This window comes from Gracilibacillus xinjiangensis (assembly GCF_042651765.1).
GTDB lineage: Bacteria > Bacillota > Bacilli > Bacillales > Amphibacillaceae > Gracilibacillus > Gracilibacillus xinjiangensis.
Genome location: NZ_JBHSDT010000003.1, coordinates 57,672 through 283,395, shown reverse-complemented (window position 1 = coordinate 283,395; position 225,724 = coordinate 57,672). Strand labels below are relative to the sequence as shown.

The 225,724-nt window shown below is 36.8% G+C and carries 214 protein-coding genes, 9 tRNA genes, 1 rRNA gene, 1 pseudogene and 3 riboswitches (1 of these 228 running past the window's edge); of the genes and pseudogenes, 160 read left to right on the top strand and 65 right to left on the bottom strand.

Going from position 1 to position 225,724, the window contains the following annotated elements; genetic code table 11:
• Window positions 1-150 precede the first annotated feature (150 nt).
• The 10 genes from rrf to ACFOY7_RS04315 all read left to right on the top strand — a co-directional run bounded on the left by rrf (window position 151) and on the right by ACFOY7_RS04315 (window position 1,209).
• Window positions 151-266, top strand: a 5S ribosomal RNA gene (rrf, locus tag ACFOY7_RS04360).
• Window positions 267-301: 35 nt separating this feature from the next.
• Window positions 302-376: transfer RNA gene (locus ACFOY7_RS04355), tRNA-Asn, on the top strand.
• Window positions 377-383: 7 nt separating this feature from the next.
• Window positions 384-456: transfer RNA gene (locus ACFOY7_RS04350), tRNA-Thr, on the top strand.
• A gap of 20 nt (window positions 457-476) precedes the next feature.
• Window positions 477-551: transfer RNA gene (locus ACFOY7_RS04345), tRNA-Glu, on the top strand.
• Between the two features lie 86 nt (window positions 552-637).
• Window positions 638-713: transfer RNA gene (locus ACFOY7_RS04340), tRNA-Val, on the top strand.
• A 5-nt stretch (window positions 714-718) separates the two neighbouring features.
• Window positions 719-794 (top strand) — tRNA-Thr (locus ACFOY7_RS04335).
• Between the two features lie 16 nt (window positions 795-810).
• Window positions 811-896, top strand: a tRNA-Tyr gene (locus tag ACFOY7_RS04330).
• 51 nt (window positions 897-947) lie between these two features.
• Window positions 948-1,022 (top strand) — tRNA-Gln (locus tag ACFOY7_RS04325).
• A 32-nt stretch (window positions 1,023-1,054) separates the two neighbouring features.
• A tRNA-Lys gene (locus ACFOY7_RS04320) sits at window positions 1,055-1,130 on the top strand.
• Window positions 1,131-1,136: 6 nt separating this feature from the next.
• Window positions 1,137-1,209, top strand: a tRNA-Ala gene (locus ACFOY7_RS04315).
• 185 nt (window positions 1,210-1,394) lie between these two features.
• On the opposite strand, the gene ACFOY7_RS04310 is transcribed toward ACFOY7_RS04315, so the two are convergent.
• On the bottom strand, window positions 1,395-2,522 hold the full coding sequence (locus ACFOY7_RS04310; protein ID WP_390249748.1) for a conserved virulence factor C family protein: 1,128 nt from the start codon (window positions 2,520-2,522) through the stop codon (window positions 1,395-1,397).
• A 253-nt stretch (window positions 2,523-2,775) separates the two neighbouring features.
• On the opposite strand from ACFOY7_RS04310, the gene sigW reads away from it, so the two are divergent.
• The 6 genes from sigW (at window position 2,776) to glmS (ending at window position 10,283) form a co-directional block, all read left to right on the top strand.
• Complete coding sequence (gene sigW / locus ACFOY7_RS04305) at window positions 2,776-3,342, top strand: RNA polymerase sigma factor SigW (protein ID WP_390249746.1); 567 nt, start codon at window positions 2,776-2,778, stop codon at window positions 3,340-3,342.
• A 15-nt stretch (window positions 3,343-3,357) separates the two neighbouring features.
• The gene (locus ACFOY7_RS04300; RefSeq protein ID WP_390249744.1) at window positions 3,358-3,969 is read left to right on the top strand and encodes a zf-HC2 domain-containing protein; all 612 of its coding nucleotides are present in this window, start codon (window positions 3,358-3,360) and stop codon (window positions 3,967-3,969) included.
• A gap of 601 nt (window positions 3,970-4,570) precedes the next feature.
• A complete protein-coding gene (gene cdaA / locus ACFOY7_RS04295; protein ID WP_390249742.1) occupies window positions 4,571-5,395 on the top strand; it encodes a diadenylate cyclase CdaA in 825 nt (274 codons plus the stop codon).
• A complete protein-coding gene (locus ACFOY7_RS04290; RefSeq protein WP_390249740.1) occupies window positions 5,385-6,647 on the top strand; it encodes a CdaR family protein in 1,263 nt (420 codons plus the stop codon). The genes cdaA and ACFOY7_RS04290 overlap by 11 nt, the downstream gene beginning before the upstream one ends.
• A 25-nt stretch (window positions 6,648-6,672) precedes the next feature.
• Complete coding sequence (glmM, locus tag ACFOY7_RS04285) at window positions 6,673-8,022, top strand: phosphoglucosamine mutase (protein ID WP_390249738.1); 1,350 nt, start codon at window positions 6,673-6,675, stop codon at window positions 8,020-8,022.
• Window positions 8,023-8,480: 458 nt separating this feature from the next.
• Window positions 8,481-10,283, top strand: coding sequence for a glutamine--fructose-6-phosphate transaminase (isomerizing) (glmS, locus tag ACFOY7_RS04280; protein WP_390249736.1), 1,803 nt, complete (start codon window positions 8,481-8,483; stop codon window positions 10,281-10,283).
• Window positions 10,284-10,522: 239 nt separating this feature from the next.
• Here the strand turns inward: glmS and guaC are convergent, their stop codons facing one another.
• Entirely contained in the window at window positions 10,523-11,497 is a 975-nt protein-coding gene (gene guaC / locus ACFOY7_RS04275; RefSeq protein WP_390249734.1) for a GMP reductase, read from the bottom strand.
• A 91-nt stretch (window positions 11,498-11,588) separates the two neighbouring features.
• A riboswitch (purine riboswitch) is annotated at window positions 11,589-11,688 on the bottom strand.
• A 572-nt stretch (window positions 11,689-12,260) separates the two neighbouring features.
• On the opposite strand from guaC, the gene ACFOY7_RS04270 reads away from it, so the two are divergent.
• Window positions 12,261-13,670 carry a Glu/Leu/Phe/Val family dehydrogenase gene (locus ACFOY7_RS04270; protein ID WP_390249732.1) on the top strand — a complete coding sequence of 470 codons (1,410 nt, stop codon included), beginning with the start codon at window positions 12,261-12,263 and terminating at the stop codon, window positions 13,668-13,670.
• A gap of 216 nt (window positions 13,671-13,886) precedes the next feature.
• Here ACFOY7_RS04270 and ACFOY7_RS04265 read toward each other — a convergent pair whose 3' ends face one another.
• Complete coding sequence (locus tag ACFOY7_RS04265) at window positions 13,887-14,621, bottom strand: hypothetical protein (protein WP_390249730.1); 735 nt, start codon at window positions 14,619-14,621, stop codon at window positions 13,887-13,889.
• A gap of 190 nt (window positions 14,622-14,811) precedes the next feature.
• On the opposite strand from ACFOY7_RS04265, the gene ACFOY7_RS04260 reads away from it, so the two are divergent.
• The 8 genes from ACFOY7_RS04260 to urtE all read left to right on the top strand — a co-directional run bounded on the left by ACFOY7_RS04260 (window position 14,812) and on the right by urtE (window position 22,610).
• Window positions 14,812-15,405: a TetR/AcrR family transcriptional regulator gene (locus tag ACFOY7_RS04260; RefSeq protein WP_390249728.1), complete on the top strand. Its 594-nt coding sequence runs from the start codon at window positions 14,812-14,814 to the stop codon at window positions 15,403-15,405.
• Between the two features lie 11 nt (window positions 15,406-15,416).
• On the top strand, window positions 15,417-16,802 hold the full coding sequence (locus tag ACFOY7_RS04255; protein ID WP_390249726.1) for an MATE family efflux transporter: 1,386 nt from the start codon (window positions 15,417-15,419) through the stop codon (window positions 16,800-16,802).
• Between the two features lie 47 nt (window positions 16,803-16,849).
• Window positions 16,850-17,359 carry a DNA-deoxyinosine glycosylase gene (locus tag ACFOY7_RS04250; RefSeq protein ID WP_390249724.1) on the top strand — a complete coding sequence of 170 codons (510 nt, stop codon included), beginning with the start codon at window positions 16,850-16,852 and terminating at the stop codon, window positions 17,357-17,359.
• Window positions 17,360-17,779: 420 nt separating this feature from the next.
• Window positions 17,780-19,063 carry an urea ABC transporter substrate-binding protein gene (gene urtA, locus ACFOY7_RS04245; RefSeq protein WP_390249722.1) on the top strand — a complete coding sequence of 428 codons (1,284 nt, stop codon included), beginning with the start codon at window positions 17,780-17,782 and terminating at the stop codon, window positions 19,061-19,063.
• Between the two features lie 141 nt (window positions 19,064-19,204).
• Window positions 19,205-20,107: an urea ABC transporter permease subunit UrtB gene (urtB, locus tag ACFOY7_RS04240; protein WP_390249720.1), complete on the top strand. Its 903-nt coding sequence runs from the start codon at window positions 19,205-19,207 to the stop codon at window positions 20,105-20,107.
• Window positions 20,108-20,127: 20 nt separating this feature from the next.
• A complete protein-coding gene (urtC, locus tag ACFOY7_RS04235) occupies window positions 20,128-21,210 on the top strand; it encodes an urea ABC transporter permease subunit UrtC (RefSeq protein WP_390249718.1) in 1,083 nt (360 codons plus the stop codon).
• Window positions 21,170-21,934: an urea ABC transporter ATP-binding protein UrtD gene (gene urtD / locus ACFOY7_RS04230; RefSeq protein WP_390249716.1), complete on the top strand. Its 765-nt coding sequence runs from the start codon at window positions 21,170-21,172 to the stop codon at window positions 21,932-21,934. Before urtC ends, urtD begins: the two co-directional genes overlap by 41 nt.
• A complete protein-coding gene (gene urtE / locus ACFOY7_RS04225) occupies window positions 21,921-22,610 on the top strand; it encodes an urea ABC transporter ATP-binding subunit UrtE (RefSeq protein ID WP_390249714.1) in 690 nt (229 codons plus the stop codon). Before urtD ends, urtE begins: the two co-directional genes overlap by 14 nt.
• A 381-nt stretch (window positions 22,611-22,991) precedes the next feature.
• On the opposite strand, the gene ACFOY7_RS04220 is transcribed toward urtE, so the two are convergent.
• Window positions 22,992-24,794 (bottom strand): M3 family oligoendopeptidase, encoded by a 1,803-nt coding sequence (locus tag ACFOY7_RS04220; RefSeq protein WP_390249712.1) that lies wholly within the window; start codon window positions 24,792-24,794, stop codon window positions 22,992-22,994.
• 177 nt (window positions 24,795-24,971) lie between these two features.
• A complete protein-coding gene (locus tag ACFOY7_RS04215) occupies window positions 24,972-25,685 on the bottom strand; it encodes a YebC/PmpR family DNA-binding transcriptional regulator (RefSeq protein WP_390249710.1) in 714 nt (237 codons plus the stop codon).
• A gap of 194 nt (window positions 25,686-25,879) precedes the next feature.
• Here ACFOY7_RS04215 and ACFOY7_RS04210 point away from each other — a divergent pair, with 194 nt between their 5' ends.
• The gene (locus ACFOY7_RS04210; protein ID WP_390249770.1) at window positions 25,880-26,845 is read left to right on the top strand and encodes a S66 family peptidase; all 966 of its coding nucleotides are present in this window, start codon (window positions 25,880-25,882) and stop codon (window positions 26,843-26,845) included.
• 267 nt (window positions 26,846-27,112) lie between these two features.
• Here ACFOY7_RS04210 and opuFB read toward each other — a convergent pair whose 3' ends face one another.
• The 3 genes from opuFB to ACFOY7_RS04195 all read right to left on the bottom strand — a co-directional run bounded on the left by opuFB (window position 27,113) and on the right by ACFOY7_RS04195 (window position 29,931).
• On the bottom strand, window positions 27,113-28,633 hold the full coding sequence (gene opuFB, locus ACFOY7_RS04205; RefSeq protein WP_390249708.1) for an osmoprotectant update ABC transporter permease/substrate-binding subunit OpuFB: 1,521 nt from the start codon (window positions 28,631-28,633) through the stop codon (window positions 27,113-27,115).
• A 1-nt stretch (window position 28,634) separates the two neighbouring features.
• Complete coding sequence (locus ACFOY7_RS04200; protein ID WP_390249705.1) at window positions 28,635-29,585, bottom strand: ABC transporter ATP-binding protein; 951 nt, start codon at window positions 29,583-29,585, stop codon at window positions 28,635-28,637.
• A gap of 151 nt (window positions 29,586-29,736) precedes the next feature.
• Window positions 29,737-29,931 carry a CsbD family protein gene (locus tag ACFOY7_RS04195; protein ID WP_390249703.1) on the bottom strand — a complete coding sequence of 65 codons (195 nt, stop codon included), beginning with the start codon at window positions 29,929-29,931 and terminating at the stop codon, window positions 29,737-29,739.
• A 172-nt stretch (window positions 29,932-30,103) separates the two neighbouring features.
• Between ACFOY7_RS04195 and ACFOY7_RS04190 the strand changes: the two genes are divergently transcribed.
• On the top strand, window positions 30,104-30,229 hold the full coding sequence (locus ACFOY7_RS04190) for a biofilm-forming protein (RefSeq protein WP_390249701.1): 126 nt from the start codon (window positions 30,104-30,106) through the stop codon (window positions 30,227-30,229).
• A gap of 27 nt (window positions 30,230-30,256) precedes the next feature.
• Window positions 30,257-30,538, top strand: coding sequence for a YozQ family protein (locus ACFOY7_RS04185; protein ID WP_390249699.1), 282 nt, complete (start codon window positions 30,257-30,259; stop codon window positions 30,536-30,538).
• Between the two features lie 116 nt (window positions 30,539-30,654).
• On the opposite strand, the gene ACFOY7_RS04180 is transcribed toward ACFOY7_RS04185, so the two are convergent.
• The 3 genes from ACFOY7_RS04180 to ACFOY7_RS04170 form a co-directional block, all read right to left on the bottom strand.
• Window positions 30,655-31,458, bottom strand: a complete 804-nt coding sequence (locus tag ACFOY7_RS04180; RefSeq protein ID WP_390249697.1) for a cytochrome c oxidase assembly protein — start codon at window positions 31,456-31,458, stop codon at window positions 30,655-30,657.
• Window position 31,459: 1 nt separating this feature from the next.
• Window positions 31,460-31,963 carry a DUF2243 domain-containing protein gene (locus ACFOY7_RS04175; RefSeq protein ID WP_390249695.1) on the bottom strand — a complete coding sequence of 168 codons (504 nt, stop codon included), beginning with the start codon at window positions 31,961-31,963 and terminating at the stop codon, window positions 31,460-31,462.
• Window positions 31,964-32,159: 196 nt separating this feature from the next.
• Window positions 32,160-32,411, bottom strand: a complete 252-nt coding sequence (locus ACFOY7_RS04170; RefSeq protein WP_390249693.1) for a YkuS family protein — start codon at window positions 32,409-32,411, stop codon at window positions 32,160-32,162.
• 162 nt (window positions 32,412-32,573) lie between these two features.
• On the opposite strand from ACFOY7_RS04170, the gene ACFOY7_RS04165 reads away from it, so the two are divergent.
• The 12 genes from ACFOY7_RS04165 (at window position 32,574) to ACFOY7_RS04110 (ending at window position 44,188) form a co-directional block, all read left to right on the top strand.
• Window positions 32,574-32,756 (top strand): small, acid-soluble spore protein, H family, encoded by a 183-nt coding sequence (locus ACFOY7_RS04165; protein ID WP_390249691.1) that lies wholly within the window; start codon window positions 32,574-32,576, stop codon window positions 32,754-32,756.
• A gap of 232 nt (window positions 32,757-32,988) precedes the next feature.
• Window positions 32,989-34,035, top strand: a complete 1,047-nt coding sequence (locus tag ACFOY7_RS04160; RefSeq protein ID WP_390249689.1) for an ATP-grasp domain-containing protein — start codon at window positions 32,989-32,991, stop codon at window positions 34,033-34,035.
• Window positions 34,036-34,071: 36 nt separating this feature from the next.
• Window positions 34,072-35,178, top strand: coding sequence for a M20 family metallopeptidase (locus ACFOY7_RS04155; RefSeq protein WP_390249687.1), 1,107 nt, complete (start codon window positions 34,072-34,074; stop codon window positions 35,176-35,178).
• A gap of 132 nt (window positions 35,179-35,310) precedes the next feature.
• A complete protein-coding gene (locus tag ACFOY7_RS04150) occupies window positions 35,311-35,832 on the top strand; it encodes a general stress protein (RefSeq protein WP_390249685.1) in 522 nt (173 codons plus the stop codon).
• A 71-nt stretch (window positions 35,833-35,903) separates the two neighbouring features.
• On the top strand, window positions 35,904-36,086 hold the full coding sequence (locus ACFOY7_RS04145; protein WP_390249683.1) for a YjzC family protein: 183 nt from the start codon (window positions 35,904-35,906) through the stop codon (window positions 36,084-36,086).
• 111 nt (window positions 36,087-36,197) lie between these two features.
• A complete protein-coding gene (locus ACFOY7_RS04140; RefSeq protein ID WP_390249681.1) occupies window positions 36,198-37,022 on the top strand; it encodes a manganese catalase in 825 nt (274 codons plus the stop codon).
• A 78-nt stretch (window positions 37,023-37,100) separates the two neighbouring features.
• On the top strand, window positions 37,101-38,231 hold the full coding sequence (locus tag ACFOY7_RS04135; RefSeq protein ID WP_390249679.1) for a hypothetical protein: 1,131 nt from the start codon (window positions 37,101-37,103) through the stop codon (window positions 38,229-38,231).
• A 235-nt stretch (window positions 38,232-38,466) separates the two neighbouring features.
• A complete protein-coding gene (locus ACFOY7_RS04130; RefSeq protein WP_390249677.1) occupies window positions 38,467-39,996 on the top strand; it encodes an AbgT family transporter in 1,530 nt (509 codons plus the stop codon).
• Between the two features lie 213 nt (window positions 39,997-40,209).
• A complete protein-coding gene (gene solA / locus ACFOY7_RS04125) occupies window positions 40,210-41,352 on the top strand; it encodes an N-methyl-L-tryptophan oxidase (RefSeq protein ID WP_390249675.1) in 1,143 nt (380 codons plus the stop codon).
• Window positions 41,353-41,405: 53 nt separating this feature from the next.
• Window positions 41,406-41,511: riboswitch (SAM riboswitch) on the top strand.
• Between the two features lie 104 nt (window positions 41,512-41,615).
• A complete protein-coding gene (locus ACFOY7_RS04120; protein WP_390249673.1) occupies window positions 41,616-42,650 on the top strand; it encodes a methionine ABC transporter ATP-binding protein in 1,035 nt (344 codons plus the stop codon).
• Window positions 42,640-43,302 carry a methionine ABC transporter permease gene (locus ACFOY7_RS04115; RefSeq protein WP_390249671.1) on the top strand — a complete coding sequence of 221 codons (663 nt, stop codon included), beginning with the start codon at window positions 42,640-42,642 and terminating at the stop codon, window positions 43,300-43,302. Before ACFOY7_RS04120 ends, ACFOY7_RS04115 begins: the two co-directional genes overlap by 11 nt.
• A 58-nt stretch (window positions 43,303-43,360) precedes the next feature.
• On the top strand, window positions 43,361-44,188 hold the full coding sequence (locus ACFOY7_RS04110) for a MetQ/NlpA family ABC transporter substrate-binding protein (RefSeq protein ID WP_390249669.1): 828 nt from the start codon (window positions 43,361-43,363) through the stop codon (window positions 44,186-44,188).
• 130 nt (window positions 44,189-44,318) lie between these two features.
• Here the strand turns inward: ACFOY7_RS04110 and ACFOY7_RS04105 are convergent, their stop codons facing one another.
• Window positions 44,319-45,731, bottom strand: coding sequence for a glycoside hydrolase family 30 protein (locus ACFOY7_RS04105; protein ID WP_390249667.1), 1,413 nt, complete (start codon window positions 45,729-45,731; stop codon window positions 44,319-44,321).
• A 93-nt stretch (window positions 45,732-45,824) separates the two neighbouring features.
• Window positions 45,825-48,479, bottom strand: a complete 2,655-nt coding sequence (locus tag ACFOY7_RS04100) for a beta-glucosidase (protein WP_390249665.1) — start codon at window positions 48,477-48,479, stop codon at window positions 45,825-45,827.
• A gap of 1,138 nt (window positions 48,480-49,617) precedes the next feature.
• On the opposite strand from ACFOY7_RS04100, the gene ileS reads away from it, so the two are divergent.
• The 15 genes from ileS to phnE (ACFOY7_RS04025) all read left to right on the top strand — a co-directional run bounded on the left by ileS (window position 49,618) and on the right by phnE (ACFOY7_RS04025) (window position 64,721).
• A complete protein-coding gene (ileS, locus tag ACFOY7_RS04095; RefSeq protein ID WP_390249663.1) occupies window positions 49,618-52,695 on the top strand; it encodes an isoleucine--tRNA ligase in 3,078 nt (1,025 codons plus the stop codon).
• A 350-nt stretch (window positions 52,696-53,045) separates the two neighbouring features.
• Window positions 53,046-53,348 carry a hypothetical protein gene (locus ACFOY7_RS04090; protein ID WP_390249660.1) on the top strand — a complete coding sequence of 101 codons (303 nt, stop codon included), beginning with the start codon at window positions 53,046-53,048 and terminating at the stop codon, window positions 53,346-53,348.
• 112 nt (window positions 53,349-53,460) lie between these two features.
• On the top strand, window positions 53,461-54,174 hold the full coding sequence (locus ACFOY7_RS04085) for a GntR family transcriptional regulator (protein WP_390249658.1): 714 nt from the start codon (window positions 53,461-53,463) through the stop codon (window positions 54,172-54,174).
• Between the two features lie 196 nt (window positions 54,175-54,370).
• On the top strand, window positions 54,371-54,793 hold the full coding sequence (gene phnG, locus ACFOY7_RS04080; protein ID WP_390249656.1) for a phosphonate C-P lyase system protein PhnG: 423 nt from the start codon (window positions 54,371-54,373) through the stop codon (window positions 54,791-54,793).
• Window positions 54,747-55,424: a phosphonate C-P lyase system protein PhnH gene (phnH, locus tag ACFOY7_RS04075; RefSeq protein WP_390249654.1), complete on the top strand. Its 678-nt coding sequence runs from the start codon at window positions 54,747-54,749 to the stop codon at window positions 55,422-55,424. The genes phnG and phnH overlap by 47 nt, the downstream gene beginning before the upstream one ends.
• The gene (locus tag ACFOY7_RS04070) at window positions 55,406-56,518 is read left to right on the top strand and encodes a carbon-phosphorus lyase complex subunit PhnI (protein WP_390249652.1); all 1,113 of its coding nucleotides are present in this window, start codon (window positions 55,406-55,408) and stop codon (window positions 56,516-56,518) included. Before phnH ends, ACFOY7_RS04070 begins: the two co-directional genes overlap by 19 nt.
• Window positions 56,508-57,374 carry an alpha-D-ribose 1-methylphosphonate 5-phosphate C-P-lyase PhnJ gene (locus ACFOY7_RS04065; protein WP_390249650.1) on the top strand — a complete coding sequence of 289 codons (867 nt, stop codon included), beginning with the start codon at window positions 56,508-56,510 and terminating at the stop codon, window positions 57,372-57,374. The genes ACFOY7_RS04070 and ACFOY7_RS04065 overlap by 11 nt, the downstream gene beginning before the upstream one ends.
• Window positions 57,367-58,206 (top strand): ATP-binding cassette domain-containing protein, encoded by an 840-nt coding sequence (locus tag ACFOY7_RS04060; RefSeq protein ID WP_390249648.1) that lies wholly within the window; start codon window positions 57,367-57,369, stop codon window positions 58,204-58,206. The genes ACFOY7_RS04065 and ACFOY7_RS04060 overlap by 8 nt, the downstream gene beginning before the upstream one ends.
• Before the next feature lie 71 nt (window positions 58,207-58,277).
• Window positions 58,278-59,459, top strand: a complete 1,182-nt coding sequence (gene phnM, locus ACFOY7_RS04055) for a phosphonate metabolism protein PhnM (RefSeq protein WP_390249646.1) — start codon at window positions 58,278-58,280, stop codon at window positions 59,457-59,459.
• A 17-nt stretch (window positions 59,460-59,476) separates the two neighbouring features.
• The gene (gene phnL, locus ACFOY7_RS04050) at window positions 59,477-60,184 is read left to right on the top strand and encodes a phosphonate C-P lyase system protein PhnL (protein WP_390249644.1); all 708 of its coding nucleotides are present in this window, start codon (window positions 59,477-59,479) and stop codon (window positions 60,182-60,184) included.
• A gap of 1 nt (window position 60,185) precedes the next feature.
• Window positions 60,186-60,995, top strand: coding sequence for a PHP domain-containing protein (locus tag ACFOY7_RS04045; RefSeq protein ID WP_390249642.1), 810 nt, complete (start codon window positions 60,186-60,188; stop codon window positions 60,993-60,995).
• Between the two features lie 171 nt (window positions 60,996-61,166).
• Window positions 61,167-62,186 (top strand): PhnD/SsuA/transferrin family substrate-binding protein, encoded by a 1,020-nt coding sequence (locus ACFOY7_RS04040; RefSeq protein WP_390249640.1) that lies wholly within the window; start codon window positions 61,167-61,169, stop codon window positions 62,184-62,186.
• A 109-nt stretch (window positions 62,187-62,295) separates the two neighbouring features.
• A complete protein-coding gene (gene phnC, locus ACFOY7_RS04035; RefSeq protein WP_390249638.1) occupies window positions 62,296-63,060 on the top strand; it encodes a phosphonate ABC transporter ATP-binding protein in 765 nt (254 codons plus the stop codon).
• Between the two features lie 12 nt (window positions 63,061-63,072).
• The gene (phnE, locus tag ACFOY7_RS04030) at window positions 63,073-63,858 is read left to right on the top strand and encodes a phosphonate ABC transporter, permease protein PhnE (protein WP_390249636.1); all 786 of its coding nucleotides are present in this window, start codon (window positions 63,073-63,075) and stop codon (window positions 63,856-63,858) included.
• Entirely contained in the window at window positions 63,858-64,721 is an 864-nt protein-coding gene (phnE, locus tag ACFOY7_RS04025) for a phosphonate ABC transporter, permease protein PhnE (RefSeq protein ID WP_390249634.1), read from the top strand. The genes phnE (ACFOY7_RS04030) and phnE (ACFOY7_RS04025) overlap by 1 nt, the downstream gene beginning before the upstream one ends.
• Before the next feature lie 62 nt (window positions 64,722-64,783).
• Here phnE (ACFOY7_RS04025) and ACFOY7_RS04020 read toward each other — a convergent pair whose 3' ends face one another.
• Window positions 64,784-65,434 (bottom strand): SDR family oxidoreductase, encoded by a 651-nt coding sequence (locus ACFOY7_RS04020; RefSeq protein WP_390249632.1) that lies wholly within the window; start codon window positions 65,432-65,434, stop codon window positions 64,784-64,786.
• 200 nt (window positions 65,435-65,634) lie between these two features.
• On the opposite strand from ACFOY7_RS04020, the gene ACFOY7_RS04015 reads away from it, so the two are divergent.
• The gene (locus ACFOY7_RS04015) at window positions 65,635-66,105 is read left to right on the top strand and encodes a metal-dependent hydrolase (protein ID WP_390249630.1); all 471 of its coding nucleotides are present in this window, start codon (window positions 65,635-65,637) and stop codon (window positions 66,103-66,105) included.
• 56 nt (window positions 66,106-66,161) lie between these two features.
• On the opposite strand, the gene arsC is transcribed toward ACFOY7_RS04015, so the two are convergent.
• From arsC to ACFOY7_RS03995, 4 genes are all read right to left on the bottom strand, one after another.
• Window positions 66,162-66,581, bottom strand: coding sequence for an arsenate reductase (thioredoxin) (gene arsC / locus ACFOY7_RS04010; RefSeq protein ID WP_390249628.1), 420 nt, complete (start codon window positions 66,579-66,581; stop codon window positions 66,162-66,164).
• 20 nt (window positions 66,582-66,601) lie between these two features.
• On the bottom strand, window positions 66,602-67,900 hold the full coding sequence (locus tag ACFOY7_RS04005) for an arsenic transporter (RefSeq protein WP_390249626.1): 1,299 nt from the start codon (window positions 67,898-67,900) through the stop codon (window positions 66,602-66,604).
• Between the two features lie 15 nt (window positions 67,901-67,915).
• Window positions 67,916-68,260 carry an ArsR/SmtB family transcription factor gene (locus ACFOY7_RS04000; protein WP_390249624.1) on the bottom strand — a complete coding sequence of 115 codons (345 nt, stop codon included), beginning with the start codon at window positions 68,258-68,260 and terminating at the stop codon, window positions 67,916-67,918.
• A gap of 127 nt (window positions 68,261-68,387) precedes the next feature.
• Window positions 68,388-69,551: an MFS transporter gene (locus ACFOY7_RS03995; RefSeq protein WP_390249622.1), complete on the bottom strand. Its 1,164-nt coding sequence runs from the start codon at window positions 69,549-69,551 to the stop codon at window positions 68,388-68,390.
• A 602-nt stretch (window positions 69,552-70,153) separates the two neighbouring features.
• Between ACFOY7_RS03995 and ACFOY7_RS03990 the strand changes: the two genes are divergently transcribed.
• The gene (locus tag ACFOY7_RS03990; protein ID WP_390249620.1) at window positions 70,154-70,663 is read left to right on the top strand and encodes a GrpB family protein; all 510 of its coding nucleotides are present in this window, start codon (window positions 70,154-70,156) and stop codon (window positions 70,661-70,663) included.
• Between the two features lie 97 nt (window positions 70,664-70,760).
• On the opposite strand, the gene ACFOY7_RS03985 is transcribed toward ACFOY7_RS03990, so the two are convergent.
• A complete protein-coding gene (locus tag ACFOY7_RS03985) occupies window positions 70,761-72,182 on the bottom strand; it encodes an amidase (protein WP_390249618.1) in 1,422 nt (473 codons plus the stop codon).
• Between the two features lie 25 nt (window positions 72,183-72,207).
• The gene (locus ACFOY7_RS03980; RefSeq protein WP_390249616.1) at window positions 72,208-72,633 is read right to left on the bottom strand and encodes a VOC family protein; all 426 of its coding nucleotides are present in this window, start codon (window positions 72,631-72,633) and stop codon (window positions 72,208-72,210) included.
• 162 nt (window positions 72,634-72,795) lie between these two features.
• Between ACFOY7_RS03980 and ACFOY7_RS03975 the strand changes: the two genes are divergently transcribed.
• The 4 genes from ACFOY7_RS03975 (at window position 72,796) to ACFOY7_RS03960 (ending at window position 76,540) form a co-directional block, all read left to right on the top strand.
• Window positions 72,796-73,653: a methyl-accepting chemotaxis protein gene (locus ACFOY7_RS03975; protein ID WP_390249614.1), complete on the top strand. Its 858-nt coding sequence runs from the start codon at window positions 72,796-72,798 to the stop codon at window positions 73,651-73,653.
• 853 nt (window positions 73,654-74,506) lie between these two features.
• Window positions 74,507-75,370: an RNA polymerase sigma-70 factor gene (locus ACFOY7_RS03970; protein ID WP_390249768.1), complete on the top strand. Its 864-nt coding sequence runs from the start codon at window positions 74,507-74,509 to the stop codon at window positions 75,368-75,370.
• 40 nt (window positions 75,371-75,410) lie between these two features.
• On the top strand, window positions 75,411-75,851 hold the full coding sequence (locus tag ACFOY7_RS03965) for a carboxymuconolactone decarboxylase family protein (protein WP_390249612.1): 441 nt from the start codon (window positions 75,411-75,413) through the stop codon (window positions 75,849-75,851).
• 131 nt (window positions 75,852-75,982) lie between these two features.
• Window positions 75,983-76,540: a thioredoxin family protein gene (locus tag ACFOY7_RS03960; RefSeq protein ID WP_390249610.1), complete on the top strand. Its 558-nt coding sequence runs from the start codon at window positions 75,983-75,985 to the stop codon at window positions 76,538-76,540.
• Window positions 76,541-76,592: 52 nt separating this feature from the next.
• Here the strand turns inward: ACFOY7_RS03960 and ACFOY7_RS03955 are convergent, their stop codons facing one another.
• Window positions 76,593-77,180 carry an NAD(P)H-dependent oxidoreductase gene (locus ACFOY7_RS03955; protein ID WP_390249608.1) on the bottom strand — a complete coding sequence of 196 codons (588 nt, stop codon included), beginning with the start codon at window positions 77,178-77,180 and terminating at the stop codon, window positions 76,593-76,595.
• 117 nt (window positions 77,181-77,297) lie between these two features.
• Between ACFOY7_RS03955 and ACFOY7_RS03950 the strand changes: the two genes are divergently transcribed.
• Complete coding sequence (locus ACFOY7_RS03950; protein ID WP_390249606.1) at window positions 77,298-77,732, top strand: MarR family winged helix-turn-helix transcriptional regulator; 435 nt, start codon at window positions 77,298-77,300, stop codon at window positions 77,730-77,732.
• Between the two features lie 42 nt (window positions 77,733-77,774).
• Here the strand turns inward: ACFOY7_RS03950 and ACFOY7_RS03945 are convergent, their stop codons facing one another.
• Window positions 77,775-78,557, bottom strand: coding sequence for a glucose 1-dehydrogenase (locus tag ACFOY7_RS03945; protein WP_390249604.1), 783 nt, complete (start codon window positions 78,555-78,557; stop codon window positions 77,775-77,777).
• A gap of 192 nt (window positions 78,558-78,749) precedes the next feature.
• On the opposite strand from ACFOY7_RS03945, the gene ACFOY7_RS03940 reads away from it, so the two are divergent.
• The 8 genes from ACFOY7_RS03940 (at window position 78,750) to ACFOY7_RS03905 (ending at window position 86,688) form a co-directional block, all read left to right on the top strand.
• A complete protein-coding gene (locus ACFOY7_RS03940; protein WP_390249602.1) occupies window positions 78,750-78,986 on the top strand; it encodes a hypothetical protein in 237 nt (78 codons plus the stop codon).
• A 326-nt stretch (window positions 78,987-79,312) separates the two neighbouring features.
• Window positions 79,313-79,687 (top strand): fluoride efflux transporter CrcB, encoded by a 375-nt coding sequence (gene crcB / locus ACFOY7_RS03935; RefSeq protein WP_390249600.1) that lies wholly within the window; start codon window positions 79,313-79,315, stop codon window positions 79,685-79,687.
• Complete coding sequence (crcB, locus tag ACFOY7_RS03930; protein ID WP_390249598.1) at window positions 79,684-80,052, top strand: fluoride efflux transporter CrcB; 369 nt, start codon at window positions 79,684-79,686, stop codon at window positions 80,050-80,052. Before crcB (ACFOY7_RS03935) ends, crcB (ACFOY7_RS03930) begins: the two co-directional genes overlap by 4 nt.
• Before the next feature lie 67 nt (window positions 80,053-80,119).
• Window positions 80,120-80,929: a polysaccharide deacetylase family protein gene (locus ACFOY7_RS03925; RefSeq protein WP_390249596.1), complete on the top strand. Its 810-nt coding sequence runs from the start codon at window positions 80,120-80,122 to the stop codon at window positions 80,927-80,929.
• Between the two features lie 144 nt (window positions 80,930-81,073).
• Window positions 81,074-82,066, top strand: coding sequence for a sugar-binding protein (locus tag ACFOY7_RS03920; RefSeq protein WP_390249594.1), 993 nt, complete (start codon window positions 81,074-81,076; stop codon window positions 82,064-82,066).
• Window positions 82,066-83,496 (top strand): sensor histidine kinase, encoded by a 1,431-nt coding sequence (locus ACFOY7_RS03915; protein WP_390249592.1) that lies wholly within the window; start codon window positions 82,066-82,068, stop codon window positions 83,494-83,496. The genes ACFOY7_RS03920 and ACFOY7_RS03915 overlap by 1 nt, the downstream gene beginning before the upstream one ends.
• Complete coding sequence (locus tag ACFOY7_RS03910; RefSeq protein ID WP_390249590.1) at window positions 83,493-85,049, top strand: response regulator transcription factor; 1,557 nt, start codon at window positions 83,493-83,495, stop codon at window positions 85,047-85,049. Before ACFOY7_RS03915 ends, ACFOY7_RS03910 begins: the two co-directional genes overlap by 4 nt.
• A gap of 238 nt (window positions 85,050-85,287) precedes the next feature.
• Window positions 85,288-86,688: a sugar porter family MFS transporter gene (locus ACFOY7_RS03905; protein ID WP_390249588.1), complete on the top strand. Its 1,401-nt coding sequence runs from the start codon at window positions 85,288-85,290 to the stop codon at window positions 86,686-86,688.
• Between the two features lie 55 nt (window positions 86,689-86,743).
• Here ACFOY7_RS03905 and ACFOY7_RS03900 read toward each other — a convergent pair whose 3' ends face one another.
• From ACFOY7_RS03900 to ACFOY7_RS03890, 3 genes are all read right to left on the bottom strand, one after another.
• The gene (locus tag ACFOY7_RS03900; protein ID WP_390249766.1) at window positions 86,744-87,835 is read right to left on the bottom strand and encodes a GerAB/ArcD/ProY family transporter; all 1,092 of its coding nucleotides are present in this window, start codon (window positions 87,833-87,835) and stop codon (window positions 86,744-86,746) included.
• A 312-nt stretch (window positions 87,836-88,147) separates the two neighbouring features.
• The gene (locus tag ACFOY7_RS03895; protein ID WP_390249586.1) at window positions 88,148-89,368 is read right to left on the bottom strand and encodes a Ger(x)C family spore germination protein; all 1,221 of its coding nucleotides are present in this window, start codon (window positions 89,366-89,368) and stop codon (window positions 88,148-88,150) included.
• A 15-nt stretch (window positions 89,369-89,383) separates the two neighbouring features.
• Window positions 89,384-90,967, bottom strand: coding sequence for a spore germination protein (locus ACFOY7_RS03890; RefSeq protein WP_390249584.1), 1,584 nt, complete (start codon window positions 90,965-90,967; stop codon window positions 89,384-89,386).
• A gap of 218 nt (window positions 90,968-91,185) precedes the next feature.
• Here ACFOY7_RS03890 and ACFOY7_RS03885 point away from each other — a divergent pair, with 218 nt between their 5' ends.
• The 8 genes from ACFOY7_RS03885 to ACFOY7_RS03850 all read left to right on the top strand — a co-directional run bounded on the left by ACFOY7_RS03885 (window position 91,186) and on the right by ACFOY7_RS03850 (window position 98,481).
• Window positions 91,186-91,854 (top strand): response regulator transcription factor, encoded by a 669-nt coding sequence (locus ACFOY7_RS03885; protein ID WP_390249582.1) that lies wholly within the window; start codon window positions 91,186-91,188, stop codon window positions 91,852-91,854.
• The gene (locus tag ACFOY7_RS03880) at window positions 91,851-93,215 is read left to right on the top strand and encodes a HAMP domain-containing sensor histidine kinase (RefSeq protein WP_390249580.1); all 1,365 of its coding nucleotides are present in this window, start codon (window positions 91,851-91,853) and stop codon (window positions 93,213-93,215) included. Before ACFOY7_RS03885 ends, ACFOY7_RS03880 begins: the two co-directional genes overlap by 4 nt.
• A 142-nt stretch (window positions 93,216-93,357) precedes the next feature.
• Complete coding sequence (locus ACFOY7_RS03875; protein ID WP_390249578.1) at window positions 93,358-94,269, top strand: ABC transporter ATP-binding protein; 912 nt, start codon at window positions 93,358-93,360, stop codon at window positions 94,267-94,269.
• Entirely contained in the window at window positions 94,266-94,976 is a 711-nt protein-coding gene (locus ACFOY7_RS03870) for an ABC transporter permease (protein WP_390249576.1), read from the top strand. Before ACFOY7_RS03875 ends, ACFOY7_RS03870 begins: the two co-directional genes overlap by 4 nt.
• Window positions 94,977-95,708 carry an ABC transporter permease gene (locus ACFOY7_RS03865; RefSeq protein ID WP_390249574.1) on the top strand — a complete coding sequence of 244 codons (732 nt, stop codon included), beginning with the start codon at window positions 94,977-94,979 and terminating at the stop codon, window positions 95,706-95,708. It begins immediately after the preceding gene.
• A 28-nt stretch (window positions 95,709-95,736) separates the two neighbouring features.
• Window positions 95,737-96,984: an erythromycin esterase family protein gene (locus tag ACFOY7_RS03860; protein WP_390249572.1), complete on the top strand. Its 1,248-nt coding sequence runs from the start codon at window positions 95,737-95,739 to the stop codon at window positions 96,982-96,984.
• A 339-nt stretch (window positions 96,985-97,323) separates the two neighbouring features.
• Entirely contained in the window at window positions 97,324-97,980 is a 657-nt protein-coding gene (locus ACFOY7_RS03855; RefSeq protein WP_390249570.1) for an SOS response-associated peptidase, read from the top strand.
• Window positions 97,981-98,055: 75 nt separating this feature from the next.
• A complete protein-coding gene (locus ACFOY7_RS03850; RefSeq protein WP_390249568.1) occupies window positions 98,056-98,481 on the top strand; it encodes a DUF2512 family protein in 426 nt (141 codons plus the stop codon).
• 149 nt (window positions 98,482-98,630) lie between these two features.
• Here the strand turns inward: ACFOY7_RS03850 and ACFOY7_RS03845 are convergent, their stop codons facing one another.
• The 3 genes from ACFOY7_RS03845 to ACFOY7_RS03835 form a co-directional block, all read right to left on the bottom strand.
• Window positions 98,631-99,377, bottom strand: coding sequence for an SDR family NAD(P)-dependent oxidoreductase (locus ACFOY7_RS03845; protein ID WP_390249566.1), 747 nt, complete (start codon window positions 99,375-99,377; stop codon window positions 98,631-98,633).
• A gap of 17 nt (window positions 99,378-99,394) precedes the next feature.
• Window positions 99,395-100,876, bottom strand: a complete 1,482-nt coding sequence (locus tag ACFOY7_RS03840; RefSeq protein ID WP_390249564.1) for a sodium:solute symporter family protein — start codon at window positions 100,874-100,876, stop codon at window positions 99,395-99,397.
• 162 nt (window positions 100,877-101,038) lie between these two features.
• On the bottom strand, window positions 101,039-102,772 hold the full coding sequence (locus ACFOY7_RS03835; protein WP_390249562.1) for a methyl-accepting chemotaxis protein: 1,734 nt from the start codon (window positions 102,770-102,772) through the stop codon (window positions 101,039-101,041).
• A gap of 429 nt (window positions 102,773-103,201) precedes the next feature.
• Between ACFOY7_RS03835 and ACFOY7_RS03830 the strand changes: the two genes are divergently transcribed.
• The 5 genes from ACFOY7_RS03830 to ACFOY7_RS03810 all read left to right on the top strand — a co-directional run bounded on the left by ACFOY7_RS03830 (window position 103,202) and on the right by ACFOY7_RS03810 (window position 108,000).
• Window positions 103,202-103,831 (top strand): NfeD family protein, encoded by a 630-nt coding sequence (locus ACFOY7_RS03830; RefSeq protein ID WP_390249560.1) that lies wholly within the window; start codon window positions 103,202-103,204, stop codon window positions 103,829-103,831.
• An 11-nt stretch (window positions 103,832-103,842) separates the two neighbouring features.
• Window positions 103,843-105,294 carry a flotillin family protein gene (locus ACFOY7_RS03825; protein ID WP_390249558.1) on the top strand — a complete coding sequence of 484 codons (1,452 nt, stop codon included), beginning with the start codon at window positions 103,843-103,845 and terminating at the stop codon, window positions 105,292-105,294.
• 71 nt (window positions 105,295-105,365) lie between these two features.
• On the top strand, window positions 105,366-105,779 hold the full coding sequence (locus ACFOY7_RS03820; protein WP_390249556.1) for a YvaD family protein: 414 nt from the start codon (window positions 105,366-105,368) through the stop codon (window positions 105,777-105,779).
• Between the two features lie 765 nt (window positions 105,780-106,544).
• Window positions 106,545-107,078 (top strand): RNA polymerase sigma factor, encoded by a 534-nt coding sequence (locus ACFOY7_RS03815; protein ID WP_390249554.1) that lies wholly within the window; start codon window positions 106,545-106,547, stop codon window positions 107,076-107,078.
• Window positions 107,068-108,000 carry a hypothetical protein gene (locus tag ACFOY7_RS03810; RefSeq protein WP_390249552.1) on the top strand — a complete coding sequence of 311 codons (933 nt, stop codon included), beginning with the start codon at window positions 107,068-107,070 and terminating at the stop codon, window positions 107,998-108,000. Before ACFOY7_RS03815 ends, ACFOY7_RS03810 begins: the two co-directional genes overlap by 11 nt.
• A 115-nt stretch (window positions 108,001-108,115) precedes the next feature.
• Here ACFOY7_RS03810 and ACFOY7_RS03805 read toward each other — a convergent pair whose 3' ends face one another.
• Window positions 108,116-108,841, bottom strand: coding sequence for a MurR/RpiR family transcriptional regulator (locus ACFOY7_RS03805; RefSeq protein ID WP_390249764.1), 726 nt, complete (start codon window positions 108,839-108,841; stop codon window positions 108,116-108,118).
• Window positions 108,842-109,037: 196 nt separating this feature from the next.
• On the opposite strand from ACFOY7_RS03805, the gene ACFOY7_RS03800 reads away from it, so the two are divergent.
• The 5 genes from ACFOY7_RS03800 to ACFOY7_RS03780 all read left to right on the top strand — a co-directional run bounded on the left by ACFOY7_RS03800 (window position 109,038) and on the right by ACFOY7_RS03780 (window position 115,049).
• Window positions 109,038-110,480, top strand: a complete 1,443-nt coding sequence (locus ACFOY7_RS03800; protein ID WP_390249550.1) for a glycoside hydrolase family 1 protein — start codon at window positions 109,038-109,040, stop codon at window positions 110,478-110,480.
• Window positions 110,481-110,496: 16 nt separating this feature from the next.
• Window positions 110,497-111,336 carry a Cof-type HAD-IIB family hydrolase gene (locus ACFOY7_RS03795; protein WP_390249548.1) on the top strand — a complete coding sequence of 280 codons (840 nt, stop codon included), beginning with the start codon at window positions 110,497-110,499 and terminating at the stop codon, window positions 111,334-111,336.
• 195 nt (window positions 111,337-111,531) lie between these two features.
• Entirely contained in the window at window positions 111,532-112,671 is a 1,140-nt protein-coding gene (locus ACFOY7_RS03790) for a type II asparaginase (RefSeq protein ID WP_390249546.1), read from the top strand.
• 171 nt (window positions 112,672-112,842) lie between these two features.
• Window positions 112,843-113,601, top strand: a complete 759-nt coding sequence (locus ACFOY7_RS03785; protein ID WP_390249544.1) for a sporulation protein — start codon at window positions 112,843-112,845, stop codon at window positions 113,599-113,601.
• Window positions 113,602-113,774: 173 nt separating this feature from the next.
• Window positions 113,775-115,049 (top strand): hypothetical protein, encoded by a 1,275-nt coding sequence (locus tag ACFOY7_RS03780; RefSeq protein WP_390249542.1) that lies wholly within the window; start codon window positions 113,775-113,777, stop codon window positions 115,047-115,049.
• A 138-nt stretch (window positions 115,050-115,187) separates the two neighbouring features.
• Here ACFOY7_RS03780 and ACFOY7_RS03775 read toward each other — a convergent pair whose 3' ends face one another.
• From ACFOY7_RS03775 to ACFOY7_RS03760, 4 genes and pseudogenes are all read right to left on the bottom strand, one after another.
• Window positions 115,188-115,661, bottom strand: a complete 474-nt coding sequence (locus tag ACFOY7_RS03775; protein WP_390249540.1) for a FixH family protein — start codon at window positions 115,659-115,661, stop codon at window positions 115,188-115,190.
• 17 nt (window positions 115,662-115,678) lie between these two features.
• Window positions 115,679-117,031: a PepSY-associated TM helix domain-containing protein gene (locus tag ACFOY7_RS03770; RefSeq protein ID WP_390249538.1), complete on the bottom strand. Its 1,353-nt coding sequence runs from the start codon at window positions 117,029-117,031 to the stop codon at window positions 115,679-115,681.
• Window positions 117,032-117,303: 272 nt separating this feature from the next.
• A pseudogene (locus tag ACFOY7_RS03765) lies at window positions 117,304-117,543 on the bottom strand (DUF2188 domain-containing protein); the annotation flags it as partial.
• Between the two features lie 23 nt (window positions 117,544-117,566).
• Complete coding sequence (locus tag ACFOY7_RS03760) at window positions 117,567-117,884, bottom strand: four-helix bundle copper-binding protein (RefSeq protein WP_390249536.1); 318 nt, start codon at window positions 117,882-117,884, stop codon at window positions 117,567-117,569.
• A gap of 184 nt (window positions 117,885-118,068) precedes the next feature.
• On the opposite strand from ACFOY7_RS03760, the gene ACFOY7_RS03755 reads away from it, so the two are divergent.
• Entirely contained in the window at window positions 118,069-120,087 is a 2,019-nt protein-coding gene (locus tag ACFOY7_RS03755) for a methyl-accepting chemotaxis protein (protein WP_390249534.1), read from the top strand.
• 151 nt (window positions 120,088-120,238) lie between these two features.
• Here ACFOY7_RS03755 and ACFOY7_RS03750 read toward each other — a convergent pair whose 3' ends face one another.
• Both ACFOY7_RS03750 and ACFOY7_RS03745 read right to left on the bottom strand, forming a co-directional pair.
• Window positions 120,239-120,613 carry a PH domain-containing protein gene (locus ACFOY7_RS03750; protein ID WP_390249532.1) on the bottom strand — a complete coding sequence of 125 codons (375 nt, stop codon included), beginning with the start codon at window positions 120,611-120,613 and terminating at the stop codon, window positions 120,239-120,241.
• A 337-nt stretch (window positions 120,614-120,950) separates the two neighbouring features.
• Window positions 120,951-121,679, bottom strand: a complete 729-nt coding sequence (locus ACFOY7_RS03745; RefSeq protein ID WP_390249530.1) for a CAP domain-containing protein — start codon at window positions 121,677-121,679, stop codon at window positions 120,951-120,953.
• Window positions 121,680-122,042: 363 nt separating this feature from the next.
• Between ACFOY7_RS03745 and ACFOY7_RS03740 the strand changes: the two genes are divergently transcribed.
• From ACFOY7_RS03740 to rlmD, 4 genes are all read left to right on the top strand, one after another.
• Window positions 122,043-123,050, top strand: coding sequence for a pectinesterase family protein (locus tag ACFOY7_RS03740; protein ID WP_390249528.1), 1,008 nt, complete (start codon window positions 122,043-122,045; stop codon window positions 123,048-123,050).
• A gap of 22 nt (window positions 123,051-123,072) precedes the next feature.
• The gene (locus tag ACFOY7_RS03735; protein ID WP_390249526.1) at window positions 123,073-123,975 is read left to right on the top strand and encodes an AraC family transcriptional regulator; all 903 of its coding nucleotides are present in this window, start codon (window positions 123,073-123,075) and stop codon (window positions 123,973-123,975) included.
• Between the two features lie 120 nt (window positions 123,976-124,095).
• A complete protein-coding gene (locus tag ACFOY7_RS03730; RefSeq protein ID WP_390249524.1) occupies window positions 124,096-124,716 on the top strand; it encodes a peptidylprolyl isomerase in 621 nt (206 codons plus the stop codon).
• Window positions 124,717-124,770: 54 nt separating this feature from the next.
• Window positions 124,771-126,153: a 23S rRNA (uracil(1939)-C(5))-methyltransferase RlmD gene (rlmD, locus tag ACFOY7_RS03725; RefSeq protein ID WP_390249522.1), complete on the top strand. Its 1,383-nt coding sequence runs from the start codon at window positions 124,771-124,773 to the stop codon at window positions 126,151-126,153.
• A 120-nt stretch (window positions 126,154-126,273) separates the two neighbouring features.
• Here rlmD and nagB read toward each other — a convergent pair whose 3' ends face one another.
• On the bottom strand, window positions 126,274-127,005 hold the full coding sequence (nagB, locus tag ACFOY7_RS03720; RefSeq protein ID WP_390249520.1) for a glucosamine-6-phosphate deaminase: 732 nt from the start codon (window positions 127,003-127,005) through the stop codon (window positions 126,274-126,276).
• A complete protein-coding gene (gene nagA / locus ACFOY7_RS03715) occupies window positions 127,002-128,171 on the bottom strand; it encodes an N-acetylglucosamine-6-phosphate deacetylase (RefSeq protein ID WP_390249518.1) in 1,170 nt (389 codons plus the stop codon). Before nagA ends, nagB begins: the two co-directional genes overlap by 4 nt.
• A gap of 129 nt (window positions 128,172-128,300) precedes the next feature.
• Here nagA and ACFOY7_RS03710 point away from each other — a divergent pair, with 129 nt between their 5' ends.
• Window positions 128,301-129,023, top strand: a complete 723-nt coding sequence (locus tag ACFOY7_RS03710) for a GntR family transcriptional regulator (RefSeq protein WP_390249516.1) — start codon at window positions 128,301-128,303, stop codon at window positions 129,021-129,023.
• 87 nt (window positions 129,024-129,110) lie between these two features.
• Complete coding sequence (locus tag ACFOY7_RS03705; RefSeq protein ID WP_390249514.1) at window positions 129,111-130,283, top strand: TraB/GumN family protein; 1,173 nt, start codon at window positions 129,111-129,113, stop codon at window positions 130,281-130,283.
• Window positions 130,284-130,508: 225 nt separating this feature from the next.
• On the opposite strand, the gene ACFOY7_RS03700 is transcribed toward ACFOY7_RS03705, so the two are convergent.
• The gene (locus tag ACFOY7_RS03700) at window positions 130,509-131,393 is read right to left on the bottom strand and encodes a TIGR01777 family oxidoreductase (RefSeq protein ID WP_390249512.1); all 885 of its coding nucleotides are present in this window, start codon (window positions 131,391-131,393) and stop codon (window positions 130,509-130,511) included.
• Between the two features lie 129 nt (window positions 131,394-131,522).
• Here ACFOY7_RS03700 and ACFOY7_RS03695 point away from each other — a divergent pair, with 129 nt between their 5' ends.
• The 22 genes from ACFOY7_RS03695 (at window position 131,523) to ACFOY7_RS03590 (ending at window position 160,654) form a co-directional block, all read left to right on the top strand.
• Complete coding sequence (locus tag ACFOY7_RS03695; RefSeq protein ID WP_390249510.1) at window positions 131,523-132,089, top strand: cysteine hydrolase family protein; 567 nt, start codon at window positions 131,523-131,525, stop codon at window positions 132,087-132,089.
• Between the two features lie 2 nt (window positions 132,090-132,091).
• Window positions 132,092-133,555 carry a nicotinate phosphoribosyltransferase gene (locus tag ACFOY7_RS03690; protein WP_390249508.1) on the top strand — a complete coding sequence of 488 codons (1,464 nt, stop codon included), beginning with the start codon at window positions 132,092-132,094 and terminating at the stop codon, window positions 133,553-133,555.
• A 14-nt stretch (window positions 133,556-133,569) separates the two neighbouring features.
• Window positions 133,570-134,397 (top strand): ammonia-dependent NAD(+) synthetase, encoded by an 828-nt coding sequence (nadE, locus tag ACFOY7_RS03685; RefSeq protein WP_390249506.1) that lies wholly within the window; start codon window positions 133,570-133,572, stop codon window positions 134,395-134,397.
• Between the two features lie 217 nt (window positions 134,398-134,614).
• Window positions 134,615-135,598, top strand: a complete 984-nt coding sequence (locus tag ACFOY7_RS03680; RefSeq protein WP_390249504.1) for a ring-cleaving dioxygenase — start codon at window positions 134,615-134,617, stop codon at window positions 135,596-135,598.
• Between the two features lie 186 nt (window positions 135,599-135,784).
• Window positions 135,785-136,882 (top strand): phosphate/phosphite/phosphonate ABC transporter substrate-binding protein, encoded by a 1,098-nt coding sequence (locus ACFOY7_RS03675; protein ID WP_390249502.1) that lies wholly within the window; start codon window positions 135,785-135,787, stop codon window positions 136,880-136,882.
• Window positions 136,883-137,009: 127 nt separating this feature from the next.
• Complete coding sequence (gene phnC / locus ACFOY7_RS03670; protein WP_390249500.1) at window positions 137,010-137,792, top strand: phosphonate ABC transporter ATP-binding protein; 783 nt, start codon at window positions 137,010-137,012, stop codon at window positions 137,790-137,792.
• Entirely contained in the window at window positions 137,785-138,600 is an 816-nt protein-coding gene (gene phnE, locus ACFOY7_RS03665) for a phosphonate ABC transporter, permease protein PhnE (protein WP_390249498.1), read from the top strand. The genes phnC (ACFOY7_RS03670) and phnE (ACFOY7_RS03665) overlap by 8 nt, the downstream gene beginning before the upstream one ends.
• A 15-nt stretch (window positions 138,601-138,615) precedes the next feature.
• The gene (gene phnE / locus ACFOY7_RS03660) at window positions 138,616-139,422 is read left to right on the top strand and encodes a phosphonate ABC transporter, permease protein PhnE (protein ID WP_390249496.1); all 807 of its coding nucleotides are present in this window, start codon (window positions 138,616-138,618) and stop codon (window positions 139,420-139,422) included.
• A 98-nt stretch (window positions 139,423-139,520) separates the two neighbouring features.
• Window positions 139,521-140,363, top strand: coding sequence for a putative RNA methyltransferase (locus tag ACFOY7_RS03655; RefSeq protein ID WP_390249494.1), 843 nt, complete (start codon window positions 139,521-139,523; stop codon window positions 140,361-140,363).
• A gap of 679 nt (window positions 140,364-141,042) precedes the next feature.
• Window positions 141,043-142,041 carry a substrate-binding domain-containing protein gene (locus ACFOY7_RS03650; protein WP_390249492.1) on the top strand — a complete coding sequence of 333 codons (999 nt, stop codon included), beginning with the start codon at window positions 141,043-141,045 and terminating at the stop codon, window positions 142,039-142,041.
• Window positions 142,042-142,060: 19 nt separating this feature from the next.
• Entirely contained in the window at window positions 142,061-143,854 is a 1,794-nt protein-coding gene (locus ACFOY7_RS03645) for a cache domain-containing sensor histidine kinase (protein ID WP_390249490.1), read from the top strand.
• A gap of 5 nt (window positions 143,855-143,859) precedes the next feature.
• Window positions 143,860-145,062, top strand: coding sequence for a response regulator transcription factor (locus ACFOY7_RS03640; RefSeq protein WP_390249488.1), 1,203 nt, complete (start codon window positions 143,860-143,862; stop codon window positions 145,060-145,062).
• Window positions 145,063-145,381: 319 nt separating this feature from the next.
• Complete coding sequence (gene chvE, locus ACFOY7_RS03635) at window positions 145,382-146,503, top strand: multiple monosaccharide ABC transporter substrate-binding protein (protein ID WP_390249486.1); 1,122 nt, start codon at window positions 145,382-145,384, stop codon at window positions 146,501-146,503.
• 77 nt (window positions 146,504-146,580) lie between these two features.
• Window positions 146,581-148,131: a multiple monosaccharide ABC transporter ATP-binding protein gene (gene mmsA, locus ACFOY7_RS03630; protein ID WP_390249484.1), complete on the top strand. Its 1,551-nt coding sequence runs from the start codon at window positions 146,581-146,583 to the stop codon at window positions 148,129-148,131.
• The gene (mmsB, locus tag ACFOY7_RS03625; protein ID WP_390249482.1) at window positions 148,115-149,275 is read left to right on the top strand and encodes a multiple monosaccharide ABC transporter permease; all 1,161 of its coding nucleotides are present in this window, start codon (window positions 148,115-148,117) and stop codon (window positions 149,273-149,275) included. The genes mmsA and mmsB overlap by 17 nt, the downstream gene beginning before the upstream one ends.
• Before the next feature lie 408 nt (window positions 149,276-149,683).
• Window positions 149,684-150,586: an ABC transporter permease gene (locus ACFOY7_RS03620; protein WP_390249762.1), complete on the top strand. Its 903-nt coding sequence runs from the start codon at window positions 149,684-149,686 to the stop codon at window positions 150,584-150,586.
• Complete coding sequence (locus ACFOY7_RS03615) at window positions 150,587-151,456, top strand: carbohydrate ABC transporter permease (protein ID WP_390249480.1); 870 nt, start codon at window positions 150,587-150,589, stop codon at window positions 151,454-151,456.
• 51 nt (window positions 151,457-151,507) lie between these two features.
• Complete coding sequence (locus ACFOY7_RS03610) at window positions 151,508-153,046, top strand: type 2 periplasmic-binding domain-containing protein (RefSeq protein WP_390249760.1); 1,539 nt, start codon at window positions 151,508-151,510, stop codon at window positions 153,044-153,046.
• Between the two features lie 163 nt (window positions 153,047-153,209).
• A complete protein-coding gene (locus ACFOY7_RS03605) occupies window positions 153,210-155,480 on the top strand; it encodes an AraC family transcriptional regulator (RefSeq protein WP_390249478.1) in 2,271 nt (756 codons plus the stop codon).
• A 1-nt stretch (window position 155,481) separates the two neighbouring features.
• Entirely contained in the window at window positions 155,482-157,530 is a 2,049-nt protein-coding gene (locus tag ACFOY7_RS03600; RefSeq protein ID WP_390249476.1) for a glycoside hydrolase family 65, read from the top strand.
• Between the two features lie 24 nt (window positions 157,531-157,554).
• Window positions 157,555-159,972 carry a glycosyl hydrolase family 95 catalytic domain-containing protein gene (locus tag ACFOY7_RS03595; protein ID WP_390249474.1) on the top strand — a complete coding sequence of 806 codons (2,418 nt, stop codon included), beginning with the start codon at window positions 157,555-157,557 and terminating at the stop codon, window positions 159,970-159,972.
• Complete coding sequence (locus ACFOY7_RS03590) at window positions 159,965-160,654, top strand: DUF624 domain-containing protein (protein WP_390249472.1); 690 nt, start codon at window positions 159,965-159,967, stop codon at window positions 160,652-160,654. The genes ACFOY7_RS03595 and ACFOY7_RS03590 overlap by 8 nt, the downstream gene beginning before the upstream one ends.
• On the opposite strand, the gene ACFOY7_RS03585 is transcribed toward ACFOY7_RS03590, so the two are convergent.
• A complete protein-coding gene (locus ACFOY7_RS03585) occupies window positions 160,655-162,223 on the bottom strand; it encodes a Vga family ABC-F type ribosomal protection protein (protein ID WP_390249758.1) in 1,569 nt (522 codons plus the stop codon). It abuts the gene before it with no gap.
• 510 nt (window positions 162,224-162,733) lie between these two features.
• Window positions 162,734-163,360, bottom strand: coding sequence for a helix-turn-helix transcriptional regulator (locus tag ACFOY7_RS03580; RefSeq protein WP_390249470.1), 627 nt, complete (start codon window positions 163,358-163,360; stop codon window positions 162,734-162,736).
• Between the two features lie 194 nt (window positions 163,361-163,554).
• Between ACFOY7_RS03580 and ACFOY7_RS03575 the strand changes: the two genes are divergently transcribed.
• From ACFOY7_RS03575 to ACFOY7_RS03560, 4 genes are all read left to right on the top strand, one after another.
• A complete protein-coding gene (locus ACFOY7_RS03575; protein ID WP_390249468.1) occupies window positions 163,555-164,175 on the top strand; it encodes a superoxide dismutase in 621 nt (206 codons plus the stop codon).
• Between the two features lie 77 nt (window positions 164,176-164,252).
• Window positions 164,253-164,492: an indolepyruvate ferredoxin oxidoreductase subunit alpha gene (locus ACFOY7_RS03570; protein WP_390249756.1), complete on the top strand. Its 240-nt coding sequence runs from the start codon at window positions 164,253-164,255 to the stop codon at window positions 164,490-164,492.
• A 313-nt stretch (window positions 164,493-164,805) separates the two neighbouring features.
• Window positions 164,806-165,288 carry a DUF2798 domain-containing protein gene (locus ACFOY7_RS03565; protein WP_390249466.1) on the top strand — a complete coding sequence of 161 codons (483 nt, stop codon included), beginning with the start codon at window positions 164,806-164,808 and terminating at the stop codon, window positions 165,286-165,288.
• Window positions 165,289-165,435: 147 nt separating this feature from the next.
• Entirely contained in the window at window positions 165,436-166,428 is a 993-nt protein-coding gene (locus ACFOY7_RS03560; RefSeq protein WP_390249464.1) for an NADPH:quinone oxidoreductase family protein, read from the top strand.
• A gap of 375 nt (window positions 166,429-166,803) precedes the next feature.
• On the opposite strand, the gene ACFOY7_RS03555 is transcribed toward ACFOY7_RS03560, so the two are convergent.
• Window positions 166,804-167,757 (bottom strand): diguanylate cyclase domain-containing protein, encoded by a 954-nt coding sequence (locus ACFOY7_RS03555; protein ID WP_390249462.1) that lies wholly within the window; start codon window positions 167,755-167,757, stop codon window positions 166,804-166,806.
• A 372-nt stretch (window positions 167,758-168,129) separates the two neighbouring features.
• Here ACFOY7_RS03555 and yfkAB point away from each other — a divergent pair, with 372 nt between their 5' ends.
• The 5 genes from yfkAB to ACFOY7_RS03530 all read left to right on the top strand — a co-directional run bounded on the left by yfkAB (window position 168,130) and on the right by ACFOY7_RS03530 (window position 173,789).
• Entirely contained in the window at window positions 168,130-169,266 is a 1,137-nt protein-coding gene (gene yfkAB, locus ACFOY7_RS03550) for a radical SAM/CxCxxxxC motif protein YfkAB (RefSeq protein WP_390249459.1), read from the top strand.
• Window positions 169,267-169,376: 110 nt separating this feature from the next.
• The gene (gene desA / locus ACFOY7_RS03545; RefSeq protein WP_390249455.1) at window positions 169,377-170,429 is read left to right on the top strand and encodes a Delta(5) desaturase DesA; all 1,053 of its coding nucleotides are present in this window, start codon (window positions 169,377-169,379) and stop codon (window positions 170,427-170,429) included.
• Window positions 170,430-170,530: 101 nt separating this feature from the next.
• On the top strand, window positions 170,531-171,652 hold the full coding sequence (locus ACFOY7_RS03540) for a sensor histidine kinase (protein ID WP_390249452.1): 1,122 nt from the start codon (window positions 170,531-170,533) through the stop codon (window positions 171,650-171,652).
• Between the two features lie 14 nt (window positions 171,653-171,666).
• Window positions 171,667-172,266, top strand: coding sequence for a response regulator (locus ACFOY7_RS03535; protein WP_390249450.1), 600 nt, complete (start codon window positions 171,667-171,669; stop codon window positions 172,264-172,266).
• A gap of 107 nt (window positions 172,267-172,373) precedes the next feature.
• On the top strand, window positions 172,374-173,789 hold the full coding sequence (locus ACFOY7_RS03530) for a DHA2 family efflux MFS transporter permease subunit (protein WP_390249448.1): 1,416 nt from the start codon (window positions 172,374-172,376) through the stop codon (window positions 173,787-173,789).
• Window positions 173,790-173,851: 62 nt separating this feature from the next.
• On the opposite strand, the gene ACFOY7_RS03525 is transcribed toward ACFOY7_RS03530, so the two are convergent.
• On the bottom strand, window positions 173,852-174,685 hold the full coding sequence (locus ACFOY7_RS03525) for an MBL fold metallo-hydrolase (protein ID WP_390249446.1): 834 nt from the start codon (window positions 174,683-174,685) through the stop codon (window positions 173,852-173,854).
• Window positions 174,686-174,887: 202 nt separating this feature from the next.
• Between ACFOY7_RS03525 and ACFOY7_RS03520 the strand changes: the two genes are divergently transcribed.
• Together ACFOY7_RS03520 and metA are read left to right on the top strand one after the other, a co-directional pair.
• The gene (locus ACFOY7_RS03520) at window positions 174,888-175,493 is read left to right on the top strand and encodes a YpjP family protein (RefSeq protein ID WP_390249444.1); all 606 of its coding nucleotides are present in this window, start codon (window positions 174,888-174,890) and stop codon (window positions 175,491-175,493) included.
• 264 nt (window positions 175,494-175,757) lie between these two features.
• Window positions 175,758-176,663, top strand: coding sequence for a homoserine O-acetyltransferase MetA (gene metA, locus ACFOY7_RS03515; RefSeq protein WP_390249442.1), 906 nt, complete (start codon window positions 175,758-175,760; stop codon window positions 176,661-176,663).
• 64 nt (window positions 176,664-176,727) lie between these two features.
• Here the strand turns inward: metA and ACFOY7_RS03510 are convergent, their stop codons facing one another.
• Window positions 176,728-177,087 (bottom strand): carboxymuconolactone decarboxylase family protein, encoded by a 360-nt coding sequence (locus ACFOY7_RS03510; protein ID WP_390249440.1) that lies wholly within the window; start codon window positions 177,085-177,087, stop codon window positions 176,728-176,730.
• Between the two features lie 112 nt (window positions 177,088-177,199).
• Between ACFOY7_RS03510 and ACFOY7_RS03505 the strand changes: the two genes are divergently transcribed.
• The 7 genes from ACFOY7_RS03505 (at window position 177,200) to ACFOY7_RS03475 (ending at window position 181,978) form a co-directional block, all read left to right on the top strand.
• Window positions 177,200-177,409, top strand: coding sequence for a CDGSH iron-sulfur domain-containing protein (locus ACFOY7_RS03505; RefSeq protein WP_390249437.1), 210 nt, complete (start codon window positions 177,200-177,202; stop codon window positions 177,407-177,409).
• 134 nt (window positions 177,410-177,543) lie between these two features.
• The gene (locus ACFOY7_RS03500) at window positions 177,544-177,708 is read left to right on the top strand and encodes a hypothetical protein (RefSeq protein ID WP_390249435.1); all 165 of its coding nucleotides are present in this window, start codon (window positions 177,544-177,546) and stop codon (window positions 177,706-177,708) included.
• A gap of 130 nt (window positions 177,709-177,838) precedes the next feature.
• Window positions 177,839-178,456 (top strand): PTS sugar transporter subunit IIA, encoded by a 618-nt coding sequence (locus ACFOY7_RS03495; RefSeq protein ID WP_390249754.1) that lies wholly within the window; start codon window positions 177,839-177,841, stop codon window positions 178,454-178,456.
• A gap of 272 nt (window positions 178,457-178,728) precedes the next feature.
• Entirely contained in the window at window positions 178,729-179,997 is a 1,269-nt protein-coding gene (locus ACFOY7_RS03490) for an ammonium transporter (RefSeq protein ID WP_390249433.1), read from the top strand.
• A gap of 26 nt (window positions 179,998-180,023) precedes the next feature.
• The gene (locus ACFOY7_RS03485; RefSeq protein ID WP_390249430.1) at window positions 180,024-180,986 is read left to right on the top strand and encodes a DUF294 nucleotidyltransferase-like domain-containing protein; all 963 of its coding nucleotides are present in this window, start codon (window positions 180,024-180,026) and stop codon (window positions 180,984-180,986) included.
• Window positions 180,980-181,714, top strand: a complete 735-nt coding sequence (locus ACFOY7_RS03480; protein ID WP_390249427.1) for an exonuclease domain-containing protein — start codon at window positions 180,980-180,982, stop codon at window positions 181,712-181,714. The genes ACFOY7_RS03485 and ACFOY7_RS03480 overlap by 7 nt, the downstream gene beginning before the upstream one ends.
• 24 nt (window positions 181,715-181,738) lie before the next feature.
• Window positions 181,739-181,978, top strand: a complete 240-nt coding sequence (locus ACFOY7_RS03475) for a MerR family transcriptional regulator (RefSeq protein WP_390249425.1) — start codon at window positions 181,739-181,741, stop codon at window positions 181,976-181,978.
• Window positions 181,979-182,022: 44 nt separating this feature from the next.
• Here ACFOY7_RS03475 and ACFOY7_RS03470 read toward each other — a convergent pair whose 3' ends face one another.
• Window positions 182,023-182,805 carry a TIGR00266 family protein gene (locus ACFOY7_RS03470; protein WP_390249423.1) on the bottom strand — a complete coding sequence of 261 codons (783 nt, stop codon included), beginning with the start codon at window positions 182,803-182,805 and terminating at the stop codon, window positions 182,023-182,025.
• A 300-nt stretch (window positions 182,806-183,105) separates the two neighbouring features.
• On the opposite strand from ACFOY7_RS03470, the gene ACFOY7_RS03465 reads away from it, so the two are divergent.
• Window positions 183,106-183,270 carry a hypothetical protein gene (locus ACFOY7_RS03465; protein ID WP_390249421.1) on the top strand — a complete coding sequence of 55 codons (165 nt, stop codon included), beginning with the start codon at window positions 183,106-183,108 and terminating at the stop codon, window positions 183,268-183,270.
• Window positions 183,271-183,450: 180 nt separating this feature from the next.
• Here ACFOY7_RS03465 and ACFOY7_RS03460 read toward each other — a convergent pair whose 3' ends face one another.
• Together ACFOY7_RS03460 and ACFOY7_RS03455 are read right to left on the bottom strand one after the other, a co-directional pair.
• Window positions 183,451-184,227 carry a class I SAM-dependent methyltransferase gene (locus ACFOY7_RS03460; RefSeq protein WP_390249418.1) on the bottom strand — a complete coding sequence of 259 codons (777 nt, stop codon included), beginning with the start codon at window positions 184,225-184,227 and terminating at the stop codon, window positions 183,451-183,453.
• Window positions 184,228-184,276: 49 nt separating this feature from the next.
• A complete protein-coding gene (locus ACFOY7_RS03455; RefSeq protein ID WP_390249416.1) occupies window positions 184,277-185,068 on the bottom strand; it encodes an RDD family protein in 792 nt (263 codons plus the stop codon).
• 96 nt (window positions 185,069-185,164) lie between these two features.
• Between ACFOY7_RS03455 and ACFOY7_RS03450 the strand changes: the two genes are divergently transcribed.
• On the top strand, window positions 185,165-186,133 hold the full coding sequence (locus ACFOY7_RS03450) for a stage II sporulation protein M (protein ID WP_390249414.1): 969 nt from the start codon (window positions 185,165-185,167) through the stop codon (window positions 186,131-186,133).
• Here ACFOY7_RS03450 and ACFOY7_RS03445 read toward each other — a convergent pair.
• The 8 genes from ACFOY7_RS03445 to pepT form a co-directional block, all read right to left on the bottom strand.
• Entirely contained in the window at window positions 186,113-187,468 is a 1,356-nt protein-coding gene (locus tag ACFOY7_RS03445; RefSeq protein ID WP_390249412.1) for a DUF58 domain-containing protein, read from the bottom strand. The genes ACFOY7_RS03450 and ACFOY7_RS03445 overlap by 21 nt on opposite strands.
• Window positions 187,422-188,351, bottom strand: a complete 930-nt coding sequence (locus ACFOY7_RS03440; protein WP_390249410.1) for an AAA family ATPase — start codon at window positions 188,349-188,351, stop codon at window positions 187,422-187,424. The genes ACFOY7_RS03445 and ACFOY7_RS03440 overlap by 47 nt, the downstream gene beginning before the upstream one ends.
• Window positions 188,348-189,469 (bottom strand): DUF4350 domain-containing protein, encoded by a 1,122-nt coding sequence (locus tag ACFOY7_RS03435; RefSeq protein ID WP_390249408.1) that lies wholly within the window; start codon window positions 189,467-189,469, stop codon window positions 188,348-188,350. Before ACFOY7_RS03435 ends, ACFOY7_RS03440 begins: the two co-directional genes overlap by 4 nt.
• Before the next feature lie 5 nt (window positions 189,470-189,474).
• Window positions 189,475-190,131 (bottom strand): DUF4129 domain-containing protein, encoded by a 657-nt coding sequence (locus ACFOY7_RS03430; RefSeq protein ID WP_390249406.1) that lies wholly within the window; start codon window positions 190,129-190,131, stop codon window positions 189,475-189,477.
• Between the two features lie 12 nt (window positions 190,132-190,143).
• Complete coding sequence (locus ACFOY7_RS03425) at window positions 190,144-191,055, bottom strand: hypothetical protein (RefSeq protein ID WP_390249404.1); 912 nt, start codon at window positions 191,053-191,055, stop codon at window positions 190,144-190,146.
• A gap of 460 nt (window positions 191,056-191,515) precedes the next feature.
• Entirely contained in the window at window positions 191,516-192,997 is a 1,482-nt protein-coding gene (locus tag ACFOY7_RS03420; protein WP_390249402.1) for an MDR family MFS transporter, read from the bottom strand.
• Window positions 192,994-193,830, bottom strand: a complete 837-nt coding sequence (locus ACFOY7_RS03415) for a TetR/AcrR family transcriptional regulator (RefSeq protein ID WP_390249400.1) — start codon at window positions 193,828-193,830, stop codon at window positions 192,994-192,996. The genes ACFOY7_RS03420 and ACFOY7_RS03415 overlap by 4 nt, the downstream gene beginning before the upstream one ends.
• A gap of 177 nt (window positions 193,831-194,007) precedes the next feature.
• Window positions 194,008-195,234 carry a peptidase T gene (pepT, locus tag ACFOY7_RS03410; protein WP_390249398.1) on the bottom strand — a complete coding sequence of 409 codons (1,227 nt, stop codon included), beginning with the start codon at window positions 195,232-195,234 and terminating at the stop codon, window positions 194,008-194,010.
• A 102-nt stretch (window positions 195,235-195,336) separates the two neighbouring features.
• Here pepT and fni point away from each other — a divergent pair, with 102 nt between their 5' ends.
• Entirely contained in the window at window positions 195,337-196,365 is a 1,029-nt protein-coding gene (gene fni, locus ACFOY7_RS03405) for a type 2 isopentenyl-diphosphate Delta-isomerase (RefSeq protein ID WP_390249396.1), read from the top strand.
• 15 nt (window positions 196,366-196,380) lie between these two features.
• Window positions 196,381-197,373, top strand: a complete 993-nt coding sequence (locus ACFOY7_RS03400) for an NAD(P)/FAD-dependent oxidoreductase (RefSeq protein ID WP_390249394.1) — start codon at window positions 196,381-196,383, stop codon at window positions 197,371-197,373.
• Here ACFOY7_RS03400 and ACFOY7_RS03395 read toward each other — a convergent pair.
• Window positions 197,360-197,899: a M15 family metallopeptidase gene (locus ACFOY7_RS03395; RefSeq protein ID WP_390249392.1), complete on the bottom strand. Its 540-nt coding sequence runs from the start codon at window positions 197,897-197,899 to the stop codon at window positions 197,360-197,362. The genes ACFOY7_RS03400 and ACFOY7_RS03395 overlap by 14 nt on opposite strands.
• Before the next feature lie 150 nt (window positions 197,900-198,049).
• On the opposite strand from ACFOY7_RS03395, the gene ilvD reads away from it, so the two are divergent.
• The 5 genes from ilvD (at window position 198,050) to ACFOY7_RS03370 (ending at window position 204,378) form a co-directional block, all read left to right on the top strand.
• A complete protein-coding gene (gene ilvD / locus ACFOY7_RS03390; protein ID WP_390249390.1) occupies window positions 198,050-199,741 on the top strand; it encodes a dihydroxy-acid dehydratase in 1,692 nt (563 codons plus the stop codon).
• A 354-nt stretch (window positions 199,742-200,095) separates the two neighbouring features.
• Window positions 200,096-201,139, top strand: a complete 1,044-nt coding sequence (locus ACFOY7_RS03385; RefSeq protein ID WP_390249388.1) for an ABC transporter substrate-binding protein — start codon at window positions 200,096-200,098, stop codon at window positions 201,137-201,139.
• A 157-nt stretch (window positions 201,140-201,296) separates the two neighbouring features.
• The gene (locus tag ACFOY7_RS03380) at window positions 201,297-202,289 is read left to right on the top strand and encodes an ABC transporter permease (protein ID WP_390249386.1); all 993 of its coding nucleotides are present in this window, start codon (window positions 201,297-201,299) and stop codon (window positions 202,287-202,289) included.
• Window positions 202,282-203,076, top strand: coding sequence for an ABC transporter ATP-binding protein (locus tag ACFOY7_RS03375; RefSeq protein WP_390249384.1), 795 nt, complete (start codon window positions 202,282-202,284; stop codon window positions 203,074-203,076). The genes ACFOY7_RS03380 and ACFOY7_RS03375 overlap by 8 nt, the downstream gene beginning before the upstream one ends.
• Window positions 203,077-203,190: 114 nt before the next feature.
• Window positions 203,191-204,378, top strand: coding sequence for an aminotransferase-like domain-containing protein (locus ACFOY7_RS03370; protein WP_390249382.1), 1,188 nt, complete (start codon window positions 203,191-203,193; stop codon window positions 204,376-204,378).
• Window positions 204,379-204,421: 43 nt separating this feature from the next.
• On the opposite strand, the gene ACFOY7_RS03365 is transcribed toward ACFOY7_RS03370, so the two are convergent.
• The 5 genes from ACFOY7_RS03365 to ACFOY7_RS03345 form a co-directional block, all read right to left on the bottom strand.
• The gene (locus tag ACFOY7_RS03365) at window positions 204,422-204,847 is read right to left on the bottom strand and encodes a YueI family protein (protein WP_390249380.1); all 426 of its coding nucleotides are present in this window, start codon (window positions 204,845-204,847) and stop codon (window positions 204,422-204,424) included.
• 153 nt (window positions 204,848-205,000) lie between these two features.
• Window positions 205,001-205,387 carry an ectoine synthase gene (locus ACFOY7_RS03360; RefSeq protein ID WP_390249378.1) on the bottom strand — a complete coding sequence of 129 codons (387 nt, stop codon included), beginning with the start codon at window positions 205,385-205,387 and terminating at the stop codon, window positions 205,001-205,003.
• Between the two features lie 56 nt (window positions 205,388-205,443).
• Complete coding sequence (gene ectB, locus ACFOY7_RS03355; protein ID WP_390249376.1) at window positions 205,444-206,712, bottom strand: diaminobutyrate--2-oxoglutarate transaminase; 1,269 nt, start codon at window positions 206,710-206,712, stop codon at window positions 205,444-205,446.
• Between the two features lie 110 nt (window positions 206,713-206,822).
• Window positions 206,823-207,299 carry a diaminobutyrate acetyltransferase gene (gene ectA / locus ACFOY7_RS03350; RefSeq protein WP_390249752.1) on the bottom strand — a complete coding sequence of 159 codons (477 nt, stop codon included), beginning with the start codon at window positions 207,297-207,299 and terminating at the stop codon, window positions 206,823-206,825.
• A 377-nt stretch (window positions 207,300-207,676) separates the two neighbouring features.
• Complete coding sequence (locus tag ACFOY7_RS03345) at window positions 207,677-209,146, bottom strand: catalase (protein ID WP_390249374.1); 1,470 nt, start codon at window positions 209,144-209,146, stop codon at window positions 207,677-207,679.
• A 404-nt stretch (window positions 209,147-209,550) separates the two neighbouring features.
• Here ACFOY7_RS03345 and ACFOY7_RS03340 point away from each other — a divergent pair, with 404 nt between their 5' ends.
• The 4 genes from ACFOY7_RS03340 (at window position 209,551) to ytzI (ending at window position 212,166) form a co-directional block, all read left to right on the top strand.
• On the top strand, window positions 209,551-210,327 hold the full coding sequence (locus ACFOY7_RS03340) for an ABC transporter ATP-binding protein (RefSeq protein WP_390249750.1): 777 nt from the start codon (window positions 209,551-209,553) through the stop codon (window positions 210,325-210,327).
• A 58-nt stretch (window positions 210,328-210,385) separates the two neighbouring features.
• The gene (locus tag ACFOY7_RS03335) at window positions 210,386-211,327 is read left to right on the top strand and encodes a bile acid:sodium symporter family protein (protein ID WP_390249372.1); all 942 of its coding nucleotides are present in this window, start codon (window positions 210,386-210,388) and stop codon (window positions 211,325-211,327) included.
• A gap of 57 nt (window positions 211,328-211,384) precedes the next feature.
• Complete coding sequence (locus tag ACFOY7_RS03330) at window positions 211,385-211,732, top strand: DUF1360 domain-containing protein (protein ID WP_390249370.1); 348 nt, start codon at window positions 211,385-211,387, stop codon at window positions 211,730-211,732.
• Between the two features lie 275 nt (window positions 211,733-212,007).
• The gene (ytzI, locus tag ACFOY7_RS03325) at window positions 212,008-212,166 is read left to right on the top strand and encodes a YtzI protein (RefSeq protein WP_390249368.1); all 159 of its coding nucleotides are present in this window, start codon (window positions 212,008-212,010) and stop codon (window positions 212,164-212,166) included.
• Between the two features lie 33 nt (window positions 212,167-212,199).
• Here the strand turns inward: ytzI and ACFOY7_RS03320 are convergent, their stop codons facing one another.
• On the bottom strand, window positions 212,200-213,366 hold the full coding sequence (locus ACFOY7_RS03320; protein WP_390249366.1) for an iron-containing alcohol dehydrogenase: 1,167 nt from the start codon (window positions 213,364-213,366) through the stop codon (window positions 212,200-212,202).
• A gap of 211 nt (window positions 213,367-213,577) precedes the next feature.
• Here ACFOY7_RS03320 and ACFOY7_RS03315 point away from each other — a divergent pair, with 211 nt between their 5' ends.
• Entirely contained in the window at window positions 213,578-213,997 is a 420-nt protein-coding gene (locus ACFOY7_RS03315; protein ID WP_390249364.1) for an organic hydroperoxide resistance protein, read from the top strand.
• A 46-nt stretch (window positions 213,998-214,043) separates the two neighbouring features.
• Here ACFOY7_RS03315 and ACFOY7_RS03310 read toward each other — a convergent pair whose 3' ends face one another.
• From ACFOY7_RS03310 to ACFOY7_RS03300, 3 genes are all read right to left on the bottom strand, one after another.
• Window positions 214,044-214,166 carry a hypothetical protein gene (locus ACFOY7_RS03310; protein WP_390249362.1) on the bottom strand — a complete coding sequence of 41 codons (123 nt, stop codon included), beginning with the start codon at window positions 214,164-214,166 and terminating at the stop codon, window positions 214,044-214,046.
• Between the two features lie 27 nt (window positions 214,167-214,193).
• Window positions 214,194-214,493 (bottom strand): hypothetical protein, encoded by a 300-nt coding sequence (locus ACFOY7_RS03305; protein ID WP_390249360.1) that lies wholly within the window; start codon window positions 214,491-214,493, stop codon window positions 214,194-214,196.
• A gap of 69 nt (window positions 214,494-214,562) precedes the next feature.
• Entirely contained in the window at window positions 214,563-215,744 is a 1,182-nt protein-coding gene (locus tag ACFOY7_RS03300) for a CynX/NimT family MFS transporter (protein ID WP_390249358.1), read from the bottom strand.
• A gap of 183 nt (window positions 215,745-215,927) precedes the next feature.
• On the opposite strand from ACFOY7_RS03300, the gene lepB reads away from it, so the two are divergent.
• The 10 genes from lepB (at window position 215,928) to ACFOY7_RS03250 (ending at window position 223,576) form a co-directional block, all read left to right on the top strand.
• Complete coding sequence (gene lepB, locus ACFOY7_RS03295) at window positions 215,928-216,476, top strand: signal peptidase I (RefSeq protein ID WP_390249356.1); 549 nt, start codon at window positions 215,928-215,930, stop codon at window positions 216,474-216,476.
• Window positions 216,477-216,522: 46 nt separating this feature from the next.
• Window positions 216,523-216,631, top strand: a riboswitch (TPP riboswitch).
• 96 nt (window positions 216,632-216,727) lie between these two features.
• Window positions 216,728-217,543, top strand: a complete 816-nt coding sequence (thiD, locus tag ACFOY7_RS03290; protein WP_390249354.1) for a bifunctional hydroxymethylpyrimidine kinase/phosphomethylpyrimidine kinase — start codon at window positions 216,728-216,730, stop codon at window positions 217,541-217,543.
• Between the two features lies 1 nt (window position 217,544).
• Window positions 217,545-218,348 carry a hydroxyethylthiazole kinase gene (thiM, locus tag ACFOY7_RS03285; protein ID WP_390249352.1) on the top strand — a complete coding sequence of 268 codons (804 nt, stop codon included), beginning with the start codon at window positions 217,545-217,547 and terminating at the stop codon, window positions 218,346-218,348.
• Window positions 218,348-219,010: a thiamine phosphate synthase gene (thiE, locus tag ACFOY7_RS03280; protein ID WP_390249350.1), complete on the top strand. Its 663-nt coding sequence runs from the start codon at window positions 218,348-218,350 to the stop codon at window positions 219,008-219,010. The genes thiM and thiE overlap by 1 nt, the downstream gene beginning before the upstream one ends.
• A 36-nt stretch (window positions 219,011-219,046) precedes the next feature.
• The gene (locus ACFOY7_RS03275) at window positions 219,047-219,571 is read left to right on the top strand and encodes a type 1 glutamine amidotransferase domain-containing protein (protein ID WP_390249348.1); all 525 of its coding nucleotides are present in this window, start codon (window positions 219,047-219,049) and stop codon (window positions 219,569-219,571) included.
• A 143-nt stretch (window positions 219,572-219,714) separates the two neighbouring features.
• Window positions 219,715-220,197: a DUF456 domain-containing protein gene (locus ACFOY7_RS03270; protein WP_390249346.1), complete on the top strand. Its 483-nt coding sequence runs from the start codon at window positions 219,715-219,717 to the stop codon at window positions 220,195-220,197.
• Window positions 220,198-220,214: 17 nt separating this feature from the next.
• The gene (thiD, locus tag ACFOY7_RS03265; protein ID WP_390249344.1) at window positions 220,215-221,000 is read left to right on the top strand and encodes a bifunctional hydroxymethylpyrimidine kinase/phosphomethylpyrimidine kinase; all 786 of its coding nucleotides are present in this window, start codon (window positions 220,215-220,217) and stop codon (window positions 220,998-221,000) included.
• A 262-nt stretch (window positions 221,001-221,262) separates the two neighbouring features.
• A complete protein-coding gene (locus ACFOY7_RS03260; RefSeq protein ID WP_390249342.1) occupies window positions 221,263-222,180 on the top strand; it encodes an ABC transporter ATP-binding protein in 918 nt (305 codons plus the stop codon).
• Window positions 222,173-223,126 (top strand): ABC transporter permease, encoded by a 954-nt coding sequence (locus ACFOY7_RS03255; RefSeq protein ID WP_390249340.1) that lies wholly within the window; start codon window positions 222,173-222,175, stop codon window positions 223,124-223,126. Before ACFOY7_RS03260 ends, ACFOY7_RS03255 begins: the two co-directional genes overlap by 8 nt.
• A gap of 15 nt (window positions 223,127-223,141) precedes the next feature.
• A complete protein-coding gene (locus ACFOY7_RS03250; RefSeq protein ID WP_390249338.1) occupies window positions 223,142-223,576 on the top strand; it encodes a DUF4064 domain-containing protein in 435 nt (144 codons plus the stop codon).
• A gap of 159 nt (window positions 223,577-223,735) precedes the next feature.
• Here the strand turns inward: ACFOY7_RS03250 and ACFOY7_RS03245 are convergent, their stop codons facing one another.
• Window positions 223,736-224,668: a DUF4349 domain-containing protein gene (locus ACFOY7_RS03245; protein ID WP_390249336.1), complete on the bottom strand. Its 933-nt coding sequence runs from the start codon at window positions 224,666-224,668 to the stop codon at window positions 223,736-223,738.
• A gap of 274 nt (window positions 224,669-224,942) precedes the next feature.
• Here ACFOY7_RS03245 and ACFOY7_RS03240 point away from each other — a divergent pair, with 274 nt between their 5' ends.
• Window positions 224,943-225,724 carry the 5' portion of an argininosuccinate synthase gene (locus tag ACFOY7_RS03240; protein ID WP_390249334.1) on the top strand. The gene runs 478 nt beyond the window's last position, so 782 of the gene's 1,260 nt are visible here — the first part of the coding sequence; it begins with the start codon at window positions 224,943-224,945; its stop codon lies off the right edge, out of view.

Genomic DNA, 225,724 nt, shown 5'->3' with positions numbered 1-225,724 from the left:
GTACAGTGTTTTTCTGTACAAAGGGAAGGATCAACTATACGCTAGCTATTAGAAGCTTGAACTAGCCTGAATTTTATAAAAGTTGTTTGTTGCTTGTCTAATCTTCTTATCTAGTTTTGATGGTATATTTACCACAATAATATATCAATGTCTGGTGACGATAGCGGAGAGGTCACACCTGTTCCCATGCCGAACACAGTAGTTAAGCTCTCCAGCGCCCATGGTAGTTGGGGCTTTGCCCCTGCAAGAGTAGGACGTTGCCAGGCATATAATTAATACAGCTTTGAGAAGCATAAATTATTCCACAGTAGCTCAGTGGTAGAGCAATCGGCTGTTAACCGATCGGTCGTAGGTTCGAGTCCTACCTGTGGAGCCATTCATTTGCTTCCATAGCTCAGTCGGTAGAGCACTTCCATGGTAAGGAAGGGGTCGCCGGTTCAAGTCCGGCTGGAAGCTCTGCAAGAATAAATTCTATTGGCCCGTTGGTCAAGCGGTTAAGACACCGCCCTTTCACGGCGGTAACACGGGTTCGAATCCCGTACGGGTCACCATTAAAAATATTAGTTATTATATTAAGGATAGCATGTTAAGAACGCGGCGTTATGTCGCAATACATAGACTAGCATATCCTGTAAACGGAGGATTAGCTCAGCTGGGAGAGCACCTGCCTTACAAGCAGGGGGTCGCAGGTTCGAGCCCTGCATCCTCCACCATTTATGCCGGTCTAGCTCAATTGGTAGAGCAACTGACTTGTAATCAGTAGGTTGGGGGTTCAAGTCCTCTGGCCGGCACCACTTGTCTATAATACATGGAGGGATAGCGAAGTTGGCCAAACGCGACGGACTGTAAATCCGTTCCCATCGGGTTCGTAGGTTCGAGTCCTACTCCCTCCACCATTGTATAATTTTGAGCTCAGTGTATATACTAAGAGTATACACCTTTTTTATTGGGCTATAGCCAAGCGGTAAGGCAACGGTTTTTGGTTCCGTCATGCGTTGGTTCGAATCCAGCTAGCCCAGCCATTTTACTTATACCTAATAAAAGAATATAGTTAGAGCCATTAGCTCAGTTGGTAGAGCATCTGACTTTTAATCAGAGGGTCGGAGGTTCGAATCCTCCATGGCTCACCATTTTTTGGGGCCTTAGCTCAGCTGGGAGAGCGCCTGCTTTGCACGCAGGAGGTCAGCGGTTCGATCCCGCTAGGCTCCACTCTAATAGATTGTATTTTTAGAACAGGTATTTACGTACCTGTTCTTTTTCTGTGGGTTTTGTTAAATAATAATGATTGATAAGTTTCATTAACTGATTTCTTATTATAGAACCTTCGTTTGTTTCAAAGCCTTTCTATATAAAAACGCCTATATCCTTTATAAAGGATATAGGCGCTTTTAAATTTACTGTTTGCTTGCTTTTGTCATCTGGTGCCAAACAGAACCTTTAGCTTTTTCTCCACCTTCAATGCGTGCCAGAGCCATCTTCACTTGCATTCTTACCTCAAATTCCGGATCATTAATAGCATCTTGTAAAGCCGGAACTGCTGTCTCATCTCCTAATTCATATAAGAACATTGCTGCCCGCCAGCGGACCAGCCGGTTCTTATCAGTTAAAGAATTTATCATTTCTGGTATTGCCTGTTTAAAGCCGAGATCTGATAAGCAATCGCCAGCTGTTCTTCTTACATTAACAGCTCTATCTTTTAATGCCTTGTATAGATATGGTAATACTTTTTCATCTTCAATCATTCCTAAATATGCAGTGGCAAGTCTGCGTATGGATGCTTTTTCATCATCTAATGCTTTATTTAATACATCTAAATCATCAATAGTTGGTGACATCCGGTCAAGTGCTGCATAACGCTCCTTCCAATCGGGGTTGTCTAACATATCTGGAGTCACTTTTTGGAAAGAAGGATTTTGCTTATTCTGTCGATTATCAGCAAAGTCGATTAATTCATTTAGACGTTTTTCATTATAACTGGCAGCTAGTTCTTCAACAATATCCTGACCAATTTGTTCCATGTCACCATACCTTGGTGACTGTTCCACCCACTTCCGCTCTTCCAACATATTGCCAGTGTCTGCTGAAGCTTTTAATGCTGCCTCAGAGAAATGTGAAGGTAACCCGAAACGTTTTTCTACGTCATCTTCTACAAGCTTGATTTGCATCGGGATATACCGAAACATTTGGATATATACTTTTACTTCACCAAATGAGTTCTCTGCCATATCTGATGTTGAACGAAATGAATGATCTAGTGATTCAACAGACCCTATTATATCAGTAACTTGTGGTAATATTTCCTCCCATGCTACTTTTGGATGTCTTTCTAATGCTATAAAGTCGATTACCCGGTAAATACCCTTTACACCATTCACACCAAATAGATCTTTTATGTACTTCGGTGCATTATCTAAATTATCACTTTCTTTATAATTTTCTGTTTGATTAACCGGTAGTTCTTCATCTAAATTTATCTTCATTGAATATGGACTAGGTGTCGGTTCAATTGAAGTTATTTTCATAAGGTTATTCCTCCTGTTCATATACATTTATTTTAACAAATGCTGTCGGGATAATACAATAATCGTGTAAATCGAATCTACCATTAAACTCAATTGAAAAAATATAAAATTTTACAATTCATAGACAAAAAGTCCAATTTTCTTGTTATAATAGGCTTATTGCCATTTAGTAAAAATTTTTTATAGAATAATGAAACCTAATGTTGTGGTTTTTCGTACAATAGGTAACCGCAAGTTTAGCGGAGGTTATAAGATGATCGAGGAGAAAATTGTAAAAAGTATAAAATTAGTTAAAAAAGGGGATCAATCGGCATTCGAAGATATTGTAGAACACTTTCAAGGTAAGGTGTTCGCGATTTGTTTCCGTATGGTTGGAAATAAACATGAAGCTGAAGATATAGCGCAAGAAGCTTTCATTCGTGCTTATATTAATATACAATCATATGATGAGAATCGAAAATTTTCGACATGGTTATACAGGATTGCGACAAATTTAGCGATAGATCGAATGAGGAAGAAGAAACCAGATTATTATCTTGATGCTGAGATAAAAGGTGCAGATGGATTGAATTTATATGCCCAAATCCCAGATGATGGGGTACTTCCAGAGGATGAGGTGGAAAGCTTAGAAACACAAAGCTATATTCAAAAAGAGATAATGGAATTGCCAACTAAATATCGAAGCATTATTGCATTGCGATTTATCGATGAACTCTCTCTAAAAGAAATTAGCGAAATATTAGAAATACCTGTTGGGACAGTAAAAACCAGAATTCATAGAGGGAGAGAAGCTTTAAGGAAAAAGCTTCGCCATGTGTAAAGGAGTGTGAGTAAAATGAGTTGTAATGGAGATGTAATTGGATTAATGCATTCATATTTAGACGGTGATATTACTAAAGATGAAGAAGAAGCACTGCGCTCCCATTTGAAATCATGTGAAGCTTGTCAAACTCATTTTCGAGAATTAAAAAGGACAGTAGCATTAATCACTACAAATGTTGACTTACAACCTTCTGCGGATTTCACGAAAAATGTAATGGCACAACTGCCAAAAGAAAAGAAAAGATCGACAGTTCGCAGATGGGTTCGAATCCATCCATTAGTCACGGCTGCGGCTATTTTCTTTATCTTAATGTCCAGCAGTATTTTAGCAACATGGAATCAAGACCATCAGTTAAGTTATCCAAAAGGAATGAATTTAGTTGTTGAAAATGATACCGTCATAGTTCCAGAAGGTGTTATTATAGAGGATGATCTAGAAATAAAAAATGGAAATATTAAAATTCACGGTGAAGTGAAAGGAGATGTAGTGATTATAAATGGAGATTATCTCACTGCATCTGCTGGAAATGTAGCGGGAGAAATTAAACAAGTAGACCAAATGTTTGGTTGGTTATGGTATAAAATAAAAGGTTTAGCACAAGAAGTTTTTAGCTTTGAAAAGTGATCTCTTTCAATTGATGAGAGATCACTTTTTTTTATGGCTGTTTGCTAAAGTTTTTCGTTTTTTTTGTTGTGATTTTATAGCAAAAATTTATAGTTTAAATTACTTTTTACATTTTTAAATAAGGAAAAACTAAAAAATAGACCAAAAGTAGACGAACTCTTCATTAGTGGTTCTATTAGAAAATGATAAATTGACCTCATATTGGGGTCTTTTTTATGCGCTCCTTAACATTTCAACAGTCATGAATTTTTGACACGCTGAAAAATCCTCTATTCCCTCTGTTCATCAAAATTAAATCTTCACCTGATTTGAACCGACGGAACTGATAAAGATAGTTGTTAAAGTATTTGGGTTACCTACCCAGGAAAACGTTCCATCCATCCCTTTCGACGCGGCTCCTGAACCCCATTATAGTTTCCTTTTACCAATTCACGCAAGAAAACAACAATCTACACGGCACCAGCCCATTTTTATAAATAAAGAAAATTAATAGTTATCAAAAGCTCACAGTAAATCTGCTCTTCATTTTATGCTATAATATGATTACATAACTACAAATTAGATAGGAAGAGGATTCGGATGGACATAAGGTTGTGTTTTCATGTTTAATTGGGAATGGTCTTTTCTCAATATATTAAAGATAGTTGTTGACATAGGAATTGTTTGGTATGTGCTATACAAGCTTCTTATGCTTATTAGAGGAACGAAGGCTATTCAGTTATTAAAAGGTATTTTCGTCGTAATATCTGTTTACCTTATTAGCGTTCTGTTTGAATTGGCAACAGTTCGAATCTTAATGTGGCAAGTGATTATGTGGGGGCCCTTAGGAATCATTATTTTATTCCAGCCAGAGCTGAGAAGGGCATTGGAGCAATTAGGAAGAGGCAGCTTTTTTTCCCGTAATTCGAAATCCGAAGATGAAGTATTCCATCACTCCATAAAAGCAATAGCAGACTCTTGTAACTATATGGCGAAAAGAAGGATTGGAGCTTTAATTACAATTGAACGTGAAACGGCAATGGGTGATTATATATCAACAGGGATTCCGATAAACGCGAAGTTAACCAATCAGTTATTAACAAACATTTTCATACCGAATACACCTCTTCATGATGGTGCTGTTATCATTAATAAAGATGAAATTGTAGCTGCAGCTTGTTATTTGCCATTATCGGAAAGTCCCTTTATATCGAAAGAGCTAGGTACAAGACATAGAGCTGCACTTGGTATAAGTGAAGTAACAGACTCGATAACGATTACCGTATCTGAAGAAACAGGTAATATCTCTTGTACGAAAAATGGGGAGTTACATCGGAATATCTCTGTCGACAAATTAGCAGAGCTGCTTGAAAAGGAACTTGTAACGAAATTCAAATCCTCTACAACAAAAGGTTGGAACTGGAGGGGGAAGAAAAATGATGAATAATTGGTTAGAAAAGCCATGGGTCATAAGAGTTGTTGCTTTAGCACTTTCCATTCTGCTGTTCGTTGTTGTCGCTTTTGATGAAAATGTCTCTGATGAAGATGATGGGTACAACTCCATTTTTGGTACAACTAATGAAACGAAAACATTAGAAGATATGCCGGTGAATATTGATATTGATCAGGAGAAGTACGTGGTGAGTGGTGTGCCAGAAACAGTAAAAGTAACGCTTCAAGGATCTGTAAGTCTTGTTACTTCCACGTCATTACAGCGGAATTTTGAAGTGTTTGTTAACTTAGATGGTCTTGGTACCGGAACGCATGTTGTGCCGATCGAATATTCGGGAATAGCTAACCAGTTAAATGTTTATATTGAACCACAAGAAGTCGAAGTATCGATTGAAGAAAGAGCGAGTCAAAATTATACTGTTAATATTGATGTACTTAACCGTGATCAAATTACTGCAGGTTATGAAGTCGGTAATGTTTACACGGAGCCAGAGTCCGTTACTGTAACAAGTTCCAAAAGTATTGTTGATCGTATAGCAATTGTCAAAGCATTCGTTGATGTAGCTGGTGTAGAAGAATCTTTCACGGCAGACAATGTACCTGTCAAAGTATATGATAATCAAGGAAATGAGCTAAGTGTTAGAATCGATCCACCTACCGTAGATGTTACAGTTGATGTGAAAAATCCTAACAAATCTGTACCAGTATCATTGGAAACAGTAAGTGAGGTTACAGAAGATTTAAGATTAGCTTCAATGGAATTAGAAACAGAAACAGTCACGGTATTTGCGGCAGAGTCTTATTTAGAAGGGCTAGAGGAATTGAAGACAAAGCCAGTTAACTTAAGTGAAATAACAGAAAGCGGCACATATGAGGTAGAACTAGATATTCCGCAAGAAGTAAGAAAAGTCGAACCTGCAACTGTAAATGTAGTAATTGAAGTAGAGCAAGCAGAAGAGCGGACTGTGGAAAATGTCCCAATATCAATTGAAGGAGAACCTCAAGGCAGTAGTACTTCATTTGTCAGCCCTACTACTGGTGCAACAAATGTAACAATTAGGGGTTTTCCTTCTGACATTGAAGAATTAACTGCAGAGGACTTGCCGCTTTCTGTAACAATGGAGAACCAGTCGCCGGGTGAGGTAACCTTGCCAATTAACAACAATATTTCCGAGGAAATACTAGAAAATGTCGAAATTGAACTAGCGATAGATGAAGCAACATTATTGGTCGAACCTGATGCATAGGAATGAATAAAGGAGAGAATAATTAATGGGAAAATATTTTGGTACTGATGGTGTACGTGGAGTAGCAAACCAAGATTTAACACCAGAATTAGCATTTAAGTTAGGACGTTATGGTGGTTATGTGTTAACGAAGGAAGAGCAAAATCCAAAAGTATTAATTGGAAGGGATACACGTATATCAGGGAACATGCTGGAAGGAGCTCTTGCTGCTGGTTTATTATCAATTGGTGCCGAAGTAATGAGGTTAGGAGTGATTTCAACACCAGGAGTAGCTTATTTATCAAAGGCAATGGATGCACAAGCTGGTGTAATGATTTCAGCATCTCATAACCCTGTTGAAGATAATGGTATTAAGTTCTTCGGGTCAGACGGTTTTAAATTATCAGATGAACAAGAAGCAGAAATCGAAGCATTATTAGAACAAGAGGAAGATAATCTTCCACGCCCGATTGGGGGCAATATTGGCCAAATTAATGATTATTTTGAAGGTGGGCAAAAGTACATCCACTATCTGAAAGAAACGATTGACAATGAGTTTGATGGAATACATATAGCACTGGATTGTGCACATGGAGCCACTTCAGGCCTGGCATCTCATTTATTTGCTGATTTAGAAGCAGATATATCTACAATCGGTTCTTCACCAAATGGGTTAAATATTAATGACGGATTCGGTTCTACCCACCCTGAAAAACTGCAGGATTTAGTTGTAGAAAAAGGTGCAGATGTTGGCTTAGCATTTGATGGAGATGGAGACCGCCTTATCGCTGTAGATGAGAAAGGAAATATAGTTGATGGCGATCAAATAATGTTTATTATCGGAAAATATTTTAATGACAGAGGGTTATTGCGTCATTCCACTGTAGTATCTACCGTGATGAGTAATATCGGGTTTTACAAAGCGTTAGAAGCCAATAATATGAAGAGTGATAAGACAGCGGTAGGTGATCGCTATGTAATGGAAGAAATGCGTAAAGGTGGTTACAATCTAGGCGGAGAGCAATCTGGCCATATTATTTTCTTAGATTACATTACAACTGGTGACGGTATGTTATCAGGACTCCAGCTGGTAAACGTTATGCGGGAAACTGGTAAGAAATTATCTGAACTGGCTGGTGAAATGAAGAAATTTCCTCAAGTATTGAAAAATATTCGTGTTGTAAATAAAAATGAAGTGATGACAAATCGAACAGTACTGGAAGCCATTAATAAAGTGGAAAAAGAAATGGGAAGTCAAGGGCGTGTTCTTGTTAGACCTTCTGGTACTGAACCATTAGTGCGCGTAATGGTAGAAGCACCAACGTTAGATGACTGTAATCGTTATGTGGAGGAAGTTGCTGACGTTATACAGCAAGTAATTGGATTAGAAGAATAGTAAGGAGAAGGTCTTAGATGGAATGACATTTAAGACCTTCTCTAAACACTTTTTTCGGCTGTCTGGCATATTCTTAAGTAAGCAACATAATGTTATTTGTTGCGTGTAATAAATTTTTCAAGTAAAATAGGGGCAGTCATTATTTTTCAAAAATAATGTTGATTCAAATAGAGAAAGGAGCATAGTATTCAGTTATTATTTAAGCGCCAGGGCTACAAGAGGGAAGACTCTTATAGCTGACGAGGAGGAGGTTTATCGAGTGAGATCGGCGGATACCTCCCGGTTGGACATCTCAACCGATATGTTTTTATTTGAAAACATGAAGGCAACTTCCTGTACAAGAATAAAAACAAGATGTAAAAATCACACGAGAAAGGGGCAATGAAGCGCCCCTTGTCAAAGAATTTGTCAATCGGCCGTTTTGTTTGCCCCTTCAAATACAAGGAGGAAACAACGCTATGTGCGGTATTGTAGGTTATATTGGAGCAAATGATTCTAAGGAGATCTTATTAACAGGACTGGAAAAATTAGAATATAGAGGATACGACTCTGCGGGTATTGCGATTTTAAATGAACAAGGAATGAATCTATTTAAGGTAAAAGGACGTATCGCAACATTACGTGAGAAAGTAGACGCATCTGTCATGGGGAATGCAGGAATTGGACACACACGTTGGGCAACACATGGTGAACCGAGTGAGGACAATGCCCACCCGCATCAAAGTGCAACAGAGCGTTTTACTTTAGTTCATAATGGAGTAATTGAGAACTATTATGAAATTCGTGATGAATATCTGCAAAATGTAGAGCTGAGAAGTGAAACAGATACAGAGATCGTTGTTCAGCTGATAGAACAGCTTTACAATGAAACAAATGATGTGCTCGAAGCATTCCGTAAAGGATTATCCTTATTAAAAGGTTCTTATGCAATTGCATTAATAGACAGAGAGAATCCTGATCTTATTTATGTAGCAAAAAATAAAAGCCCATTACTTATAGGTCTTGGTGATGGATTTAATGTTGTTGCAAGTGATGCCATGGCAACACTTAGAGAAACGAATCGTTATGTGGAAATTGAAGATAAGGAAGCTGTACTAGTTCGTGCAGACCGTGTTGAGATTCAAAAATTAGATGGCACAGCTGTGGAACGCGAATCTTATATCGCTGAAATTGATGCATCCGATACAGAAAAAGGGACATATCCTCATTTCATGTTAAAAGAAATTGATGAGCAACCTATTGTTATTCGTAATATTATTCAAGAATATCAAGCGCAAGATGACGCAATTAAGTTAGATGTGGATATCCGTCAGGCAATGAAAAAAGCTGATCGTGTTTATATTATTGCTGCAGGAACTAGCTACCATGCTGGTCTTGTTGGAAAGCAATTTATTGAGAAATTGGCGAATATCCCTGTCGAAGTGCATATTGCAAGTGAATTCTCTTATAATATGCCATTACTGTCTGAAAAACCATTATTTATCTTTATTTCTCAAAGTGGTGAGACAGCGGATAGCCGTTCGGTTCTAGTTCAAACAAAAGCGTTAGGACACCCAGCTTTAACTATTACAAATGTTCCTGGTTCTACCCTTTCTCGTGAAGCAGATTATACATTACATTTACATGCAGGACCAGAAATAGCAGTTGCTTCCACAAAAGCATATACTGCGCAAATTGCTGTTCTGGCAATTTTAGCTGTTGATACTGCCAGAGTGAAAGGTATTGACCTTTCATTTGATCCATTACAAGAGCTAGGTATTGTTGCTAGTGCGATGGAAACATTAACAGACCAGAAAGAAGAGTTTGAACGTATTGCAAAAGAAATGTTCGAAACAACTCGAAATGCTTTCTTTATTGGTCGTGGAGTTGATTACTTCGTTGTTCAAGAAGCAGCATTGAAGCTTAAAGAGATCTCTTATATCCAGGCAGAAGGATTTGCTGGTGGAGAATTGAAGCATGGAACGATTGCCTTAATTGAAAAAGGTACACCAGTTATTGCGATTTCTACTCAAGAAAATGTGAATCTTTCTATTCGCGGTAATGTGCAGGAAGTAGCAGCACGTGGAGCTAATACGTGTGTGGTTAGTATGAAAGGATTGGAGAAAGATAGTGACACTTTCGTATTGCCGCAGGTACATGATTTATTAACACCATTAGTAAGTGTTATACCAATGCAATTACTTTCTTATTATGCCGCACTTCATCGTGATTGTGATGTAGATAAGCCACGTAACTTGGCGAAGAGTGTTACGGTGGAATAGGCGGCTTTACGAGGAGAAATTGGTGCGTATATATGTAATAAAGATACGTCGTATATAAAAAATACTATGCTAACCCCCTTTAGTTAATGATTGCTAGAGGGGTTTTTTTATGGTTTCAAAATAAAAGGAGAAGTAAAGGTAATGTAAACATATAAATTATTTTACTGCTGAAAATGTAGAAAGCAAAAGGAAGAGATCTTAGTTAAAAAGATCTCTTCCTTTAAAAGAAACTAATTTTCTTAATCGCCATTGAAGATAGAGTTCTTTACAACAACATAATCTACAAGACGAATAGCATCAAGGGTTCTTCCACCGGCGTATGAAATAGAAGACTGAAGATCTTGTTCCATTTCAGTTAAAGTATCCTGAAGGGAACCTTTATGTTCTACATGCAATTTCTTACCTTCTACATTCTTCTTTTCCCCTTTTTGATATTCAGAGGCAGAACCGAAATATTCTTTATAGTACTTACCATCTATTTCAATCGTTTCTCCTGGTGACTCCTCATGGCCGGCAAAAAGGGACCCAATCATAACCATTGTTGCACCGAAACGAATGGATTTTGCAATATCTCCATGTGTTCTTATTCCACCATCAGCAATAATGGGTTTACTTGCTGCTTTTGCACACCAACGTAATGCAGCTAATTGCCAGCCTCCTGTTCCGAAACCTGTTTTAATTTTAGTAATACAAACTTTACCAGGTCCAATTCCAACCTTAGTTGCATCAGCACCCGCATTTTCAAGTTCTCTCACTGCTTCAGGAGTACCGACATTACCAGCAATAACAAAGCTTTCGGGCAAGTGCTTTTTAATATGCTGGATCATATTAATAACAGCATTTGAATGGCCGTGTGCAATGTCGATTGTTATAAATTCTGGGACAAGCTTAGCTTTTGAAAGTTCTTCAATAAATTGATATTCTTCTTCCTTCACTCCCACACTAATAGATGCGTAGAGTCCTTTAGTCTGCATATCTTCTATAAATGCTAGACGCTTTTCCGGTTCAAAGCGATGCATAATGTAAAAATAATTATTTTCGGCAAGATATTGGGCAACATTTTCATCAATAATTGTTTGCATATTAGCTGGAACAACAGGGAGCTTGAATTGACGCCCTCCTAGTGTCACAGTAGCATCACATTCAGAACGGCTGTTAACAACACATTTAGCAGGAATTAACTGAATATCCTCGTAATCAAATATATTTTCCATGATATACACTCCTAAGAAAAAATTTTTAATAGTATAGGCAAGATGAACAAATTTGTTTTTATATTGAAAAAAATCCTAACTATAAATGGGTAGAATGATTCTGCCCATTCGTAGTTAGGATTTGTCGGTTCCTAGTAGAGACTCTTAGACCATAATTCTAAGAATATACGAAAGTTGTTAAAGAATTTATTTCATTTCATTTGTAATTATAAACGAACCTTTTATATTTGTAAACCATTAATGTTCGTATTTTGTGAGAAAGATAATCGATATTTGGATATTATAAGAAGTATTAATTGGATATTAGCGGATAATCACTATATCATCCACCTTTAATGAAATGTAAGTGAATATTATTTGGTGAGCAAAATATGTTTATTATCAGGAGAAAATATGGAATAGTAAACTTATAATTCCTGTAATTATCATCATTTTTTTACAAGAATTAACTGTATTAATTGTGTTTCCACTAAGATAGGTTGTAAAATTGGTTATGAGGGAGATCAAAAGGGAAATAATTAAATAAACAACAAGAATTACAGCACATTGAAAAGGATGCGCTTTCAAGCTCAGTGGCTTATATATTGAGTAAACAAAATAGAGTGATGGTGGAATTATTTTCTCCGAAGAAGTCTCTTAATAAGAAATTTATTTCGAGTATAGTTACGATTATCCTTCTGGCAAATTTCACAAAACGTTAGGCCGATTATTGTTTTGCTAAAGACTAGTTATGCTAGTTAAAATATATGGGGAGTGAGACAAAATGAAACTAATGCAAACACAGGGAATTATTAAGCAAATGTTGCAAACTCTGCAGGATGATGAGACTTTTTTTCCAAAGTTAAAAGGAGAACAGAGGGAAAAAGCATTTGAATCCTCACAGGAAATTCTCACAACGACCGACAAAGTGATTAAAAGTTATATTAGGGTTTCTAAAGATGACGGAAGAATTATTAGAATTCCTGCTTACCGGATCCAACATAATAATATCGCTGGTTTTTATAAAGGCGGCATCCGTTACAGTGAGTTAGTTAATGAGGAAGAGGTCGAGAACCTGGCGGTGTTGATGACATTGAAAAATGCGCTCCATGACCTTCCTTATGGTGGTGCCAAAGGTGGAGTTGTGTTAAACCCTAAAGATTATTCAGAACGAGAGCTGAACTTAGTGTCAAAAAAATACGTGCAGCGGTTTGTACCAGACATCGGGCCTACGCAGGACATCCCTGCACCAGATATGGGAACAAATGAACAAATCATGGATTGGATGGTTGGGGAATACAAGACAATCAATCCCGGGAAAAATTATTTAGGAGCGTTTACCGGCAAAAGCATTGAAAATGGCGGTGCAAGGGGACGTAGAGAGGCTACAGGGAAAGGAACGTTCTATAGTTATTTCTGGCTGGTACATCAATGGATAGGCAAGCAAAATAATCTGACTTTCCATGATACTGATAAGGTTCACAGCAAACAGTACGAAAAGCTTACATCACTTTACAGCAGGAACGTTCGAGGAGAGTTGATTTCCTTAGCTGTACAGGGATTCGGCAACGTTGGTTCGGTTGCAGCATTGGAAGCCTACAGGAATGAAGAATTAAGACATTGTGTGGTTGCAGTTAGTGATAATAAAGTAACACTATATAACGAAAAGGGTATCGACATCCCGAAATTAGTGGCCTATCAATCTGAAACAGGACACTTGCCACATTCAAGGGAGGAATTGGTTAGTATCGGAGTAGAGGCTGAAATACGTGGTCGAGAAGATGTTTTAATACTGGATGTGGATGTATTGATTCTGGCAGCAACTGAAAGGCAAATCACTGAGCAAAATATGAAAGAAGTGAGAGCCGATCTACTGGTGGAAGGAGCCAATTCACCAATTGATGCTGCAGCTGACCATTATTTGAATCAAGAGAGCAAGGTTATCATTCCGGACATTTTGGCAAACGCTGGTGGAGTGATGGTGTCTTACCTTGAATGGAAACAGGACAGGGTAACAGAGTTCTATTCAGCTGAAGAATCATTACGTGAGATGTCTAGACAGATGGCGGACAGTTGTGAGAAAGTTTTTAGCGAATACTTTGATCGTAAGCGCGATGGTATCCGACAAACTTGCTTTCTTTATTCCACCAAAAGATTATTCACCCTTCTGTACAAGCAAGGGAAACTCTTTTAAATGATAGCCACACTTAATCTATCATCGTTTTCACTCAGTTTGTCCGCAACAGTTTAATTAAATCTGAAGTGTTTGTATAGTTGAGAGGACTTTATATAAATCGGAGTTCTTTTACTTTGAACAACCGTTACGAATAATGTTTGCGGCAGAATATAACTATTTATATAAAAAAGGACCTTCAAAGGTCCTTTTTTCATTGATTACCTTCGCTTTTCCTTATAGCAGTAAAAGTAACAGAGAGTAAGTAGTAAGCCCTGCAATAAAGGCCGCAAAACTGCTTTCCCGTTCTTCCGGAAGTTCCTCCTTCATTACGTTCAATACGATGCCTCCTGAAATAAACGCGACTAAAATGGATAGGACTATTTCATTTACTTCCGTTAGTAGGCCAATTCCCCAGCCTGCAAAAATAGAACCCGCCAATATCCACCTGCCATACTTGTCATAGTTCTCTTTGTGCGTTTCCCGAAGTCCTTTATCGTTCGTAATAAAATGGACTCCCATAGCTACAAAGTAGAAAAACATGCCCCAGGATCCGGAAAATTCTTCATGGATTAGCAGGTAGCCAATAATAGCGTTATAGAAAGTAAATGATCCAATATGAATCCAGAATACTCCGGCAGATGGTTTGCTGTTTTGATCATGAATATTTTTTCGTTTTGATAATTTAGCTAACCTTTCGAGACCATAGAAAATGGCAAGTCCAACCATTGCAACCAAGTAAATATGATGTTCAAGGAAGCTCCAAAGGGCATTTCCAATCTCCCCATCAAGGTTTTCTTGATATTCTCCTAATTCAGGCATTAAATGTAAGAACACATAGGCAACAGATATTCCCCCAACGATAGAAAGAAAGCGGCTCCTTGGTACTGCTCGTATAAATTTCATATTTTTTGACAGCAAATGAAGGGTTATAAATCCAACGATAAATACAAAACTAAGCCAAAATGTCACCAATAAAACCATCCTTTACACTTTATTTCTCCCAAATGTTTAAATTTTTACCCTTTTTATCTTTGGATGAAACATCAAAAGGTTGTACATGCCACTTGATCGGAAGCACCATTTTTCCACATGTGTTAAGTTGACACTGTTTCCATGCTTTGGTAAGATAATCTGACGAACGATCGTAAGGAGAGATTTGATGTCTTATCAAACAATTAAACAGGAAGCCCTTAATTTATTTGCAGTCTGTGGATATGAAGGAACATCTCTCGCAGATATTGCAAATAAGGTTGGGATTAAAAAGCAATCAATATATGCTCATTTTAAAGGCAAAGATGATCTGTTTATTAAGGTTTTAAAGGAGACTTTTACAGATGAAGTAAAAAAGGAGAAAGAATATATGGAAACACATTTCGATCAACCACTACAGGTGTTTCTATGGGAAGCTTTGCAAAGCTTTATTTACCGGTTTCACCATGACAACCGATTGAAGTTTTGGCTGCGTAATACCTCTATGCCGCCACATCATTTGTATAATGAAGTCATTACCTGTCTTTATCAATACATAGATCAAGTAGACCATTTATATCTTAAACGATTTCAATATGCATTTGAAAAAAAAGAAATTAGCCAAGACCCTGATACAGCAAAGTTGGCTTTTTCCGCTTTGTTAGATTCGATCGGTGTGGAACTGATTTATGGGAATAAAACGCGTACCAATCAAAAACTGCGTGCCTCTTGGCAAATTTTTTGGCTTGGGATTACTAATTCAGATAAAACATCTAAGAAATAAGGAGGATTCACATGTATCATGCAGAAACATTAAAAGATAAAATTCGGTTATTTTTAAGAATTTTACTGCCTATTATGATTACACAAATTAGTCTGTCAGCAATGAATCTTGTCGACACGATGATGTCTGGTCGAGTCGGAACAGATGACCTTGCTGGAGTTGCTATAGGGGCAAGCCTCTGGTCACCTGTTTTCACAGGGATGAATGGTATCATGCTTGCAATTACACCAATTATTGCACAATTTATGGGAGCGAATGAAAGGCATAAAATTCATCATACGGTAACACAAGCTATTTTCCTTTCCATTGCAATAGGAATCGCCATTATTTTAATAGGCATAGTTGCAGTTGAGCCTATTTTAAATTTGATGAATCTAGAAGAGAATGTGAAATATATTGCTTTGCATTACTTAGTCGGTCTGTCTATAGGGATTGTGCCATTATTTCTTTCTAATGTCATTCGGAACTTTTTTGATGGCCAAGGTTTTACGCGTATTACGATGATTATCACGGTTTTAGCAGTACCTTTTAACGTGTTGTTAAATTATAGTTTAATTTTTGGGCATTTTGGGATGCCTAAGCTTGGTGGGATTGGGGCAGGATATGCAACGGGTATAACTTTTTGGATAATTTTGATAATCAGTATATTTATGACATTTAAGATCGAATCGGTAAAAGAATATAAATTGTTTGTTAAATGGCTGAAACCATCTATGAAAGCATGGAAAGAACAACTGGCTATCGGAATTCCAATTGGGCTTTCGATATTTTTTGAAGCAAGTATATTTTCTGTAGTCACATTGCTGATTGGAAATATGTTTTCAACTATAATAATTGCTGCAAATCAAATTGTTATCAGCTTTACTACATTATTGTTCATGGTACCACTTAGTTTATCAATGGCAATAACAATTGTGGTTGGCTATTCCATTGGCGGTAAACGATTAGATTCAGCAAAACAGTATTCCCTCATTGGGGTACTTGGTGCAGTCGGGTTTCTTGCTCTAGGTTCCATATTTATGTACTTCTTCAGAGAGCAGATTGCCTATCTTTACACATCAGATCCGTCGGTTGTTCTTGTTGCGGGGCAATTATTTATTATTGCTATTATTTATCAACTGTCTGATGCTTCACAAGCTAGTCTTCAAGGTGTACTTCGAGGTTATAAGGATGTCAAGGTACCATTTTATATCGCCTTTGCTGCCTATTGGCTAGTAGGCATTCCTTCCGGCTACTTACTTGCAGCCTTTACTTCACTTGGTCCAGCTGGATTTTGGGTTGGTATCACACTTGGTTTAACAGGGGCTGCGATTGGTTTCTTTATTCGATTACGAATAATCTATCGGAAAGAAAGAGCTAATTTATCTATGAATGGGAACAAAGTGGTAAGTGAATAACAAAAAGAACGGGTAATGGTCTAGTAAACATGAAAGGTGGGTTACTTATGACTAATGAAAGAATATTTTCTTTGGGCCCAATAATCGATCATAAATCACGTGTTTTGATTCTTGGATCCATTCCAGGACGCCAATCCTTGATAAAACAGCAATATTACGGTAATTCAAAAAATCATTTTTGGCCGATATTGTTTGAGATTTATGGTCATCCGCCGATTGATAATTACGAAAAAAAGATTGAATTTTTACGTAGTAACCAAATTGCATTATGGGATACCATTGGATCATGCTATCGAGAAGGAAGTCTTGATTCAAAAATAACAGAGGCCGAGCCAAATTCATTGGAAGAAATGCTTGAAACCTATCCTAATATTCAAAGGATTGGATGTAATGGGACAAAATCCTACCAAACCTTCCGAAAACACTTTATAAACTTAATGGATCGGTTTGAAGTAAGTAAGTTACCTTCCACCAGTCCCATCCCTGGCCGTTATAATAAATCGTTTGAAGAAAAAGTGGAAATATGGAAGGAGTTTTTGGAGGGTGAACGATACTAAAGGCATGATCGTGCTTACTGGTTTATGAATAAATAAACAAAGGATTGTGGTGCCAATATGGATGAACCATGATCATGGAATGGCGAAAGTGTTGAAAGAAGTGAGTAACCTTCCTGAGAACAGTCAAATTACCAAAGAAGTAATGAAACAGTATGAATTATTAAAATAGAAATGAGTTGTATAATAAGGTAAAAGTTCAGGCACTATTAGTGGGTAAAATATCCACTTATACGTCTGGGCTTTTTTTATTTGTCTTAACAAATTACCTTCTAAATATCGAGAATCCTGACAATGGTCGAAGACAAATAGTCAGAAAATTCAATAATATACTGTCAGGAAATCTGACCTTTTGTTAGATAAGATTATTTTTATTTGCTAGCCTAAGTTTGTAATTAAAAAAATTGAGTTGGGGGCAGGAGTATGAGAAAGAGAAATTTTTTCTATCTATTAATCTTAGGATTACTAGCAGTATTTATGGTAGCATGTTCGGCTGCTGATAATGCGGCAAGTGCTACACCAGAGGAGGAAGAGATTGAGACACCAGAGGAAAGTGGAGACAGTGAGGAAAGCCAAGGAGATACTATTAAAGTAGGAATCTTACATTCATTAAGTGGGACAATGGCAATTAGTGAAACATCTGTACAACAAGCAGAGCTTCTTGCGATAAAAGAAATTAATGAAAATGGCGGCGTACTTGGAAAACAATTAGAACCAGTAATTGAAGATGGAGCATCAGATTGGCCGACATTTGCTGAAAAAGCCAATAAATTATTACAGCAAGACGGTGTTGCAGCAATTTTTGGTGGTTGGACATCTGCAAGTCGTAAAGCGATGTTACCGGTAGTGGAAGAACATAATGGCTTACTGTTCTATCCGGTGCAATATGAAGGGATGGAATCATCACCTAATATCTTTTACACAGGAGCAGCGCCAAATCAGCAAATCGTACCAGCAGTAGATTGGCTGTTAGAAAACCGAGGAGATTCTTTCTTCCTTTTAGGTTCCGATTATGTATTCCCCAGAACGGCAAATGCGGCCATAAAAGCACAGCTACAAAATGAAGGGGCGAAATTAGTTGGTGAGGAATACACACCATTAGGACATACAGATTACAATACAGTTATTGCAAAGATTAAGAGTGAAAATCCTAAAGTAATTTTTAATACATTAAATGGTGACAGTAACGTTGCTTTCTTTAAACAGTTGAAGGATGCCGGAATTACTTCGGAAGATACAACAGTCTTATCGGTAAGTGTTGCAGAGGAAGAAATTAAAGGGATAGGTGCAGACGTTATTGAAGGACATTTAACAAGCTGGAATTACTACCAAACAACTGATACACCTGAGAATGAAGAGTTTGTTGCGAACTATCAGGCAGAGTACGGGGAAGATGCTGTAACTGCAGATCCAATAGAAGCAGGCTATTTTGGTGTTTACCTATGGGCGAAAGCTGTAGAAGAAGCAGGATCTACTGATGTAGATGCAGTAAAAGAAGCGGCAAAAGGAATTACGTTTGATGCACCTAACGGTACGGTAACAATTGATGGAGATAATCAGCATGTGTATAAAACAGTCAGAATTGGTGAAGTACAAAGTGATGGTATGATTTCTGAATTATGGAGCACGGAAGAGCCTGTAAAACCAGACCCATTCTTAGAGGAATACGATTGGGCATCAGATTTAAGTGAGTCATTAGCTGAATAAAAGATAATAAACTATTTTTTTACCATTGACCTTACATGAAATGTGACATAAAAACACATGGATTGGCAGGTGACCATTTGGGTAGAAGGATGCTGGGCTCTGCCCTGCGTCCTTCTGCATATCAGGAAAGGATTGTTTGGATTGAATGAAATCATATTAACCTTATTTAATGGAATAAGTCTTGGTTCGATCCTGCTATTGATTGCATTAGGGCTTGCAATTACATTTGGTTTAATGAATGTAATTAATATGGCGCACGGTGAATTAATCATGGTTGGTGCTTATATCACATATGTTATTCAAAATATATTTATCAATTATGCCCCGCCACAATACTTTGATTTGTATTTTATTGTTTCCATTCCGGTTGCACTTATCGTTGCGGCAGGGGTAGGAATGCTGTTAGAAGTATCGTTAATTCGCCATCTGTACAAGCGCCCGTTAGATAGTTTACTAGCTACATGGGGTGTTGGACTTATTCTGCAACAAACAGCAAGGTCAATTTTCGGTGCACCGAACGTAGGGGTGAAAAGTCCGTCCTTTTTATCTGGGGGGTTGGAAGTAGGCGCATTAATATTGCCATATTCGAGATTGTTTATTTTAGGATTATCGGTCGTCTGCTTACTCAGTATATTCTATTATTTTTATCGTACAGCAAGTGGAAGAAGAATAAGAGCAGTCATGCAAAATAGGCAAATGGCTGAATGTCTGGGTGTTTCAACAAGGAAAGTAGATATGATGACTTTCGCTATTGGTTCTGGGTTCGCCGGTGTTGCAGGCTGTGCCTTAACATTACTAGGTGCAATAGGTCCAACAATAGGAACAAGTTATATTATTGATGCTTTTATGGTGGTTGTTGTTGGTGGAGTTGGTGCACTATTCGGAGCAGTTTCAGGGGCATTTGGAATAGGTATGTTGAATACAGTTTTTGAATATGTGACAAACGCAACACTAGGTAAGGTGCTAATATTTATTGTCATAATCGCATTCTTGCAATGGCGGCCATCTGGACTTGTTATGTCACGTTCAAGATCATTAGATTAATAAATTAGGAGCGTAGAATCATGCAAAATACGATTTATCAAAAACTATATAGTAAAAGAATCATTTTTAGTTTGATTTTTCTGTTGTTATTGGCTGCTCCACTTTTTATGTCAGACTTTCGTTTGAATTTACTCGGTAAGTTCTTAGCTTTTGCTATTCTAGCCATTGGTTTAGATTTATTGTGGGGGTATACAGGAGTCCTAAGTTTAGGACATGGAATATTTTTTGGGTTAGGTGCTTATTGTATGGCAATGTATCTAAAACTGGAAGCGACCGGTGGGAAAATACCAGATTTCATGGCATGGAGCGGGATGAGTGAGTTACCTCTTATATGGTTACCATTCCAATATCCAATTGTCGCTATCCTGCTCGGAGTATTACTGCCTGCAATGGTTGCCTTTTTTCTCGGTTACTTGACTTTCCGGAATCGGATAAGCGGTGTTTATTTTACAATCTTGTCTCAAGCCCTTGTACTGGTAGTTGTAACATTATTCATTGGTAGCCAAAACTTAACTGGCGGTACAAGCGGATTGACTAATTTTAAGACATTGTTTGGTTTTCAAGTAAGTTCAGCTTCAACTCAGACAACTTTTTATTTAATTACTGTAGTGGTCTTAGGACTTGTATTTTTCTTTTCCCGCAAGCTAATTAAGGGCAGGTTTGGTAAGATACTTGTCGGGATACGAGATGGTGAGAACCGCATGCGGTTTCTTGGTTACAGTCCATCTGCTTATAAAACGTTTATCTACACCCTGTCAGCAGCGATTGCCGGGCTTGCGGGTATGTTATTCGTTCTGCAAGTCGGAATTATCTCACCGACAATGATTGGAATCATTCCATCGATTGAAATGGTCCTATGGGTTGCATTAGGGGGACGGGGGACATTAATCGGTCCTATTATTGGAGCAGTGCTTGTCAATGCGGCGAAAACAGGCTTTAGTGAGTCATATCCGGAGATTTGGACTTATTTCTTAGGGTTTTTGTTCGTACTTGTCGTTGTCTTTCTGCCAAAAGGATTAACAGGTTTATTTGAAAAATGGGGCGATCGGAGGAAAAAACAAGATGTCACAAGCAGTGTTGAAGTTGAAAGAAGTTATAGTTGACTTTAGTGGGTTTAAAGCAATTAATCAGTTAGATTTTGCAGTTCAGCCAAATTCCGTGCATTTTGTAATTGGACCAAATGGAGCCGGGAAAACGACTTTGCTTGATGTCATTTGTGGGAAAACAAAAGCGACCACAGGAGAAATAAAATTGCAGGAAACAAAAGAATTATCTAAATTAACGGAAGACAAAATTGTTCATCAAGGTATTTCTCGAAAATTTCAGGCTCCATCTATTTTTCAAAATTTAACGGTTATCGATAACCTGGAAATTGCCATGAAGCAAAAAAAGAATCTGTTTTCGATGATTAAGGCTAATTGGACGAATGAACAGAAAGAAAAGGTAAATGAAATGCTTGAATTAGTCGGGTTGATAGGTGTGCAGAATCAAATGGCTGGTTCTCTTGCCCACGGTCAGAAGCAGTGGCTGGAGATTGCAATGGTATTAATGCAGGAACCAGATATTGTATTACTAGATGAGCCGATTGCAGGGATGTCAAAAAAAGAACGGGACAAAACAGGGGAATTGATAACGAAAATTGCAGAGAACCGAGCGGTATTAATCGTAGAGCATGATATGGATTTTGTGAAGGAATATGCAGATATTGTTTCTGTCATGCATGAGGGACAATTACTCTTTGAAGGGAGTATGGAAGAAGTACAAAATGATCCGAAGGTCAGGGAAGTATATCTAGGCAGAAAGGTTGAGGAGAATGTTGTCAATTAAGGGACTGGAAGCTGGTTATGAAGAAAGTATGGTGATCCGGAATATCGATATAGAAGTTGATAAGAACCAGGTCATTTGTGTGATGGGGAGAAATGGGGTAGGGAAGTCTACTTTATTAAAAACGATCATCGGTATTCTGCAATCGAAAAATGGGTCAATCCATTATCAGGATGAAGACATAACCAAGACTCGTTCCTCTATACGTGCTCAGAAAGGAATTGGCTATGTACCACAAGGAAGAGAGATATTTCCGAAAATGACCGTTTATGAAAACCTGCTGATTGGCCTCGAAGCTGGCAATGAAAAAAGGATAGATGAAAAAATTTATGATTATTTTCCGATACTTAAAGACTTTGCAAAGCGGAATGGCGGTGATTTAAGTGGTGGTCAGCAGCAACAGCTAGCTATCGCTCGTGCATTAGTATCAAATCCATCTTTCTTGCTATTGGATGAGCCGACAGAAGGAATTCAGCCGAATATTGTTCAATTAATTCAAAACGTGATTGTTGATATTAAAAAAACATCCGCTACATCGATGATACTTGTAGAACAGAATTTGAATTTTGCCAAAAGTGTAGCAGATTATTTATATGTTATTGACCACGGTTCTGTGGTATATAAAAATCCAATAGATAAAGTAGAAGATGAAGAAGTATATCGCTACTTAAGTGTTTAAATGGGAGAGGATCACTCTCCTTAATTTCCTATTCCCCTAAAATTATTGCAGCGCCATTTTCCTGCACGATCCTTCCTGACTGTTTATCGGATTTGATGGAGTTTTTAATAGCTATGCATTGTTTGATTTAAATCATCTGCTAATTTTGCTGTTTTTGAACCAGCCTTACCAACTACCCTTAGAATATAATGCCACTTTCTCTTTTTTTGCGAAAATGCTCATAATAAACTCCCTTTAACTTTCAATTTATATCATTTATTATCGGAAAAAAAATACGATTTGTTTTATAGTAGCTAATTATGGGAAAAAGAAATGGCCGCATGGAAAATGCCATGCGGTTCTTCATTTTAATAATAATTGTTTTATTCTTAGTATGGAAAACTAAGTCATTGCTTTATTTGTTAGCTGAATAAACTCTTCAACATCCTCTGCCATTAATTGAATACCGGCCGCCCAAAAATCTTCTTTTGTTATATCTACACCAAGGTGCTTTTCAGCAAGATCTTCTACCTTCATGGAACCAGTATCTCTCAGTAAGTCGATATACTTTTCCTCAAAACCTTCTGGATTTTTTAAGTATTTGGCATAAATCCCTAAGCTGAACAAGAATCCAAACGTATATGGGAAGTTATAAAATGGCACATCATCAATAAAGAAGTGCAGTTTGCTGCACCAAAAATGTGGATGATAGCTAGCCAAACTATCTCCATAAGCTTCCTTCTGTGCATCGACCATTAACTCATTTAGTCTTTTTTCAGTAACAATTCCTTTTGCGCGTTCTTCATAAAATGCATTTTCAAATAAGAAACGTGCATGAATGTTCATAAACATGGCAGTCGCATTTTCCAGTTTCGTGTTTAATAGTGATATCTTCTCTTTATCAGATTGTGCGTTAGCGATAGTTGCATTCGCAATAATTGTTTCAGCAAATGTGCTGGCTGTTTCTGCAACATTCATCGCATAGTTACGATTTAATGATGGGAGATCTTTCATGACATGGGTGTGAAAAGCATGTCCTAATTCGTGTGCTAATGTACTTGTATCAGCTGATGAGCCAGTAAATGTCATAAAAATGCGGGATTCATTAATCTCTGGAAGACTAGTACAATAGCCGCCAGGGCGTTTATTCGGCCTATCCTCCGCTTCTACCCACCGGTTTTCTAGTGCATGTCTGGCAAATTCCGCTAATTTAGGACCAAAGGATGCAAAATTATCAATAACAAAATCACAAGCTTCCTCATATGTAAATCGTGTTGGCTTTACATCGCCTAATGCTACGGGAGCATCAACATCCTGCCAGCCGAGTTTGTCCATCCCGAGCAGTTTTGCCTTTTGATTGATAAAATCAATAAAGGCTTGCTTATTATTTGTAACAGCAGTCCACATCGCGTTTAGCGAGCCTTCAGTCATACGATTGTATTCTAATGGTTCTTCCAGGTGGTTTTGATAGCGATGTTTCTTTTGCAGTGTCATTCGATATCCATCTAAATGATTTAATGTATCGGCAAAAATAGGGCCATTCTTCGCCCATGCAGCTTCCCAATTTTCAAATAACTGTTTTCTCACATTAGGGTCAGGATCAGCATACATCCGGTTCATCGCTTGTCCTACAGATAGTTCCGCAGTTTCCCCTTCATTGTCAGTAAATGGGATAGTCATTATGGAAACGACTGTGTCATATAAATTGCTCCATGCGGCAAGCCCGTCTGTATTTAGCTCTGCAATTAGTTCTTCTTCTTCTTTAGATAGCAGGCGCTTCCCTTCATCACGGATTTCATCTAACACGAAAGATACTTTGCTTAAATCTTCATCAGCCAATAAATTACTCCAACTTTCACTCGGAATTGCAACTAATTTTGTTGAAAAGATGTTGGATAGTTTTTGAATGTCGCTATAAAGATCCATAATTTGACCCTTCACCACATTCGCATGCTCATCGTTCATATATGCATCATGCCACATTTGAACGAAAGTGGAGGATTGTGCTAATCCTTTTTCGATGGTCTCACGTTTCTTAAGAATGGTTTTCAAAGCATCAACTGGTTGTTTGTAATCCCAGTTATTCAATAAAGATTGGTATTCGCTAATCTGCTGTTGGACTTCCTTTAATTTAGCTTGTAATTCTTCTGATTTCGTACCTCCGGGGAAAATGGCATCCAGGTCCCATGTATCAAGATATTTCATTTGCGATCACTCCTTTAATAACCATTGTATACATTTCATTCTCAATTGAAAACAAGTTTAATTGTCTACTTTTGTCTTTCAAACAAAAAAGCCTTCTAGTTACGTTGCAACTAGAAGACTATTGATTTTCAGCCTAAAAAGGAGACATAAGGCAAATGTTTCTTCTTTTATCTATTATTACAATTCTACATTGTGATAGACTTGTTGAACATCTTCTAAATCTTCTAACGCATCAATCAGCTTTTCGAATTGCTCTTGGTCATCTTGTGATAATGTAACATCATTCTGTGAAAGCATAGTCAGTTCTGCAACCGTAAATTCAGTTATTCCTTTTTCTTTAAAAGCTTCTTGTACAGCGTGGAACTGGTCAGGTTCAGCATAGACAATGACAACATTATCTTCTTCGATAAGGTCACGAGCATCAACATCAGCTTCCAATAAGATTTCTAGTACTTCATCAGCAGACATATCTTCCATTCCAAAGACAGCAGTATTATCGAACATATACGATACCGAGCCGTTTGTGCCCATATTTCCGCCATTCTTATTGAAGGCAGCGCGGACATCTGCTGCTGTACGATTGACGTTATTAGTTAATGTATCCACAATGATCATTGATCCACTTGGTCCGAAACCTTCATAACGTAATTCATCATAGTTTTCTTCATCCCCGCCTTTTGCTTTTTCAATGGCGCGATCAATGATGGACTTTGGTACATTGTATGTTTTCGCCCGTTCTAAAACAATCTTCAGCGCTTGGTTAGATTCTGGATTAGGCTCCCCTTGTTTTGCGGCCACATATATTTCACGACCGAATTTTGCATAAATACGACTTGTATTTTTATCCTTTGCTGCTTTTTTTTCTTTAATATTATTCCATTTACGACCCATTATGAACACTCTCTTTCTGTTAACATATATAGATACTCAGATTTTCTTACAAACTATTGTTTATGTTATAAATTATACACTAAAACAGAGTGAATGTATGAACAGATTAGCAAATATATGAATATTTAGTATGATAGAATAAAAATCAAAACAAACGCGATCCCTATATGATTAAAAGAAATGAGATGACAAAGTTGATTATTCCGAATAAATTAAAAGCAGGAGATGAAATAAGAATCATAGCACCAAGCAGAAGTGCAAGTATCTTATCAGAAGAGGGTATCCAAACGGCGAAAAAGCGATTGGTGAAGATGGGGTTTAAGGTTTCTTTTGCTGAACACATTTTTGAGTGTGATATTCAAAACTCTTCTTCGATTAAGCATAGATTAGAAGATTTGCATATTGCATTTACCGATCCTGATGTTAAAGGAATATTAACAGTTATTGGTGGTTTTAACAGTAATGAATTGTTACCATACATTGACTATGAATGTATCCGTCAAAATCCAAAAGTTTTTTGCGGATATAGCGACATAACTGCAATTGGAACAGCAATCACAGTAAAAACAGGAATTATTACCTATTCAGGTCCGCATTTTTCAAGCTTCCAGATGGATATGTTACAAGAATACCAAACAGACTATTTTAAAAAATGTTTGATGCAAAGTCATCCATACGAAATTTCGCCTTCTGATTATTGGAGTGATGACGCCTGGTTCTTAGATCAAGAAAAGCGGCAGTTTCATGATGTTGAATGGAAAACATATAATGGAGGGTATGCAGAAGGACAGCTATTTGGCGGCAATTTATGTACAATTAATTTGCTGCAAGGGACATCATATATGCCTAACCTAGAAGATCGGATTTTGTTTATAGAAGATGATGAAATGTCCACACCGGAAACATTTTCCAGAGATTTATGTTCCTTGTTTCAGAACATACAAAGCATTAAGGGCCTTGTAATTGGAAGGTTTCAACGTGCTTCTAAGATGACAGAAGAACAATTGCTTTTTATTTTAGATAAACATCTTGTGTTAAAATCCATACCAGTAATATATGAGGCAGATTTTGGGCATACACAGCCTGTTATTACGTTTCCGATAGGTGGAAGTGCGATATTAGATAGCACAAATAAAGAAATACGATTTACTAATTTTTAAATTAAGCAAGCTATACATAAGGCAGTATTAAGAGATACGAACGTAAATGATAGGGAGAATGGAGCCTCTTTCCCATGATTGAACCATTCTATTGTCTTAAAAAATGCGACACCCTAGTTGGGTACCGCTCTTCCTTCAATTATAATTCTTCCCCATTCGTAGCAATAACCTTTTTATAGCAATCAAATGAATCTTTTTTAGAACGATTTAATGTTCCATTTCCATCATCTGGGTCAACGTAGATAAATCCATTAAGGAATGGCTATGTCAATCCTCTATCAACCCTTCTTCTTCCAGAAATAATTGAGCAATTTCTCTGGCGCTTGCTCCTCCTTCTGCTACTTGATAGTTCATTTCTCTCATTTGATCATCACTGATCTTACCAGCAAGCTGGTTTAGTATATCTTCTAACTCCGGGTATTCCTCAAGAGTCTCTGTACGTAAGAGAGGGGCCCCCTGATATGGTGGGAATAAGTTTTTATCATCTTCTAGTACCCGTAAGTTGTATCTTCTCAATTCACTATCTGTCGAATATGCATCTACAAGATTAATATCCCCTTCTTCAATTGCTGCATATCGCAATTGAGGTTCCATCGTTGTTACACTTGGAAAGTTTAATTCATATAATCTTTGAATGCCTAAGTAACCGTCTTCGCGGTCAGAAAATTCCAATGTAAAGCCAGCCTTTATCTCATTTTCCACTGCTTGTAAATCGGAGATCAATGATAAATTGTATTTTTCAGCAAAATTCTCCGGAACAGCTAAGGTGTAGGTATTATTATATTCCATCGGTTGTAAGAAATGTAAATTAAATTCTTCTAATAAGCCTTCACGTGCCTGATTATATACATCCTCTTCATTATTGCTTGATGCTGACTCATTTAAAAATTGGGATAATGCGGTACCAGTAAATTCAGGGTAAATATCGATACTTCCTGATTGCAATGCATGAAACAAAAAGGAGGTCTTTCCTAACCCTGGTTCTAGCTCCACTTCTAAATTGGTATTCTCCTCAATTAACAGTTTGTACATATTAATCAAAATTTCAGGCTCGGTTCCTAATTTCCCGCCAATTACAATTGTCTTTTCTTCGTTATTTACTAAAGTTGGAACAATGATAAACAATAATGAAATAACGGCAATGGAACTTATTGTTATAATGGACTTTTTAAATGAGAACTTCTCCATCTTTCTTAATAGCCAATCAAAGAATATCGCTAATAAAGCTGCTGGAATAGCACCCAATATGATCAATGATGTATTATTACGGTCAATACCTAATAAAATTATATCACCTAAACCGCCTGCCCCAATTAATGCTGCAAGGGTGGCAGTTCCAACAATTAGAACCATGGATGTTCGTATACCTGCCATAATAACAGGCATTGCTAGTGGCAACTCTACTTTTATTAAACGTCTCGATGTGTTCATTCCCATTGCCGTAGCAGCTTCAATTAAGGAGGCGTCAACTTCTTTGATGCCAGTATATGTATTTCGTAAAACAGGCAGTAAGGCATATAAGATTAAGGCAATGATAGCAGGTATCTTACCTATCCCGAATAATGGTATAAATAAACCGAGTAAAGCTAATGAAGGAATCGTTTGTAACACTGCAGTAATCCCTATAATCGGTTCGGCAATTTTCTCTCTTTTTGTTAAGTAAATCCCCAATGGTATGGATATAACTACAGCAAAAAGCAATGCGATAAAAGAAATTTGAATGTGTTCCAACAATGCTTGCCATAACTGATCTTGTCTATTTTTAAAAACACTAAATAAATGAGACATGTTATCCCCCACCTTCTTTCATCGATGCAGCAAAATATTTCACCAATACCTGTCGATCTAATTTACCAATGAATGTTCCCTTTGATTGTACTAATACCTCTTCCTTCTCTGATAACAGTTCCAGGACCTTTTCTAATGGGGTGTTTATATCAATAACCGGTTCATTCAATGATGGAGTTTCAGATAGGGGGTAAACGAGCTTTTCTAAATCAAAGTCGTCACCAAAAGTTTTGGAAGAATTCAGAAAATCCTGAACGAATGAATTAGCGGGATTAGTGATAAAATCATGAGGGGTTCCTATTTGCACTACTTTTCCGTTTCTCATTAAGCAAATGCGATCCGCTAACTTTAATGCCTCCTGGATGTCATGTGTCACAAATACAATGGTTTTGTTAATTTGTTTTTGCAATTCTATGATATCATCTTGAAGCTTATCACGACTGATAGGATCTAATGCACTGAACGGTTCATCCATTAAAATGATGTCAGGATCAGCAGCAAGGGCGCGTACCACTCCAATACGTTGTTGTTGCCCTCCTGATAGTTCATTAGGCGTGCGATTTCGGTATGTATTAGGATCAAGTCCCACCATTTCTAATAATGTTGTAACACGTTTTTTTATGTCGTTTGGTTCCCATTTTTTCATTTCAGGAACTATTGCTATATTTTCCTCAATTGTCATATGTGGAAAAAGGGCAATCTGTTGAAGAACATAGCCGATATTCCAGCGTAATTCATGAATATTGTAATCACTGATCCTTCTTTTATCTACAAAAATCGTCCCTTCCGTTAAGGGAATCAATCGGTTCATCATTTTTAAAGTAGTTGTTTTGCCACAACCACTAGGACCGATGAGCACAAATAATTCTCCCTCTTTAATAGAAAAATTTACTTGATCTACTGCAGTGGTCCCATCTGGAAATTGCTTTGTCACATTATCAAAAGTAATCATTATTACATACTCCTCATATAAACATAGTTGAACTGTCTATCATTACTTTTACCCATATGAAAGAAAAAAATCATGTATAAAAAGCTATCTAAATATAAAAGAATCCATTTCGGTTGATTTCATCCAAAATGGATTCTTATATATTTTCCATTTAACCATTATGATTTTCATTTTTGTCTTTCTTGTTTCCAACTTCTTCTTGCCACTGTCCTTTTAACTTATCTTTTTTCCCTTCTGTTAATATTTTGGAATTGCCTACTGCGTTTCCGATCTGGTCTTTAGCTTCTCCCTTAACTTTATTAACATTGCCCTTAACTTTATCGCTTAAGCCTTTATTATTACTCATTTCAGCTATCACTCCTTTGAAAGTTTACTTACAATTACTTATACCCGCACTATATCCATTCAAACAAAGGTTTTTGTTAGTAGTATGAAAAAAACATTATTGAAAAATGAGTAAATCGTTATCAATTAGACAGAATAAGAAAAGTTATATCTTCTAGAAAAGGGGTGAAATAATGGCTAAAAAAGGAATTAAAAATTCAAGTATTGAACAGATAAGAAAAGATCATGAAACGGAGTCAGCGTTCATGGATAATAAGGCAAAAAAGCATCATACTGATGGCGCGAAAAAAGGCAAATAATGCTCTAAAGATTGGGAGGTGTATAGTGTGGCAGATAAAAAAGGAACAGACAGACCTGACGACTACAAGCGGTTTTCAGGTATTGATAAGGAATATGATTTTAAGCAAATATTAGATGGCAACTCCGACTTAAATAAAGGGTCTCAAACAAATTTATCAAGTCAAACGGAAAAAAACAGGGTAGCTGAAAAGAATTATGAGCCGTCAGATTATAAAGGGAAAACACAATTAGAAAGAGGGCTGGCGGAAACGCATGAGCAAGTAAGTGATGATTATTTTGAGGGCACCATTGATCAGGAATTAAAGTAGCTTTTCATTAGGAATGAAGATAGGTAATCATTAATACCAAACCAGTATGGAGCAAATGCTTATACTGGTTTTATTACATTGGATAATTTCTGCTGACCCATACGGTGGAATCTGTTTTAGGTGCAGCTTTTGCTTAGTGAAAGTGCTGCTTGCGGCCGGGTAAACTTATACCATTGCATACAAAGAATGAAAATTAAAACAATGTCAATAAGATCTCCACCATAATACATTAGCATCCCACCTGTTTCAGCTTGTGTTTTCGTTACTCCAGCGGGTGGCTCGATATAAATGTATTTGGATAGAATGGCATGTCCTGCTAAAGCAAGTACCAGTACGACCGAGCGATAGACAAAACTAAATCGATGTGCAATTGGCTCAATGTAAAGGATTGACCCTGTAAAAACATACCCTGCTAAGAAAACGTGTAAATGAATGACCAAATGTAATAAGAAGTTATGTTGCATCATCCTGTATAATTCAGTTGTATATAGCACCCATAGACCGCCAATATTTAGCACAGAAGCGACTACAGGGTGACTAATTAGGCGTAAAGGCCAAGATCTTAATAGAACTGTAAGGCGACGTGCTGCAGATACATGAAGTGTTCTTAGAAGAAGAGTTACAGGGGCAGCAAGTACTAACAGAAGTGGTGCCAGCATACCAAGAAGTAAATGACCAGCCATGTGTGCATTGAAATCAATGTGCGCACGATTGGCCAAAGGTCCGATCATGGACAACCCAACGCAAATAATTCCTGAAATCCAGAAAACATAGCGGATGAAAGGCCACCTTCTTAAATGCCTTCGCCGGTTCGATAGGATGGCAGCACCAATATATAGAGAAAGTGCCATAATAAGAATGATACCTATCACCAGCTCAAAGAGAAAAGTATCAGCATGCTGCAAATGATGATTATCCATTCTAATCCACCTTCTCCACTGGTTGTTGATAATGGCGCTTTGAGCGAGCAAGAAGGAGGAGACCAGCTATGATCAGTAAAACAGCTAATATGTTCCAAACAATGTCGTAGACAATGATATTCTCCACATATCTAATCTGATGAAGACGCATCACCTTGTGATGAATAATTCCGTCATATAACTGGAATATTCCTGCACCAGTTAATATTCCTCCCCACCAGTTCAAGAAATGGAATTCGTTTCGGCGGCGAAGATCAGCAAACATAAACAATCCTCCAATTGTTGCAAACCAGCTAAAAGCATGGAAAATGCCATCAGAAATAAGTCCAATCTTCATTGTAGATTGATCGTAAAAATGATGCCAACCGAGTAATTGATGGAAAACCGTCTCATCAATAAAAGCAACAAGCCCTAGTCCAAACAGGAAACCTGACAATAGATTACGATTTGAATACCGTGAGCTGGTACCGTATTTGTTATTTGAAGGATTGGTTACATTAGTCATAGAAACCTCCTAAACGCACAGTGTAAAGTTCTTCTTCCATTATACCCATAACCAAACAGTTACAAACCCTTTCTCCAGCTTACTTTGTTGGGAAATAACTAATCTGCAAACTGCTTTAATATATTTCACACGTAAAGTTGTGAAGTAAGAAGAATACGAACCTTAGCTATCCCTTCTAGCTAAGGTTCGGACTCAGTTATTGTAAACCTTCTAGTTTCTGATTAACTTGTTCCGTAATATCATTCGCACTAAGCCCATTTGCGCTTATAACAGAACCTTGAATCGCAGTATTTTGCATACCCATCATATTTTCGTCCAGACCGGAAATTACGCAGCAATCACACCCATTAGCATCCTGCTCTTGTCTTAACACTACTACTTCATGACCTTCCGCTTGCAACATTTGTTGAACATTTGTTAAAGATTCTTCTACTCCAATACGAGCCATTTTACAAACCTCCTTGAAATATCATCTATTTTAATATGTTCGCAATTAATCTATTCATACATTATTTATTGAAATTGATCCTAAGAAAGTTCGTAATGTTTGAACACATGTATAAAAAGGTATGAAAAAAGCAGGAAGAATATTTATAAGGAGGTTAATGGAATGAACGTAATCCGGGCAAAAGAAATAACACAGGATCCAAATATGAAGGATGTAGAATATTTAGATAAGTTGGTTTATATTGTGTCAGTTGACGAGGAATCCAAAAAAGCACTGGTAAGATACCGAGAGAAATCTGAAGAGACATTTGAAGTAGATGTAAGGCAATTGAATGAAAAAGACTGATTTAATGGCAAAGGGAAGGGAGAAGGAATGCAGGAAAGAATGAAAAAGCTGAAATACTAAAAACAGTATTTCAGCTTTTTGGGTTGGGTTATCTCCATTAGATTTTATCAACTCTCCTTGCTCGTATATTACAGCTGGTTTACATTCCTGTTTTAAATTCATGGAAAGAGTTTTATACCAGCGAGCGGGGGTATAAACAATACAAATCTAAAATAAAAGGAGATGACTAACGGTGAATATTTTAATAACTTCAAGTGCAAGAAGAATAGATTTTATCGGATTTTTCAAGGATGCATTCGAGAGTCTTGGTATAAAGGGAAAGGTGATTGTGGCAGACCCGGAGTATAATGCACCTTCATTACAAGCGGGTGATAAGAATTATATCATTCCCCATCAGACTGACCCTACCTATTTGGACGCTATATTCAATATATGTGAAAAGGAAAGTATCACTAGTATTGTGCCATTAAATGATTGGGAGGTACCAAAACTAGCTTCAGCGAAAAGTAAATTTAATGAAAAAGGTGTAAAGGTTTTTGTGCCGAATGAATCGGTTGTCGAGAAAGTTAGGGATAAAGGGAAGTATAGAGAACTTTTAGCTCCTTTTGAGGTAAAAGCGCCAATTTCATACATGAATGTCGAAGATGCGGAAAAAGGTTTGGAGCGGGGAGAAGTTAATTATCCTTTGATTATAAAGCCTCGTAATGGATCAGCTTCAATGGGTGTAGAATTTGCTCATAATATAGACGAATTAAAACATGCCTATGATTTTGCTGTTAGAGAAATAATGGAAACCCCTCTCGATGATGCAACATCCAAAGAGGCGCATGAAAATGTAATAATTCAGGAAGTAATTGAAGGAGATAAATTTAGTGTAGATATATTTAATGATTTAGATGGTAAATATGTTACATCACTTGTTCGCAAGCAACTCGAAATGCGAGGAGGGGATATCGACAGATGTATAACAGAAAATCCAGATGAGTTAATGGCTATTGCAGAGAAAATCGGGACGAATTTAAAGCATGTTGGTTATATAAATGCCGATGTTTATTACGATGGAGAGAATTATTATGTGATTGATATTAACCCAAGATTTGGTGGGGGATATGCCTTCTCACATCGTGCAGGCGCAAATATACCAGCAGCAATCATTGCTTTTACCATGGGAGAGGAAGTAAAAGAAGAATGGCTGACACAACAGGAAGGCATAGAATTAGCTCGCCATGATACTGTTGTTGCTATTAATAAAGAGAAGCCAGATGTAGTGAATCTTTAATGTCCAGGAAAAAATGATTGAAAAAGGAGTGATAGAGTGGGGGACCAATTAGTTTCACTCTTGGAAGAACTAATTGAAATTGACAGCTCTAGCAAAGATGGAGCAAACCAGGCAATCGATTTTTGTGCCAATTGGTTAGAAAAAAGAGGCCTCCAAGTAGAAAAAGTTAGTAACAGCGGTTATCGATCTTTAGTCTGTGTTATTGGCGAAGGCCAACAGACGATTGTCTTAAACGGACACGTGGATGTGATTGAAGGAGAAGAGGAGCAATTTCGGCCTTTTAAGAAAAATGATAAGATGTATGGCCGCGGTTCAGTCGATATGAAAGCTGGTGTAGCAGCAATGATGGAGGCGGTAGCTCAGTTAAAAGACCAGCAGCTGCAAACAAAAGTAATGCTCCAACTAGTTCCAGACGAGGAGAAGGGCGGAAGATACGGCAGCAAATTTTTAGCTGATCAAGGATATCGAGGCGAATTTATGATTTGTGGCGAACCAACTAATCTGGGAATTGCCGTTCAATCAAAAGGTGTATTACAACTCGATTTTAAAATCCATGGGAAACCATCACATGGCAGCAGGCCGTGGGACGGTATAAACGCTATTTTAAAGGCATATCAGCTTTATGAAGATATATTGAGATTACCGTTTGCTGAGGAAATCGAACCACCATTTTTTGATAAACCATCAATTAATCTTGCGAGATTATCAGGAGGAACAGTATATAATAAAGTGCCGGAAATTTGCGAAATGGCATTAGACATACGCTACCTTCCCAACCAGAATCCTGATGTGATTTATCAACAAATTAAAGAAATCACGGATGGCAAAGTGCAAATACACATCTGCAACGATCCAGTCAAAACAGAGGCAGATGACCCATATGTAGATATGTTGAAAAGATCTTTAAAAAGGCAAACCCAACTGGAAGATATCAATGTCTTTGGCCAACATGGATCATCAGATGCACAGTTTTTTACAAAGTATGGGAGTGCTGCTGTTGAGTTTGGTCCAGTAGGCGCTGACTGGCATGGAGAAAATGAAATGGTTTATATCGACTCCGTTAGAGAATATGTAGAGGTATTGAAAGATTTTATTAAAATAGAGGTCTCCAACAGTATTTTATCCCATATTCCGAATAAGTGATCCTTTTACAATTATATTACACAATTAAATAATAATAGGAAAAATGTTTATATCTTACTGGGACGAGGTATAAGATGAATGTGATCGTTATATATCACAAAATCAAAACAAATTTACAGGAGGTATTTTAAAATGGCAAAAAATAAAAATAATAACCAAAAAATGAGTAGAGAAGAAGCAGGACGTAAAGGTGGAGAAACAGTGAGCAAAAATCATGATCAGGACTTTTTCCAAGAGATTGGCCAAAAAGGTGGAGAAGCAGTAAGCGAAAAATACGATAAAGAGCATTTCCAGGAAATCGGTCAAAAAGGCGGAGAAACAACAAGCGACAAATATGATTCAGAACATTTCCAAGAGATTGGCCAAAAAGGTGGAGAAACAGTAAGCGACAAATATGATTCAGAACATTTCCAAGAGATTGGTCAAAAAGGCGGGGAAACAACAAGCGATAAATACGATAAAGAGCACTTCCAGGAGATCGGCCAAAAAGGCGGAGAAACAACAAGCGACAAATATGATCAAGAGCACTTCCAGGAGATCGGCCAAAAAGGCGGAGAAACAACAAGCGACAAATATGATCAAGATCATTACGAGGAAATCGGTAAAAAAGGTGGCCGTAATTCAAGAGGAAACAATAACAACTCTAACTCTTAATTACGACCAAACAAAAAAATATATTAAAATTAATTAACATTACCTATGTAGTATAAAGGAGGATGGTGAAAATGGCAAATCAAAAGCAATACAAAACAGGAGAAAAAGCTCCTGAAACTGGAAAATATAAAGTAGATAAATTATTGAATGGTAATGACCATAATGATAATACAGAAATCGACCTAAATGAAGGAGATCAATTCCCGCCATCTCCATCGGAAAACGAAGCAGCATATTGGGTGAAATCTTCTTAAGATAGTGAGCCCCTCTTTCCATGTAAAGGGGGGCTTAGTATCAGCCATTTTTTCGATAATAAGCTTTCTATACTACGATTTAAAATCTTTAATAAAGGTGGTTTAACTAATATGTTTTTCCATAGAAAAGAACTGCAATATCATGCAAAACCTGATCGTCCGGACCCTCTGTATGCAAAGAAACTTCAAGAAATCTTAGGCGGGCAATTTGGTGAAATGTCGGTTGCCATGCAATACTTATTTCAAGGTTGGAATGCACGCGGAGAGGAAAAGTATAAAGATTTAATTATGGATACAGGGACAGAAGAATTAGGTCATATCGAAATGATCTCTACAATGATTGCTAGATTATTAGATGATGCACCTGTAAAAGAACAAGAAAAGGCTGCGGAAAACCCTGTAATTGAAGCTGTTCTTGGTGGTATGAACCCTCACCATGCTATTGTGTCAGGACTTGGAGCAATGCCTGAGAATAGCACAGGGGTTCCGTGGAATGCAGGGTATATCGTAGCTAGTGGGAATTTGATTACAGATTTGAGAGCAAACTTAAACGCAGAATCTCAAGGGAGATTACAAGTAGCTAGATTGTATGAAATGACAGATGATAATGGCGTAAAAGAGATGCTCTCTTTCTTATTAGCACGTGATACAATGCACCAAAACCAATGGATTGCTGCATTAAAAGAGTTAGAGGAGAAGTATGGTACAACGGTGCCGGGAACTGTACCGGATGAATGGGAAGCAACTGATTTTTCCTATGATCTAATGAACTTCTCTGAGGGAGAAGAAAGTACAACAGGCACATGGGCTTCAGGTAAAACACCAGATGGAAAAGGGAAATTTGGTTATGTAAAAGAACCAAAAGCTCATGGCGGTAAACAAGAATTAAAACCTGCCCCATTTTATGTTCATGGGACTCCGCCTAAAGGAAAATGATATGAATTTTTAATGTAATAAATAGCATCCTATAATAGGATGCTATTTGGTTATTTGACATCGGAGGTAGAAAACGATATGCAGAAACCCAATTCTAAATGTATAGGTATAGTAACAGCACCAGGATACACAGATCGCTTAGGAGAAGTTTTAACAAAGGAACTTCCAAAGCTATTATCAAGTTCTTTAGAGAGCGGAATTGAATGGAAGGTAGAATACATAGTTGATCCGTTAACTGGTGTGACCGAAGATGCAGAAAAAGTAAAAAAAGCTACTTACAAGGAGATGAAACAAAAAGAATGGGATATTGCAATATGTCTAACCGATTTACCGTTTTTTTACCATAAGTCACCAGTTGTGATGGAGATGGACAGGGTGAAGAATGTTGCATGGGTAAGTGTCCCTTCACTTGGCATATTTCCTTTAAAAAGAAGAATTATTAGTTTTATTATCAGAATACTAAAGGATATGGTGGATCCCTCCGTTGTCAATGTAAAACAACCGAATAAAGAAGAGGCAAGCAGTAAGAAAAAGTTAAAAACTCTCTCTCCATTTCAAAGGAGGGAAATGGATGATAAGGCGAATGGAAATGTGTTATATACATATAAGCCTAGAGTATTAGGGATTTTTCGATTAATACTAGGAATGTTAAGAGCGAATCAACCGTGGGTTATTTTCCCCCATTTTTTAAAAATAGTGGTGGTTGCTTTTACGACAGGATGTTTCGCTTTGGTTTTTCCGACATTGTGGAAATTAAGCAGTCACTATACTATTGGGCGAACGTTTTTAGTAACAGTTATTGCGATCGGATTAATGGTTACATGGATTATACTTGTACATAAATTGTGGGAAAAGCCTTATAAAGGAAAAAGTAAACCTCTGCGCATCATCTATAATCTTACAACAGTTTTTACATTGTTAGTAACAGTTGTTTTTTATTACATTATTTTATTTGTTTTCTTTATTTTTGCTGCCATTATTTTAATACCTAGTGAACTTATGCAATCGGAAATTTCCGGAAGTGTTGATTTATTAAGGTATATATCGTTAGCTTGGACCGCGACTAGCCTTTCGACGTTTATTGGAGCGTTTGGTACAACTTTGGAAAATGAAGATGCAGTTCTTTCTTCCACTTATGGAAATCGCCAAAGACAACGGTATGAAATAATTAAGAGAATGGAAGAGAAACATGATGATGAATCCGTCTAAAAGCTAAGAGGGAACATGGGCGGGAGTTCTCGTGTTCCCAATAATCCCCCCTTCTTTTAAGGCATCTGCCTTTTCTGCCTAAATTTCCCTATTTTATAGATATTAGTTTTGGTGTTTTACTATACATTTTCCTCTCACTAAAAAATAATTATTGGAAAACATTTCACTTTACATTAAGTTGAATATTTGCTAGATTAATTCATACTATATTTATGGGAATTAGGGGGATAAAACTATGAGAGGTAAGGAAAAAGAGAACAATTTTTTTCAACGAACATTATTCCGTTCATTGGATGGAATTGAATGGTTGGGCAATAAACTTCCATCGCCATTATCTTTATTTGCTATATTAGCACTTTTGGTAATCGTTTTATCTGGTATCTTCTCTGGTGTGTCAATAAATAATCCAACAACAGGTGAAGAGGTACAAGTTCATAACTTATTTAGTGTTGACGGTCTGCAATACATTTTCCAAAATGCTGTTGATAATTTTATAGGTTTTGCGCCATTAGGAGCAGTGCTTGTTACAATGTTAGGGATCGGATTAGCGGAACAGACTGGGCTTGTTAATTCAACATTAAAAGCAACAGTTTTCTCCTTTCCTACACGACTTTTAACAGCTGCACTTGTGTTTGCGGGGGTCATGTCCAGCCTTGCCATTAATGCTGGCTATGTTGTTTTACCACCATTGGGGGCTGTATTGTTTCTAGGCCTTGGCCGTCACCCGATCGCAGGACTGGCAGCAGCATTTGCGGGTGTTTCTGGTGGGTTTGGCGCCAACTTGTTTTTAACTTCCACTGATGCAATTTTGCGTGAATTAACAGCGGAAGCAACTCGAACCATTGACCCGCAATATGCGGATACAATTACTGTATCGATGAATTGGTACTTTGCCGCTATTTCTGTTGTATTAGTTACTGTCATTGGTACGTTAGTTACTGAAAAAGTGATCGAACCACGTCTCGGAAAATATGAAGGGGAGAGAAAGGGTGAGCAAGTAGATGAGCTTACTCTAGTAGAGAAGAAAGGGCTGCGTTTTGCCGCAATTAGTTTTCTGATTACATTAGCAGTCATGGCCTTTTTATCATTTGGGCCATTAAGAGGGGATGGAGGCTATATGGAATCCCCGTTCTTTGACTCACTTGTATTTGTCATTTTCATTATTTTCTTCGTTCCAGGTCTTGTCTATGGAATTGTCTCCAAAGTAATTCAAAACGATAAAGATTTAACGAAATTATTAGGGAAAACAATGGCAAGCATGAGCGGTTATATTGCTTTAGCTTTTACTGCAGGGCAATTCATTGCATACTTCCGGGAAACAAATATGGGAACAGTGATTGCATTCAAAGGCGCTGAATTTTTAAAGGAGACAGGCTTTGACGGATTTGGTCTAATTTTAACATTTATCTTTTTAACAATGCTTATCAATCTCTTTATAGGCAGCTCTTCAGCTAAGTGGACGATTTTAGCACCAGTCTTTGTACCAATTATGATGAACCTTGGTTATACACCAGAATTAACTACATTAGTTTACCGAATATCAGATTCTGTGACGAATATGATTACACCATTATTATTGTATTTCCCGGTAATCATTGCTTTTGCTCAGCGATATGAGAAGAAGATTGGTATTGGAACATTAATTTCTATTATGCTTCCATATTCTGCAGCATTTTCTGTAGGATGGATTATCTTGTTGTTTATTTGGATGTTGTTAGGTCTGCCTGTAGGGCCAGGCGCGGGGATTCACTATCCGATCCAATAAAGTAGGCTAAATATTTTTTAATAGTAGGGTGGCAGTTCCACGAAGGCTCAAAAAAGTGGAAAAAGTAATTCAATATGTCCCCGTTGTTACTTTTTCCCACTTGTTGCTTTTGATGATAGAAAGGTTTACTATTACAAAATAAAACCTAGTATATTTCGTTTCACTATGGTCGGACAAGTTGACAGATTAATTGCATCAGCAGGAGGTACATAAATGGATTATGAAGTAATTATCATAGGTGCGGGATCAATGGGTATGGCGGCAGGTTACTACCTAGCTAAGCAAGGAAAACGAGTGTTGTTAGTCGATAAATACAGCCCGCCGCATACCTTTGGTTCTCATCATGGGGAAACGAGGATAATTCGCCATGCTTATGGCGAAGGTGAGAGTTATGTGGAGATGGCATTGCGTTCACAGCAATTATGGAAAGAATTAGAAGATATATCCGGAGAAGATATTTTCCTTCCTACAGGTGTGATAAATGTCGGTGAATCAGATTCCCCGTTTATTCAGAATGTATTAAAAAGCTCAAAAAGTTATAAATTAAATGTAGAGAAGTTAACCGCTGATGAAATCAATCAACGATGGAGTGGCTTCAACGTACCTGATGAGTACATTGGATGTTACGAGCTGGACTCAGGGGTATTGATGAGTGAAAATTGTATCCGTGCATTTAAAAAGCTTGCATTAGAACATGGTGCAGAAATAGTAAGTGATGCAAACATTACAGCAATTTCTATCGAAAATAATAGTGTAACAGTGAAAGCCAATCAACAAAATTATACTGCGAAGTCCCTCATTTTAACGGCAGGTGCCGGCACGAGAAAACTTCTTCCGCAAATTGGGTTAGAGTTGCCTTTGCAAGAATTGCGCACTACTTTCTCATGGTTTGAAACTGGCGAAAACTTAGATCAATACCATTCAACTAATTTTCCGGCATTTTCTTTTCTATCACCTATCGGTACGTATTATGGTTTTCCAAGTATACATGGTGCTGGGGTGAAGATAGGACGACATGACAGCGGAACTCCCAGAGATATGGATAAACCAATCGATCCTTTTGGTACAAGTGATGCAGACAGAGCAGATGTTAGCAATTTTGCAAAACAGTATATGCCAGACCTTGGGGAGCATAAAGTAGGGAAAGCATGTACATACACAAATACTCCTGATGAGGATTTTATTATAGACAAGCATCCTGAACATGATCATGTTGTGATTGCGTGTGGTTTTTCAGGACATGGTTTTAAATTTAGTAGTGCAGTCGGTGAGATTCTTAGTCAATTGGTAACAGGAAATCGTGAGTCTATGTTAAATATTCGACAGTTTTCGATAAAAAGGTTGAAAAACTGTTGACATTCGACTCCTTTCTATATATGATTGAAAATAGTTTTTCCCAAAATATATAATACTTATCAAGAGTGATCGAGGGACATGGCCCGATGACATCCGGCAACCTTCTAATTGTTTAGAAAGGTGCTAATTCCTGCAGAAATTTTTTCTGAAAGATAAGGTTTTTAGATTAAAAGAGCCTTTTTCGATTATAAAAAAGGCTCTTTTAATTTTATTGTCGGGAAAATTAATTTTACTATTCGGTTTATGAAAAGGAGCAGGGTTTGATGTTAAGACTAGAAGGAATACGCAAACTATATGGAGAAGACGGAGATAATCCAGTTGAGGCACTTAAGAACATAAACCTTGAAGTAAAACGAGGAGAAATATATGGAGTAGTGGGATATAGTGGAGCGGGTAAAAGCTCTTTGATACGTTGTGTTAATTTACTTGAGAAACCAACTGCTGGAAGGGTCATTGTTAATGGCAAAGATTTAACGAAACTGCCAGCAAAAGATCTGAGAACAGAACGAAAGAAAATAGGGATGGTTTTTCAACAATTCAACCTGTTGCATTCAAAAACAGCCTTCGGGAATGTCGCGATGCCACTTATTTTGGAAGGATATTCGAAAGAAGCTATTCATGATAAAGTGATGAAACTCCTTTCATTTGTCGGTTTAGCCGATAAAGCAGATCACTATCCTGAGCAGCTATCTGGCGGGCAAAAACAAAGAATCGGTATAGCCCGAGCGCTAGCAACAGATCCACATGTCTTGCTTTGTGATGAAGCTACCTCCGCGCTTGATCCTGATACAACAAATGCTGTACTAGATTTGTTAAAACAAGTGAGAGATGAAATGGGAATTACCATACTTCTAATTACACATGAAATGAATGTGATAAGGGATATTTGCGATAAAGTGGCTGTTATAGATGGCGGAATGATAGTGGAACAGGGTACAACGATAAATCTATTTACATCTCCACAAACAGATATAGCGAAAAGTTTTGTTCGTACGGTCTTAAATGACGCGTTACCTGAAGCAACATGGAAGAACATTTTAGAAAAGGGTTCATCTAATTCTGTTTACAGAATTCTCTACAAAGGTGAATCTGCCAATAGCCCATTGTTATCAAACATTGCTAAGAAGTTCTCTGTTGATGTAAATGTCATTCATGGGACGATAACAACCATTCAAGGTCAGCCGTTTGGTAATATTATCATCGAATTTATCGGGGATTCTCGTGAAGTCAATATAGTTGTTAAGTATGTACAAGAACAAAATACAACAATTAGGGAGGTTGCGGCAGATGGAATTTAGTTGGTCATGGTTTTGGCCTGAGTTATTCGGTTCCCTTAATGAAACACTTTATATGATTTTTGTTGCATTTTTGATATCTTTATTGATTGGTATACCGCTGGGAATTACCTTGGTTATTACTAGAGATCAGGGGATCTTAGCAAATAAAACTGTTTTTAACCTATTGAACATTGTCGTGAATGTTTTACGTTCGATTCCATTTATTATCTTAATTGTTGCAATTATTCCATTGACAAGGTTGATTGTTGGAACATCAATTGGAACGACTGCCGCAATAGTCCCTTTAGTATTCTATACTGCCCCATATATTGGAAGGTTAGTAGAGAATTCTTTATTGGAAGTGGACCAGGGGACAATAGAGCTTGCAGAATCAATGGGTGCTACACCTTGGCAAATTATTTGGAAATTTCTCTTACCAGAAGCATTAAGCTCTTTAATTCTGTCCTTAACCATTGCTATCATTGGCCTAATTGGTGCGACAGCAATGGCTGGAGCAGTAGGTGGTGGTGGAATTGGCGATTTAGCCATTTCATATGGGTACAATCAATTCCAGACAGAGGTTATGGTTGTTACTGTGATCATTCTCGTAATTATGGTACAACTTATTCAATCAATTGGAAACTATTTATCTAAGAAAATTAGAAGATCGTAAGTAATTAATAACAATAATAGATGAGATATAAAAAAACAACTTAGGGGAGTTCAAACATATGAAGAAATTTTTAATTAGTTTTGCAGCAATAATTTTTATTTTAACTGGTTGTGGTTCCAATAACGGATCTGCTGATTCTACTAATGTGAAAGTAGGTACAACTACGGCAGAAACACCGACATGGGAGTTAGTGAAAGAATTGGCGGCAGAAGAGGGTATTGAGATTGAAATTATCCAATTTAGTGATTATGTGCAGCCGAATATTGCCTTAGACAATGGTGAAATTGATTTAAATGCTTTCCAAACAATTACTTACTTTCATTCGTTTAAAGAAGAACAAGGGTTACATTTATCAGCAATAGGAACGACAGCTATTTGGCCTATGGGAATCTATTCTGAAAAAATAGAAGAATTAAGTGAAATAGGGGATGGAGCGCAAATCATTTTGCCTAAAGAACCGACGAACTTAGGAAGAGCATTAATGCTTTTAGAAAAAGCGGAATTGATTACATTAAAAGAAGGATTTAATGGTTCCGGCGGGGTGGAAAGCATCGTGGAAAATCCGAAAAACCTTGATATTGTTACAGTAACAGCAGGCCAAACTGCCAGAGGATTACAAGATGCGACAGCGGCAGTTATTAATTCTGATATTGCCATTGCAGCAGGGCTAAATCCAACAAGTGATCCGGTTTTCCGTGAAGATGAGCAAAGTGTTCCATATATCAATATCATCGCATCACATACGGACCGTAAGAATGAGGAAGTGTTCCAACAAATCGTTGACATTTACCATTCGGAAAAAGTACAGAGCTTCATAGAAGATGAGTATGAAGGAGCAGCTGTCCCAGTGGTTCGACCGATTGAAGAGGTAATAGAGGAGCAATAGGAATAGCCTTAAAAAATACGTTTTATGAAAACCCCCACTTTTTACATTGTTCACATGTAGAGGTGGGGGTTTATTTGTAATCATCGGAGAAGTAGATTTAAATGGGCTGGGAATCTAAAATTCAGCACCTTTAACCTTCCCATTTAAAGGTTACCGCACTATTAGGTTCCATTTCATAATTAAAAGCTTCCGTTTTGTAGTTCACTTGGAATGATTCCGTATTGGAACTGGTATTAGCTACAATTAAAACAATTGACCCATCTGGATTTTTATAACCAACTGTTTCGAGTATACCATTGTAGTGTGTCGTGCTAATGCGAACTGCTCCAGGTTCAACAAATTTACTAGCATGTCCAATTGCATAATATTCTGCATTTTTCGAGACAGTACCATTATCTTTGTTGATTGTAACAACGCCTCTGCAATCAGTGCAACCGCCATTTGTTGGACCGCCATTTTGATCTAAAGCGATATTCCAAAACAAAACAGTCTTCGCCCAATTTCGAGGAGCCCCAATAATTAATTTCGACATATACCAATTTAAATTATTGCCAAAATCTGGGCTCCAGTCACCTCCACTGCATTCCGTTAAATAAATGTTCTTACTTGGAAAGGAATTATGAACACTGGACATAGATGCCGGCTCGCCTTCATAGCAATGAAAAGCAGTACCATCTACATATTTCCTTGTTTCTTTATCTTTTAAAAGGTTTTTTGAATAATTCTCTCCATTATTCCAGTTATGATCATAACCAATAATTTTAGTGGAAAGATTATTTTCTGAAAAAGCAGGTCCTAAATAATTTTTAATAAACATTGCTTGTTCCTCAGCTCCCATACTCATACTAGGATAGGATTCAGAGGTGAATTCTGGTTCATTCTGTATCGTAATAGCATCAATAGAGACCCCGTGACTCTTATATATTTGTATATATTTCACAAAATAATCTGCATAAGTTTCATAAATACGTTTATCCTTATAATTTAAGTACCATCCATTTAATTGTTGATAACCATATTTCATCCATGCAGGAGCAGTCCAAGGTGTGCCAAGTATTTTGATCTGATTATTGGTTGTATCAATATCTTGTAAGAGTTTAATAATATCTTTATCTTTTTCTATGGAGAAATTCTCTAAAGCAAAATCAGTGCCGGATTCTATATCGTTATATGTGTAGCTTGATGGATTGCCATTTTCATCAACAGAAAAGTCAGAAGCTCCAATCGTATGACGAATGTAACTTATGCGAATACCATCCTTAGTAAACAAGTCATTTAGTAAGGAGTTTCTTTGTTCAGAGCTTAATATATGACTAATAAGATAGGCGGAAGAACCAGTAATTGCTGCACCAAAACCATCCATTGTTTGATATTTAACAGTCGGGTCAACTTGGATTGTGGGTATGTTACCTTCCTCTATATTATCGAATTCTAAAGATTCCTGTGGTGAAAGCAAGTGGCTTTGATCAGAAGTCGTTAACCATAGATTCACTTTCTCCTGTTGCTTTTCAGGTAAAATTAAGGGAATTATAGAAATTATCATTCCAGCTAAAAAGATAGGAAACAATGTTTTAATATAACCGATCGTAACCCCTCCTAAAAGAGAATAGTTGGGGTCTTCCCCCAACTTATACTGCTATTTAATATGGATACTAGTTTCATATCGAATATCATCTGATGAACTTCCGACGTAAACTGGTACCTCTCCACTTGGCATGATCCATTCATTCTTCGTTTCATCCCAGTAAGAGAGTGACTTTGTATCAAGTTCAATTTGTAAATGTTCTTTTTTACCTGGCTTTAATTCAATTTTTTTAAATCCTGCTAACTGCTTAGCTGGAGTTTCTGTGCTTGTTGGAAGCTGACCAACGTAAACTTGCACTACTTCTGAACCAGATACATCTCCAGTATTAATTAAATTAAGGGAAACAGTAACTTCTAAATCTTTATTTTTTCCTTTTGTTTTCGCTTTTGCCTTAACATTTCGATATTTGAATGTTGTATAGGATAATCCATGTCCGAATGCATAAGCTGGTTCAATTCCTGCTTCTTCATACCCTTTATAACCGACAAATACACCTTCAGAGTAATCAGATACACCGTAAACTCCAGGGAATTGATTGTCATTCGAAACAGGTGTAGTGTCCTCGTCAACAGGGAATGTGATTGGTAGTTTGCCAGATGGATTTACCTCACCAAATAACACATTTGATATCGCGTTCCCTTGTTCTTGGCCGGGGAACCACGCTTGTACAATGGCAGGTACATCATCTTGCCAAGTATCCATTTGTACTGCTCTACCACTCATTTGAACAACAACTGTGTTTGGATTTACTTTAGCAATTTCCTTGATTAATTGATCCTGGTTATTTGGTAAATCAAGTGTCGAATTATCGACATAACCCTCACTATCATAAGTACGAGTTACAACGACTGCAACATCTGATTTTTCAGCTAAATCAATTGCCTCTTGCATCTTAGTATCTACTGCACCATTCGGTGGCTCCCAACCAAAGCGGATTATTCCACCAAAATCTTGCTGTCCGCCAGAATCGCCGGTACTGTATTCAATGCGTACATTGTGTTGCTCTCCCTCCACAAAAGAAAGAGTCTTTTTAGATGTTGTTAGCTTCTTACTTTGATTGTCAATGACAAGCTCATCATCAATGTATAGTTTCCCTGTTCCAAGGCTTGAAAGAGAAAGCGTATATTCTCCAGATTCAGGTACTGTAAACTGACCTGTCCAACGTGCAGACATTTCACTATTAAACTCGCCAGGAGTTGTTTCTAGTTTAGGTGATTGTGCATTAAATCCCTCATAATTATAGAATCCAAGATTTAAGTTTACTTGATTATCTGTGCGAATTAAAGAAGGCTCTCCTTCAAAATTGGTATTTGACCAGTATTCCGCCGTTAACCCATACTTATTATCTTCCCCATTTACAGGGCTTAATAAAGAAGACGGCACCGCGGAAGGACCTGGTAAAATATCTCCTGCACTAATTGGATCACTTCCTGGGGCATAAGATACTTGTACGTTTTGCCCTGCCTCATTTTTGATACCTTCTAAGGGGCTTACTGTATAAGTAGGATTTACCATGGAACTTCCTCCACCCGCTGCTGAGGCGTTGTCAGCATCAGGGCCAATAACGGCAATAGATTCTACCTCATTTTTATTTAAAGGTAATGTCCCATTTTCATTTTTCATTAACACCATGCTCTGTTCTGCGATCTCGCGAGCAATGTTGCCATGAGCCTTAGCAGAAATTGGATTATTTTCAGCAGGCTGATCAAATAATCCTTTACTAAACATTTCTGTTAACAGACGGGTAGCCATGTCATTTATTCTTTCTTCACTTACTTTACCTTCTGTGACAGCAGCGGTTAGGTGATCTCCCCAGTATCCGTTTGGTTCACCAGGTGTTTCTAAATCCAACCCAGCGTTAGCAGATACTGCTGTACTATGGTTAGCTCCATAGTCACTCATAACAAAGCCTTCAAAGTCTAGTTGATCTTTTAAAACTGTTGTAAGGATTTCTCCATCTTCACATGCGTTAACTCCATTTACTTTATTAAATGAACACATAACAGAGCTTAAACCAGCATGTTCAATTACTTCAGCAAATGGACGTGCATATACTTCCTGAATTGCTCGTTCACTAGCAATAGAATCAATCGTGAAACGTTCTGTTTCCTGGTTGTTTAATAACCAGTGTTTTGCAGTTGCCATCACTGGATAACTCTGAATTCCATTCACGTAAGGGATCGCTAGCTTGGATTGTAATAATGGATCTTCTCCTAACGATTCAAAATTACGCTCCCCCCAAGGAAAACGAGCAATATCTAATCCTGGTCCTAAAATGACGTTATGGGTAGTATTAAAAGCTTCATTTCCTAACAGTTCCCCATATGTATTTGCTGCATTAACATCCCATGTAGCAGCAAGAGCTATTGGTGCTGGAAGGGCAGTAGCCTTTTTATCTTGAATGTCTGAATTAGCAATACGAACCCCAGCTGGCCCATCCGCCATTGTCAATGCTGGTATGCCAAAGTCATTGATTTCTTCATTATAAAAACCATAATGGTTGTTAAGGTTTCCTGTTACTAGTTGAACTTTTTGATCTAAATTCATATTATCGAGCAGTAATGATGTCCGTTCTTTTGCAGATAGGGATGGATCCATCCATGGCTTTGTTGTTTCAGCAGCTATAGAAGAAAGTGGCGTCACAAAAAATGTAAAAACCAATACCATCGATATTAATTGAAATTTTATTTTATTTTTCACTTTCATGTTGCTCCTTTTCTAAGTTGATAATGTTATGTTCACTATTAATATATTTAACCTTCTTGCCACCTTTCTCTATTTACTTTTTTGCCTCTCCCAATCTACCCTTACAAAAAAGGGTAGTCAATATGTTCTTCTCTTGGTATTAATTTTGTGGCTAATGACCTAGTGGCACTTAACTTGCCTGCATATGCAAACGCTAGTGATATAGAATGGAAGTGCTTAAATTCAAAGAAAAAATCGTTCTAAAATATCATGTCTCAGTATTACTGTTACAAAATAATAATTCGAATTCCGTAATTATTGTAATAATCTAGATTTTGTACATGTAATATTAATATTTAATGTCAAATTGTAGTCCTTTGACCCTTTTTTATTGACCCAATTGTAATGAACTGTCCAATTTTGTCCAACATTTTTGGTAGATTATAGAAGAAGGAAACCTAGGGTGTTCCGCTTATAAATAGCCAGAAATACTTAACACCAAAGCAAAAGATGCCGTTTCACAAGTAACAGACACCACCTTTTATTTATTTAACTTATTTCCAAGGAGTTCCCATACTTTTTTCAAAGTATCCCAAACGAGTTAGAAGTTGAAGGAGATTGATCATTCGGCTTCTCATCAGATTCGAGGTAAGGGAGATGTCTGCTTGTGAATGAAACTGGTGAGAATAGTGATGTAAATATCACCTTGCAATCTAATGAATTATTAAGGTTGAATCTCCTTTTACATGTAACTTTAGCGCGCAATAAGCATAGCATATGATATATTCAGCTAATAATTGTAAAAAATTGTTTGACTTTTAATATAGGGTTCGCTATTATTAAAAATAATTTAATACCTAATTTGATGACGAGAAAGAGTAGTTATGAATATCTTATCCACAGAGAGTTGATGAATCGCTGAAAGTCAACGTTAAGAATCATGATGAAAATCCTCTCCGAGAAGCAAAGTTGAAATATTTTAAACTTTGACGGCATTCTACCGATATCCAGGACGCGTATGATGGTACGTAGTGTATGTAACTTGATAAAAACCACTACTATGGTTTTTTTTATTTGGTTAAAAAAGTTAATTTGTATATAAACTCGACTCTGCGTATGTAGGGTCGAGTTTTTTTAATCCTTAAAAGAGGTGATTATAATGAAGGAGTCAGCCGCTGCAAGAGAAGAGAGGGTTCGGGAACGATGGAAGAGAGAGAAGACATTTGATCTGTCCATATCCAACAGAGAGGGCTTGGAAACGTTTGTGTTTTACGAAGGACCGCCGACTGCAAATGGATTACCACATGCAGGTCATGCGCTTGGCAGGACAATCAAGGACTTTATTGCACGTTACAAAACAATGTCAGGTTACCAGGTGTTAAGGAAAGCGGGTTGGGATACCCATGGATTACCAGTCGAATTAGAAGTTGAAAAACAGTTGGAAATCAGAGGAAAGGACCAAATAGAATCCTATGGTATTGAAAGATTTATTCAAAAATGTAAAGCAAGTGTCTTTACCTATGAAAGCGAATGGCGCCAATTTACCGAAGCACTAGGTTATTGGGTTGATATGGAAGACCCGTATGTCACTTTAGATAATAAATATATTGAATCAGTATGGAACCTATTAGCGACTATTCATCAACAGGGCTACTTGTATAAAGGGCACAGAGTAGTGCCGTATTGTCCAAATTGTGAAACATCCCTGAGCTCTCACGAGGTAGCGCAAGGATATAAAGATGTTTCGGATATATCTGTAACTGCCAAATTTCGTTTAAAAGGGACAACGAATGAATACCTTTTAGGTTGGACAACAACACCGTGGACATTACCTGGCAATGTTGCAGTTGCCGTTCACCCTGATATGAATTATATAAGAGTTCGTCAGGGAACAGAGATTTATATTCTTGCAGAGTCTCTTGCTCCTAAAATATTGAAGAAAAATTATGAAACATTGAGTGTTATGAAAGGAAGCGATTTAGCAGGAACTTCTTATGAGCCACCTTTTCATTTTGTAAATGTTACAAATGGACATAAAGTGCTTGGTGCTGACTTTGTTACTGACAAAAGTGGAACTGGCGTTGTCCATATAGCTCCTGCTCATGGAGAGGATGACTACAAGGTTATTCTTGATAATCAATTCGATTATGTAAATGTTGTTGACTCTAAAGGATGTTATAAAGAACAGGTAACTGCACTGGCAGGACAATTTGTTAAAGATTGTGATGTCGAAATAATTAAAATGCTAGCTAGAGATAATCTTTTGTTCGAAAAGCAGAAATATGAACACAGTTACCCTCACTGCTGGCGATGTGACAGTCCGCTTCTGTATTATGCCATGCAAGGCTGGTTTATAAAAACAACAGCAGTAAAAGAAAAAATGCAGGCCAATAACCAATCCGTTCAATGGTTTCCTTCCCATATGAAAGATGGCAGGTTTGGCAACTTCTTAGATAATATGGTCGATTGGAATATAGGAAGAAACAGGTACTGGGGGACTCCTTTAAATGTATGGATATGTCAAGAATGTGGAGTGGAGAAATCACCAAAATCGATAAAAGAGCTTAAGGACTTTGCAGCAGAAGAAGTACCGGAGAAGATAGAATTGCATAAACCTTATGTGGATAAAATACAGCTCAATTGTTCTTGCGGTGGCAAGATGGTAAGGACTAGTGAAGTGATTGATGTATGGTTTGATAGTGGATCTATGCCATTTGCTCAATATCATTATCCGTTCGAGAATAAGGAGTTTTTTAGCAGGCAGTTTCCTGCAGATGTGGTTATAGAAGGGGTTGACCAGACTAGAGGCTGGTTTTATAGTTTATTAGCAGTTTCTACTCTAGTTTCTGGAGAATCACCGTATAAACGTGTCTTATCATTAGGTCATATCTTAGATGAAAATGGACAAAAGATGTCAAAAAGTAAAGGAAATGCCTTGAATCCTGCAGAGCTTATAAATGAGTTTGGTGCAGATGCGCTAAGATGGGCCTTATTAGCTGACAGTTCCCCATGGAATAATAAACGTTTTTCGAAAAATATAGTCAGTCATGCTAAATCTAAGGTGATTGATACATTGTTAAACGTCTATTCGTTTTACTCAATGTATGCAGATATTGATCAATTTGATCCAGAAAAAGATATAGGTGGTACTAAATCAGTATTAGATCACTGGATCTTATCACGGCTGAATACACTAATTAAGGAAGTTAGTGCAAGCATAGAGGATTATGATATAACCAAGGCTGCAAGGTCTATTGCTCAATTTATCGATGAGCTCAGTAACTGGTATGTTAGGAGATCAAGACAGCGCTTTTGGAACAGCGGAATGACCAAGGATAAAAAAGCAGCCTTTAACACATTGTTTGAGGTACTCAAAAAGTTGTCACAGCTAATGGCCCCATATATACCTTTTATAACCGAAGATATTTATTCAAAATTAGTAAAAGAGAGTGTCCATTTATCAGACTTCCCTAACCCAGATGAAACAATGATTAATGAAACCTTAGAGAACGAGATGAATGCCGTACTAGAGATAATAGAACTTGCTCGTTCAGTTAGAAATTCGATAGGAGTGAAAACAAAACAACCATTAGCTCAATTGATTGTAGTTCCGAAAGAATTATCTGATCCAATGGCATTAGACAAATATACAACAATTATGGAAGAAGAGTTGAATGTAAAAGAAGTAGATTTTAGACAAGGTTATGAGGGGTTAATAAATTTAGAAATAAAACTAAATTTCTCTGTTGCCGGTCCCCAATTAGGTAAGGCCGTTGGTGAAGTGAAGAATAGATTGGAAAATTTAAAAAGTGAAGAAAAGACGAAATTTCTTAAAGAAAAGGAATGGCAAGTTTCATTAAAATCTGGTGAAACAGTTATTCTAACATCAGATACTGTCATCTTGGAGAAAAAAGGAGTCGGAGGTTACGAATTATCAGAAGGAAGTAACTTTATAACATTATTAGATACAACATTAACCGAAGAATTAAAAGAAGAGGGATTGGTAAGAGAATTTATCCGTGCTGTACAGACATATCGAAAAGAAATGAATCTTCCAGTGGAATTACGTGTAGATTTATATATCCAGGCTGACTCAACTCTAAAAAACATATTAACCAAATTTGATCAATTAGTGCGAAAAAATCTAATAATAAATGATATCTATTATGAAAATAAACCAAATATGAAAAAGATCAATGTGGAAGGAAATGAAGTAAAGTTATATATAGAAATTTAAAATTTCAACCTTTCCTTTGTTAAAAATCGGGAGACAAAAGAACCTATGTATTAAATGAATAGAAATACATTAAACAGAAGACGTAGATTTTATTATTCAAGTGTGTGGATAATTATGTTAATATATGTATAATGAAATTGGCTATATGTCTGGAGGAAAACATAATTGAAAGCAACGAAAGTATTTCTTTTCTTATTGGGTTTGATTATAGCTATGACTGGTTTACTTCTTTTAATTGGGTTACTTTCCGAATTAGGGCAACCTTCTGAAGAATAGAATCCTTTGGCTTAATAGGGGATATTATATTTGCTCTTATAACTGGTGTAGGGCCATTGATCGGTGGCTTCTTAATGTGCAGATGGTCATTCCATATGGGAAACAGCAGCAAGCGTCTAACAAAAGAACAAATGGAAAATAATGTGCTGAAATTAGCCGAAAAAAGAAATGGTTCCTTAACGGCAGTTGAATTAGCGATGGATACCGATCTGTCGCTTGAAGAGGCAAAAGCAAAATTGGATGATTGGGCAAACAAAGGTTTTGTAACAATCAAGGTTTCTGAAAGTGGTGCGATCATTTATTTTTTCAATGGGATTATATCATCAGAAGAAAGAAAGATGGCAAAAGGTGTATCTGAACTTGGATTCGATGATTAAGCTGTAGAAAGCAAGCAATGGGCAATCATAATGCTATGTCTTTGTATGGTATGAGAAGTGGATAGGTGTTCTCTCTTTCAAAATTCTGTACGTAAAGAAGGTGGCAGTTCTAGTGGATAGAGTCGTATTGATTGTCGATGATCTGATGGAACAAATAACAACAAAGAAATTGTTACCTGGCGCTAAACTACCGTCTGAAAATCAGCTTGCAGATAAATATAAGGTTCCGAGATTTACAATTAGAGAAGCATTTAATAAGTTGGAAGAACGCGGATATATTTATTCTGTACAAGGCAAGGGACGTTATCTGAAAGAAGAGTCTGTCTCTGTTCAGATGTCCTTATCATCCAAAACCAGCTTTACGGAAAAAATGAATGCACTTGGCTATGATCATTGTACGCAAAATATTAGCTGTACTCCGATAGACTATGAGCCGATGATTTATGAAACCCTAAATGCTGGGAAATCAGACATTGTCTATCAAATTGGTCGACTTAGACTGATTAATGGCGAACCAATTGCTATTCATTATTCCTATGTAAAGGAAGCACAGTTTCCTTCGATAAGTAAAGATGGTCCTTTTGTTTTATCCATGTTTCGTTATTACCGAGATCATGGCATCCGGCAATTCTCCAGTCAGAAATCATTATTAAATGTAACCTTTCCAACCTCAAGGGAGCAGGGGTTGCTTCATTGCAAGAGCATGGTGCCGCTTATCGAGATTGTTAGTGACAGCATTGATGCGAGAAATGGGAATGTCCTTGAATATACGAGAATAATCTACCGAAGCGATAAATTTAAATATAATATAACGTCAGATACTTAAGCGTACACTCTTATTAGAGAGTACGTTTTTTTCTGTTTATCACAGCGTTTACCATCCTGATAAGTTTCGCTATTGATTGGTGGAGTTCACAAATTCCCACTGATCAGAGTCTCACTTTACAGATAATTTACCTTATCTTTACACACGGCAACTTGGCGACAAGTTAGGATAAAAAATGAAAGGAGGTACAGCAATAATGCAAAGAAGAAGAAGAACAGAAATTTTAATTGAAGGTGACCCTAATTTAGCAAAAGAGCTATCAGAAAGTATATTACATAAATACAGATGGAAAGAATTAGTTTCGCCGAGACAAGGGATGACAATGGTAAAGATGCGAGAAACAGCAAAGAATTCTCTGTTTTATATCGGCGAGGTACTGATTACGGAAGCGAAAGTGGAAGTGATGGACCAGATTGGTGCAGGGATTGTTGTTGGAATGAAGGAAGATCTTGCGAAACAACTAGCGATAATAGATGCGGCATATAAAGCAGCATTACCTGAAACGGAAGATTGGGAGAAGAATTTAATAGAAGAAGAGCAGCGAATAACACAAGCAAAAATTCAGAAACAGGATGAACTATCAAAAACAAAAGTACTCTTCGAAACAATGGATGTTTAAGAGAGGAGAGGAATTCATGCAAATTGATCCTATACATGATATGCAGCAAGTCTACCGCAAGTTATTACAGAACATGGCTAGACCAGGTTCAGTCGCATCATTACAATCTATCACCAGCAGGATGGATGATGCTAAAGGTTGCTGCCGGACAACATGGCTCATTGCACTGACCTTATTAGATGCAGAAGTAACCTTTCATGTGTTAGGTGATCCTCAAGGAGATCTGACTAGAAAAATAGCAGCACATACCTTTTCACAATTTACGACGATAGAAGATGCTGATTTTATTTTTGTCTTGGAAGGTACTAGCGAAACAGAGATTATTCACGGTGTCTCTAAATGCAAAATAGGTGATTTGCGGGATCCGCAACTTTCAGCAACATGGATAATAGAAAAACAGCTGCAGCAGAATCCAGATCAATGGTTATTAACAGGACCGGGAATCAAAGGAGAAATCTCACTACCTGTTTTTTTAACAGAGAAATTTTTGCGGGCAAGAGAAGCAAGGACAATTGAGCACCCATTAGGAGTAGACTTCATCTTCACAACCAAAAATGCGGAACTTATCTGCATACCACGTACAACTTCCATTAAAAGAAAGGGGGAAACAGCTTGGGCTATGTCGCAGTGAAAGGTGGAACGAATGCGATTGAAGCATCGATTGATCGTATAAAATTTGAGCGGTTAAAAGATATGGAAGCTGTCAGTGTAGAGACAATCCTCTCCTCGATGAGACTGTTGGTCGACCAGGTGATGTCAGAAGCAAGTTTGTATTCTCCGTATCTGGCAGCATTAGCAATTAAACAGGCAGAAGGCAGTGTGGAAGAAGCGGTATTTCTATTGCGGGCCCATCGATCTACTTTACCCAGACTTTATTATAGCCGCACGGTAGACCCGTATGAAATGTTTGTGGAACGGAGGATATCAGCGAGCTTTAAAGATATTCCCGGAGGGCAGCTCTTAGGTGCAACACATGACTACACCCACCGATTATTAGATTTTCAATTAATAAAGGAAACGAAACAAGATATAAAACAATGGTTAGAGCAATACTCTGCAGAGAAAATTTCTTCAGTTAGGAATGAGATAACCCACTATCCGAAGGTGGTAGAATATTTGCGGTCAGAAGGCCTGTTTGAAGTATATGAAGAAGATAATTCTCAGCCTGACGATGTGACAAAATGCAGTTTGCAATTCCCTGCTTCTCGGAGTGAAAGGCTGCAGATATTAACAAGAGGGCAAACAGGAGCAGTCACTTCACTAGGGTATGCCTCCTTACGGGGGTATGGCCAAGTGCACCCTACAGTAGGGGAAGTTCGTGTCGGCAGGCTGCCAATCTATGTATCACTAGAGAACAGTGAAATGACTGACCCGGAAGATGACTATTATATTGGTGATATAAAAGTAACAGAAGTAGAATCATTTGTTCCTGTTACCAAAAAGAAGAACACGAATGAACATGAGATAGAGTTTGAGATTGGTTATGGAGCTTGTTATGGGCAAAACGAAACAAAAGCTATTGCGATGAGTATTCTTGACCAATGCTTGGAACATCCGGAGGAAGCGTTCGCAACACATGATGAAGAATTCGTTTTACTGCATGTCGACTCAGTGGAATCTACAGGTTTTATTTCACATTTAAAACTGCCGCATTACGTAACTTTCCAATCAAAATTAGACAGTGCTCGCAGGGTGAAACAAGGAGGAGCGGAAAATGAATCTTAATCAGCATTTTGCCTTTTTAGATGAAGGTTCGAAAAAAGAAATAAGAAGAGCTACCTTAAAAGCAGTCGCAATACCCGGTTATCAAGTTCCTTTTGCTTCAAGGGAGATGCCGATAGCAAGAGGATGGGGAACGGGTGGTCTGCAGCTTACCCTTTCACTAATTGGAAAGGAAGATATTCTTAAAGTGATCGATCAAGGCTCAGATGAATCAGTCAATGCAGTAAGCATAAAAAAACTTGTCCAATCAACAACAGATGTGGAGCTGACAGAACAAACACAAGCAGCAACGATTATTCAATCACGTCACCGCATTCCCGAGGTGCCACTAATGAAGGAGCAGATTTTAGTACTTCAAGTCCCTATGCCAGAGCCACTCCGCCATTATGAGAAGAAGGAACAAGAAACGAAAAAGCTTCATGCTGAAAATGAATACAGCGGAGTTTGGCTGATGCTGTTTGAACAAATTATGAAGTTTGGCAAAACAGCTACACAAGCAGATCATCCTGTTTTTGTTAATGACCGTTATGTTATGGCACCAAGTCCGATTCCTAGGTTTGATAATCCCAAACTGAATGATTCAGAGGCGTTAATTTTACTGGGGGCTGGAAGGGAGAAGAAGATTTATGCTATCCCTCCACATACAGATGTTACTTCACTAGCTTTTGAGGATTACCCGTTCACCGTGGAAGATTTTAAAGGGGAATGTTGTCATGTATGTGGTGCAACAGATGTATCTTTAGATGAACTAATTGATGAAGAATCCGGCCGAACGATCTTCCAATGTAATGATACAAGCTACTGTATTGCCCGGTTAAATCATCAAGAGCGAGAAGAGGTGGAGCTTACAGATGTATGAACAGCCTATAATACAAGTGAAGGACTTGAACAAACGATTTGGGAATGGGTGCCATCATTGCAACGATTCAGCAGAAGCTAATCTGTTTAAGAATTATTGCCCGAAGTGTAGGACGATTTACGCTTGCCGTAATGTTTCCTTTGATGTGTATCCTGGTGAAATTCTAGGGATTGTCGGGGAAAGCGGCAGTGGGAAATCTACTGTTTTGCAATGCCTGTATTTTGATCAGGAAGTGACTTCAGGCGATGTATATTTGGACGATCCGGAATTTGAGGGACTTAATTTACTCACATTATCCTCACAGAAAAAACGCTATGTTCGCAACCATAAATATGGAATGGTCTATCAAAATCCCGTCAAAGGATTAAAGATGAATTTCTCTACGATTGGAAATATTGCCGAGAAACTGATTGCTGCAGGGAATAGAAATGTAAATACAATGCAATTAATCGGACAGGAACTACTGGAAACTGTTCAAATTCCGATATTCCGGATGAAGGAAGCGCCTAGAAATTTCTCTGGTGGAATGCAACAGCGTGTTCAAATTGCAAAAGCTTTATCAAATCAGCCACCTTTACTATTTCTTGATGAAGTAACAACTGGCTTAGATTTATCAGTACAAGCGGCTGTAATTGATTTGATTAAGCAGATACAGAGGGAGCTGCAAATAAGTATGGTCGTCGTCTCGCATGATTTGGCTGTCATCAGAATGCTGGCAGATCGAACGCTGGTTATGTTAAATGGGGAAGTGATTGAACAAGGGTTAACAGATCAAATATTAGAAGATCCTGCCCATGCCTATTCACAGCAATTAGTTTATTCCATGTTATAAGATTTCCACTCAGTAGGTTTGCGCCTTTAATCCCCTTTTCCAAACACACACTTTAAGGAGGTATGTTGCAATTGCAGATTATCTATAATGGCAAATTAGTATTAGAAGATGGTATTACAGAAGGGATGGCAGTTGTTATTGAAGGGGAAAGGATTAAAGAAATCATCAAAGATACGGCAATAAAAGATGATGCTGGTGCTGTTTTAATTAATGCAAATGGCGGCTTTATATCCCCTGGATTTATTGATATTCATTCCGATTATATAGAATCAATTGTGTCACCAAGACCGACAAGTATGATGGATTTTGATATTAGTTTGCGGGAAGCAGAAAAAATTTTAATTAGTCATGGCATTACAACCATTTTCCATTCCCTATCCTTTTATAAAGAAGATCTTTTTTCACATAAGCCAATGCGTTTTCCAAAGAATGTGGAACGGCTTGTTAATGCAATAGCTGACACACAGGACCATCCCCATTTAATAAGACATCGCCATCATGCACGATTTGAGATAGATAACATTGATCAAGTAGATTTTCTGATTGAAAGTATAGAAAACAACAAAGTTCATCTACTATCTTTCATGGACCATACTCCTGGGCAGGGGCAGTATCGTGATCTGGAAGTTTTCCGTGATACAATGCAAGGATATCGAAACTTAACAAATGATGAAGTTAATGTCATTATCGCTGAAAGAAAGAGCAGAGAACAGCTTACGATAGAAAAAATTCAGGAAGTAACAGAAATTGCGATGGAAAAAGGTATCGCAGTAGCTTCACATGATGATGATGACTTGAAAAAAATAGAGTTAGTTCATTCGTTCGGTACAACAATTAGTGAATTTCCGATTACATTAGAAGTAGCCAAAAGGGCGACAGCTTTAGGGCTAGCTACCGTTGTCGGAGCACCAAATATCATGCTTGGCGGCTCACACTCCGGAAATCTGTCAGCAATTGAAGCGATAAAGGAGAAATGTGCAGATATTCTTTGCAGCGACTATTATCCTGCAGCACTATTACACGCTATTTTTAAAATGGATGAACAGTATCAGCATGACTTACATGATATGTTTATGAAAGTTACGTTAAATCCTGCAAGAGCGGTAAAAATGGATGATGAAATAGGGTCGATTAAGCCAGGGAAAAAGGCTGACTTGCTTATTATTGAAAGGATGGAGGATGGTTATCCAATGCTGACATTAACGATGGTGAATGGATCGGTTATTACAACAACGAATTACCGAACAAGCTAATAAGGGGGAAAGTGTTGATGACAATTCTTGAAGTTAGAAATTTTGGGAAAAGTTTTACTAGTCACCAGCTTGGAAGTACAAGACAAGCAGTCCAAAATATTAATTTTGAATTGGATAAAGGCCAATTTATCGGCATTATCGGGAAAAGTGGCAGCGGCAAATCGACCATTTTAAAAAGTATTTACCGTACTTATTTGCCGGAAGAAGGAAGTATCTATTTTGACTCCAAGCGATTCGGTTTTATTGATTTATTCAAAGTTAGCGAAAGACAAATGATTTATTTAAGGAAACACGAAATAGGTTACGTTTCACAATTTTTAAATGTTATGCCTCGCACAACTGCGAGACATTTGGTCGTACAGGCATTATTGGAGATGGGTGCTGCAAAGGAAACAGCTGTAAAAAGAGCAGGAGAAGCACTAACTCATTTTGATCTGGACCCGCAATTGTGGGACATATTTCCCAACACTTTTTCCGGAGGGGAGAAACTGCGATTAAATATTGCGATTGCAACAGTAAAAGAACCAAGATTGTTACTTTTAGACGAACCTACTGCCAGCCTTGATAAACAGTCAAAAGTAAAAGTGCGTGAAGCCATAGAAAAACTGAAAGCAAGTGGTACCACATTAATTGGCATCTTTCATGATATTGAATTTATGGAGAACCTCTGTGATAAGGTATTTGATTTGGAAAATAAAAGCTGTGAATTAGTCCACGGTGGATAACATGAAAGCGGATTTACATGTTCACAGTAAATATTCTGATGGCTCTGACACATTAGAAGAAGTATTACAGCAAGCTATTCAGCAGGAAGTCTCCTCTATTAGCTTCGTTGATCACGATACAACGGCTGGACAGCAGGAAGCGATCAAATTGGGGAAGAAATATGACATTAATGTAATACCAGGTATAGAGATTTCGGCATATGATTTTAAACGGAACAGGAAAGTCCATATACTTGGCTATCATTACAATCTTGCTTCTAGAAATATCAAAGCACTTTGTGAGCCATTGCAAAAAAGGAGGCAAAGGCATTCTCTCTGGCAAATTGAACAGATTCAACTGGCAGGATATCGAATTAGCTTGGACAAGATTTCTGCTTCTGTTTCGCCAGGGTCCACTATTTACAAACAGCATATTATGCGGCAATTAACTGAATCATCTTATGAATCGAAAACCTATCAGAATCTCTACCAATCTTTGTTTAAGCAAGATGGTGTTGCATCAGGGGATATAGAGTATACAGATGTGTTCAAGGCAGTCCAGGCAATTAAGCAGGATGACGGGATAGCTGTCATTGCGCATCCAGGACAACTAGACTCCTATGACCTGATTCCAGAGTTAGCGGAGGCTGGTTTAGATGGGATTGAACGTCACCATCCTGATCATACAAGAGAAGATCATCTATTAATTGATACACTTGCTGAAAAATATAACCTAATGCTAACTGGCGGAACAGATTACCATAGTCTATTCGGTCCTGCTATTACAATTGGAGAGGTAAATAGTCCACCTAATCAATTGATAAACAAATAGATATCCATAATTGGCAGTATGATTTAGTGAAATTTGTAAAAATCCTTAAATCGGTGTTAAGAAATGGTAAAAGTGTAATATAGTTCTACGATTTATGATTTAATTGATACTGGCATACATATTATGACTTTATTTAGTAACAATCATCTTATATGGAGAGGGGAAACAAGAATGAAAAAAGTAATGGGATTCATGCTTTTAGTTGTTGTTGCGTTGGTGTTAAGTGCATGTAATAACGGGAATGCACAAGAGTCAGGTGGAGATAATGTAATTGATATGGTCTGGTATCCAAATGAATCAGGTAATGACTTGAAAGGGGCACGTGAAGCGATAGGTAGTATGGTTGCTGAGGCAACAGGAAAAGAAGTAGAACATCACTTGACAACAGACTATGCGATTGCGATTGAAACAATTGTTAATAACAATGCTGAATTAGCTTTTATGGGAGCACAAGGGTACATTGAAGCCAAAAATGGAAATGACGCGATTGAGCCAATTGCAGTACCAACTGGTCCATCGGGTACATTAGATGATGCAATGTATCACAGCTGGTTAGCGGTGCCTGTTGACCAACAGGACAATTATAAGGTAGATGGAGAATTTTCGTTAGATACACTTGAAGGTGTGAAATTTTCTTTTGTTTCAAACAGCTCAACATCAGGTTTCGTTGTTCCTTCTTCAACAATTATCGGACATTTTGCTGACAAAGAATTAGCGGAAGAAGATCTAATGGAAGCTGGACCTCTTTTCTCACAAGTTTTATTCGGTGGATCCCATCAAGGGTCAGCAGTGAACTTACTAAATGGCAGTGCAGATGTGGCGGCATTTTGTGATACATGTGTAAATAACTATGTAGAAGTGGTAGAAGGTGATGAGAATACAGTTGGAACTGTCTATCGTGTAAAAGACGATGCAGCGGAGCCATTTAATACAGTAACAGGAAAAGAATTTATACTAATGAGTGTAACACCAGTATTAAATGCTCCTTTTGTTGCAAACAGTGAAGTAATTAGTGAAGAGGATTTAAATAAAATTAAAGAGAAGTTTGTATCAGATGAAGTGGCAAATAATGAGGAAATCTTTGTACCAAAGGACTCTGAGGAAGGCGGCTTATTCTCAAAATCAGCGGACGAACGTTTTGTAGAAGTGGAAGACGCGTGGTTTGATCCAATTCGTGCACTATCTAATTAACTAGCATTCTAACAGGCCATTTGGAATAACTTTCTTCTCCAAATGGCTTATTTATGCAAGTTCAATCCATTCCTCAAATCCAAAACGATAAAAAAGGAGATCACTGAATATGCCGTTGTTAGAAGTAAAAGAATTAAACAAATCCTATAATTCAGAAGTCCATGTATTGAAAAATATTGAATTTAGTGTCGGTGCTGGTGAATTTATTTCCATTATCGGTCCATCAGGTGCGGGTAAATCTACCCTGTTAAGATGCATCAACCGAATGGTTGAGATAGAAACAGGTTGTGTGTTTTTTGATGGTAAGGATGTAGGAGCCCAAAATAAAAAGGACTTGCGCAGATTACGGACAAACATTGGGATGATTTTCCAGCATTATAATTTAGTTCCCCGCTTAACCGTAATTGAAAATGTATTACATGGGCGTTTTGGTTATAAATCAACCATCGGAGGTGTGCTTGGACTCTTTACTGAAGAAGAAAAGCAGCGTGCCTTTGATTTGCTGGAGAAGTTAGGGATCGCAGAACAGGCTTATAAACGTTGTGATCAGTTAAGTGGCGGTCAGCAGCAAAGAGTAGGAATTTGCCGTGCCTTAATCCAGGAACCAAAACTTATTCTTTGTGATGAACCAATTGCTTCACTTGATCCGAACTCCTCGAAAATAATTATGGATCATCTTAAACAGATCTCTACAGAGCTCGGCATTACCTGTATTGTAAATTTACATCAAGTAGAAGTTGCAAAGGATTATGCCAATCGGATCATTGGTCTTAAACAAGGAGAAGTGGTATTTGATGGGGCCAGTCCATTACTGTCACAAGATAAGATTGAACATATTTACGGTATGGAAACAAGGGAGCTAATCACCGTATAAGGGGTATAACAGATGAATGAAAAAATTATGCGTAAAAAAAAGCTGCAATTGACTTTCGTTTTCGTGATTATTATTTTTGCCACCTATTTATCCAGCGCTGTCACACAATACAACCTATTGGAAAGTATTGCAACAATTCCAGCTGCTTTTACATGGATATTATCGAATTTAATCATTACACAAGAGGCTTTAGAAAGATTACCGAACATACTGGAGAAGTTAAATGAGACAATTTTTATGTCTATTGCTGCCACAACGATTGCGGCTGTATTTTCTCTTTTTCTGGCACTGATGGGCTCTAAAACGACCAAAGTAAATAATATATTCAGTATGATTGCCAGATTTATTGCATCTTTATCACGTAACATTCCTGTTGTTGCATGGTCATTAATTTTATTAATTTCATTTGGTCAAAATTCAGTTACCGGTTTTCTGGCATTATTCGTTGCTACACTTGGATTTTTGACACGAGCATTTATCGAATCCATTGATGAAGCGGATCTAAAATCTGTAGAGGCTTTAACCGCAACTGGGGCAACGTATTTCCAGATTGTTAGTAAAGCTGTGATCCCGCAGAGTCTGCCGCAAATGATCAGCTGGATACTGTTTATGATTGAAACAAATATTCGCAGTGCTACATTAGTTGGAATCCTGACTGGAACAGGAATTGGCTATATGTTTGATTTATACTATAAAAATTTGAACTATAATATTGTCGCATTAATTACATTGACTATTGTTGTAGCTGTTATTGCCATTGAGTTAATATCTACGAGGATTAGGAAGGTGATTTTATAATGGCAGTGCAGTCAAGTATAAATCCTGCTGTAATCAGACGGACGAAAAGCGGAAAAATTAATATTAAGTCAGGAAACAAAATTGACCTTGTGGTAAAGTGGACCCTCTGGGTATTAGCCCTATTAACAGTTATAGCATTTTTCTTCTTTAACTATACTGGATTGCAATTAGAGCGTGCGTTTACAGAGACATTATATAATCTAAGAGTAATGTTTTTTGAACCTGCTTTAAGCCACTTTAGCTGGACGGAAGCATTGTATCAGGTTGCCGTCACATTAGGTTTGGGAGTGCTTGCCACTATCTTTGGTGCAATAATTGCCTTTTTTCTGGCATTAATGGCAGCGGAAAATTTATCAAAGCCGTGGTTATCAAAAACGATAAGAATTCTTGTTGCATTTATTCGCGCCGTACCAACTGTTTTGTGGGTATTGATTTTTGCTATTGCAGCGGGACTAGGTAGTGAAGCGGCTGTTCTGGGAATGTTATTTCACTCTGTAGCCTACTTAGTCAAAGCTTTTTCGGAATCAATTGAAGAAGTTGACCCAGGTATTCTCGAAGCATTAAGAGCAACTGGCTCCAATTGGTGGCATATTGTTGTTCATGGAGTGCTGCCATCTACCTTTACTTACTTATTATCATGGACCTTCCTGCGTTTTGAGATCAATTTTTCTATTGCCGTTGCAATGGGGGCAGCAGCAGGAGCAGGCGGGATTGGTTTTGAATTATTTATGGCATCAGGCTTCTATTTTGATCTTAGGGAAGTAGGGTTAATTACTTATCTTATTCTCATTATTGCGATTATCTTAGAATTTATCTCGACCAGATTGAAGGATCGTTACTTTCCTTCCACAGTAAAAAATTAAATGGCAGAAGACCAGCAAATATGCACTGGTCTTTTGCCAATAAACAATGCCTTATTCGGTGATTATAAAGAGCGAATAGCATCTTCTATAGTGCTATTACCTGATACCACCTGGAATTCTTTTTTGATCGTAGAATCATTAAGTAAACTTTCTAAGATAACATGGGCAATATCCTCACGCGGCACTTCTCCTCTTTCCACTTGTTCAGCAAGTTCCACTTGGTTTTTCCCCGCCTCATTGGTTAGTGCACCAGGATGGATAATGGTGTAATCTAAATCAGTATCTCTTAGCCATTCATCAGCATAATGTTTTGCCACAACATACGGTGCAAAAGATTCTGGTGCTGATTGAATCGCTTCACGTGTTGTATCAAATGAACTGATCATAATGTATCGTTTTACATTTGCTTGTTTGGCAGCTTCGATTGTTTTAACTGCACCGTCCAAGTCGACCATTATTGTTTTGTCTTTTCCAGTATTTGGGCCGGATCCTGCAGTAAATACGACTGCATCAACATCCTCAGCTGCTTTCGCCATGTCTTCGATTTCACCTTCTAAATTAACAATCGCAACATCTGCACCTAAATCTTTAAAATAATCAGCCTGCTCTTCCTTACGAATAGCAGCTTTCGCTTCTAATTTGTCATTTTTCCGTATTAGTGACACAAGGTGTTTGCCGATTTGTCCATTTGCTCCAAAAACTAATACTTTCATTTTCTTCATCCTTTCTATATATCATCTATTACCTCTATTCTAAATCTTCCCAGCAAAGATGTTAAGTAAACAGGTCTATAGAGATAGCATGTAAATTAAATGATGGTAAAAAGTAAAAAATATGATAGAATAAGAACAAACGTTTCGTTAAGGAAGGTATATTTGATAACTTCAGAGAAAAACAGCTAAGGAGATTATAAATGACGGGAAAGACACATGTAATGGGAGGGATAGCAGCAACAGTTGTTACTGTCCATTTTACAAGCTATGAACCGGGATTAATTATTGCAGCAGGAGCGGTAGGATCAATCATACCAGATATATGCCATAGTGGCAGTAAGATAGGTCGTAAATTTCCTGTTATTTCGAAAATGGTGAACAGATTGTTTGGACACAGAACTTTTACCCACAGCTTACTATTTCTTGTGCTGGTCGGTTATGTGTTAACATTGTTCACGAATGATCAGTCTATTATTATTGGCATCTTAATAGGGATGGCAAGTCATCTATTATTAGATGCAGTGACTAAGAATGGAATTAAGTTACTATATCCAGCAAACCTCACCTTTCGATTTCCATTTACAATGAAAACGGGAGGCTCACTGGAAAAAGTAGTTTTATTACTGCTTACAATAGTAACCATCTATTATGGTAAGGATCTAATTCTGTAACAAAAATAAAACGAGCCACTTTTATAACTTCATAAAGATGGCTCGTCCTAAGTACTTTATTTTCCTGTTTCCGCAAACCTCTTGATTCTATCACCAATTTCATCGCGCACTCTTTGGAAGACTGCCCACTTTTCATCATCAGTGCCCTCTGCTTTCGCAGGATCATCAAATCCCCAATGCTCACGCTTTACGCCTGGAGGTGTTACCGGACATTTGTCTGCGGCATCACCGCAAAGTGTAACAGCCAATGTTGCATTATTTAAAATATCAGGATCAATAATTTCAGATTGTTGACCAGAAATATCGATACCAACTTCATTCATTGCTTTCACTGCGTTCGGATTTAACCCATGTGCTTCAATGCCGGCACTATATACTTCCCAATCATCACCTAAGTACTGCTTTGCCCAGCCTTCTGCCATTTGGCTGCGACATGAGTTTCCTGTACATAAGAAGTAAATTGTATTTTTAGACATGATTATCTAGCTCCTTTTAATTAAAATATAGAAAGTGTTAGGAACAATCCTATCAGAGTTATAGCTAAAATAGGAATGGTTAAAATAATACCTGTTTTAAAGTAAGTCCCCCACGTAATTTTTACCCCTTTTTGGGATAAAACATGTAACCACAATAAAGTGGCTAAAGACCCGATTGGTGTTATTTTTGGTCCTAAATCAGAACCAATAACATTGGCATAAATCAGTGCTTCACGAATGATACCTGATGTATTTGTTTCTGAAATGGCAATGGCATCTATCATAACAGTTGGCATGTTGTTCATAATCGATGATAAAATCGCTGCAATGAATCCCATAGAAATTGTAGCAATGAATAATCCTTGTTCAGCACTTGCCTGGATAACATTTGCCAATATGTCGGTTAGCCCGCCATTTCTAAGCCCAAAGACTACAACATACATTCCAATCGAGAAGAAGACGATTTCCCACGGCGCCCCTTTTATTACATTTTTTGTCGTGACAGCATCACTATTACGTGCCATCAGCAAAAAGAAAATAGCTATAATTCCTGCCACAATCGAGACAGGCATGTTGATAAATTCACTAATAAAGTACCCAATCAATAATGTTGCTAAAACGTACCATGATATCTGAAACATTTTAAGGTCCTTAATTGCTTCAGATGGTTTCTTCAGATCAGCTGTTTCATAATTCCTTGGAATACTTTTCTTAAAATAAATTAGTAATACAATAATAGTTGCAGCTAATGAGAAAAGGTTGGGAATGATCATCCGCGCTGCATACTCAACAAAACCTATATCAAAAAAGTCTGCTGATACGATGTTGACTAAGTTACTTACTACTAAAGGCAAGGAAGTGGTATCAGCGATAAAGCCACTTGCCATAATAAATGGAAAGACCATTTTTTCTTGAAAGTTTAAATTTCGAACCATTGCTAAAACAATTGGTGTTAAAATTAGGGCTGCGCCATCATTAGCAAAAAATGCTGCGACAATTGCACCTAACAAACTAATATAGACAAACATCTTCGTCCCATTACCTTTAGCGGCTCTGGCCATATGTAATGCTGCCCATTCAAAAAAACCAATTTCATCCAGGATTAAAGATATAATTATAATAGCGACAAATGCAAGAGTGGCATTCCATACAATGCCAGTGACTTCCCATACGTCATTAAAACTAACTACACCAGCAATTAATGCAACGATTGCCCCACCACATGCAGACCATCCGATGGACAACCCTTTAGGTTGCCAAATGACTAAAACTAATGTAATTAGAAAAATAATTATCGCTAACAAGGTTAGTGATGTCAATTTTCCCCCTCCGATCTAACAACATGTTATTCTTGTTCCGCCTTCTTCAAGTTCTTTTAATTTATGATCCTGATTTGGCAATTGTTGCAGGACTTTTTCAATTAGACCAAAATGATCATAATTTTGATTTAAAGAATAAAAAATCCATTGTCCTTTTCTCTCTTCCGTAACTATGCCTGCATCTTTTAATTTTCGAAGGTGTTGACTTATAGATGGTTGACTAGCTTGGAATATCTCCACAAATTCACATACACAGCACGTATTATTCTCCAAAAGCTTTACCATCATTAATCGAGTCTTGTCACCTAACAGCTTGAATACTGTTGCAGCCTTATCCATTTCAACTACAGTTTTTAACATGATAGACTCCTCCCCAGCAGATTCGTTTATCAATATATAATAATTTACTTATATATGCAAGTGATTAATGTCGAAATACATTTAAAAAACGCCCAGTGTTTATCACATAGGGCGTTTTCCTATAGATTTAACTTACTTTATTTACAGGTGTTATTTTTATTAATGTTAAAACAAAGATGAGAAGATACATAACACTTATGATAGTAAAAAAACTAATGGACTGAAAAAGCTCGATAAACAATCCGCCAATTGTTGGACCGATTAAACTCCCGAAACTAAAGAAAATACCGCATAGCAGATTCCCTGTCGGTAGTAGATTTTTTGGCATCAGATCTGTCATATAGGAGATTCCCAGTGAGAAAGTGGAACCGACAAACATTCCGGCAGTAAAGAGACATATATTTAATCCTGTATAAGAGCTTTCGAGAAAACCTGCCATCGTAAATGCGACAAATCCAAGGAATAAAACACTTCTTAATATCTTTTCCCTTCCATACTTATCACTTAGGATACCTAGCGGCAATTGGAATACTATCCCGCCTATTGCAAATGCGACAAGTAATGTGGACACATGATGAACGTCAAATCCCAAGCGTAAACCATAGATAGGGAAGCTTCCGTTTAAGGATGTTTCTAAAAAACCATAAGCAAATGGCGGTAGAAAAGCAATCCAGGCATACTTCCAGGCAATAGCAAACCGCTTAAGTGTATCCCTGAACGAACTCATATGGAAATCCTGTTCAGGAAATTCGTTTTTCAGTGAGAACAAAAACAACCAGCCAGTCAGGCTAAGCAGTGATGATATGATAAATGGCAAGCTTTCATTTATATTTACTAATGGCACCATTAAAGGACCGACAGCGAAACCAATTCCGAAAAACAATCCATAGATAGCGATATTTCGCCCTCTTTTATGCTCTGGTGAAAAGGCAGTAATCCATGTTTGTGCCCCAAAGTTTAAGGCATGGTCACCGATACCGACCAATAAGCGCAGGAAAAACCAGAATAAAAAAGACTGCCAAAGAGGGAACAATAATAGAGAAACAAAAACCAAAAACCCTCCAGTAATAATAAGCGGCTTATACCCATATTTTCGTAATGGCTGCTCCATAAAAGGTGATGCAAGTAGTATACCAATATATAATCCAGTAGCATTCAGCCCATTTAAAAAGGATGAAACCCCGCTATTTTCGAATATGACTGCAATTAATGGTAACAGCATCCCTTGGCTAAACCCTGAAATGGCAACAATACATACTAAAATCCAAAAACGAAATTTGTTATTTTTCATCGTAAATACCTTCTCTTTCTTTAGCTGCAATAGTATATCATACATCATAGAATATTAGATGGAAAACGAAAATGTCAATAAATTACTGCTTATTAGGCTCGATTAAACGATACATTACGAGCTCGTCTTATGAGGGGTTTCTTGGTGCCAAAGCTTATGGCATTAAAACGTGATCTAAATGCCAAGAAGTATATAAAAATCGAAGCTTATGGCATTAAAACGTGATCTAAATGCCAAGAAGTAAATAACAAATAAAGCTTATGGCATTAAAACGTAATCTAAATGCCAAGAAGTAAATAACAAATGAAGCTTATGGCATTAAAACGTGATCTAAATGCCAAGAAGTAAATAACAAATGAAGCTTATGGCATTAAAACGTGACCTAAATGCCAAGAAGTAAATAACAAATGAAGCTTATGGCATGAACACAACATTACCAATCCTATTACGAGTTGAGTTTCTATAATGATGGGAAAGTCCTCTGCTTAAATAGTAATATAAATTCCAGGAAAAAAATCCCTGAATTGTGATAGTCTATAATAGAAAAACTAATGGAGTTCTTTTAATAAGAATTTTCCTTAATCAGAAGGCAGGTGTGCTGGATGAAAATTAGATTAACCAAGTATTCACCAAATTGGAAAAGAATGTTCGAAGAAGAGGTAATCATATTAAAGAATATCTTCAAAGATGAAATAGTTTCCATTGAGCATTTTGGCAGTACTGCTGTTCCAGGGATGAGTTCAAAACCGGTGATAGATATACTGTGTACGGTGAAGGATATTAAACTGGTTGATACATACAATGAGCAAATGGATCGAATGGGTTATGACATAGCAGGTGAATGGGGGATAAAAGGGAGGCGTTTATTTCGAAAAGGCGGGGAGAACCGAACCCACCACATTCATTTCTATCAATGTGATCATCAAGAAATATTGAGACATTTGGTATTTCGTGATTATCTCCTAAACCATCCGGCGGAAGTAGAGAGATATAGTCAGTATAAAGACTTGTTAGCGAAAAAATACGAATATACATCAGATTACAGCCCAGCTAAAAAAGCGTTTGTGGCTGAAATGGAGAAAAAGGCACTTGAGTGGTGGGAGAAAAGGTGATTAGTAAAAAGCCAAAAAGTAATTCGGTAAGGTATACCAGTTTCCTTTTATAAAATCCCTTCTCTTGTATGAAGGATAATACAAGAGAAGACACGGATTATAATTTAATTTGTTTATAATAATCAAACCAAGGCTCTGCTTGTTCGATCTGGTGAGCCAGCTGGAGTAATTGTGCATCTTCTCCTTGCTGACCAATAAAATGTGTACCAATTGGAATCCCTTCTTCTGTCCATGAAGTTGGTACACTCATTGCAGGTTGTCCTGTCGCATTGGCGATTGGCATAATTGGATTATAATTCAGCATGTTTTGCAGCATTTCTTCATATCCTGACAACCCTTGTCCTTCGCTTTCTCCTATTGGAAGGGGTAATTGATTCATAGTTGGTGTCATCCATATATCGAATTTATTAAAGAAAGTAATAATTTTTTGTGCTTCCTTTTGAACAAATACTCGCGATTCTTCATATTCCAGTGCAGTTAATTTCTCACCATATTTCAAGATGTCATAGGTTAATCTTTCGACATTTTGAATTGTTGGTTCTTTTCCTGCCATTAGCCCAAGGTGTTTTACCACAACAGATCCAGTTGCCATCCAAATATTAATAAAATGATGGGCCAGTGCTTCATAGTCAAAGGATGGCATTGTTTCTATAACATCATGCCCAAGATCTTTCATTAATTGTACTGATTTTGCAAAATTCTCACGGGTTGCCTGATCATAGTTAATAAGCCCATCTTTATCAAACTTCACAGCGATTTTTAGTTTTCTGGGCTGTTGCTTCATTTCATCTAAGAAATTACTCTTCTTATCAAATGTTGGATAAATTTGTGCCTGTTCACTTCCATTGAGGATATCTAGTAAAACGGCACTGTCCCGAACTGTTCGAGTAACTGCATGGTTGGTAGAGAATTGATTAACATATGGAGAATAAGGCATTCTGCCCCTGCTGGGTTTAAAGCCGAACAATCCGCATGCAGAAGCTGGGATACGGATTGAACCACCACCATCACTAGCATGTGCAAATGGTACTAAACCTGCTGCCACCGCTGCTGCTGCACCGCCGCTTGAGCCGCCAGGTGAACGATCCAAGTCCCAAGGGTTTTTTGTTGGACCAAATAGTTTAGGCTCAGTAGTTGGTAGAAAGCCCATTTCAGGAGTGTTCGTTTTTCCTAAAAAGATGAGTCCTGCTTTTTTTAAGCGATCAACGATATAGTCATTATCTGGTGCAACAAAGTCTCTCAGCATCACAGACCCACTAGTAGAAGGTTGTCCTTTTATTGGATTTAGATCTTTAATAAGAACAGGCAATCCTGCAACCATACTCCTGTCAAGCCGAATGTTCTTGGCTTCTTCTCTTGCTGAATCGAACATATCATGAACTACTGCATTCAATTTCGGATTGATTCTCTCTATACGATTAATAAAAAAATCGACTAATTCCAAACTGGAGATTAACTTTTGCTCAAGCAATTCTTTAAGTCCATATCCATCAAATGCTAATAATTGTTTTTCGTTCAATTTACTTCTCCTCCCAACTTTCGATTTAGTTTTCGGTAACTTCCGGATAGTCACAATATTCGATTATAGTTCCTTCTGTATCTGCAGGGTTCAAATAAATTAAGCGTCTGCCGTGCTTGTTTATACGTAATGTATTTTCTAAAACACGGATTCCTTGTTTTTCAAGCTCCTCCAAGGCATTATCCAAATTATCAACACGATAGGCAATATGATGAACACCTTTTCCTTTCTGTTTAATAAATCTCGCTATGGGTGAAGTGGTATTATTCGTTGGAGCTAATAATTCTGTATGTACCCCGTTTATCTCTATTATGGCTATCTCACTTTCTACACCTGCAGCCTCACTTCTATACCGGTCCACTAAATTACCGCCCAACACATTTAGATAAAATTCAATGCTGTCTTCTAAGTTTCGAACTGCTACACCGAGATGGTCGAATATTTTTTCCATAGTACACTCCTCAATCGTTTTGTGAGACTAGTATAACATGAAATTAGACAGTGTTTTTCTACTCAGGTGGAGGCCTTATAAAGAAGAGGTAGATAATCAGATTAAAGAAAATGGCTAGGTAAACCGATATATAGGAGGTATATTAAGAAAGGTAGTGGAAATATGGAGACAAATATAGAAGAATACGATCCATTAATTCAAGCATTTGTGAGGGTGGGCCCGTTACTGCAATCATTAATAAACGATGATATAACAATTGGAATTTATGATACGGAAAAACTAATCATTAACTATCCTGCACAAAATTTCTCGCTGAACGTTCATCCAGGTGACCCGCTTGTAGACGGGGATATTGTGACAAAGGCTATTAAAGAGAATAAGAACCAAGCAGCAACAGTACCTCCGGAATTATTTGGTGTTCATTTAATAGCGAGAGCTATTCCAATTAAAGACGAATCAGGTAATGTAATTGGGGGCATTGGGGTTGGACAAAGTATTGAAGATGCACAACGTTTAAATGAGATTTCTGATAACATCTCTTCTGTAATGGACGAAATAACAAACACAGTAGAACATATGGCTAAAGCGATTTCCACACTTTCGGGAAACATTCATCTTGTTACAGAAAAAGCTGATACAGTGAGAAATAGTGCTGAAACAATTGAAAAAATGTCTAGTGTTGTTAAAGAAATCGCAGAACAAAGTAATTTGTTAGGTTTAAATGCAGCGATTGAATCTGCACGAGCAGGAGAACATGGAAAAGGCTTCGCAGTAGTAGCTGGTGAAATTCGAAAAATGGCTACAAATTCTAAACAGCAAGTAACAGAAATCCAGTCGATAACAAGTGGAATTAAAGATGCGATTAAAAACCTAAATGACCATATACAAAATGTAAATGACCAATCAGATTCGCAAGCGGCTTCCATTCAACAACTTACAGCAACTATGGAAGAGATTAATTCAAATATAAAAATATTAGCAAACCTTGCACAGAAAAACGTGGCATTAAAAGACAAATAGAAGAATGTTTGGAACAGTAACCAATTATAATATTCAACAAAGAGAATTAGTTGATAATGTACCTAGAATAAAAAATCCGCATAACAAGAAAAGCAGACAAATAATATTGTTAATGTCTGCTTTTTTTTATAGCGTTAACTTTTTGTAAGGGGTTTAATAGATCTACAGCTCAAGATGTTTTTTCAATTGGAAGAAATAGATAGGAAAAAGTCATTTCCTTTAGCCTTTCGTTGTCTTTTCAATAACTAACAACACGGTAGTGTAGTAGTGAGGAACAAGGAATCAGCTAAATCACCTATTAATATCAATGGAAATAGATATTAAAATAATTAGGCACTGGCTATTTTATTTAAGGCATAAATGAAAGGAATTTCCATATTTATTGGGTGATAGTGTGTTATTCTATTGTATTACGATTGGTTTATTTTTGATGGCAATGGGAATGGGAGCAACTATTAGTGAACGGATAAAAAGGTTCCTGGTTGCATGATCTTACAAGCAGAGTATATGATTGCATTAATGGCTGTGTTAGCAACTTTTGGCTAATTTATGTTATCCTATTTTGATGTTGTTCCGTTTCGGCAATTGGGGGTTTGTACTTGCTTCGAGAGAGCCAATTCTTACGGGGAAATATTCACTTGAAAGTGCAAACTGTGTAATAAAACTAATGATATAGCAAAAACACTTTTCTATTTTGGAAAAGACATAGATAAAGAGATTGTTGAAGATGGTAAAAAATTTGAATTGCCTGTTCATCGCTTAAATCGTCCAGTGTTAGTGCAGCTTTATGAAAATAAGTGGAGATATTTATAAAATCTGGTGTATACAGAAAGCTGGTTAAACCGTGAATACAATGATGTATGAAAAATACAAGCCACTGCTTTTTAGCATTGCTTACCGAATGCTAGGTTCGATTAAAGATGCGGAAGATATTGTCCATGATGTCTTTGTTCAATTAGAAACTATCAATCTCTCACAAATTGAAGATCGAAAAGCTTACCTAACGAAAATGGTGACAAATAAAAGTTTGAATTTACTTCAGACCGCTTGGAAAAAGCGAGAAGTGTATCCAGGGGAATGGCTGCCAGAGCCAATTGTGAGCATTGATGATAATGATCCATTAGATAAATTACTCAAAGAAGAATCTATTTCCTATGCTTTTCTTGTTCTCTTGCATCAGCTGACAGACTTAGAAAGATGTGTATATTTATTGAGAGAAGTACTTTCTTACGATTATCGGAGCATAGCAGAAGCGCTTGACCGGACAGAAGAGAGCTGTCGTAAAGTATTCAGTAGGGCAAAGCAAAAGCTAAGGGAGAGAAAAACTAGCAAAAAACAAAATGTTGATACTGCAGAAGAGTTAGCTTCACTTTTTTTAGAAGCGATTGAGAAAAGTGATTTTGATTCTTTTATATCTCGATTGATGGAAGATGTCGTACTTGTGACAGACGGTGGTGGCAAGGTGCGATCTGCTATGTACCCTATTTATGATAAACATCGTGTGTCCGCCTTTTTACAAGGGATTTATAAAAAAGGTTCATTCGAAGGTGTATATAGTTTAGTAAATGTTAATGGGGAAATTGGTATCCTGCAACGAAAAAATGGGAGACCTGTTAAACTGATCATGTTTGATAATCGTGAAACAGGTGTGCAAAATATTTACATTGTAATGAATCCTGATAAATTGAAAGAAATAGGTCACAAATTCCCCTCTTAAATTGTTTTATCTGTGAAAGACAATTTAAGGAGGAGTTAAAATGGAACCAAGAATTAATTATCTGGAAGTTGCGCCAGGACTAGTGAAGCAATTAAAGCAATTGGAAATGTATAAAAAAGAAACAGATTTTGATGAAAAGCTGATCGAATTAATCAAAATTCGCGCATCTCAGATCAATCAGTGTGCCTATTGTATTAATATGCATACAAAGGATGCAAGAAAGCTAGGAGAAACAGAACAAAGAATTTATTGTTTGAGTGCCTGGCGAGAAACTAACTTTTATACAGACAAAGAAAGAGCTGTTCTCGAATTAACAGAAGCTGTAACAAAGATTTCGGAAAATGGGGTACCTGATCATGTATATAAGAAGGTCCGCCAGCATTTTGATGAAAAGCAATATATGGATTTAGTTGGTTTAATTATTACGATTAATTGCTGGAATCGATTAGCAATATCGAATAATAATGTTCCAGATGAATAAGCGCCTTAAGGATGAGGGATATAATGATATCCTCATCCTTTTTTAATTCTGCAGACGATAATCCAAGCAAACCTTAGAATTTTACAAGCCGTATGAAAGAATATTAATATGAAAAGAAAAGAGGTGATAAGGTGAAAACAGAAAAGCAATATTTTGCAGAAGGCCGATCGATTCAAACATATATGGATGAGATGAGTACGTTAAAGCAGGAAAGTATGAAAGTGTATCAGGAATTCCAGCTGCCTAATGATGACTTCATCGATTTATTAAAACAACAATCATTACGCTTTCTAATAATCACAGAGGATTGGTGTGGTGATGCGATGATGATCAATCCAGTTATTCGAAAGGTAGCAGAAGCAGCGGATATTGAGACTAGAGTAACATTACGAGATACAGATACGGATTTAATTGATCGCCATCTTACAAACGGAGGCAGGGCAATTCCTATTGTACTGATCTTAAATGAGGAAGGTGAATGGATCGGTAAATGGGGGCCAAGAGCACCTGAAGTGCAGGAAATTGTAAATGAACTCCGCTCAGAGCTTCCGTCAAAAGAAGACCCTGCTTTTGAGGAAAAGCAAAAAGAAATGATTGCAACATTACAAGAAAGGTATGTAAATGAACCAAAGCTTTGGTCATATGTTTATGAAAGCTTTAAGAATACATTAAGTCAGTTGATTAAATAAAGTAAGAAATGCAGGCTAATCTTTTAGTGCAGCCTGCATTTAACTTTAATAGTTAATTTTTCATTGTAAGAAAAAATTGATATACCTTATTCAATTTTTGCTGATGTTTTCCATTTGGAAGTTCCATACTTCCAAACTCAAAGAATTTTACTTTCTTAATACCGACGAAATTTAATACTGCCTTTTTCATCAATGCCTTATGGGCGTTATGCAATAAAAATAATGGGTAATGAGAAGGCCCTTTCATTGTTGAAATACAAACCGCTTTTTTTCCTTTCAATAAACCATCAGATAGATATTTCCCTTTTGCTTTATAGGCGAAATTCGCAGCAAATAGCTGATCAAAGTAACCAAGCAGCATTGCAGGAGGTCTCCCCCACCAGATAGGATAAATGAAGACAATTTTATCAGCCCAGAGAATTTGTTGCCGATATTGCTCCAAAGCAGGATCTTGATGCATATCTCGCCTTTTCTTTGTTTCATTAAAAACAAGAACAGGATTAAAGTTTTCCTGGTAAAGATCTAGAACCTTTAATTCCTTAATCGCATGATTTCCTGTGCTAGCAGCAATAACCTTTTGTAAAAAAGCATAAGATAGGCTCTTGTGATTGGGGTGTGTATACACGATTAAAACATTCATCAACTATCACCTTCTATTGTTATCATTTGACAACAATATAACTTACATTTATTTTGTTGTCAATTGATAATTGTTATTTGTTAACTATTTTGCTATCTTGATTAAGAGGTGATTAGAATGGAACAAAAATCATTATTTGAGAACTTTATTTCTTTTTCAACAAATGTCCACCGCATAACCCATGAATTAACACACGAATGTAAACCTGATAGTTTAACACCTGTTCAATATAGCATTTTAGAAATAATAACTGTAAGTGATCCAATGACTTTAAGTGAAATAAGTGATTGTCTTCGTATCTCTTTGCCAAATGCTAGCCGTGAAGTGAGAAAACTAAAGGAAAAGAATCTAATATTTAAAAAGAATGATCTACATGATAAACGAAAGCAATACATTCAGTTGTCAAAGGATGGAAAAAAACTGATGGATGCTGCCTTTCGGTCTATCGAAGCGAAGTTTCAAAATCTTATTAGGGGGATGACACAAACAGAAATGGAAGAATTAGGTGTGGCGATGAATTTGGTTCAAGATCGATTGATTGATAATAAATAAAAACTTGGCAATGATAATTCATTCGCCAAGTTTCTATCATTTTTAGTACTTATAAGATTGCCCACCATCAATTGGAATAACAGTCGCATTAATAAAGTCTGCCTGATTGGATAACAAGAATGCCGCAAGGTAGCCTACTTCTTCTGGTTTTCCAAAACGCTTCATAGGGTTGACACTGACAAATTCCTTTCCAGCTTCTTCCCAGTTTTCACCACCTAGTTGTTTCAATGAGCCTTCTACCATTGGTGTCATAATTGCCCCTGGTGCGATTGCTTTAATGCTCACACCGTACTGACCATATTCAATACCTGAGTTTTTCGTTAATCCAACAACACCGTGCTTACTTGCGGCATAGCCTGATTGATTACCTACCCCGCGAATACCTCCAACAGATGCTGTGTTAACAATAGATCCAGATCCCTGCTTCTTCATTACTTTGAGGACATATTTCATCCCGTAGAATACTCCATTTAAGTTTATGTCCACCACTCGCTGGAATTCATCAATACTATAGTCTTCTGTTAAGTTTTGCTTTCCTTCAATTCCAGCATTATTGAAGAATCCATCAATTTTACCGAATTTATTTACTGTTGTATCAACATAATTTTTTACTTCCTCTTCTTTTGCTACATTTGCCTCAATTAATTCAACTGTTGCTTCTGGAGTTTCAGTAAGTATTTCTTTTTTACTTTCTTCTAAACCTTCTTTGTTCAAATCAACTAGTACTAATGTCGCACCCTCTTTTGCAATTTGCAATGCTGTTGCTCTGCCAAGACCTGAACCGCCACCAGTAATAAGCACTACTTTGTCTTGAAAACGTTCCATCTCCATCTGCTCCTTTTCCGTTAAATTCACTTCTTAATATGTTAAAATAATTACTATCTATACTCGCTGTAAGTTATTATAAAAATAAATTCAATCATCAAGATCGGTTTAATTGTTGAATGATTACACACTTTGTTTAATTGTGTTGATTTCTAAAAGGGTATAAGATTTGGTATCTGAAAATATGGAAATATGGACTATTTTGATTTATTTTTAAAAGGTGATACAACCCCCCAGCATATATCAAGACTTACAAAAGCTTTATTCGAAGTGCTAAAAGAGAATTTTGTGTTTACGGCAAAAGATGAGGAGACGATTAACTCTATAGAGAGCAAGTTATATATGGCACATGGTACAGTGGGAATTGTTATGGATGGGATAAAAATGGCTATGATCTTACGCCAGATGAGATATCAATTAGTTGATTAACATTTTGCATACATTCGCAAATAATTTAGTGATCGTTAATGCCAGAAATTGAACTTTCAAAATAAGGAGGTTAGTGATTATTAATATATTTAGTTATCGGTCAAATGCGATTTGATCAGCATGAGGTCATGGAGCTTGGAAGGGAGATGTAAATCAACTTCTATTTCCGTCTCTGATTTTGAGCAAGTTATTTGTGCTGGAAAAAAAGTTTGTATAATAATTAAATAGGTAATTAAGTTCCCGTTAAGGGAAATACGAGGCTCCTGTCAGCACCAACCCGACTGGCAGGGGCTGCTTTTGCTTTTTTTATAAAAAGGAGTGTTCCAATGATTTATTTATTGGTAGGTTTAGCTGGTTTTATTGGTGCAGTGCTAAGATATTTAGTTGGATTACCTTTTACCAATGGTCCCATTATTTTTCCCTATGGGACATTAATCGTCAATTTAGTTGGGAGCTTTTTGCTGGCGTATTTAACATCTGTTCTATTTAAAAAGTGGTCGATCCCGGTCATCTATCAAACAGCGATTGGTACAGGCCTTGTTGGATCTTTTACTACATTCTCCGCATTGAGTGTAGAAACAGTGACATTATTACAACATAACCAAGTCTTTCCCGCATTTATTTATATAGTTATTAGTTTGGCTGGAGGACTATTAATGAGCAGGATAGGGCTTCGATTTCGAAAGGAGGAAGGGGCATGACTTCTGTTCTGTTAGTAGGGTTAGGCGGTTTTTTTGGTGCGGTAAGTCGTTATATTGTTAGTCAATGGATGAAGAAAAAGTTTACCTCCTATCTACCTGTTGCAACCTTGATTGTAAATCTATTGGGTTCATTTTTATTAGGCCTTATTATAGGAAGTGATTTAAGCAATATCACAATTCTTTTATTAGGAACAGGGTTTATGGGAGCTTTCACAACTTTCTCTACCTTTAAGTTGGAGGCAATTCAACTTCATATAAACAATAGAAAAAAAGAATGTTATATTTATCAACTGATAGGTTATGGTGGTGGAATTATTCTGGCATTTTTGGGGATTGTGTTGGGGGAGTTTTTTACATTAATTTAGAGCCTTTTTTTGCAATTTTTGTTATAATGAATAAAATGTAACCGCTTAAAAAAGGAGCTGAATGCAGTTGCCGCAAATTACAATGAGTTTTCCAGAAGGGAAACATAAAGTACTAACGATGAGTTATGATGACGGGAAAGCCGCCGATCAGCGGCTGGTTGAAATCTTCAATAATAATGGAATTAAAGGGACTTTTCATCTTAACTCGGGTTTGCTTGGCAAAGGGGACCGAATTCCAGAGAGTGAGATTGAAAAATTGTATCAGGGTCATGAAATATCAGCACATACTGTCACACACCCTACGATAGCTAGGTCACCTAAAACTCAATTGATTGAGGAAGTAATCGAGGACCGAAAAGTATTAGAGAAAATTGCAGGTTATACTGTTAGAGGAATCTCATACCCAAATGGTTCTTACAATCAAGCAATAAAAGAGTTACTTCCACATTTAGGAATCGAGTATGCACGCACAGTGAACAGTACGGAAAGTTTTGCAATGCCTGATGACCTGATGGAATGGAATCCTACTTGCCATCATAACAGGAACTTAACGAAACTGGCCGATGATTTCGTTAACCTTCATAAGAAACAATATTTATATATGTTTTATGTATGGGGACATAGCTATGAATTTGATCATGATCAAAATTGGACCATTATGGAGGAATTCTGTCAGTTTATCGGTAACCGCGAAGACATATGGTATGCAACAAATATAGAAATTGTTGATTATTTACATGCTTTTCAAAATCTTAGATTTTCAGCGGATAGTCAATTTGTATATAACCCGTCAGCTATGTCTGTCTGGTTAAGTATAGATGAACGTATTACGGCTGTTAAGGGCGGGGAACAAATCGAATTAAATAAATCTCTTTAAATGAATGCACCTGCTTATGTGGCGGGTGCTTATTTATTTGCGAAACTTGTGTAAAGAGGCTTTTGGATTTCCGGATAGATGAATGGTAGTATAAAATGGATTCTATGAGGTTAAAATTTTCCCGGAGAATGATAGGAGGAACTTATGAAACGAAAATATATAATTTATCTAGCACTTTCGGTCAGCTTTATCCTATCTATTAGTTTCTCTTTCTATTATTACACCCAGGCGCTAAAATATGGCCAGCAAATAGATGGGGGCAAAGACAACCAATCTGCTATACCGGCCTATCACTTTGCACTCATTGGTGAAGAAATGGATCATGATTATTGGCGGTTAGTAGGGGAAGGTGGCAAAGATACGGAAGAGAAATATGATGTTTTTGTAGAATATACAGGACCAAGAAGGTCTAATCCAGAAGAACAATTGGAATTATTAGATATTGCGATAAAGTCGAAAGTTGACGGTATAATTGTCCAGGCACTTAACGATAATTTCTTGCCAATGATTAATAAGGCAGTGAATGAAGGAATCCCTGTTATTACCATTGATACAGATGCACCAGACAGTAGACGCTCAACCTATATAGGAACAGATAATTACGAAGCAGGCCGGCTTGCTGGAAAAACATTAGTAGAGGATACAAATGGTGAAGCCACAGTAGGCATCGTAACAGGGAGCTTCGATAATGCACACCATCAACTGCGTGTACAAGGCTTTCGTGAGATGGTAAAGCAAGAAGAAGGAATAAAGATTGTTGCTATTGAAGAATCGAATATTACTAGGGTAACAGCAGAAGAGAAAACGCATCAAATGTTAAAAGAATTCCCGGAAATTGACGCATTGTATGGCACGAGTGCGTTAGATGGAGTTGGTATGGCACAAGCTATGGAATCATTACATTTGAAAAATGACGAAATGTACCTGATTGCCTTCGATATATTACCTGAAAATGTTGAACTAATGGAACAAGGTATCATAGATGTATTAATCGAACAAAAGCCATATGAGATGGGGTACCACAGTATTGAATTAATGTTGGATTTGATGAAGGACAAACCTGTAAAGGATACCTATTATACAGATGTTAACGTCGTTCGGGTACAAGATTTAATAAAGAAGCGTGATGGTTTATGATGAAAATACGAACGAAACTGTTAATTTACTTTGGTGCAGTTTTACTATTGGTAATTGTTATGTTTTTCGTAAGAGAACAAAACACTGAAAGAATTATTAAGCTTCATAATGAGAGTACAGATCATTATTTATTGTTAAACCAATTGACAAGTAAAACAGACCACACGTTTCAATCATTGCAGATATATGTCCATGAACCGATTTCTGAAAACCTGGATTACTATCAAGTAGAAAAACAGCAACTGATAGAGCTTCAACAGGAATATGATCAATTAACAAAGCAAGGAATTGAAAAAAAGAACTACCTGAATATTTTGGAAAGTTTCCTTGAATATAGTGACAAGACCGTCCGAGCAGTAGACAATGAAGATGTGGAACAATATTCCTATACTTTAAATGAAGCCGATATTACAGCAGATTATATCCATGAGAAAACATTGGAACTATTAAACGAAGAATTAACTGCATACCAAGAATATATTACGTTAGAGGATAGGAGAATTTCCTTTACTAAAAATATGGGGACAGCTACATTTATCTCCATAATAATTCTCAGCGTACTTTTTGCTGTCTGGTTCTCTGATGGTATAACCAGAACAATTACAAAGTTAACAAATGCAGCAAAGGAAATATCTTCAGGTAACTATACGGGGAAGGATGTAGAAGTTTCAACAAAAGATGAGTTATGGATCTTAACTGATACATTTAATGAAATGAAACATAATGTGTTAGAGTCTGTCAATGAAGTAAAGGAAAAGGCGAGGTTAGCACAATTATTAAAGGAAATGGAACTTAGAAGTCTCCAAAACCAGATTAATCCACATTTCTTATTTAATACATTAAATACGATTTCAAAAACTGCTTACATTGAAGGAGCAGAGCGGACTAGTGATCTAATTACATCGATATCATCATTATTACGCTATAATATTGGAAATATGGATAGAGACACAACGATTAAGGATGAAGTGGGGATTGTGAAGGAATATTTTTTCATTCAGGAAAGCCGGTTTGGTGATCGTGTAACATTTCATTTAACTATTGATGAGGATTGTATGAATAAACCTATTCCGTGTTTAACGCTCCAGCCTATTGTGGAGAATGCATTTGTGCATGGCATCGAAGGAATGGCGGAAGGAGCTAGAATTGAATTAGATGTGTATCAATGGGAACACAACGTCTGCATTGACATTAAAGATAATGGGATAGGAATGGATAAATCCGCGATAAAACGGATATTAGGAAAAGATGATAGCGATGAACAGGTATCTGCAACTGGTTCTGGTCATTCAACAGGGATAGGACTCAAGAATGTTATCGATCGATTAAAGCTATTTGATAAGGATAGCGAATTTTCTATTGAATCAGAGCCAAACAAAGGGACAACCATTCATATTCGATTATCCTGGACAGAAGGTGATGTAAATTGATCAAAGTTATGCTTGTTGATGATGAGGCAATTGAAAGGGAGGGTATTCGTCTTATACTTGAGAGAAACCGGTCCAATACAGAGATTGTAGCAGAGGCACAGAATGGGAAAAAAGCGATGGAACTGGCTAAACTGCATGAGCCGGACATTATCTTTATGGATATTAAAATGCCTGTAATGGATGGTTTAGAAGCAACAAAGGGGATTTTATCACAATTTCCTAACACGAGATGTATTATGGTCTCTGCTTATGACACCTTTCAATATGCACAAGAAGCGATGAGATTTGGTGTGAAGGAATATTTATTGAAGCCAAGTAAAGTGACAGAAGTGTTAGAAGCATTTGACAGAATGGTGGAAGAAGTTCAGTTAGAAAAGAACCAAATGAAAGAAGAGGAGGCCATTCGCCATAGATTAGAACAAGCGAATACCTTAATGGAAATGGAATTTATTGTTTCCCTCATGCTGGACCATGTTCATGACTTTAGTGATTGGAAAAAATGGCTTGATATTGAAGAGGATATGAAGGGATTTGCAGCAGTTTTTTCATTTTCTTCAGAAGATTTAAACCCTGATTACAATCAGAAAAGTGAATGGTATAGCGTGCTGAAACGATCGTTAGAAGCGCAGGATCTTAAATGTTTTATTGGTCCTTTCACTAGTTTCCAAGTTGCTGTATTTGTCAGATTGAATGGTAATGAAGCTATAGAGGTGCAAGAAGATTTCGCCAAGTCAGTTATTCGTTCATCGGCAAATACTATGAGAAATGGCCATTTAGTTGCCGGTGTTGGAACAACGGTGACAAGTGTAAAGAATTTCTCTCAATCATACGAAGAAGCGATCTATGCACTTGCATTAGTACAAAACCACTCGCATGCCAATTATTTAGTATATAGCAGGAAATTGGAGGAACGAAGAAAGGAATTTGTTCCATATGAATTAGAAAAGGAAGTACTAGAAGCGGTTCAAAAAGGGGACCAGCTGAATAGTATGTTAGCGTTTGATCAATATTTCCAATGGGTGCAGCAAAATTGGGATTACAGTGTGAAGGATGTACAAAAGGCAATCGAGAACTTCTTCATTATCTTAACAAGGTCGACCCAGGAGTTAGGCATTAAACGAGATCATCACATGTCTTTCCAGCAATATGAAACAAACATGCAATTGAAAGAAGCAGCAAAAGCACATCTCTTAACAATTACCAAGCACATAATTGATTGGCGAACAGATGGTGTACAAGGACTGCTGATACAAGCAAAAGAGTATGTAAAACATCATTTCCATCAAACAATCACTTTAGATGAAGTGGCAGAGCAAGTGAATCTTAGTTCCTATTATTTAAGTAAACTCTTTAAGGAGTCTTTTGGTGTAACATTTATAGAATATCTGACAGAGCTTCGAATGAATAAGGCGAAAACTTTCTTGTTAAATGGCGCAACACCGTTAAAAGAAATTGCGCTGAATATTGGCTATAAAGATCCAAATTATTTTAGCCGGGTGTTTAAAAAAGAAGTCGGATTAAGTCCAAGTGAATTCCGTCATAAATATCAATAATCGAAAACAACGATCATCAAGTATGTTCGTTGTTTTTGTTTTTATGTCCGGGCAAGCACAAAAAAGTCTAGCATTTAACAAAATAGTGAAGATGAATACGCTTTATTGGAAGTGCATTCATGGTATCTTTAATACAAGTAATAAGAGAAGGAGTGCTTCTAAGTAAGTGAAATAATTTGGGGTACTATTTCTCTATTGTATAAAAAGAAAACGATATCAATAAAAGTGAGGGGTTATTATGGGTAAGAAACATTCTTTATGGTATGTCATATTAATTGCTGCTGCGGCTGGTATGGCAGGTTTATTATATGGTTTTGATACAGCAGTTATTTCAGGTGCGATTGGTTATTTGCAAGAATTGTATGATTTAAGTCCGGCAATGGAAGGCTGGGTTATATCTTGTGTCATGATTGGCGGTGTCATTGGTGTTGCGCTATCTGGATTCTTAAGTGATAAGTTCGGACGGAAAAATATATTAATGGTTTCCGCAATATTTTTCATCATATCTGCATTGGGATCAGCATTGGCTGTTGACGTAACAACATTAGTACTTGCTCGAATTCTTGGTGGATTTGGTATTGGTTTCGCATCTGCATTATCTGTGACGTATATCAGTGAATGTGCGCCGCCAGCAATTCGCGGGCGATTAGGGTCAATGTATCAGCTATTCACAATCCTTGGTATTTGTGCAACATTCTATATAAATTATGGTGTAGCGAACAGCGGTACCTATGAATGGGGACTTGAGATCGGCTGGCGTTGGATGCTGGGGTATGGTACGATTCCAGGGATTATTTTCTTAGTTCTGCTATTCTTTATTCCCGAGAGTCCAAGATACCTTATTCAAAAAGGAAAAGATCAAGAAGCATATGACATTTTAAAGCGAATTAATGGAGAAGAAATTGCTAAGAGAGAAGAGAAGGATATTAAAGCTTCAATCAAAGTAGAACAAAGCAGTTCAGCGAAAGAATTATTAAAACCAGGATTACGAATGGCAATGGGTGTAGGGGTTTTCCTTGCATTGTTTAATCAAGTTATTGGAATGAATGCGGTGACATATTATGGACCTGATATCTTCCGGAGTGTCGGTTTTGAAAATAATACAGAATTTCTGGCAACAAGTATAATTGGAAGCGTTCAAGTAATCTTTACAGTTATTGCGATTCTTCTAATTGATAAACTGGGCAGAAAGAAATTGATGGCAATTGGTTCCAGTCTAATGGCAATATTTATGCTGTTAATAGGCAGTGTGTTTTACTTCTCCCCGGCTAATGCAGGAATATTGCTAATAATTATGATCGCTGGCTTTACTGCATCTTTCTGTATATCGATGGGACCTATTCCATGGATTATGATTCCGGAGATTTTCCCGAATCATCTACGTGCAAAAGCAGTAGGAATTGCAACGATCTTCTTATGGGGCGCTAACTGGGCAATTGGACAATTTACCCCTGTTCTTATTAATAATATGGGTAGTGCATTTACATTCTGGATGTTTGCTGTAATCAATGTGATTTGTTTCATATTCGTTATGACTATCGTACCAGAAACGAAGAACAAATCGTTAGAAGAGATCGGAGAGATCTGGAATTCGAAAGCTGCGAAAAAGAAAGAGAAAACATACGGAAAAATGGCATAGTATTTGAAATCTTCTAAGTACCCGCAGAGCTTTCTCTAGCGGGTATTTATCATGCTCATGGCCCTTTTTCCCGTTTACTTTTCATCACAGAAATTAACAAAATACAAATTGGTAAAATGATAGTAAATAAAACCGAAAAGACAAGATAGGGACCATAAATAAATGTAAATACATTAAATGTCGTAGGAATCAAAATGACGGAACCTAGGAATAAAAGCAATGCTAATGGGATAGATAATGTTTTATGATTTTTTAATTTAAGTAAATAACTCATACCATTTGATAAAATGTAAAAGGTGATACTAATCTTGAAGAAAATAGTAAAAAACCAAATAAATGCAACAAGGATCTCCACCCGTTCAAGGAAATTGAATAAACTTATCCTTTGCCCTAAAGCGTATATGGGATAGGTATAATGTGTTGTCGCTTTTACACCTAAAACAACAATACAAGCAGTGGTAATGACCAGGAGCAGCAAACCACTAATAAACGCGCCTAAGAGTAAACCTTTCTGGGCATTTTTTGGATGAGTTACTTTATGTGTAATGCCGAGAAGAATAAATAGTTCCATAAAGGTAATGACAATAATTGGTATTGTCCCAACGAATGTATCCAATCGATATAGTTGAAAAACAGGCTGGATATTTTGCCAATTTGCTTCCTTCATAACAAGTAATGTGAGAAGCAATGTAGACAGCATAGTAAAAGGGAAGAATACCTCAGCAGTACGACCAATCACCTCAATACCATGTCTGATTGCGATTAGAGTGGTACCAATAATGATTAGTTCAATTGCTTGTTCAGGTGTACCCATTAAAATTTGCAATGACATAAAATCACCAATTGCCCATAAATTGGCGGATGCATTTGTGAAGAGGTAACCGTTGAATAAGACAATGATAATAACTCCAAACCATTTGCCGAAAGTGTCTTCAATTAAACAGAAAATATCCCTTTCTGCTTGATGTTTAATAATCAAACTATACATAAAGACAATCAACATTCCAAACACAATGGAAAAGAAGACAGTCAGCCAACCGTTTTCCTTCCCAAAGCCAGTAGCGATTGTAGGGATGAATATTATGGATGCACCAAGTGTATTCATGATAACTAATATGGTAAATTGCTTACCATCAATCTTTTCCATCACTGAATTTCCTCCTAAATAAGGATTATAAAAACGTAGAGATTTTTGAATAGCTTTAAGAATTATGTATGATGAAAGCTATTCAACCATTGTCTTAAAGGCTCAGAGATTGGCTTTGTAATAAAATCTAAAATATGAATTAAATAAGGGAATTTAATTCCAAATATATGCAAAGTTATGATTGTGACAGCAAAACACATAAAAGTGGTGAATATAACCATGTCCTTCTTTGCTTTTAATTTCCATAATCTCTTTCCTTCTTTATAAAGAAAGATAGAGCTTATTGACCAAAATAAAATAGCGTTCAGCATATTATTTCCCTTCTTTTGTCTTTTTCTTTATGTCATTATATATAGGTGTAGTAATCATCCCCGATTGTTCTATTTGAATCGTAACATTTGCTTTTACATCTGTTTCTTGAAACAATGCTACCCAGTTATTTTTTATTTTTTTCCATTCTTGTGGATCGGAACGGCGAATAGCGGCACCAAATCCGAATATATCACTCTCATATTCCTTAGCTGCACTGACACTACTATTAATTAGGTCCACCGTTTTTTGTTCGAGCTTTTTTTCGACCTCTTTCCGTTCTTTTGTATTGGTTAAGTCTATCGGGCATTCAACGTCTCCCACATTTACTGCTATGTTAAGATCCAGATTTATTTGAGGTTTCCCTTTTTTGATCGATCCTTTTATCTTCGTTTCACTGTTGATAACCTCTAGTGTAATTGTTCTGTCATCGTCGCCGTCCCCGCAGTTAACCCATCCTACCGTACTGTTAATATTATTTGTAATATAATTAAATCCCTTACTCTGGTCTTCGTTTAACCAGCCCAATAATTTATCTCCTCTAAAAACACCAGTCCCATCTAGACGAATTTTAGCAGGAGTATCTGCGCTTTCCACATTTCGCATACTCTTTCCTTCATCAGGATTTCCTTGAACATATATGCCAGTCAGAATAGCATCTTTTCCTTCTGTGGAGATTGATTCTATCAGTTCATTTAATAATACCTCTTTAGAAGGTGCCCAATTGTCCTGGGAAGATTCAATGCTTGAAGAGATTTTTTGTGCCGGGATTTTTTCTAAAGGTGTTAAGATGCTAATTAAATCTTCAGCAGTTAAGCCTTTGGCGATGGCTATCGTGAAGTCTGTTCGCAATTCATGATCTCTTATTAAGAAATCTAATGTCTCACCAATTCCTTCTCGTGCGAATTCCTCCCCATAAATAAGGATTTGAAGATGGCTGAGATGCACTTTTCTTGGAGAGATTTTCGTTATTTTTCTAACTGCTTCAAACATGGTTCTGCCTGTAGCTGAATAAGTCGCCACACTAGACCTGGATGAGATTTGGTCCCCGGCAATTTCACTGGGGTTTACTACTTGTATGGTTACTTTAAATCCATTATTTTCATCTTTATCAATAGCCAGTGCTGTTGCTAATGTAATGTCTGTTAACTCTCTCGCACTCCAGCAACCACTTAAACTAAGGCAAATGATTAACGAGATAAAAAGTCTAAGCAAAATTTTCATGATGCAATCCCTCTTTTATTCTTTTCTATCAGGCTGTGGCTGTCCTCCAATTTCCCGTTTCGTGTTGCGTTGGTTAATAAGTCTTGGTCTTTTCTTTTGTGCCCATCTTGGTGCACGGAAAACGGCATCTCTTTGATCTTCTGCAATAAAAGGTGCAAAGGGTGATAAATAGGGGATTCCAAAAGAACGTAAACTAGTTAGATGTAATGTCAATATGATTAATCCAATAAATATCCCGAACATACCGAATGTTGCTGCCATCACCATAAAAGGAAAGCGAAGCATCCTGACACTAATGGCTAAACTATAACTGGGAAAGATAAAACTGCTGATTGCAGTTAAAGAGACTACGATAACCATTGTTGCAGACACGATCCCTGCATCTACCGCTGCTTGCCCTAAAACGAGTGCGCCAACAATAGAAATAGCTGACCCTATCGGAGTGGGTAATCGGAGCCCGGCTTCTCTTAATAATTCAAAGGTGATTTCCATTAGAAGCGCCTCAACAAATGCAGGAAATGGAATTCCTTCTCTCTGTGCGGCTATGCTGACGAGCAGGGTTGTTGGTATCATTTCCTGATGAAATGTTGTTAAAGCAATATATATGGAAGGTGTTAATAATGCTAAGAAAAATGCAATATAGCGTAAAAGTCTAATTAAGCTGGAAATATCACTTCTTTGATAATAATCCTCACTTGCTTGAAAGAAATCGACAAAGAGTGCTGGTACCAGTAAAACAAATGGAGTCCCATCAACTAAAATTGCTACTTTCCCCTCTAACAAGCCTGCACTGATTGCATCAGGTCTTTCGGTATTAAACATTGTCGGAAAAGGGGTATATGTTTCATCTTCAATGAGTTCCTCTATATATCCACTCTCTAAGATACCATCTATATCAATTTTAGCTAATCTGGCCTTTACCTCATCGACTATTCTTGGATTAACAATGCCATGAATATAGGCAATCGTTACTTTTGTCTTTGTTTTTCTTCCATAAGCGAATGACTCCAACCATAAATTGGGGTCTTTAATTCGCTTTCTAATTAATGCGATGTTTACACTAATTGTTTCTGTAAAAGAGTCTTTGGGACCACGGACAACTTTCTGTGTTGTTGGTTCCTCTACTCCACGTTCCTTTGCGCCCCTTGCCCCTACAGCAAATCCTTTGGCAATCCCATCAATCAGTAATATCGTGTCACCGGCTAATAAATGTTCCAGTAAATCTTTGAAATTCTTGATTTCAGTTAATTCGGCCGTCGTAATGGTGAAGTCCTTAATATATTGGTATAATTCCCGAACATCTGGTACGTTTTCGTCTGATTTCGTTTCTCTAAGATCATTAATTAATGGATTCAAAAGATAATTTTGAATGAATTCCTTATCAATTAACCCATCTAAAAAAAGAATCCTTGCATTGATTGGTTTAATTTTGCCTAACTGAAATTCCCGTGTTACTAAATCAGAACTATTACCTAAAAGGCGATAGATCTCCTTCTTATTATCTTCAAGTTCATTCGATAATTTCACATCATATTCCGAAGAGATGTTATTGATATCTATCTTATTTTTATTAGATGTTTTTCTTAATTTTTGTTTCATATTTATCAACTATCCTCTATACAGTTATTGGCATCTTATGATGAGGGGGAGTTTAAACCAACTTTAAAATATTTCTCTTATAGGCTATTATTTACTAATAAGATAAAACTATGTGCAGTTTTCGTATTATTTCATTTTTCGGAAATACATAGTAATAGTAATTCTTATTGTAAAATGGATACTGTTGGAATGAGTATGTTAAATAAAGGGGGATACGGATGGTACGTATATTATATATAGAAGATGAATTAGACATAGGCAGCTGGGTAACTGAGGATTTAACTGCAAGGGGCTATGAAGTCATTTGGCGTAAATCGGGCGAAAATATGGAAAACTATCTAACAGATATTGATTTAGCTGTTTTAGATGTTATGTTACCGGGTTTGGATGGATTTTCGCTTGGTAAACGGATCAAAAAGGAGGTAGAGAATTTACCAATCCTTATGTTATCAGCTCGTACGGCCGTCGAAGATAAGATTGAGGGCCTTAGCTTTGCCGATGATTACTTAACTAAACCATTTCATCCAGAAGAATTAGCTGCTCGAGTGGAAGTTTTACTGAGGAGATTCCAAAAGAATAACGATATATTGGAGATCGGCCATTTGAAAATATCCACTAAGTCCATGCTGATAATTAATAAAAATACGGAGGAAGAAATACAATTAACCGGGAAACAATACCACCTGTTTCAATTTTTTATCAGACATTTAAACCAAATATTAACGAAAGAGCAGCTTTATGAGGGAGTCTGGGGAGAACAATACATAGATGGTGATAAGACACTAATGGTACATATCCGCTATTTACGAGAAAAAATAGAAATAAATCCGGCAAAGCCAACGATCATTGAAACCATTCGAGGGATTGGATATCGGGTGAAGGTATGAAGAGATTTTTTAAATCATTACTAGCAAAATATATGGTGATTATTGTTTTAGCAATCTCACTTGTTCAAATAGCTTATCTTATACTCGCCATATTTGTTTTTGGTTTATCAATAGGGATTGATCAACCAAATTCTGCAGATAAAGCAGATTATGAGAAAATTGAAGAACAATGGCATCAAGATGCTAATCAATTAGAAGCTTCTTCTGATCAACAAGTTCAGCTCCTTTTTGAGGAATGGAAGGAGAATTATTCAAACGCAACAATGTTTCGGGTCGATCAAAATGGAAATCTGGTAAATCAAATGGGTGTGAAAGAAGATCTCCCTGCCAAATGGACGCCTTCTTTTACTGCCAAGTATATCAAAGATCGCTATGGTGGTGATCCATTTACAGTCATTGCTTTTGTTGGAGGAGACGAATCCAATGGTTTTATTGTATTTGAGATCCCCCGAATAAATTTCAAGACACCCATAGAAATTGCCTATGAAAGATTTGGAGCTATCTTGTTAATTGGAATAATTGTGATTATATCTTTGTTTATTTTTCTTTCATTCTTATTCTTCAGAGGGATTAGAAAGCGTTTAATGCAATTACAGGAAGCGATGGAGATTAGAGATGTTGATGGCTTACCTATTCCGATCAAAGTAGAGAAACATGATGAAATTGGGCAACTCCAGTCTGCATTTAATCAAATGGTAAACGAATTAAAGGAAAGTAAAACACGGGAACAGGAAGAGGAACAATTAAGGAAAGAGCTTATTGCCAATCTGTCACATGATCTGCGGTCACCATTAACGAAAATAAATGCACAAGCATTTACACTGTCAAAATTAAAGCTTCCATCAGAAATGAAGCGGTCATTAAAAGTACTGGAAACTTCCATAGAAGATATTGATAAATTAATTGAAAACCTGATGTCCTACACATTGTTAATGGCTAGTAAATATAAAATAAATTGTAAAGAAACCGATATTGTTCGTTATGTACGGCAATGTCTAGCAACATGGTATCCAGTTTTTGAAAAAGAAGGCTTTGAAATGAAAGTTGATATTCAGCCTTTCCAAAAAAGTCAATGGTTTGTTGATCCGATGTGGTTTGGGCGTATACTGGATAATTTGCTGCAGAATGTGCTTCGTCATGCTGCTTGTGGCAGGTATGTGGAAGTAACAACAGAATCAACAGAAGAGTATGATGGTTTTATTATTATGGATAAAGGAAAAGGAATGGAAGGAACTTCTGACCAAAAAGGTGCAGGGATAGGTTTGTCAATTGTCGACATGATGATTAAAGGCATGCAATTAGATTGGAAGGTCCACTCCACTAAAGATGGAACAACGATAAGAATAATGAAGTACAAATAAGTGTATGGGAAGAGGACATCTTAACTTCTTCCCATACACTTTTTAGATCTTCCAAGTTGGCATCTTTTTTAAACAAAATTTAAACTAGGCACCCACCTTGTTTTAACCTTGTCTCTCTATCATAGATAAAGAGGTGATAGTCATGGAATATATCGTAGAAACGGAAAATTTAACAAAACGCTTTGGGAAAGAACTAGCAGTATCAGCACTTGAGATGAGAATACCAAAAGGGGAGATTTATGGTTTTCTTGGACCGAACGGTGCAGGAAAGACAACAACCATTAGAATGTTGTTAGGGTTAATGAGACCAACTTCTGGTTCCATTCGAATTTTCGATAAGGATTTGACTAGAAACCGAATCAATATATTGAAGAGAGTCGGATCATTAGTCGAAAATCCATCTTATTATCCACACTTAACGGCATATGAAAACTTAGAAGCATTAAGAAAAATCCTTGGTGTATCTAAAGCGAGGATTATGGGAGTATTGAAGATTGTTCGACTTCAAGAGGTAGCAAACAAGAAGGTCAAAGGCTTCTCATTAGGAATGAAGCAACGATTAGGTATTGCCGCATCACTATTGAATAACCCAGATTTATTAATATTAGATGAACCAACAAACGGCTTAGATCCATCCGGAATTATTGAAATCCGCCAGCTAATTCAGCGATTACCGCAGGATTATGGGATGACCGTGATTATTTCAAGTCATTTATTATCTGAAATAGATCAAATGGCAACAACAGTAGGTATCGTTTCAAAAGGGAGAATGATCTTCCAAGACTCCATTGACGAGATGCGAAAATTCGCTAAACAAAAAGTACTTTTAAAAGTAAGTGATAGTAAAGCAGCATGGCGTGCACTATTAGCAAAAGGACTTCGAGCAGACTTGGATAATGGGAATCTATCATTACTTAATCGAACAGATGAAAAGGTAGCAGAGGCTGTTAAATATCTTGTCCAAGAAGGCTTTTCCATTTACCGTGTGGAAGAGGAGAAGAAATCTCTCGAAGATGTCTTCCTTCAAATGACAAAGGAGGAGCATGTGGGATGATGTTAAGACTCCTCTCCGTAGATTTTCTCAAGATTAAACGCAAAGGTCTCTGGTTTCTAGTGGTATTAGGACCTGTTGGTGTTGTTGCCCTGCAAATGGTGAACTATGGCGTAAGGAAAGATTATTTACTGCAGCAAAGTGAAAATGATTGGCAATATTATATGTTAAACATTATGACATTTACGCCACTAGCGATTGTATTAGGTATCGTTATTTTAACCTCATTCATGGCAAGTATCGAAAACGAGACGAATGCGTGGAAACAATTAATTGCATTGCCTGTTTCAAAACTATCTGTATATTTATCAAAGTTTACAGTAATTACATTTCTGCTGTTCATCTCATCGATATTGTTAATGATTTTTACACTCTGCTACGGTATGACTCTCGGTTTAGGTGAAAGTATTCCCTATTTAGGGTTGTTAAAATATAGTTTTTTTCCTTTTTTAGCGGCATTACCTGTACTCGCATTGCAACTATGGTTTGCTACAGTAAGTAATAATCAAGCAATTCCCGTTACCATTGGGGTTATTGGAGTTATTTTTGCTTATTCTGCGTTTGTCTTACCTGACTGGATGATTTGGAAATGGCCCGCGCTTATGAATGAATGGGATAAACCGGTAGTTAATGTAATTCTAGGTGTCGGGTTTGGTTTTTTGCTATATCTTATTGGAATGTTCGATTTTAAGAGAAGGGATGTTAAATAATTGTTTTCTATCACAAGCTCTGAGTGGTATAAATTAAGAAAATCAAAAATAATTGGTATACTTCTTGTTGGTCCAATGGTCGGCTTATTTATCGGATTAACAGCCGGTTTGGATAATTTAGGGACGGGAATGAATGAGTGGTATGTAAAATTGCTATCAATGAATTTAACCTATGCGCTTTTATTTTTGCCATTAATAACAGGAGTGTTAGCTAGTACGACATGCAGATATGAGCATCAATCAGGTGGCTGGAAGCAATTGCTGGCATTACCTGTTACAAGAGGACGTGTTTTTGCCTCAAAATATATTTTATTAATGGCACTTGTTATGGTCATCCAGTTACTTTATCTTGGTTCTATCTATCTTGTTGGGATAATTGATGGAATCCAAGATGCCTTCCCGCTTGCCATTGTATGGAAAAGTATCTTTGGCGGCTGGGTCGCTACATTGCCATTAGTTGGTTTACAATTATGGATGTCGATTTTATTTAAAAGTTTCGCTGCACCATTTGCCGTTAATGTTATTTTTACGCTTCCAACCATATTAGTGGTAAACTCGGAACGCTTCGGACCTTATTATCCATGGGCACAGCCATTTTCCATGATGTATATCAGCGAAAGTGCGGATGATGTATTTTTTGTACCATGGGATCAGTTGCTAACAGTTGTTGGTGGAAGTTTTCTCTTGTTTTCCGTTGGGGGATATCTCTATTTTCAGCGCAAAGCGGTTTAGATAAACAATTGTACAGAAGAAGGGATTGGTGAAATTGAGAAGATTAATATTATTACTTCTAATCTTGGTAGTGTCAGGTTGCGGGAATGTTGAAGCGGTAGAGAATGCTCAACAATATATTACCACTATAGAGGAATTGAACATACCGGATGATGTGAAAGTGATCGGATTAGGTGAAGCAACCCATGGAAATGTTGAGTTTCAACAATTGAAAAAGGATGTCATGGAAGTATTGGCAAAGAATGAAGGGGTTCAGGTATTTGTTCTGGAAGGTGATTTTGGAGCAGGGCAAAAAATAAACCAATTTATCCTGTCTGGCAAAGGTACAGCAAAAGAAGCTGTTTTTGCCCTGGATTATGAAATATACAGAACACAAGAAATGATTGATTTGGTGCAATGGATGCATGATTATAATAACAAAGCTACTAATGATGAGAAGGTCTACTTCTACGGAAATGATATGCAACGTTACGATGCGAGTAAGCAAGGTTTGTTGGATTTCTATCAGCCCTTATCTGAAGAGAAAATGAGCCAATATGAGCAGAAGTTATCTGCTGTTTCAAATGATACCATGCGTGAGTTAACAAAAGAGCAGTTAGAGCAAGTAATGGTAACCCTTGATGAAATTATTTCAGACTTACAACATAATGAAGAGAGCTATAGTGAGCAATCAACCGCGGAAGGTTATGCATTGGCTCTACAGTATGCAAGAGTGATGAAACAGCGAACAAATCTCTTCTTAACAGATAACTATACCCAATTGCGGGATCAGTATTTAGCAGAAAATTTAAAATGGATTGTTGATTATGAATCATCTAGGGGGCATAGTAAGATATTAATTTCGGGACATAATGGACATATCGAGAAAACATCTGCCAATGCAGCTGGTTATAAATCAATGGGAAATTATTTGGATGAGACGTATGGTGATGAATATTTTGCGATTGGCACAGATTTCTTAGAGAGTGAATTTCAAGCTAAGAATGGCAGCTCGGATAAACGGGAAATATATAAAGTAAGTAACAAAAACCAATTATTAGAGGTTTTCCGGAATGTGGAAGGGAGTATATTTTATGTCAATTTCGAGAAGGCAACGGAATCTGAAGAGCTTTCAAGTATAATTGCAACTAAGCATAAAATGGCGAATATTGGTGATGATTTTCGCTCATGGTATAAATTTGTGAAAAGTTTCTATACCATCGAAATGACTCCGGAAGAAGCCTACGATGGGATTATAATTGTTAAAAATGCCACACCAACAAAAGTTATTGATTAGGCTATTATTTATCATAGGCTTTGCATACTTAGTATATCTTGGTCTTTAATGCCAGTACGTAAAATTATTGAAATTCCCCCAGAAATACGTAATAATATTAAGCATATCAAAAAATATTAGCCATTTTTAAAAATATTTACGAAATTAATTGGATTAGTTAGCAATTTTAGGTTATAGTAAAGAAAGAATAGCCATTTTTTATATAGGGGAGCCGGAATCATATAACTGTATGAGTTCCGGTTCTTTTTTTGTTTAATCAATTTTTAAATGAGAAAAATAATAATATTCATCTGTTTTTTTAAAAAAGGAAGGAAAAAAGGATAAGGAGCTGATTAATCGATGTGTGGCAGATTTACGTTATCTATCTCCAAAGAAGCGATTGAGAATGAACTTGGTATTGTTATAAGTGACTATCAGGAGAGTTATAATATAGCACCAACCCAAAAAGTGCTCGGAGTAGTAGGATCTGCAGAAGGTTATCGTGCAGGTTATTTCAGGTGGGGGCTTATTCCTAAATGGGCAAAAAACCCTTCAATTGGGGCCAAAATGATCAATGCACGGAGTGAAACGGTTGATGAAAAAAGATCCTTTCAACCACTGCTGAGCAGAAGAAGGTGTGCCATCATTGCTGATGGGTTTTATGAATGGAAACGTGATAACGATAAAAAAGTTCCCTATCGGATCCTGTTGAATAATAAACAGGTATTCACATTTGCAGGTTTATGGGACAAGTGGGAAAGGGAAGGAGAAGAAATTGTTACATGTACTATTTTGACTACTGAACCTAATGAACTGATGAGCGAAATCCATGATCGTATGCCAGTAATCTTAAGTGAACAAAGCAGGGAGTTATGGCTTAATCCATCTGTCCAGGATCAAGAGATGTTGAAACAAATTCTTAGACCATATGATGCGGAAGAAATGTCTTTATATCAGGTCTCGACACAAGTAAATAATCCTAGAAATAATGATGCAACCTTAATTCAGTCGGTCTAACTGAAAAAAGCGAATAATTTAACGAATATTAGTGTAAATTAATCAGAGAAAAAGACTTATCATAGAGGGTGTATCATGAATTATTTAAAAGCATTTGGATTAAAGTTTTTAGTTAGTAGTATTGTACTATTATCAACATTTACTGTATTTTATGATGCTAATATTATGAAGGTTATTGTAAGCATATTGGTTATTACAGTTGTTTCATTTATTGTAGGTGATATTCTAATATTGAGAAAAGTAAGTAACACTATCGCAACAATATTAGATTTAACCCTTCATTTTATCTTGGTATGGATGCTGGTTGAACTGCTGTTTTATGCAGGAACCTCTGAAATCTTACCAGTTTCCGTGCTGACTGCTGTCTTAATTACAGCTCTGGAACCGTTTGTTCACCGTTTGCTGGAACACTCTGAGTTGGAGAATGTAACAACGTTAAGTCATGAGCGTTTTCAAGCGGAAATAAGTGAGGAATTAATGAAAAGAGATGAGGATAACTAGTTTATTTCATTTCTTATCTCTTAACAGGTAGGGGGTTTATCCCGAAATAAATAACCCCTCCGATTTTTACCGAAGGGGTGAAACGTGAGGCAAATTAGGAGTAGCGAATCTATCTGAAAGCAGTATAGCGTCTGTGATAGAAAAATGAATTATATAAATATTGCTCCCCCATTAGGACTGATGAACTGCCCACAAAAGAAATTTCCTTCGTCAGAGGCAAGAAATAATGCCGTTGCAGCAATTTCATCCACAGTACCTAACCTCTGAAGTGGAATATCTTTTTCTTTTTCTATCCACTCAGGCTCCATATCTGCTAAGATCATGTCTGTCCCAATTGGACCGGGTGCTATTGTGTTCACAAGAATATTCGGGGCCAACTCCAGTGCTAAACTTCTTGTTAAGCTATTAACACCGCCTTTTGCGGCTGTATAATGTGTGAAATTAGCTCTGCCTTTCACAGATAATTCAGACGAGATATTAATAATCTTACCAACACTTTGTTCTTCCATTAGTGGTATAAAATACTTACACATTAAGAAAACTCCACGTAAGTCGACATTCATTACCTTATCCCATTCTTCTGTAGGCATTTCAGATATTGGCATCTCATTTCCGATCGTCCCTGCATTATTAATTAATATGTTCATCTTGCCGAATGTATCTTTAGTTGATTGTACCAAATGAATAACATCGTCCTCATTGCTTATATCTGTCTTTACTGCTAAACATTTGACCCCATAAGATTCTATTTTTTCTACAATCTGGTCAATGTTCTCTTCACCTTCTAAATAGGTAAAGACAATATTTGCACCAGCTTTTGCAAATCGATTAGCAATACCTTTGCCAATACCTTTACTTCCCCCGGATATAACGGCAACTTTATTTTTTAAATCCATTGGACTAACCTCTTTTCTTATGCATTTTGTTCTGCAGGAATTCCGTTTAACTCTTCCAATTCCTCACTCGATACGGTTCTTTCTAAACGGTGGGCTTCTAATGTAGCCTCATTTGGTGTTGATAAGAATGAAACAAGGAACATGACAATACCAGAGATAATAAAACTGAAGAATCCAGGTACTTGAAGTAATGTCCAAATTAATCCGCCCTCACCAGGTAAAGGTACACCGAAGAATGTTGTAGCTAAATAGACGAATAATCCAGTTGTAATACTCCACCAAACGGCTTTTCCAGATACACCTTTCCAGAATGGCGGAATTACTAATGGCCAAATTAATGTTACTAAAATAATATCCCAAGCAAGGTAAGCTAATGATAAAATCTCTTCAAAAGCAACGGACAACACGAGTGCTACTACACCACAAATAACAATAGCAATTCTGGAGATAAACAGTAATTTTTTTTGCTGTGGTTTGCGGTTAATAAAGTCTAAATAGATATTCTTAGTGAATACTCCAACTGCAGCCATATAACAAGCGGCTAAAGTAGACATGGCCATTCCTACCATTGCTGTTAAGAAAAGACCTGCAAAGAAAGGATGCCAATAGGTAACGGTATATGTTAATAACAATGATTCAGCATTTTCAGCACCAGGGAAGATAGTTCGAAATGCTTCCCCAATCATTCCAGGCGTCCAAGCTACTAGTAAAACTACAATACCAGCAATAATCATTGATTTAGAGGCAACTCGGGCACTCTTTGCACCGCAAACTCTTTGTCCCAGATCTGCAGCAGCTATATCACCAATTGCAAGTACTAGGAATAGTGACCAAAATTCTGCGCCTGCTTTTGTGAATAATTTGTTAGGGTCCCACCATTCCGCATTAAAGATTGTGCCATCAGAAGTTAATGCAATTACGACAGTTACTGCAATGATTCCTAACACAGAAACAATACCATTTAAAATATCAGCATAAGCCAGTGACCACAGGCCGCCCATAATACAATAAACTAATGTTAAAATAACGAACACGAGAGCTGCTGCCCAAAGAGGGATGTTAAATATTGTTTCAATAATTAGGGCTCCACCAACAGTTAACGCTCCAGCATTGAAGAAACCGAATGCAATAATCGTAATAACCCCTGCAAACGCGCCAAGTTTCTTATCTGCAAAACGGAGGCCATAATAATCCCCAATTGTCCAGCCTTTTAACCTTCTTAAAGGTTTTACCCAAGTAAAAGCACCTATGATCATACATGCCCCTAGACCACCCATTGTAGCAAATGCTTCCCATCCGCCTAAGAAATAACCGGAATCAACTGCTCCTAAATAGAATGGTGCAGCTAATAATGCCGCAGTTAAGCTCCATGTTACTAATGGTAAGGGAAGATCCCAGTTAGCAACAATGAGATCCTCTGCCGAGTTTACACGTTTATACCCTTTGAAACCTAAGTAATATATTCCAATCATAAAAATAATAAAAATTGTGATTATCATCTGTTTCATCTCCTGCATCTATTAATTTATGTAAATCACTTGTCTGTTAAGATTTGGGTCAATGAAATAATCTGTATTAGAATAGCAGACTAGCGTATTTCATTTGAGCTGCAAAAAAATCAGCAGCAATAATGATTACTGCTGATCTAATCAGTTAGAAAATTATAGCTTAAATTGTTTAGCTAGTCGGTTCAACTCTTCAGATAATTGAGCTAACTTCTCAGAGTTTTCTGCAACACTTTCCATTGAACTGCTTGTTTGCTGTGATGAAGCAGTTGTTTCTTCAACGCCTGCTGCTGATTCTTCTGAAATCGAAGCAATATTTTCAATAGAATGATTCATGTCATTACTACTATCTGATATATCCGCTAAATTATTTGAAACTGTTTCAATTTTAGTTACCATTTCAGATAATGCATTGGTGATGTTTTTAAATGTTTCATCCGTATTTTTAATCAGGCTTGTACCATGTTCAACTTCCTTATACCCGCCTTGTAACGATGACGCCACATTACTTGACTCTGTTTGGATATTACCAACTATACCTGTGATATCTGTAACGGAAACAGATACTTGCTCAGCTAGTTTCCTTACTTCGTCTGCAACAACCGCAAACCCTTGTCCGTGTTCACCGGCACGTGCTGCTTCAATAGCTGCATTTAAGGCCAGTAAGTTCGTTTGTTCTGCGATGTCTTTAATTACAGAGACTAATTTGGAAATTTGTTGGGACTGAGTGTCAAGTCCTTGGACTTTTTGCACAGCATCTTGTACAATGCGGTCAATTTTCACCATTTGTTGATTAGAAGAAGCCATTAAGGAACTGCCATTATCAGTTAAATTTAACATTTCATTTGAAGATTCCAGTATTTGTTCACCATTTTTATTAGCAGCTTGTACTTTTGTCAGGAAAGTTTCCATTAAAGTGGAAAGATCTCCAACACTTTGAGCTTGTTGTTCTGTTCCAGATGCCAACTCTTCCATTGTTGTTGTAATTTGTTCGGAACCAAGTTGTACTTCTTTTGCCGAGTTATTTAAGTCATCACTTTGATCTCTTAAAATATCGGTCGTTTTATGGATACTTGAAATAACTTCCCTTAATTTCTCTAACATATTGTTAAAAGAGTGTGTTAATTTACCAACTTCGTCATTTGATTTAACTTCTAAATTCTTATGTGATAGATCTCCCTTAGCTATTGCACTAGCAGCCTCAACAACTCGATTTAGTGGTCGAGTCATCTGACTGATAACAAAGTAAATAATAACACTGAGGATGATTACACTAATTGCACCGATGATTGTTTGGGTTAAAGTAGCCTTATTTAGAATAGAACTTATGTAATCAGCTGAATAATCTATCCCGATAACGGCTACTTGATTTCCAGAGCTGTCTTCAAGTGGCACAAATACAGTTTGCCAGTTTCCGAACGGATCAGCAAAGATATCGGTCACAGCCGGTTCTCCTGTATCCATTGCCTTTTTTGCATTTTCTAGATGAATAGGGGCAAGGTCATCAAATAACTCTCCAGCATTATAGATCTCGTTCAAATTCTCTGTATAAGCTATTGGATTAACACTATCCTCATTTTCCAAAAGCCAGATATAACTCCATTCCATGACACCTTGTTCATTTTTGATATTTTCCAATATTTGTTGAACTGCGGTGAAATTCTGGTCCCCTTCATTTTCAATTTGCAGAATCTGATCGACTGTTTCGCCATTTAGATTTAAAGCAGTTAAGACACCTACACTTCTCAATTCCTGTTCTAAATCATTTTGAATATTCGTCCTAAGGCTGTTGATATTGCTCCATGTCACCAATATGAAGCAAATAATGACAACAGGGACAATGATTAATGCAATTTTGTTTTTCAACGATAGATTAGAAATTTTCTTCATGATGCATCACCTCTCAATTATTTTTTCTTATAGTCTGAAACTATTTAGATCATTTAATGAACATGGCTAACTACTTTGTAATGGTATAATTGCACTAGTTAAATAAATATAAATATAATACCATGATAAAATAACTAGTACTTTACAAGGATATATGAAACATAGGTAAATTTCAACAAAATTTGCAACAAGATTCATAATTTTACACTAAAATTACATTATAGAATCATATAATTGGGTATTTATATTGTTTTCGGTGATTTAAAGTAATACGGACTTTGAATATATAATTATAAAAGACTATAGAAATGGTCTGAGCTTAGCTGAATATGTGTATTGTACAAATACCAGATTCAAGATCGATGATTAATTACGCACTTTCTTCATATAATGGAAGACAAGGTGTTATATGGAAGATACTATGGTATGATGGTATATATTCAAAATTTGTTATATTTATCAGATTCTGTAGAATATGGGAACCTTTTTGTGTTTCCCTCGTATTTATTTAATAAGGAAAAAGGGGGTGGATTGATTGGAGCACTAGATATTTATTGGTGGTTATTATGGGGGAGTCTGGCAATTGCCCTCATTTCTCTATTCTTAGGTAATATTCTTGATGGGATATTAGAAAGTGTTTTTGATACGATTGGCGATTTTTTTAATCCATTGCTAGTTTTCGGGACATTGGCTGTCATTGCTGGCTCAGGGGTTCTTTTAACCAATTATACCGGATTAGGAGAATTCTATGTTCTGGCAATTAGTATTCTTTTTGGTCTTGGGGCCTATTTCTTTATTTATTATTTTTTGGTTATTCCAATGTCAAATGCAGAATCGTCAACATCTATTTCGATCTTTGATTTAGAAGGGAAAATAGGTGAAGTGATTACGACAATACCTGGCTCAGGGATGGGGGAAGTATTTGTTGCTTCAACTAGTGGCAGCAGAAGTGAAACAGCTGTTAGCTTCGATCAGGTGGAAATTAAGCAAGGGAAAAAAGTAGTTATTGTAGAAGTGAAAGATCATATTTTATTAGTTTCAGAGATTGATGAATTTTAGGAGGGAATGGAATGGACTTTATTGTGGTAATTGGAGTTGTTGTTGCTGTTATTATTGCTTTTGCAATATTGTTTGCTGTAAGATACAAAACGGTTGGCGCTGATGATGCAATGATCGTCACAGGTAGTTTTCTAGGTAGTAAGAATGTACATAGAACGGATGATGGTGGTGGAATTAAGATTGTCCGTGGGGGTGGAGCGTTTATTCTGCCAATCTTTCAACGTGCAGAAAATATCAGTTTACGTTCACACAGCTTAGATATCTCTACACCAAATGTTTATACAGAGAATGGTGTACCAGTCATGGCGGATGGGACAGCAATTATCAAAGTACAAAGCACCACAGAAGGTATTGCTACAGCTGGTGAGCAATTTTTAGGAAAAGATAATTCAGAGTTACGTAAAGAAGCCCAAGAAGTGTTAGAAGGTCACCTGCGTGCAATATTAGGTACAATGACAGTTGAAGAAATCTACAAGAATCGCGAGCGCTTTGCTCAAGAGGTGCAAACACAAGCAGCTGTTGACCTTAAAAAAATGGGACTGCAAATTGTCTCGTTCACCATTAAGGATGTTCAAGACGAGAATGGCTACTTAGAAGCATTAGGGAAACCTAGAATCGCTGAAGTTAAACGTGATGCACAAATTGCAGAAGCAAATGCTATGCGTGATGCAAGAATTCAAAAAGCATCTGCTGAACGAGAAAGTAAGGGTGCTGAGCTATTAAGTGAAACTCAAATTGCAGAATCAACAAAAGAAAAAGAATTAAAAATAGCAGAGTATAAACGAGACCAGGATACCGCGAAGGCAGAAGCTGATATGGCATATAAACTGCAATCAGCGAAAGCAGAGCAAAAGGTAAAAGAGGAAGAAATGCAAATTCAATTGGTTGAGAAGAACAAACAAATTGAGATTGATGAAAAGGAAGTATTACGTAAGCAGCGTCAATATGAAGCGGAAATTTCCAAAAAGGCAGAAGCAGAACGTTATGCAACAGAGCAAAAGGCAGAAGCGGACAAAGTTACACGTGTTAAGCAAGCAGAGGCAGAAGCTGCGCAAATCCGTCTTGATGGGGAAGCAGAAGCAGATGCGATTCGTCAGAAAGGTTTAGCAGAAGCGGAAGCAAAAGAAAAATTAGCGGAAGCAATGGAGAAATACGGTGAAGCAGCTATTCTTGAGATGATTATCAAAATGCTTCCAGATTTTGCAGCGAAAATTGCTGAACCAGTTAGTAAGATTGATAAAGTAACAGTTGTTGATAATGGTAATGGAGATGGAGACGGGGCAACCCGGATGAGCAGTTATGTAACCAAATTAATGAGTCAGTTACCGGAAACATTAAAAGATGTGTCAGGTGTAGACTTAAAAGGTATGTTAGATAATATCTCATCAAGAAGTGAATCGAAACTGAAAGAGAATTTGGAAGTAGCCAATAAGAAAAAACCTGAATACAGTGAAGTAGAATAAGGGAAAGAAAGGGTTAGTTCTGTTGAACAGTACTAGCCTTTTTTGAAGAAATAATTAATACAAAGGAGGGTATGATGAAGACTTTAAAACCTTTCTTTCTGGTTACGGATATTGGTTTTATTATATATTGGCTAGTAACATACTTTCATTGGATCCCTAAATCATGGGCATTCAAAGATTATGATAATGAGATGATCATTGCATGGAACTGGTCATTTTTCCCTTTAGATATTTTTATCTCGGTAACTGGCTTATTCAGTCTTTATTTGTATAAAAGAAATAAAGAATCTTGGAAGAGTCTTGCACTTATTTCCTTGGTGTTAACATTTTGCTCAGGTCTGCAAGCCATATCTTTTTGGGCGTTTAGCAGAGACTTCGACATAATGTGGTGGTCTGTTAATTTATATTTGTTAATATACCCGTTATTTTTTATCCATAAGTTTATTTTAAAGAAAGAAAAACAAACGCCTGCTCAGGATGGATAAGCAGGCGTCAATAATAGAAAACATACATAATAAGATTGCTTTGTTCTCCTCAACCAGAGAGATTTTCCGCACTATCGTCCAAAGTTTATTGTTTGTAATATTAATAATCCTGCTGCTTTCTGTTTCAATTGGTTAATTTGTGTAATAGTAAAAGGATTCTCCCAGATATTGATAATAAAATCGTTACACTGGTGTCCTGGAAAATTTTATGAATAAAATTAAAAAAGGTCTTGAAGTGGCCAAACAAGCAAAAACGGAATACAGCGAATTAGATGAATAGAGAAAAAGGTTAGTATCATGCTAACCTTTTTTTATTCGGGATATACTGTCTAAATTAATTTTAAGCGGTTGATGCATATAGTCTTCATTCAATAATCCTATGGAATAACCATCAAATTAGCGGTATGTGATGCTTTGGTTATTCTGTAGGAATATTTTAATTTATTTAAAGCCAAATCAGCTTATCGATTGTCTAATAGATAGAATGGAGAGATTGGAGGAGAAAAAGCTGTGAAGCAAACGATTGTTATATTAGATGATAGATGACGGAGGAATTACAAATTTATTTCCAGCCACTTTCAAAAGGAAAACTTTTTATAGGGTACGTTTATAATGGTAAGAGCACGTGAACTCGTTGAAGACAAGTAGCCAGACAGAATTTATGTAAATGTCACTATATTATGTGATATAGAAACTTGCAAGGAGATGAGATGACACGATTTATTTCGAAACACCTTTAGAGAAAAAGCAGCGGCATAGATAGAGGTGATAATTATCAATCAATTAGTAAAAAAAGCACAAAAAGGTGATGAGAATGCATACATCACCCTTTATCAACAATATGAAGCAGATATTTATCGGATGGCATATATATATGTAAAAAATCGGGAAGATGCTCTGGACGTTGTTCAGGAGACAGCTTATAAATCGTTCAGTCAGATTAAGACATTGAAGAATCCAGACTATTTCAAAACATGGCTGATCAAAATTACGATTAACGTCGCACTAAGTCATTTAAGAAAAGAAAAAAAGGTAGTTCATTTAAGGACAGAATACATTGAAACGATTCCTTCAAATGAAAAAGAAGATGTTTCTATTCAAATAATACTTAAAGATTTAATCGAAAAGCTAAACGAAAATGAAAAAAGTGTTGTGTTATTAAAGTTTTATGCAGACCATACAATAAGCGAAATTTCAGACATATTAGAAATGCCTCTAGGCACAGTGAAAACCATATTATATCGTTCTATAGAAAAACTACGAATGCAAATGAAAAGGGAGGATATTTATGAACAATGAAGTTAAACGCGAAATGGAAAAGATCGAAATCCCCGAGGAACTACATGAGAGGGCTGAATTGGGAATCAAGCAAGTGAAACAAGAAGAGAGGAAAAGGAAAATATATCCTAAATGGATGATTGGAACAGCAGCTGCTTTAATGATCATAGGGGCATCTTTTTCAGTCGGTGGTTCTTATATGGTTGATGCAGCAGAAACTTTGCTAGGGAAAATATTTGAAACAGAAGAACAAGAACAGATTCAAGCTGATATTCAGAAAGCGGCTCCAGATCCTGAATTAGGTGCAGAAGAAGCTAAAGGCTCTTTGTTGCAAATGGAACAGCACTTGAAACTAGCAAAAGAGCATCTCTCGCCAGAAGACTTTGAGGATTATAGCCAGTTGATTAAGGAAAGTATGGAAATTAACGTTGAAATGTTGGCAACTCCTGAGGCAGATCAGGAGAAATTGGATAAACGATTGCTCGAAATTCAGGCAGAACTTGATAAGTACGGAATATATGCATTGACAATTCATACTCTAGAAGAGGCCCAGACGATGGTCAGTTATCCAATCAAGCATCCAGCTTATATACCAGAAGGCTATCAGTTGATAGAAGAAGAAATAAGAACGGAAGAAGCGAATGCCGGTGAAGACCCTGTAGTAATGTTGCAATATCACCAAATAGACGGGGAATTTAATTTCTATACGTTTACAGAGAAAATAGATCATTCGAAAGAGGATGAATTAACATGGTACGACCATATTGATTCTTATCAACTGAGCGGATATACTTTCGAGCATGCTTATGATGGTGGCCCATATCATAATAATGTGCAGGGAATGAGGGTCACTATTCCGGAAAAGGGCTACGAGATTTTGATGCATGCATCTTTATTGTCCAAGGAAGAAATGGAAAAGGTGTTGTTATCAATGGTTGAGTAGTGGACTAAAGGCTAGAGGGGGGGCTTTTTTTCAATCCAAGCCCCTTTTTTTTATGGCTAATTCTATATGTTTTTAGGAAGTGTTTATTTGTTTCATGCAACACAGGGATTTTATATTAGTTAACGATGGAAATCTTTCTTGCTATTGCTTCCAGGATATAAATAACGGGTACTTGTGTTGTTATATTGGCACTTTGATACCTTTCTTCCGTAACATAATAGGCAATATTAATATCTGAGATCTTTGCAATCGTTGATAGCCTATTATTCGTAATACTTATAACCTTACTGCCCTCTTGCTTTAGTTGATTGATTTGTGTGATAGTGAAAGGATTGTCACCCGATACAGATAATACCACGGTTATACTGGAATCTTGGAATTTTTTATGGATAGGGAAGTGAGGATCTTTTATATACAGCGAAAATTTCCCTGATGCAGAAAAATAACGGGCACCATATTCTGCTAATATTCCTGAACTTCCCATACCGATAAAAACGACATTCTCAGCTTCAGATATTGCCGAAGCTGCTTCTTCCAAATTACCCTCTAATTCTCTGTTATTTAATGTCCGTTCAAAAAATTCTGTAATAGAATGCTGAGGACTTTTAATTACCGTTTTTTTCTTATCTTCTAAGCCCATCTTCAACATGATCTTGAATTCGGTAAAACCGGCACATCCTACTTTACGGCAAAACCGCAAAATAGTTGCTGTCGATACATGTGTCTCATCGGCAAGTTCTCGAATTCTCATGTACGCTGCTTTTTCCGTATTTTGCGATATATAGTTATATAAATCTGTCTCCAGCTGATTAAAAGAAGCGATCATTTCATGAGTGAAAATTGACATTTTAATTACCTACCTGTATTTATATTTACTACCTATCATAACATAATCGGTTTTGAAAAGTAACGCATTGTTACATTTCTGAAACAAATGACTATTTGTGTTATCCCTTACGAAAACTGACTAGCTTGTTTACCTTGCTTATTATAGTTTCTATAATATGATTATAGATAAATTTAGGAGGGTCAAGCATATGGCTAAAAGTAATCTGCAGTTTCCGGATGGGTTTTTGTGGGGTGGCGCAACTGCTGCCAATCAACTAGAAGGTGCTTATGATAAGGATGGAAAAGGGCTAAACTTAGCTGATGTATTACCAGGAGGAAAAGTAAGAACACAAATTATGAAAGATCATGGATTTGCTTTTGAAATAGATGCAGATAAATATCGATATCCAAACCATGAAGGAATTGACTTTTATCATCGCTATAAAGAAGATATTGCTTTATTTGCAGAAATGGGTTTTAAAGCTTATCGTATGTCGATTGCATGGTCAAGAATTTTTCCAAGAGGGGATGAACAAGAACCAAATGAAGCAGGGTTGGCATTCTATGACAGAGTGTTTGATGAACTGCACAAACATGGAATTGAGCCTGTTGTAACGATCTCGCACTATGAAATGCCCCTGCATTTAATTAAGGAATATGGTGGCTGGAGAAGTCGCGAAGTAATTGGTTTCTTTGAAAATTATGCCACAACATTATTTAAACGTTACAAAGATAAAGTGAAATATTGGATGACATTTAATGAGATAAATGGAGCGGTATTCCATCCTATTATGGGACTTGGCTTCTCGCCAAAAGATGAGGAGTCCAAGCTGCAGGAGTCTTTCCAAGGTCTTCACCATCAATTTGTGGCAAGCAGTTTAGCTGTGAAGGCAGGACATGAAATCATCCCGGGATCACAAATCGGCTGTATGTTAATTTATGCACCAGTTTATTCTTATGATTGCAATCCAGATAATATATTCCACGCATTAAGGGAAGAACAAGTTTTCAATTATATTTGTGGAGATGTGCACGTGCGTGGGGAATATCCTGTTTTTGCAAAACGTTTCTTCAAAGAAAACCATATTAAGTTGGATATTCGGGAAGGCGATTTAGATGTCATAAAAGAACATACTGTAGACTATATAGGCTTCAGTTATTATATGTCCCGAACAGAGAAAAAAATAAAAGATGAATCAGATTTTATAGAAGGAAATATTTTAAATGGTGCGAAAAATCCATTTCTAAAAGCAAGTGACTGGGGATGGGAAATTGATCCTGTCGGTTTGCGTATCTCTTTAAATCAGCTATATGATCGGTATCGTGTGCCGTTATTCGTTGTAGAGAATGGTCTTGGCGCCTATGACAAGGTCGAAGAGGATGGATCGATCCAGGATGATTACCGCATTGATTATTTAAGAGAGCATATTCGTGAAATTGGTGAAGCGGTCGAAGATGGTGTGGATGTAATGGGCTATACTGCGTGGGGCTGTATTGATTTGGTTAGTATGTCAACTGGTCAAATGTCGAAGCGCTATGGATTCATTTATGTGGATAAACATGATGATGGAACAGGTACATTAGAGCGAAAAAAGAAAAAGTCATTTGATTGGTATCAACAGGTCATCTCAACAAATGGTTCTGAATTATAATAGAGAGTGTGGTAATATGAGTCAGAAAATTATCTTTCTTGATGTTGATGGCACCTTAGTTAATGATAGTGGCATTATACCAGAATCAGCTTATAATGCCATTAAACTAGCTAGGAAAAATGGACATCTTGTTTTTCTATGTACGGGAAGGTCCAAGGCAGAGTTATTTGATCATATATTAGAAATTGGCTTTGACGGAATCGTTGGTGCGGCTGGTTGTTATATCGAAGTAGGAAATCGAGTTATTTTCCATCAATTTGTTGAAAGGCAAGCGATTGAACGGCTAGTTAACTTCTTTAATAAGCATGAAATTGACTTTTATTTAGAATCAAATGGGGGCCTATTTGCAAGCAGAGGTTGTAAAGCACATATAGAGAAAATAATAAATCAAACGATTGAGCAACGTCCTGAATTAAGTAAAGAGATGGAAGAAGGGCTCAGGCCATTTCAAAAACTATTAATTGATAAGGAAAACCTTATTCGGGAAGATATTAGTAAAATTTCTTTTCTAGGGTCATCGGTACCTTTCGAAATAATTCGGGAAGAGTTTATCAATGAATTTGAGGTAATACCTAGTACTGTTCCTGTCTTTGGTGAGAACAGCGGTGAATTATCAATCAAGGGAATAAATAAAGCACTGGCGATTGAGAAAGTGCTCGAATACCTTCATAAAAATCGAAATGATACGTTCGCTTATGGTGATGGTCTCAATGATTTAGAAATGCTCGAATTTGCAGAAAATGGGATTGCCATGGGTAATGCAAAAGCAGAATTGAAACAAATGGCAAATGATATCACATTAACACCAGATCAAAATGGACTGTATCTGAGTTTTCAAAAATATCAATTGATTTAAAAAGCTCCTCATTTATGAGGAGCTTTTAGTGTGTAGCAACAAAACCCTTACTTATCTTGCAATTCAATTATGTAAACAGCAACAAAAGTTAACAGTAAAGGAAAAATGTTGTCAGAACACTTAACAATAAAGGTTATTTTTCTAGAAATTGATGTTAGAGTAGCTTCTATCATACATAACTAGGAGGATTACATAATGAAAGCTTCAAAGAAAATTTATCTATCGATTGCTTTTGCTTTAACACTTGCAATAATGTTAGCAGCACCATACTTTCCTAGCTTCACGAATGTAGAAAATGCAGAAAAGGAAAGTGAAACCAATGTACCAACAATGGAAAATGTATCGGCATCAACACAGAATGAAGACTTACCAAATGTAGCTATTTTGGCAACAGGGGGAACAATTGCAGGTAGTGGTAAATCTGGTACAGATACAACAGATTACAAAGCGGGCGAACTTAGTGTCGAAGCATTAATTGAGGCAGTTCCGGAAATGGCTGATATAGCGAATATATCTGGTGAACAAATTGCCAATGTTGGTAGTCCGCAAATTACTAATGAAATATTACTAGAATTAGGAAACAGAATTAATGAATTATTAGCAACTGATGATGTTGATGGGGTAGTGGTAACACATGGAACAGATACATTAGAGGAAACTGCATATTTTCTTAATTTAGTGGTGAAAAGTGATAAGCCGGTAGTAGTTGTGGGTTCTATGAGGCCAGCAACAGCAGTAAGTGCTGACGGTCCGCTAAATTTGTATAACGCTGTATTATTAGCATCTTCAGAGAAATCGAAAGGCAAGGGTGTACTTATTGCTCTAAATGATCGAATCGGCGCTGCTAGATATATTACGAAAACAAATACTACTGTTGTGGATACATTTTCAGCAACGGAAGAAGGTTATTTAGGCAGAATTGTCGGCGGGGTACCTTATTACTATAATGAATCGGCAAAAAAACATACGGCAGAAACAGTTTTTGATATTTCAGACATTAAGGAATTGCCTCAGGTGGATATCATTTATAGCTATCAAAACAATCCAAGATATATGATTGATGCTGCTGTAGAAAATGGCGCTGATGGTATAGTCTTGGCAGGTTCAGGGAATGGATCATTATCTTCAGCCTATGTGGAAGGAGCCAGGGATGCGATAGAAAGTGGCAGTGAAATCGTCGTATCTAGTAGAGTTGGAGGAGGAACGGTTTCTCCAAGAGATAGTTTTATGACTTCTGATTCATTAAATCCGCAGAAAGCTAGAATTCTATTAATGCTAGCATTAACTGTGACAGATGATGATGAAGAAATCCAAACATTCTATAATGAATATTAAGGGGGAGAGGGCCATTGTGTCCTCTTTTTTCAATATAAGGATAAAATTTATATGAAACTACAGGGTGCTTCTATTCGTACCTTTATTAGGGGAGCAATAATTAACAAGTTCTATTTGAAAAATATAGCGCATATAAAATACTTTGGAGAAAAAAATCGGAGGATGATGTTTATGTTTAAGAAATTACTCGCAAGTGCTGGAATAGGAAGCGCCGAAGTTGATACACAATTAATTAATGAAACGTTAAGTCCTGATGAAATGCTTCGGGGGAAAGTAGTTGTTAAAGGTGGCCGAACAGAACAACAAATAGATCGTATCAATCTTTATGTGATGACAGAAGCATTGCGAGAACGAGATGATAAGAAGTATTACGAAAAAGTTGTTCTGGGTCGCTTTGCTTTAAATGAATCGTTTATTATTGGGGAAAGTGAAGTGAAAGAGATTGACTTTGAATTTAAGCTGCCAATTCATACACCGCCTACTATTAACCGTACAAGAGTCTGGGTGCAAACTGGCTTAGATATCCCGCAAGCTATTGATCCGAATGATCGTGATTATTTGCATGTAACACCACATGTTTATATGGATACAGCTCTACAGGCTATTACACAAGAATTAGGCTTTGAACTACGGAAGGTAGAGATGGAGTATTCAAAACGCCATGGCTATATTCAAGAATTTGAATTTCGCCCAGCGCCTGCATTTCATTCAGATTTAGATGAATTAGAAGCTGTTTTCTTTGTCAAAGAAGACAGAGTAGAAATTGCTTTACAAGTGGATAGAAGAGTGAAAGGCCTAGGCAGTCTGTTTGCTGAGGCTCTAGATATGGACGAATCCAATGTCCGATTAACATTGACTAATTCTGAAATAGAGCAAGGACCGGCATATATTGCAAATAAGCTTAGAGACATAATCAAGCAATATAGTTAACAAGTCATACCGAGTGTCTAATTGGGCAGTCGGTATCCTTGAAATTGGGATAAAAGAGATATTTAGTACGATCGAGACTGTGAACTTGTCTCGAAAAAATTAAGAAACATTCTTATTTTATTAACGGATTTCCCCCTTTTGTATCATATTTTATAGTTAGGAGCGAAAAAGTATTGGACCAAAGATTAAAAGATCTAGAAGACTGGATCAAAGAAAAGCTGGGACTAGATCAATATTACTTAAAAAGATCTAGTATTAGTCGTAAATTAAATACATATCAGCAAACCAAATATATTTATTGCATGGAATGGTTTCCTGTGAATATAGCTGAACATGTTGAAGATGAAGATCTCAACCCTGAAGGAACGGCGAGCGTTGAGGTAGATATTCATACAAAAAAAATAGAGAGTCTTATTTTTGTTGGTAAAACCTCTTTTGCTAACATTAGGTTTGAACCGCATACAGAAAATATAATCGACTGGGTGGAGAAAGAAACAGGAATAAATCATGATCAATACCGATTGTCAAAGCAGGATGATAACAATTGGCAACTTAAGGCAAGTATTAATAATATATCTGTTTTCCCATCAGGACAGATTGATGTTAATCTAAATGAAGAGGGGCAACTCCTTCTTTTTTCAGTTTTTGGAGATTTTCCAAAGAGGGACTCAGTGAAACAAGAAGTATTTAATCTATCGAAAGAGAATATACAAGATATTGCCTATAATCAGTTGCACTTAATTGAATTCCCAGACTTTCAAAAGGAGAAAATTCAGCAAGTATATGGCATGGAAGAAATATTTATTGTGAATAAAAACCGAGCAACACTTAGTTATGACATAGGTGTACCTGAAGGTTTGCAAAGCCGAATGGATCATTTATTAAGATGGGATAGTGGTTTGGATGGTGTAATTAACCGTCAACCTGTTTTCGTCGACAGACAAGTGTCTGCTGAAGTTGCCTATGCAAATGAACCAAGCCCTGATGCAAAACCGATAACGGAAGAAGAGAAGGGGAAGTGCATAGACGTAGTAGAGACCTTTATGCGGATAGAATATGCTGATGATTCAGGACAATGGTTATTAGATCACCTGTATCGAGACATGGAAATGATTCAGGCAGTATTAAGACCAGTCAAAGAAGATAAGAAGATTTTACGAAAAAAACTTGTCATTATGATTTGTCGTGAAACGTATGAAGTGTTAAATTATATCGATACAACAGGCTTCTCAGCCTTTGATATGATCGGCAAATTTGATCCAAAAGGTGTTAGGGAGATAGAGAAATCAGAAGCATTTGAGAGAATAAAGGCTTACTTCGAAGTAAAGCCTTATTATGTATATGATTATGAAGAAAAAGAATATTTATTATGCGGGATGCTTGATTGTGACTATTATGTTCATGCAGAAACTGGAGAAGTAGGATTGTTAGATGATCTTCATTGTTGAATTTCCTAAGGTTAGCAGGTGTGAGGGGGACAGATAAAAATTATTCAATGGTGCTGTTCAAACGATTCTTTTAAAATTTGAACAGCAGTTTACTCAGAAGTTTAATGGAAGAGCATCAAATTACGGAAAAGCTTCCGTCTAATGATGCTCCCCGTGTTGATGATCTTTTGGTTCGTTTGTTTTAGAACGCTCTAATTGTTCTAACTCTTTAGAGGAGAGTTCTCCGACAATAAAGCGTTTGGTCGGCATGATTGAAGAATTTTTTAAACTTGCATGCAGTTGGAGGTAATAGATACCATCATCATCTAATACAATATTTGTACGATACCAACCCTCTTGGTTGTAAGGGACAATCGTTTCTTTGGTTTGGCCCCCGTGCTTATCCTGCCAAATTCTAATCTGAACATCCTCTAAATCTTCAATCGGCTGTCCATTTTTTGTTAACAATATTTCGACCTCGATTTCTTGATCTGCTATCATTTCTGCTGGTAAAGCAATATCTGCCTCGAGAGGGTACTCTGTATGATACAGTTCAGCAGAAGAATCCTTTACTTGGTTAGAGGAGCAAGCCATTAATATGACAGCCATTAACCATATCCAATTTCTTTTCATATTAGCACCCCTTCCATTTATGTGAGGAATTTTTTTAACCTCGGAATTCTCCGTAAAACTGTCCAATCTAATAGGAAAATTATTATTACAGACAGACCGACAAGTGGGAAAATTATACTGAAAATCAGGAGTAGAATCGTGAGTCTTTTCTTTGTCAAAATACTTGGACTGTTTGGTGATCCCAGGCGGCCTCTTGGTTTTCGTCTCCACCACATTATCCATCCACTGATTACAAGACTAATAATCCCGAGACAAACTATGAAACCGCCAATTTGATTAATTACTCCATATTCTAATCCTTTGTGCACAGTTATTCCCCATGCCAGTAATTTTCCTAAAGGTTGATAGTTATCATAACGGTAATCAGCAAGAATAGCCCCACTATACTGGTCAATATGCATTGTTGCCTCATCTTTTGCCTGTGGTGGAAAAACAGAGACTGTATATACCCCTTTTGCGCTGGATGGGTAAATAACCTCATATGTTGGATAAATCTTTTCTTTATCTGTGATATGAACAACATCGTCAATGCTTAATGGAATAAAGCCGCTATGTTGATTAGAGCTGGGAACAGGCATAGTTTGAGCAGACCATGGGACGTCTGCGATATCTTTTGTTTGAATACCTGATTCAGGTGCACTGCCTACCCAAATTGACGGAGGATAGCCAACGCCAGCGTTTGTTAATAGTGTTTGGACTTTAGTACCCCAGAAGCCAGACCATATCAGCCCAGATAAGACGAGGAAAATGATAGCAATCGACAGCCAAAAGCCTGTGACTGCATGCAAATCTCGGAAAAGTATTCGTCTATTCCTATTAAACCTTGGGATTAGGACACCAAAAATTTTCTGTCTCTTTCGTGGAAACCAAATATAAAGGCCTGTCGTAATTAAAATTAATGTCCAGCATGCTGCCAACTCCACCATACGATCACCAAAAGTACCAAGCATCAGTTCACCATGAAATTCTTCTACTCGATCAATGAATCGATGCTGGTCATTTAGTTTGCCAATAATCCCAGATGTGTAAGGGTCAATAAAAAATGTAAAAGATTCTCCGTTAATTAATGCCCGGACTTCTGCGGATCGAGTGCTATCTTCACCCGGGCGATATTTCGTTATTTTGGCATCAGGATATTCAGCCAAAACTGTTTCTGTATGAGCAGAGGGAGCTAGCTTCTCTCCTTGTTCCTGAACTTGGTAATAATCTGCATAAATAAAGGCTTCTATCTGTGGTTTGAATAAATAAATGGAGCCTGTAACAGCAAGGATTAGAAGAATAGGTGCAATAATGACACCAGCATAAAAATGCCACCGCCAGACAATTTGGTAGATATTTGCATGATGGTTACGGTTCTCTCTAGTAAGCATAAGATTATCCTCGATTCTAATATATTAAACTTTATTTTAATAGATAGGATGTTAGAGTGCCAATGACAATATTGTGAAATATTAAACAATGTATATTAAATAATAAATTTCATACAAATAAAAGGCTGATTGTTAGTAAAATTAACAATCAGCCCTTCATTAACAATTGAGTTGGAATCAATGTAGTTACATTTTTCACACTAGAATTTGTAACAGGTATCTAAACTTGTAGTTGCTATCATTTTTTTCTGATTAGGAGAATTGTTGAATTAGTTTGATGACTTTCCGTCACGACTTCTTAATTCCTTATCACTCATTTGCTTAATTTCATCAATTTCTTCATCTGATGCATTATCATACCACTCTTTGGCTTTTTCTGTTGCAATGGGAATAGCTCGTCCTTCTTTGTAACCTTCATCCACCATTGCATTTGCAATATCGATGGCTTTATTCCTTACCACAGGATCTAGATTTTTTAAGGAACTAGGGAAATCCTGTTTATCCCAAGGCATCCTATTCCTCCTCTTTTGTAAATTTAAAGCAGTTCGTTACAAGCCTCTGAACATTTCATACAAATATCCGCACATTTTTGACAATGGTCGTGTTCATGTTGTCTGCATTCATTTGCGCACGCTGTACAAATTTGGCTGCAGAGAGTTGCAATTTCTTTAATGAAAGGAGAGTTTCGGGAGATTGCTGATGCTAGATATCTACAGATTTCTGCACATTCTCGATCTAAGCGGATGCAATTAGACATCATTTTTACATTTTCTTCCTCTAAACAAGCGTTATAGCAATTATCGCAAGACGTCGCACATTCGTTCAGTATCTCAAGAAATTTCTGTTGATCCATTCTTTACCCTCCATTTATATAGTTTAGTAACAGTATTCTTTTTCCCATCATTTAAAAGTTTAAACATGAAATATTCAGCATAGATAAAAAATGCGGGCCAAAAGTATGGGTAATATTAAATTTTTGTAAAAAGATGTCGATAAAATAGGTAGAATGATTAAACCTAGAAAAGGGCAGTGATTATATGAAATCATCTAAGGGGCGACTGAAAAAATGGTTGTCAACAATAAAAAAACAAACAGACTTAATTCGAACAAAATTAATCGTATCATTTTTGGTCATATTAATTGTTCCTGGCTCCATTATAGGTTATTTTGCCTATGAAACGGCGAAGGATGAAGTGAGAGAAAAGATTACTAATGGCACAAAATCCAGTCTCACACTGGTAGAGAGTAATACAAATCAATTTATTAATCGATCACTGATGAATCTTAACACATTAACAGATGTTGTAGACAGATATTCATTAGATAGTGAGAAAGAAATCGTCAACGAATTTATGGAATATTTCGTTAGTAATAATGAGGAGATAATAGAGGTAACAGTTGGCTTAGAGGATGGTACGTTTTTGGGTACACCTACCAACGCTAACAGTACATTTGATCCGAGGGAAGAGGATTGGTACATCACTGCACAAGAATCTGATGATACTGTCTTCTCCCATGTTGTTAAGAGTATGGAGAATGACGAATGGATAGTGAGATTATCCCAGAAGTTAGGCAGTGATCAAGGTGTCGTCCAATTGTCCATGAGTCTTTCTTCTTTAACAGAAGCAGTTAAGAGTACAAAGCTTGGAGATACCGGAACAATGGCTATTCTCGATAAAGCAGGGAATATAGTCACAGGAACAGGGTTTATTTTTGATGCGGGGAATATAAAGCAAGGTGACAGCTTTCCGTTAGCTACTGGAAATGCTAACACAGAAGAAATTATTGTAACAGAAATAGACTTAACCATGATTACGGAACTCTATGAAATAGAGGAACCTATCACTGGGTGGACAGTGATTGGATTAGTAGCAGTGAGTGATTACAGCGATGCAGCTGTTCCAATCTTACAAACAGTTTTAATTGTACTTGTTATATTTATTATACTTGGAGCAATATTATTAGTCTTTACGCTCCGTTCCATTCTAATTCCGTTGAAAAAGTTAAGCAGGAGTACAAGAAATGTGCGGGATGGCAACTTAAACGAACAGGTGGATATAAAACGAAAAGATGAAATTGGACTTTTAGCAGAAGACTTTAACGAAATGACAGCTTCTCTCCGAACGGTAGTTCAAGAGTTAAAATCAGCATCCAATCTATTAACAGGATCATCTCAGTCAATTAAGGAAAGTACTGAGGAAACAACAAAATCTGTGGAGGATGTCGTCAACACAATTCAAGAATCAGCGGAAACAGCATCAAATGGTGTGGAAGCTGCAGAAGAGACGGCAGAAGCTATTGGCAGTATGGCTAAAGGTATTCATTCTATTGTTGACTCTCTAGATGTCATTTCGGAGACTGTTAATAAAACCGATCAAGATGTTGATAAAGGTAGTGAAACGATTGCAAACGTGAAAGCACAGATGGATAAGATTCTTTCAGCTGTTCAGGAATCTTCCAATATGATTGTGGAACTATCAAATCTATCAAATGAGGCAATTAATATGAATAGTGCAATAGGTAATATTGCGCAACAAACAAACCTATTATCATTGAATGCATCGATTGAAGCTGCAAGGTCTGGAGAGCATGGGAGGGGATTTGCCGTTGTAGCAAATGAAATATTAAAGCTCTCTGATCAATCAAAAGAAGTAGCAGAAGGTATAGATGCCACCATAATGAAAATGATAGAAATTGTTGAAAAAGCAACGGAAACTATGCAAGGAAACGTACATAACCAGCTGAATCAGGGGCTGTTGATAAGTGAAGAAGCTGCCAATGCATTTGCTAGTATTGAAGGTTCGACTAAACAAATTGTACAACAAGTACAAGATATCTCTGGAGTAACCAACAGTATTTCTCAAGGAACACAACAAGTAATTCAAAATATTACTGATTTGGAGAAAGTAACCAAGTTATCTGCAGATAGTGCCCATACGACTTCAGCTTCTGCTGAGGAGCAAATGGCTGCAATGCAAGAAATAGCGGCGGCATCAGAAAATTTGGCTGATATGGCGCAAACATTAGATGGATTAGTGAAAAGATTTTCGTTATAAGTACAGTAATAGAACAAAAGAGCTTGGGAAACCAAGCTCTTTTGTTCTATTGAGATAATCTATTAATACTGCTTTGAATTCTAAGCTCTTTCTGCGCTTTTTTGATGGAAGTTAAAAAATACTTACATTTCATCCATACATAAACCTTATCCTATAAAACATATCCTGCCAAAACGCTTTGAACCTCGTAAATATTCAAGCTTTTATTAAACTGTTTTTGAATCGGTGCAGAGCTGCCGGATACCCATATTTTCAGTTCAGCATCTAAATCAAAGTTGCCTGCAGTTTCAATACTGAAGTAGGTAACGTTTTTATAAGGAAGGGAAAGGATTTCTGTTTTCTTTCCTGTGATCCCTTGCTTATCAACTAAAATTAATCTCTTATTTGTAAAAACAAACAGATCACGGATCAATTTATAGGCCTTTTCAACCTGTTCTCCAGAAGATAAAGTTGTCGCAAATTCCTTCTCGATATCACGTACATTAATTTCTGAGGCATTTCCCATCAATCCATCTAAAAATCCCATTTAAAAAACCTCCTTCTTGTTTACACTTATCATATCAATGAATTGCTAATTCATACAATTAATTCTAGTGATTTCGATGGAAGTCTCGAAAGTTTCCCTGCGAGTATGGAGTCTTTACAAGTAATAGTGAGGACATCTGGGTTTATGGAGATAATATTAGACTGGAACTGAATTCACCATTGGAAATTAATTACTGTGTTAGAAAGAACGATAAACCTATTGCGTGCAGTATAATAAAAACCCCTGACAATGCCAGGGGCTCCTTTGTAATGAAATGAGTTTCTACCTCCGATACTCGAAGCCTCCTTTTGAAGATCTTCTTTCTCTTAATCTGCTATTACTTCCCGATAAATTGCTGTGTCCAAACATTTCCGTTCTCTACATATCCAACACCAATATGAGTAAACTCAGGGTTTAAGATGTTCGCTCTATGACCTTCACTGTTCATCCAAGCATTGACTACTTCCTGTGGTGTACGTTGGCCTTTAGCGATGTTTTCGCCAGCAGTTCTGTAGCTGACACCGAATTGCTTCATCATATCAAATGGAGAACCATATGTTGGGCTATTATGGCTAAAGTATCCATTAGTTGCCATGTCTTGTGATTTCGCTCTTGCTACTTTGCTTAACTCTTTATCAGCTTCTAATGGTGATAATCCTTGTTTTTGACGTTCTTGATTAGTAAGTGTTACAACTTGTTGTTCAAATTGACTAAGTGCCTGTGTTGTTTGGTTATCTTTTGTTGTTTCTTGTTTTGCAGCAGTTTCTTTATTAGCAGGTTCTTGCGGTTGTACTACTTGTTTATTATCAGATTGTTTTGTGTTTGACTCCTCTTGCTCTGTAACTGCTTCACCTTTGTCTTCTTTTACCTCAACCTGTGCTTTTGGATATTTAGCAAACCATTTGTTAAGCATCTCTTGAACAGAAGAGTTAGAGATTTGATCTCCACTAAATTGATAATATACTTGCTTTGTATAATTAGATTGTGCTTGGACCTCAGCTGAAAATCCACTACCGAATACTAGTGTAGTAATTAGTATTGCTCCAATACCTATTTTCTTAAACATATGTCAATCACTCCTTGTTTGAAATTTCTCTTATAGCATAGCATGGGTTTTGATGTAATATTTATGGTTCTAATTGGTAAATAAGTAAAATAGGTAGGATGATAGATTTTATCAGTAAGAGACTATGCGTCTAATGGTAATAAAATGAAGGGCAGGAAATAAAAAGTATTAAATAGCTATTGACAGGATTTGTTCTAGCAAGTGTGTTTAATTATTTTGTAATTACCTTGTAATATTAAGAAACTAGCTGTTAAGAAATCAAAAACCAAAGCAATTTCGGCATATTTTTTTGGCAATATCGGCTAATGGAAAACAGCTCTTTCTATGCTAACTTATAGTTAAATATATAAAGGGGGCTTTCACATGAGTTATAATGTAAGAAGAATAGAAGAGAAATATTCCTTAACAATTGATGCAATTATTGATAAAAAATACGAAAAGGAAGAACATCAAGGAAAAAAGGTATATCATTCAGTTCAGAAGGCTTTGGATAATATAAAAGGGAGTTCTGCTGCTATTTTTGTTGCTAATGGAACTTATTATGAGAAGCTGAATATTGAAAGCGCATCAGTTACAATTATTGGTGAAGACAGGGATCAATCTATATTAACGTATGACGTCGCGAGTGGAACGAAGAAGGAGGACGATTCAACCTATGGCACGTTCGAAAGTGCTAGTGTTATTGTTAAATCGCCAAATTTTGCCGCATATAATATAACGTTTGAGAACAGTTTTGATTATATGTCTGAGTACATGAAAGCAGATGATGACCTGACAAAAATGAGAAATATTCAGGCAGTTGCTTTTCGGACTGCGGATAAAAGCAATCAGACGAAGTTGAAAAATTGCCGCTTCAAAGGCTGCCAAGATACATTGCTTGTAGATAGGGGCACCCACTATTTTAAGGATTGCATAATTGAGGGGAACGTGGATTTCATCTTTGGTGCAGGTCAAGTTGTCTTTGAAACATGTGATATTATTTCACTTGATAGAGGGGACTCTGTCAATAACGGTTTTATTACAGCTGCGAGCACCTCCATACAGACACCATATGGGTTTCTATTCGATTCTTGTAAACTGTTAAAAGAAACCAGTCAAATGAAAGATGAAACGGTGTATTTAGGTAGACCATGGCATCCGGGAGGAGACCCTCATGCACAGGCAAGTGTGTTATTTTACCAATGTGAAATGGATTCACATATTAAGACAAATGCATGGACAGAAATGGGCGGGTTCTCCCCGATGGATGCAAGGTTGTATGAATATAACAGCAGCGGCGCTGGTGCCATAGTTAGCGATAATCGGAAAGTATTAACGCAGAAGGAAGCGGAAGAATTTTATGATTATTTACGCAAACATTGTGTAAGGTAACAGAAATGAGAGGGGATTAATTATGGTAGAAATTGATCGGCAAGCTTCGATCCAGATACAGGATGAACATGTTCCAGGATTTTTAATGCACTATAAAGAAGATCATTCACCAATGTCTATCTTTCATCGTCACCTAGGTTATGAAATTGTATGGTTGAAAGATGGAGAAGCATTGTATGTATTTGAGGAGAAAGTTTACCGATTAAAAAAGAATACGATTCTTTTATTTAAAAGCTCGGAATTTCATCGAGTCAGTTTAAAAGAGGATGCTGTTTATGAACGTGTTGTGGTTATGTTTACAGAAGATTTCCTCTCATTTAATCATCCTGTCTTATCCGGATTCAGTGGATTTCTTGATCAACTGCCATCGCCGCATTTTATGTTAGATCTGTTTGTGTGGCATACAGAAAAATTAGAAGTGATAATGGATAACTTACTGTATGAATATGAGAATAAAGACAATTGGCAACAAAGTGCTGCATTAGAATTGTATCTGTTAGAACTGTTGTTATTTATCTGTCGCGAAATTAAAGATGAGAATAAGCGTGGACATCACCTGACGATTGAGCAGCAGCAAGCAAATCCTGTAGCTGTACATGACAAAATTATTAGAGTAATTAATGATGTATGGAATAGAGATTGGAGCCTGGATGATATTGCGCAGCGTTTGCATTTAAATAAATACTATTTATGTCATTTTTTTAAAAAAGAATTTGGTGTTACCATTCACGAATATATTCTCCAGAGAAGAATTTTTGAAGCAAATAAACTGTTAACAGATACTGAAACTCCAGTTCACCGCATTGCGGAATATGTCGGTTTTATGTCTGCATCTAGTTTTATTAGGCGATATAAAGAAAAGACGGGGGTAACTCCAAATCAATATAGAAAAAAGCAGGAGAGAATCCGCAGAAATATGAGATAAAACGTTACAGTTATTAATATATAATATGTTAAAAGAGAAGTATACCTGGCAATGGGTATACTTTTCCTTTTTAGGTGTGTATAATACCATTGATAAAGGTATAGAAGGGAAATAATATAAATGCGAAAATGGCTTTATTTACTATTAGTATTATTGACTATTATTTCTGCCGGCTGCAGTCAAGTAAAACAAAATAAATCAGATTTCTCTGAAGGTAATGATGGGGGACAAGTGGCAATATCGGAAGGGGAAAGGCCGATTGTTACAATAGAAATGGATAGTGGGAAAGAGATGGTAGTAGAATTGTATCCTGAATTTGCGCCGAAAACTGTAGAAAATTTTATCAAATTAGTTGAGCAAGAGTTTTATGATGGATTAACCTTCCATCGAGTTATCCCTGGATTTATGATTCAAGGTGGGGACCCGAATGGTGATGGAACAGGTGGAGCTGATCATCAAATTGTTGGTGAGTTCGAAAGCAATGGATATGATAACCCGTTGCTGCATGAAGAAGGGGTTATCTCTATGGCTAGAAGCCAAGATTTTGATTCAGCAAGTTCCCAATTCTTTATTATGGTAGAAGACTCTCCGCACTTAGACGGAGATTATGCTGCTTTTGGAAAAGTGATTAGTGGGATAGAAACAGCGCAAGAGATTGCCTCCGTTGAACGTGAGCATAATGATAAACCGAAAGAAGACCAAGTCATTAAAAAAATGACAGTGGAACTGTCGGAAGAATAAATGGTAAAAATGGCTTTTGTCTAATATAGTAGAGCAAAATAAGGGGGATTAAGGTTGTCATCAAAAGTTGAAACATATGTGACAGAAATAGAAGAGTTAGATCGAAAAGGTTCTGGTAGATCAGTAGTATGGCGGGATGTTGGACAAGTAAATCCTAAAAAACTGAAGTTAAATATACCCCAGACATTAGTAGGGGAGAAAATTAAAGTAAGTGTTGAAAATCCAGACAGAAAATGGGCAATTGTAAAGCCAGAGGAGATTGTGGAAGGACACCCAGAACGAGTGGAAGCACCTTGTCCTCATTTTGAACGTTGTGGTGGCTGTGTTTGGCAACATTGGTCATATCAAGGCCAATTAAAAGAGAAAACGGATCATGTTAAGAAAGTGATTGGGGAGCAAGGTTTTGATGCAGACCTTGTGAAAGATGCGATTGGTATGGACAATCCTTGGCGCTATCGCAACAAGATGGAATTTACTTTTGCTAAAGATGGATCCTTAGGGCTTCACGAATCAGGCAACTTCAGAAAGATTATTTCCTTAGAGACCTGTTTAATTGCAGGGAAAGAAATGGTAGAGGCTGCAATGGAAATTGCTAATTGGGCTAAGGACCATCAACTATCTGGTTATGATAAGGATACACACGAGGGCTTACTTCGACATTTAATGGTTCGTCAATCTTTCGAAACTGGTGAAATTATGTTAGGTTTGTTTGCAACAGAAGGGCCTAACGGCAAATTAGCAGATGCTGTTAAAGATATAACAGAGCGGATTACTAGTAAATTCCCACAAGTAAAGAGTCTGTTATGGCTGGAAAATAGAGATTGGGCAGATCGAACACAATCAGAAAACACTCATGTGTTAGCAGGAAGAGATTTTATTTATGATGAAATGTTAGGTTATCGTTATCGCCTCTGGTTTGATACTTTTTTCCAGACAAATCCGTTGCAGGCACAGAAGTTAGTAGAATTGGCCTTAGAAATGGCAGAACCTGCGGAGACAGATAGAATGATAGATTTATTTTGCGGTGTCGGGACATTTTCTCTCCCATTTGCAAGTAAAGTAGGTGAGCTTGCAGGGATCGAAATTGTGGAAACATCGATTGAATCTGCAAAAAGAAATGCAAAGGATAACGGAATTTCTAATACGTATTTTCTCGCGAAAGATGCCAGACGAGGCATTGATGAGATATTAGAATCATTTGGTGTTCCTGAGCTTTTACTGCTGGATCCGCCAAGATCAGGTGCAGGTGGCAAGGTAATGCGTCGGATAGGACGTGCGAAACCGCAAAAAGTAGTCTATGTTTCTTGTAATCCGGATACCTTTGCAACAGATATACAAGAATTAGCTCAATTTGGGTATAAGTTGAAGCAAGTGCAGCCAGTTGATTTATTTCCGCATACGATACATGTGGAAACAGTTGCATTGCTGGAAAGGTAAGTTCACTAATTGAATGGAAGTTTATAAACCGGGCTACTGTCCGGTTTTTTGCTTCATTGTGATTTCCTCTTTCATTAATAAGTGCTAAACAAACGACTTGCATTGTTATAAACTCTAAACTTAATTGGTAATTTGGAAAGTAGTCTCTTGATCAACTAATACAATGCAATTCTTATGCTTTTGTAAGATAGAAGCAGGGAAAGTTTCTGTTATTCCTCCATTTACTAATCGATTATATGCCTCCGCTTTCGTCTCTCCTGATATAAGCAGGATAACTTGTTTGCTTTGCATGATGGTGTTAATTCCAACAGTAATTGCTTTTTTTGGAACCTGATCGATATTGTCAAAAAATCTTGCATTTGCCTCTCTGGTTGATTTTTCTAGTGAGATAATATGAGTCTCTTCGGAAAATGATGTGCCAGGTTCATTAAATCCGATATGACCATTCTCTCCCAGACCTAGAACCTGAATGTCCATACCTCCTGCAGTTTCGATTACTTGCTGATATCGTATACATTCTTTCTCCAAGTCATATGCCATTCCATTGGGAATATGGGTATTTGCTTCATTTATATCTATGTGCTGAAAGAAATTCTCTCTCATAAAATAATGATAACTATTGGGATGAGTTGCAGGTAAGCCAACATATTCATCTAAGTTAAATGTAGTAACTTTTTGAAAGCTGATTTCTTTCTTTTTATTTAAATGAATCAATCGATTGTAAAGTCCAATTGGTGTAGAACCTGTTGCGAGACCTAGCTTAATTTTAGGGTTTTGACCGATTTGTTCAGCTAAAATTTGGCATGCTGTATGACTCATTTTCAAATAATTTTTCGATTCAATAATTTTCATCTGATTTCCCCCCTGTAAGCAATCTCACCATGGCAAAATGTATAAGCGATTTCCCATTGATTATTTACAACAAGAATATCAGCATCTTTCCCTGCTTTGATTGATCCTTTTCTTGAGAAAATGTTCATCCTCTTTGCTGGATTGACTGCCGTCATTTTAATAATATCTTTTGTGTCAGCATTAGTTAATTCGAGCATATTCTTAACAGCATCAATCATTTTCAGCGTACTGCCTGCAAGTGTTCCATCCTCTAATATTGCTGTATTGTTATCAACTGTTACCCGTTGTCCCCCTAAATCATAATTACCATTAGCTAATCCTTTAGCCCGCATCGCATCAGTTATTAATAGTAATCGATCACTTCCGATCATTTGATAGGCCATTTTTAACATTTCTGCAGATACATGTACTTTATCGGCAATTATTTCAGCATATAATGGATCAAGCATAAAGGCGGCACCCACTGCACCAATATCCCGGTGGTGAATACCGTTCATTGCATTACACAGGTGAGTTAATTGTGTCACACCCAATTCTGTTACATTTTTCATATCGCTGAAACTTGCATTTGTATGACCTGCAGACATATTAATCGATTGTCTGTTTAAATATTCTATAAACTCACCGGTAGTGTCCAATTCTGGTGCGAATGTTACTGTTTTAATCAATCCTTGTGCTTCTTTTTGCCATGCTTCAAATAGATCTATATCTGGTGGCATAATATACTCTTCAGGCTGTGCACCTGCTTTCTCTTTAGCGATAAAGGGTCCTTCTAAGTGAACCCCAATAATTTCCGCAGTATTCTTCTTTCGATGTAAATAATTTGCTACATTCTGTAATGCCTTTGTAATTTGATCGGGTGACTGAGTAATCGTCGTAGCAAGGAAACTTGTTGTACCTTCTTGTGGTAATTTAGTTGCCATGATATCAAGTGCCTCATATGTTCCATCCATTACATCTGCACCATATGCACCATGGATATGTCCATCAATAAATCCAGGAATAATCATTTTTCCATTGGCATTAATCATATTTTCTGCATTTTTCGAAGAGATCTCCAGATTTGATACAGCATCAATCTTTCCGTCTTTCAATAAAATAGCCCCTTGCTCTAAAACCGTATCTTCTGTATAAATAATTGCATTATAAATAAGCGTTGTACTCATATCACTCATCCCTTTCCTATGTAATTTAACATATTAATGTATGGTTGTCTATACATATGTAAGTGTATACATTTACCCGTTTTTTTGTTAGAATGATAAAAAATTGTAAAAATAGAAAGAGAGTTGCAAATGATCGATAAAAAATCCCCGCTACCGATATATTACCAATTACAACAAGAAATTAGAGAACAAATACAAAATGGTGAATTACAACCAGGCGAATTAATACCATCTGAGCGGATCTATACAGAAAAATACGATATTAGTCGAATGACAGTAAGACAAGCAATAAATAATCTTGCACAAGAAGGTTTGCTTGTTCGTATGAAGGGAAAAGGTACATTTATTGCTGAGCAAAAGATTCAACAAACATTAAAAGGGATTACAAGTTTTAGTGAGGAGATGAAACAAAAGGGAAGGGAGCCAGGTTCAAGAGTAATCTCATTGAAAGAGATCAATGCCGATCGTTTCATGGCGAACAAGCTGGATATTGATAATGACGCCAAAGTGTTAAAGTTAAAACGAGTACGTTTAGCTGATCAGATACCTGTAGCTTTTGAAACATCTTATATGCCCAAAGATACAGTTGGTCAAATGAAAGAAGAAGATTTCGCTAATTCTTTTTATGAATATGTTGAAAATGTGCTGCACTTCCATATAACTCACGGTGAACAGGATATTGAATCAACACTTGCAGAACAAGAGGATAAAGAATATTTAGGGCTAGAAGATGGAGCCCCGATTTTATTAATTAAACGGTTAACGTACATCAGTGGAAACAAGCCAATTGAATATGTTAGAACAGCCTATCATGCGGATAAATATAAGTACAAATTGAGTTTACCAAGATAAGGGTTTTTTAGAAAGGAAAATGGTAGGCTTTCTTAAATAGTTGCTATATAATAAAAGTACAGTTCTTAAAAAAGGTAGGAATAGTGAATGACGGATGAGAATCATAATATAACAAGAATAGAACTTGATGGAAAAGAATACATATTGATAGGAACAGCACATGTTTCCAAACAAAGTGCAGAATTAGTTAAAGAGGTAATTGAAACAGAACAGCCAGATTCCATATGTGTGGAGCTTGATAAACAACGGTATGAATCAATTGTAAATGGAGATAAGTGGAAGGAAATGGACATATTCCAAGTTATTAAAGAGAAAAAGGCTACCTTATTATTAATGAACTTGGCAATATCTTCTTTCCAGAAAAGAATGGGTGCACAATTCGGTATTAAACCAGGACAAGAAATGATCCAAGGTATTGAATCAGCAGATGAAATTGGTGCTGAGCTTGTCCTAGCAGATCGTAATATTCAAATTACGTTTGCAAGAATATGGGGGAACATTGGTTTAAAAGGGAAGGTGACTTTATTAACCCAGGTTCTCGCAGGTGTTTTTTCCAAAGAGGCCATTACAGAAGAAGAGTTAGAAAAAATGAAGTCACAGGATGCGATTGACACTGTCCTAAGTGAGTTTACTGAAAGCTTCCCTAAATTAAAGGAGCCATTGATTGATGAACGTGATCAATACTTAGCCCAAAAAATTAAAAAAGCACCAGGTGAGAGAATCGTCGCAGTTTTAGGTGCTGCTCATGTACCGGGGATCAGCAAGGAAATAGGAAAAGAACATGATTTAAAAGCACTGAATAAAGTACCGCCAAAATCAAAAGCCCCTAAAATAATTGGTTGGACAATTCCGTTAGCAGTTATTGCATTAATTGCCTATACGTTTTTGGCTAACCCTATGGCCGGTTGGCAACAAGTAATGAGCTGGCTGATTTGGAATGGCGGGTTTTCAGCATTAGGTGTTGTTATCGCATTAGGACATCCGTTAGCAGTGTTAACTGCTTTGGTTGCTGCGCCGATTACTTCATTAAACCCTTTAATGGCAGCAGGCTGGTTTGCTGGATTTGTGCAAGCCTTAGTCAAACGGCCGCATGTTTCCGATTTTGAGTCATTAGCAGATGATGTTTACACGATAAAAGGATTCTGGCAAAATAAAGTCACTAGAATTTTATTAATCATTATTTTGGCAAATATAGGGAGTACGATAGGTACAGTCATTGCAGGTACAGATATTGTTCGCGTGTTCTTTGAGAATTTGTAAAATAGCATAAAGATTTAAGAGAGCTGTCCATAATATTAAGGGACAGCTCTTTTGCTTTTCATGCTGAATATTTAGTCATTATATTTTTAGCAAGATGGATGCAGTTATCATAATTATATATGGAAAGCTTCATGTTGTTCGGCTACATTAGCAGTTGAAATGAGTGTAGTTAGTAGATGGTATATAGGATAACAGGCCTTGATTAACATGCTGATTAAGGAATAATTAAAAAATATTGGCTAGTGCACCTTTTATTGTTGGGAAGTGAAATTGGTACCCGGCATGAAGAAGTCGTTCAGGTGTCACCCACCGGCTTTTTAAGATGAGTTCTGTTTCAGTTTTGATAACGGCTGCACCTAATTCAAGCAATGGCCTTGGTGCAGGGAGTCCGTACGGGCGGTGTAACTGTTGGCGTAATGCGTTCATTAACACATAATTCTGAATAGGATTAGGGGATGAACAATTAAATACACCATCTAAGTCTTTTCGTTCTTTTAAAAAGAGAATGATTTGCAGTAAGTCTTCTACATGAATCCAACTAAACATTTGTTGGCCATTCCCTTGGATTCCGCCAAGCCCGAATTTTACTAAATTTTTATAAGGGGTTATTACTCCACCGCCTGGCCCTAGGACAATGGAAATCCTTAATGCAACTTGTCTGGTATTTTCTAAATCAAAACTAAAAAACGCTCTTTCCCACTTTTTTGCAACTTCTACAGAAAATCCATTTCCGTATTCGCCGTTCGTTTCGGTCATTGGTCGATCTTCTGCGTGACGGTATATTGTCGCTGTACTGGAATTAATCCATAGTTTCGGTGGATTAGAGCATTTCTGAATGGCATCACCTAGAAGTCTTGTGGTACCGACGCGTGATGTAATAATCTCCTGCTTATTTTTCTCATTATATCTACAGTTAACGGATTTGCCTGCAAGGTTAATAACCATTTCCGCATTGTCTAATGCCTTAACCATACCAGCTTGGTCATTCCATGTTATGGCTGGTTTTCTCCTGGAAATTATGATAACTTCATAATTTAGTTCTTCTAACTTCTCTTTCAGGTATGTACCAATAAATCCTGACCCGCCTGCTAACACAACTTTTTGTCTCATTCGTACACCTCCATCGTTTTCCTTATCCTATCATAAGGAAACCCAAAAGTGGGAAAAAAGTCTGAAAATTGTATGAAGATTTGATATAATTAAAAATTAATCAGATCGTTACAAAAGGAGGGTGTGTTTATGGGAAAGCGTGCGCTGATTAATGTGGATTATACATACGATTTCGTGGCATCGGATGGTGCTTTAACTTGTGGTGATCCAGGACAAGAAATTGAAACTAAAATCACTGAAATTACCGAGACATTTATTAACCGGAATGATTTCACTGTATTTGCCATTGATGTTCATGATGAAGGAGATCCTCATCATCCAGAAACAGATTTGTTCCCGCCGCATAACATTCGTGGGACAAAGGGAAGAGATTTATATGGGAAATTAAAAAACGTATATGAAGATAACAAGCAAGAAGAATTTGTGTATTATATGGATAAGACGAGATATTCAGCTTTTGCTGGCACAAACTTAGATCTTTTGCTTCGAGAAAGAAAGATAAATGAGGTACACTTAGTGGGAGTATGCACAGATATTTGTATTCTGCATACTGCTGTTGATGCATACAATAAAGGATTTGATATTGTGATTTATCAAGATGCCGTCGCTTCTTTTAACCAAGCAGGTCATGAATGGGCACTAGGGCATTTTGCTAAATCATTAGGCGCATCTGTGAAAGAATTTGGAGGAAAATAATCATGACTTACGAAGACGATAGCTTAATGCTTCATACAGATTTATACCAAGTAAATATGGCCGAAACATACTGGCGGGATGGTATGGCTAATAAAAAAGCTGTTTTTGAACTGTATTTTCGTAAACTGCCATTTGATAATGGATATGCTATATTTGCAGGCTTGGAAAGAGTACTTGATTTTATTAATAATTTTGGATTTACAGAGAGTGATCTAACTTATTTAAAGGAAATTGGCGGCTATGATGACGACTTTTTGGAATATTTACGTACTATGCGGTTTAGTGGTACCATTCGTTCAATGAGAGAAGGAGAAGTTGTTTTCGCTAATGAACCGTTAATTCGTGTGGAAGCACCATTAGCAGAAGCACAATTAATTGAAACGCCTTTATTAAACATTGTGAATTACCAAACATTAATCGCTACAAAGGCAGCAAGGATCAAGCAAGTTGTCGGAGAGAGTGTTGTAATGGAATTCGGAACAAGAAGGGCGCATGAAATGGATGCAGCGATCTGGGGGACGCGTGCTGCATATATTGGAGGGTTTTCGGCAACTAGTAATGTCAGAGCCGGAAAACTTTTTGGTATCCCGATAGCTGGTACACATGCCCATTCCATGGTTCAAGCATACCGCAGTGACTATGTAGCTTTTAAAAAATATGCGAGCACACACTATGATTGCGTCTTTTTAGTTGACACTTATGACACCCTCCGGTCAGGTGTACCAAATGCGATAAAGGTTGCAAAGGAGTTTGGCAATAAGATTAACTTTAGAGGAATCCGCCTAGATAGTGGAGATATGGCCTACTTATCAAAAAAAGCACGTAAGATGTTAGATGAAGCTGGTTTCGCTGATGCGCAAATTATTGCATCAAATGATCTGGATGAATATACCATTTTAAACTTACAGGCACAAGGTGCGGAAATAGATATTTATGGTATTGGAACTAAACTGATTACAGCGTATGATCAGGCAGCTCTGGGCGGGGTATATAAATTAGTTTCAATTGAGGAAAATGGGGAAATGGTAGATACAATCAAAATTTCAGCAAATCCTGAGAAAGTAACTACTCCTGGAAGTAAACGTGTTTTTCGAATTATAAATAACGAAAACAAACATTCTGAAGGGGATTATATTGCATTAGACCATGAAAAGCCGCAAGAGGAAGAGCGCTTGAAGATGTTTCATCCTGTACACACTTATATAAGTAAATTTGTAACAAATTTCACTGCTAAGGATTTGCATCTAGATGTTGTAGTGAATGGCGAAATAAAATATCAGTCACCTAGTTTGCAAGACATCCAAAACTATGCTCATGAAAATATGGGATTGTTATGGGAAGAATATAAACGAACAATGAAGCCGGAGGAATATCCAGTCGATTTGAGTGAGCTTTGCTGGGAAAACAAAATGGAGCGAATTAAAGAAGTCAAGACGAAAGTAAAAGGAATGGTTAATATCAAGTAAAGGAGTTTGTTAGTATGCGTGCATTACAGAAGGAAATTATTGCAACATTAAAAGTAACACCTGAAATCGAACCACAAGAAGAATTCCGTCGCAGTGTAGATTTTGTAAAAGAATATTTGAAAAAACATACTTTCTTAAAAACGTTAGTGTTAGGTATTTCCGGTGGCCAGGACTCCACATTAGCAGGTTATATATGCCAAACGGCTGTAAATGAATTGAAAGTGGAGACGGATCAAGAGGAGTATCAATTTATTGCTGTCAGATTGCCGTACGGAGAGCAGGCGGATGAAGATGACTGTATGGATGCATTAGAGTTCATTAAACCGGATAAAACAGTGCGTGTTAATATTAAAGCAGCCGTTGATGCGAGTCAAGCAGCTGTTGAGAAGGAAATCGGTCCAATCAGTGATTTTGTTAAAGGTAATACGAAAGCACGGGAAAGAATGAAAGTACAATATGATATTGCTGCTGCATTAAATGGTGTGGTTGTTGGAACAGATCATGCAGCTGAAGCTGTAACAGGTTTCTTTACAAAATATGGAGATGGAGCAGCAGACATTGTCCCTCTTTATCGTTTAACAAAACAACAAGGCAGAGCCATTCTGAAAATGCTTGGCTGCCCAGAACATCTTTATCTAAAAACACCAACTGCAGATTTAGAGAGTGATAAACCTCAATTACCTGATGAAGTAGCCCTGGGCGTTTCCTATGAAGTAATTGATGCTTATTTAGAAGGTAAAGAAGTTGCTGAAAAAGATGCAGAAATAATTGAAAACTGGTATCTAAAAACAAGACATAAACGTGAAGAGCCAGTTAGCGTATTTGATGATTGGTGGAAATAAATAATGAAACAAAAGAGTTGTCCGAAATATGGACAGCTTTTTTTAATAGATGATAATGTTTGAAAACTTAGAAATAAGGTAAAGTTAGGTGTAGGCAATAAAAAGTAATTACATTCCGAAGTGATTGCTGACAATCACGGATAACTATGGAAATTGACGCAGTATAAAGCATGATGATATAATTATCTTGAATTCGAGATAAAGGAGTTGGGTTTTGATGAATGGATTAAAAGGAATGCATCATGTTACAGCAATTACAAGTAGTGCAGAAAAGAACTATCAATTTTTCACATATATATTAGGGATGCGATTAGTTAAAAAAACAGTAAATCAAGATGATATTCAGACATATCATTTATTCTTCGCTGATGATAAGGGGAGTCCAGGAACAGATATGACGTTTTTTGATTTCCCGGGTATACCGAAAGGAACACATGGCACAAATGAAATTTATAAAACATCTTTCCGTGTGCCAAGTGATGAGGCAATTGAATATTGGGCAAGAAGATTTGATCGGCTTCATGTAAAACATACTGGTATCAAAGAACAATTTGGGAAGAAAACTTTGTCCTTCGTAGATTTTGATGATCAAAATTATCAATTAGTGTCAGATGAAAATAATAATGGTGTTAAGTCAGGAACACCATGGCAAGATGGGCCTATCCCATTAGAATACGCTATTACAGGTCTTGGTCCAATATTTGTGCGCATTCAAGATTTTAAATACTTTAAACAAGTCATGGAGAAAGTGCTTTTATTTACAGAAATTGCTGAAGAAGAATCCAGACACTTATTTGAGGTAGGGGAAGGTGGAAATGGAGCACAAGTAATTGTGGAAGAAAATAAAGTAATGCCAATGGCTATGCAAGGTTATGGTACTGTTCATCATGCAGCTTTTCGAGTGGATGATAAACAAACATTACTTGATTGGGATGACCATTACCGTAAGTTTGGTTTCCAAACATCCGGCTACGTTGATCGCTTTTTCTTTAAATCCTTGTATACAAGAGTTGCCCCCCAAATTTTATTTGAATTAGCAACAGACGGACCAGGATTTATGGGTGATGAAGAGTATGAAACATTGGGAGAGAAACTGTCACTACCTCCGTTCCTTGAGGATAAGAGAGAACAAATTGAAGGAATGGTTCGTCATATAGATACGGTAAGAAGTACGAGAAATATAGAAAAAGAGTATGAATAATCTTAAAAGGCTTTCTTTCATAATTGGAAGGAAGCCTTTTTAGTTATTTATATGTTTGCTTTTATTTCCCCACTATAATAATAGGTAAATATTAACTTAATTTTTACATAAATAGGGTAAATTCTTAATATTTAACCCTTAAAATAAAAAGAGTAGCTAGAAAAGTAATACATAGGGGGAAATAAATTGAAAAAATTATGGTTAGTACTTACTGCTGTTCTATTTGCAACATTATTAGCAGCATGTGGTAATCCAGAAGAAGGATCGGCAAGTGAAAATGGTAATGAAACAGAGGCGGAGGAAGGTAATACTTCCAATAGTGAAGAACCTGCAGAAGAAGCTGGTAAAGCGATTGACACATTATCAATTGGTTTTGTGCCATCAAGGGATCCAGAAGAAATTGTTACGGCAACAGAGCCATTAAAAGAATTATTAAAAACAGAAATGGCCAATCTTGGTTTTGATATTGGTGAAGTTACTATAGATGTAGGTACAAACTATGAGGCGGTTGGTGAAGGTTTATCAGCCGGAACAACAGATATCGGACTAATTCCAGGTGGGACATATGTCCTTTATGATGATGGTGCGGAAGTAGTCTTAACAGCAACTCGGGCGGGATTAACCAATGATTCTGATAATGCAAAAGACTGGAATGAAAATAAACCAACAGAACCAAGTGATGAGCAAGTAACTTATTACCGTGCATTAATGATCGCAGGTCCTTCAGAAAAAGGACAAGAACTTGCGGAAAAAGTAAATAATGGTGAAGATTTAACTTTTGATGATGTAAATAGCGCAAATTGGGCTGTAATGTCAACATCATCACCAGCTGGATATATTTACCCGGCTTTGTGGTTAAAAGATAATTTTGACAAAACAATTTCAGATCTAGATAGTGCTGTCCCAGTAGATTCATATGGCAGTGCCTTTGCAAGACTAGCAGCAGAAGAAATTGATGTAATGGTGACATATGCGGATGCTAGACGTGATAACGAAGAAGCATGGCAGGAAGAATTCAACCGTGAGGGCACTATTTGGGAGGAAACAAATGTTATTGGAGTTACTCCAGGTATTTATAATGACACAATTAGTGTTAGTAAAAACTCAGAAGTAATGACAGATGAATTGAAAAATGCCATTCAACAGGCTTTCATCAACATTGCTCAAACAGATGAAGGAAAAGAAGTTATTTCTATTTACAATCATGAAGGTTATCAAGAAGCGCAAGATTCAGACTATGATAACGAAAGAGCTGCACAAGAGATGGTGCAAAGCCTGAACTAAATAGTGAGCTAAATGAGAATGGAGAACATCAACATGGTGTTCTCTTTTCTCACGAAGTCAGGGGCATTTCAGCATGTAAAGAGAAAAAGGAAGAACTTTTTCTAATAACAAGAATGGAGTTTAAAAGATGATTGAATTTATAAACGTAGAGAAGACTTACCCAAACAATGTAAAAGCATTGCAAAATATAAATTTAAAGATCAATAAGGGAGAATTCGTTGCTGTCATTGGTTTATCAGGTGCAGGAAAATCAACATTAATAAGGTGTATTAATCGAATGCACGATATTTCTGATGGGCAATTAATTGTAGATGGTGTGGAAGTAAAGAAATTAAGAGGAAATGAGATTCGTAAATTCCGCAGAAGAATTGGAATGATTTTTCAATCATTTAATCTGGTTACCCGTACTACCGTCATAAAAAATGTGCTTGTATCTTTTGTTCCTCAGCTATCTTTTTTTAGAAAGGTAACAGGCCTGTTTTCAAAAGAACATAAGATAAAAGCATTAACTGCATTAGATCAGGTAGGTATCTTAGACAAAGCATATGTTAGAGTTGACCAACTATCAGGTGGACAACAGCAGCGTGTAGCCCTTGCAAGAACATTGGCACAAAACCCGGATATTATTTTGGCCGATGAACCAATTGCTTCTTTAGACCCTGTTACATCAAAACAAGTGATGGATGATTTTAAAAGAATAAATCAAGAAATGGATATCTCCGTAATTATGAACATCCACCATGTAGAAATTGCATTAGAATATGCCGATCGAATTATTGGTGTGCGCGAAGGACAAGTAGTATTTGACGGAAAGTCTGCAGATGTTACAGACGAGGTTCTTGATCATATTTATAAAGGAAAAGCAGAGGAGATAATGGAGGAAGTTAAAGGGGAGCAGGCCTATGTATGATAAAATATTTCCGCCGAAAAAAATTCTCTTGCCGAATGGGAAAATTATTTTAGAGAAGAGATCAAGGACACCACTTATTCTAATCTTAATCGTAATCGGAATAATCTTATCATTGGAGTTCACAAAATTTGATGTTTATCAGTTAATCAAGAAAGGGTACGAGTTCTTTTTCATAATTGGTGAAATGATACCACCTAATTGGGAAAGTCTATCGAATATATGGACGCCATTAATGGATACAATTAAAATGTCCTTGCTTGGCTCTTTGCTGGGTTCATTGGCTGCTATCCCTGTTGCATATTTAGCTGCATCAAATATTGTTCGAAGTACGATCATTAACACAATTGCCAAGGTTGTTCTTAGCATTCTAAGAACACTGCCTACACTAGTTGCAGCATTAATTGCAACATTTATTTTTGGTCTAGGAACATTAGCAGGAACAGTCGCAATTTTTCTATTTACACTTGCTTATGTTGGAAAGCTGTTATATGAGCAAATTGAGAATGCTAGTATGGGATCATTCGAAGCGATGGAATCTCTCGGGATGACAAGAGTACAAGCTTTCCGGAATTCTATATTTCCTCAAGTATTGCCGAATTTCCTATCTACATCCCTTTTCTGTTTCGAAGGAAATGTACGTTATTCTGCGATCCTGGGATATGTTGGAGCAGGAGGGATTGGGCTCTTATTGAAAGAAGGCTTGGGCTGGCGTGATTATGCAAGTGTTGGAATGATCTTATTAGTACTTGCGATTACCGTTTTTGTTATTGAAACAGTTAGTGAACATTTCAGGAAAAAGTTAGTATAAAAGGGGCATTACTAAATGAATCTGGTAGAAAAACAATTAGATGCTGCACCAAAAAGGTACTGGTATTATGGTACCATGTCTGTTCTTATCATTTTGCTGGTTGCTTGGTCAACTTCAACAGTAAACTTAAATAATATCTCAGAAAATGGCTTGTCAATTGCCAGCAATATCTTATCAGGGATTGTCACACCAGACGTGGATCTGTTATTAAACTTTACCGCAAAAGGTGTTGCCTATTTATTAGTTGAAACAATCGCTATTGCTTTTTTAGGTACGATTATTGGTTCGATATTAGCCATTCCTTTGGCATTTCTATCTGCATCAAACGTTGTACCGAAACCTGTAGCATTCCTGACAAGACTGCTGCTAATTTTTATTAGAACAGTTCCAGCTTTAGTATATGGATTGATGTTAATTCGTGTAACAGGGCAAGGACCTTTTGCGGGGGTATTAACAATAGCACTCATCTCTATCGGTATGTTAGCGAAATTATATGTTGATGCAATTGAGGATTTAGATACAAGTATTTTAGAATCAATGACCTCCATTGGGTGTACGACATTCGAAAAGATTCGCTATGGGATTGTGCCACAATTATTTGCAGTCTTTTTGTCCATTATGATCTATCGCTTTGATATGAACTTAAGGGAAGCATCTGTTCTGGGATTAGTTGGAGCAGGGGGAATTGGAGCACCACTTATTTTTGCGATGAATGCATATAGATGGAATGAGGTTGGCTCTATTTTAATTGGACTAGTGATTTTAATATTAATCGTTGAACTTTCATCAAATAAAATTCGCAATAAATTAATTAGAGGATAAACTGGTGTTAGTGGCACCAGTTTTCTTTGACTAAATAGATTTGCAATCGAAATCTTATCAAGTTAAGATGTAGTTAAAACGATGGAGTTGTCTGCTTGATGAAAAAAATAGAGAAAGCCGCACGGTTAATAGAGAAACACCACCCATTATTCGCATGTCCAATTTGCGGGGAAAGAATAATAGTAGAAGATCACATAGTGAAATGTAAATCCAATCACCCTTTTGACATCGCTAAAAAAGGTTATATCAACTACTTAATGCAAGCCTCTCCAAAAGATTATAGCAGAGAATTATTTGAAGCAAGGCATAAAATTATAAATGCAGGGATGTACGAGAAAATGCATCAAATGATTGCCACAGTAATAAACGAGCTTATTACTTCATCAGCTTCTGCTTGTTTAGATATTGGCTGTGGCGAGGGCTCTCATTTAGTGCAGATCCTGCAACAAACAAATAAGGAAAATATGATTGGTGTCGGAATGGATATTTCGAAAGTTGGGATTATGACAGCCGCTAAATATTATGAAGATATCATTTGGACAGTAGGCGACTTGTCCAAAAGTCCTTTTCAATCGAAACAATTTGACATATTATTAAATATTTTATCACCAGCTAATTATGTCGAATTCTCCCGTTTATTAAAGGATGACGGTATAGTAATAAAAGTTATTCCTCAAACATACTATCTAAAGGAAATAAGAGAGTTAGTATTAACAGATGAACAGAAAGCCTATTCAAACGATCAGACGATAGAAAATTTTCGTAAATATTTTCCTGATGTTAAAGTGAAAAGGCTAAAAGAAAAATGGAAGGTAGAACAGGTTTATCAAGAGGCTCTGTTAGATATGACACCATTGACATGGGGAAAGAATGCAGGAATACATTCTTTAGATGAGATAACGATTGATTTAGATATTTTAATTGCACAAAAGAGAAGCTAAGACAAAATTATATTGATCATCTGTAAAAGTGGTTTTTCCATCGCTTCCGACAAAATACTTGCATTTCCGCTGGCACGGCTTCAGCTTGATCGGAAAACAAATAACGCTTTCCTAAGGGCTCTTCAGCTCGTGCTGTTCCCGCGGGAGTCTGCGTATTTGACTATACTTAGTATCAGCGTCTACTTCTATAAATGGGATCGTTCGCTATTTGGATAAGTTATTTTAGTTATGCCTCATCCTCTTTGCCTTAATAATCTACAGTCACTTCATCTTCTACCTATTTCACAAGTTTTTCATACGGATCATTATATAAGTATTTTATTGTCCAACCAAACATTGTCGTTGTTAGTTGATGAACCAATTGCCGTAATTATACGGGATTCGACGATGAGACGCGTACCATTTCCTTCACGTGATAATGAATATTGTGTAATGCTTTTTCCTCTATTTCCACTTTGTAAGGTGCTTCCTCAATACTATTAATGCATGGAATTTTTCGGTTAAAAGTTTAGACAACTATCTTTCTCAATTCATGTTATCTCCTTCGATTTCATATGTCTATTATATACACTAGATAAATAGAAGTTCCCAAAAGTGGTTGTACAAATAAAGGGAATCTTTTAGTATATTAAGAAATAGAAATGTATTTTTAGTCGTTCATTATGAAAGGGGTTACATAATGAAAAAGCTGCTTTTTGCCTATCTTCTGCTAATTGGTCTATTCGTCTTATATGTTTATCAATATCAATCTGATAATACAACAAATAGTCAGTGGTCAGATTATGAACTGAGAGGCACTATTGACGAGAACTATGTGATGGTAACTTTTCAATCAGGTATCGATTACTGGAAGCGGGCACTTAAAGGGTTTGAAGATGCTGCAGAAGCATTGAATGTTTCTGTGGAATATCGAGGAGCAACCCAATATGATGTCGATGAGCAGATTACTGTTTTGGAACAGGTAATCGCTAAGAAGCCAGCCGGGATTGCCGTTTCAGCGATGCACCCTGTTGCTTTAAATGATGTTATTAATAAGGCGATTGATGCTGACATTCCTATTGTTACATTTGATGCGGATGCCCCGGATAGTAATGCCCATTCTTTTCTGGGAACAGATAATTTCCAAGCGGGAGTTGTAGCAGCACACAAAATGGCCGAATTAATACATGAAAGGGGAGAAATAGGGATAGTAACACACCCAAAACAATTAAACCATCTAGAAAGAACGAGAGGATTCCGCGAAACGCTAGCATCAGAGTATCCTCATATGGAGGTGGTTTCCTTAACAGATGGCAGAGGAGATCAAATGACTTCTAAGGAAGTAGTGGATGAAATGATTAGAGATTATCCGGATTTAAAGGGAGTGTTTGCCTCAGAGGCTAATGGAGGAGTGGGAGTGGGACAATCAGTACTTGAGCAACAAAAGAAAGACGAAATTCATATTATAAGTTTTGATACAGATAAAGGGACGTTAGATATGGTAAAGGAAGGTGTAATTTCAGCGACATTAGCACAAGGTACATGGAAAATGGGTTATTGGTCTCTGCAACACTTATTCCATCTTCAGCATGGACTTGCTAGCAAAATGGAAGCTGGTACGAGTCTCCCTCGTTTTGTAGACACTGGAGTAACAATTGTAACAAAAGAAAATGTAGATGATTTTTATCCAAATGAATAATTAGAATAGGTGAACTATTTTGAAAAAATGGACACAAATAAACAATATACCAATCCGGTATAAATTAATCTCTCATTTTCTCTTCATCGGTATTTTGCCGATTCTTTGTCTAGGTATACTGGTAAGCCTGACAGTAGAAAGAGTTTTGGAAGAACAGGCAAACGACAATACGATGCAACTTATAAGCAAGGTAAACCAGACTTTTGAATTTCATATTAACAATATGCAAAGCATTACATATATGATTGCATCAGATAATGAGGTGCAACAGTTCCTGGATGAGTCTGATGGATTCAAAAACAAGTATGAAATCCAACGTTTCTTAAGAAGTTTTACGACAATTACTTCAGAGGTAGCAGGTATTATGGTTGTTAGTAATGAAGGAGAATATATTAGTAATGAATTGTACTCCCCGTCTGTTATTGATCTGACGAAGAGCTTTTGGTATGAAGAAGCGGTAAAAAATGACGGTATTTTTCATATTCTCGGCAGACCTGACGGGAGAAGACTTACGTCAATTGTGGATTATAAAAATGAAGATGTTGTGTCAGTAGTTCGTGCAGTAATTGATCCCTTTACCAGTGAAGTTCGCGGGGTCATACTGATTGATTTAAAGCTGCGGGTTATTGCAGAAACTGCACGAGATATTCGACTTGGAAAAAGTGGATATCTAATGGTTGTGGATAATAAAGGGCAAAACATTTACCTGCCTAATCAACCAATTGTGGAAAAGGTTCCATTAGAGTGGATCAGCGAGCAGCCTTCAGGAAATTTCTCTAAAACAATTAATCATGAAAGGATACAGTTTATATATCAACGTTCGCCATTTGCAGATTGGACCACTGTTGGTGTATTCCCTGCAGAAGAATCGTTATTTGAACTTAGAGAAATTCGATTCTATTTAACTGTTTTTATTTTTATTATTATGATTTTTGGGATTCCGGTGAGCTATTATCTATCCCAATCTATCTCTAAACCAATAGTCGAATTGATGACATTTATGAGAAAGGCAGAAAGTGGTGATCTCAACGTTAGATATATGGACAAACGATATGATGAGATTGGATTGCTTGGCCGTAGTTTTAATACAATGCTGCAAAAGCTTCTGGAACTAATAAGCTTAACGGAAAGACAGGAAAGGCAAAAGCGAGATGCAGAATTTCGCAGTTTACAGGCCAATATAAATCCGCATTTTCTTTATAACACACTAGATACTATTCAGTGGATGGCTAGAAAACATAAAGCAATGGACGTAGCTGAAGTTGTCGAATCTTTAGCGAAACTTTTCAGAATAGGGTTAAGCAAAGGACGTGATACCATCATGGTATCAGAAGAAATAGAGCATATTGAAAGTTATCTAAAGATACAAAAAACAAGATATCGAGACAAACTGAATTATAGAATGAAAGTGAATCCTAAAGTGCATGCCTGTTATACATTGAAGTTTATCTTACAACCGATTATAGAGAATGCAATCTACCATGGGATTAAAGAACGAAGAGGGCCGGGTCACATTAATATTACTGCTGAGAAGGAAGCTAGCCAATTAATTATTAAAATCATTGATAATGGAGCGGGTATGGAGAAAGACCAGCTTGATGCATTGAGGATAGCGATAAAGGAGGCTGTAAAAAGGACAGAGAACGCAGAATCCCAAAATAAAAAAGGATATGGCATACTAAATGTGCAGGCGAGAATACAATTAGCATATGGGAATGATTATGGCTTGGAGATTGATAGTGAGAAAGGACAAGGTACATGTGTGAAGCTTCTGTTACCAATTATTAAAGAGCAATATTTAGAGAAGGGGTAGGAACAATGGCGAAGTGGAAAGTGGTAATAGCAGATGATGAATGTATTATTCGTGATGGTATCAGATCGGCAGTAAATTGGTCAGAATTGGATATGAAAGTTGTCGGGGAAGCGGAAGATGGAGAAGAAGCAGTAGAACTAGCATTAAATGAAGAGATTAACATCCTTCTAATTGATCTGAATATGCCTATTTTAAATGGAATCGAAGCAATGAAGCAAATAAAAAAAAAGATAGATTGCAAAATGATTGTCATTTCTGGCTATGATGATTTCAGTTATGCTCAGGAAGCTATTCGTCTGCAGGTGGAGGATTATCTACTAAAGCCTGTAAATCCAGAGAAATTAAATGAAATTTTATATGGTGTAAAAAATGAACTAGAAAGAAGAGAAAAGCAAGAAGTGTATATAGAGCAAGCAACTAATTCATTTAAAAAAAATCATTCCCAGTTGAAAGAACGATTTTTTACAGATTGGATTAATAACACACTATCAGACTCTGAAATAAAAGCACAACTTGAATTTTTACAGCTTCCTATAGAAACACCCGAACACGTATTATTAATCAAGTGGTCTGAAGAAGAAATTAATCATGTTTTGCTTTCAGAAAATGATAGAAAAATCTATTTATCTGCAATTGAAAATATAACAAAAGAGATTGTCGAAGATTATGTTACGGTTATTCTTCAAGATCAAACCAAATGGATACAAGTATTTATCTGGGACAAAGTCGTCAGGGATCTTCCAATAGAAATAGAAGCTGCTGTCAAATTATACACGAATCAGGTAGTTTATGTGCAGATGGTTAATACTGGGGGAAAGGGTTATCAACAACTAACACATGCATATGAGCGTTGTAAAAATGAGATAAATGACTACATTCATCTATCTCCTATTGTAAAACAAGCATTGACATATATGAGAAAACACTACTGTAAAGCGGATTTAACATTGGAAAGTATTGCAGAAAACCTTCATGTTTCTGCCGTTTATTTAAGTAAGATGATAAAAAAAGACTTAGGGGAAACCTATGTCCATATTGTGACAAAAATGCGTATAAAGAAAGCGAAAGAATTATTAAAGTGTCCTGACCTGAACATCCGTGATGTTGCCGAAACAGTAGGATATGATTCACAACATTATTTTAGTACCTCTTTTAAGAAGGTGGAAGGTATGTCACCAAAGCAATATAAAACAAAAAATCTGCAGTAGACTAGAAGAGCTCTTCCTTTAAAGGAGGGGCTTTTTTCTAATCATTAATCATTAATCCGAGAGTTAACAAGGCGAGTGGAAGAAGATAATTTTACAAAAAGAAAAGTAAAGCCTAATATCACCCTTTCACATATCATTATCTCTTTAACCTCTAAAATACCTTTTAAAACAGCACACTTATCCTCCTGTAGCTTTTTCCACTATTAGATTAAATTTTTATAAAAACTGTTTAAATAAATGTAAAGCCTTACATTGGTAATTTAATGTAAAGTATGATTCAAGAAAGATACTAATATATAAATACGAAAGGGGATTCTTTATGAAAAAGTTAGGTTTATTTGCACTATTATTCAGTTTTATTTTTTTCCTGGCGGCTTGTGGTGGGGGCGGTGAACAAACTTCAGGAGGAGGAAACAATGAGGGAGGTTCTGATGGTGAAAAAGCTACAGAAGGTGGATTAATCGGTGTTGCGATGCCGACAAAATCCTCCCAACGCTGGGTAGATGATGGTAACAATATGGTGGAACAACTAGAAGCCTTAGGATATGAAACGGACTTGCAGTATGCAGAAGATGATGTGGATAAACAAATTGAGCAAATTGAGAACATGGTTGTAAAAGGTGCCAAAGCTCTTGTTATCGCTTCAATTGATGGTACTGCACTTACAAATGTATTAGAAAAGGCGAATGAGCAAGGAATAGAGGTAATTGCATATGACCGCTTAATTATGGAGACTGAGCATGTAAGCTATTATGCAACTTTTGATAATTTCCAAGTAGGGGTATTACAAGCATCTTATATGGAAGAAGCACTTGATTTACCAAATGCAGAAGGGCCGTTCAATATTGAATTATTTGGTGGCTCACCTGATGATAACAATGCCTACTTCTTCTGGGATGGTGCGATGAGTATATTACAGCCATATATTGATGAAGGGAAATTAATTGTCCAAAGCGGCCAGACAGATTTTGAACAAGCAGCGACAATGCGTTGGGATGGTAATACAGCAAAATCAAGAATGGAAAACATTTTAAGTAGTGCCTATTCTGGAGGAGAAACGGTAGATGCGGTGCTTTCCCCTTATGATGGAATCAGCCGAGGCGTAATCCAAGCACTTACTGGTGTTGGCTATGGGTCTGATGATTTACCACTACCAGTAATTACTGGTCAAGATGCTGAGTTGGCTTCAATCAAATCAATCATTGCTGGTGAACAGACGCAAACAGTGTTTAAAGATACCCGGGATTTGGCAGCAGTAGCAGTAAATATGACGGAATCCATTCTGAAAGGTGAAGAAGCCGAAGTAAATGATACAGAAACATATGATAACGGAGTAAAAGTAGTACCAACATATTTAGTAGATCCAGTATCTGTAGATATTGACAACTACCAAGAGATAGTAATCGATAGTGGCTACTATTCTGAAGATGAACTCCAATAAGTAACGATGGTTTAGTGGTGGTTCCGATCACCGCTAAACCTATTCAAGCTACGATCTTTCAAAGGTGGTGAATGTAGATGTCAAATTATATATTGGAAATGCGGAATATTACGAAAAATTTTCCAGGTGTTAAAGCTTTAGACGATGTGAATTTACAAGTCAAAAAAGGAGAAATTCATGCATTGGTTGGTGAGAATGGTGCTGGAAAATCAACCTTAATGAAAGTACTCAGTGGGATTTATCCTTATGGATCCTACGACGGTTTGATTTTATTTGAAGGACAAGAATGTCAGTTCAGAAATATTAAACAAAGTGAAGAATTAGGGATTGTCATTATTCATCAGGAGTTGGCTTTAAGCCCTTATTTATCTATTGCTGAAAATATTTTTCTCGGAAACGAAAGGCATTCTAACAAGGTAATTAAATGGCAAGAAACATTTTCAGAATCAAAGAAATTGTTAGACAGGGTAGGTTTAAAAGATTCTCCAGAAACTGCTGTTATGAATATTGGAGTAGGGAAACAGCAATTAGTAGAGATTGCAAAGGCACTTTCTAAAAATGTTAAATTGCTAATTTTAGATGAACCAACAGCTGCATTGAATGAAACCGATAGTGAGAATTTATTAAAACTATTGTTGGATTTGAAGAAACAAGGAATTTCCTCTATTCTCATTTCCCACAAATTAAATGAAGTCTCTGCTGTATCCGATTCAATTACTGTCATACGTGATGGCCAAACAATTGAAACAATGGATACAAGTGCAGAACGCGCATCAGAGGAAAGAATTATTAAAGGGATGGTGGGACGTGAACTTACGAGTCGCTTCCCTCACCGAACATCCACTATTGGGGATGTGCTATTTGAAGTAAGGAACTGGAATGTATATCACCCGCAACATAGTGATAGGAAAGTAATTGATAATGTGAATATTCATATAAAAAGTGGTGAGGTAGTTGGGGTTGCAGGTTTAATGGGTGCAGGGCGAACTGAATTTGCAATGAGTATTTTTGGAAAAACTTATGGTAATAAAATCACTGGTGAGCTATATAAAAATGGACAACAGATTCAAGCAAATACAGTGAGTAAAGCAATACAAGCAGGAATTGCTTATGTGTCTGAGGATCGTAAAACTTACGGACTGAACCTAATTGATGATATTAAACATAATATCACGTTATCCAATTTAAAAAGAATCTCTAAAAACTCTGTCATTAATGAAAATCGAGAAATAGTCGAGGCACAGGAGTTGCGAGAGAAATTAAATATAAAGACACCAACACTTCAGCAGCATGTAGGTAATCTGAGTGGCGGGAATCAGCAAAAAGTGGTCCTAAGTAAATGGATATTTACGGAGCCGGAAATTTTAATTTTAGATGAACCAACAAGAGGAATTGATGTTGGAGCGAAATTCGAAATTTATACTCAAATAAATGAATTAGCTGAGCAAGGATTAGCAGTATTAGTCATATCATCTGAGTTACCAGAAGTGCTCGGCCTTTCAGATCGTATTTATGTAATGAACGAAGGGCGAATTACTGGTGAATTAATGCGCGGTGAAGCAAATCAGGAAAATGTAATGCATTACATGACAGGAGCAGGGGGGACTAGTCATGCAGACAATCGCTAATTTATTCCGTAATAATATGCGAGAATATGGCATGGTTATTGCATTGATTTTAATAACAGGGCTTTTCTTCTTCTTATCAGATGGTGTGAATCTGAAACCATTAAATTTAACGAACTTAATTTTACAGAATGGCTTTATCCTGGTTTTGGCAGTTGGGATGGTATTAGTAATTATCACAGGAAATATCGACTTATCTGTAGGTTCGGTTGTAGCAATTATTGGTGCAATAGCTGGAGTATTAATCATTAATATGAATGTTCCGGTTTGGGCTGCGGTAGTTATTGCTCTTGTAGCTGGTGCCCTTATCGGTGTATGGCAAGGTTTTTGGGTCGCATATGTTGGTATTCCATCATTTATTGTAACACTTGCCGGAATGCTAATTTTCCGTGGCCTTACGCTTTACTTATTAGATGGTCAATCTTTAGCGCCATTTCCAGATTCATTCCAACGAATTAGCAGTGGCTTTATTCCGGACATGTTTGGTAACGGTAGTTTACACATTACAACAATGGTTCTATCAATCTTATTATCAGTTGTGTTAATATACTTGGAGTTTAATAAAAGAAAAACCCAAATTCAATATCAATTTGATATAATGCCATTGTGGGTCTCTTTAGTAAAATTAATAGCACTTATCTCTGTTATTAACTGGTTTGCATATCAACTAGCCTTGAATAAAGGGATTCCAACCGTTCTAATTATTGTACTTATTCTGATTATTGTATATACATTTATTATGAACAATACGATAATGGGGAGACATATATATGCTACAGGAGGTAACAAAAAGGCAGCGGATTTGTCTGGGATTAAAACAAAACGCGTTGTGTTTTGGGTGTTTGTAAACAATGGGATCCTAGCGGCATTAGCAGGTTTAATGTTTGCAGCAAGGTTAAATTCTGCCACACCAGCAGCAGGAAATATGTTAGAGCTTGATGCAATCGCAGCTGTATTTATCGGTGGTGCTTCAATGGCTGGAGGTGTCGGTACAATTATAGGTTCCATTGTTGGCGGTCTGGTGATGGGTGTTATGAACAATGGAATGTCACTAATTAGTATCGGAATTGACTGGCAACAATTCATTAAAGGTATGGTGTTATTGGTTGCAGTAGGGTTTGATGTTTATAATAAGAAAAAAGGATAATTTAAGTTATATAAAGGATAAACTGGGCATTTGCTTTCTGCTCAGTTTTTTTTATTGTTTCCAGCAACATTAATCAATATGTTGAAGCATGGTAATTCTTACGGAACGATATCAAAGTACTTTTAAGATTAGTCATTGTCACACTCCTATATTAAAAGTATCTTTTTTCCAAACTTAATCCGAGATTCTCTTGCTCTACATAAGATACACAAGAACAAACCATTTCAATATAAACTCAACAAATTCCTTATAAACTGTAATCTACAGGAATTGAATAGTAATTGTAGGAATAGTTGATTGTTAAATTCACTTCCCTCACGGTATGATTGTTCCAAAGAAAAGAAAGGGGGGGAGTGTATGGGAGAACAAGCGAAGGTACTGGCACAAGGTAATAGTAAGAAACAACTGATGGCAAATCGTTTAGTTAAAAATATTCGAAAACATTGGGTATTATATTTGATGATCTTGCCGGGAATTATTTATTATATTGTTTTCAAGTATATTCCATTGATGGGTAGTGTAATAGCATTTCAAGATTATCAAATTTTTAATGGTATAACGGGAAGCCCATGGGTAGGACTGGAAAATTTTAAGCAATTACTTAATTACAAGGATTTCCATGAAGTATTAAGAAATACAGCCTTAATTGCTCTATACCAGTTAGTCTTTCAATTTCCGGCGCCAATTATCTTGGCTTTGTTATTTAATGAAGTTAGAATACTGATTTTAAAGAAAACAGTACAAAGTTTGTTTTATCTTCCACACTTTCTATCATGGGTGGTTGTAGGCGGAATTGTCTTTGAATTATTAGCAAATCAAGGGATCGTCAATGCGGTCCGGGAGATGTTTGGCTATGCACCAATCTTATTTATGCAGGAAGAAGCGTATTTCCGTTCCATTGTAGTAATTTCAGGGATATGGAAAGAAGTTGGCTGGGGTACAATTATTTATTTAGCGGCAATAACAGCAATAAACCCAAGTCTTTATGAAGCAGCTGTTATAGATGGAGCCAATCGTTTTAAACAAACAATCTATATCACCTTACCGTTAATGCTTCCAACAATCACTGTATTGTTCTTATTAAATATCGGTAATTTCCTGGAACTTGGCTTTGATCAAATCTATAACTTATTAACACCAATGACTTATTCTGTTGGTGATATTATCGAAACTTACGTATACAGGGCTGGGGTGCTTCAAGGCCAGTACAGCTTAACAACAGCAATTGGGCTTTTCCAGTCAGTAATTGGTTTTGCTTTACTGTGGATTTTCAATCGACTGGCGAGAAAATCAGAACAGGGGTTGTGGTAAATGAAATTATCTATTGGAGAGAAAATATTTCAAGCATTTAATTATATATTGTTAATTGTGCTAGCGACAACCATGATTGCACCACTCCTCCATTTATTAGCTGTTTCATTCAGTTCGCCTATCGCTGCAGATTCAAAGAAAGTATTTTTAATTCCAGTAAACTTCACTTTAGCGACATGGGAACATATTCTCCAAAATGAGGTTTTATGGAGAGCATTCGGTGTGACTGTATTTATTACCGTTGTCGGAACATTGCTAAGTATGTTATTCACTATTTTGACAGCGTTTCCATTATCAAGAAAAGAGTTTATGCTTAGAAAGCCAATAATGTTGATTATGGTCATCACAATGATTTTCAATGCACCAATGATCCCTTTCTTTTTAACTGTAAGGGAAGTTGGTTTAATGGATTCCATTTGGGCATTAATTATTCCTGGGTTAGTAAGTACATTTAATATGGTTATTGTTAGAACATTTTTTATGAATATTCCCAAAGATCTGGATGATGCGGCTCGAATAGACGGTTGTAATGAATTCCGATTGTTATTTCAAATATATTTACAGTTATCCAAGCCTGTGTTAGCAACCATTGGTTTATTTTATGCAGTTGGTTATTGGAATACGTTTAAGACCGCTGTATTATTCTTGCGAAATCCAGATCTTTGGCCATTACAAATGCGTTTAAGGGCATTTTTTACATCAGAGGAAGAAATGGCAGCTGTTGATTTAATCTTGGGTGACTTTGACTTTAATACAACTACTTTGAAAGCAGCTACCATCATTTTTGCAACTGTTCCTATCGTTATTGTTTACCCGTATTTGCAAAAATATTTTGTTAAAGGGGCAGTACTTGGTTCATTAAAAGAATAAGCATTTTAAAATTGGGGAGGTTTTCGTGTGAAAAGGAAATATTACTTGTTAATGTTGGCTGCGTTTATCATGGCTTTGTTAATTGTTAGTGGCTGTTCTTCTAATGAGGATGCAAGTGAGACAACAAATGAAGCGGAGGAATCAAGTGGTACAGATGAACCAGCAGATGAGTCAAGTGGTGAAGGCGCGGTAGTTACTGTTTTTAAGAGCCATATGGGGAAAGGAACAATCCCTGATAGTACCAGTCCTCATTTGCAGTATGTTAAAGAAAAAACAGGAGTGGAGTATGAATTAATGACAACACCTCCAGGTTCAGATCCTGCCGAGTATATCAACTTAATGATTGCATCAGAAGATTTCCCTGATATTTTAAGACCAATAGGAGGAGTTGAACAGACATTAATTAATCAGGGTGGAGCATTAGCGTTAGATGAATTATTGCCAAAGTATGCACCAAATGCTTGGGAGAAAATACCTGAGGAGGCATGGAATATTGTAAGAACTGCATCACCAGATGGAAAGATCTACTATATCCCAAAGGTTTATCTCATTCCTGAAAGAGCTGCACTTTTACGAAAAGACTGGTTGGATGCAGTAGGGATGGATATGCCGAAAACCCTAGAAGAATATAAGGAAATGTTGATTGCTTTCCGTGATCAAGACCCTAATGGAAATGGACAACAGGATGAGCTCCCGACAAGTGGAAGAGAATTTGGCAGATGGATGGATCACTTATTTGCCATGTTTGGTGTAGCGATGTGGGAAGGTTATCCAGAATGGGATATTTATAATGGGGAGATCAACTATGCCGGGACTTCTGAGAACATGAAAGAAGCTATTGCATTTATTCGCGATCTATATGCAGAAGGTTTGTTAGATAATGAGACGTTCTTGAACAAAGGAGATGTATGGGCGGCAAAAATAAATAATAACCTTGTGGGCAGCTGGTATCATCTTCCGGCAAACTTGGGAGAAAAAATTACTGCAATGAGAGAAGGCAACACAGAACCTTATATTGTTGGTATGCCTCTACCTGAAGTAGAAGGGTTTGATGGATTTATTACTCAAAAGAGCATGGGTGAACCAGAATGGATTATTCCAAAAGCTTCGGAAGATAATGCCATTAATGCTTTAAAGCTTCTTGATTTCTTCTATGATCCTGCACATGAGGAATTTGTAACATATGGTATTGAAGGTATGCAACATGAAGTAGTTAATGGCGAAAAAGTATTATTACCATCATCAGACGAAAAGCCGCTTGTGCTGGGAATGGCAAATTTTACAACAGACGAAACAATGAAAGTCAGAATAGAAAACTCCTTCCCTGAAGAAGAGCAGCAAATGATCAGTGATATATTTGAAGTAAGTAAGGCAGATGCAAGAAGAATTGCAGGTGACGGGATGCCTTCAACCGTTTATGAAGGATATCCGGATATCCAGTCACACAAGTTATTCCAGGAATATTTAACGAAAATCGTTATTGGTGAATGGTCTATTGATAAATTTGATGAATTCGTTGAAAGATGGAATCAATCAGGTGGTGAAGAAGTAACGAAGCGTGTGCAAGAATGGTATGACAAAGCGAAGTAATTAATATACTCCTTCTCTAAACTCTCGAGAAGGAGTGAATCTTTTTTTATGATAAATAAATTTATTGGTTAAATGGGAAGAAAATGAAGAATTAATTTACCGAAGACTTCTATCATATACTATAATAAGAAAAACGGATGATGATAGAAAGTGGTGAATTAAAATGAAAGGGTTACCAATTATGCTCAGGAGGAAATTATCCAATACACAGACAAGGCTCTTGCTGCTTATAATGATACTTGTTGTTTTTATTATCATTATCGTTGGTTTTTCCTCTTATTACACGTCTAAAGAGGTTTTGAAGCAGGAATTAAATGAACCACAACAGCAAATGTTGAAAATCAATAAAAATTATATTGATGAGTATTTGATTGACTCAGATCAGATTGCTGTAAAATTAGCCCTTGACCAGAATGTTTATCAATTTCTAACCAATGACGGAAAGAGTTCATACCAGAATGTCAGAGAAATCTATAATACGTTAACGACAATTACGCAAAATTCTTCTGTAATTCAAAGTATTTATATTTATCATATAAACCAGGATAGTTTTGTTGCAATTCCTCAAGGTTACAGTTCTAGCAGTGCAAACTTTAATGATGCTGAGTGGGTTAGTGTTTTGGATGAGTTAGATGATACTTCTATGGTAGTCAAATACCGAACATTACCGGAAGGTGCTAAACATAAAGGATCGAACATCTCGTTGTTCCGGAAAATTAGTATAAGAGGTAAGGCAGTGGGTCTCATTGCTATAAACTTGAACGAAAAAGAACTATTTTCAAAACTGAGATCACCCGATGAAACAAAATCCAATAGTATGCAATATATTTTAGACCATAACAATACAATCTTATACCAGTCAAATAATCACGTTTTTGATCGAGAAACCGTCCAATATGTGAAGGAAAAGGTAAGGGAAGATAACTTACTTGATATCAATTATAATGATAAGATCCTTTTAACAAGCAGCATAGAATCTAATTTTGCAGGATGGAAGTATGTATCTGTTGTATCACAGGAGAGTGTTCTAGCTAAATCCAAGACGATAAGAGATAGCGTATTTGTCGTTTCGTTAATTGCCTTGATACTAGGCGGCATAGCTATTTTCATTATTCATTCTATAGAACTTCGGCCAATTCAGCGATTGAAGGAACTGCTGGCTGTAGACGATAATCAAGATTACCAGAGGGATTTGATCTATTTAGAGAATATTATAGATGACCTGGTAAGCGATCATGCTCACTTGTCCCATTTAATCAAAAAGGTAAAATCGGAAGCAAAATCTAAATTCATTTATGATATTTATATAGGGAAGCTAGTCAATGAAAAGGAATTGCTGGAAAAATGGCAGGCTTATTTTCCGGAATGGAACCATCAATCCATTCAACTGCTGGTTGTATCAATCGATAATTATCCAGTTTGGCGCAAAAAAGTAACAGCAAATTATCATCCAGTTGTCAAATCGGGAATGGCGAATATAATAGCAGAAGTTTTATCAACCCATTTTCTTGTAGAAGCAGTTGATATTGGTGCAGATAAAATGATATTCATCATTCAACCAACTGAGGAAAAATTAGATTTGACTAACCATTTAAAGATAGCGCTTTCAAATGTAGAAGATATCTTAAAGTTTACTGTCTCTGTTGGGATTAACGAAGGGTGTGCAAATGTTAAAGATGTCAAGGAGGCGATGAATCATGCAGAAAGTGCTTTACAATACCGGATTTTAGAGGGATATGGGAACATATTTGTTCATTCAGAAGAGATTTACAGCCATCCCAGCTTCCTGTCGAAAGCGGAACAGATGGTAAAGTTAATTAAGAAGGCTGATCCAATGCAGCAAATAGAAGTAATCAGTAATTTACATGAACTTATAAATAAAGAAACGATCCATCCAAAACAGGCATTCTATGTCCTGAAGAAGGTAAAAGAAGAGATTTATAAGGACCATGATACTATTTCTTCTGTTTCAGATATCGAATTGCAAACAATGGATATTGATGATATTTCAGAATGGATGAAGATAATCATTTCAGAGAAAATTGAAAATATAAAGAAATTAAATGAATCCAAAAGGTATATTAAATGTAAAAATATGATCAAATATATGACAGAACACTTAAACGAACCGATTGGCATCCCGGAAATTGCAGAATCAGTTGGAGTCAGTGTCAGTTTAGCCAGTCAATGGTTCAAAGAAGAGATAGATGACACAATTTATGGATATTTTACTAAACTGAGGATGGAGCGAGCGCAGGAGCTATTGGTGAAAACGGATACGAAGGTGGCAGATATTGCTGTAGAGGTAGGTTACCAACATGAAAATAGCTTTATTCGAAAGTTTCGTGAGTATTATGATATGACACCAGGGAAATACCGAAGAATGAATTCCGTGGTAGAAGAGATGGATCAAAATGCAAAAGGAGGCATTTAGATTGGATAGAAAACGAATTGTAAAAAAACACAATCCTAAAATAACGCAAATAGAGCCATTATCGCCACTCTCCCTTGGTAATAGTAATTTTGGCTATAGCGTTGACTTTACAGGTTTGCAATCATTTCCTCATTTATACGAAACACCATTAGGTACACAGTCAAATTGGGGCTGGCATTCTAGTAATGGGAAAGGTCTCTATAATGAAGAAGATATTGAGTATCAATTATTTGACCACCAAGGTCGTCGGGTACCATATCCGATGAAGCCGGGTAATAAGGAGAAGGCTTATCACTGGCTTAGGCAAAACCCGCATAGATTACAGCTTGGTCAACTTTCATTGCAATTTTTAGACGAGAATGGACAGCAGGTTAACGAAAGCCAAATTACAGAAATCAATCAAGAACAAGATTTATGGTCTGGGATAATAACAAGTAGTTATAAAGTGAAAGGCCAGGCAGTTATAGTCAAAACTGTTTGTGATACAAAAACAGATACAATAGGGGTGAGTATTGTATCACCATTATTGCAATCAGGAAGGATAAGCCTCATCCAGTCATTTCCTTGTCCTGATATTAGCCATAATAGTTGGTCAAAGGCGACTGCTTTAAATTGGGAAGATGAAGACAGACATCAAACATCTGTAGTAAACCATAACGAAGAGCAAGTTCTGCTAAAGCGCGAGATGGATGATGATTACTATTATCTGCAATTGGAGAAAGGTGGTGCAGCATTTAACCATATTGATACTCATCATTATCAACTAATTCCCCCACAAGCAAATGAGTATAGATTCACCGTTACTTATAGTCCTGTGAAAGAAATGGAAGGAAATTCGATGGAAAAAACAGTTAAAAATTCACAGCAGTTTTGGCAAGACTTTTGGCAGGGTGGGGCTTTTGTGTCCTTTGAGGGCAGTACAGATGAAAGAGCGGGTGAACTAGAGCGACGAGTTATTTTATCACAATATTTAACAAGGATTCACAGCAGTGGGGATATTCCGCCGCAAGAAACAGGGCTGATGTACAATAGCTGGTTTGGTAAAGCCCATTTAGAGATGTACTGGTGGCATGCTGCCCATTTTCCATTATGGGGGAGAGCAGATATTTTAAATAGAGGCTTACAATGGTTCAACGATATTTTACCTATTGCAAAGAAGCTCGCAATGAGCCAAGGCTATGAGGGAGTACGCTGGCCAAAAATGGTCGGGGTTGACGGGAAACAAAGCCCATCACCAGTTGCAACGGGATTGATATGGCAACAGCCGCATCCAATCATGTTAGCAGAATTAATTTACCGTGATAATCAATCTTCCGCTATCCTTCATCAATATAAGGATGTCGTTTTCGAATCAGCAAATTTTATGGCGGATTTTGTGGAATGGGAGGAAGAGAGGAAAGCCTTTGTTCTAGCTCCTCCATTAATACCAGCACAAGAATGCCATCGGATGGAAGATTCAAAAAACCCGCCATATGAGATAGAATACTGGAAATATGGTTTAGAAACGGCAGTGAAATGGGCGGAAAGATTGGAAATGGAACCGCATCCGAAATGGGTCCAAGTTGCAGAGCATTTAAAGCAGCCTCGAGTGGAGGATGGCATTTATTTAGCTCATGAGAACTGTGAGAATACTTTCACAGATAAGAATCATGATCACCCCTCTATGGTTGCGGCATTCGGGATATTACCGGGCTCATTAATTGATAAGAAAGTCATGAAAAATACGTTGCTTAGAGTGAAGGAACAGTGGCAATGGGATACGGCGTGGGGATGGGATTTTCCAATGTGTGCTATGACAGCTGCTCGTTTAGGTGAATCAGAGCTGGCAGTTGACTTTTTATTAATGGATGCAGTGAAAAATAAGTATTTACCAAATGGCCATAATTATCAGAGACCAGGATTAACTGCATATTTACCTGGAAATGGCGGATTATTAATTGCTATTGCAATGATGGTTGCAGGTTGGAGTGAGTGCAGTGACAGAGAATATCCGGGTTTTCCTAAAAATAATTGGACTATTGAGGCAGAAGGTTTTCAAAAATATATCTAATTTTACCTCTAAGGATGGGATGTTATGTTTGATCATGTTGCAGATCGGAATAAGCTGATTTTACAATATCCAGCCTCATGGTGGAGAAATATGTGGCGCGAGGCATTACCGGCCGGCAATGGCGAAACTGGTGCAGCGGTTTATGGAGCAATAAAAAAAGAGACGATTTTAATCAATCACTCCGGATTATGGCATATGGGAGTGAAAGGAGAACTGCCTGATGTTAGTCATACATTAAAGGAAACAAGGGAGTTAATGGATCAAGGGAAATTCGATCAAGCAAATTGGCATTTAACGAAGGAAGTAAAGAAGCGGGATTATTTCGCTAAATTAGCGAGTCCTCTTCCACTTGGAGATCTGCAAGTGGAAATGAATTGTGAAGCTGGTTTTAGTGATTACTCTCGGGGGATTAATATGGAAACAGGGGAAGTTTGTGTGTCATGGAAAGAAAAAGAAAAGAGATTTACTCGAAGTCTATTTGTGTCACATTTTGATAATATAATTGTCTATAAGATTGAGGCAAATACGAAAAATTCCATTAATGCAAAGTTAGGTATTTGCTTACATCCAACAGATACTCCACGGATTCAAGACAGATATGATGAATTAATGAAAACAGTTGGAACGATAGCCGATAATCATTATTTTTACTACAAAGCAACGAATGAAGATGGAGCGGATTTTGGTGCAGTTGCTAGAATAATAGCAGAAGGTGGAGAGCAAGAAGCAGAGCAAGGAAATATACGTTGTTTCAATTCAACTAGTTTAACAGTACTTGTAAAGGTTTTTGTTGATGGAGATAGTGAACAGCAATGGTCTCAATTAAGGGATGAATTGGACGATATGGATGGAAACTATGAAAAATTGCTGAATAGTCATTTAGAAATCTACCAGCCACTATATTTCTCATCCGCCTTACGAATAACAAGCGATGAGCAGGAACATTCAAATGAGGAGTTACTATTACAAGCATATAAAGGAAAAGCGCCATCAAGGCTAATCGAAAAATTATGGTCATATGGACGCTATTTATTTATTTCTGGTACAAAACCGGGCTGTCAGCCATTTGCGATGTATGGATTGTGGCATGGAGATTACCAATTAATGTGGAGCCACCGGATGGCGAATGAAAATATTCAGATGATGTATTGGCATGCTTCTGTTGGTGGATTATCAGAGTATAACCTTTCATTGGTAGATTATTATATCCGTTTAATGGATGATTTCCGTGATAATGCAATGAAGTTATTTGGGTGTCGCGGAATCTATATACCTGCTGGATCAACACCTGGTATCGGGAAACCGAATCAATTGGTACCAGTTATTATGAGTTGGACTTCTGCTGCTGGATGGCTGGCTCAGCATTTTTATGAATACTATCAATTTAGTGGGGATCAGGTATTTCTAAAGGAAAAAGCACTGCCATTTATGAAAGAGGTGGCAATGTTTTATCATGATTTCTTAGTTGTTGGAGAAGGTGGTCTGTATCAATACTATCCATCCGTGTCACCAGAGAATACACCAGCGAATTATATGCCTCAGGGCAATAAACAAGTTCCGCATCCGATGCCCACAACGATCAATGCTACGATGGACTTTGCAATCATGAAGGAATTGCTTGCCAATTTAATCGAAGGCAGTTCTCATGTTTCGTTATATGAGGAGGAGGTCCCTGCATGGCAGGATATGCTTGGAAAGATCCCGGACTATCAATTGAATCACGATGGTTCTGTTAGAGAATGGATGAATGAACAGTTTGATGATAATGAAGAACATAGACACCTATCACATATCTATCCAGTTTTTCCAGGCAGGGAAGTGGTGAAAGAAAAGAATGAAGTGTTATTTGAATCATTTCAGAAAGCTGTACAAAAAAGGAAGCTTGGTGCACAAACAAGCTGGTCATTTGCCCATATGGCCAGTATTTATGCAAGATTGGAGGATGGCAATCGTGCACTTCTTTGCCTTGATCGCTTGTCGCGTGCTTGTTTGCTGAATAACCTGTATACAGTCCATAATGACTGGAGAAATATGGGCTTATCTATGGAGATTAACTATGCACCAGTACAATTGGATGCTAATTTAGGAATCGTCAATGCAGTACAGGAAATGCTTTTTTATGTATCGACGAGCATGATCAGATTCCTTCCGGCATTACCTGCAGATTGGATAGAAGGACGTGTTTGCAATTTTCATTTTTTCACAGGAAAGGTAAACTTTGATTGGAATGTTTCTGAAACAATGTTCTCAGCCGAAATCGTTTCTGTGAGAACTTCAATTTTCACGATATGTTTGCCAAAATATTTAGAAGATTACGAGTGGATTGGTGAAGGAGAAGTATCCATGTCTGAATATGGGGAAAGGTACCTAGATATTAAAATGAAACCCAACCAAACACTAAAAATTCAATCCACTACTAGAAGGGGTGATATGGATGCATAATGTTGGAGTACTTGGTGGATTTTATATAATTGCAGATTGGATCTATCGTTTTGCTATTGTAAATTTGATTTGGGTCCTCTTTAACATACCGCTAGTCTTTCTTCTATTTAATTTATTGTTAGCAGACACAATGGGGGTGGTGTTTGTTCTGACAGGGATGATCTTTTTGCTGGCACCATTTATTTTGTACCCTTCTACTACAGCGCTTTTTGCGATGGTAAATTGTTTTATTAAAAAGGAAGATGTAAAGATATTCCATGATTTTTGGTTATATTATAAAACTAATTATAAAAGAAGTATGAGGATAGGGATAGTGCTCGCTGTTTTCTGGATAGTGTTGTTAATTGATTTTATTTATGTTGTGCAGGCAGGGAACTCTGTCTTAACCTATATCTTTATTGTTCTGGGATTCTTTGTTTTTATTTATCAATTACTTGTTTGTTCTGGTGTCAATTATATTCACGGAAGGGTTTTGGATTTGTTTAAACATGTCGCAACAGTAATGTTTGGTCATCCAATCTTATCAATGTCACTCGGTTTCATTAGTATCGTTTTTCTATATATTATTACTCAGATGTTAGCGATTTTCCTGCCTTTCTTTTCTGGGTCTATATTAGCGTTTCTATCATTGCTTGTTTTTATCAAAATTAATCCAGAGGAAAAGCACTCATCATACGAATGATCAGTGCTTTTCTAAGGCTTGCTTCTGTTTCAGTAAGGATTGAAATTCTTTTTCTAGTGCTTCAGATGGTCCGATACTTAATCTGCTTAAAACATCCGTTATCTTTGTTTCGATTAACAGTTTTTGCTCTGCTAAATCATCTTTCTTTCCCATCTGGCTTCTGTTTTTAAATTGTTGATAGTTACCATCGAAAAAGATAAGTTTCTGTTCTTCTATAGAAATAATTTTAGTAGCTACCTTTTCAACAAATCTTCGATCATGTGACACAAAAAAGACGGTGCCATCGTAATTAATGAGTAATTTCTCTAAAGCTTCCATTGCTTCTAAATCTAAGAAGTTGGTTGGTTCGTCTAAAACTAATGTGTTGCTGTCACTTAAGAAGATCTTCGCTAAGGAAACTTTCACCCTTTCTCCGCCGCTTAACACACGGACAGTTTTATATACATCATCACGGAAAAAGTGAAGCCTTGCTAGCACTGTTCGTACTAAAGTTTCATCATGTTTGGTGGTTTCTTTCACATTTTCAATTATTGATTTATTCAGGTCAAGTAAGGATAAATCTTGTTTAAAGTAAGCGATTTGACAGGCTGAGGATATAACAACATGGTGGTCTTCAGCTAATAATTTTCGAATTAAGGTTGTTTTTCCGCAGCCATTTTCACCAATTACAGCTACTTTATCCCCACCCTTAATAAGGAAGTTAGCATCTTTCCACAGCTTCTTATCCCCAACTCTTCCACTGAGGTGTCGAACTTGAATCAGGTTACGTCCTTTTACTTTAGCTTGATGGGGAAGTTCCATTTCAATAGACTTTTCTTCGAATGGCTTTGCAACTTTTTCAAGTTTTTCTAACCGTGTTTCTATTGCTTTAGCTGTTTGTTGTAATTTCTTCTGTTTTTTCGCAAAATAAGGTTTTGCTCCCGTGATTTTTGCTTCTGATTGACTGGTGTGTTTCGGTTTTTTCGTTGCTCGATTCGCTTTTTGTTCTTTTAAATCAAGCGCCCGTTCAAGCTGTTGTTTTTTCGTCCGGTAGTTTTCGTAGGCCTGTTCTTGTTGTTGCAGCTCTTGTTGTTTTTTTATTTGAAAAGCTTGATAATTCCCATTATATTCTCGAATCGTTCCATTATTTACTTCCCATATTTTGGTGCAAACTGCATCTAGAAAGGCACGGTCATGGGAAACAACAATAAAAGCACCTCGCCAGTTTTTCATCATTTGTTCCACCCATTCAATATGCTTTGTATCCAAGTGTGTTGTAGGTTCATCGGCTAAGAGAAGTCCAAGTTTTCTGGTGAAGGCTTGTTGGATATAGTTTTGGGTAATCTCTCCACCACTTTTATGACCATCTGGTTGTTTTAATTGTGGCAGTAATTCTATTTTTGTGTAACGGAAAATATCTCCTTGTTCTGGTTCTAGTTTCCCGGCAATTGTATGCAATAAAGTGGTTTTCCCTGTTCCGTTCTTGCCAACTAAACCAATGCGATCACCTTCATGAACCTCAAGTGCGTCGATTTCAATAAGTGTTCTTGCCTGAACAGATATATTCAGCTGTTTTGCTTGTAACAGCATGCTATCACGCTCCAATGCAAAAAAGTCTCCTAATTCTTATTCAGAATAGGAGACATACCGACTAAAGGGCATAAAGATAGTGATAAACATACCTCTATTATTATGATACCTTAGGAAATCTGTATTAATCCTATTCTGAATATTTACCATAAAGACAGACTAATCCCTATGTGAAGGTTAGGGAAAAGCGTTATGAAAATATTTCTTAAAAATAGGATTATAACTTCATTGGCCTAAGGTTCACCCTTTCGTAAATTGTTAATAACAGTATATGGAAATCAAAGACATAAGTCAACAGGAAACTGAATATTCCCAAAATTATTTAAAAACTCTTATCATTTGAAACTAATGAGGAGTTTTGAATAATAAACCTCATAAATTTGCTAAAGCCGATTGCTAGAATGAAGTGGTTATTGTTTGGGGTGGCCCAAGCACTATTAATATAGTTGGAAACTAGGCAGGAATTAGAAAAGTTAGAGAAAATCCCGATAAGTAAAAAGTAAGGAAGTTTTAGAATTTAACTATAAATCGACAATGATTATTCCCTTCAGTTTTACATTGTATTCGTTCCACTTCATCAGTCCCTAATACCTTTTTGAACATATTTGTTTCACATTGGCAAGCGATATGAAACTCATTAGCAACAGAAAAAATTGGGCAATTATATTCAATTATTTCATAATGGGTATCATCAATCTGGTTTAATTCCGCCATATACCCCTTTTCATTCTGTATTTTGACCATTTCTTCTACCTTGTCTTGCGGAGTTGACTTTCTAATACGCTCAGTGTGGTTCTTCGTTTGGCGTTCTTCTCTTGTTTTAAATAGATGGAAAATGGAATCTTCACCATGTAAATCTTGAATGTCTTTTAAAAATTCGACACTGAGGGACTCATAATTATTGGGAAAAAGTCGATTTCCTTTCGCTGTTAAGGAGTATTTTTGAACAGGTCTTCCAACAGGCTGTTTCACATACTGACCGGAAATAAGACCATCCTTCTCTAATGTATTTAAGTGTTTTCTTACAGCCATATGAGTGATTTCTAAATAACTGGTTAATTCGTTTACGGAAAGAGATATATCTTTCTTTAACTTCTCTAGTATTCTATCCTTTGTTGTCATTTCTAATTGCTTCACGGTGGCCCCTCCTAAGCACAGTTATTGAGTTCCCACCAATTTCCCTCCATTACACTTTAACTGGAACAATCTTATAACAGAAACGTAATGGGAATTTGACGAGCAGATTCTTTGATTAATAAAATATCTTGATCTACTATTATATTATACTTTTTATACATAAAAGTATAATAATTAAATTGGAGGTTTTACATATGGGGAAATTTACATTACCTGCATTAAAATATGCGACAGACGCTTTGGAGCCACATATTGATCAAAAAACAATGGAAATTCATCATGGAAAACATCATCAAACATATGTGGATAAATTAAATGCAGCACTAGAAGGACAAGATGCCTTATCTGACAAGAGCCTTGAAGGTATTCTTGCTGATTTAAATAGTGTACCTGAGAGCATCCGTACTGCTGTTAGAAATAATGGGGGTGGACACTTCAACCATTCATTATTCTGGGAAGTAATTGCGCCAGGATCTAAATCAAATAAACCTGAGGGTGAATTGGCAAAAGCGATTGATGACCAACTTGGAGGTTTTGACAAATTTAAAGAAGCCTTTTCTAATGCTGCAGCTAATCGATTCGGCTCAGGGTGGGCTTGGCTTGTAGTAAACAATGAAGGAAAATTAGAAGTGACGAGTACACCAAATCAAGATAACCCGATCTCAGAAGGGAAAACAGCAATTCTTGGGATTGATGTTTGGGAACATGCTTATTACCTAAATTATCAAAATCGACGTCCAGATTATATCGCAAGTTTCTATAATGTGATTAATTGGGATGTAGTTGCAGAGAAATACCAAGCTGCGATTCAATAGTTAATTATTAAATGGAAAGGTGGCGATCCGCTGTCTTTCCATCTATTTATATAAAAGAAAAGGAAAGGTTGGGGATGATGGCATTTGTTATTACAGCACCGTGTGAGACAGAAAAAGCCGGAGAATGTGTTACAGTATGTCCAGTTGATTGCATCGAGGAAGGTGAAGACCAGTTTTATATAAACCCTGATATTTGTATTGATTGTGGAGCATGTGCTGCGGTTTGCCCTGTTGACGCTATTTTTGAAGAATATGATTTAACCGTAGAGCAGGAACCTTATTTAGATAAAGCTGAGCAGTATTTTGGAATAAGTTAAAATGGTTACAGGAAGATTTTCTTTTATTTAGGGGAAGTTTTATTAGGGGAGAAGCTCTACGAGGCTTTCTCCTTTTTTGTGTTTCTATTATATTTTCTCACGACACCGAGTAGGGATTTTGCAATGAAAAACTCTAAATTTTGAAGAAAGTTATTTTTATCGAGCTTGGGCTGGTTAACGATGAAGTGGGAGATAATAGTACAAAGGAGAGAATTTAAATAGCTGATAAAAATGTTCACAGAATATTCACTTATGGGAAATTTTCATTCTTGTTATACATAATTTCGCTGAAAGTTTAGAAAGGATGAAGGATATGCCAACAAATCAGAAAGAAAGTTTAATTTTCGGTTTCATTATGTGTTTTGGAATGGTTGCAGTAATGTCTGCTTACAATCTCTTATTGATTGGTGATCTAAAACATTTAACTCTGCAAAATGTATTAACGGAGGTTGGAATCGGGTTTATCATTGCGCTTTTATTAGATTTGCATGTCGTAGGACCATTAGCTAAGAAAATAACGCACCGATTACCTTTTGATAAATCAAACAAGCTCTTATTTGTGCTCTGTATGTCGACATCTATGATCTTAGGTATGGTCTTTTTTATGTCAATTTTCGGGCTGGTTATGTCATATCTCGGCAATGGGTTGGATGGACAGGGATTACTTATTGTATATGGCGTTATTTTTGTAAAAAACTTTATATTGGCTTTTCCGTTGCAATTGTTAGTGATGGGGCCGATAGTCCGCTTCATATTTAAGCATTTTATCCAAAGAAAAAAATGCGAAACTGTATAATGAAACGAATTAGAAAACGATCTATTTAAAAAGCTGTTTTCTTTTTTTATGTTGTATTGAAATTAAAAGATTTGTAAAACTATAGTATTAATCAGTACAATGGTGACAATAAAATGAAAGAATTCTTATGTTATAGGAGGATATATGGTGAACCAAACCTTTCAAGCACTTGTCGTTAATAAAGATGAGAAGCAGTTTACACTAAATATGCAACAGCTTTCAACGGAAGACTTACCACACGGAGAAGTGTTAATAAAAGTTCATTACTCAAGTGTAAATTATAAAGACAGTCTCGCTGCGATACCAGATGGGAATGTTGTGAAAAATTATCCTATAGTACCCGGAATTGACTTAGCCGGAGTAGTGGAGTCCTCAACTGATCCACGATATAAAGAGGGTGATGAAGTTATTGCAACAAGCTATGAGATAGGTGTTTCTCATTTTGGAGGGTATAGTGAATATGCGAGAGTACCTGCAGAGTGGGTTGTTCCATTGCCAAAAGGGATTTCTATAAAGGAAGCAATGGTCATTGGTACGGCAGGCTTTACAGCTGCATTGTCTGTAATGAGTCTGGAAGAGAATAATTTGACTCCTGAAAAAGGAAAAATATTAGTAACAGGAGCAACAGGCGGTGTCGGAAGTTTTGCTGTTTCTATTTTATCTAAGTTAGGTTATGAGGTAGAGGCCAGTACAGGGAAAGATAGTGCTCACAGTTACTTAACCAATATAGGAGCAGCTAATATTATTCCAAGAGAATCGGTATATGATGGGAAAGTAAAATCATTAGATAAACAAAGGTGGGCAGGAGCAGTTGATCCTGTTGGCGGTGAACAATTAGCAGCAGTGATGGGTCAAATCGGATATGGCGGTACAGTTGCTGTTAGTGGATTGACTGGTGGTGTAAAAATACCAACAACTGTTTTTCCGTTTATATTAAGAGGGGTCAATTTGCAAGGAATTGATTCTGTCTTTTGCCCAATGGAAAGAAGGCAGAAAGTATGGGAGTTGTTAGCAACAGACTATAAACCTAACAATTTAGAGGACTTAATTCAGCAGGAAGTAGCATTGCAGCAACTGCCTGATACTTTACCCAAATTACTTGAAGGAAAAGCGAGAGGAAGAATTATTGTGAAGGTTTAGGCTGAGACAAAACAGTTTTAGCCAAAATAAAAGGCCGAACTATGATCGAATTATATTCGAAGTAGTTCGGTTTTTCTTTGTGAGCCAAACACAAACTACGAAACAAGTATTTCTAGTGCCCTCATAGAATCACCTAAATCAGTTGCTGAGTTCGCCCCTGTAGAATTCGGGATAACCCTGCGATTAGACTAAATGAACTAAACTTATATTAAGCGTTCTCAAAAGTATCACGAAACAGTTTTAATCCACTGTGTATTAGATTCAAGATTTCAGGCAAACATTCCAAATTATATTTCTAATATTGTTCGTTTTTATTGTGCATACTTTTGTTCTGTCTCTTCCTTTTCTTAATGAAGATCTTATAATTTGTCTTTATCATTTGCACAGTAATTCATTAGAAATAAAACAACTGCACTTAATCGCTTTACACTCTTTTTTAATTATGGTGGCATAATTAACAATATCATCAGATGAATCGAAGTTCTTAAATTGGTTGGATACGGCTGCAATGGATATTGAAACAAGTGGAACTTCTTCGAGAATACCGTTTCGATTTTCTGCGATTACATATCCCAGTTCCAGATGCTCCGGATTATAAAATGTTGATATAGATTGATCAAATATTGTAATAATCTCATCACATATCGTATCAAATTCCCAATCATAAATGATGACAATAAAATCATCCCCGCCTATATGTCCGACAAACCCTTGGTATTGACGGGCAATGGCTTGCAAAATAGAAGCTGTCTCCTGTATAACTCTATCTCCTTTGGCAAAACCGTAAACATCATTATAGGTTTTGAAATGATCTAAATCAATATAAAGAATGGTGAACTTTTCTGCTGATGGTAAAGCTTGAATATATTCGTCGATAATTCGATTACCAGGTAATTTTGTTAGTGGATTCAATGAGGAAGCAACTTGTGATTGTACACTGGCAAAAGTCATTAATAATGAACGGATGGAAATGACTCCATAGAATTGGCCATCTCTGGTAACAATTATATCATCATATAACTCATTTGACCCCCGATCCATTGCCTTCTCGCTCGCATCGATGATCGACGTCTGGTAATCAAAACAAAGGATAGATTCTTTCATAAGAAGGGAAACAGGTCTGCTTATGTATAAATTATAACCATATAAAGAACCGAGTTTTTGATAAAAATCTGTCCGGGTTATGATACCAACTGGTTTATTCCCCTTTGTTATGACTATTCCGTGTGTATGTATATTATCTTTGAAGAGTTGATCAATTTCACTGTTAGCTGTATCTGGACTTACCGAGATTGCAAACTCGACAATATCACCAATCTCTATTTTCATTTTGGTACCTCCATTACGCTCTAAAAAAATTAGATATCGTACAGTAATATAATTATATAGGTGGTAGGCAAATAGTTCTATCCACCTATTGGACTATTTTTAGTATAAATTACCACTGTGAATTCTATGTTAAGATATTGTAAAAAAATAAAAATGTATCGTTTATCTATAAACAGAGGTGAACTTTTTCGTATGTGTTTATTAAATGGAATTGCATCTATATTGTAAATGGTTATCTTGATCAATGGTTATAAAGTTCCTTTTTAAATATGGTATAGGTATTATTATACGATTTTTGTTAGAATAATAATGGTCAAATGTAACAATAGAAATAAAAAGAGATCTTTCACATACACAGAGAGGATGTTCCATATGACATCAATAGATACATTGCAATTACAGCAGATCACTCCAACATACGATCCATGGGAAGCATATATGGATGTAGAAGAGTATGGGGAAATGACGTTAACAAATATAGAGTTTACTACAACACACTTATGTAATATGAGATGTGCACATTGTGCAGTGGGTTATACGTTATTGAATCAAGACCCAGATGCTCTGCCATTTGATTTATTGAAAAAGAGACTGGATGAGATACCATCTTTACGCACACTCAGTATAACTGGCGGGGAACCGATGATGTCGAAAAAATCTGTCAGAGAATATGTTATCCCATTACTACGTTATGCTCATAACCGAGGAGTCCGAACACAAATCAATTCTAACTTAACCTTGCCATATTCAAGGTATGAAGCAATTATCCCTTATTTAGATGTTCTGCATATCTCTCATAATTGGGGGACACCCGAGGAATTTGCTGAGACAGGTTTTGCGAAAATGGATAGAAAACCTAGTGAAGAAAACCGGAAAAGGTATTTTGAACGAATGGTAGACAACTCACAAAGATTAGCTTCAGAAGGTGTTATGGTATCAGCTGAAACGATGTTAAATAAAAAAACATTTCCTTATTTAGAATTTATTCATGATCACGTAGTGGAAATGGGATGTGCCAGACATGAAGTACATCCAATGTATCCAGTGGATTTTGCAACTAATCTTCAGACATTGTCATTAGAAGAAATGCATGAAGGGATAGAAAGGCTATTAAATCATCGCAATCAGGATGTTTGGATGCTCTTTGGAACATTACCATTCTACCCTTGCAGTACAAACGAGAAAGAACTTGCTCTACTTCAAAGGTTATATAAAGAAAAAAATGTAACCGTTAGAAATGATCCGGATGGCCGCTCAAGGTTAAATGTTAATATTTTTTCTGGAGAGGTGATCGTAACAGACTTCGGTGATGATGAAGAGCCTGCTTTGGGAAATATTAAAGATACGACATTGCCAGAAGCATACACTAGATGGATGCTATCAAAAACAGCAAAGTCACTTAATTGCCATTGTCCGGCAGTTAAATGTCTTGGTCCTAATATTTTGGTGAAAAATACGTATTATCATGGAGCAGATTTTACAAAGAAGTCGGCTAATATTAGCAGGTAGAGGAACAAATATGACATTTGTCATGATTAATATTTGACAGATGTGTCTAATAATCATCTCTCTTTTGCGGTAAACTAACTTTAATAGAAAGTTTAGAAAGAGGGATGATGATGAGTAAACAAAAGCAAGCTCAATTACGGAAAGATGTCATGCCGTATGCTACTTCACAAACGAAAAAAAGTGTCATTCAAATAGTTAATACAATCATACCGTTCTTCCTGTTATGGATTTTAGCTTATCAAAGCTTGTCTGTTTCTATCTACTTAAGTCTAGCTTTTTCAGTCATTGCTGCTGGATTTATGGTAAGAACGTTTATTATTTTCCATGATTGTGCCCATCAATCATTCTTTAAAAATAAGAAATTAAACCGGATTTTAGGAACGATTACTGGTGTAATTACACACTTTGCCTTTGAGAAATGGAAAAGAGAACATTCGATTCATCATGCAACAAGCGGCAACTTAGACCAGCGTGGTACAGGAGATATTTGGGTGATGACAGTAGAAGAATACAAAAAAGCTTCACGTTTTGAACGTTTACAATATCGTTTATATCGCCATCCGCTAGTTATGTTCGGATTAGGACCATTCCTGTTGTTTTTATATGACAATCGGGTAAACCGAAAAGATGCAAGGAAAAAAGAACGCTGGAATACGTATCTAATTAACATTATGTTAGTGATTGCCTATACAGTGATTGTTCTAACACTAGGTTGGAAAGCGGTCCTTCTCGTTCAATTGCCAATCGCATATATAGCAGGTGTGTTAGGGATTTGGTTATTTTATGTACAGCATCAATTTGAGGATTCTTACTTTGAAAATGAATCAGAGTGGGATTATGTAAAAGCTGCTGTGGATGGAAGTTCTTATTACAAGTTACCAAAATGGTTAGAATGGCTAACGGGTAATATAGGCTATCACCATGTTCATCACCTTGCTCCAAGGGTACCGAATTACAATCTTGAAAAAGCTCATACCGAAACACCACCATTGCACAAAGCAACGACAATTACATTAAAGACAAGTTTAGAATCGATTAAATTTCGCTTATATGATGAAGACCAAAAGACATTCATCAGCTTCAAAGAAATGAAAAATATATTACAAGATAGAGAAAAAAGAAATGTCAAACCAACTAAAGCTTCACAAACGCTTCGTTCCTAATCGGAGCGTTTGTTTTTTTTAGAGAAAAAATATTTATAGGCATACAGATATTTTATGATTTTCTCAAAGTGGTATAATAATGTTAAATTGGATGGGAAAGGATGTTGGAAGTGCAAAACTGGTACCATATCTTCCCGAAGAATACCGGATTAAGTTTATACATATGGATTATTTTTTGTGTGCTTCCATTTTACTTTATATTTCGTTCTACATCGCTAATTGAAATAGGTGTAGGTATTGGTTTAACGTTAATATTTTTTGCCGTTTACTGGATAACTTTTTCTTCTAGAGGAAAGCTCGTTCACGTAGGATTAAGTATTGAATTCTTAATTAATGTTACGATGATAATGCTTTTCGGTTATGCTTATTTTGCATTATTTACTGCTTTTTTTATAGGGAATATAAAAAGGAAAGCAGGATTTATTACGATGTATGTCATTCATTTAGTGACAACTGTTTTAGCTATATTAGGTACGTTCCTTATAGATTACGCCTTAATAATTGGCCAATTGCCATTTCTTGTTATGACTGTTTTAGGAATCATTTTGATCCCGATTAATCGTTATAATCGTTTCAAACAAGAGGAGTTAGAAGGGAAGTTGGAAGATGCCAATCGCAAAATTGCAAGGTTAGCTATCATAGAAGAAAGGAACCGTATTGCACGTGATCTCCATGATACGCTAGGACAGAGGTTATCGATGATCGGAATGAAAAGTGAACTGTCTAGTAAACTGGTTGATAAGGATAGTGCAGCAGCAAAAAAAGAAATGCAGGATGTTCAAACAGCAGCTCGCCAAGCTTTGAAAGAAGTGCGTGAAATGGTATCGGAAATGCGCAGTGTAAAAATTGCTGACGAAATTGAACATGTGAAGCAGTTGCTGCGTGTAGCACGAATTAATCATGAAGTAATAATAGAGGCACGAGAAGACAATATTCCATTATTTATTGAGAATGTATTGAGTATGTGCTTAAAAGAAGCTGTCACCAATGTAGTCAAACATAGTGGAGCAAGCTATTGCTTCATTAATTTAAAAGAAAACTCAGAACAGTTTGAATTAATAATTATAGATAACGGTATAGGATCCGATGGTGATATAGTGTATGGAAATGGATTAAAAGGGATGAGAGAAAGGCTCGAATTTGTCAATGGTAACATCAATGTAAGTATTCAGGAGAATGGATTGGCATTAAACATCACCATCCCGAAGATAATTAAGAATTAGGGGAGGGATCAAATTTGATTCGCATCGTTTTAGCGGAGGACCAGCAACTCTTACTAGGCGCATTAGGTTCTTTGCTTGATCTGGAAGAGGATATGGAAGTGGTAGGGAAAGCAAATAATGGAGAAGAAGTGATAACACTCGTAAATGAGACGGACCCTGATATTTGTATAATGGACATTGAAATGCCGTTGAAAACTGGACTCGATGCAGCAGAAATGTTGGCAGAACACCAATGTAAAGTAATTATCCTAACAACTTTTGCTAGACCGGGATATTTTGAAAGGGCGAGAAATGCAGGTGTAATGGGTTATTTATTGAAGGATAGTCCGAGTGAAGAACTGGCGGAATCCATTCGAAAGATTATGGATGGCAAACGTATCTATGCTCCGGAATTAATTGACCTTGCATTTACAGAGTCTAATCCCTTAACAGATCGGGAAATTGATGTAATGAAATTAATGGCTGATGGAAAAACAACGAAAAATATAGCGAAGGAACTTTTTCTTTCAAATGGTACAGTTAGAAACTATATATCGATTATTTTGGATAAACTAGAAGTGGAAAATCGGATTGAAGCAATAGCGAAAGTGAAGGAAAAAGGATGGCTGAAATAGAGACAATATCACAGTCTCTATTTTTTGCTTTTTATTAATAAAAAGCATACAATATCTTTCGTGACTAGAAATAAATAAATTAAAATGTAAAGGAAAGGTGTGAATAGATGGCTAATTCAGTTCAAAAACGCGGTACGATTGTTACACTATTGTTGGCAGGTACATTTATCGCAATTTTAAATCAAACATTAATGATTACAGCAATACCGCCAATTATGGAAGAGATGGGCATTACAGCCAATTCTGCACAATGGCTGACAACTATCTTTATGTTAATCAATGGTATTATGATTCCGATCAGTGCATTTTTGATTGATCGTTTTACAACAAGGCAATTATTTCTTACAGCTATGAGTGTGTTTGCTGTTGGTACATTAGTAGCAGCGCTCGCGCCGAATTTTTCCGTATTACTTGCAGGCCGTATTATTCAATCAGCTGGTGCTGGTGTAATGCTTCCATTAATGCAAACAGTTTTCTTGATGATATTCCCGGTGAATAAGCGAGGAAGTGTGATGGGATTAGTCGGTTTAGTCATTTCTTTTGCACCTGCAATTGGCCCGACTTTGTCCGGATGGGTAACAGAATATTATTCTTGGCGTGTTTTGTTCTACATCATTCTTCCAATTGCTATTATTGATATTGTTATTGCCTACTTCGTGATGAAAAATGTTACCGAAATCTCCAAACCTAAACTTGATATTCTTTCCATTATATTTTCGTCATTAGGTTTTGGAGGCTTGTTATATGGCTTTACAAGTGCTGGGAACAACGGATGGGACTCCCCTGTAACCATTACTGTGTTAGTAGTTGGTGCAATATCATTAGTTACATTCATTATGCGTCAATTAAAGTTAAAGCACCCGATGTTAGAATTTCGAGTTTTTAAGTATTCGATTTTTCCATTAACAGTAACAGTCGGAATGCTATCATTTATGGGTCTCATCGCAGTCGAAACACTAATTCCATTATATATGCAGGAAGCACGGGATTTCACGGCGGTAGATGCTGGTCTTGTTATCTTACCTGGGGCATTAATTACAGGGTTTATGTCTCCAATTACAGGCCGCATTTTTGATAAGATTGGTGCGAAGTGGCTTGCTATTCCAGGTTTAGCATTAATGACAATCGGTTCATTTTTATTTACTATATTAGATGAAAATACTTCGATGACATATTTGACCGTTGTATTCGCGATCAGAATGTTAGGTATTTCTATGGTGATGATGCCAATTGCGACAGCTGGTCTAAACCAGTTACCAAAACGATTAATTGCTCATGGTGCCGCGATGGACAATACTTTACGTAATGTTTCAGCATCTGTTGGTACTGCAATTCTTGTGACAGTATTAACAACAACAGAAACAGCAGCAGAGCAAAATGGGGATCCATTCCCGGGTATTGTCGCATCAAATGTTGCATTTTTAGTTTTATCTATTATTACAACAATTGGTTTGGTTATAACCTTCTTTATTAAAAATAGCCGGCCATCCGATATTGACCAAGAAGCATATGATAGAGATTAGCAGTAGCTAGTCTCTATTATTTTTATCACAAATACTCTTAGCTAGTTTTATTCTATACTTGATCAATGTCTTTTATGTTTAGGAATTGCCTGATCAATAAAATTAGTGGCTAATTCTTTTAACTCTTTTTGCATCATTTCTCCATGCATCGGTATACCATGACCAGCTATAATCACCGATGGATTTAATGCAGCGATTTTCTTCACTGATTGTTCAGCAGTCATCCAATCCTCGGTAAAATATGCAGGTGGACCGTAAATGTGCTGAAAAGGAAATATTACAGACCATGAGGACTCTGGTTTTTCTGTTGAAATAGCATCTCCTGCGATGAAGATTTGATCCTTCTCTCTATATAAACTAATATGTCCAGGCGTGTGACCAGGTGTTTCGATGTAGCGCCACTCCTTTAAGTGGGGAATAGTACCATCATTCGGTAATGGTTTTATCATTTTCTCTAAATGGACTGGTTTTGTCGGAAATGCTGCCGACAGTAGTGAAATAAGTCCGCCCCCTACTGTTGGATCGCCAGGTGGATAAGCTTTCTTGCCTGTAACATAATCCATCTCCGCTTCATGTATATATACAGGAACTTGCCAATGTTCTGCTAACTTTTTTGCGGAGCCTGCATGATCAAAATGGCCGTGTGTTAGAATAATTGCTTTTGGCGGCTTTGTACCATAACGTTCCTCACAAGCGTGTAAGATACGATCATGGTATTGGCGTAAACTTGTGTCGACTAATACCCAATCTTCATTAGGGGCACCAATCATAATAATATTTGATAAAAGTGTGCGGTAATACGCAACATCTCGAATAACTTCTTCAGCAACTGCATGGTCAAAATCTCTTTCATATTCTTTCCATTTATCTGAGTAATTTCGTTCCAATGTCTGCACTGCTCCTTTCTTGTTCTGACTATTACTACTCTTCCATAAATTTCAGTAAATTATACTAAAACCGGGTATAATCCAGTTCTATCAAGATTTTTCACCCTTAAGTAAAAACTGTGTAAATCCTCAAAAAACAATGAACATGTATGGACAAAAAATTAAAACATGGTAAAATTTTATTAAGACGATGTGAAGGAGTTCGGCTGAGATGAATAAGTGGATGAAAAAAATAACTGTAATGATGGTCACTATTTTAACACTCGGGCTTTATGTACCGCCGATTTATGTTGATGCTGATATGGATGATTCTGATAAAGGCGAAGTATCCCCGAGCAGCAATGACTTATCCAGAGTTTCAGAGCAACAGGTAGATGTTGAATTACAAGATCCACCTGTTAACGAATTTAATAATGAACTTTATCTTGGGGCATTAACTGATCAAGCAAAGTATCAGTTAATGGAGAAACTGGGTGGAAAAATCGCATCAGGAATCGACCTTGAATTGGAAGAAGTCGTGTTACCAAATTTGGAATCAGTACTAGAGCAATTGTATGACCAGATTGGTGAGAAACAGAGTCAATATTTAGTGATTGCAGAAGATCCTGCATCAGGATACGGGGAAAGAATCTTTAATTTGTATGATGTTGATTCAAAGAAAGATATAGCTACATTCCACGTCAAGCGGGTAAAGCGTCCGCAGGAGGGTTATTTTTTCCAATTTCACTACCACTTAGCCAACGATAATTTTGAAGAACATTATACGATCGCTGATATTTATTGGGGGAAGAATACTCCGCCTAAATGGATGTCTTAAGAAAAGTTAGATGGATGCCTTTCATAATAAATTAGAAGGCATCTTTTTTACCATTTGAAGTCGGAAGATTGAGAATAATACATTATTCTAAGACTAACGATTAATTCGTGCTACAGGACAATTTTCCTAACAGATAATATTGTATCTATATCAAACTTTTTCCTTTATTTTATCGGGGGAAATAGGTAAAATAGATCTTATCGTGGTGAAAAATATGAATTGCTTGGGTATCAAGTAATTAGATAGATAAAGGAGTTTCGCCTTATGCCTATTAAAGTGCCAGATTTACTGCCAGCAAAGAGTAAATTGCAGGAAGAAAATATTTTTGTCATGGATGAAAGTCGTGCGTTTACACAAGATATTCGCCCACTAAAAATTCTGATATTAAATCTGATGCCATTAAAACAACAAACTGAAACGCATTTACTGCGTTTATTAGGTAATAGCCCGCTGCAATTAGAAGTAGGGTTATTGCATACAAGCACACATACATCTAGAAATACTTCAGCAGAGCATTTAAAACAATTTTATAAATCAATAAATGATGTAAAAGCTAATAGATATGATGGATTAATTATAACAGGTGCCCCGATCGAGAAACTTCCCTATGAAGAGGTAACCTATTGGGAGGAACTTTCTGAAATTATGGAATGGAGCAAAACAAATGTAACATCTACTTTGCATATTTGTTGGGGAGCGATGGCTGGACTGTATTATCACTTTGGTATTGATAAATATATTATGGATGATAAGTTATCAGGTATATATACTCATTACTTAACAGACCCGCAAGAGAAACTGCTGAGTGGCTTTGATGAAGAATTCGTTGTACCACACTCTAGAAATGCAGATATAAGAAAAACTGATATTAATAAGGTGCCTGAATTAAAAATCTTAAGTGAATCAGAACAAGCTGGTGTATATATTGTCGCTTCAACAGATGGGAAGCAAATCTTTATAACTGGTCATCCGGAATATGATGCATATACTTTGCAAAAAGAGTATGACAGGGACATAGAAGCGGGTCTTAAGCCGAGGATACCGGTTAACTATTATCCAAACAATGATCCAGCCAAAACACCTAAGTTACGTTGGAGAACACACTCTAATATGCTAATATCTAATTGGTTAAATTATTATGTCTATCAAGAAACACCTTATAAATTATAAATGTGCTTTCACGGTAAGAAGAATGCTTGGACAGTACCCTGTCCAAGCATTCTTTTGATTTGTTCTAATGTAATTTATCCTGATAATAAGTATAAGTATCCATCGCTAATGTTACAGCCTGTGCAAATGCGGCTCCACCACCAAGTGCTGCACTAATTGCTAATGTTTCCATTATCTCTGTTTCACTTGCACCGAGTTCTACAGCGCCTTTTGTATGGTAAATAATGCAATACTCATCTTGGGCATAAATACTTATTGCTAATGCCATTAATTGTTTGCTCTTTTGGTCAATTGATCCTTCTCGAAAAGCCTCTTCGGTAAAATGAAAATACCCTTCTGTCATATCTGGGAGATGCTCTTTCATTCTGGTAGTACCGCGTTTGTAATCTGCAATTGCTTGATCAAAATAATTACTTATTTCCATTCGATATCCCACCTTTCATTTTAATGTTTGCTCATTTTCCTATTTTATACGTGAAACTATCTAGACATATTGGTGGGAAACCGATAATATTTTGTGTTAGGGGGTAATAAAAATGACAGAAAATAAAAAAGTGCAATTAAAAGTTAGAGACAATGGATCTATACTGGTAACAGGTGATGTAGAACTAGTGGATGCAGAAGGAAACCAATTTACAACAAAAGAGAAATTCTCTTTATGCCGTTGTGGCGCATCAAAAAACAAACCATTTTGTGATGGGTCACACAAGGAGATTGGTTTTCAGGATCAAATTAGAGCAAGGTAAGTACACAGTTTTTTGTGTGCTTATTTTTTTTTTTTTTTTTTTGGGAGAACGGATAGAATTAGGTTGAACATTTTTGAAACGTTTAAAGCAAAGATATCTTGGGTATTGAATAATAGCCTCAAGATTGGAGTGGTATGAAAGGTATGGATGAGAATAAAGATATAGAAGTTCAGAAGAAAGAAAAGAAAACTGATTCGAGTAAAGTCGGTGTAGCAATAATCAAATATGTAACATATTTAATTATATTTTTTGGAATCTTGTGGTTTTTGATAAATTATGTATTTGGTCAATTATTATAATGATATAAAGCTAATCAATCACAAACTCCATTGTTTACAGAAAACAATGGAGTTTCCTTTGTGAAAGGCAATAAGTTTCGTTCCCGTTCGGGTATCTATCAAAAAATAATTAGAGGTGATGAATGTGTTAATGGTCTTATTTGCTATCATCATAGGTTCTGCAATAACGGCACTTGTGATTAAATCGTTGAAAAATGATGTTTGGAATAGTGCAACAGAGTTGGCTCAATTAGGAGAGAAGCCGAGAGCAAATTCAGTTAATGAACATACTAAGCAGTTAGAAGAAATTAACCAATTAACTGATATTACTAATGTTGAGTTAGTCGATACAAATTTACAAGGTGATTCTCGTGAGGCAATAATTGATGAATTAATTGAAAAACTGTACAAAGAAAACATATTAACATCTAAAAAAGACTTTAAACAGGCAATTATCGAAAGAGAAGAGGAAAGCTCTACAGGTATTGGTATGAATATGGCAATTCCTCATGGTAAATCAGATGCGGTTAAGGTGCCTGGAATCGCCTTTGGTATTAAAAAAGCTGGGGTCGATTGGTATTGTGTTGATGACTCATTGGCTAAATTTATCTTTATGATCGCTCTACCTGAAGGGGCAGAAGATGATGCCCATTTAAAAATATTGCAAATGTTATCGAGGAAAATGGCAGATGAAGATTTTAGAGATATGTTGCTAAATGCTCAAACAGATAATGAAGCATACAAATTGCTGAAAGATATAAGAGAATGATTACAGACAAAGCTCCCAACCATGTTGGGGGTTTTTGTGTGTAAATGAAGCAGATCGTTTCAAAAGTAAAAAGATTTGGGTGGAATGGAAAACAGAATCTGCTTAGCCCAGGGGGTGTTTCATTAATTAAATACATAGCATGTTTTTCCTTCACTAAAAAACAAAAAACAATGTAAGGAAATCTGACATGAAAATTGTGAGCGAGTAGAAATCGGTTTAAACTATGTTTAACAGATGATGTTAATAATATTAACAAGGAGAGGAAAAACATTATGGAAACTGTACTTATGGATAATTTATGGGTCATTATTGGTACTTTTTTAGTTTTATTAATGATTGCCGGATTTATTTTACTTGAGGCTGGTTCAACAAGAATGAAAAATGCCGGTCACATTGCAGGCAAAACAATTTTTACGATCGGTATTGGGTCACTAGTTTTTTGGGCAGTAGGCTATGGATTTATATATGGTGAAGGTAACTGGTTTATTGGACTATCTAATTTCTTTTATGGTGATACAACATTCGCTGAGGAAGGGTTATCCCCAGCAGTTGATTTTATGTTTCAAATGATGTTTGCACTTATTGCTTTAACAATTGCTTTTGGCGGGTTTGCAGAGCGGGCGAAATTATCAGCATATGTAGTATTTGCGGTCCTGTTCTCCGCATTAGTTTACCCTGTAGTTGCACACTGGATTTGGGGTGGAGGCTGGTTAGTAGACCATGGCAAACAAGATTTTGCAGGTTCGACAGTTGTACACTTAACTGGTGCCATGGCAGCACTTGCTGCAACAATTATATTGAAACCGCGTATTGGCAAATATAACAAAGACGGTTCATCTAACGATATAGCAGGTCACAACCAGGTTTACACAGCATTAGCCGTATTACTTTTATGGGTAGGCTGGTTTGGATTTAATGGTGCAAGTACCTTTGGGGTTTCCGATGCATTCTTTGGTTATGTTATTTTGAATACACAATTAGCAGCGGCGGCTGGTGCGATTGCAGCAATGTTCATCGTATGGGCGTTTACAGGTAAAGCGGATGTACCGACAACATTAAATGGTGCGTTAGCAGGTTTAGTAGCTATCACAGCATCTTGTGGTTTCGTAGAGCCTTGGGCAGCTGTTCTTATCGGTGCTGTAGGTGGATTGATGGTATATGGAAGTATGCGTTTATTTGATCGTGCTAAAATTGATGACCCGATCTTCGCCTTATCTGTACACGGTACTGTAGGTGTTTGGGGTACGATTTCAACAGGTTTCTTTGCAACACATGAATTATCGGTTGGTATGGATTGGGGTCTTCCGGGATTATTCTACGGCGGTGGATTGGAACAACTAGGTGTACAGATTTTAGGTGTAGCAGCTAGTGGTGTTTATGCATTTGTCGTATCATTTATTATTCTAAAAGTTATGGATAAAGTAATGGGAGGCTTAAGGGTTTCTGAAGAGGAAGAAATTATTGGTCTTGACTTAAGTGAACATGGAAGCTACGGTTATCCTGAGAATATTCCGCATCCAAGTGAACAACAAGCGAAGTAATATGTCTAAAGGAGCTGACTTCCGTTATGGATTATGAAGAGATCAAACTCTTTCGGGAGCAAAATATCCATAAACAAAGCAATTATCAGGATCTAAATATATTTCATGATCGATTAATTGAACAAACTGTAAAAACTGCATTGCGGAAGATAGAAGAAGAGCAGGGGAAAGCACCTGCTCCCTTCGCTTTTTTCGTAATGGGAAGTGCTGGAAGAAGTGAACAATCATTATGGACAGACCAAGACCATGGCATTGTATATAAAGGTACCAGTGCAGAAAAAGAATATTTCTTACAGTTAGGTGAGGAAATTGCTAATGGGTTAGAAATCGTCTGTTATCCAAAATGCGAAGGAAAAGTAATGGCTTCAGAGCCTATGTGGACACATTCAGTAGAAAATTGGTCATATCAAGTCGAGCACTGGCTAGATGAGGCGACATGGCAATCATTAAGGCATTTTTCTACTTTTTTTGATTCGCGGGTGTTAATCGGTGATACTGCTTTTTTAGATGCTGTTAAAAGGGCAACATTCGATCATTTAGACAGTGACACCCGTGTCTACAAAAGACTAATCGATAATGTGGATTATATTAGAAAAGGAATCGGTATCTTCGGTCAATTATTACCAGAACAATCGGGACCAATGACAGGTCATATTCATTTAAAGACCACCGCATTCTTCCCGTATGTGAATGCTCTGAGATTATTAGCATTAGTTAACCATGATTTGCATGTATCAACAGCGGTTAGATTTCAATGTTTAAAAGACAGCTATCCTTTTTTGTTGGAGTATGAGGATCAGTTTGAAAGATTATTAGAGTTTCGATACAAACATACGAAAAAGGCAAAGAATTATGATGAGGTGCATTACGTATCACTAAAACAATTATCGAAAAGTGATAAACAGGAGTTGAAACATTTCATGAAAAGTGGTGCAGAGTTATTTGATAAAACAAAAAACTTTATTGAAAATGAGTGTTCTTTATGGTAATGAACCAAATGCTGCAATTTATTAAGCAAATGTCAGGGAAAGTATATGGAAATGATGTGACTTCCATTGCAAACCAGACGGATGCTAGAAAAATTGCCTATATGAGAAATTTACAAAGAGAGCTCAAAAAGAAAGATGTGTTAAATATACCTTTTTGTGAATTACCGTTTGTTGTATTTGATATCGAAACAACAGGATTTTATCCATATAATGGGGACCGGATTCTATCAATTGGAGCAATTAAAATGATTGGATCAAAAGTGCATGAGGATCAATTATTCTATAAGACGATTTATAATGAATCGCCATTAGCAAAAAATATTGAAACACTAACAGGGATTACCTCATATGAATTACGTCAAGCAGAACCACTCGATGAAGTATTACGTCAATTCTTTCAATTTGTACGGAGTGATACACTTGTCGCCCATCATTCTAGTCATGAGAAGCAATTTATGAAGCATGCAAGCTGGATCGCATTAAAAACAAGTTTTCAACACCGGATAATTGATACAACTTTTCTTACAAAGGTTGTTGCCCCAACTATGCAACATATCACTTTAGATGATTGGTGTGAATATTATGGTGTGGAAATTGGGAGAAGACACCATGCTTTATATGATGCGGTAGCCACAGCAAAGATTTGGTCAGAATGTTTAAAAAAAGTAGAAGACATGGGATTTAAGAATCTTAAAGATGCTTACACTCATATAGCGAGTTTACCATAGGGTGGATGAGAGGGGCGATATGAATTGAATCACGAAATTCCGGATCATAAGGCAACCTTTCCAATTAGTGTAGTAGAGGAATTAACCCAATTAAGCGGCAGACAAATTCGTTATTATGAAGAACAAGGTTTGATTGCACCGGAAAGAAATTTAGGCAACAGAAGATTATTCTCATTAAACGATATTGAAAAGCTGAAACAGATAAAAGCATATATTGACCAAGGTATAAATATTGCAGGGATAAAAGCAATGTTAAAAGATTAACTCCCTTAGTTATGTTTTACAATTGACTAAGGGAGTTTTTTGTATTATTTATTAAACATATCGAATAGTCCGCCAATTCCACCTTCCCCTTTATTCCCGCCTTTCTCTGGCAATGCAGCAAACACTTTGCTAGCTAAGCGGCTAAATGGAAGTGATTGAATCCAAACACTGCCAGGACCTGTTAATGTAGCGAAAAAGATACCTTCACCACCAAACAGTGCTGTTTTAATCCCGCCGACGAATTCAATATTATAGTCTACAGAACCAGTCATAGCAACGAGACATCCAGTATCTACTTTTAATTTTTCCCCTTGTTGCAGTGTTCTTTGATAAATAGTACCGCCTGCATGAACAAAAGCCATTCCATCTCCTTCAAGTTTTTGCATAATAAATCCTTCACCACCAAAAAACCCTGTACCAATTTTACGTTGGAATTCTATACCGATAGTTACTCCTTTTGCTGCAGCTAGAAAGGCATCCTTTTGGCAGATGATTCTGCCGTTGAGTTCACTTAAATCCATCGGAACAATCTTACCAGGATAGGGGGAGGCGAAAGAGACATGTTTCTTGCCGGCACCATTGTTCGTAAATGTTGTCATAAACAGGCTTTCTCCTGTAATGACCCTCTTACCTGCCCCAATGAGCTTGCCAACTAATCCCCCATGGTTTGATGAGCCATCACCAAAAATTGTTTCCATCTTGATATCTCCGTCCATCATCATAAGGCTTCCCGCCTCGGCAATAACTGTTTCATGCGGGTCTAATTCTACTTCGACAAATTGCATATCATCACCGTATAACTTGTAATCAATCTCGTGATTATTCATTTTCACAGCTCCTAATAAATAGTTTTCTTGCTAATTATACGGTATAAAATGCTGCCAGGTTTCGATTAATCTGAAAATTCGGAATATTTTCGAATATTTATTCATTTTATTTATAATTTCCAACTAAACTCTCACAAAAAAAGTCTAAGCAAATTAAGAGTATTTGATTATAATAAAGAGAATTGAAAAGAATTCAAAAGAATTTAATAATATATATTTACAAATCCATAAAATATGGTAGTATATACTTGAATTCATTAATAAATGAAGGATTTTAATTGTGAAAGGGGATAGTTGACTATGGTAACTTCTTTATACATGGTAACTTTGACTATTCTGCTTACTTTTCTAGTTTTATCCGTCGTGGAAAAAATTTCTTCCCGTCGTAAAAAACTGAAAGTAGAGATGAACTTAGATTTAGATGCAAACACCCAAGTTCAACCAGCTATCGTTGAACACCAATAATTAACAACTAACTAGTCATGTAGAAGAAAGAAATGGACTAGATTGAAAATAAAGCCTCCTGCACACAAAGTGTCAGGAGGTTTCTTGTCGTCTAGAGAAGTTACAGGAATAAATTGATTTAGGACAGTGATTCATTAAATGTAGATGTTGCTGGATTTAAAAGCAAAATTAAATGCAAGCTTACGTCAATTCAATTACTCCATAATGAAATAAAGCTGTCTTGCGTTTATGCTGTGTAAAACCAAACTGTATAAAACGGTCGCTCTTCCAATGATCTTTCAAAATAACACGTTTTCTCGCAACCCGTTTAGCCTCTTCAATGACTTTGTAAGTCATTGAATTTCTTAAGGCATAGTCTCTTATTGAATTAATCCCAGTGGAATCTTTAATCCCTTTGTCGAACATTGGATCAAAATAAACAATATCAACCGAATCTGTCTCCGCATTTTTCATGTAGGAATAGTGCTCCTTGTTTATCACATTAATTTTCCTCATTGCCTTGTCAAATAATTGGTTCCCGCTTACAAATGTGGACAATCCTTCTTTTGTCAAAAGATAAATTAATGGGTTCCCTTCCAATCCGTAAATAGAGCCGCCAAAGCCGACTGCAATGCTTGCTATAATGCTATCGGACGCCAATCCTAATGTGCAATCTAACATGGACATTCCCTCTTTTAATTTAGCTATCTCTACCAAGGGATCCTTTTGGTTTTGAAGCATCCTTTTTGCTCGAACCATTGCCAAATTTGGATGAAAAAACAGCTTTTGGTCACTGTTTAATGATGATACAAACAATCCCTCTGTTCCCACAATAACAATGTCTTCTTGTACTATATCTTTTAATGTCTGGATAGAACGGCCATTTATCTCGACATAAACCATATTATAGCTATTAGCTATTTTTTTCGCTCTATATATTAAATCATTCTTGACGCGTCCTGCTGTCGTTACAATCATCCTTCTACCGTCCTATTCTGTTAATATAATGGTACATAGCTCTAATTGATTAATATTCCCATTCTTCTTTTAGATTTAAGTATAAGATAAGGAGCTGATCTTGGCGTGATCTAGCTATACTTTGAACAGAATCCTCGACTTTTACTAATAGTATGTCTGCTACTTTATTTGTTAACTCATCTCTCTCTTCTGTAGACATATCGATCACCCTCTGACAATATGTTGATAGCAGGTCCCAATCTTTTTTGCTAAATTGGTTTAATTGAAATGCACTTAATTCTAGCATATCTTTTGATAATCCTTTTGTTTGTATATACTTTTCCATTCGTGATTGTTTTTTGTTCAGTTGGTGTTCATGGACGACTAATGTACCTGCTGTCATGTCACCTAATCGCTTGTGTTTAGGGTGCAGAAAAATTAAAAGTAGTCCAACGATATAGCCTGAAGGTAAGCTATCAACTATTCGCATAAAATTGCGGATCAAACTCGATAAAAATGTAATTCTATGACCATTTTCCTGAATAACACGTAAACCTAATAGACGTTTTCCGAGAGTTCTCCCGGACCAGAAAAATTCTAATATAATGAAGTAACCATAGTTTAATATAAATACCAAAATTAACATCAAAGCAAGTAACATTTCGTCAAACTCGGTAAATATGTTGCCATTCCATAAGTTATTTTCTAACCCTAAGAAAAAGAGGAGATAAACAGCCAATTGAGCTAAGATTAATATGGTTTGATCAATGATGAATGCAGTAGCCCGTGAGCCTAATCCGGCTATTTGAAATTGCAAAGAGACATATTCGGGTGTTTTGACATTTAGTTTTTCTTGTTCCATTTGAACACACCTTTCTAAAAAATATAGATAATTACTATTCACCTTTCGAATAATCCATTATAATAATAGTAAAATGATAGAAAAACAGGTGATTATATGCAATTGAATCATTTTATAAAACAAAATCGTTCTGATTGGGACAGGCTAGAGAAACTTACGAAGCAACTGCAAAAAAAACAGTCAACTAAAATAATTGACCAATTCCATCATACATATCAAAAAGTGTCGCAGCATTTATCCTATAGTCAAACATACTTTCCGAATGATGATGTGACAGGTTATTTGAATGAATTAGTAGCTAGGGCACACAATGTTTTTTATCGCAAAGAGCAGTCTTCATGGAAACAAGTAAGTAATTTCTTTAGTACGAAGTTTGTTGGTTTGCTATTGGAACAATGGAAAGCAATCCTAATCGCAATGCTCTTATTCTTCCTGGGTGGGTTAGCTAGTTTTATTGCAGTCATCAGTAATCCGCTGCATATTTACGGAATCTTACCTGAAGATATGGTTCAGGCTGTTGACCCGGAAATGCTTGGTGTAGACCCTGCAGCAGTCAGTCATTCAGTGATGTCTGCAGAAATCATGACAAATAATATCCGAGTGGCAATCCTCGCTTTTGCAGGAGGAATAACATTCGGTCTTTTAACTGTTTATGTACTGATTTTTAACGGTATTTTAGTTGGTGCGCTAGCTGGTTTGTTTTGGAATTACAGTAATACCTATGTTTTCTGGGCATATATTGTGCCACATGGTGTTATTGAGCTTTTTGCCATTTTTATCGCAGGTGGGGCAGGGTTGTTAATGGGCTATAAATTGTTTGTCCCAGGAAAATATTCAAGGGGATATCAATTAAAGAGACAAACAATTCGATCTGTACAGTTATTAATTGGCACCATTCCGCTATTTGTTATTGCAGGAATCATTGAAGGTTATATTACACCCGCAGATCTGTCACTTGAAGCAAAATATGTTGTCGCAATCACTACGGGTATAGGTTTAATTGTTTACATGATTCTTGGTCATGTGTTGAAACAAAGGAGAATGTTACAACAATCCTCTGTTTAATATTTGGATATATTGAGATACAGCAGTTACCGCTAATCTTTCAGCAGGTGCTTCCAGCATTGGCAGTCCATGCTTTTCCCAATGCAACATTACTTCTTTTTGATAAAGAACATGTTTCTGAGCAACACTTTTTTGCATTGTATTAAAGGCAGTGGCAGGTTCTGTTCTAATTTTTTGCTGCAATAATTGATCTTCAATACCAAGCATTAAGAAAAGATGCTTTTTCCTTACTTTCTTCATGTACAACAGGTTATGGTTTTCATGTATAAATGTCTGTACATCACTAAACAGGATGAGCATGCTCCGTTTTGATTGTATTGATTGAACATATTGCAGTGCTAAAGGGTAGTTGGATTCTTGTGGATCAACTTGTACGGCATAGATGCTTTGCAAAATCTTGTCTAAATGAGATAATCCTCTCCCTGCTGGTACCACTTCCTTGATATCTTTAGAAAATACCACAACCGTTACATAGTCCCCATTATTTAAAGCAGCGGCTGCAAGGGTAATGGCCGCTTCGATTGACTTCTCCAATCGGTTGCTTTCCGTTAACTCAACACCCATCATGCGGCCGCAATCTATTAATATAGTAATATGTTTACCATGTTCCGGCTCGAATTCATTTGTCATCACTTCTTGTAATTTCGCAGATTGCCGCCAGTTGATTTTCCTTGGGTCATCACCGACAACATAACTGCGAACTTTAGAAAATTCACCAGCACCACTTTTTGTTTTGCGAATTTTTATCCCTTCATGTAATAAATAATTTTGCGCACTTTCGAGGTAACGCTTGGTTTCCGATAAGTTTGGGATAACTTTTACCTCTTCAGGTAAAGAGACAGTGATTTGCCTTTCCCATAATCCTACATTACTTTTGAACCTTAAGTACAGTTTATTTATTTTATATTTCCCTCGAAGCTGGGGGAAGACCTCATAGTCAATATTTACGTCACTTTGTTTATGTAAAGGTATATTGGACGGGAATATCGTCTGGAATGATGCAGGTATCTCATCAACAAGTCTTACATAACTGTCATTGTTTGAACGGTTAATGATATTAATAGAAACAGTACTTTTATCATAACGTTCCATTTCAGCAGGAAGTGTTCTGCTTGCAGTCACCTCTTTTCTATTGGGGATGAAAATAATATCCAATAAGGACAGGAATATAACGATAAACGTTGTAACTCCCAGGAATAGCCAAGAGAAGCGCCAAAACGATAAGATTAATAACAGGGTAGAGAAAATTAAAAATAAAAGTAACAGTCGTTCTGTTGGAACAATTCCTCTATCTCGGAACAGTAATCGATCCCACCAATTGTTGAATCGTTTCATCGATATCAGATCCCTCCAATTCTGCATAAGGAGATAGTTGGATGCGGTGCCGTAAACTAGGTAATGCTACCACCTTAACATCATCTGGTGTAACGTAATCTCTATTCTCTAGATAAGCCCATGTTTGAGCGGCTTTAGCGATGGAGATCGCTGCACGTGTACTTGCACCATTTTGAATATTTTCTATTTCCCGCGTTTTCCTTACGATTTTTATCATATAATCCGCAATCTGATCACTAATTGTAATGCTGCGGATTTGCTGCTGTGTTTGTAGTAGTTCCTCTTGAGAGAACATAGCGGAAATATCTGCAGGTGAAGATTGCTCATTAACTACTAAATGCAGGATTTTAATTTCTTCCTCTAATGTTGGAAAGTCAATGATAAGTTTGAATAGAAAACGGTCTTGCTGTGCTTCCGGTAAAGGATAGGTTCCTTCGAATTCTATTGGATTTTGTGTTGCGGCAACAAAGAAAAAGTCTGGTAATGGATAAGTTTCTCCTTGAATAGTTACTTGCTTCTCTTCCATTGCTTCTAATAGGGCTGCCTGGGTTTTAGCAGGTGTACGATTAATTTCATCAGCTAATAGTACATTGGTAAAAATGGGACCCTTAATTGTTTGGAAGGAATGTTCTTTCATATTATAGATTGAACTACCCGTAATATCACTTGGTAACAAGTCTGGTGTAAATTGTATGCGGCTGAATGTTCCACTAACTAATTTTGCAAGCGTTTTGACCATTTGGGTTTTCCCTGTTCCAGGTACCCCTTCAATTAATACATGGCCACCAGTTAACGCGGCTGTAAGTAATAATCGTAAGTTTTTACCTTGACCTATAATTCTTTCTTCATATTTTGATAAAAGGGATGAAATTGTTTCGCTCATCCTTTTTCCACCTCTTTCCGGATATTGTTAATAGATTTTGACCATTGAATATATTCCTGCTTATGAACGTTATCTTGTTGTAAGATCTCCTCAAGTTCCCTTGCTAAAATCTTCAGTTCATCTGCAGGTATGTCTATCTTTTGTTCAAGTGCTTCTAATCGTTCTCTCCAATTTTTACTATAGGGAATGCCAAATCTTTCACGAATAACTTCTTTTAGAAAATTAGCCTGGTCGACTAATGACGCGTGATAGTTTTTTCCTTTTAAATACCAAATGGCTAATGCCTTGATTCGTTCATCACTGAACCTGATATTTTCCTCTCTTACTGGAATAATGGGACCAAATCGTTTTCCCTGGTACCAAAGAATAAGAATAGCGAACAGAATGCCTTCTACTAGAAGGATATATGCCCAATTAGGGTATAAGGAGAGATGGGATGTAATTTGTCCACCTGCACTCCTGCCATACTCATCAAATATAAAAGAGGTACTGTCTACTAATGAAAGAATATAGAAAACTAATGCTGTATGGTCTTCTTTCGTAATAACCTCATTAGTGAGCCAACCGGGTTCCAGAATGGTGATTAATTTCCCTGCACCTATTTGTCGTTCTAAACCAATAACACCAAGTTCATCTTCCAATAAAACTTGATCGCTCTCTAAAGCATCTAGCCTAACTGCACTTTCAATCTGAGCGTCGAAGGATAGATTGTTAGTTTGAATCTCTTCCGTGGTATCATCTGATATATCCACATAGTCAGCTTTCAAGTCGAATAGACCATCAGGATTATACTTCCATAAAATAATGGTGTTCCCATCCATTATATAATCTGTGTAACTATCAATAACCTGCTGGTTTGTATAGATTGACGGATTGATTAATATTCTAACTTCTTTTGCGTCTCTTGCTCTCATTTCTGATGGGTGAATCGATTGTGTTTGCACCTTTTTATTTGCTTCTTGTAAATATGTATAGAGTGCTTTTGTCCCAGTTGGTGAAGGGGACTCTGTTACGAAGTCAGGGTACTCTTTCGGTGAATTACTTGTTGAAAGAAAACTAACAATCATCAATAAAAGGAATGCTATGATGCCAAATAAGTAAATCTTTTTATGTTTCATATTTTTCATGCACGCTCACCTGCCTCCTCAGCAGATTGTTGTTCCACTTTCTTCATCCAGTCATCTACTTTTTCTTTTAAATGATAAAAGTCTGATTCTGATACCTCTTTTTCACCATATGTTACTCGCTCAAAAAATGTAGCTGCTTCATAGAAACCTTTTGCGAGTTGTGTGTCTGCCTTTTTCAGGTCATCATAGTATTCCCAGTTCGTTTTCCATAGTCTTGCTTCAAGATGCTTTCGCTCATGCAGTAGAAGCAGAAATGCTAAAAAATAATGTCTTGTTGCATGTTTATATTGTTGCAGTTGGGCGAAGTAATCAGCCTCTTTAAGGTGTTCCGTGTAACGCCACTCCATCTCCTTTGTTGTTTGGAGAAGGACATGCTTGGCTTGGTTTTTTCTTGTAAAATACCTGATGATAAAATAGATACCAAGTGAAATGGCTATGACAATCCCTGTGATAATAACAAGGACAATCGTATTGCCAACACTTGATCCGGGTTCAAATGAATCAAAGATTTTAGAGAGTAAGTCATTTATCCAACCCCTAGCCTTGTCCCATAACTTCTCAAGCAAGCCTCGATTATCTTCATAATAAATCTGGTATTCTCTGTTACTAAGGATATCTTCTAATCGTTCTTTATGCTTTTCAAATCCTTTCATGAAAAAGCTCCTTTAGGATTGTTCTTGACTTTCATATGTATCTATCATTTCTTTCAGGTCAACAGCTTCATGTCTTAATCGGGCATCAAAATACATTACGCCATAACCGACATATGTAATCAGACTTGCCACCATCGTTATAAAATTGATTAATAAGTTGGAGAAAATGCTGTTACCAAGCAGGATTAGTGGCACTTGTAAAAAAGAAGTGATCGCTGACATAATTATGGTTAAAATCACATATAGACCAAAAAATTTCCATGTAAGTCTTTTCGTTAAGCGCCAGCTTTTTACCAGACCTGGTGCAACACGTTCAAAAAGAACAGCAGCTAATGCCAAGCTGAATCTTGTTAATAGAAGACCTAAACCAAGGAAGATTCCGATCGCTAATAGGAACCCGATTAACCAACCAAATATTGGGTGTATAAGTAATGCCAAAGAAGTCCCCGCAATTACTACTAGAAAAACAGTTGCAAAGATTGCAGCACTAAGCATGATCCCTAATAATAAAGTCGTCCATAACATTGGCCAATACCTGGGTAGTGCCATTTTGATCATTTCACCGGTAGTAACTTTCTTACCTTGACGAGCGAATTTCACTACATAAATTGTCCCGCCCAGGACGAGTGGTGTAGCGATCACTGTCAATAGAAATGAAATAATTGTGCCGATATCTTCTGTGGAGGTGCTGAATGCAAATGACTCTGTATTCTCTGTAATCTGCATGAGAAAGTTTTGGCTAGGGTCAACACTTGTTATCAAATCTCTACCACTCATAATCAATGTGATAACTTGGATTAAATAAATAGGTGTCATAATAAGAAAAGAAATCATGAACAGTGGTTTAAAATAATTTTTTATAATGCGAAAAGTCTGATCCAGAATTTTGCCAAAGTTTAATGGTTTCTCCATATTAGTGTTCATTTAAAATAACTCCCCCTATTTTTTATAGACAAACTACATCTTATTTTAACATGATTTACTGGATGCGGAGTAAAAAATTGCAATTAAAACAAAAATTGTAAAAAAAGGGGGTTAGACATAACAAAAATAGTGAATCTACAAACTGGAAAATAACTACACAATTATAACACTCACTAATGTACGAATAGGGGTATGCCAGCTCTTAATAGTTTTCCAGAAGAATAAGTGGAACAACTATCATCCTGTAAAGACAGCATCGCTTCAAGTAAGTTTAGGTACGATTATCCATTCCATAGAAAGTCTTCTCTCCCAAAGCAGTAATCTGGCATGAAGTAGAGGTTGATAGATCCTCTTTTCTGAAAGCAAATAACCCGGACAGATTCAGCTGTTGAATCGTCCGGGATTACTGTATGGACAAACTACTATCGCCCTAGCCTCTTCCACCTGCAATTTTTACTTATTATGCAGCTTTCTCTTTAGCAAGTTCACTTTTCTTTGTTGTTAAGAAAAGCGATAAGACCAGACCGACGATAGATAAAATTGTTGCAAGCCAGAACACAGTAGTATAACCGGTAATTGCAGCATTATTTGCAACTTGTGCCATTACTTCTTGTTCAGTTAACCCTTCTAACTGTGATGGACTTGCCTGATAGTTCGCAGCGGTTGTTGTCATTAATGAAATCAAAATAGCAGTACCAATTGATGCAGATACCTGCTGCATTGTATTAGCCATAGCAGTTCCGTGAGGATGCCATTCCACTGGTAATTGATTAAGCCCAGCAGTCATTACTGGCATCATTACAAGTGACAAACCAAACATACGGATAGCATAAATAATAACAAGGTAGCTAAATGCTGTGTCCATTGCTAAGTTAGTAAACAAAAATGTAGTTGCGGTAACGATAGTTAATCCACTTGCAGCTAACCATTTTGCGCCAAATTTATCAAATAGCATACCTGTAATTGGAGACATAATACCCATAACAATAGCACCAGGTAATAACATCAATCCAGAATCTAACGGGGTGAAATCCCTAGTGTTTTGCATATATAATGGCAAGATCGTTTCAGCCCCAATTAATGCCATTAGCACAATTGCTGTGATGATAAGTGATAATGAATATATAGGGTATTTAAAAACCCGAAATTCAAGCATAGGTTTTTTCATTTTCATTTGGCGAATAATGAATAGTGTTAATATAATTGCACCACTAATAATTATAGTTAAAGCAGTACCATTCAGGCCGCCAGGTGCTTCTCCAGGACCATGTCCGCCAATACTGCTGAATCCATACAGTAAACCACCGAAACCGAAAGATGAGAGTAAAATAGATAGGATATCTATTTTCGGGAATGTTTGCTTCGTAACATTTTTAACGTAGATACATGCAACAATGATCGCGATGATAACGATCGGCAATACCACATAGAACAAGCCTCTCCATGAGAAGTATTCAAGCAGCCATCCTGATAAGGTTGGTCCAATTGCCGGAGCAAAGGAGATAACTATCCCTGCCATACCCATCGCAGCCCCGCGTTTTTCTACAGGGAATATCGCTAACATTACTGTCATCATCAGTGGCAGCATAATACCAGAACCTGATGCCTGAATTACCCTTGCAGTTAATAGCAGTTCAAAGGTATGTGAAATAGATGCAACAAGTGTACCTAGTGCAAAAATACTTAGTGCAGTAATAAATAGTTGTCTTGTAGTAAATCGTTCAATTAAAAAAGCTGAAATAGGAATCATTATTCCATTAGTTAATAAAAAGGCAGTTGTTAACCACTGTACTTGTGTCTCATGAATACCGAAATCAGCCATGATGCTAGGTAATGCAGTAGCTAATAAGGTTTCGTTTAATAAACCTACAAATGCCCCGATCAGCATGACTGCTACCATTGGTATCCGATGAACTTCTTCAATATTTGTTTGTTGGTTCATGATCCTTCCCCCTGAAGCAGCAATTGTTCTAATTGCCATATTTTTATTTTGAAATCTTTGTTTTGCTTTAAGAAAAGTAACAAAGCTTCGATTAAAGTCTTATTACTGTCGCTTTTCATCCACTCTGATTCTATTAAAGAGAGTGTTTCTTTATACTTTGTTTTTTCTTCGTTATTGCTGATTCTGTTAATTAACTCTTTTACATCTTGAAACAACTCTGGAATACTATCTTCTTTGCTGTATTGCAATAAAGGTTCTTTTTCTTCAACATGCTGAATAATGGAATGTAGATGATGACTGATCCACCTGGCTATGGATGCTGGTGAAATGTCTTGTTGTTTATGAATGATTAACTGGATGATGGATTCCCTCATAATACCATCAAGTATGAGAACAAGATCTGACAAATAGTTATCTAATGTATTCCCATAAATATGTGAGAAAATTTCACGATGATTATTAACAGTTGTTTGCTGCAGTTTTTCTATCCGTTCTGTAATTTCATGATCAGCTTTAGGCGGGAACTCTTTGAATAAAACATAGAAAAATGATTGATGTTCAATCCATGCTTTAATTTCTAATTCAATATAAGTAGCTAATGAATGATTGTTGGTTTCTTTGGACCAATCAAACTCATTCATTCGCTCGATAATTTTGTGATGATATTCTTCAATTAAATCGAGCATTAGTGCTAACTTTGATGAAAAATACTTGTAGAAACTCCCTTTTGATATTTGAGCGGCATCAGCTATTTCTTTTACAGATGTTTCATTAAACCCTTTCTCCGCAAATAACCCTAAAGCTACCTTAGTTATTTCTGCCTTTTTATGCAAGCTGTCACCCCTTTTTGACCAATGAGTACAAAAAAATGACTTACTGGTCATTTGATTATTTTAAGATAGGAATTAGCTAAAGTCAATAGCTCGTAAGTTAAGATTTCTTAAAGATAAAAAAATATGTAATGAACCAATTAAAAAGAGTTGCCTATTAGGCAACTCCGTTTCATTATGTCATTTCTCTGTTTGTAATTGTGCGATCTTTACAATGGTATCGACTGCTTTTAACATATTGTCAACAGAGATATATTCGTATTTCCCGTGGAAATTTTCACCGCCGGTAAAAATATTTGGTGTAGGTAAACCCATAAAGGACAGTTGGGAACCGTCTGTCCCGCCACGGATTGGTTTCACTTGTGGTGTTACACCAACTTCTTGCATTGCATCATAAGCTAAATCTACAATGTGCTTCACTGGTTCGATTTTTTCCGCCATGTTGTAGTATTGATCTTTCATTTCAATTTTTGCTATGTCACCATATATCTTGTTTACATCATCAACTAAAGATTTTATATACCGTTTTTTTTGCTCGAACTTTTCTTTGTTATGATCTCTGATAATATAGTATAGCTTAGCATGTTCTACATCACCTTCTAATGATAGGAGATGAAAGAATCCCTCGTATTTTTCTGTATGTTCTGGTGCTTGGTCTGCTGGTAATCTTTCATGTATCTTCATGGCGAGCTTTAACGCATGAATCATTTTACCCTTAGCTGTTCCGGGGTGGACATTGTTTCCACTGATTGTTATCTTGGCTGCCGCGGCATTAAAGCTTTCGTATTGCAGTTCGCCAAGTGGGCCTCCGTCAACAGTATAGGCAAAGTCTGCAGCGAATTTAGTGACATCGAATTTATGTGGTCCTCGTCCGATTTCCTCATCAGGAGTGAACGCAATACGGATCTTACCATGGGGGATATGAGGATTCTGGATCAGATACTCCATTGCTGTCATTATTTCAGTGATACCAGCCTTATTATCTGCACCAAGTAATGTCGTTCCATCCGTTGTAATTAAAGTTTGACCTGTATAATTCGCTAGCTCCGGGAATTCATTTGGAGATAGTGTGATTTGTAAAGATTCATTTAGAATAATGTCACCACCAGAGTAGTCTTCAAAGATTTGAGGTTTTACTCCCTCTCCGGTAAAATCTGTAGCCGTATCTATATGTGCTAGAAAACCAATAGTAGGTAAATCCTTGTCCATATTACTTGGCAGTGTTGCCATCACATAGGCATTCTCATCAATTGTTACATCTTTCATTCCAATTTGTTTTAATTCATCAACTAATAAATTTGCTAATTCCCACTGTCCCTCGGTTGATGGACAGGAAGCGTTCTCCTCATTTGATTGGGTATTAATTTTGACATAGCGAGTGAATCGATCGATAATTTTTTCTTTCAATATTTCTCATTCCTTTATATTATGATGAAAATTACTTATTATAAATAGTATCATATTTACTCAAGTAATTACTAAAAGAGGCTGTTAAAAAAGGAGATAATAATGACAGATTTCATACACAAGAGAAAAACTGAGCATATTGAACTCAGCTTAAAAGAAGAAGCGTTAGGAAAAGGTGTGACAACTGGCTTCGATCATTACCGTTTTGTGCATAATGCATTACCGGAAATCAATTTTAACCATATTGACCTTTTTGCGAATTTTTTTGGTTATTCATTAAAAACCCCATTCCTTATCAGTTCAATGACTGGCGGGGCGGAGTTAGCTGAAACGATCAACCGTCATTTAGCTATTGCTGCAGAGGAACGAGGCTGGATTTTTGCACTCGGTTCTACTAGAGTGATGACAGAAAGTGAGAAATACCGTTCTTCGTTCCAGATTAAACGTTTTGCACCGTCAATTCCAGTTGTTGCTAATATTGGTGCTGTTCAATTAAACTATGGCATGACAGGTGAACAATGCTTGCGAATACTAGAGTGGACAGAAGCAGATGCCTTCGTGTTACACTTAAATTCCATTCAGGAAATTATACAACCAGAAGGAGATAAAGACTTTTCTAATTTGTTACCTAAAATAGAGAAACTTGTCAGGCAATTGCCTGTCCCTGTTGGTGTAAAAGAGGTCGGATTTGGAATTGACAGTTCGGTTGCGAAAAAGCTGACAGATGCAGGTATCCGATTTATTGATGTGGCAGGTGCTGGAGGTACTTCCTGGAGTCAAATTGAAAAGTTACGATCAAATGAAAAAATAAAAAAACAAGCTGCAGAAGCTTTTGCGAGTTGGGGAAATCCAACTGCAGAGTGTTTGATAGATGTTGGTGAAGCTTTGCCCAACCAGCTAATGCTAGCAAGCGGCGGAATTCGTACAGGTTTGGATGCGGCTAAGGCGATTGCACTAGGTGCAAGCCATGTCGGTTTTGCCAGAGGAGTATTAAAAGATGCTATTACCTCAGAAGAAGCGGTGTTAGAGTGGATGGAAGTACGAGAATTAGAATTGCAGATGGCCATGTTTGGTACTGGTGCGAGAAGTATTCAGACATTAAAGGAATCAAGCCGTTTAAAAAAAGTGTAGAGAAGGAGGGGGAAAATGAGCGAGAAATTTGATCTGGCAATTGTGGGTGGCGGAACTACCGGTTTGTTTGCCGCTTACTATGCGACAATGCGTCAAATGAAAGTTGTTTTAATTGAAGCACAGGACCAATTAGGTGGAAAAGTAATGCAGTTTCTTCCTGAAAAAATGATCTATGATATCGGGGGCTTTCCGGATGTATCTGGCGAAGCGTTAGTGGAGCAAATGATAAAACAAGCGAAAAGGCATAAGCCAAAAATACTGACCGGCGATTTCCTGGAGCAAGTAGATAAGATAGATGAACAGTTTCGCTTAGTGACAGCTAAGGGTGAGGAAATATTGACAAAGACCGTCTTGCTTGCAACTGGAACAGGTGCATTTCATACGAGAAGACCCGAGGAATGGAATGAGTTACCTGAATCCAGTTTTAAAACAAGTGTGCCAACAACATTAATGGACATGGACAGCTATCAGGGGAGAAATGTGATCATTGCATCAAATAATAAAGTTGGGATTAATTGGGCACTTTATTTAAAAGAGATGGCAAGTAAAGTGGTTATACTAAATTCTAACGATACATTCTTGCAAGCAAAACAAGAGGAACTGGATCTGTTGGCCGAATCAGACATTGAAGTTCATTTTCATGCAAGACTATATGACTTTTTGCTGAAAAATGACGATAAGCTGTCACATGTTGTATTTTTGAATGAAGATGGGCACAAAGAAACGATCGAGGCAGATAAAGTTCTTACCCATTACGGATTAGAATTACAGGCAGCTCCTTTTGAAAAATGGGGAATAGAAACAACGAAGGGGAGAATTTCTGTAGATCATTTGATGAAAACGAATATGGAAGGGATATTTGCTGCTGGTGATATTGTGCAATATCCAGGTAAAACGACATTAATTGCTTCAGGATATTCGGAAGCAATTACTGCCGTTAATCATGCTCATTTGTTAATTGATCCAGGAACAACAGAGCAGTTGTACAGTACAGTTATTTATCGATAACATCTTCAGGTCGTTTGCCCATTTTCAGTTCGCGAATACTCAAACCGAAATCCATTTGAAAGTGAGGATAGTCTTTAAACCGTGTAAAATCCCCGCCCCAGCTGAAACCTAGTGATTTGGCAATAGACACAACCTCCATCCAGTCACTTTCTCCATTATTGTTACCATCGTATTCTATGTCCCAAATCACTTCATCTGGATTCGGCTGTATAGCGAAATCAATCGCTAATCCATAGTTATGGTAAGACTCTCCACCTTTGGCATATGTAACAATGTTGCCATCTTCCGAACGTCCCCTTGCGTAAATTGCATCTTGTTCAACAGTTGAACGAAACCCGTCCGTAATTAAAATGGGAATTCCGATTTCCTCTGATTGTTTAATCAGCTGTTCCTTTGCCTCTTCAACAAGCGGGTGCAGGTCGGACGGCATTGGTCTATTGGTATACTCTTGGTAGGTATTATATTGGTAAACCACAAAAAAAATAGCAATCATTAACAATAAGACAAAAATTGTGCGAATTTTCATTATTTTCTCCTTTTAGAATGATTCCGTATTCGAAAAATATATGATACGATAACATTATTGAGAATTATTAGGCTGATAGTTTTCTCGATTAATGGTCTAAGCCTATTATATATTGTAACATTTTCAAAAAAAGTTGGGAGGCAAAATGGAATGGGGAAAGATTTACGTATCAAGAGTCATGTGTTTGATGATGCTAAGCGTGCACCAAACCGCGCGATGCTTCGTGCAGTAGGTGTCACTGATGAAGATTTCAAAAAACCAATGATTGGGATAGCGAGTACTTGGAGTGAGGTTACACCTTGTAATGTGCACCTTGATGATTTAGCAATTAGTGCAAAAGATGGGGCGAAAGCTGCAGGCGGTGTACCAATGATTTTTAATACCATTACAGTTTCTGATGGTATTTCAATGGGTACGTCTGGTATGCGCTATTCTTTGCCAAGTCGTGATGTTATTGCTGATTCAATCGAAACAGTTGTAGGTGCAGAGAACCTCGATGCATATGTTGCAATCGGTGGTTGTGATAAGAATATTCCAGGCTGTTTAATTTCAATTGCCCGCTCTGATGTCCCCGCGGTTTTCGTATATGGCGGAACAATCGCACCAGGGTACCGTAATGGTCAAAAATTAGACATTGTTTCAGTTTTTGAAGGTGTGGGAAAACATAACAATGGGGATATTGATGATGAAGAATTAAGAGGTATAGAATGTGCAGCATGTCCAGGTGCTGGTTCTTGTGGTGGAATGTACACAGCGAATACAATGGCAACTGCTGTAGAAGCTCTAGGGATGAGTTTACCAGGAAGCTCTTCAAACCCTGCAGAGTCTCCGGAAAAAATAGAAGATTGCCGGAAAGCGGGAGAAGCTGTTTACGAATTACTGGAAAAAGGTATTTATCCAAAAGATATTCTAACGAAAAAAGCATTTGAGAATGCGATCACAGTAGTAATGGCATTAGGAGGATCAACAAATGCTGTACTTCACTTATTGGCCATTGCCAATGCAGCCCAGGTTGATTTGACGATGGATGATTTTAACCGCCTGCAAGCTAAAGTACCACACTTAGCCGATTTGAAACCAAGTGGTAAATATGTAATGGAAGATCTGTTCAAAGTTGGCGGGGTTCCTGCTGTAATGCGTTTGTTGCTTGAAAATGGCTACTTACACGGGGATTGTCTAACAGTAACAGGTAAAACCATTGCAGAAAATTATGCAGATGCACCAGTATTAAGTGAGGACCAAGACATTATCCGTCCATTCAGTGACCCATATCGTGAAAATGGTCCACTGGTTGTTTTAAAAGGAAACCTTTCACCGAATGGGGCTGTTGCAAAAGTATCAGGTGTGAAAGTTAAACGTCATACTGGTCCTGCTCGTGTATTTAATACAGAGGAAGAAGCGACGGAAGCAGTTATGAATAATGAGATTAAAGAAGGCGATGTACTTGTTATCCGTTATGTTGGACCTAAAGGCGGACCGGGTATGCCGGAAATGTTATCAATTTCTGCTATTCTTGTTGGTAAAGGTTTAGGGCAAAAAGTAGCATTATTAACTGATGGCCGTTTCTCTGGAGGTACACATGGACTAGTAGTAGGACATATTGCACCAGAAGCTCAGGTTGGTGGACCGATTGCCTTGTTAGAAGAAGGGGATGTTGTAACAATAGACTCTGATATTAAAGAGATTACCATGGATGTTTCTGATGAAGAGTTGGAGAAACGCCGTGCAAATTGGAAAGCTCCTGAATTATATAAACGCGGTGTTCTTGGTAAATATGCGCATAATGTATCTTGTTCATCCCAAGGTGCAGTAACAGATTTTATTAATAGAAAAGATATTTAATTTTCTTTAAAAGCTTGTCTTCCATAAGGTGGACAAGCTTTTTATATACTAGATCCGTATGTGCAGATATTACTAATTGACAGGAAAAACCCAAGACTCTGTGAGACTTCCATTTTACTAATGGAAAAGTAAGATAGCTAAGAGGGAATAAGGAGAATAATTGAATAATGCGGGTGACAGGGATGGAATAGTTATATTGAGAAAGCTTATTAATGGTCTTAAGGAAATGTATAATACCAATTATTTCAATCTAGGAATATAGTAATAAAAACATTCCGATAATCTTGAAGCTATGCTATAATGAAATCTAATTATATTGAATTTACTAAATATTTAGAAAATGGGGGAAAAAATATGAGGAGAAATTGGTTTTTTCTATTTCTAGCAGCATTACTCAGTACAGCAATACTTACAGCGTGCGGGACCAGTAACGAAAGTACTAATGGTGATTCTTCTAGTGAGAATACTACAGATGGGCAAGGTTCGGAAGATGGTGCTAGCTCTGATCAAGTTTATACAATTGGAGCAACGCAAATTGTCGAACATCCTTCTTTAGATGCTGCATATGAGGGGTTCCAAGCAGCAATTAATGAGGCGGGATTAGAAGTTGAATTTAAGTATGAAAGTGCACAAGATGACCAAAACAATGCAATTACCATTGCGAATAACTTCGTTGCAGACGGTGTTGATTTAATTTTTGCTAACTCAACTCCGAGTGCGCAAAGTACATTACAAGCAACAAGTGATATTCCGATTATTTTTACTTCGGTAACAGATGCAGTGGGTGCAGGGTTAGTGGAGGCGAATGATCAACCTGGTGAAAATATTACTGGTGTACTTGATCTACATCCTGATGCCATTTCAAAAACCGTTGAGTTTATTGAAGAAAATTTTGAGGGGGCAACAGTAGGCTTAATTTATGATGCAGGGGAAGCGAACTCTATTGCACAAATCGATGCAGTTAAAGCAGCTATTGATGGAACTAGCTTAAATACAGCTGAAGCTACAGTTGGAAATTCATCTGAAGTACAACAAGCAGCAACATCGCTAGTTGGTAAAGCAGATGTTATATACATTGTTACTGACAATACGGTTGTTTCTGCACTGGAAACTGTTGTTGGTGTAGCAGAAGAACAAAGTATTCCACTAATCGTAGGTGAACCTGATTCAGTCAAACGTGGCGGTTTTGCAGCATACGGTTTTTCTTATTATGATATTGGATATCGTGCCGGAGAAATGGCAGTTGAAATATTAACAGGTGAAAAGACAACAGCAGATTTCCCTGTAGAAGTGCCCCCTAATTTAGAATTAGTTCTAAATAAGGCAGCAGCAGAAGCACAAGGTGTTGACTGGAAAGATGATTGGGATGAAGAAGCAGAATTAGTAGAAACGGAATAATAATTGCAGGCCTCGACATTGCTAAGAGCTAATGGATGTCGAGGTTTTCGCGAATAAAAAATATTAGTATACAAAATATAAATGAAGAAAAAGCTTTCGCCGTAATGACTTGGCGATAAGCCAAGTTTCTTCTCACAGGACAGAAAGGAAGAGAGACATGTGGTTTATTTCAGTATTCGGCGCTTTTGAGGCTGGTATTATTTATGCGCTGATGGCTTTAGGGGTCTATCTTTCGTTTCGTATTTTAGATTTTCCAGATTTAACAGTAGACGGAAGCTTTGTTACTGGCGGTGCGGTTGCTGCCATTTCGATTGTTAATGGGGTTCCGCCAGTGTTAGCTACATTCTATGCGTTTGTTGCTGGCTTTATAGCGGGAATGATTACAGGCATTTTGAATACGAAAGGAAAGATCAACCCACTGCTATCTGGTATATTGATGATGATTGCACTATATTCTATCAATCTTAGAATAATGGGAAAATCGAATGTTGCTTTACTAAATGAACCAACAATCTTTAAACAAATGGAAGGTTTTTGGGGTTCTTTGGGGATTGATAGTTGGTTAAATAATATTGTAACAGCCTTGGGTGCTAGTAATGTACCTGGTACATGGTCTATTGTCATTATGATGATAATTATTACATTAGTAATTAAGTTCTTAACAGACTATTTCTTAAAAACAGAGGTTGGCCTTGCATTAAGGGCAACAGGTGATAATGAGAAAATGATCCGTAGTTTCTCTGCAAACACAGATATTTTGACAATCGTTGGTTTAGGTATCTCCAATGCACTAGTTGCATTATCAGGTGCATTTATTGCCCAATATGGTGGATTCACAGATATTGGTATGGGGATTGGTATGATTGTTATTGGATTAGCATCAGTTATTATCGGTGAAGCTCTGTTTGGTACAAAAACAATTGCAAGAACAACCTTGGCAGTAATTGGCGGTGCGATTGTATATAGAATTGTACTGACATTGGCGCTTAAATTTGACTTCTTAGAAGCTGGTGACACGAAGTTGATTACTGCGATCATTGTTATTGCGGCACTGATTACTCCTAAACTTATTGCTGTAAGAAAAGAATCTGTACGTAAGAGAAAGAAACGGGCAATGCTAGCCAAGGGAGAGGGGGCTAACAATGCTTAATATGATAGATATTTCGATCACATTTAATGAAGGAACTTTGGATGAAAAGAAGGCACTGCAAAATGTGAATTTGCACTTAGAAAAGGGTGACTTCGTTACAGTTATCGGTAGTAATGGTGCAGGTAAATCTACTTTAATGAATATGATATCAGGTTCCTTAAAACCAGATATCGGATCTGTTGCTATTAACGGTAATAAAGTAACAATGCTGCCAGAATACAAGCGGTCACGTTATATTGGCCGTGTTTTCCAGGATCCGATGGCTGGTACAGCACCAACAATGACGATTGAGGAAAACCTGGCAATGGCATATGCACGAAATAAAAAGCGATCTCTAAAAATTGGTGTTAGCAGGAAAAGAAAGACAATTTTTAAAGAGCATTTAGAAACACTTCATCTAGGATTAGAGAATCGCCTGAATGCGAAAGTCGGTTTGCTGTCAGGTGGGGAACGACAAGCGTTATCGCTATTAATGGCAACATTTACAGAACCGAATATTTTATTACTAGATGAACATACTGCTGCATTAGATCCATCAAGAGCGGAGTTAATTACAAACCTTACTGGTGAAGTTGTTGACCAATTTAATTTGACAACTTTGATGGTAACACATAATATGCAACAAGCATTAGACTTAGGAAATCGCCTGATTATGATGGATAAAGGACAAATCATTTTAGAAGTATCAGGGGAAGAGAAACAAGCACTAACTATCGAAAAATTATTACATGAATTCCAGCGTATACGAGGAAAGCAAATGGATAATGATCGAGCAGTACTTGGTTAATGGAAGGAGACAGTTACCTGTTACACGGTAACTGTCTTTTGTTAAAAAAATAAATAGATAATAATGTTAAGTACAAATACCGGAATTTTTGAAATTTTTAAGGGGATGACCGAATTGAAATATGGCTTTTCTGAACGTGTTAAGTTTATGAAATCATCTGCTGTCAGGGATATTTTAAAAGTAATTAATCAAGGAAATGTTATTTCATTTGCAGGAGGATTACCTGAAGAAGAATTATTTCCGATTTCTGCTGTAGATCAAGCTTTCCATAAAGCAATAACTACTAATAATAAAGCATTACAATATGGGGAAACTGAGGGTGTTGCTGCATTAAGGTTGGCATTAGCAGAAAGAATGAAGAAAAAAGGTTTGACGAGAGATCCAAAAGATATCTTAGTCACATCTGGTAGTCAGCAAGCGATTGATCTTTTTTCACGAGTAATGTTTAACAAAGGGGATATCATCTTAACAGAGAACCCAACGTATTTGGCAGCAATACAAGTATTTGAATCATATGAAACGAAAGTGGTTGCTGTTGAGTCAGATGATAATGGAATGGTTTTAGCGGACCTTGAAGAAAAGATAATAAAGTTAAAGCCAAAGTGTATTTATGTTGTTCCGACATATTCTAATCCTACGGGGAAAGTCTGGTCATTAGAACGGCGGTTGAAATTATTGGAATTAGCGAATAGATATCATGTAGTGATTTTTGAAGACGACCCGTATGGAGAATTACAATTTGATCAACAAGCGGCTCCACCATCTATTGCTTCATTAGATGAAAATGATTTAGTATTATATACAAGCACATTCTCTAAAACAGTCGTGCCTGCAATGAGAATAGGGTGGATAGTTGGTCCACACCAAATCATCCGAATTATGGCACAGGCGAAACAGGCAACAGACTTGCATACGAATTCTGTTAGTCAACACGCATTGGTTCATCTTCTTAATGATTTTGATATAGATAAACATATCCAAACAATAAGAGATACCTACTTTGAACGAATGCTGGTTATGAAAGAATTATTAGATACAGTGAAACTGGAAGGTTTAGAATATATGGAACCAAAGGGTGGTATGTTTTTTTGGGTGACATTACCTAAATCAATTAATACTACCGAGTTATTAGACATTGCTGTAAAAGAAGGGGTTGCATATGTACCGGGAGCACCATTTTATGTTTCCAATCCAGAACTAAACACGATGAGGTTAAATTTCACGAATTCATCACCTAACCTGATTAGAGAAGGTATGGAGAAGTTAGCGAAGGTACTAGAAAGAGCTAACCTCCGTTTATAATAACAAGTATAGAGAAGAGGTTTAGACTCTTCTCTTGTATTTTTTAAAGACCTAACAGCTTTTTCCACCAACTTTTTTCTTTAGTTATTCCTTCCGCTTTTTTTTCTTCCTTTAGGAAAATCTCTTCTTTGTCAATTGCATAATCCATTGTTAAAACAAGTCCGTAATCTGTAGTTGATTCTCTGTCTGTAACAGAAGTATAAGTTACTTTCAAACGATTAGCTAGTTCCCGGTATGGTTTAAAGAAACGGAAATTCATATCACCGTTCATTAATATTTTTGCATCAGGATATAGCTTAATTGCTTTTTCCAATTCTTCTAAACCTTTGGAACCGCGAACTTCTGACTGTTTTAAAACAAGAATGACCCTTTCTCTCAGTGATCCCAGAAAAGCTCTCCGCTCATCAGGATTGATTTCTTTTTGACCATAAATTCCCTCTTGGATATAATCATCTAATTTCTTACTCATTCAAGAAACACCTCATTTGATTTGTTCCCTATTAGTATATGTCAAAATAAAAAACTCCCCAAGGAAAAAGGGAGTTTTTTTTAAGATAAGAGATGTTATGTCAATATATACTAGTGGGGCAAAAATAGCTTTACTCAAAGTTTTACTTTCAAATTAACCTTCATCTACTGGATATACACCATTTTCATCGTGTACTTCATTCCCTGTTAATGGAGGGTTAAATACACAAACCATACGCATATCTGTTTTTGCACGTAATAGGTGTTCATCATTTTTATCTAATGCATAAAGTGTATCTTTATTAATTGGCCATACTTTATTATCGCTAAGTGTAACAACTTCCCCTTCACCTTCAATACAGTAAACAGTTTCCAGGTGGTTTTTATACCAAATATGTGTTTCTGTACCTGCTTTAATAATTGTATCATTGACAGAGTAACCCATACCTACATCTTTATTGATTAGACGACGGCTAACCCAGTTACCTCCATCTACGTCATGCTCTGTACCTAAGATATCTTGTAATTTAACTACTTTCATGAAAACTTCCTCCTATAGTATGTTTATTAAACTCCAGTTAGAATAGTTGCAGCTGATTAATTAGCAACAGGATCTTTTACTAGATGTTTTACACTTTCATCAATGATTTCTAATCCTTTTATTAGGTCTTCTTTAGGAATATTGAGAGCTGGGAATAATTTAAATACTTCATCATTTGGTCCAGCAGTCTCCATGATAAGACCTGATTCAAAACATTTTGCTGTTACTTTTGCTGATAACCCTTCAACTTCAGAAGCGATCCCGACCATAAACCCTCGGCCGCGGACTTCACCTTTAATTTCAGGGTAGTCTGTAACGATTTTTTGCAGTGTGTTATACATAATTTCTGATTTTTCATGAATTTCTTTCTCAAAAGAATCGTCTTTCCAATAATCCAATGCTGCAGTTGCTGTGACAAATGCGTGGTTATTTCCACGGAATGTTCCATTATGTTCACCAGGTTTCCAAATATCTAACTCAGGCTTAATTAAAGTTACAGCAAGGGGTAGTCCATAGCCGCTTAATGATTTAGACAGACAGACAATATCTGGTTTAATTCCGGCAGCTTCGAAGCTGAAGAATGTACCAGTACGTCCAATCCCTGCTTGCACATCATCGATAATTAATAAAATACCCCAACGACGGCAGATTTCTTCTATTTGTTGCAACCATTCAAATCGTGCAGCATTAATACCGCCTTCGCCTTGAACAGTCTCTACAATCATCGCAGCAGGTATTGCGACACCACTCCCTTTATCTTCCAAGAACCGTTCAAGATAAACAAGTGTATCATGGTCAACATAGTTATCATATGCCATTGTTACAGTATTCTGTAGAGGTATACCTGCACCTTGGCGTTTCATTGAGTTACCCGTAACAGATAATGAACCAATTGTCATACCATGGAATCCACCAGTAAAACTAATAATATCGGTACGCCCGGTTACTTTACGCGCTAACTTTAATGCGCTCTCCACAGTATTAGTCCCTGTTGGCCCAGGGAACATTACCTTGTAATCCAATTCTCGCGGTTTAAGAATAACATCATGGAATTTCTGTAAAAATTCAGCTTTCGCAGTTGATGCCATATCTAATGAGTGGGTAATTCCGTCACTCATAATGTAATCAACCAGCTTTTTTTTCATATGATCATCATTGTGTCCATAGTTTAGTGCACCTGCACCTGAGAAGAAATCTAAATATTCTTTTCCATTTTCATCCCACATTTTATGCTTTTTCGCTTTTGTGAACACTGTAGGGAAGTTTCGGATATAACTACGTACTACGGATTCGTGCTGGTTAATAATATCAATATTTTTAGACATTAATTTTTTCCTCCTAATATATAGAAATAATAAAATATTAAAACATCGCTGACTAATAAAAAAATGGCCTATATAAGTATAAGACAGAAGATTCGGAATATTCTGATTATCTAACGAGCAATAGGCCCAACAATGAACTTTAACTCTTCTTCATGTTCCTCACCAGGAAACACATCTTCTGTAAAAAATTCACTTGATTGGATTTCAGTTTCGAAATCGCGCGCTAATTTTTGAAATAATGATTGTGAAGCACGATTAGATGGTGTAATGGTTGCTTCGACAAATGCCACATCTTTGCAGACTTTACTTTCCAGTAGAAAATGAAGCATTTTAGATGCAATACCTTTGCCTCGTTGTGAAGCATCCACTCCCACTTGCCAAATAAAAATGGCATCTTGCTTTTTTGGAGGGATAAATGCGGTGATAAAACCAACCACTTGGTTATTTTGTTTTGCTACAACACATGTTTCATTAAAATATTCACTCATCAGAATGTATTTATAAGAAGAATTGGTATCCAAAGTTGATCTGGTTACTAATTCCCACATAGCTGCTCCGTCCTCTTTTGTAGGGTGACTGAACACTATTTCTTGTTCGGGAGCTTGGTTGTTTTGTATACTAATGACAATTTACTCCTTTCATATTTGGCAATTTTTTCTTTGCTCAAACAGTACATAATATATGTTATCGGGTTGCCGGAATAATCTCAAACCGCTTATATAGTGATTAAACTGTTTTATTCATTGTCTGTTATCCTCAGCGGTATTCAATTACATTACCTTTATAAATCCTTCCGAATTGTCATGTATTCTTACAAATGAGCAAAATTTGATCATAGACACATTTTTGTATTACCCTGATAATTCAATATGAAAACATCATTCGAAAAAACTTTTTTAAAAATTTTATTAAATTAGAAAAAGAGATCAGCAATATTGCTGATCTCTAATTAACGATCTAAATGTTATTTTTTTAAATGTGCTGGAACTTCCACATTCAATTTAGCTGCAATTCCTTCTGCTAATTCTGGATCTACTTTATAGAAGTTCTCCAACTGGCGCTCAATGATTCCTTCACGAGTCACACCACTCATATGGTCTGCAAAGTTTTGAATCAGACGTTCACGTTCTTCATCATTCATAACATCACGGAACAGAGCACGCGGTTGAGAATAGTGATCATCACTATCATAAGAAACGCTATCTGCAAAACCATTTACTTCAAATGGGCTGATTTTGTTTTCAGGTGTTTCTTTTGGTGTATCTGTAAAGCTGTTTGGCTCATAGTTTGGTGCACTTCCACCATTACCATCAAAACGCATTTGGCCATCACGTTGGTTATTATTTACCGGTGACTTCGCACGATTGATTGGTAATGCTTCATGATTCGCACCGATACGGTAACGGTGTGCATCTGAATATGCAAATAAACGGCCTTGAAGCATTTTATCAGGAGATGCTTCAATACCAGGTACAAAATGACCAGGTGATAAAGCAACTTGCTCTACTTCAGCGAAATAGTTTTCCGGATTACGATCTAATACCATGCGACCAACTTCAATTAATGGATAATCTGCATGTGGCCATACTTTCGTTACATCAAAAGGATCATAACGGTATGTTTTTGCATCCTCTACTGGCATGATTTGAACTTTCAATGTCCAGGAAGGATAGTTACCTTCAGCAATAGCATTAAATAAGTCTTCTGTATGATAATCAGGATTTGTTCCGGCAATCTTATCAGCTACTTCTGGGTCTAATCCTTGCACACCTTGATCAGAAATAAAGTGATATTTTACCCATACAGCCTCACCATCTTTATTTACCCATTTAAAGGTATGGCTTCCGTAACCATTCATATGGCGAAGAGTTGCAGGAATTCCGCGATCAGAATGTAAATAAGTAATTTGGTGTAATGATTCCGGTGATAATGACCAGAAATCCCATACAGCATTAGGATCTTTTAAGTTTGTTTGTGGATTTCGTTTTTGTGTATGAATGAAGTCAGGAAACTTAATTGCATCGCGAATAAAGAAAACCGGTGTATTGTTACCAACTAAATCATAGTTACCTTCTTCTGTATAGAATTTTACTGCAAATCCACGTGGATCTCTTACAGTATCAGCAGAACCTAACTCGCCAGCAACTGTAGAAAAACGGATAAACATAGGTGTTTTCTTGCCAACTTCCGATAAGAAGGCTGCTTTTGTATATTTAGATACATCATTCGTTACTTCGAAATATCCATGTGCACCAGCACCTTTTGCATGCACAACACGTTCAGGTACTCGTTCACGATTAAAATGTGCTAATTTCTCAAGTAGATGTACATCTTGAATTAAAGTTGGTCCTCTATGACCAGCAGTTATTGAATTTTGATTGTCTCCAACAGGCGCGCCAGACGCAGTTGTTAAGTATTTTTTTTCTTCACTCATATAAAAGCACCTCTCCTTAATGAATAATACATATCTTATTATAATACAAGTTTTATAAAAATCAATATTTATTTAAAATAATTTTAAATAAATATTTTGTAAAAAAAAGAGAGGCAGCTATTATAAAAACTGTACATAGTCTTTTTATGACATATGCCTTCGTTTTCCTCATCCTATCAACTATAATTAATTGATTCCAGATAGGATAAGATAAATAGCTGCACTCAATGGATTGGGAAACACCCTTACTTTTGTTGATTGGGGGTAACAAAAGATATGTGTAAAGGGAATGTTTCATGCACATTTATTATATCGATAATGATAATCATTTTCAATATAATTTATGAAAAAAATTCTAAAAATTTAACAGGCAGAGGTGTATACTAAATAGAGAGGTGATCTTAGTGGTTTTGGAATTAGAACAAGTAAGTTTGAAAAAAGAAGGTAAGTGGATACTGGAAAATGTAGACTGGAAAATTAATAAAGGGGAGCATTGGGTATTACTTGGTTTAAATGGCGCTGGCAAAACTGCGTTATTACATATGTTATGCTCTTATTACTTCCCTACAAAGGGGAAAGTAAATGTTATTGGCAGACAATTCGGTAAAGATATACTAGGTGAGCAGCTAAGACAGCAGATTGGTATTGTATCTTCCACGATAAAAGAAAAAATTTATCGAACGGATAGTGCATATCAGGTCGTGTTGAGTGGTGCATTTGCATCTATTGGACTTTATGAAGAGCCGACAGATGAAATGAGAGAACAAGCACAAAAACTATTGAAAGATTTAGATTGTTATCATTATGCGAATCGAGAATTCTGCACTTTGTCTCAAGGAGAACAACAACGAATTCTAGTTGGACGTGCATTAATGGGAAATCCTGAATTATTGATATTAGATGAACCAACGAATGGCCTTGATTTTATTGCAAGGGAAGCATTACTTGAGTCAATTGAGCGAATTGCCAGCAAGGAGAACCCAACTATTATTTATGTAACACATCATGTAGAAGAAATTTTGCCGGTATTTAATAAGACTTTATTATTAAAGAATGGGACTGTTTTTGCTGAAGGAAGCAGTAAAGAAATGATTACAAGTACAAACTTATCTGATTTTTTTGGAGCAGCTGTAGAAGTTAGCTGGCATGATCAGCGACCTTCGATAAAAAAAGTGAAATAGGATTGAAATTAGCTTGTACTGAAAGAGGAGCCAAGTTTTACAATAGGAGAATTACTATATGTTAAGTCAGCTGAATCGATTATTGCAACGTATTATGCCTTTTATTGCACCAACTAGTGTTTTTATTGGTGTCATTTGTGCTTCATTCTTTGTTCATCTGGAAGGTTTAGTCATCTATATATTTGCTTTTATGACTTTTGCGGGAAGTTTAAGTTTGAATTTTGTTTCGTTACATAGAGTTATCGCCCATCCATTATCCATTATTATTGCATTAACCTTGCTCCATGTAATTATGCCATTATGGGCATGGGCAATTGGGGCAATTACTTTCCAAGGGGATTTGCTTACAATTACCGGATTTGTGCTTGCGATGATTATTCCTACAGGTATAACTAGTTTTATTTGGGTCTCTATGAATAAAGGGAATGTTGCTTTAACTCTATCCATTATTTTAATTGATACGATTTTGTCACCATTTATTGTGCCTTTTGCATTATCTTTGTTTGTGGGTCAAGTTGTCGAGTTGGAAGTGTGGGGAATGATGAAAGGTTTACTTATTATGATCGTAATCCCATCATTGGCTGGTATGATATTACATGAACTAACAAAAGGAAGAGCTCATGAAATATGGAGTCCAAGGCTGGCACCTTTTTCTAAATTAACTTTAGCTCTTGTAATAATGATTAATAGTGCAGCAGTTGCGCCATACTTACAGTCAATTGACCTAAAACTAGTACAAATTGCTTTATGCATGTTTTTCATAGCTGGGACCGGCTATTTTTTCGCATGGTTTATTGCCAAATTACTGAAAAGGGAAGAGGAAGATATCATTTCGTTAACATTTAGTGGCGGGATGCGCAATATTTCTGCAGGTGCTGTTATTGCTGTCCAATACTTTCCGGGAGCGGTGGCAGTCCCTGTTGTTGTGGGGATGCTTTTTCAACAAGTGCTTGCATCACTTTATAGTAAATTCTTACAAAAAAAGTTAAATTCTAATTAGTCATGAAGATTAGATATGTAAAATAGGATAATAGTAAAAAAGAAAGTAGGTGTCCATATGGTTACATGGCTTTCCTTTGTACTATTATCCTTAGCTGCTTTTCGATTAACAAGATTAATTGTATATGATAAAATCACTGGTTTCATCCGTGCTCCATTTTTTGAAAGGGAAGAAAAGATCTTCCCTGATGGAACAGTAGAAGAGGTTATTTCCTTCAAAGGAACTGGTTTCAGAAGATGGATTGGTGAATTGTTAAGCTGTCATTGGTGTGTAGGGATTTGGGTTTCGGTTTTACTGTTTATCGGTTTTTATTTTTTTTCTACTATTTTTTTGCCGTTAATTATTATACTGGCAGTTGCTGCAGTTGCTGCGATTGTTGAGGTTGTTATTTCATACTTTATTTAGTTAACTGTCTCGTAATGTATTTTTCGTTCTTTTGGAACTGCTGCAACTACATGACTTTCTTCTTCGGGATTTCTTTTGCCGGTTAACAGAAGTATTATTTGAATTACCCATCATATTAACTCCTTCTTGTTCATTTGTAATGAGAATAGCAATTGCCAATTCAGCATTACTTACTTTATTTTATGAGCTTAAACGAAAAGCGTTCGCAATACTCCTATAAATCAGCTCCTGTTATGTTATAATAGACAGATGATGATGAGGGGGTTGAGGGTTGTATGTGGATTGTAATTGTAGTCTGTATTGCTGTTGTAATTGCTGTCTTAGCCTTATCAATTATGACATTGAATAAAGGGTATGCGTATAAGCAAACGATAGACCCATTACCAGAAGATATAAAAAGTGAGACGGAAAAGGATAAAACAAAGGATGCTTAAATACAAGCATCCTTTATTTTCGCCCTTATGTTTTTAAAGAGATTGTTTATAAATTTCTATGGCATCCTGACGGTTTAATTTTTTGAAGTTACCGAATTCCGGTCTAGCAATAACAGTTTTATCCGCCATTTCCTCGATGGAGTCTTCTGATATATTGTAATCACCTAATGTGGATGGAGCACCGATACTATTCCAGAATGCTCTTAATTTCTGGATTCCTTCCAATCCAATTTCTTTATCTGATTTTCCATCTGTTTCCACATGGAATACACGAATAGCTAACTGTTTAAATCTTGCAACATTCTCATCGATTGAGTATGTCATCCAATTAGGGAATAAAATTGCCAGGCCTCCACCGTGTGGGATATCGTGTACAGCAGAAACTGCATGCTCTAGATTGTGTGTAGCCCAATCACCATTATACCCCATGTTCACCATTCCATTTAGTGCCATTGTTCCATTGTATAGTACGGTTGCGCGTAATTCTTCGTTTTCTAGATCTTTAACTAATGGAGGCGCGGTTTCTATCATTGTTTGCAGAATACCTTCTACCATCCGGTCTTGCAATAATGTATTTTCTTCATGGTGAAAATAATGTTCTAACGCATGTGACATGATGTCAACAATACCATAAATCGTTTGATCTTTTGGTACAGTCTTTGTAAAAACCGGATCCAGAATAGAGAATGCAGGAAAAGTATATGGGCTTCCCCAACCGTGTTTTTCTTTTGTTTCCCAATTAGTAATGACAGATCCTGCGTTCATTTCCGAACCAGTTGCGGCAAGTGTTAAAACAGTCCCGAAAGGTAATGCACCTGTTGCGGTAGACTTCTTTGTTACGATATCCCAAATATCTTCGCCGGACTCAGCACCAACTGCAATAGCTTTTGTACAGTCAATCGTACTACCTCCGCCAACGGCAAGAATAAAATCAATGTTCTCTTCTTTGCAAATTTCAATCCCTTTTCTTGCTGTTGTTACTCGTGGATTAGGTTCTACTCCACTTAATTCAAAAATGTTCTTTTTAGATTCATTTAGTATGTTAATGACTTGATCGTAAAGACCATTTCTTTTAATACTTCCTCCACCATACACAAGTAAAATATTAGGTCCATAATTAGTCAACTCTTTCTTCAAGTAGCTTAATTGGCCTTTCCCGAAGTATAATTTCGTTGGATTGTGGAAAACAAAATTTTGCATGCTACAACCTCCTATTGATATTACAACAAATATTACTTCCTATTTAAATATGGCAACATTTATATCATGTGTAAAGTAATTTGTTTTTAAACCATTGTAAGTCATTATGTGGAAGTTTCCGTGTTTAATTATTGGTAGTTAAGGTATACAATTGGTAGAATGTTATATAAGGACCTTAAATGGTTTAATTTTGTATAAAGGAGTGGATAGAATGAGTAACGTACTATTTACGTCAAAAGCAACAGCAAAGGGTGGACGAGATGGCCATGTGAAATCTGATGATGGTATTATCGATGTTAATTTAATCAACCCTGCAGGTGGTGGAGAAGGACAAGGGTCGAACCCTGAGCAGTTATTCGCTGCAGGTTATTCTGCTTGTTATGATGGGGCATTGAATCTAATGGCATCTAAGCAGAAAAAGGAAATCGATTCTACAATCACTGCTGAAGTTAGCTTGTTAAAGGATGAAGCAGATGGTGGTTTCAAGATCGGTGTTGTACTAAATGTGGAAATTAAAGGTGTTTCCCAAGAGGAAGCGGAAGAATTAGCGAAAGCAGCTCATGATTTCTGTCCATATTCTAAAGCTACTAGAGGAAATATTGATGTAGAACTAAAAACAAAAGCAGTTTAAACGTTTAAAAACGCACACCATTTTAGGTGTGCGTTATTTAATCAACTTATTTTACTCGATTATGAATTAGATCTTGAAATGCGTGAAAGATTTCAATACCTTGATAGACTGTCACAGATAATGCTGTTATGGAGAACATAGCGATCATTGCGATACGAAACCAGATCATTTGTATTCCTCCTCTCCTCTATTTTTATTACTGATGGGAGAGAATCAAATAATTTGACTGGTAAAATCTCGCTGTTAATGTCCTTTGTATAAATAAGTAGTGGATAATCAAGCTTTGGTAACAAATTGCTACAACCAGCAGTAAGATAATAGGTATATAGTTATTTATATATTTATCAGAACCATTGTTTGTTGGGTGTAATTCTTTGTCTTGTATATCTTTTACTGTTTTCAGATTTACTGCATGTTCTGTAGAATTATTTTCATATAGTTGGGCTGGTGCGAAAATGATTAGAAATATAAGTGCCAGGGCAATTAATTTCTTCATTTCTTTGCCCCCATTCTAAATAATTAAGTAAGTATTCATTATATGCCTGAAAGGAAAAAAAGTAAATAATTATAATACATATTTGTTCCGGCTTGCTCCCACACCAAAAGCAACCATAATAAGTGAGACCAGCAATATAAAGGTAATTGCCGAATTCCAGTTACCTGTTAGGTCAAACATAAAGCCAATAAAAATAGGTCCGATTGATGCCAGAAGATAACCAAATGATTGAGCCATTCCAGACAATTCTGCCGCTTGTCGAGCGTTTTCTGTTCGTAAACCTAATAGTGCAAGTGCTAAACTGATACTTGCTCCAAGAGCGAATCCGATTAATGTTATTAAGAGTGTGATTAAAGCAATGGAAGGATTGAAGTGCAATCCGCTGTATCCAATAATGGCACAGGCTCCGAATACATATACAACAACTTTTTGATCTTTTAATTTGCCAGCAATAATAGGGGTTAGGAAAGTCGCTGGTAAGCTGATCAATTGCATGTATGCAACAAACCATCCAGCTGTTGTCACATCGTATCCCTTCGCTGTTAAGATCTCAGCTAACCAGGAGATGGTCACATAAAATAAAAAGGATTGTAACCCCATAAAAAAAGTTACTTGCCATGCAATCCCTGAACGTAATAATCTCTTGCCGCTTGGTTCGAATAATTTCACCTCATGTTCTGCTGGTGAGTTTCTCATAGCAACAAGCCAAATGATAATACCTATAACTGTAATAATACCCCAACTAGCCAAGGTAATATTCCACCCTAATCCGTAGTCAACTGTTAAGGGTACAGAAAAACCTGATCCGAAAGCGGCAAAAATAGACATAGATGTTGTATATAGTCCTGTCATTAAACCGATTTTCGTTGGGAAGCTTCCTTTAATTAAGCTCGGCAGAATAACATTGATAATCGCTATTCCTACACCTACTAATGTTGTGCCAATGTATAAAAATAGTAAAGTAGCAAGTGATCGGATTAAAATGCCGCTAAGTAAAATAATTAACCCATATAAGAGTGCTTTTTCATTTCCGGTTTTGTTTGCAATTCTAGGGGCAATTGGTGATATGAAGGCAAATGCTAATAATGGCAAACTTGTAATCAAACCTACATTCCAATTATCAAGAAGTAGTTCATCGCGAATAATTCCAATAATAGGCCCTACAGAGGTTATTGCGGGTCGTAAATTAAATGCAAGAATAATAATTCCTGTTATAAATAGACTGTACTTCCATTTTTGGTTGGTTGGCATATTTCTGCTCCTTATTTCCTGTTTTTTGCTCGATTGTATTGTTTAGATAATTTAAATACACTATACAATATAAATTTATGTTAAAATAAGTAAGTGGATAAGACTGAGCTGCAATGCTTATAAGAATAACATACTCCAATTATTTAGGAAATTTTTTGATATCATAGTGAAAGAAGGTAGACAATGGATAATAAATTTGTTGCTGAATTATTGTCATGGTTGAAAGCATTATTGATTGCTGTGGTCATTGTGTTATTGTGCCGTCATTTCTTGATTACACCATCAATTGTGAAAGGTGAATCAATGTTGCCTAACTTAGAAGATGGCGACAGGATTATCTTAAGTAAAATCAGTCAAATCGACCGCTTTGATGAGATTGCATTTAAAGCACCAGATACAGACGATAATTATGTCAAAAGAGTAATAGGTTTCCCTGGTGATACAATTGAAATGAAAGATGACCAATTAATCATTAATGGGGAAACATTTGAGGAAGAATATTTGGATGAACATAAAAGTAATTTAGCTGAAGGTGAAAAACTGACACCAGATTTTACTTTGTATGAGTTGACTGGGGAAGAAGTAGTTCCTGAAGATACATTTTTTGTATTAGGTGATAACCGTAAAGTTAGTAAGGATAGCCGCTCATTTGGTTTTATTGATAAGGATTCGGTAATCGGTGATGTCAAAATGCGTATTTGGCCACTAAGTTCATTTGGACTTATTAATTAGTTCACTTGATAATTTAAGTTTCTGCTTTAATTGGACAACTAAATATATAATCCGCTAGGGGTGCCATTCGAATGGCTGAGATGAGAATAGTGTTTCTCGATCCCTTTGAACCTGAACTGGTTAACACCAGCGTAGGAAAGTGGGATAGGTTAAGAAGAATAGAGCATATTCATAGAACCGTTCCATTTCCAATGGAACGGTTTTTTCTTTTTAAGATTTTGATTGGATTAGAAATTAGGGGAGGTTTTTGTATGAAAATAAGAAGTGCACTTACTATCGCAGGTACAGACCCATCAGGTGGTGCCGGAATTCAAGCCGATTTGAAGACATTTCAAGAGAGAGAAGTGTATGGAATGAGTGTGATTACCTCTGTTGTTGCCCAAAACACACTAGGTGTTCAACAAGTAGAGCACTTGCCTGTCTCTTTTATTGAAAAACAATTTGATGCAGTGTGGGAAGATATCAAGCCGGACGCTGTGAAGACTGGTATGATTTCAACAATTGAAATGATGGAGCTAATTGCTGGGAAATTAAGAAAAGCAGATGTCCCGTATGTAATTGATCCTGTAATGGTTGCTAAGAGTGGGCACACATTAATGGAGGAGAAGTCTCGATCAGTTATTCGCAATTTACTTATCCCATTATCAACAGTTGTCACTCCAAATGTCCCGGAAGCGGAGTTCTTAGTAGAATTTCCAATCAGTACACTTGAAGACGCGGAGAAAGCAGCGAAATTAATTGTTAAAGAGCTTGGAGCAAAAGCCGCTGTTGTAAAGGGTGGTCACCTTGAAGGTGATGCAAAGGATGTGCTTTTTGATGGGAAGGAATATACGTATTTTACAACAGAAAGGATCGATACACATCACACGCACGGCACAGGCTGTACGTTTTCTGCGGTTATTACAGCAGAGCTGGCGAAAGGTAAGTCTATTAAACAAGCAGTAGAAATAGGAAAAGGATTCATTACTGATGCAATTAAATATTCTTTACAATTAGGAAATGGAAATGGACCAACTAACCATTGGGGATATCGATTAAAAGGGTTACCGAGTCAGGAGGAGAAATAGGATGACATATTTTTTAGATAAAATAAGAGAGCAACAACCATTAATCCATAATATCACTAATTTAGTTGTTACTAATTTTACTGCAAATGGATTATATGCATTAGGTGCCTCGCCTGTAATGGCAAACGCAAGAGAAGAAGTGGAGGAAATGGCTAGCATTGCAAATGCATTAGTGTTAAATATAGGGACACTGACAAAAGAACAAGTAGAGGCAATGATTATAGCGGGGAAGGCAGCGAATAAAGCGGGAATACCTGTTGTGTTAGATCCGGTTGGGGCTGGGGCGACAACATTTCGAACAAAATCAGCACAGACCATTTTGGACCAAGTAAAGGTAAGTATCATACGGGGAAATGCGGGGGAAATTGCTAATTTGGCGGGCGTTTCTGCAGAAGTGAAAGGTGTCGATGCATCGGGGGACTTTGACATGGAAGAATTATTGCAAGTGGCATACGAGCAATTACATATACCGTTAGCGATTACTGGGGCATTAGACTTCGTTACAGACGGAAAAGATAAAGCAATTATTTCGAATGGTCATCCATTATTGACGAAAGTTACGGGAGCCGGATGTTTACTGTCATCGGTTGTTGCTGCATTTCTGGCTGTAGAGAAAGAAACTTTTAAAGCAGCGACAAGAGCAATTAGTTGTTATGGTATAGCTGCAGAGGAAGCTGCTTCAAAAGCTAGTCTACCTGGTGATTTTCAAGTCGAATTACTTAATCAACTTTATGCAATATCTGAAGATGTATTAAAAAGCAAGGAGAAAATTTTAGTGAGTCGATTAGGAAGTGGTCACGCTTGATGAATCCGGAATTACTGCAAGTATATTTCATTATGGGTAGTAATAACACACAAAGAGATCCATTAATCGTTTTAGAAGACGCGTTAATTGGCGGTATTACTCTTTTTCAATTTCGTGAAAAAGGAAAAGAAGCACTGACTGGAAAGAATAAGCGAAATTTAGCTATTGAAATGAAACGATTATGCCATAAATACAATGTCCCTTTTATTATAAACGATGAAGTTGATTTAGCTCTGGAAGTAGAAGCGGATGGTGTCCATGTCGGCCAAGACGATGAGCCACTAGTCGATTTAAAGAAAAGGTGTCCGCAAGATTGGATTTTTGGTGTTTCGGCAACGAATGAGGCAGAAGCTTATCAAGCGATGCAAGATGGGGCGGACTATATTGGGGTAGGCCCCATTTATGGTACCCAAACGAAAGAAGATGCGAAACAACCGATTGGAGAGGAGGGATTGGCTTCCATTCGGTCAATAGTTGGAGGGATACCCGTTGTGGCAATTGGCGGGATTAAACTTAGCCATGTTTTTCGCCTAAGAAGAGCGGGTGCAGATGGTGTTTCTGTTATTTCTGCTATCAGTCTGGCAGAAAAACCAACCGAAACAGCAGAGCTTTTCCGAAAATATGCTGAGTTCATGCCTTCTTATTCGAAATGTATGCAGTAATTTTGATAAACTATAAGAAAAGGAGGTATAAACCCTATGCGTTTAGAAGGAAAGAAGGTTATTGCATTATTGGAGGATGATTTTGAGGATTTAGAATTATGGTATCCTGTTTTACGTTTGCGTGAAGAGGGGGCTGCAGTTGATTTAGTTGCAAAAGAAGCCAATAAGAAATATATTGGGAAATATGGTGTTCCAGCCGAATCTGACTATGCATTTGCCGATGTGAACGCTGAGGAATACGATGCTGTTTTGGTTCCGGGCGGATGGGCACCGGACAAACTTCGCAGATACCGGGAAGTGTTAGAGATGGTGCGAGCTATGGATCAAGCGAAAAAGCCGATCGGGCAAATTTGTCATGCAGGCTGGGTGCTGATTTCCGCCGGTATTCTTCGTGGAAAGAAAGTAACCAGTACACCTGGCATTAAAGATGATATGACAAATGCGGGATCATTATGGTTTGACGAAGCGGTAGTTGTTGATGGACATATCGTTTCAAGCAGAAGACCACCTGATTTACCACCATATGTAAAAGCATTTGCTGATATACTGGCAGAAAAATAGTTCAAAGAAGGGCCTTGCAAAACGCAGGGCTTTTTCTGTTAGTTGGCTTATAATTATGATAAAATTTTAATATTGCCTGACTGGTGAAGCAATCTTTCAGATGAAAGTAAAACTATTTAGAGCAGACTTAAAGGAGATAGTGAATGGATATTTTATGGTGGCTATTAATTATCGTGGCTTTTGTTTTATCTTTTGTTGGAATTGTGTTTCCGATTATCCCATCTGTCTTAGTGCTGTGGATTGGCTTTTTTATTTATCAATTTCTCCTTACCTCAGAAAATATCGGGTGGGTCTTTTGGATTGCAATGGGAATATTGACAATAATCCTAATTGCTGCTGATATAATTGCTAATAGCTATTTTGTTAAGAAATATGGCGGCTCCAAATGGGGGGAGCGGATGGCGGCAATAGGTGTAATCATTGGTTCCTTTATTATTCCGCCATTTGGGATAATTGTGGTTCCGTTTCTGTTGGTATTTTTGTCAGAGATTATTCAGCAAAAAGGAGCTGATGAGGCGCTGAAGGCAGCGTTTGGCTCATTGTTAGGCTTTTTAAGTGGAACAATTGCTAAAATCGTTATACAACTTGTAATGATTATCTGGTTTTTTATAGCTGCAATGTTTTAACAACGAGGTGTTGTCAAGTGAAACGAGTGTTAACTATTGCGGGTGCAGCTGCACAAGGAAGTGCGGGTATACAAGCAGACTTGAAAGTTTTTCAGGAAAGAAAGGTTTATGGAATGACAGCAATAACAGCAACAGTGGCGAATAACTCCAAAACAAAACAAGGAATATTTTTACGGTCTATAGAGGAAATTGAAGCACAAGTATATGCGGCGCATGAGATGGTTGGAGTGGATGCAATGAAAACGGGTATGCTCTTCTCCAAAGAGATCATAGACCGTGTGGTCGAGCTTTTAAAGGAGTTCTCTGCACCTGCGCTGGTTGTAGATCCAGTAATGATAGGGAAGATGGGCTCCCAGCTCTTAGCAGATGATGCAATTGAAAGTTTAGTAAGAAATTTAGTGCCTTTAGCGACAGTGATTACACCTAACCGACTGGAAGCTGCTCGTATGTTAGATGATAAAATACCTGAAACAAAGCAGGAATTAGCTGAATATGCGAGACGTTTATCAGATTTAGGAGCGAAAGCTGTGATAGTTAAGGGTGGAGTAATTAACAATAAGGCAATAGACGTACTGTATGATGGGGAGGAATGCATATCGATCGAAGAGGAAGCGATTGATACGATCCATACAAGTGGTGCGGGTTGCAGTTTTGCTGCATGTTTAACTGCAGAATTAGCTAAAGGGAAGTCGTTAAGGGAAGCTGTGAATATTAGTAAGACATTTGTTCATCAAGCGATCAAGGATAGTTTATCGTTTGGAAAAGGGGTCGGATCTGTAAACCATGGAGCCTATCGAAGCTAAAAAAAATGGCAGCTAACAATGTATGTTTGCTGCCCAAAGTAAAGATAGAACAAATAAGATAGACTAAACTTAACATTATATAAAGAAATGAATAGCTATGCAGGCTATTCTTTTTTTTTATCATGTCAAAATGTTAAGTTTTATAACATGAAGTGTTATATACACTATCATAAAACATGCTTTAGAAAAAATCAAGGGAAAATGAAACTTCCAACAATTTTTATCGTATAGATTAGTGTGAAAATGTTGGAGGTGTTGGCAAATGGAACCAGCGATGAAATTGGTTAATGTCCGTAAAAATATTGGGAAGAAGGAAATTATCAAGGATATAAGTTTTGAAGTCTATCCAGGTGAGGTCTTTGGATTTCTTGGTCCTAATGGTGCTGGTAAGACTACAACCATTCGGATGATGGCAGGTCTAATGAGAATAACATCAGGAGACGTTCATATACATGGTGTAAGTGTAAAAAATAACTTCAAAGATGCAATTCGTCATGTAGGTGCGATCGTTGAAAATCCAGAGATGTATCCTTTTATGAGTGGATGGAAAAATCTAAAACATTACGCCCGAATGATTCCGGGGATTACTGAGGACAGGATAAAAGAGGTTATTGGTTTAGTAGGTTTAGAGAAAGCAATTCATGAAAAAGTGGGTAAGTATTCATTAGGTATGAGACAACGGGTTGGTGTTGCCCAAGCCTTGCTTCATCGTCCTTCTGTATTAATTTTGGATGAACCGACAAATGGTCTTGATCCTGCTGGAATAAGAGAAATTAGACAATATATTAGAAAATTAGCAGAAGAAGAGAATGTAGCAGTCATTGTGTCCAGCCATTTGTTATCAGAAATTGAATTAATGTGTGATCGTATTGGTATTATTAAAAATGGAGAAATAATCACAGTAGAAGAAGTGCAGGAAAAGTCTGCAACAGACAAAGAACTGAAAGTCTATATTGAAGCATCCCCTCTAGAAGAAGCCTTTCATGTTATTCAGTCTGTATTTGATATAAAGGCTGAAAAAGAAGATGGGTACATATTAATAGATACCACAAAAGAGAACATTCCGACAATTATTCAAGAATTTGTGAATCATAAAATACAAGTTTTCGAGATTAATTCAAAGCAATCAAGTTTAGAAGATAAGTTCTTTGAAGTGATTGGAGAGAATACCATTGCATAATTTTATATCGTTATTAAAAAATGAACATGTGAAGCTTTATTCAAGGTTCTCTACATGGTCCATGTTTATTATTTTGGGTAGTATAATCCTAATCTCTGCACTGATAGTTTTCTTTTTTGCTGATCAGGGAAAAGAAGAGTATGGAGCAGAATGGAAAACCGAACTGCAAGCAGAAAATGATGAATATAGAGACATGATGAATGAAGATGAGTTCTTTGATGGTTTATATGACTCCGAAATTGCAAGGAATGAATATCATATCCAGCAGGGTATTCAACCACTTTCTTTTGATGCTTGGCAGTTCACTTTAGAAAACTCAGGCATATCCATGTTAATTACGTTATTTACTATTATTGTTTCAGCAGGTATTGTAGCCAGTGAGTTTAGGTGGGGAACAATAAAATTACTACTAATTAGACCAATTTCCAGAACGAAGATATTATTGTCAAAGTATGTGTATGTTCTTCTGTTCGCAGCAACGATGCTGTTGTTTCTGTTTGTAATAAACCTGCTGATTGGTACACTTTTCTTTGGGATAAATAGTTTAAATCCATTAATAGTGAAAGAAACTGCAGGGGGATTTGAACAAGTTCCTGTTTTTTCCGAAATTATCACTCAATACGGCTTATCTATGATAAATTTAATTATAATGTCTACTTTCGCGTTTATGATTTCTGCATTGTTTAAAAATAGCGGGATGGCAATTGGGTCAGCTATTTTCTTAATGTTCGCTGGAAATACGTTAATGTCCGTGTTATCACAGTATGATTGGTCAAAATATATTCTGTTTGCTAACACTAACTTACGGCAATATTTTGGCAGTGGGTCGCCTGTAGTTGATGGGATGACATTAGGTTTTTCGATCACTATTTTAGTCATTTATTATTTAGCATTTTTAATATTGTCTTGGTTATCTTTCACTAAACGTGATATAGCTGGAAATTAAGGAGGGAGTATCAGTATGAAAAGAACTGTAGAAATTGTATTAATAATCATTGGTATGTTTGTTTACTTTATTGGGGCAGTCTTCGGCGGGGCCTTCATAGCATTGGAGGGGAATCAGGAATTATTAAATGACCTTCTCATGGAGAGTCAACAAATGATGACAGAAGAAGAATTAAGGGTCATGGACATGTTGTATTCATCAATTGGTACGATTGGTTGGGTGATCGTAGTCACTGCTGTTACATGTATAATTTTAGGTGTTATCGCCGCATTTATGTTTAAAGGGAATAAAAAGCCGAAACCTGCTGGAATAATTTTAATTGTTGCAGGTGGACTTACAACATTATTAACAGCCGGTTCTGGAATCTTCGCAGGTATATTCTATATTATCTCAGGGATAATGGGGTTAGCCAGAAAAGAGAGACAAGAAGTAACTCTAGACGAGTATTAATCTTTTCCAGCCAATTTGCAACTGGATTCTGCTTTCATCTTATTAGAGTGGGGCCTCCATCAATGGACGTCTCCCGGATGGTGGGAACCATGATAAGAGAAAGCATGTTCATCCAGTTGCTTTTTTATTGAAAGAACCAGTTGTCTTTCTCAACTGCCTCTATTCTTTTGCTTTAGAAGATTTCCTCCTAATAGCGATGAATATAACCAATGTTAATAGCACGAATAGTATGATGACAGGTGCATTACCTACTATGAAAATAAATAAACCGGAAGCAATAGAAACTAATATTTGAACACTTTTTTTAAATTGCTCCTTTGTCTCCACCCATGTATTATTTGATTCATCTTTCACTGATGGCAGTTCTGTATTTTTTTCAGATATATATATTTCAATGGTTGCATAGGAAGATTGATTATCTAAATAATTTATCTTTCCCGTTAATGTCTCAATCTCTTCCTGAACAGCAGATAAGTCAGCGGAAATTGTTAATAAATCTTCCGTTTCCTCTGCTTCTTCCATAAAGGATAGCAATCGTTCTTCTACCACTTTCTTTGAGTTTAACCTTGCATTCAAATCTACATATTGTTCTGTCACATCCTCACCTCTTACCGATCTTTCGGTTACTTCCATATCTCCATCTTCATAGATAGCAAGAAATGATTGAAACTTCTCTGAGGGAATTCGAACAGTAAGTGACCCGTTTAAGTTATTGTCTGATTCATTTCCGTGAGATTCAGATGTAACAATATACCCGCTTCTATTCATTGTTTCTTTCTCAATTAATTCCATGGTTTTCGAAAAATCTCCTGTTTTTACATGTAAATTAGCATGATAAACAATCTTCCTTTCTGTCATCTCTACAGGCACATCATCTTCCTCGGCGGGAGACCCAGAATCATTAGCGGCCATTTCATTTTCACCTGTCATCTCCCCGGCCATTTCCCTGCTATTTGCTTGATCAGCAGATTCCTCCGTTGTTTCATAAATAGCTTTCGATTCAGTAGTTGATTCCTCGGGTGTTTGATTTGAACATGCCACTACTCCAATGGCTAAAAAGGAAAATATTATCATATGTTTTCTTTGTAACATGTAACTCCCCTCCTTTTTTAATTCATTAGACGTTGTAAGCAGATAAGTGTTACAAAATTTGCGATTGTTTATATTTATACATTCACCTGTATAAACGGTGAGCGCAGCGATAATAAAGGGTTAATAAGAATAAAAATTAACTTTTTCAAAAATTATTTCAAAAAATTTGTTTATTTCTATTGAATTAATATACCGAATAGTGCATAATAATACATAATTAATTATTACAAAATGAAACAATCAATAGATTACAGACTTAAGGAGAGATATATTAATGAGTAAAGAAAAGGTAGTTTTAGCATACTCTGGGGGACTTGATACTTCCGTAGCAATTAAATGGTTACAAGATCAATATAATTATGATGTTATAGCAGTAGGTTTAGATGTAGGAGAAGGAAAAGATTTAGAATTTGTAAAAAATAAAGCAATTGATGTTGGAGCAATTAAATCATATTCCGTTGACGCAAAACAATTGTTTGCAGAAGACTTCGTTTTACCTGCACTTCAAGCAAACGTTATGTATGAGAAGAAATATCCGCTGGTATCAGCACTTTCTCGTCCATTAATCGCGAAGGTATTAGTAGATATTGCGGAAAAAGAAGGTGCGGTAGCTGTTGCTCATGGCTGTACAGGTAAAGGTAATGACCAAGTGCGTTTTGATGTAGCATTCACATCGTTGAATCCGGATCTTAAAATTGTTGCACCAGTTCGTGAATGGAAAATGACAAGAGATGAAGAAATAAAATATGCTGAAGAGAATGGAATTCCCATTCCAATTGACTTAGACAGTCCGTATAGTGTGGATCAAAACCTTTGGGGACGTGCCAATGAATGTGGTATTTTAGAAGACCCGTGGGCAGAAGCTCCGAAAGATGCTTATGAATTAACAGTAGATCCTGTTGATGCTCCTGATGATCCGGAAGTAATTGAAATTGAGTTTAAAGAAGGTAAACCAGTTGCTATCAATGGGCAAGAGTATCCATTACATGAGTTAATCTTAGAATTAAATGAAATTGCCGGTAAGCATGGTGTTGGAAGAATCGATCATGTAGAGAA

Bases quoted from the DNA above. Each gene is read 5' to 3' on its own strand.
- ACFOY7_RS04310 (WP_390249748.1), bottom strand. From the start codon at position 2,522: ATGAAAATAACTTCAATTGAACCGACACCTAGTCCATATTCAATGAAG.
- sigW (WP_390249746.1), top strand. From the start codon at position 2,776: ATGATCGAGGAGAAAATTGTAAAAAGTATAAAATTAGTTAAAAAAGGG.
- ACFOY7_RS04300 (WP_390249744.1), top strand. From the start codon at position 3,358: ATGAGTTGTAATGGAGATGTAATTGGATTAATGCATTCATATTTAGAC.
- cdaA (WP_390249742.1), top strand. From the start codon at position 4,571: ATGTTTAATTGGGAATGGTCTTTTCTCAATATATTAAAGATAGTTGTT.
- ACFOY7_RS04290 (WP_390249740.1), top strand. From the start codon at position 5,385: ATGATGAATAATTGGTTAGAAAAGCCATGGGTCATAAGAGTTGTTGCT.
- glmM (WP_390249738.1), top strand. From the start codon at position 6,673: ATGGGAAAATATTTTGGTACTGATGGTGTACGTGGAGTAGCAAACCAA.
- glmS (WP_390249736.1), top strand. From the start codon at position 8,481: ATGTGCGGTATTGTAGGTTATATTGGAGCAAATGATTCTAAGGAGATC.
- guaC (WP_390249734.1), bottom strand. From the start codon at position 11,497: ATGGAAAATATATTTGATTACGAGGATATTCAGTTAATTCCTGCTAAA.
- ACFOY7_RS04270 (WP_390249732.1), top strand. From the start codon at position 12,261: ATGAAACTAATGCAAACACAGGGAATTATTAAGCAAATGTTGCAAACT.
- ACFOY7_RS04260 (WP_390249728.1), top strand. From the start codon at position 14,812: ATGTCTTATCAAACAATTAAACAGGAAGCCCTTAATTTATTTGCAGTC.
- ACFOY7_RS04255 (WP_390249726.1), top strand. From the start codon at position 15,417: ATGTATCATGCAGAAACATTAAAAGATAAAATTCGGTTATTTTTAAGA.
- ACFOY7_RS04250 (WP_390249724.1), top strand. From the start codon at position 16,850: ATGACTAATGAAAGAATATTTTCTTTGGGCCCAATAATCGATCATAAA.
- urtA (WP_390249722.1), top strand. From the start codon at position 17,780: ATGAGAAAGAGAAATTTTTTCTATCTATTAATCTTAGGATTACTAGCA.
- urtC (WP_390249718.1), top strand. From the start codon at position 20,128: ATGCAAAATACGATTTATCAAAAACTATATAGTAAAAGAATCATTTTT.
- urtD (WP_390249716.1), top strand. From the start codon at position 21,170: ATGTCACAAGCAGTGTTGAAGTTGAAAGAAGTTATAGTTGACTTTAGT.
- urtE (WP_390249714.1), top strand. From the start codon at position 21,921: ATGTTGTCAATTAAGGGACTGGAAGCTGGTTATGAAGAAAGTATGGTG.
- ACFOY7_RS04220 (WP_390249712.1), bottom strand. From the start codon at position 24,794: ATGAAATATCTTGATACATGGGACCTGGATGCCATTTTCCCCGGAGGT.
- ACFOY7_RS04215 (WP_390249710.1), bottom strand. From the start codon at position 25,685: ATGGGTCGTAAATGGAATAATATTAAAGAAAAAAAAGCAGCAAAGGAT.
- opuFB (WP_390249708.1), bottom strand. From the start codon at position 28,633: ATGTCTCATTTATTTAGTGTTTTTAAAAATAGACAAGATCAGTTATGG.
- ACFOY7_RS04200 (WP_390249705.1), bottom strand. From the start codon at position 29,585: ATGATTACTTTTGATAATGTGACAAAGCAATTTCCAGATGGGACCACT.
- ACFOY7_RS04195 (WP_390249703.1), bottom strand. From the start codon at position 29,931: ATGAGTAATAATAAAGGCTTAAGCGATAAAGTTAAGGGCAATGTTAAT.
- ACFOY7_RS04190 (WP_390249701.1), top strand. From the start codon at position 30,104: ATGGCTAAAAAAGGAATTAAAAATTCAAGTATTGAACAGATAAGAAAA.
- ACFOY7_RS04180 (WP_390249697.1), bottom strand. From the start codon at position 31,458: ATGGATAATCATCATTTGCAGCATGCTGATACTTTTCTCTTTGAGCTG.
- ACFOY7_RS04175 (WP_390249695.1), bottom strand. From the start codon at position 31,963: ATGACTAATGTAACCAATCCTTCAAATAACAAATACGGTACCAGCTCA.
- ACFOY7_RS04170 (WP_390249693.1), bottom strand. From the start codon at position 32,411: ATGGCTCGTATTGGAGTAGAAGAATCTTTAACAAATGTTCAACAAATG.
- ACFOY7_RS04165 (WP_390249691.1), top strand. From the start codon at position 32,574: ATGAACGTAATCCGGGCAAAAGAAATAACACAGGATCCAAATATGAAG.
- ACFOY7_RS04150 (WP_390249685.1), top strand. From the start codon at position 35,311: ATGGCAAAAAATAAAAATAATAACCAAAAAATGAGTAGAGAAGAAGCA.
- ACFOY7_RS04145 (WP_390249683.1), top strand. From the start codon at position 35,904: ATGGCAAATCAAAAGCAATACAAAACAGGAGAAAAAGCTCCTGAAACT.
- ACFOY7_RS04140 (WP_390249681.1), top strand. From the start codon at position 36,198: ATGTTTTTCCATAGAAAAGAACTGCAATATCATGCAAAACCTGATCGT.
- ACFOY7_RS04135 (WP_390249679.1), top strand. From the start codon at position 37,101: ATGCAGAAACCCAATTCTAAATGTATAGGTATAGTAACAGCACCAGGA.
- ACFOY7_RS04130 (WP_390249677.1), top strand. From the start codon at position 38,467: ATGAGAGGTAAGGAAAAAGAGAACAATTTTTTTCAACGAACATTATTC.
- solA (WP_390249675.1), top strand. From the start codon at position 40,210: ATGGATTATGAAGTAATTATCATAGGTGCGGGATCAATGGGTATGGCG.
- ACFOY7_RS04120 (WP_390249673.1), top strand. From the start codon at position 41,616: ATGTTAAGACTAGAAGGAATACGCAAACTATATGGAGAAGACGGAGAT.
- ACFOY7_RS04115 (WP_390249671.1), top strand. From the start codon at position 42,640: ATGGAATTTAGTTGGTCATGGTTTTGGCCTGAGTTATTCGGTTCCCTT.
- ACFOY7_RS04110 (WP_390249669.1), top strand. From the start codon at position 43,361: ATGAAGAAATTTTTAATTAGTTTTGCAGCAATAATTTTTATTTTAACT.
- ACFOY7_RS04105 (WP_390249667.1), bottom strand. From the start codon at position 45,731: ATGATAATTTCTATAATTCCCTTAATTTTACCTGAAAAGCAACAGGAG.
- ACFOY7_RS04100 (WP_390249665.1), bottom strand. From the start codon at position 48,479: ATGAAAGTGAAAAATAAAATAAAATTTCAATTAATATCGATGGTATTG.
- ileS (WP_390249663.1), top strand. From the start codon at position 49,618: ATGAAGGAGTCAGCCGCTGCAAGAGAAGAGAGGGTTCGGGAACGATGG.
- ACFOY7_RS04090 (WP_390249660.1), top strand. From the start codon at position 53,046: ATGTGCAGATGGTCATTCCATATGGGAAACAGCAGCAAGCGTCTAACA.
- phnG (WP_390249656.1), top strand. From the start codon at position 54,371: ATGCAAAGAAGAAGAAGAACAGAAATTTTAATTGAAGGTGACCCTAAT.
- phnH (WP_390249654.1), top strand. From the start codon at position 54,747: ATGAACTATCAAAAACAAAAGTACTCTTCGAAACAATGGATGTTTAAG.
- ACFOY7_RS04065 (WP_390249650.1), top strand. From the start codon at position 56,508: ATGAATCTTAATCAGCATTTTGCCTTTTTAGATGAAGGTTCGAAAAAA.
- ACFOY7_RS04060 (WP_390249648.1), top strand. From the start codon at position 57,367: ATGTATGAACAGCCTATAATACAAGTGAAGGACTTGAACAAACGATTT.
- phnL (WP_390249644.1), top strand. From the start codon at position 59,477: ATGACAATTCTTGAAGTTAGAAATTTTGGGAAAAGTTTTACTAGTCAC.
- ACFOY7_RS04045 (WP_390249642.1), top strand. From the start codon at position 60,186: ATGAAAGCGGATTTACATGTTCACAGTAAATATTCTGATGGCTCTGAC.
- ACFOY7_RS04040 (WP_390249640.1), top strand. From the start codon at position 61,167: ATGAAAAAAGTAATGGGATTCATGCTTTTAGTTGTTGTTGCGTTGGTG.
- phnC (WP_390249638.1), top strand. From the start codon at position 62,296: ATGCCGTTGTTAGAAGTAAAAGAATTAAACAAATCCTATAATTCAGAA.
- phnE (WP_390249636.1), top strand. From the start codon at position 63,073: ATGAATGAAAAAATTATGCGTAAAAAAAAGCTGCAATTGACTTTCGTT.
- phnE (WP_390249634.1), top strand. From the start codon at position 63,858: ATGGCAGTGCAGTCAAGTATAAATCCTGCTGTAATCAGACGGACGAAA.
- ACFOY7_RS04020 (WP_390249632.1), bottom strand. From the start codon at position 65,434: ATGAAAGTATTAGTTTTTGGAGCAAATGGACAAATCGGCAAACACCTT.
- ACFOY7_RS04015 (WP_390249630.1), top strand. From the start codon at position 65,635: ATGACGGGAAAGACACATGTAATGGGAGGGATAGCAGCAACAGTTGTT.
- arsC (WP_390249628.1), bottom strand. From the start codon at position 66,581: ATGTCTAAAAATACAATTTACTTCTTATGTACAGGAAACTCATGTCGC.
- ACFOY7_RS04000 (WP_390249624.1), bottom strand. From the start codon at position 68,260: ATGTTAAAAACTGTAGTTGAAATGGATAAGGCTGCAACAGTATTCAAG.
- ACFOY7_RS03995 (WP_390249622.1), bottom strand. From the start codon at position 69,551: ATGAAAAATAACAAATTTCGTTTTTGGATTTTAGTATGTATTGTTGCC.
- ACFOY7_RS03990 (WP_390249620.1), top strand. From the start codon at position 70,154: ATGAAAATTAGATTAACCAAGTATTCACCAAATTGGAAAAGAATGTTC.
- ACFOY7_RS03980 (WP_390249616.1), bottom strand. From the start codon at position 72,633: ATGGAAAAAATATTCGACCATCTCGGTGTAGCAGTTCGAAACTTAGAA.
- ACFOY7_RS03975 (WP_390249614.1), top strand. From the start codon at position 72,796: ATGGAGACAAATATAGAAGAATACGATCCATTAATTCAAGCATTTGTG.
- ACFOY7_RS03970 (WP_390249768.1), top strand. From the start codon at position 74,507: ATGATGTATGAAAAATACAAGCCACTGCTTTTTAGCATTGCTTACCGA.
- ACFOY7_RS03965 (WP_390249612.1), top strand. From the start codon at position 75,411: ATGGAACCAAGAATTAATTATCTGGAAGTTGCGCCAGGACTAGTGAAG.
- ACFOY7_RS03955 (WP_390249608.1), bottom strand. From the start codon at position 77,180: ATGAATGTTTTAATCGTGTATACACACCCCAATCACAAGAGCCTATCT.
- ACFOY7_RS03950 (WP_390249606.1), top strand. From the start codon at position 77,298: ATGGAACAAAAATCATTATTTGAGAACTTTATTTCTTTTTCAACAAAT.
- ACFOY7_RS03945 (WP_390249604.1), bottom strand. From the start codon at position 78,557: ATGGAACGTTTTCAAGACAAAGTAGTGCTTATTACTGGTGGCGGTTCA.
- ACFOY7_RS03940 (WP_390249602.1), top strand. From the start codon at position 78,750: ATGGACTATTTTGATTTATTTTTAAAAGGTGATACAACCCCCCAGCAT.
- crcB (WP_390249600.1), top strand. From the start codon at position 79,313: ATGATTTATTTATTGGTAGGTTTAGCTGGTTTTATTGGTGCAGTGCTA.
- crcB (WP_390249598.1), top strand. From the start codon at position 79,684: ATGACTTCTGTTCTGTTAGTAGGGTTAGGCGGTTTTTTTGGTGCGGTA.
- ACFOY7_RS03920 (WP_390249594.1), top strand. From the start codon at position 81,074: ATGAAACGAAAATATATAATTTATCTAGCACTTTCGGTCAGCTTTATC.
- ACFOY7_RS03915 (WP_390249592.1), top strand. From the start codon at position 82,066: ATGAAAATACGAACGAAACTGTTAATTTACTTTGGTGCAGTTTTACTA.
- ACFOY7_RS03905 (WP_390249588.1), top strand. From the start codon at position 85,288: ATGGGTAAGAAACATTCTTTATGGTATGTCATATTAATTGCTGCTGCG.
- ACFOY7_RS03900 (WP_390249766.1), bottom strand. From the start codon at position 87,835: ATGGAAAAGATTGATGGTAAGCAATTTACCATATTAGTTATCATGAAT.
- ACFOY7_RS03895 (WP_390249586.1), bottom strand. From the start codon at position 89,368: ATGAAAATTTTGCTTAGACTTTTTATCTCGTTAATCATTTGCCTTAGT.
- ACFOY7_RS03890 (WP_390249584.1), bottom strand. From the start codon at position 90,967: ATGAAACAAAAATTAAGAAAAACATCTAATAAAAATAAGATAGATATC.
- ACFOY7_RS03885 (WP_390249582.1), top strand. From the start codon at position 91,186: ATGGTACGTATATTATATATAGAAGATGAATTAGACATAGGCAGCTGG.
- ACFOY7_RS03880 (WP_390249580.1), top strand. From the start codon at position 91,851: ATGAAGAGATTTTTTAAATCATTACTAGCAAAATATATGGTGATTATT.
- ACFOY7_RS03875 (WP_390249578.1), top strand. From the start codon at position 93,358: ATGGAATATATCGTAGAAACGGAAAATTTAACAAAACGCTTTGGGAAA.
- ACFOY7_RS03870 (WP_390249576.1), top strand. From the start codon at position 94,266: ATGATGTTAAGACTCCTCTCCGTAGATTTTCTCAAGATTAAACGCAAA.
- ACFOY7_RS03855 (WP_390249570.1), top strand. From the start codon at position 97,324: ATGTGTGGCAGATTTACGTTATCTATCTCCAAAGAAGCGATTGAGAAT.
- ACFOY7_RS03850 (WP_390249568.1), top strand. From the start codon at position 98,056: ATGAATTATTTAAAAGCATTTGGATTAAAGTTTTTAGTTAGTAGTATT.
- ACFOY7_RS03845 (WP_390249566.1), bottom strand. From the start codon at position 99,377: ATGGATTTAAAAAATAAAGTTGCCGTTATATCCGGGGGAAGTAAAGGT.
- ACFOY7_RS03840 (WP_390249564.1), bottom strand. From the start codon at position 100,876: ATGATAATCACAATTTTTATTATTTTTATGATTGGAATATATTACTTA.
- ACFOY7_RS03835 (WP_390249562.1), bottom strand. From the start codon at position 102,772: ATGAAGAAAATTTCTAATCTATCGTTGAAAAACAAAATTGCATTAATC.
- ACFOY7_RS03830 (WP_390249560.1), top strand. From the start codon at position 103,202: ATGGTATATATTCAAAATTTGTTATATTTATCAGATTCTGTAGAATAT.
- ACFOY7_RS03825 (WP_390249558.1), top strand. From the start codon at position 103,843: ATGGACTTTATTGTGGTAATTGGAGTTGTTGTTGCTGTTATTATTGCT.
- ACFOY7_RS03820 (WP_390249556.1), top strand. From the start codon at position 105,366: ATGATGAAGACTTTAAAACCTTTCTTTCTGGTTACGGATATTGGTTTT.
- ACFOY7_RS03810 (WP_390249552.1), top strand. From the start codon at position 107,068: ATGAACAATGAAGTTAAACGCGAAATGGAAAAGATCGAAATCCCCGAG.
- ACFOY7_RS03800 (WP_390249550.1), top strand. From the start codon at position 109,038: ATGGCTAAAAGTAATCTGCAGTTTCCGGATGGGTTTTTGTGGGGTGGC.
- ACFOY7_RS03795 (WP_390249548.1), top strand. From the start codon at position 110,497: ATGAGTCAGAAAATTATCTTTCTTGATGTTGATGGCACCTTAGTTAAT.
- ACFOY7_RS03790 (WP_390249546.1), top strand. From the start codon at position 111,532: ATGAAAGCTTCAAAGAAAATTTATCTATCGATTGCTTTTGCTTTAACA.
- ACFOY7_RS03785 (WP_390249544.1), top strand. From the start codon at position 112,843: ATGTTTAAGAAATTACTCGCAAGTGCTGGAATAGGAAGCGCCGAAGTT.
- ACFOY7_RS03775 (WP_390249540.1), bottom strand. From the start codon at position 115,661: ATGAAAAGAAATTGGATATGGTTAATGGCTGTCATATTAATGGCTTGC.
- ACFOY7_RS03770 (WP_390249538.1), bottom strand. From the start codon at position 117,031: ATGCTTACTAGAGAGAACCGTAACCATCATGCAAATATCTACCAAATT.
- ACFOY7_RS03760 (WP_390249536.1), bottom strand. From the start codon at position 117,884: ATGGATCAACAGAAATTTCTTGAGATACTGAACGAATGTGCGACGTCT.
- ACFOY7_RS03755 (WP_390249534.1), top strand. From the start codon at position 118,069: ATGAAATCATCTAAGGGGCGACTGAAAAAATGGTTGTCAACAATAAAA.
- ACFOY7_RS03750 (WP_390249532.1), bottom strand. From the start codon at position 120,613: ATGGGATTTTTAGATGGATTGATGGGAAATGCCTCAGAAATTAATGTA.
- ACFOY7_RS03745 (WP_390249530.1), bottom strand. From the start codon at position 121,679: ATGTTTAAGAAAATAGGTATTGGAGCAATACTAATTACTACACTAGTA.
- ACFOY7_RS03740 (WP_390249528.1), top strand. From the start codon at position 122,043: ATGAGTTATAATGTAAGAAGAATAGAAGAGAAATATTCCTTAACAATT.
- ACFOY7_RS03735 (WP_390249526.1), top strand. From the start codon at position 123,073: ATGGTAGAAATTGATCGGCAAGCTTCGATCCAGATACAGGATGAACAT.
- ACFOY7_RS03730 (WP_390249524.1), top strand. From the start codon at position 124,096: ATGCGAAAATGGCTTTATTTACTATTAGTATTATTGACTATTATTTCT.
- nagB (WP_390249520.1), bottom strand. From the start codon at position 127,005: ATGAAAATTATTGAATCGAAAAATTATTTGAAAATGAGTCATACAGCA.
- nagA (WP_390249518.1), bottom strand. From the start codon at position 128,171: ATGAGTACAACGCTTATTTATAATGCAATTATTTATACAGAAGATACG.
- ACFOY7_RS03710 (WP_390249516.1), top strand. From the start codon at position 128,301: ATGATCGATAAAAAATCCCCGCTACCGATATATTACCAATTACAACAA.
- ACFOY7_RS03705 (WP_390249514.1), top strand. From the start codon at position 129,111: ATGACGGATGAGAATCATAATATAACAAGAATAGAACTTGATGGAAAA.
- ACFOY7_RS03700 (WP_390249512.1), bottom strand. From the start codon at position 131,393: ATGAGACAAAAAGTTGTGTTAGCAGGCGGGTCAGGATTTATTGGTACA.
- ACFOY7_RS03695 (WP_390249510.1), top strand. From the start codon at position 131,523: ATGGGAAAGCGTGCGCTGATTAATGTGGATTATACATACGATTTCGTG.
- ACFOY7_RS03690 (WP_390249508.1), top strand. From the start codon at position 132,092: ATGACTTACGAAGACGATAGCTTAATGCTTCATACAGATTTATACCAA.
- nadE (WP_390249506.1), top strand. From the start codon at position 133,570: ATGCGTGCATTACAGAAGGAAATTATTGCAACATTAAAAGTAACACCT.
- ACFOY7_RS03680 (WP_390249504.1), top strand. From the start codon at position 134,615: ATGAATGGATTAAAAGGAATGCATCATGTTACAGCAATTACAAGTAGT.
- phnC (WP_390249500.1), top strand. From the start codon at position 137,010: ATGATTGAATTTATAAACGTAGAGAAGACTTACCCAAACAATGTAAAA.
- phnE (WP_390249498.1), top strand. From the start codon at position 137,785: ATGTATGATAAAATATTTCCGCCGAAAAAAATTCTCTTGCCGAATGGG.
- phnE (WP_390249496.1), top strand. From the start codon at position 138,616: ATGAATCTGGTAGAAAAACAATTAGATGCTGCACCAAAAAGGTACTGG.
- ACFOY7_RS03655 (WP_390249494.1), top strand. From the start codon at position 139,521: ATGAAAAAAATAGAGAAAGCCGCACGGTTAATAGAGAAACACCACCCA.
- ACFOY7_RS03650 (WP_390249492.1), top strand. From the start codon at position 141,043: ATGAAAAAGCTGCTTTTTGCCTATCTTCTGCTAATTGGTCTATTCGTC.
- ACFOY7_RS03640 (WP_390249488.1), top strand. From the start codon at position 143,860: ATGGCGAAGTGGAAAGTGGTAATAGCAGATGATGAATGTATTATTCGT.
- chvE (WP_390249486.1), top strand. From the start codon at position 145,382: ATGAAAAAGTTAGGTTTATTTGCACTATTATTCAGTTTTATTTTTTTC.
- mmsA (WP_390249484.1), top strand. From the start codon at position 146,581: ATGTCAAATTATATATTGGAAATGCGGAATATTACGAAAAATTTTCCA.
- mmsB (WP_390249482.1), top strand. From the start codon at position 148,115: ATGCAGACAATCGCTAATTTATTCCGTAATAATATGCGAGAATATGGC.
- ACFOY7_RS03620 (WP_390249762.1), top strand. From the start codon at position 149,684: ATGGCAAATCGTTTAGTTAAAAATATTCGAAAACATTGGGTATTATAT.
- ACFOY7_RS03615 (WP_390249480.1), top strand. From the start codon at position 150,587: ATGAAATTATCTATTGGAGAGAAAATATTTCAAGCATTTAATTATATA.
- ACFOY7_RS03610 (WP_390249760.1), top strand. From the start codon at position 151,508: ATGTTGGCTGCGTTTATCATGGCTTTGTTAATTGTTAGTGGCTGTTCT.
- ACFOY7_RS03605 (WP_390249478.1), top strand. From the start codon at position 153,210: ATGAAAGGGTTACCAATTATGCTCAGGAGGAAATTATCCAATACACAG.
- ACFOY7_RS03595 (WP_390249474.1), top strand. From the start codon at position 157,555: ATGTTTGATCATGTTGCAGATCGGAATAAGCTGATTTTACAATATCCA.
- ACFOY7_RS03590 (WP_390249472.1), top strand. From the start codon at position 159,965: ATGCATAATGTTGGAGTACTTGGTGGATTTTATATAATTGCAGATTGG.
- ACFOY7_RS03585 (WP_390249758.1), bottom strand. From the start codon at position 162,223: ATGCTGTTACAAGCAAAACAGCTGAATATATCTGTTCAGGCAAGAACA.
- ACFOY7_RS03575 (WP_390249468.1), top strand. From the start codon at position 163,555: ATGGGGAAATTTACATTACCTGCATTAAAATATGCGACAGACGCTTTG.
- ACFOY7_RS03570 (WP_390249756.1), top strand. From the start codon at position 164,253: ATGGCATTTGTTATTACAGCACCGTGTGAGACAGAAAAAGCCGGAGAA.
- ACFOY7_RS03565 (WP_390249466.1), top strand. From the start codon at position 164,806: ATGCCAACAAATCAGAAAGAAAGTTTAATTTTCGGTTTCATTATGTGT.
- ACFOY7_RS03555 (WP_390249462.1), bottom strand. From the start codon at position 167,757: ATGAAAATAGAGATTGGTGATATTGTCGAGTTTGCAATCTCGGTAAGT.
- yfkAB (WP_390249459.1), top strand. From the start codon at position 168,130: ATGACATCAATAGATACATTGCAATTACAGCAGATCACTCCAACATAC.
- desA (WP_390249455.1), top strand. From the start codon at position 169,377: ATGAGTAAACAAAAGCAAGCTCAATTACGGAAAGATGTCATGCCGTAT.
- ACFOY7_RS03540 (WP_390249452.1), top strand. From the start codon at position 170,531: ATGTTGGAAGTGCAAAACTGGTACCATATCTTCCCGAAGAATACCGGA.
- ACFOY7_RS03530 (WP_390249448.1), top strand. From the start codon at position 172,374: ATGGCTAATTCAGTTCAAAAACGCGGTACGATTGTTACACTATTGTTG.
- ACFOY7_RS03520 (WP_390249444.1), top strand. From the start codon at position 174,888: ATGAATAAGTGGATGAAAAAAATAACTGTAATGATGGTCACTATTTTA.
- metA (WP_390249442.1), top strand. From the start codon at position 175,758: ATGCCTATTAAAGTGCCAGATTTACTGCCAGCAAAGAGTAAATTGCAG.
- ACFOY7_RS03510 (WP_390249440.1), bottom strand. From the start codon at position 177,087: ATGGAAATAAGTAATTATTTTGATCAAGCAATTGCAGATTACAAACGC.
- ACFOY7_RS03505 (WP_390249437.1), top strand. From the start codon at position 177,200: ATGACAGAAAATAAAAAAGTGCAATTAAAAGTTAGAGACAATGGATCT.
- ACFOY7_RS03500 (WP_390249435.1), top strand. From the start codon at position 177,544: ATGAAAGGTATGGATGAGAATAAAGATATAGAAGTTCAGAAGAAAGAA.
- ACFOY7_RS03495 (WP_390249754.1), top strand. From the start codon at position 177,839: ATGGTCTTATTTGCTATCATCATAGGTTCTGCAATAACGGCACTTGTG.
- ACFOY7_RS03490 (WP_390249433.1), top strand. From the start codon at position 178,729: ATGGAAACTGTACTTATGGATAATTTATGGGTCATTATTGGTACTTTT.
- ACFOY7_RS03485 (WP_390249430.1), top strand. From the start codon at position 180,024: ATGGATTATGAAGAGATCAAACTCTTTCGGGAGCAAAATATCCATAAA.
- ACFOY7_RS03480 (WP_390249427.1), top strand. From the start codon at position 180,980: ATGGTAATGAACCAAATGCTGCAATTTATTAAGCAAATGTCAGGGAAA.
- ACFOY7_RS03470 (WP_390249423.1), bottom strand. From the start codon at position 182,805: ATGAATAATCACGAGATTGATTACAAGTTATACGGTGATGATATGCAA.
- ACFOY7_RS03465 (WP_390249421.1), top strand. From the start codon at position 183,106: ATGGTAACTTCTTTATACATGGTAACTTTGACTATTCTGCTTACTTTT.
- ACFOY7_RS03460 (WP_390249418.1), bottom strand. From the start codon at position 184,227: ATGATTGTAACGACAGCAGGACGCGTCAAGAATGATTTAATATATAGA.
- ACFOY7_RS03455 (WP_390249416.1), bottom strand. From the start codon at position 185,068: ATGGAACAAGAAAAACTAAATGTCAAAACACCCGAATATGTCTCTTTG.
- ACFOY7_RS03450 (WP_390249414.1), top strand. From the start codon at position 185,165: ATGCAATTGAATCATTTTATAAAACAAAATCGTTCTGATTGGGACAGG.
- ACFOY7_RS03445 (WP_390249412.1), bottom strand. From the start codon at position 187,468: ATGAAACGATTCAACAATTGGTGGGATCGATTACTGTTCCGAGATAGA.
- ACFOY7_RS03440 (WP_390249410.1), bottom strand. From the start codon at position 188,351: ATGAGCGAAACAATTTCATCCCTTTTATCAAAATATGAAGAAAGAATT.
- ACFOY7_RS03435 (WP_390249408.1), bottom strand. From the start codon at position 189,469: ATGAAACATAAAAAGATTTACTTATTTGGCATCATAGCATTCCTTTTA.
- ACFOY7_RS03430 (WP_390249406.1), bottom strand. From the start codon at position 190,131: ATGAAAGGATTTGAAAAGCATAAAGAACGATTAGAAGATATCCTTAGT.
- ACFOY7_RS03425 (WP_390249404.1), bottom strand. From the start codon at position 191,055: ATGAACACTAATATGGAGAAACCATTAAACTTTGGCAAAATTCTGGAT.
- ACFOY7_RS03420 (WP_390249402.1), bottom strand. From the start codon at position 192,997: ATGAACCAACAAACAAATATTGAAGAAGTTCATCGGATACCAATGGTA.
- fni (WP_390249396.1), top strand. From the start codon at position 195,337: ATGACAGATTTCATACACAAGAGAAAAACTGAGCATATTGAACTCAGC.
- ACFOY7_RS03400 (WP_390249394.1), top strand. From the start codon at position 196,381: ATGAGCGAGAAATTTGATCTGGCAATTGTGGGTGGCGGAACTACCGGT.
- ACFOY7_RS03395 (WP_390249392.1), bottom strand. From the start codon at position 197,899: ATGAAAATTCGCACAATTTTTGTCTTATTGTTAATGATTGCTATTTTT.
- ilvD (WP_390249390.1), top strand. From the start codon at position 198,050: ATGGGGAAAGATTTACGTATCAAGAGTCATGTGTTTGATGATGCTAAG.
- ACFOY7_RS03385 (WP_390249388.1), top strand. From the start codon at position 200,096: ATGAGGAGAAATTGGTTTTTTCTATTTCTAGCAGCATTACTCAGTACA.
- ACFOY7_RS03380 (WP_390249386.1), top strand. From the start codon at position 201,297: ATGTGGTTTATTTCAGTATTCGGCGCTTTTGAGGCTGGTATTATTTAT.
- ACFOY7_RS03375 (WP_390249384.1), top strand. From the start codon at position 202,282: ATGCTTAATATGATAGATATTTCGATCACATTTAATGAAGGAACTTTG.
- ACFOY7_RS03365 (WP_390249380.1), bottom strand. From the start codon at position 204,847: ATGAGTAAGAAATTAGATGATTATATCCAAGAGGGAATTTATGGTCAA.
- ACFOY7_RS03360 (WP_390249378.1), bottom strand. From the start codon at position 205,387: ATGAAAGTAGTTAAATTACAAGATATCTTAGGTACAGAGCATGACGTA.
- ectB (WP_390249376.1), bottom strand. From the start codon at position 206,712: ATGTCTAAAAATATTGATATTATTAACCAGCACGAATCCGTAGTACGT.
- ACFOY7_RS03345 (WP_390249374.1), bottom strand. From the start codon at position 209,146: ATGAGTGAAGAAAAAAAATACTTAACAACTGCGTCTGGCGCGCCTGTT.
- ACFOY7_RS03335 (WP_390249372.1), top strand. From the start codon at position 210,386: ATGTTAAGTCAGCTGAATCGATTATTGCAACGTATTATGCCTTTTATT.
- ACFOY7_RS03330 (WP_390249370.1), top strand. From the start codon at position 211,385: ATGGTTACATGGCTTTCCTTTGTACTATTATCCTTAGCTGCTTTTCGA.
- ytzI (WP_390249368.1), top strand. From the start codon at position 212,008: ATGTGGATTGTAATTGTAGTCTGTATTGCTGTTGTAATTGCTGTCTTA.
- ACFOY7_RS03320 (WP_390249366.1), bottom strand. From the start codon at position 213,366: ATGCAAAATTTTGTTTTCCACAATCCAACGAAATTATACTTCGGGAAA.
- ACFOY7_RS03315 (WP_390249364.1), top strand. From the start codon at position 213,578: ATGAGTAACGTACTATTTACGTCAAAAGCAACAGCAAAGGGTGGACGA.
- ACFOY7_RS03310 (WP_390249362.1), bottom strand. From the start codon at position 214,166: ATGATCTGGTTTCGTATCGCAATGATCGCTATGTTCTCCATAACAGCA.
- ACFOY7_RS03305 (WP_390249360.1), bottom strand. From the start codon at position 214,493: ATGAAGAAATTAATTGCCCTGGCACTTATATTTCTAATCATTTTCGCA.
- ACFOY7_RS03300 (WP_390249358.1), bottom strand. From the start codon at position 215,744: ATGCCAACCAACCAAAAATGGAAGTACAGTCTATTTATAACAGGAATT.
- lepB (WP_390249356.1), top strand. From the start codon at position 215,928: ATGGATAATAAATTTGTTGCTGAATTATTGTCATGGTTGAAAGCATTA.
- thiD (WP_390249354.1), top strand. From the start codon at position 216,728: ATGAAAATAAGAAGTGCACTTACTATCGCAGGTACAGACCCATCAGGT.
- thiM (WP_390249352.1), top strand. From the start codon at position 217,545: ATGACATATTTTTTAGATAAAATAAGAGAGCAACAACCATTAATCCAT.
- thiE (WP_390249350.1), top strand. From the start codon at position 218,348: ATGAATCCGGAATTACTGCAAGTATATTTCATTATGGGTAGTAATAAC.
- ACFOY7_RS03275 (WP_390249348.1), top strand. From the start codon at position 219,047: ATGCGTTTAGAAGGAAAGAAGGTTATTGCATTATTGGAGGATGATTTT.
- ACFOY7_RS03270 (WP_390249346.1), top strand. From the start codon at position 219,715: ATGGATATTTTATGGTGGCTATTAATTATCGTGGCTTTTGTTTTATCT.
- ACFOY7_RS03260 (WP_390249342.1), top strand. From the start codon at position 221,263: ATGGAACCAGCGATGAAATTGGTTAATGTCCGTAAAAATATTGGGAAG.
- ACFOY7_RS03250 (WP_390249338.1), top strand. From the start codon at position 223,142: ATGAAAAGAACTGTAGAAATTGTATTAATAATCATTGGTATGTTTGTT.
- ACFOY7_RS03245 (WP_390249336.1), bottom strand. From the start codon at position 224,668: ATGTTACAAAGAAAACATATGATAATATTTTCCTTTTTAGCCATTGGA.